The 228653-nt window shown below is 59.1% G+C and carries 206 protein-coding genes, 20 pseudogenes and 2 riboswitches (2 of these 228 only partly in view); of the genes and pseudogenes, 105 read left to right on the top strand and 121 right to left on the bottom strand.

Translation table 11 applies throughout. The annotated features are described in order from the left end of the window. A protein-coding gene (locus tag ACZ1HM_RS06715) for a SulP family inorganic anion transporter (protein WP_472742090.1) crosses the window boundary here: on the bottom strand, positions 1-657 show its beginning. The gene continues 1011 nt to the left of window position 1, outside the view; 657 of the gene's 1668 nt are visible here — the first part of the coding sequence; it begins with the start codon at positions 655-657; its stop codon lies off the left edge, out of view. A 453-nt stretch (positions 658-1110) separates the two neighbouring features. On the opposite strand from ACZ1HM_RS06715, the gene ACZ1HM_RS06710 reads away from it, so the two are divergent. The 3 genes from ACZ1HM_RS06710 to ACZ1HM_RS06700 are packed head-to-tail and all read left to right on the top strand — an operon-like array spanning position 1111 to position 3196. Further along, positions 1111-1989: an S-methyl-5'-thioadenosine phosphorylase gene (locus ACZ1HM_RS06710; RefSeq protein WP_472742089.1), complete on the top strand. Its 879-nt coding sequence runs from the start codon at positions 1111-1113 to the stop codon at positions 1987-1989. A gap of 50 nt (positions 1990-2039) precedes the next feature. Continuing rightward, positions 2040-2669: a LysE family translocator gene (locus ACZ1HM_RS06705; RefSeq protein WP_472742088.1), complete on the top strand. Its 630-nt coding sequence runs from the start codon at positions 2040-2042 to the stop codon at positions 2667-2669. Further along, entirely contained in the window at positions 2666-3196 is a 531-nt protein-coding gene (locus tag ACZ1HM_RS06700) for an adenine phosphoribosyltransferase (RefSeq protein ID WP_472742087.1), read from the top strand. The genes ACZ1HM_RS06705 and ACZ1HM_RS06700 overlap by 4 nt, the downstream gene beginning before the upstream one ends. A gap of 201 nt (positions 3197-3397) precedes the next feature. Here ACZ1HM_RS06700 and ACZ1HM_RS06695 read toward each other — a convergent pair whose 3' ends face one another. Both ACZ1HM_RS06695 and ACZ1HM_RS06690 read right to left on the bottom strand, forming a co-directional pair. Continuing rightward, positions 3398-4819, bottom strand: a complete 1422-nt coding sequence (locus ACZ1HM_RS06695; RefSeq protein WP_472742086.1) for an FAD-binding oxidoreductase — start codon at positions 4817-4819, stop codon at positions 3398-3400. A gap of 39 nt (positions 4820-4858) precedes the next feature. Then, entirely contained in the window at positions 4859-5677 is an 819-nt protein-coding gene (locus ACZ1HM_RS06690; RefSeq protein ID WP_472742085.1) for an MBL fold metallo-hydrolase, read from the bottom strand. A 254-nt stretch (positions 5678-5931) separates the two neighbouring features. Between ACZ1HM_RS06690 and ACZ1HM_RS06685 the strand changes: the two genes are divergently transcribed. After that, entirely contained in the window at positions 5932-6150 is a 219-nt protein-coding gene (locus ACZ1HM_RS06685; RefSeq protein WP_472742084.1) for a hypothetical protein, read from the top strand. A 35-nt stretch (positions 6151-6185) separates the two neighbouring features. Here ACZ1HM_RS06685 and ACZ1HM_RS06680 read toward each other — a convergent pair whose 3' ends face one another. The 9 genes from ACZ1HM_RS06680 to coxB all read right to left on the bottom strand — a co-directional run bounded on the left by ACZ1HM_RS06680 (position 6186) and on the right by coxB (position 13689). Next, positions 6186-6770: a GNAT family N-acetyltransferase gene (locus ACZ1HM_RS06680; protein ID WP_472742083.1), complete on the bottom strand. Its 585-nt coding sequence runs from the start codon at positions 6768-6770 to the stop codon at positions 6186-6188. Continuing rightward, entirely contained in the window at positions 6770-8032 is a 1263-nt protein-coding gene (locus ACZ1HM_RS06675; RefSeq protein ID WP_472742082.1) for a M16 family metallopeptidase, read from the bottom strand. The genes ACZ1HM_RS06680 and ACZ1HM_RS06675 overlap by 1 nt, the downstream gene beginning before the upstream one ends. Beyond that, positions 8029-9417 carry a threonine synthase gene (thrC, locus tag ACZ1HM_RS06670; protein WP_472742081.1) on the bottom strand — a complete coding sequence of 463 codons (1389 nt, stop codon included), beginning with the start codon at positions 9415-9417 and terminating at the stop codon, positions 8029-8031. Before thrC ends, ACZ1HM_RS06675 begins: the two co-directional genes overlap by 4 nt. 5 nt (positions 9418-9422) lie before the next feature. After that, a complete protein-coding gene (locus ACZ1HM_RS06665; RefSeq protein WP_472742080.1) occupies positions 9423-10100 on the bottom strand; it encodes an SURF1 family protein in 678 nt (225 codons plus the stop codon). Positions 10101-10196: 96 nt separating this feature from the next. Next, on the bottom strand, positions 10197-11003 hold the full coding sequence (locus ACZ1HM_RS06660; RefSeq protein WP_472742079.1) for a cytochrome c oxidase subunit 3: 807 nt from the start codon (positions 11001-11003) through the stop codon (positions 10197-10199). A gap of 16 nt (positions 11004-11019) precedes the next feature. Continuing rightward, positions 11020-11595 (bottom strand): cytochrome c oxidase assembly protein, encoded by a 576-nt coding sequence (locus tag ACZ1HM_RS06655; protein WP_472742078.1) that lies wholly within the window; start codon positions 11593-11595, stop codon positions 11020-11022. Continuing rightward, positions 11595-11783, bottom strand: coding sequence for a cytochrome C oxidase assembly protein (locus ACZ1HM_RS06650; RefSeq protein WP_472742077.1), 189 nt, complete (start codon positions 11781-11783; stop codon positions 11595-11597). Before ACZ1HM_RS06650 ends, ACZ1HM_RS06655 begins: the two co-directional genes overlap by 1 nt. Continuing rightward, the gene (cyoE, locus tag ACZ1HM_RS06645; RefSeq protein ID WP_472742076.1) at positions 11783-12718 is read right to left on the bottom strand and encodes a heme o synthase; all 936 of its coding nucleotides are present in this window, start codon (positions 12716-12718) and stop codon (positions 11783-11785) included. Before cyoE ends, ACZ1HM_RS06650 begins: the two co-directional genes overlap by 1 nt. A 47-nt stretch (positions 12719-12765) precedes the next feature. Next, positions 12766-13689 carry a cytochrome c oxidase subunit II gene (gene coxB / locus ACZ1HM_RS06640; RefSeq protein ID WP_472742075.1) on the bottom strand — a complete coding sequence of 308 codons (924 nt, stop codon included), beginning with the start codon at positions 13687-13689 and terminating at the stop codon, positions 12766-12768. A 176-nt stretch (positions 13690-13865) separates the two neighbouring features. Between coxB and tldD the strand changes: the two genes are divergently transcribed. From tldD to ACZ1HM_RS06615, 5 genes and pseudogenes are all read left to right on the top strand, one after another. Beyond that, positions 13866-15287: a metalloprotease TldD gene (gene tldD / locus ACZ1HM_RS06635; protein WP_472742074.1), complete on the top strand. Its 1422-nt coding sequence runs from the start codon at positions 13866-13868 to the stop codon at positions 15285-15287. Between the two features lie 100 nt (positions 15288-15387). After that, on the top strand, positions 15388-16527 hold the full coding sequence (gene dprA / locus ACZ1HM_RS06630; RefSeq protein ID WP_472742073.1) for a DNA-processing protein DprA: 1140 nt from the start codon (positions 15388-15390) through the stop codon (positions 16525-16527). A 318-nt stretch (positions 16528-16845) separates the two neighbouring features. Next, positions 16846-19564 (top strand): annotated as a pseudogene (gene topA / locus ACZ1HM_RS06625) (type I DNA topoisomerase). An 83-nt stretch (positions 19565-19647) separates the two neighbouring features. Next, positions 19648-20353 (top strand): annotated as a pseudogene (locus tag ACZ1HM_RS06620) (CoA transferase subunit A). Further along, entirely contained in the window at positions 20353-20976 is a 624-nt protein-coding gene (locus ACZ1HM_RS06615) for a 3-oxoacid CoA-transferase subunit B (RefSeq protein ID WP_472742072.1), read from the top strand. The pseudogene ACZ1HM_RS06620 and the gene ACZ1HM_RS06615 overlap by 1 nt, the downstream one beginning before the upstream one ends. 248 nt (positions 20977-21224) lie before the next feature. On the opposite strand, the gene ACZ1HM_RS06610 is transcribed toward ACZ1HM_RS06615, so the two are convergent. Beyond that, entirely contained in the window at positions 21225-22025 is an 801-nt protein-coding gene (locus tag ACZ1HM_RS06610) for a lytic transglycosylase domain-containing protein (RefSeq protein ID WP_472744580.1), read from the bottom strand. Between the two features lie 370 nt (positions 22026-22395). On the opposite strand from ACZ1HM_RS06610, the gene ACZ1HM_RS06605 reads away from it, so the two are divergent. The 16 genes and pseudogenes from ACZ1HM_RS06605 (at position 22396) to ACZ1HM_RS06530 (ending at position 38249) form a co-directional block, all read left to right on the top strand. Further along, positions 22396-22578, top strand: coding sequence for a Flp family type IVb pilin (locus ACZ1HM_RS06605; protein WP_472742071.1), 183 nt, complete (start codon positions 22396-22398; stop codon positions 22576-22578). A 115-nt stretch (positions 22579-22693) separates the two neighbouring features. Next, positions 22694-22870 carry a hypothetical protein gene (locus ACZ1HM_RS06600; protein ID WP_472742070.1) on the top strand — a complete coding sequence of 59 codons (177 nt, stop codon included), beginning with the start codon at positions 22694-22696 and terminating at the stop codon, positions 22868-22870. Positions 22871-23033: 163 nt separating this feature from the next. Continuing rightward, the gene (cpaB, locus tag ACZ1HM_RS06595) at positions 23034-23891 is read left to right on the top strand and encodes a Flp pilus assembly protein CpaB (protein WP_472742069.1); all 858 of its coding nucleotides are present in this window, start codon (positions 23034-23036) and stop codon (positions 23889-23891) included. A 205-nt stretch (positions 23892-24096) separates the two neighbouring features. Then, entirely contained in the window at positions 24097-25536 is a 1440-nt protein-coding gene (locus ACZ1HM_RS06590) for a type II and III secretion system protein family protein (RefSeq protein WP_472742068.1), read from the top strand. A gap of 15 nt (positions 25537-25551) precedes the next feature. Beyond that, on the top strand, positions 25552-26211 hold the full coding sequence (locus ACZ1HM_RS06585; protein ID WP_472742067.1) for an OmpA family protein: 660 nt from the start codon (positions 25552-25554) through the stop codon (positions 26209-26211). Positions 26212-26497: 286 nt separating this feature from the next. Next, entirely contained in the window at positions 26498-27733 is a 1236-nt protein-coding gene (locus tag ACZ1HM_RS06580; RefSeq protein WP_472742066.1) for an AAA family ATPase, read from the top strand. 21 nt (positions 27734-27754) lie between these two features. Beyond that, positions 27755-29196: pseudogene (locus tag ACZ1HM_RS06575) on the top strand (CpaF family protein). An 11-nt stretch (positions 29197-29207) separates the two neighbouring features. After that, entirely contained in the window at positions 29208-30170 is a 963-nt protein-coding gene (locus ACZ1HM_RS06570; protein WP_472742065.1) for a type II secretion system F family protein, read from the top strand. Between the two features lie 11 nt (positions 30171-30181). Next, positions 30182-31171, top strand: coding sequence for a type II secretion system F family protein (locus tag ACZ1HM_RS06565; RefSeq protein WP_472742064.1), 990 nt, complete (start codon positions 30182-30184; stop codon positions 31169-31171). Positions 31172-31229: 58 nt separating this feature from the next. After that, on the top strand, positions 31230-31748 hold the full coding sequence (locus ACZ1HM_RS06560; protein ID WP_472742063.1) for a tetratricopeptide repeat protein: 519 nt from the start codon (positions 31230-31232) through the stop codon (positions 31746-31748). Between the two features lie 48 nt (positions 31749-31796). After that, on the top strand, positions 31797-32648 hold the full coding sequence (locus tag ACZ1HM_RS06555) for a tetratricopeptide repeat protein (protein ID WP_472742062.1): 852 nt from the start codon (positions 31797-31799) through the stop codon (positions 32646-32648). Positions 32649-32652: 4 nt separating this feature from the next. Next, on the top strand, positions 32653-33147 hold the full coding sequence (locus tag ACZ1HM_RS06550) for a prepilin peptidase (RefSeq protein WP_472742061.1): 495 nt from the start codon (positions 32653-32655) through the stop codon (positions 33145-33147). A gap of 63 nt (positions 33148-33210) precedes the next feature. After that, entirely contained in the window at positions 33211-34518 is a 1308-nt protein-coding gene (locus ACZ1HM_RS06545) for an ATPase (protein ID WP_472742060.1), read from the top strand. Positions 34519-34558: 40 nt separating this feature from the next. Next, positions 34559-37026, top strand: a pseudogene (locus ACZ1HM_RS06540) (ligase-associated DNA damage response DEXH box helicase). A 132-nt stretch (positions 37027-37158) separates the two neighbouring features. Continuing rightward, positions 37159-37821: a ligase-associated DNA damage response endonuclease PdeM gene (gene pdeM / locus ACZ1HM_RS06535; protein WP_472742059.1), complete on the top strand. Its 663-nt coding sequence runs from the start codon at positions 37159-37161 to the stop codon at positions 37819-37821. An 8-nt stretch (positions 37822-37829) separates the two neighbouring features. Further along, positions 37830-38249, top strand: coding sequence for a PaaI family thioesterase (locus tag ACZ1HM_RS06530; protein WP_472742058.1), 420 nt, complete (start codon positions 37830-37832; stop codon positions 38247-38249). A 78-nt stretch (positions 38250-38327) separates the two neighbouring features. On the opposite strand, the gene folD is transcribed toward ACZ1HM_RS06530, so the two are convergent. The 17 genes and pseudogenes from folD to ruvC form a co-directional block, all read right to left on the bottom strand. Then, complete coding sequence (gene folD, locus ACZ1HM_RS06525) at positions 38328-39230, bottom strand: bifunctional methylenetetrahydrofolate dehydrogenase/methenyltetrahydrofolate cyclohydrolase FolD (protein WP_472742057.1); 903 nt, start codon at positions 39228-39230, stop codon at positions 38328-38330. A gap of 79 nt (positions 39231-39309) precedes the next feature. Then, positions 39310-40987: pseudogene (locus ACZ1HM_RS06520) on the bottom strand (formate--tetrahydrofolate ligase). A 171-nt stretch (positions 40988-41158) separates the two neighbouring features. Continuing rightward, positions 41159-41737, bottom strand: coding sequence for an MOSC domain-containing protein (locus tag ACZ1HM_RS06515; RefSeq protein ID WP_472742056.1), 579 nt, complete (start codon positions 41735-41737; stop codon positions 41159-41161). A 110-nt stretch (positions 41738-41847) separates the two neighbouring features. Then, the gene (gene ftsH / locus ACZ1HM_RS06510; protein ID WP_472742055.1) at positions 41848-43773 is read right to left on the bottom strand and encodes an ATP-dependent zinc metalloprotease FtsH; all 1926 of its coding nucleotides are present in this window, start codon (positions 43771-43773) and stop codon (positions 41848-41850) included. Between the two features lie 100 nt (positions 43774-43873). Further along, positions 43874-44491: a hypothetical protein gene (locus ACZ1HM_RS06505; RefSeq protein WP_472742054.1), complete on the bottom strand. Its 618-nt coding sequence runs from the start codon at positions 44489-44491 to the stop codon at positions 43874-43876. Next, entirely contained in the window at positions 44443-45114 is a 672-nt protein-coding gene (tilS, locus tag ACZ1HM_RS06500; RefSeq protein ID WP_472742053.1) for a tRNA lysidine(34) synthetase TilS, read from the bottom strand. The genes ACZ1HM_RS06505 and tilS overlap by 49 nt, the downstream gene beginning before the upstream one ends. 15 nt (positions 45115-45129) lie before the next feature. Beyond that, entirely contained in the window at positions 45130-45957 is an 828-nt protein-coding gene (ybgF, locus tag ACZ1HM_RS06495; protein WP_472742052.1) for a tol-pal system protein YbgF, read from the bottom strand. A 14-nt stretch (positions 45958-45971) separates the two neighbouring features. Beyond that, positions 45972-46490, bottom strand: coding sequence for a peptidoglycan-associated lipoprotein Pal (pal, locus tag ACZ1HM_RS06490; RefSeq protein WP_472742051.1), 519 nt, complete (start codon positions 46488-46490; stop codon positions 45972-45974). Between the two features lie 91 nt (positions 46491-46581). Further along, positions 46582-47900: pseudogene (tolB, locus tag ACZ1HM_RS06485) on the bottom strand (Tol-Pal system beta propeller repeat protein TolB). A gap of 121 nt (positions 47901-48021) precedes the next feature. Continuing rightward, the gene (locus tag ACZ1HM_RS06480; protein WP_472742050.1) at positions 48022-49131 is read right to left on the bottom strand and encodes an energy transducer TonB; all 1110 of its coding nucleotides are present in this window, start codon (positions 49129-49131) and stop codon (positions 48022-48024) included. Between the two features lie 3 nt (positions 49132-49134). Then, complete coding sequence (tolR, locus tag ACZ1HM_RS06475) at positions 49135-49614, bottom strand: protein TolR (RefSeq protein ID WP_472742049.1); 480 nt, start codon at positions 49612-49614, stop codon at positions 49135-49137. A 3-nt stretch (positions 49615-49617) separates the two neighbouring features. Beyond that, complete coding sequence (tolQ, locus tag ACZ1HM_RS06470) at positions 49618-50313, bottom strand: protein TolQ (protein ID WP_472742048.1); 696 nt, start codon at positions 50311-50313, stop codon at positions 49618-49620. Between the two features lie 116 nt (positions 50314-50429). Next, complete coding sequence (locus ACZ1HM_RS06465) at positions 50430-50828, bottom strand: YbgC/FadM family acyl-CoA thioesterase (RefSeq protein ID WP_472742047.1); 399 nt, start codon at positions 50826-50828, stop codon at positions 50430-50432. Beyond that, positions 50825-51448 carry a hypothetical protein gene (locus ACZ1HM_RS06460; RefSeq protein WP_472742046.1) on the bottom strand — a complete coding sequence of 208 codons (624 nt, stop codon included), beginning with the start codon at positions 51446-51448 and terminating at the stop codon, positions 50825-50827. Before ACZ1HM_RS06460 ends, ACZ1HM_RS06465 begins: the two co-directional genes overlap by 4 nt. Positions 51449-51529: 81 nt before the next feature. After that, positions 51530-52549 carry a Holliday junction branch migration DNA helicase RuvB gene (gene ruvB, locus ACZ1HM_RS06455; RefSeq protein ID WP_472742045.1) on the bottom strand — a complete coding sequence of 340 codons (1020 nt, stop codon included), beginning with the start codon at positions 52547-52549 and terminating at the stop codon, positions 51530-51532. A gap of 30 nt (positions 52550-52579) precedes the next feature. After that, the gene (gene ruvA, locus ACZ1HM_RS06450) at positions 52580-53242 is read right to left on the bottom strand and encodes a Holliday junction branch migration protein RuvA (RefSeq protein WP_472742044.1); all 663 of its coding nucleotides are present in this window, start codon (positions 53240-53242) and stop codon (positions 52580-52582) included. Then, positions 53239-53742 carry a crossover junction endodeoxyribonuclease RuvC gene (ruvC, locus tag ACZ1HM_RS06445; protein WP_472742043.1) on the bottom strand — a complete coding sequence of 168 codons (504 nt, stop codon included), beginning with the start codon at positions 53740-53742 and terminating at the stop codon, positions 53239-53241. Before ruvC ends, ruvA begins: the two co-directional genes overlap by 4 nt. A 333-nt stretch (positions 53743-54075) precedes the next feature. Between ruvC and ACZ1HM_RS06440 the strand changes: the two genes are divergently transcribed. Beyond that, positions 54076-54294 (top strand): DUF1127 domain-containing protein, encoded by a 219-nt coding sequence (locus ACZ1HM_RS06440; RefSeq protein ID WP_472742042.1) that lies wholly within the window; start codon positions 54076-54078, stop codon positions 54292-54294. 314 nt (positions 54295-54608) lie between these two features. Here the strand turns inward: ACZ1HM_RS06440 and ACZ1HM_RS06435 are convergent, their stop codons facing one another. The 5 genes and pseudogenes from ACZ1HM_RS06435 to ACZ1HM_RS06415 form a co-directional block, all read right to left on the bottom strand. Beyond that, positions 54609-54962 (bottom strand): hypothetical protein, encoded by a 354-nt coding sequence (locus ACZ1HM_RS06435; RefSeq protein WP_472742041.1) that lies wholly within the window; start codon positions 54960-54962, stop codon positions 54609-54611. Positions 54963-55074: 112 nt separating this feature from the next. After that, complete coding sequence (locus ACZ1HM_RS06430; protein ID WP_472742040.1) at positions 55075-55947, bottom strand: 50S ribosomal protein L11 methyltransferase; 873 nt, start codon at positions 55945-55947, stop codon at positions 55075-55077. Then, entirely contained in the window at positions 55947-57338 is a 1392-nt protein-coding gene (locus tag ACZ1HM_RS06425; protein ID WP_472742039.1) for an MATE family efflux transporter, read from the bottom strand. Before ACZ1HM_RS06425 ends, ACZ1HM_RS06430 begins: the two co-directional genes overlap by 1 nt. Before the next feature lie 2 nt (positions 57339-57340). Continuing rightward, the gene (locus ACZ1HM_RS06420) at positions 57341-58573 is read right to left on the bottom strand and encodes an MFS transporter (RefSeq protein WP_472742038.1); all 1233 of its coding nucleotides are present in this window, start codon (positions 58571-58573) and stop codon (positions 57341-57343) included. A gap of 81 nt (positions 58574-58654) precedes the next feature. Next, positions 58655-60849 (bottom strand): annotated as a pseudogene (locus tag ACZ1HM_RS06415) (primosomal protein N'). 123 nt (positions 60850-60972) lie between these two features. On the opposite strand from ACZ1HM_RS06415, the gene fsa reads away from it, so the two are divergent. From fsa to ACZ1HM_RS06400, 3 genes are all read left to right on the top strand, one after another. After that, a complete protein-coding gene (fsa, locus tag ACZ1HM_RS06410; protein ID WP_472742037.1) occupies positions 60973-61626 on the top strand; it encodes a fructose-6-phosphate aldolase in 654 nt (217 codons plus the stop codon). A 282-nt stretch (positions 61627-61908) separates the two neighbouring features. Next, positions 61909-62616: a DUF484 family protein gene (locus ACZ1HM_RS06405; RefSeq protein WP_472742036.1), complete on the top strand. Its 708-nt coding sequence runs from the start codon at positions 61909-61911 to the stop codon at positions 62614-62616. 11 nt (positions 62617-62627) lie between these two features. Further along, positions 62628-63563, top strand: a complete 936-nt coding sequence (locus tag ACZ1HM_RS06400) for a tyrosine recombinase XerC (RefSeq protein ID WP_472742035.1) — start codon at positions 62628-62630, stop codon at positions 63561-63563. Positions 63564-63633: 70 nt separating this feature from the next. Here ACZ1HM_RS06400 and meaB read toward each other — a convergent pair whose 3' ends face one another. Then, positions 63634-64605, bottom strand: a complete 972-nt coding sequence (meaB, locus tag ACZ1HM_RS06395; protein ID WP_472742034.1) for a methylmalonyl Co-A mutase-associated GTPase MeaB — start codon at positions 64603-64605, stop codon at positions 63634-63636. 85 nt (positions 64606-64690) lie between these two features. Here meaB and hrpB point away from each other — a divergent pair, with 85 nt between their 5' ends. Next, positions 64691-67105 carry an ATP-dependent helicase HrpB gene (hrpB, locus tag ACZ1HM_RS06390; protein WP_472742033.1) on the top strand — a complete coding sequence of 805 codons (2415 nt, stop codon included), beginning with the start codon at positions 64691-64693 and terminating at the stop codon, positions 67103-67105. Between the two features lie 55 nt (positions 67106-67160). Here the strand turns inward: hrpB and ACZ1HM_RS06385 are convergent, their stop codons facing one another. The 3 genes and pseudogenes from ACZ1HM_RS06385 to ACZ1HM_RS06375 form a co-directional block, all read right to left on the bottom strand. After that, positions 67161-67553 (bottom strand): hypothetical protein, encoded by a 393-nt coding sequence (locus ACZ1HM_RS06385; protein ID WP_472742032.1) that lies wholly within the window; start codon positions 67551-67553, stop codon positions 67161-67163. A gap of 105 nt (positions 67554-67658) precedes the next feature. Continuing rightward, positions 67659-69301: pseudogene (locus ACZ1HM_RS06380) on the bottom strand (hypothetical protein). Next, positions 69298-70278 carry a membrane dipeptidase gene (locus ACZ1HM_RS06375; protein WP_472742031.1) on the bottom strand — a complete coding sequence of 327 codons (981 nt, stop codon included), beginning with the start codon at positions 70276-70278 and terminating at the stop codon, positions 69298-69300. Before ACZ1HM_RS06375 ends, ACZ1HM_RS06380 begins: the two are co-directional and overlap by 4 nt. A 135-nt stretch (positions 70279-70413) precedes the next feature. Here ACZ1HM_RS06375 and ACZ1HM_RS06370 point away from each other — a divergent pair, with 135 nt between their 5' ends. The 3 genes from ACZ1HM_RS06370 (at position 70414) to ACZ1HM_RS06360 (ending at position 72803) form a co-directional block, all read left to right on the top strand. After that, positions 70414-71019 (top strand): DsbA family protein, encoded by a 606-nt coding sequence (locus ACZ1HM_RS06370; RefSeq protein ID WP_472742030.1) that lies wholly within the window; start codon positions 70414-70416, stop codon positions 71017-71019. Between the two features lie 11 nt (positions 71020-71030). Beyond that, on the top strand, positions 71031-72230 hold the full coding sequence (locus tag ACZ1HM_RS06365) for an NAD(P)/FAD-dependent oxidoreductase (protein ID WP_472742029.1): 1200 nt from the start codon (positions 71031-71033) through the stop codon (positions 72228-72230). 183 nt (positions 72231-72413) lie between these two features. Next, positions 72414-72803: a phosphorelay protein gene (locus ACZ1HM_RS06360; protein WP_472742028.1), complete on the top strand. Its 390-nt coding sequence runs from the start codon at positions 72414-72416 to the stop codon at positions 72801-72803. Positions 72804-72836: 33 nt separating this feature from the next. On the opposite strand, the gene ACZ1HM_RS06355 is transcribed toward ACZ1HM_RS06360, so the two are convergent. Next, positions 72837-73208 carry a response regulator gene (locus ACZ1HM_RS06355; RefSeq protein ID WP_472742027.1) on the bottom strand — a complete coding sequence of 124 codons (372 nt, stop codon included), beginning with the start codon at positions 73206-73208 and terminating at the stop codon, positions 72837-72839. 368 nt (positions 73209-73576) lie between these two features. On the opposite strand from ACZ1HM_RS06355, the gene ACZ1HM_RS06350 reads away from it, so the two are divergent. Next, complete coding sequence (locus ACZ1HM_RS06350) at positions 73577-76789, top strand: bifunctional cytochrome P450/NADPH--P450 reductase (protein ID WP_472742026.1); 3213 nt, start codon at positions 73577-73579, stop codon at positions 76787-76789. A 27-nt stretch (positions 76790-76816) separates the two neighbouring features. On the opposite strand, the gene ACZ1HM_RS06345 is transcribed toward ACZ1HM_RS06350, so the two are convergent. From ACZ1HM_RS06345 to ACZ1HM_RS06335, 3 genes are all read right to left on the bottom strand, one after another. Then, positions 76817-77680 carry an alpha/beta hydrolase family protein gene (locus ACZ1HM_RS06345; protein ID WP_472742025.1) on the bottom strand — a complete coding sequence of 288 codons (864 nt, stop codon included), beginning with the start codon at positions 77678-77680 and terminating at the stop codon, positions 76817-76819. Next, complete coding sequence (locus ACZ1HM_RS06340) at positions 77667-78140, bottom strand: MarR family winged helix-turn-helix transcriptional regulator (protein WP_472742024.1); 474 nt, start codon at positions 78138-78140, stop codon at positions 77667-77669. Before ACZ1HM_RS06340 ends, ACZ1HM_RS06345 begins: the two co-directional genes overlap by 14 nt. Before the next feature lie 148 nt (positions 78141-78288). Beyond that, positions 78289-78768: a phasin family protein gene (locus tag ACZ1HM_RS06335; protein WP_472742023.1), complete on the bottom strand. Its 480-nt coding sequence runs from the start codon at positions 78766-78768 to the stop codon at positions 78289-78291. 332 nt (positions 78769-79100) lie between these two features. Between ACZ1HM_RS06335 and ACZ1HM_RS06330 the strand changes: the two genes are divergently transcribed. After that, on the top strand, positions 79101-80366 hold the full coding sequence (locus ACZ1HM_RS06330) for a DUF445 domain-containing protein (RefSeq protein ID WP_472742022.1): 1266 nt from the start codon (positions 79101-79103) through the stop codon (positions 80364-80366). Positions 80367-80417: 51 nt separating this feature from the next. Then, positions 80418-80846, top strand: a complete 429-nt coding sequence (locus ACZ1HM_RS06325) for a phasin family protein (protein ID WP_472742021.1) — start codon at positions 80418-80420, stop codon at positions 80844-80846. Positions 80847-81229: 383 nt separating this feature from the next. Here the strand turns inward: ACZ1HM_RS06325 and ACZ1HM_RS06320 are convergent, their stop codons facing one another. Together ACZ1HM_RS06320 and ACZ1HM_RS06315 are read right to left on the bottom strand one after the other, a co-directional pair. After that, the gene (locus ACZ1HM_RS06320) at positions 81230-82003 is read right to left on the bottom strand and encodes an esterase/lipase family protein (RefSeq protein ID WP_472742020.1); all 774 of its coding nucleotides are present in this window, start codon (positions 82001-82003) and stop codon (positions 81230-81232) included. A gap of 139 nt (positions 82004-82142) precedes the next feature. After that, entirely contained in the window at positions 82143-83552 is a 1410-nt protein-coding gene (locus ACZ1HM_RS06315) for a WS/DGAT/MGAT family O-acyltransferase (RefSeq protein ID WP_472742019.1), read from the bottom strand. A 175-nt stretch (positions 83553-83727) separates the two neighbouring features. Between ACZ1HM_RS06315 and ACZ1HM_RS06310 the strand changes: the two genes are divergently transcribed. The 5 genes and pseudogenes from ACZ1HM_RS06310 (at position 83728) to argE (ending at position 89263) form a co-directional block, all read left to right on the top strand. Next, positions 83728-84198, top strand: a complete 471-nt coding sequence (locus tag ACZ1HM_RS06310) for a MaoC family dehydratase (RefSeq protein ID WP_472742018.1) — start codon at positions 83728-83730, stop codon at positions 84196-84198. Between the two features lie 21 nt (positions 84199-84219). Next, the gene (locus ACZ1HM_RS06305; RefSeq protein WP_472742017.1) at positions 84220-85926 is read left to right on the top strand and encodes an alpha/beta fold hydrolase; all 1707 of its coding nucleotides are present in this window, start codon (positions 84220-84222) and stop codon (positions 85924-85926) included. 62 nt (positions 85927-85988) lie between these two features. Next, complete coding sequence (gene phaZ, locus ACZ1HM_RS06300) at positions 85989-86831, top strand: poly(3-hydroxyalkanoate) depolymerase (protein ID WP_472742016.1); 843 nt, start codon at positions 85989-85991, stop codon at positions 86829-86831. Between the two features lie 78 nt (positions 86832-86909). Further along, positions 86910-88093, top strand: a pseudogene (locus ACZ1HM_RS06295) (M24 family metallopeptidase). A gap of 6 nt (positions 88094-88099) precedes the next feature. Beyond that, entirely contained in the window at positions 88100-89263 is a 1164-nt protein-coding gene (argE, locus tag ACZ1HM_RS06290) for an acetylornithine deacetylase (protein WP_472742015.1), read from the top strand. Positions 89264-89295: 32 nt separating this feature from the next. On the opposite strand, the gene ACZ1HM_RS06285 is transcribed toward argE, so the two are convergent. The 3 genes from ACZ1HM_RS06285 to ACZ1HM_RS06275 are packed head-to-tail and all read right to left on the bottom strand — an operon-like array spanning position 89296 to position 92080. Further along, positions 89296-89973 (bottom strand): GntR family transcriptional regulator, encoded by a 678-nt coding sequence (locus ACZ1HM_RS06285; RefSeq protein WP_472742014.1) that lies wholly within the window; start codon positions 89971-89973, stop codon positions 89296-89298. Then, positions 89970-90992 carry a Gfo/Idh/MocA family protein gene (locus tag ACZ1HM_RS06280; protein WP_472742013.1) on the bottom strand — a complete coding sequence of 341 codons (1023 nt, stop codon included), beginning with the start codon at positions 90990-90992 and terminating at the stop codon, positions 89970-89972. Before ACZ1HM_RS06280 ends, ACZ1HM_RS06285 begins: the two co-directional genes overlap by 4 nt. Beyond that, positions 90992-92080: an isocitrate/isopropylmalate dehydrogenase family protein gene (locus ACZ1HM_RS06275; RefSeq protein WP_472742012.1), complete on the bottom strand. Its 1089-nt coding sequence runs from the start codon at positions 92078-92080 to the stop codon at positions 90992-90994. Before ACZ1HM_RS06275 ends, ACZ1HM_RS06280 begins: the two co-directional genes overlap by 1 nt. Positions 92081-92220: 140 nt before the next feature. Here ACZ1HM_RS06275 and ACZ1HM_RS06270 point away from each other — a divergent pair, with 140 nt between their 5' ends. After that, positions 92221-92502, top strand: a complete 282-nt coding sequence (locus tag ACZ1HM_RS06270) for a putative quinol monooxygenase (protein ID WP_472742011.1) — start codon at positions 92221-92223, stop codon at positions 92500-92502. Next, positions 92499-93296 carry an N-acyl homoserine lactonase family protein gene (locus ACZ1HM_RS06265; RefSeq protein WP_472742010.1) on the top strand — a complete coding sequence of 266 codons (798 nt, stop codon included), beginning with the start codon at positions 92499-92501 and terminating at the stop codon, positions 93294-93296. Before ACZ1HM_RS06270 ends, ACZ1HM_RS06265 begins: the two co-directional genes overlap by 4 nt. Here ACZ1HM_RS06265 and ureG read toward each other — a convergent pair. The 7 genes and pseudogenes from ureG to ACZ1HM_RS06230 all read right to left on the bottom strand — a co-directional run bounded on the left by ureG (position 93293) and on the right by ACZ1HM_RS06230 (position 98215). After that, positions 93293-93916, bottom strand: coding sequence for an urease accessory protein UreG (ureG, locus tag ACZ1HM_RS06260; protein WP_472742009.1), 624 nt, complete (start codon positions 93914-93916; stop codon positions 93293-93295). The two genes, ACZ1HM_RS06265 and ureG, sit on opposite strands and share 4 nt — an antisense overlap. Next, complete coding sequence (locus ACZ1HM_RS06255) at positions 93913-94560, bottom strand: urease accessory protein UreF (RefSeq protein ID WP_472742008.1); 648 nt, start codon at positions 94558-94560, stop codon at positions 93913-93915. The genes ureG and ACZ1HM_RS06255 overlap by 4 nt, the downstream gene beginning before the upstream one ends. Then, entirely contained in the window at positions 94550-95023 is a 474-nt protein-coding gene (locus ACZ1HM_RS06250; RefSeq protein ID WP_472742007.1) for an urease accessory protein UreE, read from the bottom strand. The genes ACZ1HM_RS06255 and ACZ1HM_RS06250 overlap by 11 nt, the downstream gene beginning before the upstream one ends. Before the next feature lie 8 nt (positions 95024-95031). Beyond that, positions 95032-96741, bottom strand: a pseudogene (gene ureC, locus ACZ1HM_RS06245) (urease subunit alpha). Further along, positions 96741-97046, bottom strand: coding sequence for an urease subunit beta (locus ACZ1HM_RS06240; protein WP_472742006.1), 306 nt, complete (start codon positions 97044-97046; stop codon positions 96741-96743). Before ACZ1HM_RS06240 ends, ureC begins: the two are co-directional and overlap by 1 nt. A gap of 9 nt (positions 97047-97055) precedes the next feature. After that, a pseudogene (locus ACZ1HM_RS06235) lies at positions 97056-97357 on the bottom strand (urease subunit gamma). Positions 97358-97360: 3 nt separating this feature from the next. After that, positions 97361-98215, bottom strand: coding sequence for an urease accessory protein UreD (locus tag ACZ1HM_RS06230; RefSeq protein ID WP_472742005.1), 855 nt, complete (start codon positions 98213-98215; stop codon positions 97361-97363). Between the two features lie 558 nt (positions 98216-98773). Here ACZ1HM_RS06230 and ACZ1HM_RS06225 point away from each other — a divergent pair. After that, positions 98774-99571 (top strand): hypothetical protein, encoded by a 798-nt coding sequence (locus tag ACZ1HM_RS06225; RefSeq protein WP_472742004.1) that lies wholly within the window; start codon positions 98774-98776, stop codon positions 99569-99571. Between the two features lie 93 nt (positions 99572-99664). On the opposite strand, the gene ACZ1HM_RS06220 is transcribed toward ACZ1HM_RS06225, so the two are convergent. The 4 genes from ACZ1HM_RS06220 to ACZ1HM_RS06205 form a co-directional block, all read right to left on the bottom strand. After that, the gene (locus ACZ1HM_RS06220; RefSeq protein WP_472742003.1) at positions 99665-100015 is read right to left on the bottom strand and encodes a RidA family protein; all 351 of its coding nucleotides are present in this window, start codon (positions 100013-100015) and stop codon (positions 99665-99667) included. A 48-nt stretch (positions 100016-100063) separates the two neighbouring features. Further along, the gene (locus ACZ1HM_RS06215) at positions 100064-100813 is read right to left on the bottom strand and encodes an SDR family NAD(P)-dependent oxidoreductase (RefSeq protein ID WP_472742002.1); all 750 of its coding nucleotides are present in this window, start codon (positions 100811-100813) and stop codon (positions 100064-100066) included. A 4-nt stretch (positions 100814-100817) separates the two neighbouring features. Further along, positions 100818-101111 (bottom strand): hypothetical protein, encoded by a 294-nt coding sequence (locus ACZ1HM_RS06210; RefSeq protein ID WP_472742001.1) that lies wholly within the window; start codon positions 101109-101111, stop codon positions 100818-100820. Positions 101112-101221: 110 nt separating this feature from the next. Continuing rightward, the gene (locus tag ACZ1HM_RS06205; RefSeq protein WP_472742000.1) at positions 101222-101596 is read right to left on the bottom strand and encodes a hydantoinase B/oxoprolinase family protein; all 375 of its coding nucleotides are present in this window, start codon (positions 101594-101596) and stop codon (positions 101222-101224) included. Positions 101597-101807: 211 nt separating this feature from the next. Here ACZ1HM_RS06205 and ACZ1HM_RS06200 point away from each other — a divergent pair, with 211 nt between their 5' ends. The 3 genes from ACZ1HM_RS06200 (at position 101808) to ACZ1HM_RS06190 (ending at position 104019) form a co-directional block, all read left to right on the top strand. Further along, a complete protein-coding gene (locus tag ACZ1HM_RS06200; RefSeq protein ID WP_472741999.1) occupies positions 101808-102212 on the top strand; it encodes a rhodanese-like domain-containing protein in 405 nt (134 codons plus the stop codon). Between the two features lie 166 nt (positions 102213-102378). Further along, positions 102379-103266, top strand: a complete 888-nt coding sequence (locus tag ACZ1HM_RS06195) for an MBL fold metallo-hydrolase (RefSeq protein WP_472741998.1) — start codon at positions 102379-102381, stop codon at positions 103264-103266. Between the two features lie 96 nt (positions 103267-103362). Next, positions 103363-104019, top strand: coding sequence for a GntR family transcriptional regulator (locus ACZ1HM_RS06190; protein ID WP_472741997.1), 657 nt, complete (start codon positions 103363-103365; stop codon positions 104017-104019). Here ACZ1HM_RS06190 and ACZ1HM_RS06185 read toward each other — a convergent pair. Continuing rightward, positions 104008-104700 (bottom strand): type 1 glutamine amidotransferase, encoded by a 693-nt coding sequence (locus ACZ1HM_RS06185; protein ID WP_472741996.1) that lies wholly within the window; start codon positions 104698-104700, stop codon positions 104008-104010. The genes ACZ1HM_RS06190 and ACZ1HM_RS06185 overlap by 12 nt on opposite strands. 99 nt (positions 104701-104799) lie before the next feature. Between ACZ1HM_RS06185 and ACZ1HM_RS06180 the strand changes: the two genes are divergently transcribed. Both ACZ1HM_RS06180 and ACZ1HM_RS06175 read left to right on the top strand, forming a co-directional pair. Further along, the gene (locus ACZ1HM_RS06180) at positions 104800-106059 is read left to right on the top strand and encodes a cytochrome P450 (RefSeq protein ID WP_472741995.1); all 1260 of its coding nucleotides are present in this window, start codon (positions 104800-104802) and stop codon (positions 106057-106059) included. Between the two features lie 29 nt (positions 106060-106088). Next, a complete protein-coding gene (locus ACZ1HM_RS06175; RefSeq protein ID WP_472741994.1) occupies positions 106089-107378 on the top strand; it encodes a type I glutamate--ammonia ligase in 1290 nt (429 codons plus the stop codon). Positions 107379-107468: 90 nt separating this feature from the next. Here the strand turns inward: ACZ1HM_RS06175 and ACZ1HM_RS06170 are convergent, their stop codons facing one another. Genes ACZ1HM_RS06170 through ACZ1HM_RS06150 form a run of 5 tightly spaced genes read right to left on the bottom strand, consistent with a single transcriptional unit; the run spans position 107469 to position 113420 of the window. Further along, positions 107469-108023 (bottom strand): pyridoxamine 5'-phosphate oxidase, encoded by a 555-nt coding sequence (locus ACZ1HM_RS06170; RefSeq protein ID WP_472741993.1) that lies wholly within the window; start codon positions 108021-108023, stop codon positions 107469-107471. Next, complete coding sequence (locus ACZ1HM_RS06165; RefSeq protein WP_472741992.1) at positions 108016-109056, bottom strand: lipocalin-like domain-containing protein; 1041 nt, start codon at positions 109054-109056, stop codon at positions 108016-108018. The genes ACZ1HM_RS06170 and ACZ1HM_RS06165 overlap by 8 nt, the downstream gene beginning before the upstream one ends. Next, positions 109046-111424 (bottom strand): FtsX-like permease family protein, encoded by a 2379-nt coding sequence (locus ACZ1HM_RS06160; RefSeq protein WP_472741991.1) that lies wholly within the window; start codon positions 111422-111424, stop codon positions 109046-109048. The genes ACZ1HM_RS06165 and ACZ1HM_RS06160 overlap by 11 nt, the downstream gene beginning before the upstream one ends. After that, positions 111421-112092 (bottom strand): ABC transporter ATP-binding protein, encoded by a 672-nt coding sequence (locus tag ACZ1HM_RS06155; RefSeq protein ID WP_472741990.1) that lies wholly within the window; start codon positions 112090-112092, stop codon positions 111421-111423. Before ACZ1HM_RS06155 ends, ACZ1HM_RS06160 begins: the two co-directional genes overlap by 4 nt. Next, a complete protein-coding gene (locus ACZ1HM_RS06150) occupies positions 112089-113420 on the bottom strand; it encodes an ABC1 kinase family protein (RefSeq protein ID WP_472741989.1) in 1332 nt (443 codons plus the stop codon). The genes ACZ1HM_RS06155 and ACZ1HM_RS06150 overlap by 4 nt, the downstream gene beginning before the upstream one ends. A gap of 251 nt (positions 113421-113671) precedes the next feature. Between ACZ1HM_RS06150 and ACZ1HM_RS06145 the strand changes: the two genes are divergently transcribed. The 4 genes from ACZ1HM_RS06145 to ACZ1HM_RS06130 are packed head-to-tail and all read left to right on the top strand — an operon-like array spanning position 113672 to position 117682. Beyond that, positions 113672-115102: a circularly permuted type 2 ATP-grasp protein gene (locus ACZ1HM_RS06145; RefSeq protein ID WP_472741988.1), complete on the top strand. Its 1431-nt coding sequence runs from the start codon at positions 113672-113674 to the stop codon at positions 115100-115102. Next, positions 115102-116037 carry an alpha-E domain-containing protein gene (locus ACZ1HM_RS06140; RefSeq protein WP_472741987.1) on the top strand — a complete coding sequence of 312 codons (936 nt, stop codon included), beginning with the start codon at positions 115102-115104 and terminating at the stop codon, positions 116035-116037. The genes ACZ1HM_RS06145 and ACZ1HM_RS06140 overlap by 1 nt, the downstream gene beginning before the upstream one ends. 5 nt (positions 116038-116042) lie before the next feature. After that, entirely contained in the window at positions 116043-116846 is an 804-nt protein-coding gene (locus tag ACZ1HM_RS06135; RefSeq protein WP_472741986.1) for a transglutaminase family protein, read from the top strand. Between the two features lie 23 nt (positions 116847-116869). Next, complete coding sequence (locus tag ACZ1HM_RS06130) at positions 116870-117682, top strand: proteasome-type protease (protein WP_472741985.1); 813 nt, start codon at positions 116870-116872, stop codon at positions 117680-117682. Here ACZ1HM_RS06130 and ACZ1HM_RS06125 read toward each other — a convergent pair. From ACZ1HM_RS06125 to ACZ1HM_RS06095, 7 genes and pseudogenes are all read right to left on the bottom strand, one after another. Beyond that, positions 117649-118906, bottom strand: a pseudogene (locus ACZ1HM_RS06125) (TRAP transporter large permease). The gene ACZ1HM_RS06130 and the pseudogene ACZ1HM_RS06125 sit on opposite strands and share 34 nt — an antisense overlap. Next, on the bottom strand, positions 118903-119436 hold the full coding sequence (locus tag ACZ1HM_RS06120) for a TRAP transporter small permease (protein ID WP_472741984.1): 534 nt from the start codon (positions 119434-119436) through the stop codon (positions 118903-118905). Before ACZ1HM_RS06120 ends, ACZ1HM_RS06125 begins: the two are co-directional and overlap by 4 nt. A gap of 61 nt (positions 119437-119497) precedes the next feature. Then, positions 119498-120472, bottom strand: coding sequence for a TRAP transporter substrate-binding protein (locus tag ACZ1HM_RS06115; protein WP_472741983.1), 975 nt, complete (start codon positions 120470-120472; stop codon positions 119498-119500). A 29-nt stretch (positions 120473-120501) separates the two neighbouring features. After that, complete coding sequence (locus ACZ1HM_RS06110) at positions 120502-121044, bottom strand: 3-hydroxyanthranilate 3,4-dioxygenase (protein WP_472741982.1); 543 nt, start codon at positions 121042-121044, stop codon at positions 120502-120504. 170 nt (positions 121045-121214) lie between these two features. Continuing rightward, positions 121215-121817: a TetR/AcrR family transcriptional regulator gene (locus ACZ1HM_RS06105; RefSeq protein ID WP_472741981.1), complete on the bottom strand. Its 603-nt coding sequence runs from the start codon at positions 121815-121817 to the stop codon at positions 121215-121217. A gap of 159 nt (positions 121818-121976) precedes the next feature. Next, positions 121977-126623, bottom strand: a complete 4647-nt coding sequence (locus tag ACZ1HM_RS06100) for a Hint domain-containing protein (protein WP_472741980.1) — start codon at positions 126621-126623, stop codon at positions 121977-121979. 379 nt (positions 126624-127002) lie between these two features. Then, a complete protein-coding gene (locus ACZ1HM_RS06095) occupies positions 127003-127878 on the bottom strand; it encodes a LysR family transcriptional regulator (RefSeq protein ID WP_472741979.1) in 876 nt (291 codons plus the stop codon). Between the two features lie 196 nt (positions 127879-128074). Here ACZ1HM_RS06095 and ACZ1HM_RS06090 point away from each other — a divergent pair, with 196 nt between their 5' ends. From ACZ1HM_RS06090 to ACZ1HM_RS06060, 7 genes and pseudogenes are all read left to right on the top strand, one after another. After that, complete coding sequence (locus ACZ1HM_RS06090; protein ID WP_472741978.1) at positions 128075-129025, top strand: ABC transporter substrate-binding protein; 951 nt, start codon at positions 128075-128077, stop codon at positions 129023-129025. Between the two features lie 63 nt (positions 129026-129088). Then, positions 129089-130126, top strand: a complete 1038-nt coding sequence (locus tag ACZ1HM_RS06085) for a quaternary amine ABC transporter ATP-binding protein (RefSeq protein WP_472741977.1) — start codon at positions 129089-129091, stop codon at positions 130124-130126. Then, the gene (locus ACZ1HM_RS06080) at positions 130119-131705 is read left to right on the top strand and encodes an ABC transporter permease (protein ID WP_472741976.1); all 1587 of its coding nucleotides are present in this window, start codon (positions 130119-130121) and stop codon (positions 131703-131705) included. The genes ACZ1HM_RS06085 and ACZ1HM_RS06080 overlap by 8 nt, the downstream gene beginning before the upstream one ends. A gap of 52 nt (positions 131706-131757) precedes the next feature. Then, a complete protein-coding gene (locus ACZ1HM_RS06075; RefSeq protein ID WP_472741975.1) occupies positions 131758-132747 on the top strand; it encodes an arginase family protein in 990 nt (329 codons plus the stop codon). Beyond that, entirely contained in the window at positions 132744-133712 is a 969-nt protein-coding gene (gene speB / locus ACZ1HM_RS06070) for an agmatinase (protein WP_472741974.1), read from the top strand. Before ACZ1HM_RS06075 ends, speB begins: the two co-directional genes overlap by 4 nt. A gap of 110 nt (positions 133713-133822) precedes the next feature. Continuing rightward, positions 133823-135863: pseudogene (locus tag ACZ1HM_RS06065) on the top strand (FAD-dependent oxidoreductase); the annotation flags it as partial. Positions 135864-135956: 93 nt separating this feature from the next. Then, on the top strand, positions 135957-136247 hold the full coding sequence (locus tag ACZ1HM_RS06060; protein WP_472744579.1) for a glycine cleavage T C-terminal barrel domain-containing protein: 291 nt from the start codon (positions 135957-135959) through the stop codon (positions 136245-136247). A 35-nt stretch (positions 136248-136282) separates the two neighbouring features. On the opposite strand, the gene ACZ1HM_RS06055 is transcribed toward ACZ1HM_RS06060, so the two are convergent. Beyond that, on the bottom strand, positions 136283-137263 hold the full coding sequence (locus ACZ1HM_RS06055; protein ID WP_472741973.1) for a glycerophosphodiester phosphodiesterase family protein: 981 nt from the start codon (positions 137261-137263) through the stop codon (positions 136283-136285). Positions 137264-137540: 277 nt separating this feature from the next. Here ACZ1HM_RS06055 and ACZ1HM_RS06050 point away from each other — a divergent pair, with 277 nt between their 5' ends. Next, on the top strand, positions 137541-138386 hold the full coding sequence (locus ACZ1HM_RS06050) for an enoyl-CoA hydratase/isomerase family protein (RefSeq protein WP_472741972.1): 846 nt from the start codon (positions 137541-137543) through the stop codon (positions 138384-138386). Between the two features lie 148 nt (positions 138387-138534). Beyond that, entirely contained in the window at positions 138535-139446 is a 912-nt protein-coding gene (locus ACZ1HM_RS06045) for a 2OG-Fe(II) oxygenase family protein (protein ID WP_472741971.1), read from the top strand. A 55-nt stretch (positions 139447-139501) separates the two neighbouring features. Here the strand turns inward: ACZ1HM_RS06045 and ACZ1HM_RS06040 are convergent, their stop codons facing one another. Continuing rightward, positions 139502-140410, bottom strand: coding sequence for a LysR family transcriptional regulator (locus tag ACZ1HM_RS06040; RefSeq protein ID WP_472741970.1), 909 nt, complete (start codon positions 140408-140410; stop codon positions 139502-139504). A gap of 174 nt (positions 140411-140584) precedes the next feature. Here ACZ1HM_RS06040 and ACZ1HM_RS06035 point away from each other — a divergent pair, with 174 nt between their 5' ends. The 4 genes and pseudogenes from ACZ1HM_RS06035 (at position 140585) to ACZ1HM_RS06020 (ending at position 142065) form a co-directional block, all read left to right on the top strand. Further along, entirely contained in the window at positions 140585-140971 is a 387-nt protein-coding gene (locus tag ACZ1HM_RS06035; RefSeq protein ID WP_472741969.1) for a PEP-utilizing enzyme, read from the top strand. Positions 140972-141023: 52 nt separating this feature from the next. Then, on the top strand, positions 141024-141608 hold the full coding sequence (locus tag ACZ1HM_RS06030; RefSeq protein WP_472741968.1) for an HD domain-containing protein: 585 nt from the start codon (positions 141024-141026) through the stop codon (positions 141606-141608). 5 nt (positions 141609-141613) lie between these two features. Then, a pseudogene (locus ACZ1HM_RS06025) lies at positions 141614-141931 on the top strand (SDR family NAD(P)-dependent oxidoreductase); the annotation flags it as partial. A gap of 11 nt (positions 141932-141942) precedes the next feature. Then, on the top strand, positions 141943-142065 hold the full coding sequence (locus tag ACZ1HM_RS06020) for an SDR family oxidoreductase (protein ID WP_472741967.1): 123 nt from the start codon (positions 141943-141945) through the stop codon (positions 142063-142065). Positions 142066-142168: 103 nt separating this feature from the next. Here the strand turns inward: ACZ1HM_RS06020 and ACZ1HM_RS06015 are convergent, their stop codons facing one another. Then, entirely contained in the window at positions 142169-143266 is a 1098-nt protein-coding gene (locus ACZ1HM_RS06015; protein ID WP_472741966.1) for a tRNA-dihydrouridine synthase, read from the bottom strand. Between the two features lie 292 nt (positions 143267-143558). Here ACZ1HM_RS06015 and ACZ1HM_RS06010 point away from each other — a divergent pair, with 292 nt between their 5' ends. Further along, positions 143559-144926: a dipeptidase gene (locus ACZ1HM_RS06010; RefSeq protein ID WP_472741965.1), complete on the top strand. Its 1368-nt coding sequence runs from the start codon at positions 143559-143561 to the stop codon at positions 144924-144926. A gap of 34 nt (positions 144927-144960) precedes the next feature. On the opposite strand, the gene ACZ1HM_RS06005 is transcribed toward ACZ1HM_RS06010, so the two are convergent. Further along, complete coding sequence (locus ACZ1HM_RS06005; protein WP_472741964.1) at positions 144961-145386, bottom strand: VOC family protein; 426 nt, start codon at positions 145384-145386, stop codon at positions 144961-144963. Between the two features lie 371 nt (positions 145387-145757). On the opposite strand from ACZ1HM_RS06005, the gene ACZ1HM_RS06000 reads away from it, so the two are divergent. Continuing rightward, entirely contained in the window at positions 145758-146291 is a 534-nt protein-coding gene (locus tag ACZ1HM_RS06000) for an acyl-CoA thioesterase (protein ID WP_472741963.1), read from the top strand. Positions 146292-146313: 22 nt separating this feature from the next. On the opposite strand, the gene ACZ1HM_RS05995 is transcribed toward ACZ1HM_RS06000, so the two are convergent. From ACZ1HM_RS05995 to ACZ1HM_RS05970, 6 genes are all read right to left on the bottom strand, one after another. Beyond that, positions 146314-148170, bottom strand: a complete 1857-nt coding sequence (locus tag ACZ1HM_RS05995) for an SLC13 family permease (RefSeq protein WP_472744578.1) — start codon at positions 148168-148170, stop codon at positions 146314-146316. 177 nt (positions 148171-148347) lie between these two features. Beyond that, entirely contained in the window at positions 148348-150201 is a 1854-nt protein-coding gene (locus ACZ1HM_RS05990) for an ATP-binding protein (RefSeq protein ID WP_472741962.1), read from the bottom strand. Between the two features lie 46 nt (positions 150202-150247). Then, positions 150248-151057: an ABC transporter substrate-binding protein gene (locus ACZ1HM_RS05985; RefSeq protein ID WP_472741961.1), complete on the bottom strand. Its 810-nt coding sequence runs from the start codon at positions 151055-151057 to the stop codon at positions 150248-150250. 171 nt (positions 151058-151228) lie between these two features. Continuing rightward, entirely contained in the window at positions 151229-152758 is a 1530-nt protein-coding gene (locus ACZ1HM_RS05980) for an AMP-binding protein (protein ID WP_472741960.1), read from the bottom strand. A gap of 123 nt (positions 152759-152881) precedes the next feature. Then, positions 152882-153403: a LysR substrate-binding domain-containing protein gene (locus tag ACZ1HM_RS05975; protein ID WP_472741959.1), complete on the bottom strand. Its 522-nt coding sequence runs from the start codon at positions 153401-153403 to the stop codon at positions 152882-152884. A 26-nt stretch (positions 153404-153429) separates the two neighbouring features. Continuing rightward, complete coding sequence (locus ACZ1HM_RS05970) at positions 153430-153756, bottom strand: LysR family transcriptional regulator (protein ID WP_472741958.1); 327 nt, start codon at positions 153754-153756, stop codon at positions 153430-153432. A gap of 144 nt (positions 153757-153900) precedes the next feature. On the opposite strand from ACZ1HM_RS05970, the gene ACZ1HM_RS05965 reads away from it, so the two are divergent. Next, the gene (locus tag ACZ1HM_RS05965) at positions 153901-154749 is read left to right on the top strand and encodes a TauD/TfdA dioxygenase family protein (protein ID WP_472741957.1); all 849 of its coding nucleotides are present in this window, start codon (positions 153901-153903) and stop codon (positions 154747-154749) included. A gap of 113 nt (positions 154750-154862) precedes the next feature. On the opposite strand, the gene ACZ1HM_RS05960 is transcribed toward ACZ1HM_RS05965, so the two are convergent. The 4 genes from ACZ1HM_RS05960 to ACZ1HM_RS05945 form a co-directional block, all read right to left on the bottom strand. After that, positions 154863-155198: a hypothetical protein gene (locus ACZ1HM_RS05960; protein ID WP_472741956.1), complete on the bottom strand. Its 336-nt coding sequence runs from the start codon at positions 155196-155198 to the stop codon at positions 154863-154865. 158 nt (positions 155199-155356) lie between these two features. After that, positions 155357-156700, bottom strand: a complete 1344-nt coding sequence (locus tag ACZ1HM_RS05955) for a hybrid sensor histidine kinase/response regulator (RefSeq protein ID WP_472741955.1) — start codon at positions 156698-156700, stop codon at positions 155357-155359. A 175-nt stretch (positions 156701-156875) separates the two neighbouring features. Next, complete coding sequence (locus tag ACZ1HM_RS05950; RefSeq protein WP_472741954.1) at positions 156876-157724, bottom strand: sterol desaturase family protein; 849 nt, start codon at positions 157722-157724, stop codon at positions 156876-156878. After that, positions 157721-158266 carry a TetR/AcrR family transcriptional regulator gene (locus ACZ1HM_RS05945; protein WP_472741953.1) on the bottom strand — a complete coding sequence of 182 codons (546 nt, stop codon included), beginning with the start codon at positions 158264-158266 and terminating at the stop codon, positions 157721-157723. Before ACZ1HM_RS05945 ends, ACZ1HM_RS05950 begins: the two co-directional genes overlap by 4 nt. A 111-nt stretch (positions 158267-158377) precedes the next feature. Then, positions 158378-158581, top strand: a riboswitch (cobalamin riboswitch). Positions 158582-158819: 238 nt separating this feature from the next. Here ACZ1HM_RS05945 and ACZ1HM_RS05940 point away from each other — a divergent pair. From ACZ1HM_RS05940 to ACZ1HM_RS05925, 4 genes are read left to right on the top strand one after another with little or no spacing between them, the layout of a single operon-like run. After that, on the top strand, positions 158820-159038 hold the full coding sequence (locus ACZ1HM_RS05940) for a DUF1636 family protein (protein WP_472741952.1): 219 nt from the start codon (positions 158820-158822) through the stop codon (positions 159036-159038). A 29-nt stretch (positions 159039-159067) separates the two neighbouring features. Continuing rightward, entirely contained in the window at positions 159068-159820 is a 753-nt protein-coding gene (locus ACZ1HM_RS05935; protein WP_472741951.1) for an ABC transporter ATP-binding protein, read from the top strand. Positions 159821-159836: 16 nt separating this feature from the next. Then, positions 159837-160784 carry an ABC transporter substrate-binding protein gene (locus tag ACZ1HM_RS05930; RefSeq protein WP_472741950.1) on the top strand — a complete coding sequence of 316 codons (948 nt, stop codon included), beginning with the start codon at positions 159837-159839 and terminating at the stop codon, positions 160782-160784. A gap of 16 nt (positions 160785-160800) precedes the next feature. Further along, on the top strand, positions 160801-161799 hold the full coding sequence (locus ACZ1HM_RS05925) for a FecCD family ABC transporter permease (RefSeq protein WP_472741949.1): 999 nt from the start codon (positions 160801-160803) through the stop codon (positions 161797-161799). 18 nt (positions 161800-161817) lie between these two features. On the opposite strand, the gene ACZ1HM_RS05920 is transcribed toward ACZ1HM_RS05925, so the two are convergent. The 12 genes and pseudogenes from ACZ1HM_RS05920 to ACZ1HM_RS05865 all read right to left on the bottom strand — a co-directional run bounded on the left by ACZ1HM_RS05920 (position 161818) and on the right by ACZ1HM_RS05865 (position 171591). Then, positions 161818-162690 carry a sulfotransferase domain-containing protein gene (locus ACZ1HM_RS05920; protein ID WP_472741948.1) on the bottom strand — a complete coding sequence of 291 codons (873 nt, stop codon included), beginning with the start codon at positions 162688-162690 and terminating at the stop codon, positions 161818-161820. A 74-nt stretch (positions 162691-162764) separates the two neighbouring features. Next, complete coding sequence (locus tag ACZ1HM_RS05915; protein ID WP_472741947.1) at positions 162765-163871, bottom strand: alpha-hydroxy acid oxidase; 1107 nt, start codon at positions 163869-163871, stop codon at positions 162765-162767. After that, entirely contained in the window at positions 163871-164425 is a 555-nt protein-coding gene (gene comE, locus ACZ1HM_RS05910; RefSeq protein WP_472741946.1) for a sulfopyruvate decarboxylase subunit beta, read from the bottom strand. Before comE ends, ACZ1HM_RS05915 begins: the two co-directional genes overlap by 1 nt. Next, positions 164422-164928 (bottom strand): sulfopyruvate decarboxylase subunit alpha, encoded by a 507-nt coding sequence (locus ACZ1HM_RS05905; RefSeq protein WP_472741945.1) that lies wholly within the window; start codon positions 164926-164928, stop codon positions 164422-164424. The genes comE and ACZ1HM_RS05905 overlap by 4 nt, the downstream gene beginning before the upstream one ends. A gap of 54 nt (positions 164929-164982) precedes the next feature. Continuing rightward, entirely contained in the window at positions 164983-165393 is a 411-nt protein-coding gene (locus ACZ1HM_RS05900; protein ID WP_472741944.1) for a universal stress protein, read from the bottom strand. A 30-nt stretch (positions 165394-165423) separates the two neighbouring features. Beyond that, positions 165424-166403, bottom strand: a pseudogene (locus ACZ1HM_RS05895) (alcohol dehydrogenase catalytic domain-containing protein). Further along, on the bottom strand, positions 166400-167161 hold the full coding sequence (locus ACZ1HM_RS05890) for an SDR family NAD(P)-dependent oxidoreductase (RefSeq protein WP_472741943.1): 762 nt from the start codon (positions 167159-167161) through the stop codon (positions 166400-166402). The pseudogene ACZ1HM_RS05895 and the gene ACZ1HM_RS05890 overlap by 4 nt, the downstream one beginning before the upstream one ends. Before the next feature lie 3 nt (positions 167162-167164). Further along, positions 167165-168472 carry a histidinol dehydrogenase gene (gene hisD, locus ACZ1HM_RS05885; protein ID WP_472741942.1) on the bottom strand — a complete coding sequence of 436 codons (1308 nt, stop codon included), beginning with the start codon at positions 168470-168472 and terminating at the stop codon, positions 167165-167167. A 12-nt stretch (positions 168473-168484) separates the two neighbouring features. After that, a pseudogene (locus ACZ1HM_RS05880) lies at positions 168485-169812 on the bottom strand (TRAP transporter large permease). Between the two features lie 10 nt (positions 169813-169822). After that, positions 169823-170335 carry a TRAP transporter small permease gene (locus tag ACZ1HM_RS05875; protein ID WP_472741941.1) on the bottom strand — a complete coding sequence of 171 codons (513 nt, stop codon included), beginning with the start codon at positions 170333-170335 and terminating at the stop codon, positions 169823-169825. Positions 170336-170442: 107 nt separating this feature from the next. Next, positions 170443-171167, bottom strand: a pseudogene (dctP, locus tag ACZ1HM_RS05870) (TRAP transporter substrate-binding protein DctP). A 10-nt stretch (positions 171168-171177) separates the two neighbouring features. Continuing rightward, positions 171178-171591 (bottom strand): hypothetical protein, encoded by a 414-nt coding sequence (locus tag ACZ1HM_RS05865; RefSeq protein WP_472741940.1) that lies wholly within the window; start codon positions 171589-171591, stop codon positions 171178-171180. 348 nt (positions 171592-171939) lie between these two features. Between ACZ1HM_RS05865 and ACZ1HM_RS05860 the strand changes: the two genes are divergently transcribed. The 11 genes and pseudogenes from ACZ1HM_RS05860 (at position 171940) to ACZ1HM_RS05810 (ending at position 180551) form a co-directional block, all read left to right on the top strand. Next, positions 171940-172962, top strand: a complete 1023-nt coding sequence (locus ACZ1HM_RS05860) for a LacI family DNA-binding transcriptional regulator (RefSeq protein WP_472741939.1) — start codon at positions 171940-171942, stop codon at positions 172960-172962. A gap of 57 nt (positions 172963-173019) precedes the next feature. Beyond that, positions 173020-173120: riboswitch (TPP riboswitch) on the top strand. Positions 173121-173178: 58 nt separating this feature from the next. Further along, positions 173179-173991: a bifunctional hydroxymethylpyrimidine kinase/phosphomethylpyrimidine kinase gene (gene thiD, locus ACZ1HM_RS05855; protein ID WP_472741938.1), complete on the top strand. Its 813-nt coding sequence runs from the start codon at positions 173179-173181 to the stop codon at positions 173989-173991. Beyond that, a complete protein-coding gene (locus ACZ1HM_RS05850) occupies positions 173981-174961 on the top strand; it encodes an FAD-dependent oxidoreductase (protein WP_472741937.1) in 981 nt (326 codons plus the stop codon). The genes thiD and ACZ1HM_RS05850 overlap by 11 nt, the downstream gene beginning before the upstream one ends. Further along, the gene (thiS, locus tag ACZ1HM_RS05845; protein WP_472741936.1) at positions 174945-175142 is read left to right on the top strand and encodes a sulfur carrier protein ThiS; all 198 of its coding nucleotides are present in this window, start codon (positions 174945-174947) and stop codon (positions 175140-175142) included. Before ACZ1HM_RS05850 ends, thiS begins: the two co-directional genes overlap by 17 nt. 1 nt (position 175143) lies before the next feature. Beyond that, positions 175144-175914 (top strand): thiazole synthase, encoded by a 771-nt coding sequence (locus ACZ1HM_RS05840; RefSeq protein ID WP_472741935.1) that lies wholly within the window; start codon positions 175144-175146, stop codon positions 175912-175914. Further along, positions 175911-176507: a thiamine phosphate synthase gene (locus ACZ1HM_RS05835; RefSeq protein WP_472741934.1), complete on the top strand. Its 597-nt coding sequence runs from the start codon at positions 175911-175913 to the stop codon at positions 176505-176507. The genes ACZ1HM_RS05840 and ACZ1HM_RS05835 overlap by 4 nt, the downstream gene beginning before the upstream one ends. Further along, positions 176504-177477, top strand: a pseudogene (locus tag ACZ1HM_RS05830) (HesA/MoeB/ThiF family protein). Before ACZ1HM_RS05835 ends, ACZ1HM_RS05830 begins: the two are co-directional and overlap by 4 nt. Positions 177478-177488: 11 nt before the next feature. Beyond that, a complete protein-coding gene (locus ACZ1HM_RS05825; RefSeq protein ID WP_472741933.1) occupies positions 177489-178424 on the top strand; it encodes an ABC transporter substrate-binding protein in 936 nt (311 codons plus the stop codon). Next, positions 178421-179092, top strand: a complete 672-nt coding sequence (tenA, locus tag ACZ1HM_RS05820; RefSeq protein ID WP_472741932.1) for a thiaminase II — start codon at positions 178421-178423, stop codon at positions 179090-179092. Before ACZ1HM_RS05825 ends, tenA begins: the two co-directional genes overlap by 4 nt. Further along, positions 179089-179814, top strand: coding sequence for an ABC transporter ATP-binding protein (locus tag ACZ1HM_RS05815; RefSeq protein WP_472741931.1), 726 nt, complete (start codon positions 179089-179091; stop codon positions 179812-179814). Before tenA ends, ACZ1HM_RS05815 begins: the two co-directional genes overlap by 4 nt. After that, entirely contained in the window at positions 179811-180551 is a 741-nt protein-coding gene (locus tag ACZ1HM_RS05810; protein ID WP_472741930.1) for an ABC transporter permease, read from the top strand. The genes ACZ1HM_RS05815 and ACZ1HM_RS05810 overlap by 4 nt, the downstream gene beginning before the upstream one ends. Before the next feature lie 47 nt (positions 180552-180598). Here ACZ1HM_RS05810 and ACZ1HM_RS05805 read toward each other — a convergent pair whose 3' ends face one another. Then, the gene (locus ACZ1HM_RS05805) at positions 180599-181489 is read right to left on the bottom strand and encodes a LysR family transcriptional regulator (protein ID WP_472741929.1); all 891 of its coding nucleotides are present in this window, start codon (positions 181487-181489) and stop codon (positions 180599-180601) included. 131 nt (positions 181490-181620) lie between these two features. Here ACZ1HM_RS05805 and ACZ1HM_RS05800 point away from each other — a divergent pair, with 131 nt between their 5' ends. From ACZ1HM_RS05800 to ACZ1HM_RS05775, 6 genes are all read left to right on the top strand, one after another. Then, complete coding sequence (locus ACZ1HM_RS05800; protein WP_472741928.1) at positions 181621-182241, top strand: HD domain-containing protein; 621 nt, start codon at positions 181621-181623, stop codon at positions 182239-182241. A 9-nt stretch (positions 182242-182250) separates the two neighbouring features. Further along, a complete protein-coding gene (locus tag ACZ1HM_RS05795; RefSeq protein ID WP_472741927.1) occupies positions 182251-183249 on the top strand; it encodes a sterol desaturase family protein in 999 nt (332 codons plus the stop codon). A gap of 433 nt (positions 183250-183682) precedes the next feature. Then, on the top strand, positions 183683-183838 hold the full coding sequence (locus ACZ1HM_RS05790) for a light-harvesting protein (protein WP_472741926.1): 156 nt from the start codon (positions 183683-183685) through the stop codon (positions 183836-183838). A gap of 12 nt (positions 183839-183850) precedes the next feature. Continuing rightward, positions 183851-184198, top strand: coding sequence for a light-harvesting protein (locus ACZ1HM_RS05785; protein WP_472741925.1), 348 nt, complete (start codon positions 183851-183853; stop codon positions 184196-184198). 96 nt (positions 184199-184294) lie between these two features. Next, complete coding sequence (locus ACZ1HM_RS05780) at positions 184295-185731, top strand: PucC family protein (protein ID WP_472741924.1); 1437 nt, start codon at positions 184295-184297, stop codon at positions 185729-185731. Further along, a complete protein-coding gene (locus ACZ1HM_RS05775) occupies positions 185728-186777 on the top strand; it encodes a PucR family transcriptional regulator (protein ID WP_472741923.1) in 1050 nt (349 codons plus the stop codon). Before ACZ1HM_RS05780 ends, ACZ1HM_RS05775 begins: the two co-directional genes overlap by 4 nt. 12 nt (positions 186778-186789) lie before the next feature. Here the strand turns inward: ACZ1HM_RS05775 and ACZ1HM_RS05770 are convergent, their stop codons facing one another. The 13 genes and pseudogenes from ACZ1HM_RS05770 to ACZ1HM_RS05710 form a co-directional block, all read right to left on the bottom strand. Beyond that, the gene (locus ACZ1HM_RS05770; protein ID WP_472741922.1) at positions 186790-187758 is read right to left on the bottom strand and encodes a D-2-hydroxyacid dehydrogenase; all 969 of its coding nucleotides are present in this window, start codon (positions 187756-187758) and stop codon (positions 186790-186792) included. Then, the gene (locus tag ACZ1HM_RS05765; RefSeq protein ID WP_472741921.1) at positions 187751-189097 is read right to left on the bottom strand and encodes an MmgE/PrpD family protein; all 1347 of its coding nucleotides are present in this window, start codon (positions 189095-189097) and stop codon (positions 187751-187753) included. Before ACZ1HM_RS05765 ends, ACZ1HM_RS05770 begins: the two co-directional genes overlap by 8 nt. Continuing rightward, complete coding sequence (locus ACZ1HM_RS05760) at positions 189094-189837, bottom strand: maleate cis-trans isomerase family protein (RefSeq protein WP_472741920.1); 744 nt, start codon at positions 189835-189837, stop codon at positions 189094-189096. Before ACZ1HM_RS05760 ends, ACZ1HM_RS05765 begins: the two co-directional genes overlap by 4 nt. Next, positions 189834-190916: a pyridoxal phosphate-dependent aminotransferase gene (locus ACZ1HM_RS05755; protein WP_472741919.1), complete on the bottom strand. Its 1083-nt coding sequence runs from the start codon at positions 190914-190916 to the stop codon at positions 189834-189836. The genes ACZ1HM_RS05760 and ACZ1HM_RS05755 overlap by 4 nt, the downstream gene beginning before the upstream one ends. Further along, positions 190913-192531 (bottom strand): annotated as a pseudogene (locus tag ACZ1HM_RS05750) (hydantoinase B/oxoprolinase family protein). Before ACZ1HM_RS05750 ends, ACZ1HM_RS05755 begins: the two are co-directional and overlap by 4 nt. Before the next feature lie 26 nt (positions 192532-192557). Continuing rightward, positions 192558-194570, bottom strand: coding sequence for a hydantoinase/oxoprolinase family protein (locus ACZ1HM_RS05745; protein WP_472744577.1), 2013 nt, complete (start codon positions 194568-194570; stop codon positions 192558-192560). Positions 194571-194880: 310 nt separating this feature from the next. Continuing rightward, the gene (locus ACZ1HM_RS05740; RefSeq protein ID WP_472741918.1) at positions 194881-197037 is read right to left on the bottom strand and encodes a peroxidase family protein; all 2157 of its coding nucleotides are present in this window, start codon (positions 197035-197037) and stop codon (positions 194881-194883) included. 243 nt (positions 197038-197280) lie between these two features. Next, positions 197281-197826 (bottom strand): CIA30 family protein, encoded by a 546-nt coding sequence (locus ACZ1HM_RS05735; protein ID WP_472741917.1) that lies wholly within the window; start codon positions 197824-197826, stop codon positions 197281-197283. Next, positions 197826-198137, bottom strand: coding sequence for a heme-degrading protein HmuQ (hmuQ, locus tag ACZ1HM_RS05730; RefSeq protein WP_472741916.1), 312 nt, complete (start codon positions 198135-198137; stop codon positions 197826-197828). Before hmuQ ends, ACZ1HM_RS05735 begins: the two co-directional genes overlap by 1 nt. Before the next feature lie 129 nt (positions 198138-198266). Next, positions 198267-199916, bottom strand: coding sequence for an ABC transporter permease (locus ACZ1HM_RS05725; protein ID WP_472741915.1), 1650 nt, complete (start codon positions 199914-199916; stop codon positions 198267-198269). Positions 199917-200016: 100 nt separating this feature from the next. Further along, positions 200017-200496, bottom strand: a complete 480-nt coding sequence (locus ACZ1HM_RS05720; RefSeq protein WP_472741914.1) for a helix-turn-helix transcriptional regulator — start codon at positions 200494-200496, stop codon at positions 200017-200019. Positions 200497-200542: 46 nt separating this feature from the next. Then, positions 200543-200872, bottom strand: a complete 330-nt coding sequence (locus ACZ1HM_RS05715) for a hypothetical protein (protein WP_472741913.1) — start codon at positions 200870-200872, stop codon at positions 200543-200545. Between the two features lie 172 nt (positions 200873-201044). Further along, entirely contained in the window at positions 201045-201569 is a 525-nt protein-coding gene (locus ACZ1HM_RS05710; RefSeq protein ID WP_472741912.1) for a hypothetical protein, read from the bottom strand. A gap of 445 nt (positions 201570-202014) precedes the next feature. Between ACZ1HM_RS05710 and ACZ1HM_RS05705 the strand changes: the two genes are divergently transcribed. The 6 genes and pseudogenes from ACZ1HM_RS05705 (at position 202015) to ACZ1HM_RS05680 (ending at position 209254) form a co-directional block, all read left to right on the top strand. Then, positions 202015-203211: an MFS transporter gene (locus tag ACZ1HM_RS05705; RefSeq protein ID WP_472741911.1), complete on the top strand. Its 1197-nt coding sequence runs from the start codon at positions 202015-202017 to the stop codon at positions 203209-203211. A 266-nt stretch (positions 203212-203477) separates the two neighbouring features. Further along, a complete protein-coding gene (locus ACZ1HM_RS05700) occupies positions 203478-204728 on the top strand; it encodes a sarcosine oxidase subunit beta family protein (RefSeq protein ID WP_472741910.1) in 1251 nt (416 codons plus the stop codon). Between the two features lie 16 nt (positions 204729-204744). After that, positions 204745-205032 carry a sarcosine oxidase subunit delta gene (locus tag ACZ1HM_RS05695; RefSeq protein WP_472741909.1) on the top strand — a complete coding sequence of 96 codons (288 nt, stop codon included), beginning with the start codon at positions 204745-204747 and terminating at the stop codon, positions 205030-205032. After that, positions 205029-207972, top strand: a pseudogene (locus ACZ1HM_RS05690) (sarcosine oxidase subunit alpha family protein). The gene ACZ1HM_RS05695 and the pseudogene ACZ1HM_RS05690 overlap by 4 nt, the downstream one beginning before the upstream one ends. Then, positions 207965-208525 carry a sarcosine oxidase subunit gamma gene (locus ACZ1HM_RS05685; protein ID WP_472741908.1) on the top strand — a complete coding sequence of 187 codons (561 nt, stop codon included), beginning with the start codon at positions 207965-207967 and terminating at the stop codon, positions 208523-208525. Before ACZ1HM_RS05690 ends, ACZ1HM_RS05685 begins: the two are co-directional and overlap by 8 nt. A gap of 57 nt (positions 208526-208582) precedes the next feature. Further along, entirely contained in the window at positions 208583-209254 is a 672-nt protein-coding gene (locus tag ACZ1HM_RS05680; protein ID WP_472741907.1) for a hypothetical protein, read from the top strand. A 277-nt stretch (positions 209255-209531) separates the two neighbouring features. Here the strand turns inward: ACZ1HM_RS05680 and ACZ1HM_RS05675 are convergent, their stop codons facing one another. Together ACZ1HM_RS05675 and ACZ1HM_RS05670 are read right to left on the bottom strand one after the other, a co-directional pair. Beyond that, entirely contained in the window at positions 209532-210773 is a 1242-nt protein-coding gene (locus ACZ1HM_RS05675) for a vWA domain-containing protein (RefSeq protein WP_472741906.1), read from the bottom strand. Next, on the bottom strand, positions 210770-211804 hold the full coding sequence (locus tag ACZ1HM_RS05670) for an AAA family ATPase (protein WP_472741905.1): 1035 nt from the start codon (positions 211802-211804) through the stop codon (positions 210770-210772). Before ACZ1HM_RS05670 ends, ACZ1HM_RS05675 begins: the two co-directional genes overlap by 4 nt. A gap of 204 nt (positions 211805-212008) precedes the next feature. Here ACZ1HM_RS05670 and ACZ1HM_RS05665 point away from each other — a divergent pair, with 204 nt between their 5' ends. After that, positions 212009-213523: a malonate--CoA ligase gene (locus tag ACZ1HM_RS05665; RefSeq protein ID WP_472741904.1), complete on the top strand. Its 1515-nt coding sequence runs from the start codon at positions 212009-212011 to the stop codon at positions 213521-213523. Positions 213524-213620: 97 nt separating this feature from the next. Continuing rightward, positions 213621-215174, top strand: coding sequence for a trimethylamine methyltransferase family protein (locus ACZ1HM_RS05660; RefSeq protein ID WP_472741903.1), 1554 nt, complete (start codon positions 213621-213623; stop codon positions 215172-215174). A 214-nt stretch (positions 215175-215388) separates the two neighbouring features. Here ACZ1HM_RS05660 and ACZ1HM_RS05655 read toward each other — a convergent pair whose 3' ends face one another. The 4 genes from ACZ1HM_RS05655 to ACZ1HM_RS05640 are packed head-to-tail and all read right to left on the bottom strand — an operon-like array spanning position 215389 to position 218690. Further along, positions 215389-215994: a hypothetical protein gene (locus tag ACZ1HM_RS05655; protein WP_472741902.1), complete on the bottom strand. Its 606-nt coding sequence runs from the start codon at positions 215992-215994 to the stop codon at positions 215389-215391. Then, on the bottom strand, positions 215994-216368 hold the full coding sequence (locus tag ACZ1HM_RS05650) for a molybdopterin cofactor-binding domain-containing protein (RefSeq protein WP_472744576.1): 375 nt from the start codon (positions 216366-216368) through the stop codon (positions 215994-215996). The genes ACZ1HM_RS05655 and ACZ1HM_RS05650 overlap by 1 nt, the downstream gene beginning before the upstream one ends. After that, complete coding sequence (locus ACZ1HM_RS05645; protein ID WP_472741901.1) at positions 216283-218229, bottom strand: xanthine dehydrogenase family protein molybdopterin-binding subunit; 1947 nt, start codon at positions 218227-218229, stop codon at positions 216283-216285. Before ACZ1HM_RS05645 ends, ACZ1HM_RS05650 begins: the two co-directional genes overlap by 86 nt. Before the next feature lie 2 nt (positions 218230-218231). Then, complete coding sequence (locus tag ACZ1HM_RS05640) at positions 218232-218690, bottom strand: (2Fe-2S)-binding protein (protein WP_472741900.1); 459 nt, start codon at positions 218688-218690, stop codon at positions 218232-218234. Positions 218691-218797: 107 nt separating this feature from the next. On the opposite strand from ACZ1HM_RS05640, the gene ACZ1HM_RS05635 reads away from it, so the two are divergent. Then, positions 218798-219337 carry a TetR/AcrR family transcriptional regulator gene (locus ACZ1HM_RS05635; protein ID WP_472741899.1) on the top strand — a complete coding sequence of 180 codons (540 nt, stop codon included), beginning with the start codon at positions 218798-218800 and terminating at the stop codon, positions 219335-219337. A 74-nt stretch (positions 219338-219411) separates the two neighbouring features. Here ACZ1HM_RS05635 and ACZ1HM_RS05630 read toward each other — a convergent pair whose 3' ends face one another. The 3 genes from ACZ1HM_RS05630 to ACZ1HM_RS05620 all read right to left on the bottom strand — a co-directional run bounded on the left by ACZ1HM_RS05630 (position 219412) and on the right by ACZ1HM_RS05620 (position 223232). After that, entirely contained in the window at positions 219412-220524 is a 1113-nt protein-coding gene (locus tag ACZ1HM_RS05630; RefSeq protein WP_472744575.1) for an S-(hydroxymethyl)glutathione dehydrogenase/class III alcohol dehydrogenase, read from the bottom strand. Between the two features lie 150 nt (positions 220525-220674). Continuing rightward, on the bottom strand, positions 220675-220830 hold the full coding sequence (locus ACZ1HM_RS05625; protein WP_472741898.1) for a hypothetical protein: 156 nt from the start codon (positions 220828-220830) through the stop codon (positions 220675-220677). Further along, a complete protein-coding gene (locus ACZ1HM_RS05620; RefSeq protein WP_472741897.1) occupies positions 220827-223232 on the bottom strand; it encodes a GcvT family protein in 2406 nt (801 codons plus the stop codon). The genes ACZ1HM_RS05625 and ACZ1HM_RS05620 overlap by 4 nt, the downstream gene beginning before the upstream one ends. 294 nt (positions 223233-223526) lie before the next feature. Between ACZ1HM_RS05620 and ACZ1HM_RS05615 the strand changes: the two genes are divergently transcribed. The 6 genes in view from ACZ1HM_RS05615 to ACZ1HM_RS05590 are tightly spaced (at most 57 nt apart) and all read left to right on the top strand, a layout consistent with a single transcriptional unit that may run on beyond the window. Then, on the top strand, positions 223527-224369 hold the full coding sequence (locus ACZ1HM_RS05615; protein WP_472744574.1) for a metal ABC transporter substrate-binding protein: 843 nt from the start codon (positions 223527-223529) through the stop codon (positions 224367-224369). Between the two features lie 17 nt (positions 224370-224386). Next, positions 224387-225280, top strand: a complete 894-nt coding sequence (locus ACZ1HM_RS05610; RefSeq protein WP_472741896.1) for a manganese/iron ABC transporter ATP-binding protein — start codon at positions 224387-224389, stop codon at positions 225278-225280. Further along, positions 225280-226158 (top strand): metal ABC transporter permease, encoded by an 879-nt coding sequence (locus tag ACZ1HM_RS05605; RefSeq protein WP_472741895.1) that lies wholly within the window; start codon positions 225280-225282, stop codon positions 226156-226158. Before ACZ1HM_RS05610 ends, ACZ1HM_RS05605 begins: the two co-directional genes overlap by 1 nt. After that, positions 226158-227018 carry a metal ABC transporter permease gene (locus ACZ1HM_RS05600; protein WP_472741894.1) on the top strand — a complete coding sequence of 287 codons (861 nt, stop codon included), beginning with the start codon at positions 226158-226160 and terminating at the stop codon, positions 227016-227018. Before ACZ1HM_RS05605 ends, ACZ1HM_RS05600 begins: the two co-directional genes overlap by 1 nt. A gap of 57 nt (positions 227019-227075) precedes the next feature. After that, positions 227076-228440: a glutamine synthetase family protein gene (locus tag ACZ1HM_RS05595; RefSeq protein WP_472741893.1), complete on the top strand. Its 1365-nt coding sequence runs from the start codon at positions 227076-227078 to the stop codon at positions 228438-228440. A gap of 34 nt (positions 228441-228474) precedes the next feature. Beyond that, positions 228475-228653, top strand: the start of a protein-coding gene (locus tag ACZ1HM_RS05590; RefSeq protein ID WP_472741892.1) for an iron-containing alcohol dehydrogenase. Its footprint extends 967 nt past the window's final position; only the first 179 of its 1146 coding nucleotides appear in the window; its start codon is at positions 228475-228477; the stop codon falls past the right edge of the window.

Genomic DNA, 228653 nt, shown 5'->3' with positions numbered 1-228653 from the left:
CACCACGCCTGCGACAATGCCAATCCCTGCCAGCGGCGCGGGGATCACTTTGGTGATGCGCGGCATGACCCAGATGATCGCCATCGTGGCACCCACCAGCGCCAGCATCAGATAGAGCGGCATGCCTGTCAGCCATTCCCCGCCCCCCATGCCGTGGCCGGTGTTTTCCATGGTGCCGGGCACTTTGAACTGGCTCATCTGCGCCAGGAAAATCACGATCGCCAGACCATTCACAAACCCCAGCATCACCGGATGCGGCACCAGTCGGATGAACTTGCCCCACTGCATGACGCCCGCAAAAATCTGCAGCAATCCCATCAGGATTACGGTAGCAAAGAGGTATTCCACGCCGTGTTGCGCCACCAAGGCCACCATGACCACAGCCAGCGCACCGGTCGCGCCCGAAATCATGCCGGGCCGCCCGCCGATCAGCGCGGTAATCAACCCCACCAGGAACGCCGCATAAAGCCCCACCAGCGGGTGCACCCCGGCCACAAAGGCAAAGGCCACCGCCTCTGGCACCAGGGCCAGGGCAACGGTCAGGCCCGACAACAGCTCAATGCGCAGACGGCTTGCGGACAGCCCGTCTTCGGGCATCCAACGCAGATCGGTGACTTCGAGGTTTTTGGTAAAACTACGGAACGTGGGGCGGGCCATATGGCGTCCTTCGTGACTGGGCGAGAGAACCCCGCCGAACTGCAGGCGCAGCTATACCACTCTAAAGGTGAAGCCAAGGTGTGATCCGGCTTTGGCACGCCTCAAACCGCGTGAATGCCACAGGTCAGGGCCTATTCATCTCACACAACTGGTGTGACAGATTATCCTCGTGACAAGGCACATATGCCCAGGAACTCTTGTTGAATTTCAAATAGATGTAGCATTCCCGCTCGCGACATTGCTCTGCAATGCGCTGCCGGGCAGTGGCACACGGGGAGGATCCGTCAAATCTGAAGGACGACAAAGCAACGAAATGAATGGGTCCCGTGCCTAAGCATTAAGCGGCACAGCCTCATCACAGGATTGCGCAGCCTGAGGGCTTGCATGTGCGGCGATGCTCTGACTTGGTGGCGCAGAAACCTGCAGGCAGGTGAACCGACGGGAGAGTTCCACATGACCCAAACGAAAATTGCCGTCATTGGCGGCTCAGGCATTTATGACATTGACGGGTTGACCGGGGCCACCTGGACCACCGTTGAAACCCCTTGGGGCGCGCCTTCGGATGCGATCCTGACAGGGACGCTTGATGGGGTGGATATGGCGTTTCTGCCCCGGCATGGGCGCGGCCATGTGCACAGCCCCACTTCCGTCCCCTACCGCGCCAATATCGACGCACTGAAGCGGCTGGGGTGCACGGATGTGATATCAGTATCGGCGTGCGGATCGTTCCGCGAAGAAATGGCGCCAGGGGATTTTGTCATTGTTGATCAGTTCATTGACCGGACCTTCGCGCGGGAGAAATCCTTTTTCGGGACGGGCTGCGTGGCCCATGTGAGCGTGGCGCATCCCACTTGCCCGCGTTTGGGGGATGCCTGCGAAGTGGCCGCGAAAGATGCAAACATCAACGTGCATCGCGGTGGCACCTATCTGGCGATGGAAGGGCCGCAATTCTCAACACTGGCCGAATCCAAGATGTACCGCGAAAGCTGGGGGGCAGATGTGATTGGCATGACCAACATGCCCGAGGCCAAATTGGCCCGTGAGGCTGAGCTTTGTTACGCTTCCGTTGCGATGATCACAGATTACGACAGCTGGCATCCCGATCATGGAGAGGTGGATGTGACGCAGATCATCGCCACACTGATGGGCAATGCGGATAAGGCGCGCGCCTTGGTGGGCCGGTTGCCAGCCCTGTTGGGCCCGGAACGGGAGCTTTGCCCGCACGGATGTGACCGCGCGCTTGAATTTGCGGTGATCACTCAGCCTGAGGCGCGCGACCCGTCGGTGGTGGCCAAGCTGGATGCGGTCGCCGGTCGTGTCCTGGGGAGATGATGAGATGACCAAGAACACCGCTCTTCTACAGCGCGTTGAAAGGGGTGCCCATGAGCATTGAGATCTGGCTGGCCTTTGTCGCCGCGTCCACCGCCCTCCTGCTGATCCCCGGCCCAACGGTGCTTTTGGTGCTAAGCTATGCGCTGAGCAAAGGACGCTCCGTTGCGGTCGCCTCCGCCTCCGGTGTGGCGTTTGGGGATTTTGTGGCCATGACGGCATCACTGGCAGGGCTGGGCGCGCTTGTTTTGACCTCAGCCACTTTGTTCACGGCGCTGAAATGGATCGGCGCGGCCTATCTGATTTGGCTGGGGGTTAAGCTGATCCGTTCGGCCCCTGCGGATGGGATTGTCCTGCCCCAAGGCGCGGATGTGACCGGGCGCAAGGTCTTTGGCCATACGGCTGCTGTGACAGCGCTGAACCCGAAATCCATCGCGTTTTTCATCGCTTTTGTGCCGCAGTTCATCACGCCGGATCACCCGCTGTTGCCGCAATTTGTGATCCTGACAACAACCTTTGTCACGCTGGCCGCGCTGAATGCCTTCGCTTATGCGCTTTTGGCCGGCCACCTGCGCGACATTCTCAAACGGCCCTCCCTGATCACCTGGATCACCCGCGCGGGTGGTGCCGCACTGATCACCATGGGCATTTTGACCGCTACTCTCAGACGGAGCACCTCATGAAACGCGTCCAAGACTATATCCGTACCATCGTTGATTTCCCCCATGAGGGGATCATGTTCCGCGATGTGACGACACTTTTTGCCGATCCGCGCGGGTTTCGGATGGCGATTGATCAGATGCTGCATCCCTTTGCCGGTGTCGAGATCGACAAGGTGGTCGGCCTTGAGGCGCGCGGTTTTATCCTAGGCGGTGCCATTGCCCACCAGCTTTCGGTGGGGTTTGTGCCCATCCGCAAGAAAGGCAAACTGCCCGGCACCACGATCAGCCAAGACTACACGCTGGAATACGGCGAAGCGATTGTGGAGATCCACGATGACGCCATTCAGGCGGGTGAAAAGATCCTGGTGGTCGATGACCTGTTGGCGACGGGTGGCACAGCTGAGGCGGGGATAAAACTGATCGAACGTCTGGGGGGTGAGATCATTGCCACGTCCTTTATCATCGACCTGCCTGAACTGGGGGGGCGCAAGAAACTGGAGGCCATGGGGATGGAAGTACATGCCCTGTGCGCGTTTGACGGCCTTTGATGCTTGTTGCGGTTTATCGCATAGGCATTTGCATCCCCCATCGCTGGTAAGGCCTATGGTCTTGGCGGTTCGCAGATCGAAGGGGCGCGTGGGATGTGAGGGTGTATTTGAGTTGTAAAGGAAAGATGAAGCGCAGGGTTCTTACCTGCGTCTGCTGTGGTTTTTGTGAGGTTTCGGTGACGTTTTGAGGCGTGCAGAGCGTCAGGTTTGCGGGCGGATCACGGCGCCGGGGTTCATGATGCCTTGGGGATCAAGGGCTGCTTTGATGGCCCGCATGGCCGAGAGTTTGGCCGGATCACCGTAGCGTTCCAAATCGTCGACCTTGAGCCGGCCCACGCCGTGCTCCGCGCTGACGGAACCGCCCAGTTCGTCCACCAGGTCATGCACGATGCGTTTGATTTGGGGGCGCTCGGCCTCATGATCGGCGCGGGTTTTGCCGGGCATCGGAAAGACGTTGTAGTGCAGGTTGCCATCGCCGACATGGCCAAAGCAGTTGATCCGAAACGCCCCAAGCATGGCGATGCGGGCATTGCCGGTGGTGATAAAGTCCGGCAGCGCGCTGAGCGGGATGGAGATATCATGGCTCGACACGGAGCCGATCCTGCGGTTGGCCTCTGGGATCATTTCGCGCACCTGCCAGAACGCATCTGACTGCTGGGCGCTTTGGGCGATGAGCCCGTCGCTGACCAAGCCGCGTGCGAGGGCGTCGGCAAACAACGTCTCAAGTGCTTCTGCCGGCACCAGGCCGCCGTTCAGACCAACGTCAATCAGCACCGACCATTCAGGCAGGTCCGCAAAGGGCAGGCGCACGTCGGGCAATGTTTCGGCCAGAAAGTCAAAGCCCTGCCGGTGCATCAATTCGAAAGCGCTGACCATTTCACCCAGCTGATCGCGCGCCAGCGACAGCAGATCAAGTGCTGCGCGCGGGCTGTCCACCAGCATCAGCGCTGTGCCGCTTTGGGCAGGCTGCGCAAAGAGCTTGAGCGCCGCGGCGGTGATCACCCCCAGCGTGCCTTCGGCACCAATCAGCAGGTGGCGCAGGTCATAGCCGGTGTTGTTCTTACGCAGACGGGTGAGGCCATGCCAGATCTGTCCGTCCGGCAATACCGCTTCCAGCCCCAGACACAGATCCCGCGCATTGCCATAGCGCAGCACGCCAGTGCCCCCCGCGTTTGTCGCCAGATTGCCGCCAATGCGCGCAGAGCCTTCCGCCGCCAGGGACAACGGGAACAGGCGGTCCACTTGGGCGGCGGCGGATTGCACATCGGCCAGGACCACACCGGCCTCGGCCACCAGGACGTTTTCGTCTGGATAGACGGCGCGCACCTTGTTCATGCGTTCCAACGACAGCACCAGCGGTGCCGGTCCTTCGGGCGCAATCTGTCCGCCGACCAATCCTGTGCCGCCGCCGTATGGTATGACACCGACGCGGGCAGCACCTGCGTGCCGGATCAGCGTTGCCACGTCTTCAACCGTGCGGGGCTGCGCCAGCAGGGCCTCTTGCCCCTGATATCGGCCACGCGGCTCTTCAAGATAGCGGGCCTCAACCGGGCGAAAGACATCCTCGGGCAGATGTTCCAAGAGCTGAGATTTAAAGGCGGTATCGGCGGTATTGAGTGTCATGGGCTGTTGATCTGCGCCAATGCGCCAAGATGCAAGGCGCTATCTTGACACATTAAGGTATTCAGGGCGCAGCACCATGATCGTGGGCCGGGAGGGCAACCGATCCAGCGAGACATCCAGCGATGGACCGCCGACCTCAACAATCGAAAACGTCCCGGTCATGCCTTGCAGAAAATCGTCCAATGCGAATTCCGAAAACCAATGCATCGGGATCACGATTGAGGATTTGAGACGTTTGAGCACTGCGATCATCGTCGGTTGATCCAGGGTATAGCCGCCATCCACCGGGGCCATCACCACATCAAGGCGCCCCAGGGCTGCATATTGCGCAGCATCGGGGGCGTGATGCAGATGGCCAAGATGACCGATGCAAAGCCCCGCCATTTCAAAGACGAAGATTGAGTTGCCGTTCTTTTCAATCCCGGAAAAGGCCGAACGGATGTCGGTGGAAACATTGCGCACCAGCACTTCGCCCAGATCGAGATGATGCGTGACCCCTTCGCCAAATTCCCCCCACCCCGGCAAAACATGAGGGATGGCTGGATCAGGGTTTGCCGTCCAATGCGAGCCATGCGCGTGGTTCATTGTCACCACGTCCGGGATCAGCGGCAGCGTGCCGGTAAAGCCAGTGAAATCTGTCACGATGTTCAGCCCACCATGGCTGCGCACCAGAAAGGACGCATGGGCGATATAGTGCAAATGCACCGTTTCTTGGGCTACCTGAGGCAAGCTGGCTTTGGTGATATAGGCGACGCCGGGTGTGGCTTCGGCCAAGGCAATGCAGTGGCTTGGCGTACGCTCTTGCGCCCAGAGCAATCCAGGCAGAGCGGTCAGAAAAAAAGCAAGATATCGCAGCATGGGGCGCACCTCCTGCCAAAAATACTAGTGCAAGGATCGCTGCGGTCACGACAGAATTGTGCAACTCTGCAGAGGCATGCGGACCACCTGCGCGGATATTGGGCTTTGCCAGGCAAACGCGGGCCGCACGCGAATGTGGATAAGTCACTCCTTTTCGTTGACAGGAATCGCTTGGTGCCTAGCCTGACGCATATGCCAGCCGTTTGGTGCAGCCTCTGGCATCAGGGACAAGACAACCACAGACGGAATGCCATATGCCTGAACACCAAGATGTACCTCACGGCTCTGCCAAAGCAATCATCAGCCTTTCGCCTGACCGGGTGCCAGAATTTATCAACCAAAGCAAAGCGGACAGGTCGCTGTCGCGCATGATGGTTGAGCTGAACCGCCAATTCCGCGACGGGGCGCCGCGTGAACGTGAACTGGCGAAAGAAGCGCTGGTGCGGTTGGGGTTTGTGCTGGCTGACGACTAGGGTCAGGATTGCGGGCCGTCTGTGCAGACAGGATCTTAGCCTGCGTCGGTTTTGCCCCGCCGGTCGCTGCGTAGAGCGGCATAAAGCACATGGGTGCGCCAACGCCCGTCGATCTGTAGATAGCTTTGCGCCACGCCTTCGTATTTGAACCCCGTCTTTTCCAGCAGGCCACGCGACGCCGCGTTTTCAGGCAGGCAGGCGGCCTCAACACGGCTGAGATCAATGCGGGTAAAGGCGTGATGCACCACCGCGTGGATCGCTTCGCGCATGTACCCCTGCCGGATAAACGGCTCTCCCGTCCAATAGCCCAAGGTCCCCGCTTGGGCAGGCCCGCGCCGGATATTATCGAGCGTGATCGCCCCCATGAGCATGTCATCTTCACGCCGGATCAGGAAGAGCGGTAGGGCGGAGCCTTGGCGCACAGAACGCTGCGCCCAGTAAACCCGGTTGGTAAACGCCTTGCGGCTGAGGTGGTCCTCTGCCCAGGTCGGCTCCCATTTGGTGAGGAAATCCCGGCTTTTGATGCGCAGGCTGGTCCAGGGGCGGAAATCAGTATGCGTCGGCGGACGCAGGGTCAAACGCTCCGTTTCAATCTTCACTTTGCGTTTGAGCGACAGCATCAGGCGGCGCGACGCTCCTGCAATTGATCCAAGGCCGGAGCGGCCTCAACCGGCCCGTATAGCGCCAGGGCAGCAGGGGCCGCTTCGGCCAAACGCTGCGCCAGATCACGCACATCACCGGTGGTGACCGCGTCGATCTTTTCAATGGTCTCAGTCAGTGGCGGGATGCGGTCCCAGATCTGGATAAGCCGCGCCAGACGCTCGGCCCGGTTTGAAGGGCTTTCCAGCCCCATCAACAAACCGGCCTTCATTTGCGCACGCGCCCGCGCAACCTCTGCCGGGGACATGTCTGAGGCCGCGCGCTTCATCTCATCTATGGTGATGGTGGCCAGCTCAGGCAGTTGATCCGCGGAGGTGCCTGCATAAATCGTGGTCATGCCAGTGTCGGCATAGGCACCGGCCTGGGCAAAGATCGTATAACACAGCCCGCGGTTTTCACGGATTTCCTGGAACAGCCGCGATGACATGCCGCCGCCCAGGGCAGAGGCATAGATTTGCGCCACATAGATGTCATCAGCGCGGTAGCCGGGCGATTCAAATCCCAGCGCAAAATGCGCCTGTTCCAGCGGTTTGACGCGGCGCATCTCACCACCTGCAAAGCGGGCGGTTTCCATCAGGCTGGGCGCTTTGGGTTCCATATCGCCAAAAAGCGTTTCTGCCAGTTTGACGATCTCATCGTGATCGACCGCCCCTGCTGCAGCCAGGGTCATCTGACCGGGCCCGTAATGCTGCCCGATAAAGCCCTGTAGATCAGCGCGGTTAAATGCCGACACTTTTTCAGACGGTCCCAGAATAGTGCGTCCGAGGGGTTGATCGGGATAGGCTTGTTCTTGCAACCAGTCAAAGATCACGTCATCGGGCGTGTCCAGCGCCTGACCGATCTCTTGCAGGATCACGCCGCGCTCCACCTCAATCTCATGCGGGTCCAAGACGGGGTTGCGCAGAATGTCAGCAATCACATCAAGCCCCAGCGCCACGTCGTTTTCCAACACCCGCACGTAATAGGCCGTCACCTCGCGCGAGGTGTAGGCGTTGATATAGCCGCCCACGTCTTCGATGGTTTCAGCGATCTGCAAAGCGGAGCGGCGCGCGGTGCCCTTAAAGGCCATATGTTCCAGAAAATGGGCAATCCCGTTTTGCTGCGGGGTTTCGTGCCGCCCGCCTGCGGACACCCAGATGCCAATCGCCGCCGAGGCAAGGCCCGGCATATGTTCGGTTACGATGCGAAATCCGTTGGACAGGCGGTGGTCTTGCAAGCTCATGCGTTCAACGCTCCGTTAATATGGGCCTTTAACGCCTCAAGATCGTTGGCCACGCGCGTCAGGCGCTCTGGCCGGTCAAAAAGGTCCGCCATGCGCGCAGGCAGCGGGGGGCGCTGGCCCGTTGCCGCCTCAACAGCATCAGGGAATTTGGCCGGATGGGCGGTGGCCAGGGTGATCATCGGCGTGCCCTCATCGCGCTGCTCTTCGGCCACTTTGACCCCGATCGCGGAATGCGGGCACAACAGCTCACCCGTCTGTTGCAGGCCCTGGGTGATCATTGCGGATGTTTCCTCTTCTGAGGCGCGCCCAGACTTATAGGTCTCTTGCAGCACCTGCATCGCGCCCTGGCTGACGTCAAAACCGCCTGCTGCAAGCTCAGCCATCAATTGTGCAACAGCGCTGCCATCCCGGCCATAGGCATCAAAGAGCGCGCGTTCGAAGTTGGAACTGACCTGGATGTCCATCGACGGGCTGATTGAGGGATGCACAGTGCCCTTATGATACCCCTGGCCCTTCAGGCAGCGGTCCAGAATGTCGTTTTGGTTGGTGGCCACGACCAGATCTTTGATCGGCAGCCCCATCCGCTTGGCGATGTAGCCTGCGAAAATATCGCCAAAGTTGCCCGTGGGCACGGTGAAGGACACCTGCCGCGCAGGTGCGCCAAGCGATACGGCGGAAGAGAAGTAATACACCACCTGCGCCAACACCCGGCCCCAATTGATCGAGTTTACCCCGGCCAGTTTCACACCGTCGCGGAACTCGAAGTCGTTGAACATATCTTTCAGACGCGCCTGACAATCATCGAAATCGCCATCCACCGCCAAGGCATGCACATTGCTTTCCACTGGCGTTGTCATCTGGCGGCGCTGCACCTCACTGACGCGGCCATGGGGATAGAGGATGAACACATCCACATTGTCCAACCCTCGGAACGCCTCAATCGCCGCAGAGCCGGTATCGCCTGACGTGGCCCCAACAATTGTGACCCGCTCGCCCTTGCGGCCCAGGGCCTTTTGAAACATCTGGCCGATCAACTGCATGGCAAAGTCTTTGAACGCCAAGGTGGGGCCGTGAAACAGTTCCAACAGGAAATGATTGGGCGCAAGCTGAACCATGGGCGCGCGCGCGGTGTGCCCGAAGGTGCCATAGGCGTTGGCGATCAGGGTGCGAAATTCATCATCGCTGAAGGTATCGCCGATAAAGGGGCGCATGACGGTAAAGGCCACCTCTTCATAGGATTGTCCGGCCATCGCAGCGATTTGATCCATGCTGAGCGTCGGAATGGTTTCAGGCACATACAGCCCGCCATCACGGGCCAGGCCGGTTAACATGGCCTCTTCGAAACTCAGGGCTGGGGCTGTGCCACGGGTAGAGATGTAACGCATTGGGGTCAGCTTTCAGAAGATGCGCCGCGACGGCGACGCAGAAAAAGAGTGGACATCGCCAGCCAGATGGTAGCCAGCGAAAACCATGTAATGGCGTATTGTAGGTGATCGTTTGGAATGCGGCTGGTGTCTACGGGCAGAGGCGTCACGCCAGAGGCATCCTCCGACACGTTCCGCGCCACGATCAGAATTTCCTGGGTGTCCAATGCCGCAGCCAAGGCGGGGACATCACGGGCGAACCAGATGTTCTTTTCCAAATCAGGCTCAGGCGTGAAGCTGTCGATCTCTTGGGGCCACTGCAAGTTGCCCGTTACGGACAAAAGCGCTGTGGGGATTGGCAGCTCGGCCTGTGCGGTGGGCACAAAGCCGCGGTCCAACAGGACAGCACCCCTTGGCGTCTCAAGCGCCGTGATCAACCGGTACCCCGCACCGATATCTTTTTGGGACACCAGAACGCGGATTGTCTCACCCGTCAGCGTCCCTTCAACAGCCACCGGCAAATAGGCATCCGTTTGCGGATCAGGTGCTGTTGGCAGCGCCACAGGGGCATCGTTGATTCGCGCATCAATCTCGGCGATCACGCCTTCTTTCCACGCAAGACGCTGGACCTGCCAGATGCCCAAGGACACCAGAATGCCAGCGCCCCCAAGGCCAATGATGAAGAAGAAGAGCGCGCGGTTCATGCACCAGTCTCAGCGTCAAAGAAAAAGCGCGCGAACAAGGGTGCCGCGCGCCTTGGGTTTTCAGTGATTGGGGCTGCAGATGCAACCCCGTTGGCCTTAGCCTGGCACGCCCCACATGTAGACGGCGAAGAACAGGAAGAGCCATACAACGTCCACAAAGTGCCAGTACCAAGCCGCAGCTTCAAAGCCCACGTGCTTTTCTGGTGTGAAATCGCCGCGCAGCGCCCGCAGCCAGCAGACAAACAAGAAGATTGTCCCGATGATCACATGCGCGCCGTGAAAGCCTGTTGCCATAAAGAAGTTGGAGAAGAACTTGTCGCCGCCAAACTCCCAGCCTTTGTAGAGCAGGTATGAGTATTCGTAGGCCTGAAGCGCCGTAAAGAGGATGCCCAGAACGATGGAGATCCCAAGGCCCCAAACCAGGTCTTTGCGGTTATTTTCATGTACCAATGCGTGGTGCGCCCAGGTCACGGCACAGCCTGAAAGCAGCAAGATCAACGTGTTGATGAGCGGCAGGTGCAGCGCGTCCACCTGGTAAATCTCTGGCGGGATATACTCAGAGCCGACGTATTCGTTCATCGGGTAGATGGCGTGTTTGAAGAACGACCAGAACCAGGCGGCAAAGAACATCACCTCTGACATGATGAACAGGATAAAGCCGTAACGCAGGCCGATCCGCACGACGGGCGTGTGATCCCCTACGCGGCTTTCCAGCACGACATCGCGCCACCAGCCAAACATGACGTAGAGCACGCCAACAAAGCCCATCCAGAACATGAAGGGTGTGATATCGTGCATCCAAAGCACCGCGCCAAATAGCATGACGAAGCCTGCAACCGCGCCCAACAGGGGCCAGGTTGAGGGGTTGAGGATGTGATAATCGTGGTCTTTTGCGTGCGCCATTGTCCCTTACCTTTGCTTAATTCAGGTCGGTTTCTTCGGTCTGCTCCAAGACGGCATATTCCTCGGGCAGATCTATTTCGTAGAACGTATAGGAAAGCGTGATGGTGTGTACATACTTGCCATCACGGTCCTCAACGATTTCAGGATCGACAAAGAAGCTTACGGGCATCTGCACGGTCTCACCGGGCATCAGCACCTGCTCTTGGAAACAAAAGCAGTCCACTTTGTCAAAGAACGCACCCGCCGTGTAGGGCGTCACGTTATAGCTTGCCTGTCCGGCAATCGGACGGCTGGTGGGGTTGTGCGCTTCATAAAAGGCCAATCCCATCTCACCGATGCGGATCTCCATTTCGCGCTCAACCGGCTTGAATTCCCAAGCCATGTTGTTGTTCAAAGTGCTGTCAAAGCGCACCTTGATCGTCTGATCCAGGATTTCCTGGCTGGCGTTGTCCACCTGTTGCGGTGTGCCGCCAAACCCGGTGACCCGGCAGAACCAATCGTAGAATGGCACAGACGCCCAAGCCAGCCCGCCCATCACCACGACAAGCGATACGGTTTGTGCAACAGTTTTTGTTGGACCTGACAGCGCCATCAGTTTGACCCCTCGGATGATCCGGCGGCCGAGTTTGCAGTGCCCGGCGCGCGGGTAAAGTCGGTTTCGGTGATCTTCACGAATGTCAGCAGCATGATCAGCACGACAAAGGCCGCCAGCATCAGGCCAACACCCACATTGCGGCCCCGGCGGCGTCCGTGAAGCTCATGTTCGGTGCGAATAGCCATTACCAGCCTCCCAACCCATAGGGGCGCAGCGTCGCTTCCAGAAGGATCGCGCCGAAATGCAGGAAGAGATAGTAAAGCGACAGGCGGAAGAACTTACGCTCCACCAGGTAATTATCCGCCTCGGCCATCACCTCATCGCGCTGCCAGATGCGGTAGGCCCCGATCAGGAACAGCGCGTTCAGAACAACCGCAAAGCTCAGGTAGATATAGCCGCCAATGGCGGTAAACCCCGTGCCCACGGCCAGGATCGCCAGCAGCACGGTGTAGGCGATGATATGACGACGTGTTGAGGGGCGGCCATGTGTGACGGTCAGCATTGGCACGTTGGCATCGTCATAGTCCGAGCGCATGAAAAGCGCCAAGGCCCAGAAATGCGGCGGGGTCCACATAAAGATCAGCGCGAACATCAGCCAGGCTTCTACTGAGAAGCTGCCGGTCGCAATGATCCAGCCGATCACCGGTGGAAACGCCCCTGCGGCACCCCCAATCACGATGTTCTGCGGCGTGGCCCGCTTGAGCCACATGGAATAGATCACCGCATAAAACAGGATGGTAAACAGCAGCATCCCAGCGGCCAGCAAATTGGCGCTGAGGCCCAGCATCATAACGGAGAGCCCAGACAGTGCCACGCCCAGCGCCAGTGCCTCACCCGGGGTGACTTTGCCTGCGGGTATGGGCCGTTTGGCCGTGCGCTTCATCACCGCGTCGATGTCAGCATCCCACCACATGTTCAGCGCCCCAGAGGCCCCTGCGCCAATGGCAACAAAGAGGATGGAGGCGAAGCCCACGATAGGGTGCACAGACACCGGTGCCGCCAACATGCCCACCAGGGCCGTAAAGACAACAAGTTGCATCACACGCGGTTTTAGAAGGGCAAAATAATCGCCCAGTTGCGCCTCGTGTTCAGCTGCTGGTGTGTTGGTGATGTCGGTCATCCGGCACCTTCATGCTGGGACGGGGGCGCGCGGCCCCCAACCTTGCTTCAGTTAGAGGCGACCTGCACGCTCTGTGGGATCTCAGCGTATTCATCAATGGCTTTGCCAAGCCACGCTTCATACGCTTCTTCTGAGACCACTTTCACAGTGATCGGCATATAGGCATGGGCCTGACCGCAAAGCTCAGAGCACTGACCGAAATAGACGCCCTCTTGCTCAGCTTTGAACCACAGTTCTGCCAAGCGTCCGGGCACGCCATCTTGCTTGACGCCAAAGGACGGGATCGTCCAGGAGTGGATCACGTCAGAGGCCGTCACCTGCACCACGACGGTTTTGTTCACCGGCACAACAACCGCTGTATCTGTTGCCAGCAGCCATGCTTCGCGGCCATATCCGGCCTCTTCCAGCTTGGCCTGCATCACGTCGCTGTACTGATGCGCGATGGCACCTTTTTCTTCGTCCTCAGCTGTCAGTGTCGCGGGCGCACCGATCATGTAGCTGTCAAAGGCAAAGCCGTCATCGACGTATTCATAAGACCAGTACCACTGGTTGCCGATGGCCTTGATCGTCACATCTGCCTGCGGAATTTCCTGCTGGCGGAAGAGAATGGGCAAGGAATATGCACCAATAAGTACCAGGATAAGGATTGGACCGATGGTCCAGGCCACTTCCACCGGGGTGTGGTGGGTAAAGGTGGCAGGCGTCGGGTTGCGCTTGGCATTGTACCGCACGATCACCCAGCCCATGAGGCCCACCACAAACAATGTGATGACGGTGATGATCACGAGAATCAGCCAATCCAGATCGTGGATGTCCTGGGCCAGACGCGTCACCGCAGGCTGGAAACCTATCCCGCGATCTTGAGGCACGCCAATCACCTCAAGTCCGTCAATCCGCAAGCTGTCTTGAGCAAAAGCAGGCACAGCAGAAAGGCTGGCCATCATCGCGCCTAGAGAAAAAAGATGTTTCATGTGTCGTCCTGATCTTGTGACCGCATGTCGCGTTTGGCTACGTGATGGCACCGGGTCAAGGCACCACCGTTGTTATTCTGGTGCTAACAATCATATTCTTATCACAAGATAAAGACTTTCGGTTGCGTCAAACAGACGCTCAGGCCGATTTCTCAGGCAAATTCAGGATAATCCTTATGACAAGCGTGCGCTTTTCCCCTTTCGAAACCGGTTTGGACCGCGACACAGCGCTATCGGTGCTGCGCGATGCGGTCGCGGGTGCTGATGATGGTGAGTTGTTTTTGGAGCGCCGCCGCTCGGAGGCGCTGATGTTTGATGACGGGCGGCTGAAAACAGCGAGCTATGATGCCTCCGAAGGGTTCGGGCTGCGTGCGGTCCGGGGCGAGGTTGCAGGCTATGCCCATTCCACCGAACTATCCGAGCATGCCTTGCGCCGCGCGGCGGAAACTGCCCGCCTTGCAGTGGGAGACGGCGGCGGCACCTGGGCGGATGCGCCCGAAGGGACCAACAAAAAGCTCTACACCGATGCCGATCCGATCGAAGGCGCGACCTTCCCCGTTAAGGTCGAAACCCTGCGTGAGATCGACAGCTATGTCCGGGATCTTGACCCCCGCGTCGTTCAGGTCACCGCCAGCATCGCCGCGAGCCTGCAAGAGGTTGAGATCCTGCGCCCAGAAGGCACATCTGTTACGGATGTGCGCCCGATGACCCGCGTCCACATCGCTGTCATTGTCGAACATGAAGGCCGTCGCGAAAGCGGGTCAGCCGGGGGCGGCGGGCGGATTGGGCTGGACGGGTTGTTGGCCCCCGAAGACTGGCAGTCAAAAGCGCAAGAGGCATTGCGCATAGCATTGGTCAACCTTGAGGCCGTTCCCGCCCCAGCCGGCGTCATGGACGTCGTCCTTGGCCCGGGCTGGCCGGGTATTTTGCTGCATGAAGCGATTGGGCATGGGCTGGAGGGGGACTTTAACCGCAAAGGCAGCTCTGCTTTTGCCGGCCTGATGGGCACCCAGATCGCGGCCAGAGGCGTAACGGTGTTGGACGACGGCACCATCCCTGACCGGCGCGGCTCAATCTCAGTCGATGACGAAGGAACGCCCTCGGCCAAGAATATTCTGATCGAGGACGGCATGCTGACCGGCTATATGCAAGACCGCCAGAACGCGCGCTTGATGGGCGTGCAAAGCACTGGGAACGGGCGGCGGCAATCCTATGCACATATCCCCATGCCGCGGATGACAAACACCTACATGCTGGGCGGGGATACGGCCCCCGGCGACATCGTCGCGGACCTAAAAGACGGGATCTATGCCGTTGGGTTTGGCGGGGGTCAGGTGGATATCACAAACGGCAAGTTCGTGTTTTCCTGCACCGAAGCCTACCGGGTGGAGAACGGCGTTGTTGGCGCACCGGTCAAGGGGGCCACGTTGATTGGGGATGGTGCCACCGCCCTGCAGCAGATCCGGGCCATTGGCAATGACCCAGCGCTTGATCCAGGCATGGGCAATTGCGGCAAGCAAGGTCAATGGGTGCCGGTTGGCGTGGGCCAGCCGACGCTGATGATCGGCGGATTGACGGTGGGGGGATCAGCGGCCTAAGCGCCAGAAGGCTGGAATTACCATAAACCCTCCGGGCTTCATTCATTCCCTATTAACCAACGCTGCCTATACCTGATTCTGCAACGGACGGAGCTTTGGGATGACTGACAAGGAGCACAATCCTTCTTCCATTCACCCCCCACTCCCACCCACCCCGGAAGACGAACAGTTTGCCAAACTTCGTCTGTTGCGTTCGCGCCGGCTCGGCATTTCGACGTACAAACGTTTGCTGGCTGAACATGGCACTGCGCAGAACGCGCTGGCCGCGCTGCCTTTGGTGGCGCGCGCCGCGGGCGTTTCTGACTACCGCATCTGCCCCGAAGGCGTTGTGGCCGCTGAACTGCGCCAAGCGCAGCGTCTGGGGGCGCATCTGCTCTTTGAAAACGGCCCCGGATATCCCACCTCTTTGTCTGAGCTGAAAGATGCCCCTCCCTTTTTGTGGCTGCTGGGCAATCCTGCCCTGCTGACCCGCCCGATGATCGCACTTGTGGGTGCCCGCAACGCGTCGTCGCTTGGCACACGCATGGCCCGCAGCCTGGCGCGTGATCTGGGGGAGGCCGGGTTTATCGTCGTCTCTGGTCTGGCGCGCGGCATTGACACCGCAGCCCATGAGGCAAGCCTGATCAGCGGCACCATCGCGGTCTGTGCGGGCGGCGTGGATGTCATCTATCCGGCTGAGAACACGCAGCTGGCCGAAGATATACGGCGCAAGGGCGCATGCCTGTCTGAACAAGCCATCGGGCTACAGCCCAAAGCGCGCCATTTCCCCAGCCGCAACCGGATCATATCGGGCCTGTGCCAGGCCACCATTGTGGTGGAAGCGGCCGCACGCTCTGGCAGTTTGATCACCGCCCGCGACGCGCTGGATCAGGGGCGCGAAGTTCTGGCCGTGCCGGGCCATCCGTTTGATGCGCGCGCTGCCGGCAGCAACATGCTGCTGCGGGACGGGGCGACATTGATCCGCAATGCCGCTGATGTGTTGGAGGGGCTTGAGGCCCCCCATGTGCAGCATGCGCCACAGCTCCCTTTGTCGCCCGACCCACCCGAGCGCAGCCTGACGCAGACCGCAGCACTGCATTCGCAGATCCTGTCCCGCCCGGGTCCCTCCCCGCTGGCTGAGGATCAGCTGATCCGTGATTTGCGCGCGCCGGCATCAGATGTGGCCCCCGCACTCGTTGATCTGGAGTTAGAAGGGCATATCGCCCGCAAACCCGGCGGGCTGCTGTGCAAGGTCGTGTAAGGCGAAGGGTTACCTGACGGGATAAAACATCCTGAAACCGGGTCCGTTCTGTGATCACTGGCGGGGAGGCAAAGGGCCGTTTTATGCGATCCCGCGCAAGCCGCACCCGGCTCTGCCACCCTTGCTTTCCCGCCATGGTTGAGGGGCAAATTCTGACACCCCGTCTTTACAAACGGGCGCAATCCGACACTCCAAGCAGTGGGGACGTGAAACAAAAACGCGTCAGTTTCACCCGTAACTTCATTGACAATACCCCCATCCATCCCACATGAGACAGCTCATAGAACCAGTAATTTAGCCCGTGAGGTATTCACATTTATGCCCGTTGTCGTTGTCGAGATCCCCGGCGAAAGCCAAAACGATCAACAAGTATTTGGGCGATAATTACACCGTTTTGGCCTCCTACGGTCACGTCCGTGACCTGCCCCCCAAAGACGGCTCAGTCGATACCGATAACGAATTCGACATGAAGTGGGAGGTCGCCTCCGACAGTAAGAAACATGTCAAAGCGATCGCGGATGCGCTGAAAGAAGACAACGCGCTTATTCTGGCGACGGACCCCGACCGCGAAGGCGAAGCGATCAGCTGGCATTTGCAAGAGGCGCTGACCAAACGCAAATCCATCAAAAAAGACACCCCCGTCAGCCGGGTGGTGTTCAATGCGATCACCAAATCGGCCGTCACCGAAGCCATGCAGAACCCGCGTGATGTGGATATGCCGCTGGTTGAGGCCTATCTGGCGCGCCGCGCGTTGGATTATCTAGTAGGCTTTAACCTGTCGCCGGTGCTGTGGCGCAAACTGCCGGGCGCGAAATCTGCGGGCCGCGTGCAATCGGTCACCCTGCGCATCATCGTGGAGCGTGAGATGGAGATCGAAGCCTTCCGTGCGCGCGAATATTGGTCGGTCAAAGCCATTCTGGCCACCCCGCGCGGGCAAGAGTTCGAAGCGCGTCTGACCACGCTGACTGGCAAGAAGCTGGACAAGTTTGATCTGGCCGACGGCACCCAGGCCGAAATGGCCGTGCAGGCCATTACCTCACGCGATCTCAGCGTCACCTCGGTTGAGGCGAAACCCTCTACCCGCAACCCTTCTGCCCCCTTCATGACCTCAACATTGCAACAAGAGGCCAGCCGCAAGTTCGGCATGGGCGCGCGCCAAACCATGAGCACGGCACAGCGGCTTTATGAGGCGGGCCACATTACATACATGCGGACCGACGGGATCGACATGGCGCCCGAAGCCGTCACCATGGCCCGCGACGCGATCAAAGACCGCTATGGCGCGGAATATGTGCCCGCCGATCCACGTCTCTACAAAAACAAAGCCAAAAACGCGCAAGAGGCGCATGAGTGCATTCGCCCGACGGATATGGCGAAAGATGCCAGTGCGCTGCGGCTCGAATCCGATCAGGCGAAACTTTATGATCTGATCTGGAAACGCACACTGGCGTGCCAGATGGCCTCGGCCAAGCTGGAACGAACCACGGTTGAGATCGGCAGCGCGGATGGCCAGGTGGGTCTGCGCGCAAACGGTCAGGTGGTGCTCTTTGACGGGTTTCTGCGGGTCTATGAAGAAGGCCGCGATGACGTCGTTGATGAAGACGACAAGCGTTTGCCGCAAATCTCTCAGGGCGATGCGATGGAAAAGCGCAGCGTCACGCCAGAGCAGCATTTCACCCAGCCGCCACCCCGCTATACCGAAGCCACACTGGTCAAACGCATGGAAGAGCTGGGCATCGGACGCCCCTCAACCTATGCCAGCATTGTGACCACCATTCAGGACCGCGGCTATGTGCGCCGCGAAGGCCAGCGGCTGATCCCCGAAGACAAGGGGCGGCTGGTGACGGCCTTTCTTGAAAACTATTTCCGTCGCTACATCGGCTATGACTTTACCGCCGATCTGGAAAACCAGCTTGATCAGGTGTCTGCTGCGGATGCCAACTACAAAGACGTGTTGGACACCTTCTGGCGCGATTTCTCTGCCGCGATTGCCGAAACATCTGAGCTGCGCATCACTGAGGTCTTGGAAAAGATCAACGAGGTGCTTGAGCCCCATCTCTTCCCGCCCAATGAGGACGGCACTGATCCGCGTCTGTGTCCCAACTGCGGTGCGGGACGTCTTTCGATGCGTACCGCGCGCTCTGGCGGGGCGTTCATTGGCTGCTCTAACTATCCCGAATGCCGCTATACCCGCCCCTTTGGCCCCCCGAACCCTGAGGCCGAAGCCTCTGCCATCCCCCCTGACGGCAAACTGCTGGGTGAGGATCAGGGCGATGAAATCCGTGTATTCAAGGGCCGTTTCGGCCCCTATGTGCAACGCGGGGAGGTGACGGAAGAAAACAAAAAACCGCCGCGCCAATCCATTCCCAAGGATTGGCCGCCTGAAGAGCTTGAGCTTGAGCGCGCACTGATGCTGCTGTCGCTGCCGCGTGAAATTGGCCCGCACCCCGAAGACGGGATCATGGTCTGGTCCAACATCGGCCGTTACGGCCCCTACCTTAAACACGCACCCTCTACCTCTGATCGGGGCGGCACCAATGCCAATCTGGAAAGCATCGATGAGGTTTTTACCGTGGGCATGAACCGCGCCGTGCAGCTCTTGGCCGAGAAAGTCGCCAGCCGCGGCGGACGCGGCCGCGCGGCCCCGCCCTTGCGTGAGTTGGGCGAACACCCCGAGGTCGGCGGCCCGGTTAATGTGATGAAGGGCAAATATGGCCCTTACGTGAAGTGGGAAAAGATCAACGCGACCATCCCCGACACGATCGACCCCGAAGAGCTGACGATGGCCCAGGCTGTGCATCTGATTGATGAACGCGCGGCAAAGTCCGGCAAAAAGGTCGCGGCCAAGAAAAAGCCAGCTACCAAAAGAAAGCGGCCCCCAAGAAGAAAGCCGCCGCGAAAAAGTAAGGCCACGCGTTCCGCCGCCCAGCAACCCCACTCGCCCGGCCCCCGGCGCGAAACCCCAGCACCCGGCCTTTCCCTGCGCGCGCGCTTGCCGCGCAGGCACCGTCATATCCCGCGAACGCACTCGCAATGACACCGGTGATCGGTTTGACAGCGCCGCACTGCGGCGTCACAACGGGTCCGATACAGAACTGACCTGCGAGGGGGACAACGCCCATGAACAAGATCTATGGATCCGCAGCAGAAGCACTCGACGGTGTGCTCGCGGACGGTATGCTGATTGCCTCAGGCGGCTTCGGCCTCTGCGGCATTCCGGAACTGCTTTTGCAAGCCATCAAAGAAAACGGTGCCAAAAACCTCACCTTCGCCTCCAACAACGCGGGCGTGGATGATTTTGGCATCGGCATCCTGCTGCAAACCAAGCAGGTGAAAAAGATGATCTCCTCATACGTAGGGGAGAACGCGGAATTCATGCGCCAGTACCTCTCAGGTGAGTTGGAGCTTGAGTTTAACCCCCAGGGCACGCTGGCCGAACGGATGCGCGCAGGGGGCTGCGGCATCCCGGGCTTTTACACCAAAACCGGCGTGGGCACCGTTGATTGCCGAAGGCAAAGAAACCAAGATGTTCAACGGCCAGGAATATATCATGGAGGAAGGCATCTTTGCCGACCTGTCCATCGTGAAGGCCTGGAAAGCGGATGAAACGGGCAATCTGGTCTTCCGCAAAACCGCGCGCAACTTTAACCCGCCCGCTGCAATGTGCGGTAAGGTCTGCGTGGTCGAGGTGGAAGAGATCGTGCCCACAGGCAGCCTTGATCCCGATCACATCCACCTGCCCGGCATCTATGTGCACCGCCTCATTCAGGGCACGCATGAAAAGCGCATCGAACAGCGCACGATTCGCAAGAAGGAGGACGCATAATGCCCTGGGACCGCAATCAAATGGCCGCCCGCGCGGCGCAAGAGCTTGAAGATGGCATGTATGTGAACCTTGGCATTGGCATCCCGACGCTGGTGGCCAACTACGTGGGTGACAAAGACATCACGCTGCAGTCTGAAAACGGCATGCTGGGCATGGGCCCCTTCCCTTTTGAAGGCGAAGAAGACCCCGATCTGATCAATGCAGGCAAGCAGACGATCACGGAATTGAACCGCACCGCCTATTTTGACAGTGCCACAAGCTTTGGCATGATCCGTGGCGGCAAAATCGCGGCGGCCATCCTGGGGGCGATGGAGGTTGCGGAAAATGGCGATCTGGCCAATTGGATGATACCGGGCAAACTGGTCAAGGGCATGGGCGGGGCGATGGACCTTGTCGCAGGCGTGGGCCGCGTGATTGTGGTGATGGACCACACCAACAAACACGGCGACAGCAAAGTCCTGACCGAATGCACGCTGCCCCTGACCGGCAAAGGCGTGGTGGACCGCATCATCACCAACCTTGGCGTGCTTGACGTGGTCGACGGCGGCCTGCGCATTGTGGAATGCGCCGACGGTGTCAGCGAAGAGGAACTGCGCGCCGCCACCCAAGCCACCATCGTCTAGGCCGCGCAAAAAGCCCCCGGCAGCGGCCCATCCCTTTCCTTTCCGGGCTGGAGCCGCCGTCGCTTGAGACATTCAGGTCAGGGGGCGCGGGTCTTGCCAAGAGAAATCGCCGCGGGCCCCGCTTGCGGGAGACGGCTATTTCTCTTGGCAAGGCGCGGGGCCGCTGGCAGGAAAGGATCAATCGACGGCGGCTCCAGCTTTCCGGGATGGTGAGCCTGAGCCACGCCACCGCTGCCCCGTCCGGCCCCTTAGTTCATGCTGGCAAACACGCAACCATCTGAAATCAGCTCAGGCGGGGTCAAACACAGCCCCCGTGCAACCTGAAACGCCGCCAAGACCTTGGGCACATAATCCCGCGTCTCAGCAAAAGGCGGCACGCCGCTGTGTTTGCGCACCGATCCTTCGCCTGCATTATACCCTGCCAGAACCAGCATCGGGTCACGGTCAAATTCTTCCATCAGCCAGTTGAGGTATTTCACCCCGCCCGCGATGTTTTCTGCGGGCACGAAACTGTCGCTCACGCCAAAGCGGGTGGCGGTATCCGGCATCAGTTGCATGAGGCCCTGCGCGCCTGCACGGCTCTGCGCATCTGGCTTGCCAGCCGATTCCACGGTGATCACCGCCAATACCAATGCAGGTGAGACTGCCGTATCAATCGTGGCGCGCAGAATATCCACACCATTTGCTTTGGCGATGTCCTGCATGTGCTGCAGCCTGGGCGATGGCACGCGCCCTGCCGCGCCCGCCAACGTGTCCATGGCCACCTGCAATCGTCCCGGCCCCGCATTCTCAGCCGCGGGCGACACGGCTTCCCAAAACCAATCAAAGCTGCCCGCAACCACGCCTGCAGGCGATGACGCTTGTGGCTGTGCGGCCGGCGTGGGTGCAACGGTTGCGGGATCAATCTGGATGTTGATCCGGCTGGTGCTGCCTGCCTTGGGCGGTTTGATCCGCTTTGCCTCGAACTTGGGAAAGGGTTTTGGCCCCTCTGCCATTACAGAAGGGGCTAAGATCATCGCCGCCAGGGCGGATAAAGCCAAAACTCGCATCATTTGGGTCGGTCACTGCTCTGCGTCTATGCGCTTTTGCACGATTTATCCCACAACGGGGCCCTTCAAACCAGCCAATCATGGCGCAGAAGGTGGCGATTTCGCCTCAATTGCTGCAATCCAGCCCGCGTCATGGGGTGCAACGCAGAAAATGAAACTTAAAAACCGTTTCCAAACAACGTGATAGCAAATAATTCTCTCAAATTCTTCGGATAAACGAAAAAGTCACAATTGCCGCCAAATTCATGCCCCATTCACCCGGCTATATAGCGTCATACCAAGTCGGACAGGCAGCCAACTGAGAGAAACGGATGCCAGAGCGGACGACGAGGTTGAAACAAAACTGACATGATCCTTGGAGGGACATACCATGATGAACTTTATCAAAAACTTCCGCCGCGACGAAGACGGTGCTGTGACTGTTGACTGGGTTGTGCTGACAGCCGCCGTTGTTGGCCTGGCCGTAGCTGCATACTCTTCCATCCAGGAAGGTGCATCCGACCTGACAGAAAACACTGAAACGTTCCTCGACGGCCGTAACCCTAACCCATAAGTCCGGGTTTACCGTTTGAGTTTGAGCTTTGGGGCCGCGTTCTGCCAGTCGGAGCGCGGCCCCTTCTCTTTCCAAGCAATGCTGCTTTGCCAGTTTGACATAGGAAGAACGGAAGATGTTGAAGAAATTTTTTGCGTCAGAAGACGGTGCCGTCACCGTTGACTGGGTCGTCCTCACCGCCGCTGTTGTCGGCCTTTCTGTAAGTATCGTGCTGATCCTGGCCAATTCAACCAGTGATGTCGGCGACGGTGTTGGCGGATACATGACAAACGCCGAAGCTGGTGATTTCTAAGCTTTAGCCCAAATGAACCGGCTCCAGGGCCGGTTTATTTATCCCAACCTGCCGCCAGATCACAGCCATCCAGTTGGCTCATTCTGGCCACAATCAACAATTAGTATGTCACCACGGCACGCGCGACAGCGCCTGCCCAGAATGACAGCAAGAGGTAAATGATATGCGTATGGTATTTGGACTGGTTCTGTTGGTGGGCATCGCGCTTGCTGGTGGGGCTGTATACCTGGCCAAGGATCGGATCGCGCAATACCAAGATGCGAACGCCCGCGCCCAGGCCGCTTTGTCACAGATCGTGCCCACAAAATCCGTTTTTGTGGCCAAGGATGCCCTGAAATATGGTCAGCGATTGACACAAGAAGATGTGCGGACAGTGAATTGGCCCGAAGATGCCATTCCCGAAGGCGCGTTCTTTGAGCTGACGGACCTCTTCCCCGAAAATACAGATGAATTGCGCGTCGTGCTGCGTGCCGTTGAAAAAGACGAAGCCATTCTGGCCGTAAAAGTGACAGAGCCTGGCGAAGACACTGGTCTGACCTCGCGTTTGGAAAAGGGCCAGCGGGCCTTTACCATCAAGGTTGACGTCTCCAGCGGCGTATCTGGCTTCTTGCGCCCTGATGACCGTGTGGACGTCTATTGGACCGGCCGCACCATGCTGAGCGGCGGCATCGACAATGGCGAAGTGACCAAATTGATCGAAGCGGGTGTAAAGCTGATCGCCGTCGACCAAACCTCTGGCCGGGCACAAAGCGAAGCGACCATCGCCCGCACCGTGACCGTTTCCGTGAACCCTCAGCAGGTGGCCGCCCTGGCGCAGGCCCAGTCAACAGGCCGTTTGTCCCTGTCGCTGGTGGGTGCTGATGACGACACGATCGCCACCGCGATTGAGGTGGACCAGCGTTCCTTGCTGGGCATTGCAGCCGAAGAAAAGCAGGTCGAAGTTCAGCGTGAGCGCGTCTGCACCATCCGGACCCGCCGCGGTGCCGAAGTGGTTGAACTGCCCATCCCCTGCACAAACTGATCCAGAAACTTCGGATTTACCAATTGCTTGCAACAGCGCTGCCCCGGGCGGCGCTGTTTTGCTTTGCGGCGTTGTTGCCATTTATCCACATAAGAAAAACCAGCGAACACCTTGATTCTTGCAAAAAAATTGAAATTGACGCAGAGTACTCCAAACACTGGGCGCAAAGACCCATCCCTGAGGCGTGATCAAAAAGGCAGGTCACATGAAAATCGATAGATTCTTGAAAGCGGCCCTCGTCGGGCTGTCCCTAGCTGCCATGCCCTTGGCTCTTTCCGCGCCCTCCCCGGCGTTTGCGGATACCTTGCGGGTGGTGAAAAAAGGCACCAACTCTACTCTCAGCGTTCCGATGAACCGGGCCGTGGTGGTAGAAAGTGACGTCCCCTTTGCGGAGCTGAGCATCGCAAACCCCGGCATTGCAGACATCTCATCGCTGTCAGACCGCACAATCTATGTGCTGGGCAAAAGCCCCGGCCTGACAACGCTGACGCTTCTGGATGCCAGTGGCCAGCTGATCACAAATGTAAACGTCCGCGTCGCCGCGGATGTCACAGAGTTTAAAGAACGCCTGCGGCAAATCCTGCCCGGCGAGAAGATCGAAGTGCGCACCGCGAACGATGGTATCGTGCTTTCTGGTGTGGTGTCCTCAGCCCAGCGCCTGCAACGTGCGTTGGATCTGGCGGAACGCTACGCGCCTGAGCGTGTGTCTAACCTGATGAGCGTCGGTGGCGTGCAGCAGGTGATGATGAAGGTCCGTTTTGCTGAAATGCAGCGCAACGTGTCGAAATCCCTCAGCTCATCACTGTCTTTCAACGGTGTTCTTGACGGCAGCACGGGCGTGACAGGCGGCACCGGTACGGTGAACAACCAAACTGGCGTGGTCAGCACGTTGGGCGGCAGCATCCCAGAGGTGAACCAGAACCAGGGTGCGGTTGTCTTTGGCTTTAACGTCGGCTCCACCCAAGTCGGCCTGTTGCTGGAAGCCCTTGAAACGAAAGGCGTTGTTCGCTTCCTGGCGGAGCCGAACCTGGTCGCGCTCTCTGGCCAAGAAGCCCGCTTTCTTGCCGGTGGTGAATATCCAGTGCCCGTCGCCCAAGAGGCCGGGACAATCTCAGTTGTGTTCAAACCTTTCGGTGTTGAACTGGCCTTTATCCCCCGCGTGGTGGACAAAGATCTGATCAACCTGGAGCTTAAGGCCGCAGTATCGGCGATTGACCCCACAACAAGCGTGTCTTTGGGCAGCGGTTTTGAAATCTCGGCCTTCACACGCCGCGAAACGTCTTCCACTGTGGAAATGCGCGATGGCGAAAGCTTTGCGATCGCGGGCCTGTTGACGGACGACTTTACCGACAACTCCAGCCAGCTTCCCTGGATTGGTGACGTGCCGGTGCTTGGCGCGCTCTTCCGCTCCGCTGATTATCAGCGCAGCCAAACAGAGCTGGTCATCATCGTGACCGCACATCTGGTGACGCCAACCCGTGGTGAGGCGCTTGCCCTGCCAACGGATCGCATTAAACCCCCGACCGAACAGGAACTTTTCCTCTTTGGCCGCACATCAGCCGGGACACGCACCCCGACGAAAGGTGCCGCAGGAGAGGTTGCCAAACAGGACTTTGGCGGGTCATATGGTTACGTACTGGACTGATAAGTGAACGCCCCCATGCGCAAGAGACTGAAATTTGCAGGTGCCGCCGCCGCCGTGGCTGTTGTCGCGGGCTGCGCGACAAGCTCGGACCCTGTGTATACACAGTTTTACCGCGAAGCGGGGGCGCTGACGGACACCGGTTATTTCGGCAATGCGACGCTGAACAACCGTTTGGTCATGACTGGTGAGCGGCAATACACCTTTGATTTGGCGAATCGTTTCGCTGCTGAGGTTCAATCCACCGTCACCTTTGCGTTCAATTCGGCGCAGCTTGACGGAAATGCACGGGCTATTTTGCAACAGCAGGCCGGCTGGATTCGTCAGTTCCCCGAAATCCGGTTTAAGGTTTACGGCCACACAGATGCCGTAGGTTCAGAGCAGTATAACCGGTCATTGGGCAAACGCCGCGCCAATGCGGTGGTCAGCTACCTTAGCACGCTGGGCATCAGCCGCTCTCGCCTAGAGGCGGTGGTATCGTTTGGCGAAACGCAGCCTTTGATCGTCACCCAGGGACGCGAACGGCGTAACCGCCGCACCGTGACCGAGGTGAGCGGTTTCGTACAGCGCCACCCAACGGTGCTGGATGGCAAATACGCCCAGATCATCTACCGCGATTATGTGGCCAGCGCGATTGCGCCATCGGTCGTGCGCGAAACGGCCCTGGGCAACGATTAAGACTCTGGAAATACGAAGAATTTAGAAACCCGCAGGCCCTCGCCTTGCGGGTTTTTTGTTACTCAAATGCAGCGCAGCAAAGCTCAGCGCGCATTTTATCGTTTCAACATATCCAACAATCGAAACCTTTTGGCCCAAATCTCGCCCCAGTTGGCTGCGATATCTGGCGGCATAGGACAAATGTGTCTGCGCAAAAAGCCAGGCATGGGCTTCGCAAAGAGGTGAAACCGCGCATCAGACGCGGGATCGGCCAGCGCGCGGCCCTTGTAAAAAAGGAATGAAGGCCATGAGTAGTGTTATGCCACAACCCCAAGCAGCCCCCATTGTGGCCTGCACGGTAAGCCGTGACGTACAGAACTTTGATCTGCTGATTGAAGACATGGAGGAAATCCTGGGCGAAAGCTGGGGTGACCTTGGTTTTGCTGAAGCTCTTGCCTTCTTTGGCCAACCAGAGGCCGAGGCGATGGAGTTCATTGCGCTGGCGCTGGATGAAACAGACGAAGACGACATCGTCCTGATGACCGAAATCATCACCCAGGCGAAATCCCGTGGTATAAAGGTGATCTTGATCGCTGAGGATGTAACACCTGCGGCTTTGCATTCCCTGTTGCGACAAGGTGCGGATGAATTTGTCCCCTACCCGCTTCCCGAAGGAGAGCTTGCCCAGGCCATCACCCGGGTGCGCAAAGCCGACGAAGTGGCACAGGAAGATGTCGCAAGCCCCAAGCTGAAGGCTGGCGCGCAGCGTGACGGTGCGCTGATCGTGGTGCACGGGTTGGCCGGTGGCACCGGATCCACCACTCTGGCCGTGAACCTGGCCTGGGAATTGGCGACAATCGATAAGAAAGACGCGCCATCTGTTTGCTTGATGGACCTTGATCTGCAGTACGGATCGGTTGCTACCTTCCTTGATCTGCCGCGCAAAGAAGCGGTTTATGAGATGCTGTCTGACACGGAATCCCTTGATGAAGAGGTGTTTGGCCAGTCGCTTGTCACCTATGAAGAACAATTGCAGGTGCTGACAGCGCCAAGCGAGATGCTGCCGCTGGATCTGATCACATCCGAAGATATCATACGCATTCTGGATTTGGCCCGCGATCAATTCGACTATGTGATTGTCGATATGCCCTCAACCCTCGTGCAGTGGTCTGAGGCGGTGTTGAACATGTCCCACGTCTATTTTGGCACGCTTGAGCTTGATATGCGTTCTGCCCAGAACACCCTGCGTTTCAAACGTGCGCTCCAGTCCGAAGAGTTGCCCATTGAAAAGCTACGGTATGTTTTGAACCGTGCGCCCAAGTTCACCGATCTGAACGCCAAGGCCCGCGTCAAGCGGATGGCGGAATCACTCAGCATTTCGATTGATCTGCAGTTGCCTGATGGTGGCAAGCCCATCACCCAGGCCAACGATCACGGCCTGCCTTTGGCAAATTCCGCCCCCAAAAGCCCCTTGCGCCGCGAGATCATGAAGCTCGCCGCCTCCATCCATGACCTTAAAGGCGACGAAGCCGAAGCGGCTTGAACGCGATAGGAAAGATAGCCCATGTTCTCAAAGTACAAAAAACCAGCGGCCAAAACCGCGCCTGTCGAGATCATTGATAACGTCGCAGCTTTTGAGGAAAAGAAAGCCGAAGCTGCGGCACCGGCTGCACGCCGCAAGGAAGCGCCGAAAAACGCGGCTGCTCCGACGCCAATGGACAAAGAGCTGAAGCGCAAGGCGCGGATGTCTGAGATCAAGCTGGAATTGCACCAGGCCCTTCTCGACAACCTCAACCTGGCTGCGCTTGAGCACGCCACAGAGCAAGATCTGCGCCAAGAAATCAACGACATCTCGTCTGAGATCCTGGCCGAAAAGAGCATTGTTCTGAACCGCGAAGACCGGCTGACGCTGAACTCAGAGCTTTATGACGAAGTGACCGGCCTTGGCCCGTTGGAAACGCTGCTTAAAGACGAAACCGTCAACGATATTCTGGTCAACGGCCCGCAGCAGATCTTTGTGGAACGCGCCGGTAAGCTGGAACTGACCGACGTGACGTTCAAAGACGAACGCCACCTGCTGCGCATCATCGACAAGATCGTGTCGGCGGTGGGACGTCGTGTAGACGAATCTAACCCTTACGTGGACGCCCGTTTGGGCGATGGCTCGCGTTTCAACGCGATGGTGCCGCCGGTTGCGGTAGACGGCAGCCTGGTCTCCATTCGTAAGTTCAAAAAGGACAAGCTGGGGATCGACGATCTGGTCAACTTTGGCGCCTTTACCGAAGAAATGGCGGCCTATTTGCAAGCGGCTGTGGCCACGCGCCTGAATGTGATCGTCTCTGGCGGTACGGGTTCTGGTAAAACAACCACGCTCAACGCTCTGTCGTCCTTCATCGACAACGCCGAACGTATCCTGACCATTGAGGATACGGCGGAACTTCAGCTGCAGCAGACCCATGTGGGCCGGATGGAAAGCCGTCCGCCCAACGTGGAAGGCAAGGGCGAAGTTTCCCCCGCGACTGTCTGAAAAACGCGCTGCGGATGCGTCCTGATCGGATCATCGTGGGTGAAACGCGTGGCGAGGAAGTGATCGACATGTTGCAGGCCATGAACACTGGCCACGACGGATCCATGACCACAATCCACGCCAACTCGGCCCGCGATGGCATCAGCCGTCTGGAAAACATGATCGCAATGGCAGGCATTGAAATGCCCATCAAAGCGGTCCGGTCGCAGATTTCATCTGCTGTGAACCTGATTGTTCAGGCCTCGCGTTTGCAAGACGGCTCGCGCCGCATGACATCCATCACCGAAATTACAGGGATGGAAGGTGACGTGATCTCCATGCAGGAAATCTTCCGTTATCAGCGTGTTGGTCTGACCCCAGACAATAAGATTATCGGCCACTTCACAGCCACCGGCGTGCGCAGCCACTTTGCTGAGCGTTTCCGTCTGTGGGGCTATGATCTGCCCGCGTCCATCTACGAACCCATCGCCGCCGAATAAGGATAAGCAACATGAGTGCAGAACCGATCATTTATGGCCTGATCTTTGTTGGCGTTTTGGTGCTGGTCGAAGGCATCTATCTGGTCGCCTTTGGCAAATCCATCAGCCTGAATTCCCGTGTGAACCGGCGTCTGGAGATGCTGGAAAAGGGCAGCCGGCGCGAAGAAGTGTTGGAAAAGCTGCGCAAGGAAATGCAGCAGCACATGGATGCCAAATCCATTCCGCTCTATTCGCTGTTGTCTGAAAAGGCGCAAAAGGCGGCCATCGCCTTTACGCCCCAACAGCTGTTGATGATTATGGGCTTACTGGCCGCGATTGCCTTTATGGGGCTGACCATCGGCACCCAAACCGACCTCGCAGTGCGCCTGCTTATGTCGATCGCGATTGGCATTGGTGCGGTCTATTTCTGGGTATCGTCCAAAGCCAACAAACGTCTGGCGATGATCGAAGAACAGCTGCCAGATGCGGTTGAACTGATGGTGCGCTCTTTGCGGGTGGGTCATCCGTTTACCAATGCGATTACCATCGTATCAAAGGAAATCCAGGATCCTCTGGCGTCTGAATTCGGTGTCATCTCAGACGAAGCCGCTTATGGCCGCGATGTGGGTGAGGCGCTTAAGGATATGGCCGAACGACTGGGGATGCAGGATTTGCGGTTCCTGGCGGTGGCGGTTTCCATCCAGCAACAATCGGGTGGTAACCTTGCTGAAATTCTGGCCGGTCTGGCCAAGGTGATCCGCGCTCGTTTCCGTCTTTTCCGTCGGGTCAAGGCCATCACCGCTGAGGCCAAGTGGTCAGGCAAGTTCCTGTCCGGCTTCCCGATTGTGGCGCTGATCGTCATCAACGTGAGCGATCCACATTACTATGATGATGTGATGGACCACCCCTACTTTATTCCGGCCTGCTTCCTTGTGGGCATCTTCCTGGCGCTGAACCTCTATGTGATGCGCGTTCTGACAGACATCAAAGTGTAAGGGCCTGAGCCATGGAGCTGTTTAACAATCTCAACAATCAGGTGTCTGACCTTTTGGGCCCGATGGGGTTGATCATCATCATCGGGGTTCTGGGCGTCTGCTTGGTCGCGCTGACCGTCGTCATGATGCTGCGTCAGCCTGAGGATCCGCTTGAGAAACTCAAGCGCGCCTCCACCACGGGTGCCAAAACGGAAACCAAAGCCAGCCTGCGTCAGGCGGGGGGGAACCAGCAGCTCAAAAAGTTTGCCAAGTTCCTTGAACCTGAGGATGTTGCACAGCTTTCCGCCATGCAGCTGACCCTGCGCCAGGCCGGCTATCCCGGTCGCGACGCGGTGCGCCTGTTCTACTTTGCGCAGATGGCTCTGGGCATTCTGGGCCTGCTGGCGGGCGTTATTTATATCAACTTTCTGGGTGGCGGCGAAGGCCTGAGCACACAGAAGACGATGATGTACACCGTAGGCCCCGGTGGGATCGGGTACTACCTGCCCAAATATTGGGTCACCCGCCGGGTTGAGACCCGCAAAGAAGAAATCACCCGCGGCTTTCCAGATGCGCTCGATATGATGCTGGTCTGTGTTGAAGCCGGTCAGTCGCTGGACCAGTGTATCAACCGCGTCGCCGGTGAATTGCGCGCCTCTTACAAATCCCTGGCCGATGAATTTGAAATCGTCGCCTATGAGATGAAAGCGGGTAAGGACAAGATCACGGTTCTGAATGACATGGGCGAACGCTGCGGCGTGCAGGACGTGCAATCCTTTGTGACCGTGCTGATCCAGTCTGCTGCTTTCGGTACATCCATTGCGGATGCGCTGCGGGTCTATGCCTCTGAAATGCGGGACAAACGCGTGATGCGCGCCGAAGAAGCCGCAAACAAGTTGCCAACCAAGATGACACTTGCCACTATGATGCTGACGGTGCCGCCGTTGCTGATCATTCTGGTCGGACCATCGGTGCACGGCATCACGCAACTGGGCAACATGTCAGGAGGCGGGGGCAATTAAACGACCTGCATGCAGGCGCTTTGTTATCGGCGCACTGCTCCTTGCAACACCACTTGGATTGGCCGCCTGTTCCACGGGCGGCTTTTCTGCGTCCAAAGATCAAGTCTATGCCCCCGGCGTCAACCAACGCGCCAAGGCTGAGGACGGCGTTGAAGTCGGGCACCGTTTGATGGCCGCTGGCCAGTTTGAACTCGCGATCCGCTCTTTCAACCGCGCGGCACTTGAACAGGGTCTGAACGGGGAAATCCTTTCTGGCCTGGGCAGCGCAAACCTTGGCCTGGGCCGCTTGGGCCAAGCAGAGACGCTTTTGCGCAGGGCCGTACAGGAAGAGGCCGAACAGCCCGAAGTGTGGAACAACCTTGGTGTTGTCCTCATGGAGCGTGGCAAAACCGTTGAAGCGGAACAGATTTTCAAAAGGGCCTATGCGCTTGATAATGGCGAAAGTGACGCAATTCGCGACAATCTTCGCTTGGCACTCGCAAAATCGGAAAATTCTGGTACTGTAGCGCTTGACGAAGAAAATTATAAACTCGTGCGGCGTGGCGGGGGAAATTACCTCATCCAGTCAGCACTCTAATCGTCAAGGCTTTGAGGGCCGAGGCAGAGCAGTAAAAAGGACGCAAAAATGCGCCACCCTATTATTTTGGCCGCCTGCATTGCAGGCGTCAGCGTTGTAGCAGGCTGCGCTGAAAAAGATGCAAACGCGACTGTTGAACGCGCATTCGAAGATGTGAACGCGCTCGACGGGAACAATATCTCAGATGTGATGCTGACCGTGGCGGATCCGAACGAAGCGGTCGCCTACTTCAAACGTTCCAGCGACGCCAACCCGGACCGTATTGATCTGCAGCGCGGGCTGGCCACCTCATTGATCCGGGCAAAACGCATCACCGAAGGTGTATCGGCCTGGAAAAAGGTCACCGGCATGCCCGAAGTGACGCCAGACGATAAAGTTGAATATGCCGATGCGCTGATCCGGTCCGGCGATTGGGCGACGGCTGAAACCGTGCTCGATTCAGTGCCTCCCACCCATGAGACATTCAAACGCTACCGCCTCGAAGCGCTGGTGGCGGACAGCAATAAAGAGTGGAAGAAAGCCGACAGCTTCTATGAAATCGCCGTTGGTCTAACCACAACACCCGGTTCGGTTATGAACAACTGGGGCTATTCCAAGCTGACCCGTGGTGATTACCCCGCGGCTGAGCGTCTTTTCTCAGACGCTGTGCGCCAGGACCCTGACCTTTTCACAGCCAAGAACAACCTCGTTCTGGCCCGTGCCGCCCAGCGTGATTACACGCTGCCCGTCATCCAGATGGATCAGGCCGAGCGGGCACAGCTTTTGCACACCATGGCGCTTTCCGCGATCAAGCAAGGCGATGTGCAAACTGGCAAATCGCTTCTGCGCGAAGCGATTGATACGCATCCTCAGCACTTTGAAGCGGCGGTTCGGTCTCTCGACGCGCTTGAGAACGGCTAGGGCGATGGCCATCTCGGCCACACATGCGTTGTGGTTTCTGCCCTTCGTACTGCCGCTTTGTCTCTATGTCGCATTTACCGACATGGCGCAGATGCGGATCACCAATCAGGCGGTTGTGCTTTTGACCGTCATTTTCGTGGTGATCGGTGTCTTCCTGCTGCCCTTCCAGGATTATCTATGGCGGCTTGCCGCGCTGGTGATCGTACTGGTCGTCGGTATCATCCTGAACGCTGCAGGTGCGCTTGGCGCGGGCGACGCGAAATTTGCCGCTGCTGCCGCCCCCTATATCGCATTGGGCGATCTGAGGCTGTTGATGGCGCTCTTTATGGCCACCTTACTGGCCGCAGCTGTGTCGCACCGGGCGGCCAAATACACGCCCCTGCGCAAACTTGCCCCCCATTGGACCAGCTGGGAACAAGGTAAAAAATTCCCGATGGGCCTGGCCCTGGGGCCGACGCTGGCCATCTACCTCATTTTGGGCGTGTTCTATGGTGCCTGATAAACGCCATATTCAGCGCCTAGCCTGCACAAACAGCGCACCCGTGATCAAAGGAGCCGTCCGATGAACATGCAAACCACCAACGTCATGGCCCCCCCACCGCCAAAGCGGCTGGAGGAAATGCGGCTGCCGATTGTGATGATGCGCGACATCATCCTCAAGACGATTTTTCGCAAGAACGTGGAGCTGGTCAGCGAACTGGCCACGGCCGTTTGTCTGCCCATTCCCGTGACCCAGGAACTGGTCGACATGAGCCGCGATCAGCGCCTGCTTGAGGCGACGGGCACATTGAACGCCAACAACGGCAACGAAATGGGCTATCAGCTGACCGAAGCGGGTAAATCCCGCACTTTGGACGCGCTGGCCCAGTCTGAGTACTTTGGCCCCATGCCTGTCCCGCTTGAGGTCTACAGCGAACAGGTCAAACGCCAATCGATCCGAAATATCCAGGTCACTCGCGACCAACTGACCGGTGCGATGGGCCATTTGGTGCTGCCCGACAGTCTGCTTGATCATCTGGGGCCCGCTGTGTCTGCGGGGCGTTCGATCTTGATGTATGGGCCTCCCGGCAACGGTAAATCCTCCATCTCCAACGGGATCCGCGATGCGCTTGGCGATAAGGTCTATGTTCCGCGCGCCATCGAATATGCCGGTCAGGTGATTACGGTCTACGATCCGATCGTGCATTCCAAAGCCGAGGAAGAGGTGCAGGACCCCAATTCGCTGCGCCGGGTGACCCGCTTTGACAGCCGCTATGTCTGCTGTGAACGGCCCACGGTGATCACCGGGGGTGAGCTATCGCTTGAGATGCTGGATCTGGTCTACAACCCCACAGCGCGCACCTATCAGGCACCGCTGCAGCTGAAATCCACCGGTGGCATTTTCATCGTGGACGACCTGGGTCGCCAGAAAGAGCCACCGCAGTCCATCGTGAACCGCTGGATTGTGCCGCTTGAGGAAAGCAAAGACATCCTGTCCCTGCAATCAGGTGAGAAGTTTGAGGTGCCTTTTGACACGCTCGTGGTCTTTTCAACCAACTTCCACCCCAATGAGATTTTTGACCAAGCGGCCCTGCGCCGGATCTTCTTCAAGATCAAAATTGACGGGCCGAACCAGGAAAACTTCCTCAAAATTTTTGCCATGGTCGCCCGCAAACGCGGCATGCCCTTGGATGAGGCGACGTTGGTGCATCTGCTCAAGGTGAAATATCCCGAGATCGACAATGTCTATGCCAACTATCAGCCGATCTTTTTGATCGACCAGATGATCGCAATCTGCGAATTCGAAGGCATCCCCTATCAGATGTCGCCGGCGCTGATTGATCGGGCTTGGGCAAACATGTTTGTCAAAGACGAGCATATCGTGAAATAGGCCAAAGCCAAGGCAACCACGGGCTGGCGGCGGCGCGCACATGCTATCTGTCGCCCATGCGGCAGCTTCCCCCATATTCACAGACTGGTTTGCCAGCAAAGGATGGTCGATCCACCCCCACCAGCAACAGATGCTGGACCGGGCTGATGCGCCGTCTCTGTTGCTGATCGCACCCACGGGCGGGGGCAAAACGCTGTCGGGCTTTCTGCCCACACTGATTGATCTGGCCGAAGGCACCCATGACGGGATGCACACGCTCTATATCTCACCGCTCAAGGCGCTGGCGGCGGATATCAAGCGCAATCTGACAACCCCGGTCCAAGAGATGGGCCTGCCCATCACCATCGACGACCGCACCGGCGACACGCCAGCCACCCGGCGCAAGCGTCAGCGTGCCGATCCGCCAAACATTTTTCTGACCACCCCTGAAAGCCTTGCGCTGTTGGTCAGCTATGATGATGCGCCCAAGATGTTCAAAGGCCTCAAACGGGTGGTCATTGACGAAATCCACGCGTTGGCAGAATCCAAACAGGGCGATCAGATGATGCTCGCACTGGCCCGGCTGCAAACCATTTGCCCAGATCTGAAGCGCGTAGGCCTTTCGGCCACGGTCGAAGATCCGCAAGCCATCGCGCATCTGATGGCCAACCATCCTGATCCTTGCGAGATTCTGTCAGCTGATCCCGGCCCCGCGCCAGACATCCAGATGCTGCGCACGGATGAGGCACCGCCCTGGTCAGGTGGCGGCGCCGCCTATGCCATTCCGGCGGTGATCGAAGAGGTGAAGAAACACAACACCACACTTATTTTTCACAATACCCGCGCCCAGGCCGAAATTTTCTTTCACAACCTGTGGCTGGCCAATGACGACAGCCTGCCCATCGGCATCCACCACGGCTCACTCGACCGCGAACAGCGCGCCAAGGTGGAGGCCGCCATGGTGCGCGGCGATCTAAGGGCGATTGTCTGCACCGGGTCGCTCGATCTTGGGATTGATTGGGGCGATGTTGATCTGGTCATCCAGATCGGTGCCCCCAAGAATGTCAAACGGCTGGTCCAGCGGATTGGGCGTGCCAATCACCGCTACAACGCCCCGTCCAAAGCGTTGCTGGTGCCCGCAAACCGGTTTGAGGTGGTCGAATGCGTCGCAGCCCTTGATGCCGTCCTAAGCGGTGATCTGGACGGTGATCCACGGGGGCAAGGCCCGCGCGACGTGCTGTGCCAGCACATCCTGATCGCCGCTTGCGCAGGCCCCTTTGACGCAGACGACCTTTACCGCGAGGTCACCTCGGCAGGGGCGTACAGCGCGCTCAGCCGTGCCGAATTTGACGCCTGTCTCGAATTTTGCGCCACGGGCGGCTATGCGTTGCGGGCCTATGACCGGTGGCAACGTCTGTTGCAAAACCCCGCGGGCCTGTGGCAACTGCGCGATCCGCGTGCAGCACGCAACATCCGCATGAACATCGGGACCATCCAGGACACCGACACGCTCAAAGTGCGGATGCGCCGCAACCGGGGCGGCAAGCCCTTGGGCGAGATTGAGGAAGGCTTTGCCGCCACTCTAACGCCTGGAGACACGTTTCTGATTGGCGGGCAGATCGTGCGCTATGAAGGGCTGCGGGAAATGACTGTTGAGGTCAGCCGCGATGCCGCCAAGAAACCCAAGATTGCCACCTTCATGGGCACCAAGTTCGCCACCTCGACCCAGCTTTCGGCCCGCGTGCAAGAGATGTTTACCCAAGACAGCTGGCCAGAGCTGCCGCCCCACACCGCCGAATGGCTGCACCTGCAACGTGAGGTCAGCCAGTTGCCGCAGCCCGGCCGTCTGTTGATAGAGAGCTTTCCGCATGATGGGCGCGCCCAAACCGTTGTCTACGGCTTTGCAGGGCGCAACGGCATGCAGACGCTGGGGCTGCTGCTGACCAAACGGATGGAGGAGCTGGGCCTAAGCCCCATGGGCTTTGTTGCCACCGACTACGCGCTGTTGATCTGGGGGCTTGATCCGGTCCGTGACCCCGCGCCGCTCTTTGACAAGGGCGCGCTTTATGATGGGTTGGACACCTGGCTGGCGGGCAATGCGGTGATGAAAAAGACCTTTCGCGCCTCTGCCACCATCGCAGGCCTCATCGAACGCAACTCACCCCAGGCGCGCAAATCAGGGCGGCAGGCGACTTTTTCCAGCGACATCCTTTATGACACGCTGATGAAATACGACCCCGAGCATCTGATGCTTCAGATCACCCGCGAAGAGGCCCTGCGCGGTCTGGTCGACTTTGGACGCATCGAAGAAATGATCGCACGCGTGGGCAACCGCATTGATCACCTAAGCTTGCCCCGCGTCACCCCGCTTGCCGCACCCCTTTTTTGGAAATGGGCCGGGTGCCCATCAAGGGCGAGGCGGATGAACGGCTCCTGGCCGAAGAGGCCACCCGCCTGATGGACGCCTCAGGCCTTGCCAACATCACGCCACCGCCCTCAGACAACCCCAAGTGGCGCGTGGGCTGGTAGGCCCTTAGCGTCCCCCAGCAACGGCTATGGGGGTCACCAGAAGGCCCAGTGTACCAAGGTTGCAACCTCGCCCCGCCCGCGCCGAAAACCCGACCCCTTGCCAAGTCCGGTAATTTCACACATGAACAAACTATGAACGCCCATGATTTCACCTTAGCGGGTGCCGCACTGACGGCCCTGCCGACCGGCGCGCTCTGGTGGCCAGAGCAAGACGTGCTTTGCGTGTCGGACCTGCACCTTGGCAAATCTGAACGCATCGCCCGGCGCGGCGGCGCGCCGCTTCCGCCTTATGAAACGCGTGACACGCTCACCCGGCTGGCCGCCGATCTGGCGCGGACCCATGCCAAAACGGTGATTTGCCTGGGCGACAGTTTTGACGATCTGGGTGCGGCAGAAGCATTGCCTGACGAAGAAAAGCTTTGGATCGCGCGGCTGCAGGCCGGGCGGCGTTGGGTCTGGGTTGAAGGCAACCATGATCCCGGTCCGGTCGATCTGGGCGGGGCGCATCTGGCCGAACTGCCGTTGGCCCCGCTGACCTTCCGCCACATCGCCGATCCCGCCGCCAGTGGCGAAGTCTCTGGCCATTATCACCCCAAGGCCAGCCTGTCCCTTCGGGGCCGCTCCATCACGCGGCCAGTGTTTCTGTATGACAGCGACCGCCTGATCATGCCCGCCTACGGCACCTACACCGGTGGGCTGGACACCCGCGCGGCTGTCTTTGCCCCCTTGATGCGCCCCGAGGCCTGTGCTGTCTTGACCGGCAAAAGCGCCGTTGCGGTGCCAATGCCAAGATAGGACAGGCCATGGACCCAGAGGCGATTGCCCGCATTCACGAAAGCTTCGCAGCGCAAAGCATGATGGCCACCCTTGGTGCAGAATTATCCAGCATCAAAGAAGGTGAGGTGCAGATCACCGCACCAATTTTGTCCTCCACCCAACAGCAGCAAGGTTTCGGGCACGCCGGGCTGACGTTTTCCATCGGAGATTCCGCGGCAGGCTATGCCGCCCTCACCCTCCTGCCCCTCGACATGGAAGTTGTGACCGCAGAGATCAAAGTGAACCTTTTAGCCCCCGCGAAGGGCGAGCGCCTGATCGCCACAGGCCGGGTGATCAAACCCGGCAAACGGCTCTGCGTTGTCACCTCCAAGGTCCATGCAGAGGCCAAGGGCAACCGCACCCTCATCGCCATTCTGCAAGGCACGATGGTCCCTGTTCCACGCTGAAGCCCGGCTTGTAGAACCACACCAAAAAAAGGGGCACGCACCGGATGCGCACCCCTTCTCAAGATAAATACCAGTGCTTTAAGCCGTCAGGCCCTCAGGCTCTGCCAGACCATTCGCCCGGCAACAGGCCGTCACCGTATTGGCCAAAAGGCAGGCAATAGTCATCGGCCCAACGCCGCCCGGCACCGGCGTTATGGCACCCGCGCGTTCGGCACAGCTGTCATAATGCACATCGCCCACCAGCCGCGTCTTGCCCTCACCCTTCTCAGGCGCGTCAATCCGGTTGATGCCCACGTCAATCACCGTGGCCCCCTCTTTGATCCAGTCGCCCGGCACCATCTCAGGCCGGCCCACGGCCGCCACCACGATATCCGCCCGGCGCACAACGTCGGCCAAATCCTTGGTCCGGCTGTGGGCAATGGTCACTGTGGCACTGTCATTCAACAGCAGCTGCGCCATGGGTTTGCCCACGATGTTGGAACGTCCCACAACAACCGCATCCATGCCCGAGATTGATCCGTGATGATCCCGCAGCATCATCAAACACCCCAGCGGCGTGCAAGGCACCATGGATTTCTGCCCCGTGCCCAAAAGCCCTACGTTGGAGATGTGAAACCCATCCACGTCCTTTGCAGGCGAGATGGAGTTGATCACCAAATCCTCATCTAGATGACCCGGCAGCGGCAGCTGTACCAGGATGCCATGCACCGCAGGATCGTTGTTCAGCTTGTCAATCAGCGCCAGCAGATCCGCTTCTGACGTATCCACGTCCAACTTATGCTCATAAGAGTTCATGCCCACTTCAACGGTCATCTTCCCCTTGGAGCGTACATAAACCTGAGAGGCAGGGTCTTCGCCCACCAGCACCACGGCAAGGCCCGGCGTAATCCCGTTTTCGTCTTTCAGCCGCGTGACATGTTCTGCCACCTGCGCCCGTACCTTTGCCGCAAAGGCTTTGCCGTCGATTACCTTGGCACCCATGCCGTCTGTCCCTTCATCTTTCCAATATAACTCAAATCAGTTTGGGGCGGGGCTCAATGCCCCGCCCCAAACTTCTGTCTTAGAACAACCCTTCGACGTCACCGTCCGCATTCAGCTTGATCGCCTCGGCGGAGGGTACACGCGGCAGGCCTGGCATGGTCATGATCTCACCGCAGATCGCCACCACGAACCCGGCACCGGCAGACAGGCGCACCTCACGCACGGGGATATCAAAGCCCGTTGGCGCACCGCGCTCATTTGGATCGGTGGTAAAGCTATACTGCGTCTTGGCCATACAGACCGGTAGATTGCCATAGCCCTGATCTTCCCAGTCTTTCAGCTGCGCCAGGATCTTGCCATCCATCTGCGCGCTGTCCGCGCGGTAGATTTTGGTGGCAATCGTGTTGATCTTGTCGGCCAGGGACATCTCGTCAGGATAGATCGGCGCAAAGTCCGCCTCGCCCTTCTCGATCACTTCCACCACTTTGCTTGCCAAATCGGCAGAGCCTTCGGAGCCCAGCTCCCAGTGACGCGACAGCACCGCTTCGGCGCCTTGACCCGCGACATAGTCCTTCACGGCCTGCACTTCGGCGTCGGTGTCAGTGACAAAGTGGTTGATGGCGACAACCACCGGCACACCGAAGGATTTTACATTCTCGATGTGACGGCCCAGGTTCGCGCAGCCGTTTTGCACGGCCTCCACGTTCTCTGCACCCAGATCCGCCTTGGCCACGCCGCCGTTCATCTTCATCGCCCGCACGGTGGCCACAACGACCACAGCAGAGGGGGCCAGGCCCGCTTTGCGGCATTTGATGTTGAGGAACTTCTCCGCACCCAGGTCCGCACCGAAGCCTGCTTCGGTCACAACGTAGTCGGCCAGTTTCAGCGCCGTCGTGGTCGCGATCACTGAGTTACAGCCATGTGCGATGTTGGCGAATGGACCGCCGTGCACAAAGGCAGGGTTGTTTTCCAGCGTCTGCACCAGGTTGGGCTGCATCGCGTCTTTCAACAGCACGGTCATCGCGCCATCGGCTTTGATGTCACGGGCAAAGACAGGGGATTTGTCGCGGCGGTAGGCGACAATCATATCGCCCAAACGCTTTTGCAGATCCGCCAGGTCTTTGGACAAGCACAGGATCGCCATCACTTCGGAGGCCACTGTGATGTCAAAACCCGCCTCGCGGGGGAAGCCATTGGCCACGCCACCCAAGGATGTCGTGATCTGGCGCAGCGCGCGGTCGTTCATGTCCACCACACGGCGCCACACGACGCGGCGGGTGTCGATCTCAAGGCTGTTGCCCCAGTAGATGTGGTTGTCGATCATCGCGCTCAGCAGGGAATGTGCAGAGGTGATCGCGTGGAAGTCCCCGGTGAAGTGGAGGTTCATTTCCTCCATCGGCACAACCTCGGGCATAGCCGCCGCCAGCCGCCCCGCCCTTCATGCCAAAGTTTGGCCCAAGGGAGGCTTCGCGGATACAAACAGCCGCCTTTTTGCCGATCTTGTTCAGGCCGTCGCCCAGACCCACGGTGGTCGTGGTCTTGCCCTCGCCCGCTGGTGTTGGGTTGATCGCTGTTACCAGGATCAGCTTGCCGTCTTCACGGTCTTGAACAGAGTTGATGAACTTCTGGCTGACTTTTGCTTTGTCGTGGCCATAGGGCAGCAGATCGTCGCTGGAAATGCCCAGTTTCTCACCGATCTCTTGGATCGGGCGCTTTTGCGCTTCGCGCGCGATTTCGATGTCGGTCTTATAAGCCATGATGGAATCCTTCTCCCCCGGGGCGTGATGTCTGGCCCGTGATAGCGTGCAAACTGACGCAAGGGAGGGGGCATTTCCGACATTTCCCCCCTCTCATGCGGCTCGCATCGGGGGGATGGTTTCGTTTCGGAAACGGGTGAACGCTATGAGATGTTTATGCGCTGCGCCCGGTCAAGGGGCCCGGGCGCGCTGACCCGGAATATGCAAGCGCAGCCGATCCCCCAGTTTCAGCTGGCCCTCCCGCTCAACCCAGCCGCACACGCCGCGCCGCCCGGTGGCCGCCTGCCGAAACGCTTTGCCGTGGCCGGGATCATCCTTTTCGATCTCACGGGCGGGAAAGTTGCAGGGGCCGTTCAGCATATCGATGACGATGGTCGTCCCGTTTTCCGCCTGCAAGCGTGCGCTTGGGGGAACATGGGTGAAGTCAGGAATGCCCTCGATCACAATGGAGGCCCCAAGATAAAGCGGGTTCAACGCCTCCAGCCCAATATCAGCGGCAATGCCCGCAAGCTCTTCGGCTGATAGGATGGAGAACTGGCGCACGTTGCGGATCTCAGTCCCTTCGGGGTGCTGTGATTTGACGCGCACGCAAGAGGCCCGTGTGAGACCTGCGTGATAGTCCTCAGCAAAGCCTGCGTAGGTGGCCATGCCTTCGGTGATCGCCTCAGAGCGGATGTTGCTGCGGTCCAGGGGCACTTTGCCCATCCAGACGATTTTGCCGATGTGATCTGTGGGGACAAGTTCGGGCATGATAGATCCTCCTGCGTTGGCCGCAGACTGCGCAAGGCGGGCGCAAAAGAAAAGGCCCCGCCGGGGCGAGGCCTTATGACATTTTGTGACGTCAGAGAAACCTGTCTTGATCAGACGGAGGGTTCAGGCTCCATCCCGCCCTCGGGCGGCGTGGATTTCTTGCCTTTGCCTTTGGCCTTTGGGATGGCCGTCAGGCTTGGTTTCTTGTCGTCCTTGTCGTCGTCATCCTCACCGCTTTCGGGCACAGGGGGCAGACCGTCCATGACGCGCTTGATCTCAGCACCGGTCAGCGTCTCATATTCCAAGAGACCCTGGGCCAGACGCTCAAACTCTTCTTCTTTCTCTTTGATGATCTGCATCGCCCAGTCGTATCCATCCTGGATAAAGCGCTGGACCTCTTGCTCGACCAACTCCTTGGTCGCGGCAGAGACAGAGAAGCCCGGCGTGTTGCCAGAGTAGCCCTGCACCGCTTCGGAATAATCGATGTTACCAACCTTGTCGGACATGCCCCATTGCAGCACCATCGCGCGCGCCAGCGCTGAGGCTTGCTGAATGTCGCCCGCAGGCCCGTTGGACACGCTTTCCTCACCATACTTGTGGATCTCAGCAGCCTTGCCCGCCATGGTCATGGCGAGGCGCTGTTTGCACTCATCCTTGAACATGTTCAGGCGGTCCATTTCAGGCAGGCTCATCACCATGCCCAAAGCGCCCCCGCGTGGGATGATCGTGGCCTTATAGACCGGGTCACATTTCGGCAGGGTCATGCCGACCAATGCGTGGCCTGCTTCATGGTAGGCAGTCATCTCTTTCTGCGCGGCTGTCATCACCATCGAGCGGCGTTCAGAGCCCATCATGATCTTGTCTTTGGCGTTTTCAAAATCCAGCATCATGACAAAGCGGCGGCCAAGGCGGGCAGCGCCCAGTGCGGCCTCATTCACCAGGTTGGCAAGGTCGGCACCGGAGAAACCAGGTGTGCCTCGCGCGATGATGCGCAGATCTACATCAGGGCCCAAAGGTGTCTTGCGCGCGTGAACGCCCAGGATTTTCTCACGGCCCTTGATGTCGGGGTTGCCCACGGTGACCTGACGGTCAAAGCGGCCCGGACGCAAAAGCGCGGGATCCAGCACGTCTTTGCGGTTGGTGGCCGCGATGATGATCACGCCTTCATTGGCCTCAAAACCGTCCATCTCAACCAAGAGCTGGTTCAAGGTCTGTTCACGCTCATCATTCCCACCGCCATAGCCTGCGCCACGGTGGCGGCCCACGGCGTCAATCTCATCGATGAAGACGATACAAGGCGCGTTCTTTTTCGCCTGCTCAAACATGTCGCGCACACGAGAGGCACCAACACCCACAAACATCTCAACAAAGTCAGAACCGGAAATGGTGAAGAAGGGCACGCCCGCTTCCCCCGCAATCGCGCGGGCCAGCAACGTTTTACCCGTCCCCGGAGGGCCCTCAAGCAGCGCGCCTTTGGGGATTTTACCGCCCAGACGGCTGAACTTTTGCGGGTTGCGCAAAAACTCGACGATCTCTTCAAGCTCTTCCTTGGCCTCATCAATGCCTGCAACGTCATCGAACGTTACCCGGCCATGTTTTTCCGTCAGCATCTTGGCTTTGGATTTGCCAAAGCCCATGGCCCCGCCTTTGCCGCCGCCCTGCATCCGGTTCATGAAATAGATCCAGACACCGATCAGCAGCACAATCGGCAACAAAGACATCAAGAAGGTCTGGAACCCGGATTGCTGTTGCGGACGCGCCTGCATGGGTACGTTGTTGTCGATCAAAAGCGAGGTGATCTCGGCATCCTGCGGTTTGATGGCGATGTATTCACTGCCATCTGAGCGGCGGAACCGCACCTGTTCCCCGTCCAGGGTCACATTGCGGACATCGCCACTTTCGACGGCTGCGACAAATTCAGTGTAGGTGATTTCGTTGCTTTGCAAATTGTTCCCAGATCCGCTGAACAAATTGAACAGCGCCAGGACCAACAGCATCAATACGACCCAAAAGGCGAGATTGCGAATGTTACCCAAGGAAATTCTCCTAATGCTTCGGGTCTATGTAGAGGAACCAGCCCCCCAGCGCACCCCTTATGTGCGCCTTGAACTATAGATAGAGGTCACGCCCGCAGGTTCAATGCGTGATCAGTGCGGCAAAAAAGGCATCTGGTCCTGCCGCAAGCTCTGCTTTCCAATCGCCAAAGCCCGCAAAGGGGGCGGCGATCAGCACGTTGCCAGACCACACCGAGGGCGTCGATTGCAGCACCACATGGGGATGCCCGCTGTCGCGCCAGTTGGGACATTGCTCAATCCCCGCCTCGCCCAGCGCACGGATTTCCAGATCATACGCGGCCTCCATCGCAGGGGGCGGCACCATAACCCAGTGGCCGTCCCAAATGCCCTGAGGCGGACATTTGACCCTTGAGACGGATTTCAATTCGCGGAAGATCCAGATCTTGTTGGCAATCCGGCGCAGATGGCAGCCGTCAATTGTTGCGGCCTGCCCGTTTTTCAGCGCGGATGTGACATTGGCCATGCCCGAACGGCGCGGCGAATATTCCGATCCACTCAGCCATGAGATCGCCTTGACCAGCAAGCGGCGCTGGATCTCTTCTGGGTGAAGGCGCAGGCTGGTTTCATCAATAATAAAGGCCCCTGCATCCTGTGTGATGATCTGTTTGCCTGCCAAAAACGTCTGCCAGTTCAGCGCTTTGCGCGCTTGGCCCAATTGCTCTGCAACTTCCAGCAGCACTTCTTGGTCGATCCCAAGCTCTGATAGTGTCGCAAGGGCTTTGCGGGCCTTAATCCGGTCAAAGCGGTCATCATCATTGCTGGGGTCCGTGATCCAGCCGACATCATGGGCGCGCAGGTAACTTTGCAGCGCGTCGCGGCGGATTTTAGAAACGGCCTGATCCAGGTCACGCCTTCGCGCACGGTGCGGGGTTGCATGCCCGACAGCCCGTCAATGCCGGACCGCCGCGCCAACCGCATCAACACCGTTTCGGCCTGGTCATCTGCGGTATGCCCGACGGCGACCGTATCAATCCCGTGTTCCGTGGCCCAGGCGGCGATCTTGGAATACCGCGCGTCTCTTGCGGATTTTTGCAAGTTGCCGCGGCCGTCCCAGTCCTCCCACAGCAGAACGTCATGCGACACACCGATCTTGGCGCATTCGGCCGATACGATCTCTGTCTCCATGCGCGCTTCTTCGCGCAGGCCATGGTCAACGGTGACGGCGCGCAACAGGGTGCCGTGTTCCTGGGAAAACTGGTTCAGCAAATACAGCAACGCCAGCGAGTCGCTGCCGCCCGAAACCGCCACGCCAAGTACTTTTGGAGGATGCGGCAGAAGGGCCTCTGATACGATTTGTGGCAACCCTCCCTGCATCGGTCAGGAACACCCTATGTTGCGACGTTGGTCTTCTGCTTGGGCGACCGCTGCACTTGAAGGAAAACGTACACCCACTTCACCCAGCGTCACACATGCCTCTTGGGTTTGGCCCAGATTGCCCAGCGCGCGTCCCAATTCAAAAAGCGCTTGCGGGGCCAAGGGGCCTTCGGGTGCGGCACTGAAACTGGCCAGATAGGACCGGGCCGCTTCGCGGGTATCACCCACTTGGCGCAAGGCATCGCCGCGCCGCAGATCGGCCTCAGCGGCAAGCGGGCCACCGGGGTAGGTTTGGTTGAACGTCGCAAAAAGCTCAGCCGCCGCGGCATAGTCACCTGCGGCAAAGGTTTCTTGGGCGCGTTTGAAATCCGCCGCTTCACCCACGGCCAGCGATGCCTGATCTGTGGGGGTCGCAGGATCTGTCAACGGAGCGGCGGTGGCCGTCTGCCCCTCGCCCCCCAGCGTGGTGGTTTCGCCCAAGGCCGCGACATCGCCGCCTTCCAGCTCAACAAGGCGGAACTCCAGATCGCCGATCCGGTTGGTGCCATCGGCGACAATCCGGTTGACGCGGTTCTCAAGTTCTTCGGTCTTTGAGGTGAGCCTTTGAAGCTCGCTCTCTATTGCGCCCACCCGTTCCAACACAGATGTGCCGGCGGTGTTCACCTCTGCCCCACCCGTAGTGGAAAGCTCGCGGCGGAGTTTCTGGACTTCGACATAAAGGATGGTCAACTCTTGCCGGATGTCTGCAAGCGTTTGATCATCTTGTGCAAAAGCAGCCGATGCGGAAAGCGCCATCCCGCATACAGCCGCTATGATAGAGCGCACAATCATTCAGCAATAAATCCCTAGCTGGAAAGCCCACCTGCCAGAACTGTCACGGCGCGACGGTTCTTGGCGTAGCATGCTTCGTTTGAGCATACTTCAATAGGTCGTTCCTTACCGTAGCTTACTACACGCAGACGGGCTTGCGGTACACCCTTTGATATCAGGTACTCCTGAACCGCATTCGCACGCCGAGCGCCAAGGGCAAGGTTGTATTCCCGCGTGCCCTGTTCATCCGCGTGCCCTTCGATCACCGCTTGATAGTCAGCGTTGGTCAAAAGCCAGGTCGCCTGTCCGTCCAGCGTCAAGCGGCCTTCGGCTGTCAGGCTGGACTGATCCACGGCAAAAAGCACCCTGTCCCCAACGGATTGCTGGAAAAACGCCACCGAGGTGGGATCACTTGGGCTGCCAGGCACAACCGTGCCATTGGTACCCGCAGCGCCACTGCCCGCGCCATCGGCTCCGCCAAAGCGGTCAGGGTTCGTACAGGCGGAGATCGCCAGTACAGCGGTCATAAGACCAGCTAGAAGAAACTTGTTCATATGATCTGCCTCTTATCTTTGTTTGCAATTGTTGCGCGCTGTTAGCATAAATCCACCTTTTAGGGAATTATGCGGCATCGGGACATTGTCCTTATTTCTGCAAGGGCGACCAGGACGGATCAGAGCCGCCCGATGGGGTGCGCACGGGCCGCAGGTTGCGACCGGAAATATCCACCGAATAAAGCGTAGATGAGCCGTTGGCCCCTTGGGTTTCGCGCGCGAACATAATCACGCGACCATTGGGTGCCCAGGTCGGACCCTCGTCCAAAAAGGAGGCGGTGAGCAAGCGTTCCTGCGTGCCATCCAGCCGCATCACGCCAATGTGAAACCGCCCTTTGTTCTGTTTGGTAAAGGCCACCAGATCCCCCGAGGTGACCAAACCGGCGTGCCGTAGCGCCCTTCGCCAAACGAAATGCGCTGCGCCTCACCACCTGTGGCGGGCATGACATAAAGCTGCTGCGTGCCGGACCGGTCGCTTTCAAACACAATCCGAGAGCCGTCTGGTGAAAAGCTCGGCGCGGTCTCAATCGCGGGCGTGTTGGTCAGGCGGGTGGCGCGGCCAGTGTTGATGTCCATCGTGTAGATGTCAGTGTTGCCCCCTTGGGTGAGCGAGTAGACCACCGTTTGACCAGAGGGCGAAAAGCGGGGCGCAAAGCTCATTGTGCCATCGGCACTTTCCAGCACGCGGCGCTGCACAGAACCGATATCCAGTACATAGATCCCGGGGAAGCCCGTCTCATAGCTGGTATACAGTACGCGGTCCCCAGAAGGAGAGAACCGGGGGGCCAGCACGATAGAGCCGGAATCCGTCAGATACTGCACATTCGCCCCATCATAATCCATGATCGCCAGACGTTTTTTGCGATCGTCCTTGGGGCCGGTTTCAGAGACATAGACAACACGGCTGTCAAAATACGGCCCCTCGCCCGTGATGCGGGCGTACACCGCGTCAGCGACCTTATGCGCGATGCGCCGCCAGCCTTCCGTGGTGCCAGAGAACTGCAAACCACTGCCAAGCTCAGCGCCGGAGAAGACGTCATAGAGGCGAAATTTCACCGTGACGGCGTTGCCAGAGACATTGACGGCCCCAGTGACAAGCGCCTGCGCATTGATCGCTTTCCAGTCTGCAAATTGCACCGGTGCGCTAAAATTGGTGACGGTTGAGATATAGGCCGACGACGGAATTTCCCGAAAAAGCCCGGTGCCTGTCAGATCAGCAGCGACAACGCGGGCCAGATCATTGGCCATTTGACTGGCGGCAGCACTTTCTGGCTGAAAGTTTGGAACGGCAAAGGGCAGCGGTTCAATGATGGCTTCATCAATGATGATCCGCAACGGCTCTTGCGCGCTCACAGGTGCAGACCAAAGGGCGGCCAGGCTAAGGCAAAGGCTCAAAATCAGATGTCTCATAGGTCTGCATCCTTTCGCGGTTGCGCGATGATGTTGAGGGGAAAACAGCGCCCTGCTGCCCCGTCACGACAGGGGTGTGGGCTAAGGCAAGGGGCGGTATGGGGGTGTAACTTGGGCATTCTCAGAACCCCATCTTGCTGGGATCAAAGGTCATTTCGATGCTCTGCCATTGGCTGTATTTCTCGGCGGGCAGTGCAAAACCCCGCGCGCCGCAGCGGATGATGGCGCGGCGGGCGGAATCAAACACACGCTGCGCTGACGCCGTTGATCCACCGCTGGAGCTAATCATACGGATACTGTTTGCGACCGGTGTGCCGTTTTGGTTCATCTCAACCCCGATGACCACGATGGTCTCCAACGCCTCGGTTGAGAGCGATCCAATGTTCCAGCATTGCGACACCGCCACCCGCAGCGCATCTTTCTCACCCGCTGAAAGCGGCGGTCCGGTCGGGGCGGGCGTCGGATCTTGGGCGGCTTGCAAGGCGGCCAGCACATCATCGTTGCTGACAGGCTCTGACGGGCTTTCGTCTGCATCTTCGTTGGTTTCTGCCGCAGCGGCGGGGGCGGCTGCCTGTTGCTGAGGGGCGGCGGGGCGGCGTCCGGGCGGACGGGAGGACGCCGCAGGTGCGGCGGTGGCCTCTGTCACAATCTCAGTTGTCGCAGCCTCAGGCGCGGTTTCCTCCTGCGCTTCCTGCTCTGTCGCCTCGCCTGTGGTATCGGGCGCTACGGCCTCCTGTTCCACCGGGTCGACGGCGGCATCCGGGTTGGGTTGCGCCACAGGCTGAGGGGCCACCCGTTCAATGTCTTGGGGTGCCGCCTCCGGCGCGGTCTCAGGGACCAATACCGCAATGTCGCCCACCGGCTCAGACAGCTCCGGCGGCGTGTCCTGCACCTCAGCCTCGGGCAGCGGGGCCAGTTCGGTGACATCGGGCAGCGGATCTGCGTCAGGCGCTTGGGTTGGCAAGGGCGCGGGCTGTTCGATCTGCGCATCAGCGGTGCTTTGCGGTGCCGGGGTATCGGCCGTCACCTGCGGCTGAGCGGGCTGAGCCACCTCCGTGGCGCTCTGCGGCGGCTGGGCTGCCGCCATCATGGCCTCAAAATCCGCGCTTGAGATCACCGACACTTCTGTCAACTCCGCAGGCTCAGGCTCAGCGGCAAAAACGCCGCCAAGAATGACCCACCCAATGAGGCCCAAATGCCCCAGGCCTGAGATGACATGCCCGGTATGCAAGGCTCAATTCCCGCTCGCATCGGTGCCATCCAGGCTGGGCCCGCCGATGTCCGTCACCAGGCCAATATTGGCAAAGCCACCGGCATTCAGCGCGCCCATCACCTCCATCACGGCCTGATAGGGCACCGCGCCATCCGCCCGCAAAAACACCTGATCGCTGCTGCGCTCAGCGGCAATGCCGCGCAGGCGGGTGACAAGCTGGGCGCGGTCTACCGGTGTGGTCTGGATTTGCACATCGCCGGTTGCGGTGATGGTCACGGTCAGCGGCTCTTCCTGCTCTGTGGGCAAAGCGCCTGCCGCGGATTTTGGCAATTCCACCGGCACACCGACCGTCAGCAGCGGTGCAGCGACCATAAAGATGATCAACAGCACCAACATCACATCCACAAAGGGGGTGACGTTGATCTCAGACATCGGCTGCGCGCGGCTGCGCCGACGGCCTCTGCCCCCGCCGCCTTGTTTCTTGATGGCCCCTGCCCCCATTGCTCAGCTGTCCAACTGACGGCTAAGGATGGTGGCAAATTCATCTGCGAAAGCCTCATGCGCGCCAATCAGACGTTCGCTGTCGGCGTTCAGCTTGTTGTAAAAAATCACCGCAGGGATCGCCGCCAGCAGACCCAGCCCCGTGGCCAACAGCGCCTCAGCAATGCCGGGGGCGACAACCGCAAGGTTGGTGTTTTGCTGCTCCGCAATTTCAATAAACGCATTCATGATCCCGATAACGGTGCCGAAAAGACCAATGAAAGGTGCCGCTGACCCCACGGTCGCCAACACGGTGAGGCCCTTTTGCAAACGCTCCGCTTCTTTGGCGATGGCCACATCCATGCTGCGATCAATCCGCGCAGTGGCCCCCGGGATCATCTCCCCATCATCGCGGTGCGATCTGCGCCACTCGCTCATCCCGGCGGCAAACACCTTTTCAGAAGGGCCATCGGGCTCTGCCCCCACCTGATCAAAAAGCCCGTCCAGCGGCTCCCCTGACCAAAACGCCCGGTCAAACCTGTCCGCCTCTGACCGGGCGGCGCGGTAGATCATAATCTTCTGAATGATAATCGACCACGTCCAGAAAGAAGCGACAACCAACATGATCATCACAATCTTCACCGTCAGGGTCGCCCGCATGAACAGCCCCCACATGGAGAAATCAATCTCCTTGGCCAACGCCAGCGTCTCTGCTTCCATAACACCGCTCTTTTTATGCATGGGGGTCCCATGCGCTGCCTGATGGCCCCGTTATCGTCGAGGCTCATTTGATCTGATTCTAGCCAAGCGCAAAGGCGATTGCCAGAAAAATGGCCCTATTCCGCCTGTGCCGCCAGTTGTGAGCGGAGTTTTGCTGGCAAGCGGGTGGGTTTGCCAGCCGTTGTCATGCACACAGCGGTCACTTTTGCGCGAAGAATGCACTTATCCTCGCGAAAGACTTCCTGATCAAACACCCAGCGCAGCGCGCCCTGGGCATGATGTGTGCTGCGCACCTCCAGCCGGTCGCCAAAATGCGCAGTTCCCAGATAATCCGCCTCTACCCGGGTGACGACAAAAACGATGCCCTCAGCGCGCATCGCCCGCTGATCCAGGCCCAGTTGCTCAACAACGTCTGAACGTGCCCGCTCCAGGTACTTGAGGTAATTGGCGTAATACACGATGCCCGCCATGTCGGTATCTTCATAAAAGATGCGGATCGGATAGCTGTGGCTCATTGGGTCACCTGCAAACGCGCAAAAAGCCGCAAGGCATGAGAGGGATCTTGCGCCGCATGGGGCAAGACAGGATCATACGCAGCGCGCAACAGCTGCGCGATGTCAGGGCGCAGGATGGTCGTGTCATTGGCCACCATCAACGGTGAGCGGTCCTGAAACGCCAAGTCTGACCAAAGCACCATGGACTGAACGATCTGGCTCAACGCCAAAGTTTGCGCCGGCACATCACTCAGATGCTGGTCCATCCGCAAAAAGACGAAACAGGCCTTGATGGCGCCTGCCTCATCAAAGCGGAAAAACCTGTACTGATTGGCCTCAGCCACCTCCAGCCGCGCCACCAAGGGGGCAAGATCGGGGGCCAGCCTGTCCATGCCCGGCACCTCCAGCAGCTCTTTCCAGTCCGTGAAAAAGAACATCATCAGGTTTGAGCCAAGCTCGGCGTCCATCTCGCCCATCTCATGGCCGGCCAAATCACAGGTGGCCGTGATGGCCCCCTTGATCACCGCAAGCGTGCCATCATCCACACCAAAAACCACAGGGCATATCGGCCGACCCCAACGAGCAAAGGCAAAACTGCCATCACCGCGGGTAAACAGCGCTTCGATCTGCTCAGCGGTCATCGCCTTCTCCTCATGCGCAGGGGTGACGGGTTTGCACCGTCCCCGCGCTTCATCTTTCCAATAAAACTCAAAAGCATCGGCTCAACCAAATAGATCCGTCTGCGATTTTGGCACCGCCAGCCCCAGATGTGTCCAGGCCTTGGCCGCCAACATCCGCCCGCGCGGGGTACGCTGGATCAAGCCTTGCTGCAACAAAAAGGGCTCAATCACCTCTTCCAAAGCATCCCGGCTTTCAGACAGGGCTGCGGACATGGTTTCAATGCCCACCGGCCCCCCCTGATAGTTCTCCGCAATCAGGCTCAGATATCGCCGGTCGGCGCCATCAAGGCCCAGACTGTCCACGCCCAACCGGGTCAGGGCCATATCTGCCAAGGCTTGGGTCACGCGGCCGTCCCCTTCAACCAGCGCAAAATCGACCACGCGGCGCAAAAGCCGTCCGGCGATGCGCGGCGTGCCGCGGGCGCGTTTGGCAATCTCGCGTGCACCACCCTCATCGGCAGGCGCTCCCAGCTTGCGGGCATTGCGGTCCACTATGATGAACAGTTCATCCTCGGTGTAGAACTGCAACCTTGTGGGAATGCCAAACCGGTCCCGCAACGGTGTGGTCAAAAGCCCCATCCGAGTGGTGGCCCCGACCAGCGTAAAGGGCTGCAACTCAATCCGCACGGTGCGCGCGGCAGGCCCTTCACCGATCACCAGATCCAGCTCAAAATCCTCCAACGCCGGGTAAAGCACTTCTTCGACAGCCGGGTTCAGCCGGTGGATCTCATCAATAAAGAGAACATCGCGCGCTTCCAGATTGGTCAGGATCGCCGCCAGATCACCCGCCTTGGCCAAAACCGGGCCAGAGGTCATCCGAAAACCCACCCCCAATTCGCGCGCCATGATCTGCGCCAGCGTTGTCTTGCCTAGACCGGGCGGGCCGTGAAACAGCGTGTGGTCCATCGCCTCCCCGCGTTGCTTGGCCGATTGGATAAAAACACGCAGGTTGGCGCGGGCCTCAGCCTGGCCCACGAATTCCTCCAGCATCTGCGGGCGCAGGGCGCGGTCCACATCTTCGGGCAACGGCTCTGGCCGGACGGTGGGATCAATATCTGTCATTCACAGGTCCATAGAGGGGATGGGCACAGCCTATCCCTTTGGGGCGAGGAGTTTCAACGCGGCCTTGATCAGATCGGGCGTGGTGGCCTCGGGTGCTGCACCAATGGCCTCAGCCACGGCGGCGGCGGCATCCCCGGGCGCATAGCCAAGATTTGACAAAGCCGACAATGCCTCGGCCTGCGCGGAGGCTGCCGCCGGGGACGCGGCCCTTGGTGCGGGTGCGGCAGGCTCAATCACCTCAGCGGGCACCTCGCCCTGCGCCTCAGCCAGGGTGCCGGACATCGCCATGACCGACGGGGCCTTGTCCTTGAGATCCAAAACCACACGCTGTGCGATCTTGGGGCCAATGCCTTTGGCCGCTTTGACCGCATTCCAATCACCCAGGGCGATGGCTCGGCTGACGCCATCGGGCCCCAGCGTGCCCAGAATGGCCAGTGATGCCTTGGCCCCGACCCCTTGCACCGAGGTCAGCAGGCGGTGCCATTCCTTTTCCACCAGCGTCTGGAAGCCAAATAGCTGCATTAGATCTTCGCGCACCACCAGATCGGTAAAAAGCGCCACCACCTCACCCGCTCCGGGCAGGGCAGCAAGCGTGCGTTCTGAGCAATAGACAAGATAGCCCACCCCGCGGACGTCAATCAGCACATGGTCAGGGGCGCGGTAGTCAATGCGTCCTGTGATCTTACCAATCATGCGCGCACCTTGATGCGGGCATCCGCCAAGCTGGGCGCGCCGCAATGATGGGCATGACAAATCGCGATGGCCAGCGCGTCCGCCGCATCCGGGCCCGCCAGATCAACACCGGGCAACTGCATCTTGACCATATGGGCGACCTGGGTTTTGTCCGCATGACCTACGCCCACAACCGTCTTCTTGATCTTGTTGGGCGCATATTCCCCAACAGGCAGCCCTGCCTGCGCTGGCACCAGCATCGCAATGCCGCGCGCCTGACCCAGCTTTAGCGTCCCGGCACCATCTTTGTTCACGAAAGTCTGCTCAACAGCTGCCGTATCGGGCTGAAATGCCGCGACGACCTCGCTGAGCTGCTGGTAAAGCGACAGCAACCGGGCCGCCAGATCCTGTCCGGTGGAGTGGCACACGCCATTGGCCACGTGAGTCGTTTTACTGCCAACTTGGTCAATCACGCCCCATCCGAGGTTTCGAAGCCCCGGATCAATGCCAATTACCCGCATATCTGCCCTGTCACTTATAGAATTGTTGCTTTTTTGATGCACTAGCACGAAACGCGAACATCCGCCAAGTGTTTCCGCAGATGACACAATTTCGCCCTGCACTGCGTCGCTTATGCATCTCAGTGTCGCTTTCGGGCATTTGAAGCAGAAAAACGACACGTCGAAGGTCGCAATTTTTCCATTATTTACGGGGCGTTAACCGTGAAAATGACCTATGCAGAAATTGCAAATCACCTATGCAATTCGGCCCATTGTGCCGGGCGAATAAGCGTCCTATCTGCCCCTCACTGGCTGGATGATCCAGCACAACACTAGACAAAAAGGACGGCTCCAATGGCAGCTTTTGACACCAACCGCCCCGTTTACGGCTCCTCTATCGCCGTCTCCGGATTCTTCTCTGTTTTCGCCCGCGCCCTCGGCACAGTTGTGGCATGGAACAACGCACGCATCACACGCAATGCGCTGTCCAGCCTGACCGACCGCGAGCTGGAAGACATCGGATTGATCCGTGGCGACATCGATGACGTCGCGATGGCGGAATTCATCCGCTAACGCAAACGACCCCAGAACGGGTAAGCTATTACAGGGCGCGTCAGAAACGACGCGCCCTTTTTATGTGCGCAACTCCTGCGGCGAAGGAAGAGGGCGGTGGCCAGCGGAGCGGTCAAAACGCTTTCAAGTGGTGCCAAGTCCTGCATCCGGCGTGATGTGGCCCGGCCTCAGCGGTGATGTTCCACCTCACCCAACAGGCACAAACACCAAATCTATAACGACACGAAAAAAGCCGCGCTCTGAACAACCAGAGACGCGGCAAACTCGTTACTTTTACAGCTGATCAACCCAAAGGCTGACCAAATAGTTAAGGATCAGCGCAAGAACGGCCGAACTTGATCTGCCAGCACAGCGGTGATGGGATCAACGGCAAGGGCGGTCGCCCCGGCCTGCTCCAGCACGGTCCCTTCGGACAGTGCCGCAAGACGGTCTTCGTAAGTTGCGGGGCCAACGGCAGCCAGCGCAAATACCTTGAATGCAAAGAAGCCCAGGCACGCAAGTACAAGCACCTGCAAAACCGCGCCGCCGCGCAAAACGCGCGACCGCTTGGGCTGTACCACAATCAGCCCGTCACGGGTGATTTTGGTCGTGTACCCGTGGGTCATCTTTTCATGTTTACGCCCCAAAGCAGCAAGGCGCTGTTCAAAGTGGTCGTGTGTTTCAACCATGGCAGTGATCTCTTCCAAACGAACGGCCCCCACCGCTGTTGAGAATTGATTAACTACGCAATGTGGCGAAATCTGGGCAAACACCTCAAATTTAGCCAAAAACCCGGATGAGTTAGGAGGAAATTTGCAGAGTTAGCGTCGTCCATTCACCAATCTGCTCATTATGGGTCACATTGATGCCAGATTGTGCATAAACCGCTGTCACTTCGTCCGCCTGCTCATTCAAAATCCCCGACAGAATCGCGAATCCGCCAGGTTTGAGGGCCTTGGCCATGTCTGGGGCCAGCGCGACAAGCGGTCCTTTCAGGATATTGGCGAAAACAAGGTCAAAGGGCGTAGCCTCGGCGAGTGCCGGGTGATCAAAGCCCGCGGCCTCGACACATTGCACTTTTCCATCAAGCCCATTGGCTGAAACATTGGCCTGGGCGACGTCCACCGCGACCTCATCAATATCGCTGGCCAGCACCGGGTTGGGCCAGATCCGCGCAGCAGCCATGGCCAGGACCGCTGTTCCACAGCCAATGTCGGCGACGTTCTGACCCACAAAGCCATCCGTGGCCAACCGGTCAAGCGCGCGCAGACAGCCAAGGGTGGTGCCGTGATGGCCCGTGCCAAAGGCCATCGCCGCCTCAATCAGCAGGGGTTCGGCCTCTGCTGGTACTTTGTCCGCATCGTGCGAGCCGTAGACAAAAAAGCGCCCCGCCTCGACCGGTGCCAGTTCGCGCCGCACGTGGGCCACCCAATCGGTTTCGGGCACTTCGGAGACGGTAAAGGGTTTGGCCCCCATGGCCACGGCCAGAACGGCCAGGGCCGTTTCATCGGGTGCGGCTTCGAAATAACCACCGACCTCCCACAGGCCCGAGCCGTCTTCCATTTCAAAAACGCCAACGCCCGTGGGTTCAGGTGTCAGCCGTTCCATCGCCTCGCCCAGCGCATAGGCAGCATCGCGGCCTTCCAGGGTCGTCAGCGCGGTATATGTCGTCATTATCTTCTCCGATGTCTGTCGGGGTTCGGGTAGGGGCGCGGATAGTGCGGGTCAAGCGCTTGGGCTTCTTCCGATTTCAATCCGCGTACGTAATACCAGCCCCAGGTCGCGGCAATCAGGCCCATGATCGCCCCCGCCGCCGCCTGGCCATAGATCACGCCGGGTGCGCCAAACAGGGCCGCAAGTGCCGCTGCGGCAGGATAGCTGAGCGCGCCGTCCTTGAGCCAGTTCACCAGCGTTGACCACCCCGGGCGGCCCAGGTTGTTGAACGCTGCGTTCGACACAAAGAGCGCACCAATGAACACAAAGCCCCCTACCCCAATGAGCGTGAAAGACCGCAAGACCTCAGCCCCCAGGCCGGTCAGGCCGAAAGCGGCGATGACATAAGGCGTGGCAATCAGCATCAAAACCCATGCAACAAGCGTATAGACCCCGCAAAAAATCAACGCGTCGCGGTAGGTCTGGCGCACACGGTCAATCTGACCGGCGCCAAAGTTCTGGCCAAAGATCCCACCAATGGCACCCGACAGTGCAAAAACGCCGCCAAAGACAACCACCGTCAAACGTCCGATCACGGCCCAAGCCGCCATCGCTTCGTCGCCGTAGGGCGACATCACCATGGTGATCAGGTAATTGCCAACCGGCGTGGACATCTGCGTGGCCATGGCGGGGCCAGCAACCACCATGAAGGGCCGCCATATGTTGCGCAGCGTGCGCAGGCGGGGCCGGTCAACCAGCCCCATCTGAATGACCGCAAAGTAAACCGCCAACCCCAGCAACGCGAAACGAAAGAGAACAAGACCAATGGCCGCCCCGTCCAGCCCCAGGCCCATCCAGAAGATGAGGATCGGATCGACGATCATCAGCACCACACCGGACAGCAGCGTGATGTACATCGCCTTGGCCCCGTAGCCATCCGCGCGCAGCGTCCCTGACAGGACAAGCGCTGCGGACATCGGGATCAAGGATGGCAGGGTGATGGCAAGATAGCGGGCCGCTAGTGTGGCGGTCTCTCCCTGGGCGCCAGCCATGCTAACCAGCGGCATGCGCATCGCGACAATCCCCAAGGACACGATGCTAAGAACCACCATGGAGATCACGGCACCGGCACCCGCCTGCCTGCGCGCACGGTCGCGGTCGCCCTCTCCGATGCTGCGTGAGATCACGGCGGTGGCCGCAATCATCAGCCCAACAGCCACAGAGACTGAGAAAAACTGGACCGCATAGGCATAGCCAATGGCCGCGACCAGTTTCGGATCGCCCAACTGGCTCACCCAAAACAGGTTGGCCGCATCGACAAGAAAAACAAAGGTGATCCCCATCGCGCCGGTGGCTGTCATGCGCACCACATGCCCCATGGTGCTGCCCGCCAGGAACCGCCCCGGTTCCATGATTACTCTGCCGCCTGGGCGATAGGCCGGGAGAACACCGTTTCATTTCCCGGCTCTGGGTGGCGCGGGATCAGCATGGAAAGCGCAAAGGAGGTCATGGCCATCGCCGCCGCCAGAAAGAACACCGCCGCTGGGGAAGCCAGCCAAAGCAAGCCCAGCGCAACCGGCAGAAAGACGGCCGCGATATGGTTGATGGTAAAGGCGACCGCAGCCGTCGGGGCAATGTCGGCAGGATCAGCGATCTTCTGAAAGTAAGTCTTCATCGCGAGCGCCAGTCCGAAAAAGAGGTGATCCAGCACATAAAGCGTAGCCGCAACCACAACACCCCAGCCCAGGTAATAGACCCCGCCATAGGCAAGAAAGACAATCGTCAGACCGATGTATTCAAATCCTAACGTCCGCCGTTCACCAAAAAACCCGACCGCCCGGCCCATCAAGGGGGCAAAGATGATGTTGGCCACCAGATTGATCAGATAAAGCGTAGTGATTTCATGCACCTGCCAGCCGAATTTTTCGACCATCATGAAGCCTGCGAAAACCACAAAGATCTGCCGCCGTGCGCCCGACATGAATTGCAGTGCATAATAAAGCCAATAGCGGCGGCGCAGGATCATCTTTTTGTTTTGGGGCGTGGGGGCTTCGAACTGCGGGTAGGCAAAAAGCGCAAAAAGCGCGATCAGCACGGTAACGCCGCCCCCCGCCAGATAAACCGCGTTATAAGACAGCCCCAGCGTTTCCCACAACGCAATGATGGCCAAATAGGCCACCAGCGTCGCCGCAGATCCCGCGGCCATGAGCCAGCCCAGAATGCGCGGGGCATCCTTGATCTTGAGCCACTGCAGCTGCAGCGATTGGTTCACCGTTTCATAATAGTGAAAGCCTATTGAGCTGAGCATCGTGATCATCAGAATGCCGCCCATTGACGGGAACCACGCGGTCACGGCGGTGGCAGCCCCCAGCAGAGCCAGGGAAATCAGCCCCAGCACCTGTTCTCGGATGAAAATGATCACGGCGATCACGCCAACGGCCAAAAAGCCCGGTATCTCACGCACGGTGTGCAAAAGCCCGATGTCAGAGCCGTCGAAATCAGCAACCTCCACCACAAAGTTGTTCAAAAGCGCAGACCAGGTGTTGAACGCAATTGGCATCGCCAAAGCCATCAAAAACAGCAATGCGATGGGTCTGCGCCAAAACGGCAAGGCTTGCGCCTGAGCAAGGGTGACGGGTTGGGCCATGGCTCAGCCTTACGCCTCCTGATCCGAAAAGACGAGGCGCAATTGCGCAGAGCCGCTGTGCGGTTGTGTAAAGGCGCGGGCCTAGTAAAAACTCTGCGGGTCGATATCCACAGCCAGACGCAAATCGCCCTTGGTCTGGACCTGTCCCACCCACCGCGCCAAGGCGTCTTGGAGAGGGGCGGTTTTCTTGGCTTTGACCAGCAACCGCACGCGGTGGCGCCCGCGGACGCGGGCGATCGGGGCGGGCGCAGGGCCAAACACCTGCGCGCCGATCTGGCGCATCGGGCCGTCCTGACGGGCCAGCACATTCCCCGCATCAAAGACCTGGGCGACATCTGTACCTGATAGAATAATCCCTGCCATGCGCCCGTAGGGCGGCACACCCGCCTGTTCCCGTTCTGCGGCCTCCGCTTTCCAGAACGCTTCTTCATCGCCTGCGATGATCGCGCGGATGACGGGGTGTTCCGGCTGGTAAGTCTGTAACAGGGCGGTGCCTGGGGCCTCTGCCCGTCCCGCGCGGCCCGCCACTTGGCGCATCAATTGAAAGGTGCGTTCTGCCGCGCGCAGGTCTGATCCTTGCAGGCCAAGGTCCGCGTCAATCACGCCGACCAAAGTGAGGTTGGGGAAATTATGGCCCTTGGCCACCAGCTGTGTGCCGATGACGATGTCGGCCTGCCCCTCTGCGATGCCCGCGATCTCTGCCTTGAGCGCGCGGGCGGATCCGTACATATCGGAGCTGAGCGTTGCGATGCGGGCCTCAGGCCAGATGGCGGCGGCCTCCTCACCCAGCCGTTCCACACCGGGACCAACCGCCGCCAGCTTGCCCTCTACCTCGCATGAGGGGCAGGCATCGGGCATGGGTTTGCTTTCACCGCATTGGTGGCACATCAGACGTTTCAGGAACCGATGCTCAACCATACGCGCGTCACAATGATCACAAGCGATCTGGTGCCCGCAAGCCCGACAAAGCGTGATCGGCGCATAGCCACGGCGGTTGATAAAGAGCATCGCTTGTTCGCCCTTCTCAACCCGTTTGTTCACTTCGGCCTGCAATTTGGGCGACACCCAGCGGTCTGCGGGCAGGCCTTCCGCGCGCATGTCGATGGCCCCCATCGTTGGCATCACCGCCGGTCCGAACCGTGAGGTGAGTTCCAAGCGTTTGTATTTGCCCGCCTCCGCGTTGGCCCAGGTTTCAAGGCTGGGAGTGGCAGAGGCCAAAACAACCTGCGCGCCGCAGATGGAGGCGCGCAGCACCGCCATATCGCGCGCATTATAAAGAACGCCCTCTTCCTGTTTGTAGGATGTGTCGTGTTCTTCATCGACCACAATCAGACCAAGGTTTTGGAACGGCAAAAACAGTGCTGAGCGCGCACCGATCACCAACTGACATTGCCCCTGCCCCACCATCCGCCAGATGCGGCGGCGTTCCGTCATTGTGGCACCCGAATGCCACTCAGCAGGTTTGGCCCCAAAACGTTCCTGCACGCGGGTCAAAAACTGCTCCGTCAGCGCAATCTCAGGCAGAAGCACCAGCGCTTGACGCCCCGCACTTAAAGCCGCAGCCACCGCTTCGAGGTAGACTTCTGTTTTGCCTGAGCCTGTCACCCCCCGCAAAAGCGTTGTGCCATAGCGCTCAGCCCGCACGCCTTCTGCCAGATAGGCGGCAGCACTTGCTTGATCATCGGTCAGCGGCTTGCCCGGCAGGCCCGGATCAAGACGCGCAAAAGGCAGATCGCGGGGGGCATCTTCTTCGCGCAGCGCCTCTTGCTTGGCCAGGCCCTTGACCACCGAGGTGGTCACACCGGCCATATCGGCCAGTTCTTTGAGGGTGAAGGACAAGTCACCGTAATCTTCCAGCACCGCCAACACGCGCCGACGCGCGTCGGTCATCTTTGCGGGCTCAGCTTCCCCCGGCGGTAAATCTTGCGCATTGATGGCGGATCCCCCAACCCCGGCGCGCGGGTCGCCAGCCGCAGCATCGCCGGCATTGGCGTCAGCGTGTAGGCCGCCGCGCGTTCCAGAAAACTGCGCATTTCACTGCGCATCGGGGCGGCATCAAGCGCGCGGATCACATGGCGGATCTTTGAGATATCATAATCGCCCTGCCCCGGCCCCCAGATCACCCCCAACACTTTGCGCGGGCCCAAAGGCACCTCGACAAATGCACCCAGCCAGCAGCCGCCTTCGGGCGCTTTGTAATCCAGCGTCCGGCCCAAAGGCTGGGTCGTCAGCACTGCGACAAGCGCGCCATGTTCGTAAAACTCAGGGACCTGCACCGGGGGGCTCCGCAACACCAAACAGAGATTGAGGGTTTAAGCATCGCAGATCATGCGGTAAAGCCAAGGCAGCCGCCTTTGTGTTAGCGATAACACCGCGATTTGGAGAGGGAGACCCATCGCATGAAGTTTTTTGTTGATACCGCTGAGATCGACGCCATTGCTGAGTTGAATGAACTGGGCATGGTAGATGGGGTGACCACCAATCCCTCACTGATCCTAAAATCAGGCCGTGACATCATGGAGGTCACCAAGGAAATCTGTGATCTGGTCGAAGGCCCCGTTTCTGCCGAAGTGGTCGCCCTTGAAGCCGAGGCGATGATTGCCGAGGGCCGCAAGCTAGCTGAAATCGCGGACAACATTACCGTGAAACTGCCGCTGACCTGGGACGGGCTGAAAGCCTGCAAAGTGCTTTCAAGCGAAGGCAAGATGGTCAACGTCACCTTGTGTTTCTCAGCCAATCAGGCGCTGTTGGCGGCCAAGGCGGGGGCCTCTTTCATCTCGCCCTTTATTGGCCGTTTGGACGACATTCATCTGGATGGCATGGACCTCATCGAAGACATCCGCACCATTTACGACAACTATGGCTTTAGCACCGAAATCCTCGCGGCCTCTATCCGATCGGTGAACCACGTGCAGGAATGTGCGCGCATTGGTGCAGACGTCATGACCGCCCCACCGGATGTGATCAAGAAACTGGCCACACACCCGCTGACTGACAAAGGTCTGGATCAGTTCATGAAAGATTGGGCGAAGACCGGTCAACAGATCTTGTGATCTGAGGCTCTGACAGGCTGTCCAAAAGCTGGCGCAGCTGAGCAGGGCTTAGGGGAAACATATGCGGGTATGGGGACTGTTTGCTGAACATGGTCTCCATATTGGCAGTCACTGCGCGCAATTTTAGGGGAAAGAGTGTGTGACACTCCCCGCCCTGGCGGCTGGGGTTAGGGCCACGTTAACGGGATGACGCCTATCCGCCACAGGTGACGAATTTGCAATCAGGGGGCAGATTTTGCCCCCGCCGCGTGCTATGCAACCCAAAACCGCCAAGAGATAAAAATGAGCAGCAAGCCAAAAATCGATGACGTCCTGCGGGAGGCGATCATTTCGCAACCGGATGTGATTCTGGATGACAACGATGTCATGCAGGCGCTGATTGCGGCCAATGAAAAGGCCATGGGCGGCAATATCGTGGATTTGCGCGGCATTGCGATGGAACGGCTGGAAGCGCGTCTGGACAGGCTGGAAGACACCCACCGTTCCGTGATTGCGGCGGCCTATGAAAACCTGGCGGGCACAAACCAGATCCACCGCGCGATTTTGCGCATGCTGGACCCGGTGGATTTTGAACCCTTCCTGCGTGATCTGGGCGGCGAAGTCGCAGACATCCTGCGCGTTGATGCGGTCAAGTTGGTGCTGGAATCAGTACAGAACGATGATGATCCGGCAGTGCAGCGGTTGGGCGATGTGCTCAGCGTAGCAGAGCCGGGTTTCATTGATGACTACCTCACCCAAGGGCGGGGCGGCACCGCGCGGCAAGTCACGTTGCGCAGTATCCAAAAGGGATCTGAGCAAATCTATGCGGGCAAGGCGGATTGGATGCGCTCTGAGGCCTGTTTGAAGCTGGATTTTGGCGACGGGCGTCTGCCGGGACTTTTGGTACTGGGTGCTGAAGATCCGCATATGTTCACGCCGCAGCAAGGCACAGATTTGCTGACCTTCTTCACCGGTGTCTTTGAGCGCGCGATGCGCCGTTGGTTGTCTTGAGCGAACCGGACATGTCCCATGACATAGGGCTGATCAGCCCGGCGGCGCGGGATGTGCTGCAAGGGTGGTTGAGCCATCAGCGGGCCTTGAAAGGGGCTGCTGAAAACACGATCACAGCCTATCAGGGCGATGTGGCCGATTTCCTGGCCTTCATCACAGAGCACAAAGGCGAACGTCAGGGCCTTGCAGCGCTGGCACAGATCACCATCAGCGACATGCGCTCCTGGATGGCGCGGACGCGCGGGCCAAATCTGGGGCCCCGTTCCATGGCGCGTAAGCTTTCAGCGGTCAAAGCGTTCTATCGCTGGCTGGCCGAACGCGAAGGGTTTGAGCCTACGGCAGTGCTTTCAGCCCGCGCGCCGAAGTTTCAAAAACGCCTACCCCGTCCCCTGGCCGTTGATGCCGCCAAAGCCATGATCGACTGCGTAGAGATCCAATCAGACCGCCCTTGGGTCTCAGCCCGCGATGTGGCGGTGTTGACGCTTCTTTGGGGCTGCGGGCTGCGCATTTCTGAGGCATTGGGCTTGCAGGGCAAGGATGCGCCATTGCCAGACAGCCTGCGCATCCTGGGCAAAGGGGGCAAGGAGCGTGTGGTGCCGGTCCTGCCTGCCGCCAAGCAGGCGGTGGCGGATTATCTGCGGCTTTGCCCCTACCCCCAAGAACGCGACGCGCCGCTTTTCCGTGCGATCCGGGGCGGGCCATTAAACGGACGGGCGATTTCCAAGGTGATGGCAGATGCGCGGATGCAGCTGGGCTTGCCCGCCACCGCGACCCCTCATGCCTTACGGCACAGCTTTGCGACCCATTTGCTGGATGCAGGCGGGGATTTGCGCGCCATTCAGGAGTTGCTGGGGCACGCGTCGCTTTCCACAACCCAGGCCTATACGGCTGTGGATACGGCGCGTTTGATGGAAGTCTACAACCGCGCGCATCCAAAAGCAGGGTAGCGCGCTTTCTTTGAAGAAAGCGGTGCGAAGCCTTTAAAGGCTTCGATAGGGCTCTTTGCAAAAAGCCGGGCTACCGCCCCAAGGTCTCGATGAATTCTTGTGCCGCCGCTGAGGGATCGGTTTGACCTGCGGCCACCTTAGCGCCCAAGGCCTCCAACGCCCCGCGCACCTGTGGCTCTTCCAATTGCGCCAGCAGCCGTTGTTTGACGTCTTCTGAGAACCAATAGCGCGCCTGCGCGGCCCGCGTCCTTTCCCAGAACCCCGCATTGCGACGCCAGTCCATCAAGGTTTGCATCTGCGTCCAAGCATCCTCCAACCCGTTCTCTTCAAGCGCGGATACTGTCATCGCGCAGGGGAACCCGTCGGGGTCTTGGGGCCGTTTGCGCAGCAGCCGCAAGGCCCCTGCATAATCCGCACAAGTACGGGTGGCTGCGGCTTTCAGATCACCGTCTGCCTTGTTGATCAAAATGACATCCGCCATTTCCATGATGCCGCGTTTGACGCCTTGCAACTCATCGCCGCCCGCTGGTGCCAGCAACAACAAGAAAAGGTCCGACATTTCAGCCACGACCGTTTCCGATTGCCCCACGCCAACGGTTTCGATCAACACAACGTCAAAGCCTGACGCCTCACACAGGCGCACCGCTTCGCGGGTGCGGCGGGCCACGCCGCCCAGGTGCGTTTGACTTGGCGAAGGACGGATGAACGCATTGGCCTCCCGGCTGAGAAGATCCATCCGCGTCTTATCCCCCAGGATGGACCCGCCTGAGCGGGAAGACGATGGATCAACGGCCAGAACAGCCACCCGCAGCCCTTTGCGGATCAACATCATCCCAAAGCTCTCGATGAATGTGGATTTCCCCACCCCCGGCGTGCCTGAAAGACCGATGCGCAGGGCTTGGCGGTCTTGGGGCAAGGCCGCCAGCAATGCAGCCGCCTCTGCGCGGTGATCGTGGCGACCTGATTCCACCAACGTGATGGCGCGGGCCAGCGCGCGGCGCTCTCCTGCGGTGATCCTTGCGGCTAAGTCTTGCGTATCCATGGCCCTGTTCTGCTGTCCTGTCTGCCGATTGTCCATCCCCTGCGCACCCCTTGGCCTTGCCCGCAGATTGATTGATAACCGCCCCATGTCTGACGCTTTGCCCATTGATGCCGTCCTGCCCGAAGTGATTGAGGTTTTGCGCCGTGCAGGACGGGTGGTGCTGCAGGCCCCGCCGGGGGCGGGCAAGACGACCCGCGTGCCTTTGGCCATGCTGGAGGCGTCAGTGACTGGGGGTAAGATCCTGATGCTGGAGCCGCGCCGCCTGGCCGCGCGCGCGGCAGCGGAACGGATGGCGCAGACCTTGGGCGAGCCTGCAGGGCAGACCGTCGGCTACCGGATGCGCGGGGCCTCAACCGTCAGCGCTGCGACGCGCATTGAGGTGGTGACCGAAGGCATCCTGACGCGGATGCTGCAAGACGCGCCTGACTTGCCCGGTGTCGGGGCGGTGATCTTTGATGAATTTCACGAACGATCCTTGAACGCTGATTTGGGCCTGGCGCTGTGTCTAGAGGTCGCCGAGGCGCTGCGCGATGACCTGTTGCTGGTCGCCATGTCCGCCACGCTGGAGGCCGCCCCCGTCGCCGCCCTGATGTCGGCCCCTGTTGTAACGTCAGAAGGCCGGACTTTTCCCGTCACACCCAAATGGCTTGAGCGGCCCATAGGCAAACAACGGCTTGAAGAAGCCACAGCCGATTTGGTCTGCAAGGCGCTGGCCGAGGCCCCAGGCTCTGCCCTGGTTTTCCTCCCCGGTGAGGGCGAGATCCGGCGCACCGAAGCCCTATTGTCTGCCCGCTTGGCACCCGATTGCGTAATTGCCCCCCTATTTGGCGCGATGGATCTGAAAGCGCAGCGCCGGGCGATTGAGCCTGTGCGGGACGGGCGAAAAGTTGTACTGGCCACCTCCATTGCGGAGACATCCCTGACCATCGAAGGCATTCGGATTGTCGTGGATGCAGGGCGCGCGCGGCGGGCGCGGTTTGATGCGGCCTCGGGCATGTCGCGGCTGGTGACAGAGAAAGTGACGCGTGCAGAGGCCACCCAGCGCGCAGGCCGCGCGGGACGTATCAGCGCAGGGGTGGCCTACAAGCTTTGGACAAAAGGCGAAGACGGTGCGCTGGCCGCCTATCCCCCTGCCGAGATTGAGGCGGGCGATCTGACGGGATTTGCGCTTGAGCTTGCGGCCTGGGGAACGGATGCGGCGGATTTATCTTTCGTGACGCCCCCACACGACGGGCGTCTGGCTGAGGCCCGCACGGTTTTGCACATGCTGGACGCTCTTGATGCGCAGGGCCGCATCACCACGCATGGCCGGGCGATTGCGCGGATGCCCTTGCATCCGCGGCTGGCCCATATGGTCAGCCGAGGGGGGACTGTTGCGCCTACCTTTGCCGCGCTTCTGGCAGAGCGTGACCCGATGCGCGGCGCGGGCGTGGATCTGGCTCTGCGGATGGCGGCCATCGCGGGCAAAGACACGCCGCTGCCGCCCCATACCCCGACCCTGGCGCGCATCCGGCAAGAGGCTAAACGTTTGACCAAAGGCCACCGCGCAGAGGGGCCGGAGGACATCGGCGCGCTTGCGGCACTGGCCTATCCAGACCGGGTAGGACTGCGCCGCAAAGGGGACGCGCCCCGATTTGTCCTCTCAGGTGGCAAAGGGGCCATCCTGCCCGAAGGCGATGCCCTGGCCGGGGCCAGATTGATCGTCGCCACCGATCTTGACGGCGATCCCCGAGAGGCCAAGGTGCGCCAGGCGGCAGTCATCAGCGATGCACATTTGCGCGCCCTTTTTACCGATCAGATCACCTGGCAGGATCTGTGTCTTTGGTCCAAACGCGAAGGCCGCGTGCTGACCCGGCGGCAAGAGCGGTTTGGTGCTTTGGTGCTGGAGGACAGGCTATGGCCCGATGCCCCGCAAGAGGCCATCGCGGTCGCGATGCTGGAGGGGGTGCGCCAACTGGGGATGCGTCCCGGCAAAGGCGCTGCACGTTTCCTGGCCCGCGCGCGGCTGATGGATGACGCGTTTCCAGACTTTAGCGAGACGCATTTGATGGAGACTTTGGAGGATTGGCTGCTGCCCCATCTGGGCGGCGTGAAAAGTGCCGCTGATTGGAAAGGTTTTGATCTGTTGCCAGCCCTGCGGGCGCGGCTGAGCTGGGAGCAGCAACAGGCGCTTGACCGCGCCGCTCCCGGACATTTTGAAACACCACTGGGCCGTCAGGTCGCGATCGACTATGACGGCGACGCCCCTCAGATCGCGCTGCGGCTGCAAGAGCTTTTTGGCGTGACCCGCCACCCCCAAGTGGCTGGGCAGCCGCTGAAAATCACGCTGCTGTCCCCCGCGCAACGCCCCGTTCAAGTGACCATGGATCTGCCGGGGTTCTGGACCAGCTCATATGCGGATGTGCGCAAAGACATGCGCGGGCGCTATCCCAAACACCCCTGGCCAGAGGACCCCACAGTGGCCGATCCCACGCTGCGCGCCAAGCCAAGGGGGCGCTGACGGCGGCATGTGGATCAACAGGATGCCAAAGAGTTTCGTTTGAAAGCGCGGTCGGTCAGTCGTTGTCCGTCAGCCCAGCGCCCGCACCAGACAAACGAGAGGCCGCAGTTTCGGGCACAAAAGTCTTTGCCGCCAGCCTGTTCAAAAGACTTGCCAGATCGTCAGGCAAATCAACCCGCGTGACCACCGGCGCGGCATTCGGTCGGGTGAGGAAAGCGGTGACCTCTAGGCCCCCTGCGTTTTGGATCACATCGGTCGCAAAGGGTTGCGCGCTGAGATAGCTTTGCATGAGCGACAAAGGGCCTGCGGGTGCCAGATGCCCTTGGGCCTCACCATCTTGCGAGCGCTCCAACAGACGGGACAACAGGAGCGGCATTTCCAAGATCGGACCACCCGGCAGCGCGTTCAGAGCGGCAACCAGATCGGCAGAGATCCTTGCCCAACGCAAGATGGTGCAGCGCCGCCTGCCCAAAGGCGGCGGCTTGCCCGGCGGGGGCCCCTGCCCCGCGCGCGGCTTTGCCCACAAGGGCCATCACCTCATTGGCAGAAACCTTCATGCCGCAAAGACCGGCAACCACCAATCATCCGCCTCGTCCTGCAGCTCATCTGCCAAGGGGGCGCCCTGACAGAGCGTGATCCGGGTCCAGCGGTCTGATTTGGGATCGAACTTAGACGCACCAAAGAACGACAATTTGCAGCGCAGCATGTCGATCGGCAAACAGCTGGTGGCAATCAGGTTGTCCTGGATTTCGGCGTAGGGATAGCGCGTGCCGATCTGGACCCGTGACAGGGCCAAGCCATGGTCGGGATGTGCCGCCAACAGATCCGACACCGCCATATTTTGTGAAGGCAGATCTGCATAAAGCGCCTTGATCCGGCGGCCAATGTCGAGAGGGCTTTCTAATGCGGCACCGTCTTCTTCAAATCGCAACCCCAGACGGGGTTCCTGCTTGGCCTCAGAGACATACCAGAACTGGCCACAGTTCTCGGGCGCGTCATAGTCGGGGATCAGCGCCCAGGGGAAATGGGCCTCAATATGCTGGCGCAGCGTTTGGGTGTCTTTCAGCGGTATGCTCAGGGCCCCAAAGGGATCGCCCATACAGTCCGTCAGCCCATCTACCAGATCGCCAAAAGGCTCCAGCACAAGGGCCACGGCCAGCTCTTGCACGTCACAACTTGCCCCCTCAAGCGATTGCATCAGCGCCTCAAGGGGGAAGGGGACGGAGAAATCAAAGCGGGCGCTGGCCTTGGCCCAATCGGTGCGCAGCGTCTCAATTCGGGCCTGGTGTTCTGGGTCAGGCACTTCCCATTCCGCCAGATGGCGCGCGGCGCGCGCGGCAAGCGTGCTTAACCGGTCCTGTTGTTCAGGCGTCAGCGTTTCAAGCGCGCGCACCCGTGCCAGCGCCGTTTCGCGCGCCAACATCCAGTTGTTCAAAAGCACCGGATGGGTCACCAGAAACGGTGCCATCCCAAGGCCTGTGGAGTTCCCAATCCCCAAATGCCGCTTAAGCGCCCGGTCAAGCGGTGCGCCGCCCACGTGTTCCACGAGATCATGGGTAAAGTGCCGGATCAGCCAAACGGTGAGCATTTCAGCCGCGAACGGCCCTTCAACACCGGGGCGGTCGTGAAAAAGGTTCCGGTCGGCGATGCCAAATTTGCCGTTGCCATAAACGGCTGTCGTGCGCATCAGATAGCCCACATCGCGGATCATCTGGCGGTCAGGCTGGCGCCCGGCGCGCAGGGCCTCAACCACATGGGCAAAAAGGCGCACAGATTTGTTGGCCCGGCTTAGGATCAGATCACGTTCGGTAAAGCGCGCAGCCTCTTGCCGGGGGCAGCAGCGGTGATGCGCGCGATCTCATCCGCATCGGGCACGCCGTCATAAAGGACATAGGCACTGTCCCAAGCGGTGGCGATCACCCGGTCGGTGCGCAGCTCAGGCGGCAGGTCGGTGGAGACGGCGACCAATGAATAGGTGTGCCCGCCCAGGGTGACCGAATAGACCGCATGACCAAAACCGTCTTTGCACATCTCCCACACGGGTCGCGATACGGTCACCTTTTCGGCCGCCATCCGGCGGGTCAGCGCACGCAAAAAGCTGAGCCGCGTGGGGAACATGGATCCCATACGAGCAAGCCGCATCACAGTGGATGGTGGACGCAGCGGACCTTCTGGTGGGAGCTGGATGTCTTTCATTGCGGACCAAAGCTTTCTTCATAAAAGCGGTGCCAATTGCCGCCCATGATGCCGTCTGTCTCAGCCTCAGACAGGCCCACCGCCAAAAGCCCGCGCCGGATGTTGCCAAAATCGCGGTTGTCGTGGAACCATTCTGGCATTGGCGGGAAACCTGCATTGCTGGCTGAGCCTTCGCCGTAGTCGATCACCTTGCTCCAGCGCCCGACCCGCATCCATTCAACCACGCTGTCAGGCTGGTCTTGGCAGAGGTCAGTTCCGATGCCCAAATGCTGCGCGCCATATCGCTCCGCAGCCTCCGCCACCATGGCGCAAAAGCTGTCCAAGGTGCACTCGGTGCCGCCCGCAAGGTGGTGAGGGTAGACCGAAAAGCCCAACATGCCGCCCGCTTGGGTCAGCGCCTTTAGCACGGTGTCTGATTTGTTGCGCAAAGCCGGGTGCCACCAATGCGGGTTGGCATGGGTGATGGCAATGGGGCGCGTGGCGTGCTCAATCGCCTCCAGCGTAGAGCGTTCGGCGGAATGGCTCATGTCCACCACCATGCCGACCCGGTTCATTTCGCGCACCACCTGTTTGCCCATCCGGGTAAGGCCTGTGTCATCCTCTTCATAACAGCCCGTCGCAAGCAAAGACTGATTGTTATAGGTCAGCTGCATGAAGCGGATGCCCAGCTGGTGGCAAATCTCAACCAGGCCAATGTCATCTTCGATGGGGCTTGGGTTTTGAAACCCAAAGAAGATCGCGGTGCGGCCCTCTTGCTGCGCGCGGGTGACATCTGATGCGGTCAGCCCTTTGAAAATCAGGTCTGGATGCTCTTCGAACCAGCGGTTCCATTGCTCCAGGTTCAGCACCATTTCCCGAAAGCTTTCGTGATAGGCGATGGTGACATGGACCGCGTCCACGCCGCCCTCACGCATCTGCTCAAAAATGCGCGGTGAGAAATTGGCGTATTGCAGGTTGTCGATCAGGGGTGTGTTCATGCTCAGGACTTTACGGAAAGCGCGCCGACGCTCAATGCAAAATACGACATGCTATGACGCGTGGGGGACCCTCGCGCCGCAAGCCGCTTGACCTGCGGCCCTTTCCCCGGTTCTGTCACGGGAAAGGAGCCTGCTGTGCCTCAGTCCATTGAATACTTTTATTCGGCCCATTCCGCCTATGCCTATCTGGGCGCATGGGAGCTGGAGCGTATTGCAGCGCAGGCTGGCGCGCAGGTGGTGCACCGGCCCTTTGATTTCCTGCCCGTGGTTGAGGCCGCGCGCAGCCCCGCATTCAAGGACCGCACAGCGGCGCATATTGACTATTTCTTTGGCCGCGAACTGGTGCGCTGGGCGGAGATCCGCGGCCTGCCCATCATGCGCGTTCGTCCTACGCATCACGACAACCCGCTTGGGCTGGCCAATGGTGCCATTATTGCGGCCAAGCGGAACCAGGTGCAACTGAGCCAGGCGCTGTTGCAGGCACATTGGCGCGATGATGCGGATTTGGCCGATACAAACACGATTGCGCGGCTTGCTGATGGCTGCGGCCTGGATGGGGCGGCTCTGGTGACGGCCGCGCAAAGTGACGCGGTTCAGGCGCAACACAAGGCCAACACCGACGAAGCCATTGCGCGCACTGTCTTTGGATCGCCCACCTATTTTGTCGGCGGCGACATGTTCTATGGGCAGGACCGATTGTTCATGGTGGAAAAGGCATTGGAACAGCCGTTTCAGGTTTAGAAAGGAAAGCAATGACAGCCGAACACGCGACCTATGATGTGGTGATCGTTGGCGGTGCCATCTATGGCTCTTCACTGGCCTGGTGGCTGACACAGATGCCCGGCTTTGACGGGCGCGTTCTGGTGGTGGAGCGGGATCCAAGCTATGAATTCGCCTCAACCAGCCACACCAATTCCTGCATCCGCCAGCAATTTTCAAACAAAACCAACATCCAGATTTCCCAGTTTGGCGCAGAGTTCATAAAGAACTTCCGCCACTTCATGGGCGATGCGCCGGATGTGCCCGATCTGGTGCTGCAAAGTTACGGATACCTCTATCTGGCAGACACTGACGGCTTTGCGCAGACCTTGAAAGAGGCCCAAGGCCTGCAAATGGCGCTGGGCGCGCAGACCCGGCACATGAGCCGCGAAGAGATCGCGGCGGAATATCCCTTCTACCAGCTGGATGATATCGTTGCGGGCAATCACAACACGGTGGATGAGGGGTATTTTGACGGCGGCACCATGTTTGACTGGTTCAAACGTATGGCCCGCCGAAATGGGGTGGAATACATCCACGACACTGTGGTGGACATGACGTTGAATGACCCAGGCACTGCAGTGCAAAGCGTCACACTGCAATCTGGTCAAAGCGTTGGGTGCGGCGTCGTCGTCAACGCCTCTGGTCCCAGGGCGGTTGCCACAGCGCGCATGGCCGGGCTGGAACTGCCAGTCCGTCCGCGTAAACGCTATACCTATATCTTTGATGCCGCGCGCCCCTTGGACCGTGATCTGCCACTGACCATCGACCCGTCGGGCGTTCATATGCGGTCTGAGGGGCGGTACTACCTTGCTGGTTGTCCCCCCGATGAAGACCCGGACGTCGCATTCGACGATTTCGCATTTGATCACGCGCTTTGGCAAGACAAGGTCTGGCCGGCCATCGCGACCCGCGTGCCGGCATTCGAAGAGGTCAAGGTCATCAATGAGTGGGTGGGGCATTATGCCTATAACACCTTCGATCAGAATGCGGTGATCGGACCTCACACAAAGGTAGGCAATTTCTTGTTTTTGAACGGATTTTCCGGCCACGGGTTGCAGCAATCCCCCGCCATGGGCCGCGGGCTTGCTGAGTGGATTTCATATGGTTCTTACCGCACGCTTGATCTGACCCCGTTCAACTATGCCCGCATTGAGGAAAAGGTCCCCTTCGTGGAGAAAGCGGTCATCTAAACCTGCTGAAAATGTTCAAGAACAAGGCAATGGGGCGCGAATAACCGCTTGAAGGGTCAAAATTGCGCCACAGTCCTTGGGCACATTGAACCCGTTCCCCTAGCGCCGCTGGCCGCCGTCTTACGCACACCAAACGGACGGCTCCAGCGGCGCATAAATCTGTTACCGAGTAAGATGCACCAGATGAAAGACATAGCAGACCAAATCCCCGGCATTGAGCAGGTGAAGTTCCGTTTTCTGGAAATGCTGCATGAGCGTCAGAAGAACATCGCTGCGCATGCGGTTAGTGCATGGGACGGCAAATCCTCGGAAGAGATCAATGAACACCTTTCAGGGGCGCAGAAGATCTTGCATCAAATCTCAGGCACGGCGGGATCTTTGGGTTTCGCAACGCTTGGCGATGCGGCCAGCTTTTGTGAAAACGAGATTTTGGTGCACCTGGCCAGCCCAGAGGCGCAGGACGCCACCTGCCCCGGCGGCCTGATTGTTCAACTGGACCAGTTTGTCGTGGATTGCTGCGCGCTGCTGGAAGACGCGGGACAATTAGCGGACCAACCTGGCACGCCGCTCTAGCCGCGATGGCCCCGGTGCGATTTCCGACAGACCTTAGACTTTCGCAAGAATGGTTTTGATCTCTTCGGGCAAGCTCATTGGATCGAACGGCTTGCTGATGACATCCACCCGGTGAAGGGCGCGCAGGGCGGCCACGTCTTCGTCCCTTGTGCGTGCCGTCATGAAAATTGCTGGCGTTTCGCTGAGATGCGGCACTTTCCTGATTTCTTCGAGCGTTTCCGGCCCCGTCAGGCCCGGCATCATCATGTCAATCAAGATCACGTCCGGTGTGAAGGTCTCAATCTGCGCCACCGCCGCCTGACCATCTTCGCTTTGAACAATTTCAAATTCGCCGGTCAAAGACAGCGACAAATTCGCAATCTCACGGATGTCGGCATCATCTTCGACATGAAGTAGTTTTATCATCGCGGCCCCCCGACCCTGCGTTGGCCTGCGGTCTGCAGCTTCCAACTTTCTGTGTTGGCAAGGTCACGCACGGCGGTTGACGTGGCGGTATGCCCAACCCCTACGGTGCTAACGCATTGCGCGCTTGGGTTGCAAGAGCCTTGTAAGTATCTGGCGAAAATCACTATTCCCGCCAGGCGGGAATTACCATCCTGCTCGCCGCCCCGAAGCCAGTCAGATGGACGCAGGCCGCAGCATCCGCTACCATCGCGATAAGACGGGAGGAATTGGCAAAGCAGGGGAATGCGGCAGTGCGCTGTCGCATCGACGTGATGCCGTTTTCCCGATCAAGTAACCGCCCTACCGGTTCCCTGGCGAAAGGAAGCAAAGTGTCTGAAACATCTGCGACCAAAGAATCCAAGCTTGAACGCATCCCGATGCCTGACAAGGCCCCGCTGCTGGGCAATGTGCTGTCCGTCAACAAGGACCAGCCGCTGCAAAGCCTGATGGATCTAACGCGTGAGTTGGGGCCGATCATCAGAATGGACATGATGGGCACACCGATGGTGATCGCCTCAGGCCATGATCTGGTGGACGAACTTTGCGATGAAAGCCGTTTTGACAAAGCGGTGCGCGGCTCTTTGCGCAGGGTGCGCGCGATTGGCGGGGACGGGCTTTTTACGGGCGACACGCAAGAGCCCAATTGGCAAAAGGCGCATAACATCCTGTTGCCCACCTTCTCACGGCAAGCGATGTCAAACTACATGCCGATGATGCAGGACGTGGCCAGCCAACTCTGCATGAAATGGGAGCGGATGAACGCCGATGATGAGATCGACGTTGTCCACGACATGACCGCTGTTGCGCTGGATACGATCGGCATCTGTGGCTTTAACTACCGCTTCAACTCTTTCTACCGGGAGGATTATCACCCTTTCATCAACGCGCTGACCCGCACGTTGGAGACCTGCATGATGCAGCGCGGCCTGCCGTTTGAGCAAACGCTGCTGAAACGCCGGTTGGACCAGATGGACAAAGACGTGGCTTACATGAACAAGCTCGTTGATGACATCATCGCTGAGCGGCGCAAGACCGGCGGGTCAGGTGAAAACGATCTGCTGAACTACATGCTGGAAGGCGTGGACAAAGAAACTGGTGAGACGCTGCCAGACGAAAACATCCGCTACCAGATCAACACCTTCCTGATCGCAGGGCATGAAACGACAAGCGGGCTGATGTCCTTTACGCTTTATTACCTGCTGCAACACCCAGATGTGCTGGCCAAAGCCTATGAGGAAGTTGACCGCGTGCTGGGCCGTGACATCAGCCAGGTGCCGACGCTTAAACAGGTGAACCAGCTGCAATACGTCAGCCAGATCCTGTATGAGGCCCTACGCCTTTGGCCAACAGCCCCCGCGTTCTCAGTCTATCCCTATGAGGATGAGGTGATTGGCGGCAAATATAAGCTCAAGAAACGCACCTTTACGACCGTGCTGACCCTGATGTTGCACCGGGATAAGGAAATCTGGGGGGATAACCCGGATGACTTTAACCCAGATCATTTCAGCAAAGAGGCCGTCGCGGCCCGTCCGGTAAATGCCTACAAGCCCTTCGGCAACGGGCAGCGGGCCTGCATCGGACGCCAGTTTGCGATGCAAGAAGCGGTGCTGGTGATGGGGATGATCCTGCAACGGTTCGATTTGATCGATCACACCAATTATGAGCTGAAAATCAAGGAATCGATGTCCATCAAGCCTGATGGCTTCAAGATGAAAGTGCGGATGCGCGGGGACGTGACCCGCTCCACCCTCGTGCCAGGTCAGGTGCCTGATGGTGAAAAATCAGGGGGGCTGACGGACAGTGCGAACCGGCCCAGCCACGGAACACCGGCCTTGGTTCTTTATGGCTCAAACCTGGGCACAACTGAGGAATATGCCCGTGATCTTGCACGCTCTGCCGATCAGAACGGGTTTGACGTCACTTTAGGAGAGCTTGATGCCTACACTGGCAAGCTGCCCCGCGACGGCGTGGTGCTGATTGCCTGTGCCTCCTACAATGGCGTGCCACCGGACAATGCGCAGAAGTTTGTCGAATGGCTGCAATCAGCAGAACCCGGCAGCGCGCAAGGCGTGAACTTTGCCGTCTTCGGGTGCGGGCACAGCGATTGGGCTGCAACGTTCCAGGCCACGCCGCGCGCGATTGATGCGCAGCTTGAGGCCCTGGGGGCAACCCGCGTCATTGACCGCGCCGAAGGCGACGCGCGGGACGACATTGATGAACAATTCGAAGCCTGGGCAGGTCCCATTTGGGGCAACATAGCGCAGCACCTCGGGCTTGAGATTGATCTGGATGGCGGCTCCGCCGCCGCACCGCTTTATGAAGTGGAGGTGCTGTCAGGGGCCGAAGCGAACCCCGTCGCCGCCGCAGCAGGGGCAAAACCGGTTGTGGTTGCAGCAAACAAAGAGCTGCAGAATGTCGCCGCCTCTCACCGCTCCACCCGACACATCGAGATTGAGCTGGCAGCGGGCATGACCTACCAGTCCGGCGATCACCTAAGCGTTGTGCCGCGCAATTCAGACGCCCTTGTGGGCCGCGTGCTGCGCCGCTTTGGGTTTGGTGCTGATACACAGATCCGTCTGAGCACGTCTGCCGAGGAGCATTCGCAACTGCCCACAGGGGCCGCGATGAATGCTGCCAAGCTGCTGACAGAACAGGTGGAATTGCAGGCCGTGGCCTCTCGCAAGGATGTTGCCACGCTGGCGCGCCATACCGATTGTCCAAAATCCAAACCCGCGCTGGAGGCCTTGGCCGGGGAGGACTACAAACCTGCCGTCCAGCAAAAGCGTTTGTCTGTGCTGGATTTGGTTGAGCAGTTCCCCGCTTGTGAAGTGCCCTTTGGTGTATTCCTGGAGCTGATGCCGGTTATGACACCGCGCTACTATTCGATCTCATCCTCGCCCCTGAACGATCCTGCGACATGCGCCATCACCGTTGGGGTGGTGGATGACCCGGCGATCTCGGGGCTGGGACAGTTCAAAGGCGTCTGTTCGAACTTCCTCGCAGACAGCCCAGAGGGCACGACCTTGCACGCAAGCCTGCGCGGCACCAGCGACGGCTTCCGCCTGCCAGACGATCCTGCAGCCCCTGTGATTATGGTCGGGCCAGGAACCGGCATCGCGCCATTTCGCGGCTTCTTACAAGAGCGGGCCGCGCAAAAGGCGGCGGGTAAGTCGCTTGGCCAGGCCATGCTCTTTTTCGGGTGCCGCCACCCGGATCAGGACTTCATCTATCAAACAGAGCTGGAGCAATACGCCGCCGATGGCATTGCCGATTTGCACGTGGCGTTCAGCCGTGCCGAGAAATCAAAGGTCTATGTCCAGGATGTGATCCGCCAGCAGCGGGATGCCATCTGGGCGCTGCTTGAAAAAGGGGCCAAGGTCTTTGTCTGTGGCGATGGCAGCCGGATGGAACCTGATGTGCGCCGCGCCTTGACCCTGATCTATCAGGAGGAAAAAGACGTCAGCGCAGAGGCCGCAGATGCCTGGATGGAGCAGATGATGTCTGAGGACCGTTATGTCCTGGATGTTTGGGCGTCGGTCTAGGGGCGGTCGATCATTGATCTGCAGCCTTTAGCCCAAGGCCCATTCCCAGATTTCATCCCAAAGCGTTTCGCGCCCTTTCCGAAACGCACCCTCATGCCCAATCCGCCGGACACCAAGGTCGGCTGGGCTGCGGGTGACGCGTTTGGTCGGCGCGTTGGGATAGAAACTCAGCAGATCGTCTGCCGCACGTGGGGTGGCGATGGGATCATCGGGAAACACCCAGGCGCGGATAGGCGCGGTCACTTGCGCATAATGCTGCGGCTCTAAGCGATCCCCGAAATCGATGCTGAGATAAGGACGGCGCATGCTCCACCGCCGCCAAGTACGGAACAATCGCGGCGGCAGCGCTTCGCCTTGCCAGCCGATCCCAGGTGTGACGGCACCGTTTCGCCAGATCAACATAGGCCCCAAGATCCACCAAAAGAACATTGCAACGGGGCGGTAGCTTAGGTGATGCCCACCAAAGAAACCCGTACCAACCGAGATAAATGCGTGCTTTGTCAGAACGTCCTGGTTTGGCATCAGCCCCAGAAAATGCCCGCCGACACTGTGTGCGATATGAACCACCGGCAGCCCCTGTGCGTGCTGGTTCAGCGCTGAGACTGCCGCAGGCATGTCGTACCGCCCCCAATCGGTGTATTCGATCTGCGCAAAGCGGCCTGCATCATTGTTAGAGCCCCCCATCCCCCGATAGTCGTAGGTCAACACAACCGCCCCTTTGGCAGCAAGGTGGCGGGCAGCGTGGTGATAGAATGTGCGGGGGAACCCTGTGCCTGCAGAGATCATGAAGGCCACTTTGGGCTCTGCACCGCGATAGAGACTACCCTCAAGCGTCCAGCCATCTTCGGTCTGGAATGTCAGCGGGGTGATCGCAGGCTCAAGGTCTGTCATCTGGTTCTTTCTGATCATCGGGCGGGCCGCAGATAATCTGATTGGCGTTTTGGGATATATGGGTCAGGAACCGATCAATGACCTCCTGCTCTGCCGCATCAAAGGGTGCGAGCAAGGCGGCGTTGAACGCGTTGACCGCTGCGCTGCCGGACTGGAGCAGCGCCTGCCCCTGGGGTTCAAGAAATACATGGGTCACGCGACCATCTTCGGCCGATGCTGCCCGGCGCACCAACGCACGGTCGCACATCCGGTCAATCAGTCCCGTCAGGCTGGATTTGCCCATCGCCAGCGTCTTGGCAATCTCTGAGATCGGGGCGCCGTCTTGCCGCTTGAGGACAAACAAGACCGCCAGCTGGGTCGTGGACAAGCCAACGTCAGACTGGGTGCGTTGGTCAGCTGCCCGAAAGAGCGCGCTGTGGGCGATTTGTATCTGATGAAAGACGCGTAGAGAGTTGGACATAATTTGTTCGCATGTGGACTAAATAGTTCATGCCCGAACCATTGCGACCGCGCAATCATGACGTTGCGGGATCTGCCCCCTCAAAACGCGAGAAAGCCCGCGGGGAGGACGCGGGCTTTCAATTTGTGATCCTGAGATCGGTAAAAGCTTAGGCAGCTTTGTTACCGCCAGCAGGCCACATTTTCGCGTAACCTTCACGCAGGGAGGATGCGTTTTCGGAGGCTACTTCGCGAACATAATCATATGCGGAGCGTGCGTGCTCCATGTTCTGTGCGGTGTGCTCACGCACGAAGTCGGACTGCACTTTCATCGCGTCGGACACGGACTTCGCTTCGGCCATCTTTTCGACGGCGGCCAATGTGTGGTTCACGTTTGCGAAAGCTGCTTCTGCGATGCCACCCAGGATGCTGGTGTAGCCAGATGCGGCGCGCTTGAGTGTATCTTCGAGCTGAGCGTTATATGTCTTGGAGCTTTCGTAGATGCCCTCTACGCGCTCTTGTGCGCTGTCTGTGGTGCGCTTGACGAACTCACGTGCGCCTTCGGTGACTTTGTTTGTCACTTCGGTCACGTTCTCTGTGACGTCTTTGGTTGCTTTTTCAGCGGTCTTTGCTGTTGTCTTCGTTGCCATTGTCTCATCCATTCTTTTCTAAGCCATGTCTGGGGCCCGGTTGCTGTTCAACCCGGGATGACACCTATTTGGGGTTTCCAATGCTGCATTGCAACATTTTTCGAAACTGACGTGGCGTCGGATTACGTCAACTTATTCATAATCATTATTTTTCAGTACATTAGTATAACCTCACAAATGTACCGATTGGTGTGCCTGACCCTTTTTCACCCGAAACACCAACTGGAATCCCCCCAATTATCGGCCCTACGATGCTCTCATTGCCGCATCGCAGCATTGCACTTTTCCCGGTGCGCACCCTATGTAGGCGTGTAACAAGACGCGGCGGGCTTATGAGAAACCTAGAAGGACCCGAGGTAGAGCGCCTGGCCGCTTTGCAACGTATCAAGATGCTGGCAACCCTGGTTTTGCTGGGCTGCTTTTTGCTGCTGATCCTGACCAAAATCATGGAAATTCACTATCCCGCCCTGGGGATCGTGGCCGCCTTTGCTGAGGCCGCAACCATTGGCGGCATTGCGGATTGGTATGCGGTTGTGGCGATTTTCAAACGCCCGCTGAACCTGCCCTTTCCGCATACGGCAATCATTCCGGCCAACCAACACCGCATCGCCGACAATCTGGGCCGCTTTATTGAGAACAACTTTCTGGCACCAGAACCTGTCACCCTCAAACTGCGTGAGATCGACTTTGCAGGTGAGATGTCCGTTTGGCTGTCCTCTCCAAGCCGTGCGGACTCTTTGGCACGGTTTATCGTGCGCTTGCTGCCGCAACTGTTGGACAGTGTCGATCAAAAGGGCATCGTGCGCTTTGCCTCCGACCGCGTGGCAGGCCAGCTGGCCCAAACAGATATCGCGCCCCTGGTTGGTGAGGTGATGACGTCCTTCACCAAAGAAGGGCGTCACCAAAAGCTCTTGGATGAAGTCATCGGCGCGATGCACCGCTTTCTCAACAATGACGACACGTTGGATGTGATCCGCCGCAAAGTGCAGCGCGAATTGCCGTTGCTCTTTAACATCCTGCAAGGGGACCGCCTGGTTTTGAACCGGCTCGTGGTGGCGGCAACGGATCTGTTGGATGAGATCAAAGCAGACAAGGACCATCCGCTGCGCGAAGAGTTTGAGGTTTTCCTAAAAGAATACATCCGCCGCACCAAACGGACCAAAGCATTTGCCAATCGGGTTGAGACGCTGAAACAGCAACTGCTGGCGCGCAAAGAGCTTGCCCAAGCAGCTGAGAGCCTGTGGGACAACTTGCGTATTTACGTGCTGGAGGATGCGGCCAAGGAGGATTCCATCTTGGTGGCCCGGCTGACGGACCTCTTTGTGGACATCGGCACAAAGCTGGACGGTGCCCAAGATATGCGCCGCGACATCAACGCAGGCATGGTCACAGTGCTGAGCAATCTCGTGGCCCAGCAACGCGGCAACATTTCCCTGTATGTCGCCGATCAGGTGAAAGCCTGGGACATCCAGCAGCTTCTGACGCTCATTGAGATCAATGTAGGGCGTGACCTGCAGTATATCCGGTTTAACGGCATGATCATTGGCGGCTGCGTTGGTGTGGTTCTCTACCTGATTGAATCTCTTTTGTTGCCGTAAGGCAGCCCGGTTCCTAAACTAACTCCCATCCTAACAGCCCCGGAGGCAGACATGGCAGACAGCAAAGACAACAACCCCTTCATGGACATGTTCCAGAACTTTGGTTCCAACCTGAATATTCCCAGCCCGGACTTGAGCCAATTGATGGATGGGCACCGAAAGAACCTCGAAGCGCTACAAGCGGCGGCACAAGTGGGATCTCAGGCGTCACAAGACCTGATGGCCAAACAGCGCGCCGCCCTTGAGACGGCTTTGGCGGACATCAGTGACGCTGTGCAAGAAGCGCAAGGCGGCATAAGCGATCCACAGGCGATGATGACCAGCCAGATGGAGATGGCGAAGCGGTCGTTTGATGCCACGGTCAAGAACGCCACCGAGATGTCTCAGGTGGTGCAACAGGGCAGCGCGGACGCCTTTGGCATCCTCAAAGACCGTGTGATGGAAAGCATTGCCGAGGCCACGGATAACAAGAAGTCCTAAGGCGGAAAGTCACGCACCTAAGGTGCACAACCAGGTGAGAGGTCTGACAGCTCGCCGGGTTGTGTAGTGCTTTTTGCGTTAAGGCAAAAAGCAGGTCGCTTTGATGCTGCCGCGCGCGCCCCAGGGTCCGAGGTGCGTTCGGCTAGGGTTGCTGTTGAGTTATAGAGGAAAGATGAAGCGGGACGGTGTCGCTTCATCTTTCCAATGTAACTTTTCCGCAGAGGCCCCAAGCGGCGCCGTGGGCGTTCAATCACATAGCGTTGTGCCATCTGCACAGGATCGCTTTTTTGAACCGGTGCCACATGTGTCATCCGGCCATCTTACACCATCGATGTGGGGGCACCTGAGCAGCACCCATGCTTAGGGCACAGATGCCTATGGCGTTATTCAGCGTAGGACGGTTTTGGAAATACCACAGATTTCGCGCCTGAGCGGTCGAATTTCTTCCACGCCCCATCGGGCTGGGACAGCCGGTCAGCGATGGCATAGACAACCGCCGGATGATGGCCGAGGCCACAGTGGCTTGCTTTGACTTCGATATTCTCTGTGGTGTCGGTATCTTGCTCAATGCAGTTCTGCCAGGCGCAGATCCCGTCGGTCTTGGAATAGATCGCGGTTGTGGGCACTGAAGGTGCTTTGGCAATCGCACCGCCCATGTGTTTTTCGCCGTCATCCACGCTTTGACCGCTCGCCATTTGATAGACGCGCCAGGCATTGGTCGCACGCGGGTCGCCTCTGAAAGGGCTGCCAAGGGTGATCACCTGGCGCACTTTCTTGGGCATGATCTTGGCCATCTGACGGGCATAGATGCCGCCAAGGCTCCAGCCAACCAGGCTGACCTTTTGACCGTATTTATCGTGCAGCTCATCCAGCCGGGAGAGCAGCCCCGTTTCGATCCCGGGGCGTGGCCCAAAGTTCAGACCCAATTCCCAGCCGTAGGCGTTGTAGCCCTTGCTGCGCAGAAACCGGCGCAGGGCCACGGTTGAACTGTCGCTGGTGGTCAGACCCGGCAGCACCAGCACCGGCTGCCCTTCTCCACGCGGCGCGAGCGCTGTCAGCGTCGGCAAGGATGCGGCAAAGCCAAACATTTCGGGGATGGCGCGCCCTTCCAAGAGCAAAAGCAGTCGGTTTGGTGGGCGTAGGGAGGTGGCTGTCATGGTCAAGGCTCCTCAAAAGCGCAATAATCTTGCGCTACTAGGGGATAGGATAGCCTAATATTTCACCTGTCAACCTTTGCGTTGCGTCACCCTGACGCAGTTCAGCGGCAGATCTCTTGACAACGTTGCAGACGCTTGATCACGCCGCCGCCTTTTCAACTGCCTCTTTTAGTTCTTCAAAGCTGTCGATGAAGAGCCCCGCCAATTCATCGACATCCGGCACCGCCTTGTAATCGCAGGTCAGGCCGAAATCGAGGTGATCCATGTAGCTTTGTACCGTCACGTTCAGCCCCACGCCGTGGGTCGCAATGGAGACGGGGTAAAGTGCCGTCACCTTGGCCCCGGCGCAATAAAGTGGAAACGGCGGGCCTGCGTTGTTGGAGATGCACATGTTCACCACTTGCGGGATCACATCGGCAAGTTTTGAATTGCCGTAAAGCTGCATCAATCCGGGTAGCAGGGTTGGCGCGCCGATGATGGTGAAATCCGAAGGGGCCGCATCTTTCACGCCGCCTGCCATTGTCTTGGAGGCACCGGATTCCTGCATGATCTTTTTCAACCGTTTGAGCGGATCGCCATAGTTGGTGGCCAGGGGCACGTTCATGCCGAACACCTGGTTGTTGATGTCCGTATTGCCGACCTCGCGCATGGAGATCGGGACAAAGGCGATCAAAGCAGCATCTGGCAATTGCTGCTTTTTCGTCAGGTACTTTCGAACAGCCCCCGCTGTGATGGCCATCACTACATCATTGAGCTTGGCCCCCGTCGCCTTGCCGATGGCCTTTGCCTCTATCAGCGAAAGCGAGCGTGCCGCGTAGCTGCGTTTGGCCTCAACCGTGACATTGAAAGGGGTGCGGGGGGCAAAAATCTGCGGGATACCGACCTTGCCTGCCAGCACGGGCGCGATCATGTCGGTGACCTGTCCCAACATCTTTGGGATCGTCTCAAGCGCGTTTAATTGCTGCCGGACGAGGTTCTGCGCGATGTCGTTCATCGTCAAAATAGCGCGTTCAGGACGGGTGGGGATGCGCACATCTTCCTTAGGCTCAGGCGGCGGCACCTCACGTGGCGTTTCACCAAGATCATAAAGCGCCTGCGTGATCACCATGCCAGCGCCGCCATCAACCGCGGCGTGATGTACTTTGGAATAAAGCGCGGCCTGGCGGTTCTCTAGCCCTTCGATGATGGTGAACTGCCACAGCGGGCGCGTCCTGTCCAAACGCTCTGCGTGCAGCTCAGCCACCATGTCTTCGAGCTGTTTGCGCGTGCCGGGCTTGGGCAATTTGGCTGCGCGGATGTGATAATCAAAATCCAACGCGCCCGCATCCACCCAACCGGGGTGGTCCAACTGAAAAGCGGCTTTGGCCAGTTTCATCCCGAAGATGGGAATGAGGTGGACGCGTCCTTTGAAGAATTCCGTGAAGTGTTTGTGGAACGACCCGCGAAAGCCTTTCGGCAAATCGTAGATCGTCAGCCCAGCCACATGCATCGGCGTCTGCTCTGTCTCCATGTAAAGGAAGGTCGCGTCAATTCCGCTTAGCTGCTTCATGCATTGGCCTTTCAAAAGGGGGCGTTACGTAACGTGGCACTTGATCAGTTAGGCAAGTCCGGTAGGCTTGGTCAAGCTCAGCTGCCATGGGTCGCGGCGTCAGTTTGCTTAGATCAGGTCTTGTTTGGACCGGTCCAGACGCACAGGTATGGCCAAGCACCAAAGGGGGGATGCTATGACGGAACTGACTTTCGCGGACATGCAAAACAAGATCGACAGCCATCTGGGCACGTCCTCCTGGCATGAGATTACCCAAGACATCGTGAATGAGTTTGCCCATTGCACCGGCGACAATCAGTGGATCCATGTAGATGTTGAGCGTGCCAAAAAAGAAAGCCCCTTTGGCGGGCCGGTTGCCCATGGGTATCTGACGCTGTCGTTGCTCAGCGTAATGGCGATGGAAATTGGCGTGCTGCCCAAAGGCACCGCGGCGGCGTTGAACTATGGCTTGGACAAGGTGCGTTTTCTGGCCCCTGTCCCGGTGGGCGCCAAGGTGCGACTGCACTCCAAACTTGTGGCTTTTGACCGCAAGGACAACGGCCAATATTTGATGAAAACTGAAAACACGATGGAAATTGAGGGCAAGGACCGCCCCGTGCTGTTGGCGGAAAGCCTGGCCATGCTGGTTCCCGGCCCTGACGCGTAACGTGACCCCAGGAGGTGACATATGAGCGATCCCAAAAAGCTGTCAAAGAACGCCAAAGAAATTGGTGAGAATGCCGCTGAGAACACGCTGGCGCTTAACCCACTTGTTGGCCTGCGTGCAGAAGACATGATGAACGCGGGCACCACCATGATGCGCGCCATGGCAGCGCAACCTCAAGCGATGATGGAACAATGGATGTCTTTTGCAAAAGACACCCAAGACATCCTGATGCAAAGCTCTCAGATTGCGCCTGATCCAAAGGACCGCCGCTTTGCCGATACGGGTTGGGCGAACAATCCCTTCTCAAAGGGGATGATGCAGGCCTACCTTTCCTGGGCTGAGAAGATCACGACAACGGTTGAGCAACTTGACCTGCCAGACAAAGACGCCGCGCGCGCAAGGCTGGTGTCCTCCATCATGGTGGATGCAATGGCACCGTCTAACAACTTCTTTATCAACCCCACGGCCATGAAGACGTTCTTTGAAACCGGCGGCAAAAGCGCGGTGAATGGCATCCAGAACCTTGTCAAAGACATGGTAGAGAACGATGGTTTGCCGTCTTCTGTGGACATGTCAAAATTTGAGGTTGGCAAGAACCTCGCTGTGACACCCGGCGATGTGGTTTTTCGCAATGACGTGATTGAGCTGGTGACGTACCGGCCGACAACGGACAAGGTTTACCGCCGCCCCCTGCTGGTGGTGCCCCCTCAGATCAACAAATACTACTCAATTGATATGAGCCCCGGCAAAAGCATGATTGAGTTCCTGCTGGCCAATGGCATCCAGCCCTATTGTGTCAGCTGGCGCAATCCCACGGCAGAGCACCGCGACTGGGGGATGGACACCTACATTGAGGCGCTGGATGAAGCTTGCGATGCCGCTCTTGAAATATCAGGCAGCGACAGTGTGAACATCATGGGATCGTGTTCTGGTGGGATCACGCTGTCTACCTATGCCGGTTGGCTGGCCCACAATGGCAAGTCCGACAAGATCAACCAGGTGATCCTGGCTGTTTGCGTGCTGGATACGATGTCGTCGTCAGATACGGACACCGCCGCGCTTGTTACGCCCCAAACGGTCGCTGCTGCGAAACTGGCCAGCCAATCGCGTGGCGTGCTGGATGGGCAGGACATGGCAAAGATGTTTGCCTGGATGCGGCCCAACGATCTGATCTGGAACTATTGGGTTAACAACTATCTGCTGGGCAATGCGCCGCCAGCCTTTGATGTGCTTTACTGGAACGCAGATACCACGCGTCTTCCCGCAGGCCTGCACGGTGATTTTCTGGATATGATCTTTACCAACCCCTTCCTTGAAGATGGTCCTTCAAAGATTGGCGAGGTTGAGATTGATATGACCAAGGTCAATCATCCCACCTATGTGATCGCAGGAACGACAGATCACATCACACCGTGGAACGCAGTCTATGCCACCGCACAGCTTTACGGCAAGGATGCCACTTTCATTCTGTCGAATTCCGGTCATTTGCAAAGCTTGCTCAACCCGCCCGGCAATCCAAAGTCCTGGTATATGAAGGGCACAGCCAAGGCTAAAAACCCAGAAGCTTGGGCCGATACGGCGACCAAGAAGGAAGGCAGTTGGTGGTTGGACTGGGCGGAATTGCTGAAAGACACCTCTGGCAAGGAAATCAAGGCACCCAAGACACCAGGCACCAAGAAACATCCCTCACTTGGGCCGGCACCCGGCACCTATGTTTTTGACGACTAAGCGCGCACACCCGCTGCGCTTGGCGGCCCAATGACACAAGATCAAAGAACAGGAACCCGGCCATGAGCACCGAAATCAAAGAACGGCCTGAACTCAAGGCCCCCAAAGGCATAAAGGTTGAGATGATCGACGTGCGGGGCCAACAGCTGCGCGTGGCGACCAAACCGGGCAAGCCGGGGCGCATCCCTTTGCTGATGTTCAATGGCATCGGGGCCAATCTGGAACTGGGTTTTCCGTTTCTGGAGGCACTGAAAGACACGCCTACCATCCTGTTTGACGTGCCAGGTGTCGGTGGCTCTCCCATGCCTGCCCTGCCCTACCGGCCAGCGAGCCTGGCGCGGATGACGAAAAACCTGCTTGAGGTTTTGGGCCACGAACAGGTGGATGTCTCAGGCGTGTCTTGGGGCGGCGGCGTGGCGCAGCAATTTGCCTTCCAATACCCCCGTTTGTGCCGAAAGTTGGTTTTGGTCGCCACCTCCTCTGGCTGGACGATGGTGCCGGGCAAACCAAACGTCTTGTCCAAGATGGCCAGCATCAAGCGCTATACGGACAAAGGCTATATGCAGTCGATCGCAGCTGAGATTTACGGGGGCGACTTTCGGTCCGATGAGACGCTGATCGGTGCCCATGCGGCGGGCATGCGTCCATCATCGAATGCAGGCTACATGCTGCAGCTTTTGGCGATGACAGGCTGGACCAGCGTGCCGTTCTTGTGGCGGCTGCGGCAGCCAACGCTGATCTTGTCCGGCACAGATGATCCGCTGATCCCGGTTGCCAATGCACATGTGCTGGACAAACTGATCCCAAATTCCCGGCTGGAGCTGATCGACAACGGGCATTTGTTTGTGGTGACCCAACCCAAAAAAACTGCTCAGATGGTTGAGAGCTTTCTACAGGAAAGCTAGGCGGCCCTTGGCAATCGGTGCTGGCCTCCTTTGAAAAGCTGTCGCATCCTGACGCAAAGCGGATCAGGAAAGACTGCCATGCCAATTGAACACGCGCCCTTTAGCCAAGCCGAATATGACCGCCGCTTGGGCCTAACCCGTACCGCGATGGCGGCGGCGGGCATTGATCTTTTGTTTGTCACGGACCCGTCTAACCAAGCATGGCTGACAGGCTATGACGGGTGGTCCTTTTACGTGCACCAGGGTGTGATCGTCCCTGCAGAGGGCGCGCCAATTTGGTGGGGCCGCTATATGGACAGCATCGGCGCGGGGCGAACCTGCTGGATGGCTCTGGACCACATCCACGGCTATGGCGATCACTTCGTTCAATCAACCACGCATCATCCCATGGACGATCTTGCCCAGCACCTACGCGGGCTGGGGGCGGAAACGGCCCGGATCGGCGTTGAGATGGAGAATTACTATTACTCCGCCAAGGCCCATGCGGTGCTGACAGCCGCCCTGCCCAATGCCACCTTTGTGGACGCGACCGCCTTGGTGAATTGGCAAAGGATCGTGAAATCGGATGAAGAGCTTCGCTTTATCCGCAAAGCGGCACGCATCTCCGACAAGGTGGTTGAAACCGCCATCGCAAATGCTGCACCGGGCAAACGCAAGAACGACCTGGTTGCTGAAATCTATCATGCGGCCATCACGGGGGTTGGGGAGGACTGGGGGATTATCCTGCAATTGTCCCCCTCACCCCCTCAGGCTTGGATGCAACGGCCGCCCATCTGACGTGGAACGGATCCCCAATGCGAGAAGGCGAAGCCACGTTTTTCGAACTCTCTGGCTGCTACCGCCGCTATCATGCACCGCTCTGCCGCACGGTTTATCTTGGCACCCCACCGCCCGAAATGCGTGAGGCGGAACAGGCACAGCTGGAAGGGATTGAAGCAGGTCTTGAGGCGGCCCGCGCTGGCAACCGGACCTGCGACATCGCGAACGCCTTTATGGAGGTGCTCAAGAAACACGGCATCCACCGGGAAGGCCGCTGCGGGTATCCTGTGGGGCTAAGCTATCCGCCGGACTGGGGCGAGCGTACCGCATCGATCCGCAGCGAAGATACCACGGTGCTGAAACCCGGTATGACCTTCCATTTTATGCCTGCCCTTTGGATGGACACCTGGGGGTTGGAGACCACGGAAACCATCCTGATCACACCAGACGGACCGGCAGAGGCCTTGGGCAAAGTTGAGCGCAAGCTTTTCGTGAAGGATTAAGCGGTGATGCACCCTCAGCTTGCCCGGACAGAAGACATCCTTGCAGATCTCGTGGCCTTTCCCACGGTATCGGCCGATAGCAATCTCGCGCTCATTTCCTATGCGGCGGAGCTGCTGCAAGGCTGTGGTGCCGAGGTTCTGGTGCAAGAGGCACCTGATGCAGGCAAGGCCAACCTCTTTGCCACCTTCGGCCCGCAAACGGATGGCGGGATCGTGTTGTCGGGGCATACCGATGTCGTGCCGGTCACGGATCAGGATTGGCACAGCGATCCATTCCAGCTTTCCCAGAAAGATGACAAGCTTTTTGGGCGTGGCAGTTGTGACATGAAAGGCTTTATTGCTGCCACCCTGGCGGCGGCACCAGCACTTGCCGCCCAAGTCAGGGACAGGCCATTGCACGTGGCACTGACCTACGATGAAGAGATTGGCTGTTTCGGCGCGCAGCACTTGGCCAGCCTACTTTCAGATCACCCCGTCACCCCAGCCATCGCCCTGATCGGAGAGCCCACGGAGATGCGCGTGATCGAAGGGCACAAGGGGTGCTATGAGTATTCAACGCATTTTCACGGGCTGGAAGGCCACGGGTCCGCACCCGATCTTGGCGTGAACGCGGTTGAGGCGGCGGTGCGCTATGTTAGCGTTTTGTTGGATCTCAAAGAACGGCTGACGCAATGGGCACCGCAGGACAGCCGGTTTGAGCCGCCCTGGAGCACCATTAACGTCGGGGCCTTGCATGGGGGCAGCGCGCATAACGTCATTGCCGCACGCGCCCAAGTGGATTGGGAAATGCGCCCCGTCAGCAGCACGGATGCGGATTTTGTCAAAACCGCCCTGCGTGATTTTTGCGACACTGAATTGCTGCCGCAGATGCGGGCGGTCTATCCAGATGCCAGGATCGAGTTGGAGATCATCGGCGAAGTGGCGGGCCTCATCCCGACGCAGGAAAATGAGGCCCGGCAGATTGTCTCGGAGCTGACCGGTGCCAACGGGGCTGATGTGGTGGCCTTTGGAACGGAGGCCGGGATTTTTCAGGCCCTGGGCATGGATGTGGTCGTCTGCGGTCCGGGGTCCATCGCGCAGGCCCATAAGGCCAACGAATATGTAAGCCGGGACCAGTTGGCCCAATGTCTGCGGATGTTGGATGGTCTGGGGGCCAAATTGGCGCAATAGCCTTAGGCCGCCACGGGATCGGATATCCCGCCCTAAATCCGGCTGAGTTTATGCTTTTCCAACAGCTCCAGGATCATCTCTTTTGCACGCTGCCGGTGGGCCCTGTGAAGGGCTGAGGCTTGCTCGGCTGATCCTGCGCGGATGGCCTCCATCACGGCGCGGTGGTCGTGGTTCGACCGGTCAGGCCGGGGCCGCATGAACAGAGTGACAGACCGCGCCCGGCGCACCTGATCGTTCATAAGGTGAAAAATCGCCTCCACCCGTGAATTGCCGCCCAGCCGCACCAGCTCTTTATGAAAGCGGTCATCGGCATCGGCCCAATCCTCCAAGGCATCCCGCGCCAGCGCCATTTCCATCTCATCCAGTGAGGCGGCCAGCGGCACCAGCTCTTCATCTGACACACCGCGCGCGGCGGCTTGGGCTGCGGCAAGGCTTTCAAGCTCGGTCAGGACTTCGTAGATTTCGCGCATGTCATCGGGTGAGACGGGCAATATGCGCACCCCCTTGCGGGGACGCAGCGCGATCAACCCCTGCCCTTCCAGCATCAAAGCGGCCTCTCTGACCGGGGTGCGTGACATGCCAAGCTGATCGGCCAGTTCGCTTTCCAAATGATCCGATCCCGCTGGCAGCGCGCCAGAAAAGATCATCTCACGCAGGGCCGCAACGGCCCTCTGCGTGTTGGACAAGGGTTTCGTATCCGTCGGTTTCATAGCCCTTCCAATCGCAATTTCTGACCGGTTTCAGCAGACCGGTACACCGCCTCTTCGATGCGGATCACGCGCAAATAGTCCGCCGCTGCGTTTTCAAGCGGCCCGCCTTGCATCACATGCCGCACTACATGCGATTGCAGCGCATGCACACAATCCCCGCCAAAGCTCTGAACCTCTGGAGCGGGAAACAGGTTTGTCTCCTCCAACGCGCCAAAGGTCCGGTGCCACAGGCTGCCGTCTCCGCGCAGTGTGATTGTCCCATCAGTGCCTTCCACAAGCGCCTCGCCCATGGTGCACCGGTGGTTGGTTGCGGCGTGATCCAGATTGCGGTTCCCATCAAAAAGCGCGCGCACACCGCCTGGATGATCAAACAGAATAATGCCTGCGTCTTCGCCGGCGATCACCGGGTTCACTCGGCGCAGGTCGGCATAGACGGCCTTGGGGGCCCCCAGCAGATAGCGGAAGGTGTCGATCCAATGAACAGCCGTTTCATGCACCAGAAAACGCGGCATTTTCTGGAAATAGGGTTGGCGATCAAGATAGGCCTCTGGCCCTTGACCGTCACCGGGGCGCAGCCGAAAGGTGACCTGCTGCAGCGTGCCCAAGGTGCCATCGGCCAATGCGGTTTTCAGCGCGCGGTACCAAGGCTGAAACCGGAAATTCTCATGCACCACCAAGGTGACATCAGACTGAGCGGCCAGATCCGTCATCGCTTCGGCCTCTGTTCCGGTCGCGCAGAACGGCTTTTGGCAGATGATCGTTTTCACGCCAGCTTCAATGGCCATGCGGATCGCCGCCGCGTGGCCTGGTGGGGGCAGGATGATGTCCAACAGGTCAATGTCTTTGTCCGACAGCATTTGCGCCAGATCATCATAGGCGGGATGGCCTGTGGCCTCAGCCTTGGAGATGTCCTGATCACAGCACCCCACCACTGATACCTCGGGCATCCGGGTCCAACTGCCCAGGTGGAACTGGCTGAAATAACCCGCCCCAAGTGTGGCCACGCGCAGTTGTGTCATCACACTTCCAACGCCGCAGCCACCGCTTTGGCTGCGTCCTGGGTTGAGGCTGTGCCGCCCAAATCCCGCGTCAAGATATCCCCCCGGGCCACCACACTATCCACCGCTTCACGCAGGCGGCGGCCATCATCTGTCATGGCGGGGATATCATGTTTGATGCCAAGCCAATCCAGCATCATAGCCGCAGACAGGATCATCGCCATGGGGTTGGCCACACCCTGTCCCGCAATATCTGGGGCGGAGCCGTGACAGGGTTGGAACACCGCATGATCCAGCCCAATGTCCGCCGAAGGCGCCAGCCCCAGCCCCCCCATCAGCCCTGCACCCAGATCAGAGAGGATGTCGCCAAACATGTTTTCGGTGACCATCACGTCAAAGTCCCAGGGTTTTTGCACCATCCACAACGCAGTGGCATCGACGTAGGCGTGATCAGCGGTCAGCTCGGGGTGTTTTGCCGCCTCCGCGTCAAAGATTTCACGGAAAAAAGCAAAGGCGCGAAACACGTTGGCCTTATCCACGCAGGTCACGCGGCCCTTGCCGCGCCCTGCCGCCTTGCGGGCATGGGCCAGATCAAAGGCAAAGCGGAACAGCTTTTCTGAAATGTCACGTGTGATCAACATCGTTTCGCGGGCTTCATTTGCGCTGACCTCGCCCCGGCCTTGCGTGTGAAAAAGCCCCTCTGTGCTTTCGCGGATCAGCACAAAATCAATCTCGCGTCCGGGCGGCAAAGACAGCGGACTGGCCTGGCCCGGGCGCACCGTGACGGGGCGCACGCCCGCGAAAAGGGTCAGCGCCTTGCGCAGGTCAATCTGGGGCGAAATCTCTGTTCCGTCGGCATAGCGTACATCCGGCAGTCCCATCGCCGAGAGCAGGATCGCATCCGCTTTGCGCGCCAGCTGCATTGAGGCGTCAGGCAGCGCATCGCCGGTTTTGGCGTAATGCGCCGCCCCTGCAGGGGCATCCGCAAAGCTCAGCGTATAGCCATCTGAGGCAGCGCTTAACATCGTGAGAATGCCAATCGTCGGCGCGGTGATTTCAGGCCCGATGCCGTCTCCGGCAAAAACTGCGATTTCAAAGTTCTGTGACATTCCCACTATCTTTCCCGGACCGAGGCGAGGATGATTGTTGCATCAAACCCGCTTACTTGCGTTGACAATGGATTTATTAATGCATACGCAAATAGATGCAACAGCAAAATCGCGATCTTCCTGATCACAAAGGGACAGTTATGTACGCAGTCACCGTCACTTTCCGCATTGAGCCTACGAAGATGGAGGCGTTTTTGCCGCTGATGTTGAACAACGCGCGCATGTCGCGGGACAGCGAAGTGGGATGCCTTCAGTTTGACGTATGTCGAGAGGGCGATGAGATTTTCTTATATGAACTCTACACCGACCGCGCCGCCTTTGATCTGCATCTGGCCAGCGACCATTTCAAAAGCTTTGACGCAGCCGTCGGCGATATGATCGCCAGCAAGGAGGTCCGGCTTTTTGATGAGGTGATGCGATGACCGCTTGGCAAGTTCACGCTGTCAAATACGCGGACCGCAATGCCCGGACCCGTGCGGACAGCTTTATCTTCGACGATAATCACGATGCGCCCCATGCAATGGATTACTTCATGTGGCTGCTGCGCAAGGACGATCGCACGATCCTGGTGGACACCGGCTATGACACGGCTGAGGCTACGGCCCGCGGGCGTCCTATCAGGCTGGACCCTGGCGCGGCATTGGCTCCCTTTGGTCTGACGCCTGAGGACATTACTGAGGTCATTGTGACCCACCTACACTATGATCATGCGGGCGGTCTGGCGCTTTTCCCCAACGCGCATTTGCATTTGCAAGCTGCCGAAATGGCCTTTGCAACAGGCCCTTGCATGTGCCACGACGTCCTGCGCGCGCCCTTTACGGCGGGCCATATCTCAGAGGCCATCACGCGGCTTTATCGCGGCAAGCTTACGTATCATAACGGTGCGGCAGAGATCGCTGAGGGGCTGAGCGTGCATTGCATCGGCGGGCATTCGCGCGGGTTGCAAGCGGTGCGTGTGATGACACAGGCGGGGTGGATGGTGCTGGCCTCAGATGCGGCGCATTTTTATGAGAACTTCATGCAGCGCAAACCCTTTCCCATCGTCGTCGATCTACAAGACATGTTGGACGGCTTTGTCATGTTGGAGCGGCTGGCGTCCAAGCCCGAATTGATCGTACCGGGCCATGATCCTCTGGTCCGCCAATGCTATCCCACGGACCTCGCTGATCACATCACCCGGCTGGATGTCGGGCCACAAAAGGCGATTGTCTTTTAGGCTGGAACGGCCAAGCCACCAATATCGCTTAACAAATTGAGCACTTGATCGACACCTTTGCCTGCTTTCAAGCTGCAGAACACGAAAGGCCGTTCACCCCGCATTTTGGCCGCATCCCGCTGCATCACGTCAAGCGATGCGCCCACATGGGGCGCAAGATCGGTTTTGTTAATCACCAAGATATCGGATTTGGTTATGGCCGGGCCGCCCTTGCGCGGGATCTCTTCGCCGGCGGCCACGTCGATGACGTAGATCGTGACATCAGCCAATTCGGGGCTGAAGGTGGCTGACAGATTGTCGCCACCGCTTTCAATCAGCACAATCTCAACGTCGCTGTGCCGCTCTTGCATCTGTGCGACAGCCGCCAGGTTGATGGAGGCGTCTTCACGGATCGCGGTATGCGGACAGCCGCCGGTTTCAACCCCGATAATCCGGTCCTGAGGCAGGATCTGCATCCGCATCAGCGCTTCGGCGTCTTCCTGAGTATAGATATCATTGGTGATCACCCCGATGGAGCGTTCAGGGTGCAATGCCTTGGCCAAATTCGCCGTCAGCGTCGTTTTTCCGGCCCCCACCGGGCCACCGATGCCAACACGCAAAGGTCCATTGAGTTGGGTCATGAGCGGAAGATCCTTGAGTTCAGCGTTTCATGTTGCATCGCCGCGATGTCAGACAGAAATGCGGCGCTGTGCAGGTCATCGACCGTGCAACCGGCACAGTCTGCGACAACGGATTCAATCAGCGGTGTGAGCGCGGCCAAGACGGCCTGGCCTTCGGTTTGGCCCAAGGGCACTGCCCGCACCGCCGCAGAGACGAGGTTGGACAGAAAGGCCTGCAGATACAGGGAGGCTGCCAGTGACGGTGCAATGTCCAACCGCTGTGCGGCGGCCCCGACGGCTACGGGATAGGTTAGGCCTGTCAGCTCAGCTGCCCAAACGTCAGAGACGGTCTTGCAAAATGCCTCCCCCTGCAGGGTGGTTTCCATCAACCGCTCAGCCGAGGCGCAGAACGCCCGAGCGATGGCATCCACCTCAGCGCGCGCCTGTGGCGTTTGTGCCAGGTAAGCCGCGCCCAGCAAGATGCAATCGCTGCGCCCCGAGCCATGCACCAGCACGTCTTCCAGCCAAGCTTGCAAGTCCTGTGAGGTCTTAAGCTGGCCTTGCTGGATCACCGTCTCAAGCCCGTGGGAATAGGCAAAGGCCCCAACAGGAAAGGCCGGTGACAACCATTGCGCCAGCGTCAGAACCCCAGTGTTAGTGGGCATGCGCCGTCGCCACGTGTTCATGACTGTGCGTGCGCCCATGACCATAGGCACCGCCTTCGGGTGTGAAAGGGGCTGTGACCTGTTCCACGACGGCACCTAGATGCTCAAGCATGTGTTTGATCACGGGATCATTTTGGATCAACAAATGATCGCCTTCGATCTGGCAGGGCGTGTGGCGGTTGCCGATGTGCCAAGCCAGGCGGGTCAGCTCATCGCCGGTGATCCGCAACAGGTCTTCGGGGGCTGCCGTGATTTCAACAAGGCTGCCATCGCTTAGTACAAGTGCGTCGCCATGATCCAGCGACGTTGTCTGCGCCAGGTCCACAAGGAACGCAGTGCCATCGGTTGCGGTCAGCTTTTTGCGGCGCAAGAAACGGTCTGTGTAATCCAGCGCGCAAACCCGCGTGCTGCCTGACCATTCGCCTGAACGGTGCAGGGTTTGGGCTGTGAGTTGTTCAGTCATTGGATCCCTCAGAACATGAAATAACGCTGGGCCATCGGCAGCACCTCAGCGGGCTGGCAGGTCAGCAATTCCCCATCGGCGCGCACCTCATAGGTTTCGGGGTGCACCTCAATTTCGGGTGTGGCGGCGTTCATCACCATATCGGCCTTTGAAATGGCCCGTGTCTTTTTCACCGCGACCGTCTCTTTCATCAGGCCCAGCGTATCGCCCAGCCCTGCGTCTTTGGCTGCGGTTGAGATAAAGGAGACGGATGTCTTTGTCAGCGCAGACCCGTAAGCGCCAAACATAGGCCGGGTATAGACCGGCTGCGGCGTCGGGATTGATGCGTTCGGATCGCCCATCTGTGCCACAACGATGGAGCCGCCCATCAGCACCATTTCCGGCTTTACTCCGAAAAAAGCAGGCGACCACAGGCAAAGATCGGCACGTTTGCCCGGCGTGATGTCACCGATGACATGGCTGACCCCCTGCGCGATGGCAGGGTTGATGGTGTATTTAGCGATGTAGCGGCGCACACGGATGTTGTCGTTATCCCCGGTTTCCTCTGGCAGTGCGCCACGCTGTTTCTTCATCTTGTCGGCCGTCTGCCAGGTGCGGATCACCACCTCACCCACGCGGCCCATTGCCTGACTGTCAGAAGCGATGATCGAAAACGCGCCCATGTCATGCAGGATGTCTTCGGCGGCAATCGTTTCCCGGCGGATGCGGCTTTCGGCAAAGGCCACGTCTTCGGGGATGGATTTATCCAGATGGTGGCAAACCATCAGCATATCCAAATGCTCTTCCAGCGTGTTGACGGTGAAAGGCCGTGTCGGGTTGGTGGAGCTGGGCAGCACATTGGCGTCACCGCAGATCTTAATGATATCCGGCGCGTGCCCACCGCCTGCCCCTTCGGTGTGAAAGGCGTGGATCGTCCGCCCTTTCATGGCCCCCACGGTATGCTCCACAAAGCCGCTTTCGTTCAGCGTGTCGGTGTGGATCATCACCTGGACGTCCATGTCATCGGCCACGCTGAGGCAGCAATCAATTGCGGCTGGTGTGGTGCCCCAATCCTCATGCAGTTTCAACGCGCAAGCACCGCCCTTGACCATCTCAACCAATGCCTCTGGCTGGCTGGCGTTGCCTTTGCCCGACAGGCCGATGTTCATCGGAATGCCGTCAAAGCTTTGTAGCATCCGCCCAATATGCCAAGGCCCCGGCGTGCAGGTTGTGGCCAAGGTGCCATGGGCCGGGCCGGTGCCGCCGCCAAAACAGGTGGTCACGCCGGAATGCAGCGAGATCCTCCATTTGTTGTGGGCAGATAAAGTGGATGTGGCTGTCCATGCCGCCTGCGGTTAGGATCTTACCTTCGCCCGCGATGACTTCGGTGCCGGGGCCGATGATGATATCAACGCCCGGCTGCGTATCAGGATTACCCGCCTTACCGATGGCGTGGATCAGCCCGTCTTTCAAAGCCACATCCGCTTTGAAGATCCCCGAATGATCCACAATCAGCGCATTGGTGATCACCGTATCCACAGCCCCCCCGCACGCGTGACCTGAGACTGCCCCATCCCGTCGCGAATGACCTTGCCACCGCCGAACTTTACCTCTTCACCGTAGGTCGTCAGATCACGTTCTACTTCGATGATCAGATCCGTATCGGCCAACCGGACGCGGTCACCAGTTGTTGGGCCATACATGGCGGCATACTGCGGGCGTGAGATTTCGCGGGCCATCAGAGGTCTCCCATCACTTGCTGGTTGAACCCAAAGATCCGGCGTGCGCCGCTTATCGGGATCAGATCAACCTCGCGTTTTTGTCCAGGTTCAAACCGCACAGCCGTTCCCGCGGCGATATCAAGCCGCATCCCGCGTGCCGCAGCGCGGTCAAACTCAAGCGCTGGGTTGGTTTCGGCAAAATGGTAATGGCTGCCCACTTGCACAGGCCGGTCGCCGGTATTGGCAACCATCAGCGTCGTGGCGGGCATGCCCTCGTTCAGGGTAAGGGTGCCATCAGCGCACATGATTTCTCCGGGGATCATCGCTGTCTCCTATCTGATTGGGTTGTGCACAGTGACAAGCTTGGTGCCGTCGGGAAACGTCGCCTCAACCTGCACCTCATGGATCATCTCAGCGATGCCTTCCATGCATTGATCACGGGTCACCACCGGCCCCCTGCCTCCATCATGTCGGCAACGGAGCGTCCATCACGCGCCCCTTCCACGACGAAATCGGTGATCAACGCGATGGCCTCGGGGTGGTTGAGCTTTACGCCACGGGCCAGCCGCTTGCGCGCGACCTCGGCTGCCATTGCGATCAGCAATTTGTCTTTTTCACGCGGGGTGAGTTGCATGTGTCAAAGCCTCCATGACGTAGGGAGCGTGTTGTTGGTAAGATGATCCAGCACCGGGATAAGATGGCGGCGCAGCTGGAAGCTGTCAGCGGCAAGCTGGCGCATTACCAGCACATCTGGGGCGATCAAACTGGCCCCCGCTGTCTGGGGCAGTTTGGCACGGATGAGGGGCAGCAACGCCTCAGCCTGGGGGTGTACAAACACCAGGCTGGCCATTGCACCAGCGCCGCCGCCAAGTGCGGCGCGTTTCAGTTGCGCATCAATGTCACCGCTCAGCGCCAGACCGTCGCGATAGATCGGCTGGCCTGCGCGGGTGATACTAATGCGGTCCTGAAACGTGGCGGTGTTTACCCGCTCTCCCATGGCAGTTCGGCCAAAGACAACAGGTTCCACCATCAACAAGGTTGCGTCCGGTGCCAGATCAATCGACAGGCTGCGCCGAAGGGCCGCGTGGTCAAAGAGGATCAGCTCTTGGGGCAACCAGTGCAGCCGTCCGCCCGCCTGCACAGCAAGGGTTGTGTCCACCTGCCCCACCTCACCGGGCTGCGCGCGGTAGGCGCGCTCAGCCGCTTGGGTTGTGACAGTCAACTGCGCATCTGCGCCAACTGTGGCCGAAAAACTAAGCCGGTCCCCGCCCGTGATGCCACCAGCCGTATTGACCAGGATCGCTTCGCAATCCTTGCGGTGGACGGTGGGCAGAACCACTTTCATGCATCCCGCTTGGCGGAGTGTCTCAAGCTGAGTGCGCCCTTGCGCCCCCGCTTTGACCGCAATAACCCCCTCGCCCCGCGCGCGCGGCTGACGCTCCCCGGAGGGGGGCAAATCAATGGCCGATAGCTGGTTGATGGCAGTCTCCAACGGCTGAGTCTCAGGTCACGTCATATCAGCCGGAATGTTTGACAATGTCAGGTACGATCTCTGCTCAGATTGAAATAACGTTGCAATTCCGGGCAAAGATGACTTTTTTGCCTGAAATTTCAGCACACTTTTGGACGTGACCAACGGGCTGTTGGCGGCGGGCCAAGACTTCCCCCGCTTGCTGAAGCCCGGCAGCTGTCATGAGCGTTGTCATAAAAAGGGACCTGTGCCATAGTTTTGCTATTGGATGACTGATTATTTCAACGCTGGGTGCGCTTAAGGGCAATTTGATGCCCGGTATGCGGCCCGACCAAAGCGCCGAAAGGCACCAAAGAGCTTATGCCGAAACTGGCTTCGCACAGACATTGCCCCCCGCGTCCGCTGCATTTTTGGCGGCCTGGTTGCGGTGAGGCGTTTCTGATCACCAACCAGAGGACCTAACACCCCGGCTGGTGCCCGCAGGACCGCCTGCATTTTCGCATCAGCCAACATTCAGACGCACCACCGCGTGCACGACATTTAAGCAAGACCACATCGCAAGATGTTTAGGAGGATATCATGGCCAAGAAACCATCTGCTGCTGAGCTTAAAACGCAGGGCGACGAGCTCGCCAAACAATTTGCCGAAGTCCGCAAGGCACAGCATTTCTTTTCCCTTCAGATCGGCAAAGAGGGGCTGATCCTAAAGACGTCAAAGCGCAAGCCTGCAGAAACCCTGTGGCGCATGGGCAAGAAAGAAGGCGGCAGCAACAAAGGGGCCAAGGGGATCGCCACGATGAGTGGCAAGCTGTTGGAGCTGCAGTGTGATGATTTGGGCTCCGTGCCCTCCACCCTGCCAAAGCTGGCCAAAGCCTATTTCGCGGAGCGGAACCAACCGGCACGCATTTCTTTGGTTGAGATGCAGGGCGAGCCTGAAGGCGAGGCGGCTGAGGGTGAAGACGCCGATGAGAATGATGAGGCCGCAACAGCCTCCGGCGGCGGCGGCGAGGAAGGACAAGAGGGCGGTGCAGGCGCTGAGGATCTGCAGACCAGCCTGCAGAACGAATACGATGCGCTCAAGCCCAAGATTGAGGCCTGCGGTGCCTCCGCGAACAAGGGTTTCGCCAAGAAGGTCGCCGGGCTGAACGGTATGTTTGAAAGCCAGATCAGCGACAACCCCAAGAAAGCGCGTGCAGTGCTGGGGCTGCTGCAAAGCACGATCCAGGCCGGGATTGACGCTGGTGATCTGGATGAAAACGCCGGTGAAGGCGGGGCGACTGCCGGGGGTGCTGATCCAGCACAGGCCGCAGCACGTCAGGCCAAACTGGCAGATCTGGAAAAGGGCGTGGATGAGCTGTTGGCCCAGTTCGCAGCCTAAGTTTTTGGGCGGCGCGATGTGCGCCGCCTTTATCGTCTTTTGAGTACCACCCAGCGCTGCCCCTAAATCAAGGGATCAGCGCTATGGGACCCCTTAAGTGCTGGGTTTCTCTGCAGCGGTGATGATGATCTCAACCTTGAGCACATCCCGCGCCAGCTTTGCTTCGCCACAAGCGCGCGCAGGTGCATGGCCTTTGGGCACCCAGGCGTCCCAAACCGCGTTCATCTCAGCAAAATCGGCCATGTCCGCCAGCCAGATGACGGCTTGCAAAATATGCGCCCGGTCTGTTCCCGCCTCGGCCAGTAATGCATCCACGCGGGCCAGGCACTCCTCAGTTTGCGCCGCGACACCGTCGCCGTCACCGACCTGACCACTGAGGTAAATGGTGCCATTGTGTTTAACGATTTTGCTCATCCGGTCGGAAGTCTGCAGGCGTTCGATCATGTGTGCTCCTAGGTAGGGCTTGGGGGTCAGGGTCCGCCAGACGTGTGGTCAGACGGTATAGTTCAGGCCAAGTCGGCCGCCGTCGACATAGATGGTTTCACCAGTGATGTAACTAGCCTTTTTGGAGCACAGAAATGCCACAACATCCCCGATCTCACGCGCATCTCCAGGCCGGCCCAACGGGGTGCGGGACATCGCTGTCTTAAAAGCCTCGGGGTTGGCATTCACGCCCGCCATCATCTCAGTATCGATGGAGCCTGGACCCACCGCGTTGACGCGGATGTTGTTCTTGGCCAAAGCCAAAGACGCCACTTTCGTCAGCTGCATCACCCCACCTTTGGACGCGCAATAGGCCGGGATGGCCGGGATGGCGAGCTGCGCGTTGATGGAGGACATGTTCACGATGGCCCCCGCGATATTGCTTTCAACCATCATACGTCCGGCAAGTTGCGTGGCCACAAAGACCCCGCGCAGGTTGATGTTGATCACCCGCTCAAAATCCTCAACCGTGTAACTCAGAAAATCCCCCGGCATCGCCACGCCTGCGTTGTTGACCAAGGCGCTTAGCGGCCCGTGGTCTGACGCGATTTGCAGGAACATCGCTTCAATCTGGCCGATGTCGCCCATGTCACAGGTGATGGCCGCCAAGGCCCCGATCTTTTCGCCCGCTGCGGCCACGCCTTCTGCGTTGACATCGGCCAGGATCACGTCAAAGCCTTCGGCCATCAGCGCCTCAGCTGAGGCCAATCCGATGCCTTGCGCGCCGCCTGTGATCAGTGCGATGGGTTTGTCTGTCATTTTGCTATCCTTCAAATCCGTAGTCTTCTTTTGCGTGCTGGGCTGTGATCAGCCTCGCACTCAGATCGTTCTCAACCGCATCGCGGTCCCTGTCTTTTGCCGCGCCATACCCGCCGACGCCGGGCAAGCTTAGCTTGAGCTGTTGACCGTTCTTGACCAACTGGCATCCTTTGCAGCGCAGTTTGATGCCATCGGCCCACTCTACCCGGCCCGGAGCACCTGAGGCACCCCCATCGGGGCGGCAGGCAGCATGATCTACCCGGTCAAGCAGGGCATTAAAATAGAAATCATATCCCACATGCGGTTCAATTTCGATGGTTTAGCCTAGCGCCCCCCGCTCCGCCTGAGCCTTCGCGCAGGTCCTTACGCCAGACCGTTATGGCCCGCCATGCTCCGTTGCCTCAACGCTCATGGTGGAAACACCAGACGGGAAGGCGGTGGTCGACAGGCACTCATAGGTAGGCCGCGCGCCGGTGCCGCCTGGATGCAGCTCTCGGGGGCGGTGATCTCAAACGGATCGCGCGATCCGGTGTTGTTTGGCACCTCAGGGGCGATGGCGCATTTGAGACCGTAACAGGCATACGCCCGCGTATAGACCTCAGGAAAGTTCACGCCAAAGCCGCTCATCCCGGATGTGCCGTCAAAATCCGCGCGCAACCAATCCCCGCGGATGTCCAGGCGCACGGCCATATGCACGGGCGCTTCGTGGCCATCCACCTGCGCGATGGCCCCGCTGCCCGCGCCAGTCTTAACCATCTCCACCACAGGTGTTGAAACAGTCATGCCCGAGCCCTTTTTGAACCGGTAGGTTCTGACAACCTCAAAGCTGTTTGCGGTCTTGTGTGCGCTGCCTTCAATCAAACAGATCTTTGACGTGTTGCCGCCACTTGGGGGCAGGGCCAGAAGCGCAGGTGCCACGGCGGAGGTTGCACCGCCCCCTTTTGCACGTCAATGTTTGCCGTGAGACTTCTACCACCAACCAGGAATGAATGAGATGGCCCAGTTGAAAAAGTCCTCTGCCCAGATGGTTGCAGACGCCCGCGCTCGGATCGAAGAAATTGAAACGCCAGATCTGATTGCGATGCTGGATGACCCTGAGCTAGTCGTCGTGGACATCCGCGATATTCGGGAGCGCGAGCGGAGCGGGTTTATCCCGGGCAGCTTTCATGCGCCGCGCGGCATGATTGAATTCTGGGTCGACCCGGACAGCCCCTATTTCAAAGATGTCTTCGGCCAAGAGGGCAAAAAATACGTCTTTCACTGCGCCTCTGGCTGGCGGTCGGCCATCACCACAGCGACGTTGCAGGACATGGGGTTTGCCGCCGCTCATTTGAAAGAAGGGTTTTCAACCTGGGAAAAACAGGGCGGGCCCGTTGAATTTGCCAAGCCAAAATCCTGACCCGGCCCAGGCCGTGCCGCGCGGGGAGCGCAGTGCCGCAAGGCGATGCTGTCGCATGCCACAGTGCTGAAAATTGTGTTAAACTTCGGTGTGCGCGCGCCAGCAGGACCAAAGACAAACGAAGGTAACGCGGCCCGACGCGCAAGACAGCAAAGGGAGAATGACCATGCAGCCAACACCACCCCTTGAGTTGGATAAAAAGCCGGACGTGAAGGCCTTCTTTGATCCGCAGTCCAACACCATCAGCTATGTGGTAAAAGATCCCGACAGCGCGGCCTGTGCGGTGATTGATGCGGTCATGGAATTTGATTTTGCGGCGGGGCGGCTCAGCTACGACAGCGCGGATGCGATCATCGCCTATATCAAAGAGCAAGGTCTGCAGTTGGAGTGGATCATCGAAAGCCACGTGCACGCCGATCACCTGTCAGGCGCGCCCTATATCCAGCAAGAGCTTGGTGGCAAGATCGGGATAGGTGAGCATATCCTGACGGTCCAAGACACTTTCGGTAAGATCTTTAATGAAGGCACTGAGTTTGCGCGCGATGGGTCACAGTTTGACCAGCTCTTTTCTGACAATGACACCTACCGGGTGGGCAGCATGACCTGCACCGCCTTGCATACACCGGGGCATACGCCTGCGTGCATGGTGCACATCATGGGGGACGCAGCCTTTGCCGGGGACACGTTGTTCATGCCCGACGGCGGCTCTGCGCGGGCGGATTTCCCCGGCGGCGATGCAGCTGAGCTTTATGACAGCATCTCGCGTGTGCTTGCCCTGCCACCTGAGTTGCGCCTGTTTGTTTGCCATGACTACGGCCCCGGCGGCCGCGCGATTGCCTGGGAAACAACCGTGGGTGAACAACGCGCGGCAAACATTCACGTGGGCGGCGGCACGTCTAAAGAAGCCTTTGTTAAGATGCGTGAAACACGGGATGCACAGCTTGCCGTGCCCAAGCTGATCATCCCTTCGCTTCAAGTGAACATGCGCGCCGGTGAGGTCCCCACGGATGAGGCCGGGGACATGGCGCTTAAGATCCCGGTGAACAAGCTGTGATTGCCTGACCAGTCGAGGGCTATTGATCGCTTCTCAACTGCGATAAGCTGCGGGCGCACCTGCCTGAGCAGGGCCAACGACGAACGAAAGAATATCATGGCAAAGCCTCGTCAAACCGCTGGCGTGATCCAGGAAATCATGACGCGTATCGAAGACGGCACGTTGATGCCGGGCGATCATCTGGATGAAAAGGACTTGATTGAGGCCTGTTCTGTGTCCCGTACGCCCGTGCGCGAGGCGCTTATTCAGCTAGAGGCCGACGGTCTGGCTGTGCGCCACCCCCGCAAAGGGGTCAGCCTTTTTCGTCCCGACACCGATCAGTTTCTGGCCATTCTCGAAGTGCACGCCAATCTCGAAGCCCATGCCGCAGAACTGGCAGCCGAGCGGATTTCATCTGCGCAAACGGATAACCTGAAGGCCTGCACCAAAGCCTGCACAGACTTTGCCTCGCGGCAGGCGCCTGAGCAGCACCAGGCCTATTACAACCTCAACCGCCTTTATCATGCGGCAATCGCAGAGGCTGCCGCGAACTCCTATCTGACTGAGATGATCAAGCTGAACGCGCGCAAGCTTATGGCGCATTACCGGCTGCGCTACCGTATGCCGGGAGCGATTGAGGGGTCCGCACAAGAGCACAGGAACATCACCACGCGCATTCTGGACCGCGACGGGCCGGGTGCGCGGGCGGCTATGCTGGCGCACTTCAACTATGAACGTGAAACCGTGATGCACATGATTGCATCAGTCCGCTAAAGCCGTCTCAAAAAAGCGCGCAATGGATTCTGAGAACGCAAGCTGATCAGGCACCTTTGTTAAAGACGCCTGCGCACGGGTGGCAACATCCTCGGGCAGTTTGTCCGCATATTCGGCCATAAGGGCCTGCATGAACGCCGGTGTCATCTCGGGGTGGTTCTGCGTGGTATAGACGCTCTGAGCAATCACAAAGCCCGCGTGGTCACAATGCGGAGCGGTAAAGATCTGCCGCGCACCGGGCGGCAGCTGTGTGACATGATCAATATGGGCGGCATATTGGGTCAAGAACGGGCTGCCGACATACCATGGGATGTCACCTGATACAGTCATTTCGACGACACCAAATGCCCAGCCCTTTGGATTTTTCTCAACCCTGCCCCCCAGGGCGGCTGCGATGGCTTGATGGCCGAAACAGGCACCAAAAAGGGGAACGCCAGCCGCATGGGCTGTGCTAATCTGGCTCAATAGCTCGGCTATCCACGGGGCATCGTCCAACATCGACGCCGGGCTGCCGGTGATCATAACACCGTCAAACGCGGTGATATCATCGGGGAACACCCCATCTTTGACGGCATAGCTGGTGGTGCGCCAGTCAGGCCTTACCGCATTGATCATGCGCTGAAATTTCTCACCATCCTTGGGGTGATTTTGCGCAAAATCACTCTCGTCCGTGTTCGTCATTAACGTGGCAAGATGCATGCGCGATCCGGTCTGGCTCAAGAAAGTTGTATACTTATAATTCTCATAAATATACATTGCAAGGAGAGATGGGAGACCACAATGACCGTATGGACACCGCAGGATGATGGCTTTGCTGATCTCAGCAGCCATGACACATTCGTTTCCGGCGCGCCGCACAATACCTTCAAACGGCTCAGAGACACCGACCCGCTGCATTGGACGGATTGGTCGGGCGGCAAAGGGTTTTGGTCTATCACCCGCCATGCCGACATCTTGGAGTTGAACCGCAACACGGCAGTATTTTCCTCTGAGCACGGTATCCGGATGGAGGATCAAAGCCCCGAGGAGGTGATTGCCCGGCGCACGTTTCAGGAGATTGACCCGCCTGAGCATATGAAGACACGCATCAAGCTGGCCAAAGCGTTTTCAAAAAACGTGATCGAAGAGTTCAACCAAGACATTCGTCAACTGTGCGAAGAAATCCTGGAAGAGGTGCTGCAAGAAGGCTCGTTTGATGCCACCCGCCGCATCGCCAGGGTTTTGCCCATGCGTATGCTGGGCCGCATCCTTGGCACGCCAGACGAGGACCTGCCTTGGCTGGTGGAAAAGGGCGATGCGTTGATTGCGAATACGGATCCTGATTTCACAGACCACGTGCTTGATAAAATGGACACTGATGAGTTTCGGATGATGCCGTTCAACTCTCCTGCGGGCGCGGAACTTTACAGCTATGCCAAAGATCTGATGGCGCAAAAGCAGCGCAGCGGCGACACCGGGGGGATCTTGCATATGATCCTGCAACCGGGTCCTGATGGTGAAACGATATCAGAAACGGAGTTTCGAAACTTCTTTTGTTTGCTGGTCGCTGCGGGCAATGACACCACCCGATATTCCATCGCGGGTGGCATTCAGGCGATGTGCCACCAACCCGAATTGCTGGGCCAAATGCAAGAAGGCGGCGACATCTGGGAAACCGCCCCAGATGAGATCATCCGCTGGGCCACCCCTGCGATTTATTTCAGGCGCACGGCGATGTCTGATTTTGAGATGCACGGCAAAACCATAAAAGCGGGTGACAAGGTGCTTTACTGGTTTGCATCCGCCAACCGGGACGAAAGCGTTTTTGCTGATCCCTTCAAGGTGAACCTCTTCCGCACCCCCAACAAACATCTCTCCTTTGGTCATGGCGGTCCGCATCTATGCCTTGGCATGTGGCTGGCCCGGCTTGAGGTGCGGGTGCTGTTTCAGGAGTTGGCCAAGCGGATCAGCCACATCGAAGCCACTGGCCCGCACCAGTTTTTGCGGTCAAATTTCGTGGGCGGCATAAAATCTCTGCCCGTGCGCGTCACACTGCGCTAAGCCTAAAGAGCCATTAAAGGGAGGACACTATGGCCGAACGACTAAGAGCGATGTTTTGCGATCATCTGAGCATCATGCGCGGCAAATATTTGCCCGCCAGCAAAATTGGTGATGCTGAAACGCGGTTCTGCCAGTCCACCTTTGGGGTGCATTATGACAAGGACCTGCTGCCCTCCCCTGGATCTTTGATGCTGGAAGGGCTGCCCGACATGGAACTGCGCTGGAAAGCGGATGACATCCGTCCGGGCTGGGAGCCTAACAGCAAGGTCGTTCTGGGCGATCTTTATGATGCGGCCGGCGATCCCTTAGGCACCTGCCCGCGCGGCGCACTGAAACGGGCGATTGCCGCATGGCAGGCCCGCGGGCTGACGCCGAAGGTCGGGATTGAGCTTGAGGCCTTTGCCCTCGTGCAGAACGACGACGGCCAGCTTGTCCCCTATGAAAGCCCCGGCGCGGTCGTCTATGGCACCGGCCCCTTCACTGACCCCATGGGCTTTAACGATCAGATTTGGGAGATGGCAGAACAGCTTGGGTTCAAGCTGGATATGATCACGGCTGAATATGACGCGCCACAGTTCGAATATACGCTGACCTTTGATGATGCGCTCAAGGCCGTGGACGACATTGTGCTGTTCCGGCTGATGGCCCGCGAAGTGGCTTACCGTGCAGGGGTGATCCTGACCTTTATGCCCAAACCCCTGCCCGAGGCAGGCGGGAATGGCATGCACATCAACTTCTCCTTTGTCGATGAGGCCGGGAAAAACGCCATTGCGGGGGACGGTGGCGGCGGACCTGAGCATTTGAATGCCCTGGCCAAAGGCTGCATCTCAGGATTGCTCGCGCACCACAAAGGGTTGGCCGGGCTGATTGCACCAAGTGGGACATCCTACCAGCGTCTGCAGCCGGCATCACTGTCGGGGTATTGGCAGAACTGGGGCGGGGACCACCGCAATGTCACCACACGCGTCAGCCTCGAAGGCGGTGCAAAGGCCAGATTGGAGCACCGCATGGCGGATGCATCTGCCAACCCCTACACCGCTGTTGCAGCCGTGTTGCAAGCCGCGTTGATGGGTCAGGACCACGACGGAGACTTGCCCGCCATGGAAACCGGCGATGGGTTTGAGGCGCAGGACGCGACCGAAGGCACAGCTGCGGATTTGGCAGGGGCGGTTGCGGACCTTGAGGCGGACGCCGCGCTGTGTGAGGCGGTTGGCGATTTGCTGACGCAAAACCACATCTTCATGAAACAGCAAGAGGTGGAAAAGACCGCGGCGCTCGATGACGCTCAGATGCGCAGTTTCTATGCGTATTTCCTGTAAGCCCAGCGGCAGGTTGATGGCAAAATACTGAGACCTCAGCGCCTCAGTTTCCTGCCATTTGGCTGGCATGCCACTTGTCGGCTTCACTCACTAAGGGGCGAGCCAACTGCCTGTCCAGCCATCGCTGGCGGCATATCCCGCGCGGCGGTGCGGCTCGCCCAGATGCACCAGATCAATGTGAGTGACAGAGCAACGCAAAACCGCAAAGCGCTCTTTGGCGGGCGGCTTTTCATAGGCAAAGGCATCACCAATCGGCACCCCAGGGTCTGGCGATGTGCCGTAGGATACGCGTGAGGCGGGCGGCACCTGATCCCATGCCTCAGCCACATCCTCACCTGACAGGATATCTACTCGGGTGGTCAGGCGTATCTGGATCTTTGGCTTGGGCAACCACACCATCAACGCCGCAGCGGGGGCGGCCCTAAGCGCCACGACCTTTGGTGTGACGATGTCTGTGTGCACTTCCACGACGGCATCTGATTGGCGCGCAAGGCGCAAGGCAACGGTTCGCACCTCGGGCACGCCAGCCGGTGATACGGTTGCAAATGCGGGATAGCGCGCGGGCGAACGACTGTCAGCAGCGCCGCGGCGCAGATGTTGCCAGCCCTCATCCAGAAACGCCTTGAGGTCGTTGGGGTCACTCATATCCCGTCATCTCCAAATATCCGACACCTTGGTGTGATCCGCTGATCTGCACCGGACCTTCCCAATAAGGAATGCTGAGCGGCATCCAAGCGGATGGGTTCAGCGCCTTTATGTTTGCGTCCACGTCCCGATCCGGCAATCGCACCCGCCAGGATGTTGGCACGTCACGCCCCTCCACTGTGCTTTGCGCCAAAGGCTCGGCAGAGAACGCCCCATCGGGGTAAGCGGTCGTCTCCCCATCCGGGGCAATCCAGGTCGCGGCGCTGTAGCTGCTTCCATCTTTTTGGCGAAGCTGAAAACCCATCAGCTTTTCACCTTCCTCAAAGGACAGCGAAAACCAATCCCATCCGGACTGGGTGTCCGACAAGGGTTGTGATGACCATTCGCGGTCGAGCCACCCCTGCCCAGTCACCTCGATAGGCCCCTCCGGCAGGTTCAGTGTGCCAGTCATGCGGTAGAAGGGCTGCGAATAGTAATAGCTCGCCTGCCCCTCAGCGGATTTAACCGAAAACCCCTCAGCCCCGTGAAACACCAGCGGGCCTTGCGCCTGCAAGGCCATGTCATAGGCAAAATCAGGCCCCTGCGCGTGTAACGACAGCGTATCAAAATCCGGTCCTTGCAAGGCCCACTCATCAATCCATGCGCGAAACGGGTCTGCCTTGACCCCTGCCAGCCCCACACTGCCACGGGCAAATCTTTCTGTTGCAAAATGCGCCTTGGGTGTGGTGATGGCCGCATGGGCAAACCAAACCTGAGGTGAGCGCCAGCCTGGCGTCTCCTCCGGGGCCAAAGCGGAGCGGAAGAGCGTCCATTGCAAACCGTAGGGCGTGCCGTCCTCAGACTGCAGGTTGGCCGTCAGATACCACCATTCAATCCGGTAATCCGGATGCGGCCCGTGATCGGCGGGAAAATCAAACTGCGGCGCGGGGTGAGGGACGGAAAACCCCTCGGCATCCGTTCCCAACCCGGCAAAGCCCTGAGCGATTGCGGCAAAGGGCCAACACAGGGCAAAAATCAACGCTCTAACGTTCATTGGCAAACACCTTGAGCAGCGCTGACGGCGGCGTGCGCATCAGCCGGATCGATGGCCAAGCCGCTGCCAGCCCCGCCGCCAGCAGTGCGGCCAAGCCCAGCTGGGCATAGTCCCAGGGAAATAGGAACATCGGCAACTGCCAGCCGAAGGCCTCAACATTGATGATGCCCAGCAGCACCCAGGCCAATACGAGGCCAACCGGCAAGGCGACGATGAAAACAACCGCTGCAAATACCACCGCGCGTAGCAATTCCAACTGGCCAATCCGCCGCCGTGTCAGCCCCAAAGCCCAGACAGGGGCAAGCTGCGGGACGCGCAAATCCGTCAGGGTCAGCAAAGACATCAGCATCGCAAAGCCAGCAACCGCCAGTGTGAGGACATTCAGCGCGGCGGTGACCGTGAAGGTGCGGTCAAAAACCTGCAAAGAGAAGGCTTTGACTGTGGCCTGATTGGTAATTGCGTTTTCCGGCAGTGCCAGTTCCGTCATCAGTCTGGCCCGCAGGATATCAGGCTCAGATGTGCGCAGACCAAAGCGCAGCGGTGTCACATCCGCAAACAGCGTTCGGAACAGCGGCTCTGCAATCACGACCTGCCCTAAGGGGTTGCCATAATCAGCGACCACGCCAACAACCGGCAACACGCGGCCCGGCGCGATTGTTACATCCTCACCCAAAGCCAGGCCCGCGCGTCTGGCCAATTGCTCATTCAGCACGGCACCCTGACCTGCGGCCACATCATCCCAAGCGTTTGGTGTGGCGGCAAGAAGCACCCAGTCTTCTTTGTACGTGGGCCCAACGCGAACGCCGTAGATGCGTGATTGATGCCCGGCGACGTTGGCCTCCACATTCATCAAGGGCAGCACAGGCACCGCAGCTGCTGACATCGCGGCCTCCAAGGCCCGCGCCTGCGCTGGCGTTTCTGTTTCGACGTAAAGCTCCGGTGCCAACCGTTGATCCAGAAAGGACACGAAAGTGAGCCGAAAGCTGGACACCATGGTGGCCACGCCGATGTTGGCAGAGATCGCCAGCAACAGTGCCATCAATGCCAAACTCAGCCCCGGCAATTGCTGGCGCGTATCAGCCCAGAACCACTGTGTGACGGACCGCTGGGACGCACCCTCTGCCATACTCAGAAGTGGCCTTATGACCACCGGCAACAGCAAAGCAGCCCCCAGCAGAAAGCTGCCCAACACCGCAAAACCCGCTGCAAGCCCACTGCCTGTCAGCGCCAGGATACCGGCACAAAGAAGTAAGCCCAGGGCGACACCGCCTTGCACCAGCTGGCCCCTGCCCTGCGCCATGGCCCAAGCGCGTGGTCGCGCGCTGCTCAGCAGGGGCATCCGTGCGATTTGCCAAAGCCGCCCGCTGGCTGCGGCCAGGGCACCGATCACGGCCATGGCCAGCCCCGACAGGCCCCAAGAGGCCCGGAAATCCAGCGCGCCCGATACGTCCGCGCCGTAAAGGCTGCGCAGGGTGATGGCCACATCCGGCAATAGTGCTGAGGCAATAACAAACCCCAGAACCACACCCAGTGCAGACCCAATGGTGGCCAGCACCAACACCTCAAACCCCATCAGCACCACCAGCCGGCGCAACGGCACGCCCAGCGCGCGCAGGGTTCGCACCATGGCGCGGCGTTGTTCAAAGGCCAGGCCAATGGTGCTGTAGACAATGAAAAGACCCACTGCAAAGCTGAGCAACCCAAAGGCGGTCAGGTTCAGGTGAAAGCTGTCGGTCAGCTCACCAAGATCGGCGGTTTGGTTTGCCTGTTGCACCCGCAGGTTGGGGGCCACGCTTTCAACGGAAGGCTGCGACAAGGGCTGTTGCGGCAGGACCATAAGCCGCGACAGATCGCTGCGCTGTAGCAGCCGCTGAACCACGCCGATATCCCCCACCGCAATGCCAGGCGCGACGGCGGGATCGATGCGCACCTCAACCTCAGTACCAAGGCGGGCGGCGGTTTCGGCATTTGCGAAAAGGATGCCGGGATTCAGAAAGGCCCCAATATCGCTGATCTCACCAGCCTGCCCCACGCCAAAGCCTGAGGGGGCGGAAAACGGCTCCATGCCCAAAAGACGAATGTCGTTATAGCGCCCCTCAATCACCGGAGAGACCTGCCATCCGGCCAAACGCAACGCGACAAAATCAGATTGCGCAACCCCGTCGCCTGACCGGCTAACGATCATGTCAAACTGCCCTTCGCCAAGGGTGGCCGCCGCCGCATCGTAACTTGCGCGGGCTTCTGCGTTGATCGCTTGCACGCCTGACCAAAGCGCCGTGGCCAAGGCAAGCCCGGCCAGAAACGCAAAAAGCTGCAGCGGGTTGCGCCGCCAATGCGACAGCAGCGCAGCAAAGCAGGCGCGCGTCATGTCAGATGCCCACCGCTCAGACGCAGCTGTCGGTCCATACGGGCGGCAATCGCGGGTGAGTGGGTGACCAGCAGCAAGCTGGCGTTGGTCTGCGCCACCAGGCCAAGCAGCTGGTCCAGCACCTCTGCCGCGGTAGCCTCATCCAAGTTGCCTGTGGGCTCGTCAGCCAACAGCAGCTTTGGGCGCGCGGCGATTGCGCGGGCGATTGCGACGCGCTGTTGTTGCCCGCCTGACAGGCTTTCAGGGTATTTGTGCAACTGCGCCTCTAACCCCAGTTTAGCCGCAAGCATCGCAATTTGCTTAGGGTCTTGCCGCCCCGCAAGCCGGGCCTGAAAGGCGATGTTGTCTGCAACCTTTAGTGAAGGGATCAGGTTGAATTGTTGAAATATGACAGCCGTTTCGCGACAGCGCAATTCGGCACGCCCCGCCTCTGACAGGGCAGAGACGTCTTGGCCTGCGACCGCAACCCGCCCGCTATCGGCCAGCTCTAACCCGCCAGCGATGTGCAAAAGCGTGCTTTTACCGCTGCCGGATTCTCCGGTCAGCGCGAGTGTCTCCCCTGCGCTAAGACGCAGATCAACGCCGCGCAGAACGGGCACCGGACCATCGGCCCCAGGGAACGACATCGCGACATTGTTCAGGTCCAAGACGGGTTGGGAAGTGTTCATTTTACGCCCACATATGTCGCCACCAGCTGCTGCACTGGTATGCGGGCTTTTAGGCGGGTCGCAAGCAGGAACATGCCCGCTACCTTGCGTTGCACATAAAGCAAATCCATTGGCACAGGTGGCGGCACAAACCCATCTGCGGCCAAGGCCTCTCCGGCGCGTTGCAACCGGGATGACAGGGTGGAGGCAGACAGATCAAGGTCAGGATGCGCCAGGATTTCTTCGAAGACCAATTGCACCATGCTGAGGATGCGTGCGCGGAACCGAGCTTCGACGTCGAAGGGGACCAGCCCCAAGGCATGGAGAAGTTCTGAAACGGCATCCCACTGCCGCGCCATGCCAGCCTGGATCAAGGCACGCAGCCCCTTTGCCAGCGCATCGGGGATCGCGCGCGTGGCCCCGAAATCAAGCAGGACAATCCGGTTGCTCGGAGCGTTATAGCGGTAGTTGGCAAAGTTGGGATCGGTCTGCATGATGCCGAATGAAAAGACCTCTTGCAGCATCAACGCGCAGAGCTTGTGCATCACGCTGTCGCGGCTGTCTTGCGGCGCGCCCGCCAGGCTTTCGATACTGTCTGAGGGCACAAAGCTCATCGCCAACACTTTTTGCGTGCACAACGCCTCATGCACTTCCGGCAGCTCAAAATCCACGTTGCCAGACAAAAGGCCACGGAAGGCTTGCAGATGTGCGGCTTCGGCGTGGTAATCCGCCTCTTCTTTCAGCTGCGCGCGCGCCTCATCCAAATATGGGCCAAGCTCAAACCCATCGGGCAGCAGGCCGGAAAGACGGATCAACCTGCCGATGTTGTTCACATCACTGTCGATGCTGCGGGCGATCCCAGGATATTGGACCTTGATCGCCAAATCAGTGCCATCCGGCAATTGCGCGCGGTGCACCTGACCGATAGAGGCCGCCGCCATCGGGCGGACGTCGAATTTAGCAAACCGTTTGTACCACCCAGGCCCCCAGGCCTGATCCAGCACATCGCGCAACTGCTTGGGCGGCATGAAATCAGCATCCGCACGCAAGCGCGCCAAAATATCGGCAAGCTCGGGCGGCAAGACATCGCCGCCATCCATAGACACAAGCTGGCCGATTTTCATGGCCGCGCCACGCATCCGTGCCAGTTCATCCGCAATGCGACGCATGTTTGCCGGGGTCATCAGCAACGCCCGTGATCCGGGCCGTTTGCCGGTGGCATACTGGCGCAATCCGTCCACCGCCATCCGCCCTGCGACGCCAACCGCCATGCTCCCCATCCGCCCAAACCGGATGGCGGCCCCTTCGGGTACGGCACGGGCGCGCGCGGTGGAGGAATGATCAGTCATGGGCGGGCCCCTTTCTGGTCAGGAACCTAAGGGGCTATGGGGCAAAATCAATTCAAAGACACCCACCTGGCCTGCGGCAAGCCCGCGCGCCCTGAGTGCTGAAGAGACGGCGTAAATGTCTAATGATCAGGCAGATAGATCGCGTAAACCCGGCGTTTCACCGCGAATGCGCCCCAACAGACGCTCAATCATGGCCGTGCTGTTGCCTCTTGCCGGATCTGCTGTTTAGCTTTGGGTCCTGGGGGAACATTATGGACGGCACTGACACTTTCTTTGACGAAATGCACGGAACCGGGGATGCGCCGCGCGCGCCCTATGCCGATTACGGCAAATGGTTTGGTCAGGAAAACCCCAAGCATCTGGTGAAAGAGGCCAAAGAGGCAGAGGCGTTTTTCAGGCGGACCGGCATCACCTTTAACGTCTACGGTCAGGCCGATGCAGAGGAACGGTTGATCCCGTTTGATATCGTGCCGCGCATCATCTCAGCCAAGGAATGGGCGCGATTGTCAAAGGGTGTGGAACAACGGGTCCGGGCCATCAACGCCTTCTTGCATGACATCTATCACCGACAAGAGATTTTGCGCGCGGGCCGCGTGCCCAAAGAACTGATTGCCCGTAATGAGGCCTTTTTGCCGCTGATGATGGGGGTGGAGCCGCCTGGCGGCATCTACACCCATATCGTAGGCATTGATTTGGTGCGGACGGGCGAAGACGAATTCTATGTCCTGGAGGACAATGCGCGCACGCCATCGGGCGTGTCCTATATGCTGGAAAATCGCGAAACCATGTTGCAGATGTTTCCAGAGCTCTTCAGCAAAGTGAAGGTGCGCCCGGTCTCAAACTACCCGACAGATTTGCGCGCGTCGCTGGCTGACTGCATGCCGCCTGATCCAAGCGATGATCCAACCGTGGCAATCTTGACGCCCGGCATTCACAATTCTGCGTATTTTGAACATGCCTTTCTGGCCGACCATATGGGCGTGGAACTGGTAGAAGGGACCGATTTGCGCGTGGTCAATGGCCGCATCGCGATGCGCACAACGCGGGGCTACAAACCCATTGATGTGATCTATCGCCGGGTGGATGACGATTTCCTCGATCCTCTCAACTTTAACCCCGACAGTCTGTTGGGGGTGCCAGGGATCTTTGATGTCTACCGCGCGGGCCGGATTACGATTGCCAATGCGCCGGGCACTGGCATTTCGGACGACAAGGCCATCTACAGCTACATGCCCGACATCGTCGAATTCTACACCGGCGAGAAGGCGATCTTGCAAAACGTCCCAACCTGGCGGTGCTCTGATCCTGAGGCCTTGTCATATGTCTTGGATCACCTGCCTGAGTTGGTGGTGAAAGAGGTTCATGGCTCTGGGGGTTACGGCATGCTGGTTGGGCCTGCTGCGTCCAAAAAGGAGCTGGCTCAGTTCCGCGCCAAGCTGCAGGCAAAGCCCGCCGGTTATATCGCACAGCCAACACTGGCGCTGTCGACTGTTCCGATCCTGACCAAAGCGGGGCTGGCCCCGCGGCATGTGGATTTGCGCCCCTTCGCACTTTTCAGTCCCAAAGGTGTCCATCTGACGCCCGGCGGTCTGACACGGGTTGCGCTGAAAAAGGGCAGTCTGGTTGTGAATTCCAGCCAGGGCGGCGGCACCAAAGACACTTGGGTGCTGGAGGACGATTGATGCTGGGCAAAACCGCAGGTGGCTTGTTTTGGATGTTCCGCTATCTGGAGCGCAGCGAGAATATCGCGCGGCTGATTGAGGCCGGCTTCCGCATCGCCCTCACCCGGCCAGGCAGTGAGGAATGGACCAGCGTTCTGAAAACCGCCGCCGTGGATCAGATCTATGCCGCTGAATACGGTGAGGTGGAGCAATCGCGGGTGGTGGATTTTCTGCTGCGCGATCCCAAAAACCAATCCTCCGTCATGTCGTCCTTTTCGCAAGCGCGCCAGAACGCCCGGCTTGTCCGGACGGCCATCACCCGCGAGGTTTGGGAGGCGGTGAATGACGCCTATATGACCTTGAAAGAACGTCTGGCGCGGCCAGTGTCTGAGCGTGATCTGCCGGATGTTCTGGCACAGATCAAACAGCACTCAGCGCTCGTGCGCGGGGCGCTCCATGGCTCAATGCTGCGCAATGACGTGTTTGATTTCTGTCGCTTGGGCACATTTCTGGAACGCGCGGATAACACCGCGCGCATCCTGGATGTGAAATACTACGTGCTGCTGCCTTCGGTCACACAGGTGGGCTCCTCTCTGGATAACGTGCAGTGGGAAACCATCCTGCGGTCGGTTTCGGGCGTGCGCGCCTATAGCTGGCTGAACCAGGGCAAAGCGACCCCGATGGGCATCGCCGACTTTCTGATCTTTGATCCCCGCATGCCCCGCAGTCTGCGGTATTCTGTGACCAAGATCCGCAGCAACCTCGACATTCTGGAGGCCGAACATGGCGACCGGCATCCCTGTTATGAGACCATTCAAAAACTGGATCGCTGCCTGACAGACCGCACCGTCGATGAGGTATTCGAAGACGGTCTGCATGAGTTTCTGACCGAGTTTCTGGCGGACGTTAACCGGCTGGGTCTGCAGATCCAGACCGATTTCAGGTTCACGGAGTAGACGCCATGCAATTGGACATTGTTCACACCAGCACCTACCGGTTCGATCAGCCCATGCGCTATGGCTTGCAGCAATTGCGCCTGACCCCCAAAAGCCGCGACGGCCAAACCGTGGTCAACTGGTCCATGCAGGTGGACGGCGGTCAGGTGGAGACCGAATTTACCGACCACCACGCAAACACCGTGACCCTGATTTCTTTCGCCCCCGGTGCGACCGAAATCGTTGTGACCTGTCAGGGGCTGGTTGAGACGGAAAACAAGTTTGGCGTGGTCGGCAAACAGCGCGGGTACATGCCCTTGTGGCTGCTGCAACGTTCCACCGAGCTGACCCGCGCCACGGCGAATGTGCGCCGCCTGACAAAGGGCCTGCGCGACGCCCATGACAATGACATCGCCTTGTTGCACGCTCTGTCGGCGCGCATTCTGGGCGCGGTCCACTATGAGATCGGGGAAACCGATGCGGCCACCTCCGCTGATGCCGCCCTCGAAAGAGGCTCTGGCGTGTGTCAGGATCATGCGCATGTGTTTGTGGCCGCCGCGCGGGCCATGGATTTTCCGGCCCGCTACGTGTCGGGTTATCTGATGATGGATGACCGCATTCACCAGGACGCCACCCATGCTTGGGCCGAAGCCCATGTTGAGGGCGTTGGCTGGGTTGGGTTTGATATCTCAAACGGGATCTCGCCGGATGATCGCTATATTCGCGTGGCAACCGGGCTAGATTACCGCGAAGCCGCGCCAATCTCGGGCCTGCGGTTTGGCGCAGGCGATGAGACGTTATCGGTGGACGTAACGGTCGCGCAGCAGTAATTGACCTGCAAAAAGGAGCAGTCATGACCTACTGCGTGGGCCTCAAATTAGACCGTGGTTTGGTGTTTATGTCAGACACCCGCACCAACGCGGGCGTGGACAACATCAGCGTGTTTCGCAAGATGTTCCATTGGGAAGCCGAAGGGGAGAGGTGCATCACCATCATGACCGCAGGCAACCTGGGCACCACGCAATCCGTGATCAGCCTGCTGAAAGAGCGTGCACTGCCGGTTGAGGAACGTGGATCACCCTCCATTCTGGAAGCGCCTTCGATGTATCAAGTGGCCAAGCTGGTCGGTGAGACGCTGCGCGAAGTGATCCGGGATCAGGCCGGTGACGAAGGCCAAACCGCTGAGGCACAGTTTTCGGCAACGCTCATGGTTGGTGGGCAGATCAAAGGCAGTGAGCCGCGTTTGTTTCTGATCTATCCCGAGGGCAATTTCGTTGAGGCCAGCGATGAGACGCCGTTCTTTCAGATCGGGGAGACCAAATACGGCAAGCCCATCATCGTGCGGGCCTTCACGCCTGACATGAGCTTTGAGGACGCGATCAAAGTGACGATGCTGAGCTTTGATTCAACGCTCAAAGCGAACCTGTCTGTGGGCCTGCCCATTGATTTGCATGTCTATCCGGTGGACAGTCTCAAGCTTGGCACCCTGCGCCGGATTGAGCAGGGGGACGCTTATTTTGAAACCCTCTCCAAAGGCTGGGGCGATGCGTTGAAAAACGCGGTGCTGTCCCTGCCCCCTTTGAGCTTTAGCAGCCCTAGCTTTTGCATCAGGCACATGGGCCTAGGCGGCTATCAAAGCAACGCGGTGGATAGGCTGGGGAAATAGCTCAGCAAGATCAGGACAACTGCGACTGAGATCAAGAACGGCCACAGCGATTTGAGGATGGCCCCCGGTGTGGTCCCACTCATGGAGGATGCGATATAAAGCCCCACGCCAACAGGGGGCGTCAGCAGACCCAGCACCAGGTTCAGACAGGCCACAACGCCGAATTGATAGGGGCTGATGTCATATGATCCGGTGGCGATGGGCAAAAGGATTGGCGTGATCAGGATAATCGCTGCAATGCCGTCGATGATCATGCCCACCAACAACAGCACCACGTTGACGATCAGCAAGAACACGAAGGGATTGGATGTGATTGAGGTGATCAGCCCAGCCAGCTTTTGGGGCAGCTCTTCGTAGATGATCACCCAGCCAAAAACGCTGGCGGCTGCAATCATGAACAGGATCATGGATGCGTTGGCGGCGGTGCGCATAAACATCTCACCCAGTTTGCGCGGATCAAGATCCCGGTAAAGCAGCCAGCCCACCAAAAACGCAATCAGCGACGCGACAGCGGCTGATTCAGTGGGGGTTGCGATGCCCAGCAAGATGCCCCCGATGATGGCGACGGGCACCAATAACGCTGGCACCGCTCCTAAAAAGGCGCGCAGGGCTTCGCCCCCGGACATCCAGGCGTTTTTAGGAAACTGCTGTGAAAAACCGATCGCCGTGATCACAAGCGCAAAGGCGGCGGACAACAATAGGCCGGGGATGATGCCCGCGATGAACATGTCCCCAATCGGCACCTGCGCCAGCACGCCAAAGATGACAAACATCATCGACGGCGGGATCACCGGGGCCAACAGCCCGCCTGCCGCGGTGGTGGCCGCGGCAAAGCCTTCGTCATAGCCTTCTTCTTTCATCGCAGGCACCATCGCCCGCGACATCACAGCGATCTGCGCAGTGGCAGAGCCGATGATTGCAGCCATGAACATATTTGCCAGAAGGTTGATATAGGCCAGCCCCCCGAAAGCCGCCCACAAAAATGCGGGCCAAAGACACCAGGCGGCGGGTCATGCCGCCCTCATTCATCAGCTCACCCGTCAGCATGAAAAGCGGGATCGCCAGCAATCCGTAGTTTTCCAACCCCGCGAACATCTTCTGCGCATAGCTGTCAAACAGGACGGTATTGCCGCTTTCCCAGATATACCAAATCGCAGTGGCCCCCAGTACGATTGCAATGGGCACGGACATCAACAGGGTGATGAGAAAGACAATAGGGCTCATGCGGTGCCCTCGGGCTGTGGTTTTGAAAGAAGGTGGGCGATGGAATGCAAGGTGGCGCCCAGCGCAAATAGCCACATCACCAGCCAAAAGAGGTATTTCTGAACCCCCAGCGTCAGCGTGGGTTCGGCATAGATGAAGTTGAACGTAGCACCCTGAAACGCGGCGACATCAAAGCCCGCGCGCGCCAGATCAAGCGGCAGGAACCAGCGCCAGCAAAACCACAGCACAGCGATGGAAAAGGCCAGCACAATCACGTCCACGGCCTTGCGCAGGGCCCACTTGGCACGGGTAGACAGCAGATCGGTAATGAGTGTGATCGATACCGCCGTTCGGTGGTGGAGGGCAGCGGAGGCACCCATAAAGGTCATCCAGACCATGGCATAGATGGCCAATTCATCGACCCAGAACAGCGCCTGTCCGATGTTGCGTGTGACGACATTCAACAAAATCAGCAGGGTCACGCAGGCGGCTAAGCAGGCGGCCAGAAAAAGCTCAACCCGCGCCCAGGCTGCCGATAGACGAAACAGCATTGCCACACTCCATAAAAACGGGCGCGCACGGGGGCGCGCCCTGATCTCATTTCAGATGAGGCTACTCTGTTTCAGCAGCGGTTGCACGCAGCGCATCAAGCGATGATGTCTTCTCAGACCAGATGGCATTCCATTCGTCGATGGCACCGCCAAAGAATGAGGCATCAACACGGGTATAGGTCTTGCCGGTGCCTTCGATCTGGGACAACCAGCCTTCTTCTTTTTCGGTGTAGCTGTCGATGGTGCTGTCCACGTGTTTCGCCATCAGATCGCCGACCATTTTGCGATCCTCTTCGGACAAGCCCGCCCAGACCTTGGCAGAGACCAGCCCAACCATGGGGAACATCATGTGATCGGATTGCACGATGGTGTCCGCATGTTCGTAGTACTTGAGCACCCAAATCAGCTCAGCATCCATGTCGATCGCATCAACCTGCCCGTTTGCCAGCGCGTCATAGACCGACGGCAAAGGCATCGGCGTTGGGGCCGCACCCACGGCGTTGTAGAAATCAAGGATCGGTGTGAATGGGGTGATCCGCAGTTTCAGACCGGACAGATCAGCCGCTGAGTTTACCTCACCCCGGCTGACGATCTGGCGCAGACCCGCCATGCCGTAGCCCACGCCAACAACACCCACTTGTCCAGGCAAAGGCTCTAACAGTGTTTTGGCCGTGTCAGAGCGCAGGATGCGGCCAGCATGGCCGATGTCGTTGGCCAGATAGGGCGCGTAGAATGCGCCAAGTTCGGGCGCACGGTTTGACACCTCGGCCACGGTCATAAACGCCATGTCCAGGGCACCAGTTTGAAGTTGCTGCAACATCTCCGCTTCATTCCCCAGCTGGCGGGCCGGGAAAACAGAAACCGAATGCGCGCCGCCGCTGGCCTCAGCCAGTTCAGCGCCAAAAGCCTCAGCAGCCTTTGTCCAGATATGCGGCGGCGGCGTGATCAGGCCCAGCCGGAACTCTTCGGCTTGTGCTGAAAGGGCAGTCGCCGCGGCAATCGCAGCAGAGGCAATGATTTTGGTGAAGTGTTTCATGGTGCTTCCCTGTTATATTGATTGGTATTTTAAAGTTGGACCCAGCCTTCTGGAGGCTCTTTACCTGGATGGATTTCCCCGCAATTGGGACATGTTCGGTCTTCTTGCGAAGCATAGAACTTCTCATAGACCGGGGGCAAATCTTTGACGATGGACTGCAACTGAAACTCAGCCCGATAGACTTTGTGGTTGCAGGCAAAGCAGTACCATTCGATGGCATCATGCTGACCAGGCTGGCGTTTGGGTTCAATCACAAGCCCAACAGAGCCCTCTTGCGGGCGTTGGGGCGAATGCCGCACATGCGCGGGCAACAGAAAAATCTCACCTTCCCGAATGGGAACGTCATAGAATTCTTCGCCGTCATAAAGTTTGAGCAGCATGTCGCCTTCTAGTTGGTAGAAAAACTCTTCTACCGGGTCGTCATGATAGTCTGTGCGCTTGTTCGGGCCGCCCACGACGGTGACCATCAGATCGGCTTCTTCAAAGACCATCTTATTGCCAACAGGCGGCTTGAGCAGGTGCCGGTGTTCATCAATCCAGCCCTTGAAATTGAAAGCGGCAAGGCGTGTCATCAACTTCTCCCCTTTTTCACAAAGTGTCTGTGACATCCCCCATAGCCGCAAAGAAATTGTCGGGATGTAGATATGCGTTTTTCATATATCAAACATTCCTGCCGCATGCGTCAAATGCTACGTGCGGCACAGCGTTGTGGCCGCCCCGTGGCGCAGCAAACCACAGCCCCTTAAAGCGGGGTCAGAAGGATCTCTTGCATCTCGGCCACGCTCAGGTTTTCGTCAGCAGCGCACCGTTGCAGCAGGTAGCGGAAGATCCCATCGATCTGGGCATAAAGGACCGGAACCGCGCGTTCATCCGTCTGACCTTCGGGCACGAAAGGGCGCACGAGATCCTGCAACAGGTCCTCCAACTCGGCTACGACCGGGGCAAAGCGGTCGTCAAACATGGCCTGACTGCGAATGTCATACCACAGGCGATGCACATCAGCGTCGTCATGGATCGTTTCGGCCAAGGCTTGCGTAAAGGCATGCGCCCTTTCGTCGGGCGGCGTTGCCGCGCCTAAAACCGCGTTCATCTTTGCGACGAACTGTTCTTTATAGAGGCGCACGCAATAAATCAGCAGCTGTTCTTTGTCGTCAAAGTAGTAATGTAGCATGCCAAGGGACAAATCGGATTCAGCCGCAATATCGCGCAATGTCGTCTGCGCGTAGCCATAGGTTTTGAGCGCTGAGATAGCGCTTTCGGCGATCTCCCGCTTTTTGGCGTCGCGCTTTGCGGCTTTTGCTGCCTTGCGGTCGACTTTCGGGTTCAGGTCCTTTTGAACGTTCATGTCTTTTTCGCCGGGTTCTGCGCCTGTGGATTCTTTGACCCCTTTTCTACCCTAAGAGTTCGCAATCGAAAACACGAAGCCACAGATACCAGCATGGCGTGTATTGGTGCCCAAGGGGACATTCAGCTGCCCCCTTAGCGCATCAAAGGCTTTGGCGGATCAGGCTGCCAGAAGCATAAGATCCTTGGCCATCTCGCTGACTTCCTTGCGCTGCAAAAACCGGCGTGCGGTTGCGCCATAGACCTGATCGGCATGCTGATTGGCAAGCTCTGGGAAGACGGCAAAAAGCTCATCCTGGGCCGCACCATGCACCGCGCACAGCGCTTGCGGGCCGGGGAAGAAGCTTTCAGAGGCGGCCTTGTTGGCAAAGACGATCTGGTGCGCATCAAACATGATGTGGAAATAGACCACATCGCGCTGCCCATGGGCGATACGGGCTTTGGCGCCGAACACCTCTGTCATGTGCTTGGCACGCACCAAGACCTCATCCCTACCCTGGCGCATCACCATGCCATGTTGGGGCGAAACCAACAGCGGCGCATCCGCCCCCGTGGCACGAGGATCCAGATAGATCGGGCGCAGTTTGGGGTTACGGTGCAGGGCCTTTTGACCCAACCGGCGCTGGCCAATCCAAACGATGGGCTGAAGCCCGTTGTCGCGGGTTTGAACCAAATCACTAGGGCGCAGATCTTCGATCAATACCTCACCGCGCGCGGTGGCGATGCGGGTGCCTTTGGTGAAACAGACCACATTGGTGCTGTCGGTGGTAAAGTTGGAGGCACTGGTGTTCTGGAACGTGATGTTGTCATCACCCGCCAGGCTTGCCTTTCCGGAATAGTCGTATTCCCCACCATTGTCGGCGCTGTTGGAGTGGTTGAGGATGCTGTCGTCTTCAAAGTCATCCTGCATTTCAAAGACGGTGTTATAGAACGCATTCAGGTCGATGAAATCGTTGTTGGACGTATCGCCGTCACCCAGCGTGCCCGTGCCATCGCTGTTGAAATCGGTGATCGTGTCGGCACCGTCACCTGCGGCATAGACGAAGGTGTCATCGCCTGCACCACCTGTGATAAGGTCATCCCCGGTGCCACCCGCGATGGTGTCATCCTCACCGCCTGCGTCAATGACATCATCATCCGCGCCACCGTCGATGGTGTCTTGGGCCAAACCGCCGGTGATGGTGTCTTCGCCATCGCCGCCCGACAGGCTATCGCCGTTGCCTAAAAGGTAGTCGTATCCGTCTTGAACACTGTTGAAGCCTGAGGAAATGACATCATCGCCCGCGCCGCCATCAAGCGTGTCTCTATCAGCGGTCCCGAACTCCGCTCCGCCTACGAGAGTATCGTTACCTTCGCCACCGAATGCGACCTGTGAAGCGTTGGCACCTTGAATGTAGTCATCACCGCCCTCGCCATGAATTTCGCCATTATTCCAGGCGTTTTGGTTGCCCTCATATGAGATCGTGTCGTTGCCGTCGCCAGCATAAACCGTCTCAATGTGGCCATACTCGATATAGTCATCGCCGTCGGTGCCAAACTCAACCCTCGAGCCATCGTCTTTGGTGACAGTGATCACATCATCGATCGTGGACACGCTATAGCTGGTGTCGTCAAACTGCATCGTCTCAATGCCGTTGAGCGTATCGGCACCGTCCGCACCGGTGACAATCAGGGATCCAGAGCCATCATCGTCAAAAGTATAGTCAGCCGCGTTGCCTGAGAAGATGGCCGTATCGCTGCCTTCCCCGCCGGTGATCACGTCATCGCCCGAACCGCCAATCAGCGTGTCATCGCCGTCCCCGCCATCCAGGGTGTCATTGTCTGCCCCACCGTCCAGCGTGTCACTCAGAGCATTCCCGGTAAGCTGGTCTTCGCCTTCCTCACCTGAGGCATTAAGCGAATGGTAGTGGCCGCCCTCGATCGTGTCGTTGCCCGCCCCCATCTGGATCGTGCCGCCGCCCGAGCCATTATAGCTGTCGTCCTGATCCGTCAGGATAAAATCGCTAATTGCTTCGCCGGATTTATGTGCAATCGTTGCGGTATCCGTGCCATCGGTGGCGGTGAATACTCCGTTGCCTTGGTATTGAAGCGTGACACCTTCTGACAGGGAGGACATATCAACAGTGTCCTCACCGCCGCCCAAAGTGATGTTATCAGCACCAAAACCATCGTTGAGCGTGATGAGGTCATCGCCGTCGCCCGCATCAATCGTATCTGCGCCGCTGCCGCCGACGATGGTGTCTGCACCATCGCCAGATGAGATCACCATGCCCGAGGTGTCGGACGAGATGTCGATGCTGTCAGCATTGTCGGTGGTGGTGACGCCTTCGATCTCGGTAAAGTCGATGGTGTTGCCGTTGCCATCCGCGACAGTGCCCGCCTCTGCACCAGAGGCCGAAACCGTTACCGGGCCGCTGAGATTGCTCAGATCGATGGTATCCTGATCTGTGCCGCCTTCGCCGCCGACGATGGTATCATCGCCAAAGCCATCTTCTGTGACAAAGGTGTCAGCCCCGTCACCGCCTTCCATCGTATCGTCATCAGCACCGCCAGACAGCGTGTCGTTCCCCGAACCGCCGATGATCGTGTCATCGCCGCTTCCGCCTGACATCAGATCGCCTGCGGCTTCCCAACCTGCTACAACTTCAGTCGGGGTCGCACCTGAATAAATGAGGTCGTTGCCGTCACCGCCGTCAAGCGTATCATGATCGAGTGTACCAAGATCATCGCCGCCGGTCAGCGTATCATCGCCTTCACCGCCATAAAGCGCCTGGTTTCCGTTGTTACCGATGAGATTGTCGTTGCCTGCCCCGCCGTGGCCTTCGTTGATCGAAGTTGCGCTCAGGTTGTTATAGCCCATGTAGATGACATCATCGCCGTCGCCGCCGTTGAGCGTATCGGCATAATAGCCGTAAAGCGTGTCTTGCCCTGCCCCGCCATCAACAACATCGGCACCCGCTTGGTCATCGTCACCGGCATAGACGACGTCGTCACCGTCGCCTGCGTTGATCGTATCGTTATCAGAACCGCCGTGGACAATGTCCGCGCCAGCACCGCCGTCAATCAGGTCAGCGCCGTCGCCCGCATCAATCGTATCTGCGCCGCTGCCGCCGACGATGGTGTCTGCACCATCGCCAGATGAGATCACCATGCCAGAGGTGTCGGACGAGATGTCGATGTTGTCAGCACTGTCGGTCGTGATGATGCCTTCGATCTCGGAAAAGTCGATGGTGTTGCCATTGCCATCAGCGACAGTGCCCGCCTCTGCGCCAGAGGCCGAAACCGTTACAGGGCCGCTGAGATTGCCCAGATCAATGGTATCCTGATCCGTCCCGCCTTCGCCGCCGACGATGGTATCATCGCCAAAGCCATCCTGCGCGACAAAGGTATCAGCCCCGTCGCCGCCTTCCATCATATCGTTACCGGCACCAGCTTCTATGGTATCGTCGCCAGCACCGCCATCTATGGTGTCGTTTGAGGTGTCGATCTCAAACAGCTGGATGTTGTCGAGATTAGCATCGCCCCCTTCGCCGTCCATGTGCGTAAAGCGCACGGTGACATCCTCAGAGGGTGCGGTGAACGTAAATTCAAATGAACCATTATTGCTCGGGGAGATCGTGACTGTTTCAGTCAAACCGTTTCCAGCTGCATCGACGACCTCAACTTGTACAACCTGGTCCTCGGTTGCATGGTCGTTACCAACATCAAATGAGACTGTGTATTCTTTGCCTGCCTCAAGGGTCGCGTCTTGGGATATTGAGCTGCCTGTGGTGTTGCTCCATCCGCCCAAGGCAACATACTGGTCACCGTCAGACGCACGCCCGGCATCGCTGTGAAGGCCAGTGTTATCGACTGAATTCAGTGTCCAGCCATCCGGGGCGACTCTGTAACCGCCGGTCCAATCGTTGTCCTCAAAGGACCCGTTTTGGATCAGATTTGCGGATTGCCCATCGGTGATGAGATCATTGCCATCACCACCCGATACGTTGTCGTCGCCAAGGCCTGAGGTGATGGTATCGTTGCCTGCGCCGCCATCGATGGTGTCGTTGCCCTCACCGCCATCAACCACGTCGTCGCCGTCGCCTGCGTCAATCAGATCATCATCGGCACCGCCATCAATGGTGTCTTTGGCTGTGCCGCCGATGACAGTGTCGTTGCCTTCGTCACCATGCAACACGTCTCCGCCGTAGCCGTTAGGTCCTGAAAACCCAGATTTGACATAGTCATCGCCTTCGCCACCATAAAGGTAATCGCGGTCCGAGGTGTTGTAATCCCCGCCACCGTGCAAGCTGTCATTACCCTCTCCGCCATAGAACGTTTGCGACAGGTTATTGCCGCTCATGTAATCGTTGCCGCCTTCGCCGTAAGCGACCGCACCTGATGTTGAACCAGTTGTAGCAATCCAGTCGTCACCGTCACCGGCATAGGCGACTTCGTAGTGGCCAACGTATTCGGAATCTGCACCCGAACTGCCGAAGGTTATATCCGTCCCATCCGGTTCGACGATGCGAATAACGCCATTGTCGGCGGTTGAGACAGAATAATCGCCATTGTCAAAGCTGAGCGTTTCAATACCCGTGAGCGTATTGGTGCCATCCGCGCCGCTGACGAACAATTCGCCCGTGCCGTCGGAGAAAAACAGATAATCCGTCCCGTTGCCGGTAAAAACCGCGGTATCAGAGCCTGCGCCGCCGTCAATCGTGTCGTCACCGGTGCCTGCGGTAATGGTGTCGTTGCCACCCTGCCCGTCGATGGTATCGTTGCCCGCGGTACCCGTCAGTGTGTTGTCGTTGTCGTCGCCTGTCATCGCTTTACTCACTAATTACGCAGCAAACCCACTTGCCCCTTGTTCCAACCTCTGCGGAGGATCGGGGCAGACAGCATTCGCCAGCAGCTCTGCCAAACGCACGTCTTTCTGACGGTTCAGAGCTTTCGTTGAGGGTGAAAATGCAATTCAAATACAGCTAAAAGAAGACATTAGGTTGAAAAAGCAGTGACCCCCGGCGCCCAAAAACCCGGCACTTCCCAGCAGTTTAGCCGACCTGCCCTGAAAAAATTCGCCCGTTTTTTTTGGGGGGGGGTGGGCCACAAGCTGCCCAACCGGGCGGGCGCACAGACGCTTTCAGCTTTTAGGCTCCGCAACCCGAAGGGCGCGCGCCTCGGCCTTGTTGAAATAGGTCTGCAACTCATCCACGAACACCCGGACAAGCCTGCGCGGCGTATCCGGCAAGTGGCCCAAAACGATCTTTAACGAGGTCAATCTGCGGCTCCAGCGGGACAGCTGCCACCTTGTCACCGGCGTAGGTGAATTGGTTCGCCGTAAGCATGTGCAGTAAGGAACACCCGATGCCCCGGCCCACAAGGCTGCGCACCATTTCAAGAGAGTTTGCCGTGGCGACAACATCGGGCTTCACACCGACCTGGTTGAACTGGCTGGCGTAGTATTCGCTGATCACCGGCAGGTCCAACAACACAAGCGGACGATCCGCAAATTCGCGCATCGTGATGCTTGCCCGAGCGGCAAGGGGATCAGAGGCTGGCACCAACGCATAGCCTGGCAATTCCAACAGCGTTTCATAGGCGATGCCGGGTTTCATCGCCTGCGCCACACATATGATGACGTCAAAGGCCCCTGAGACCAGCCCATCCTGCGCGCTTTGGCTGTCGCATTCGAAGAACTTAACCGATACCTCGTTGTTATCCCGCAGAGTTTCTTCGATGATCTTTGGCATGAACGAAGGCGCTGCGGGCGCGTAATACCCAACCCGCAACGTCCCCGTTAAGCGCGTGCGCATGTCATTGCCTTCGCGCAGCAGACTTTCGTATTCATCCAGCAGGTTCTGGATCTTAGGCAGCATCTGATGGCCTGTTGCGGTCAATGAGATGCCTTTGGACCGGCTCCGAATGGTCAGCTGCAATCCAAAGGCCGCTTCAACCTGATTGATGGCGGTATGCACGGCGGACGGGACGACATTCACAACCTTGGCTGCCTCCGTGATGCTGCCCTCACTGATGGCGGTCACGAAATAGCGCAGGGCTTTAAGAGAGATATCGCTGTTCACAGCACATCCTTAGATCTGATTTTCAGAACATGCTATTTCATTAATTCTACTTCATGAAAGTCTGATCCTGTCCAATAGTGTGAATCGTCATCAAAAAGGTGACGACATAATGAATCGACAAAGTGGTGCGCTTGCGCCAACACTAATCGCACAAGAGGCAGGCCAACTGCCTTTAAGCTTAGATAGGGAGTTAAGAATGAACAAAGTTAAAATGAGTGCTGTTGGCTCAGCAATGTTGTTGGCGGCCCCTGCCATGGCGGCTGACATCGTGATCGGCGTGCCAAACTGGGCGTCCGTGAACGCAACCGCACACGTGCTTGAGGTCATCATCGAAGAGAACCTTGGCCTGGATGTGGAGCTGCAGAACGGCACCAACCCAATCGTCTTTGAAGCGATGGACAAAGGCTCCATGCATGTGCACCCAGAGGTGTGGATGCCAAACCAGCAGAACCTGCATGACACCTACGTCAAGGAAAACGGCACGGTTGTGATGAACGGCAATCCGGTACAAGCCGAACAGGGCATGTGCGTGCCAACCGCCATCGCGGAAGAGCACAACATCAAATCCATTGATGACCTGAGCGATCCAGACAAAATGGCGATCTTTGACACCGACGGCAACGGCACGCCAGAGGTCTGGATTGGTGCGCCAGGTTGGGCCTCCACCGTGGTTGAGAAGATCCGCGCAAAGTCCTACGGCTATGACCAGATCTTTGAGCTGACTGAGTACGAAGAAACAATCGCATACGCCAACCTGGCGAATGCCGCCAAGGCCGGTGAGCCTTGGATCGGTTTCTGCTACAGCCCGCACTACATCTTCGTCACCCAGGACCTGACCGTGCTGGAAGAGCCAGCCCATGATCCGTCCACCTGGACCATCGTTCAGCCGACAGACGATCCAGATTGGCTGTCCAAGTCCGAAGCCTCCACTGCTTGGAATGGTGCAACACTGCACCTGCACTATGCCAAGTCTTTGGAAGCAGACTTCCCTGAAGTTGCCGCACTCTTTGCGAACTTCCAAATGGATGGTCAGTCGCTCAGCGCGATGGGCAAAGCCCTGGCCGTTGACGGCCAGGAAGCCGCCGCATTCGCCAAAGAGTGGGTTGCTGCGAACGAAGACAGGGTTGTTGGCTGGTTGACCAACTAAGTCCCGAAACCTGGGGCCGCTGCGACCTGGTCGCGGCGGCCTTTGACTATTGTGGGGTATGGGATGAGCGAAACTGTCGTCAAGGTCACGGATGTCTGGAAAATCTTCGGGTCAAAAGCCGAAGAAGCCATGGCCGCCGTCAAAAGCAGGAACATCGGCAAACCTGAGGTTTTGTCAGAGTTCCAGTGCGTTGTGGGTGTTCAAAACGCCAATTTCGAAGTCGCACGTGGTGAAATTTTTTGCATCATGGGGCTTTCGGGCTCGGGCAAATCAACGTTGGTGCGCCACATCAACCGGCTGATCGAACCCACGGCGGGTAAGATCGAAATCCTCGGGCATGATATTTCCCAGCTCAGCGAAAAAGAGCTGCGCCGCATCCGCGCCCAGCAGATCGGCATGGTGTTTCAGCACATGGCGCTGATGCCCCATAGATCGGTGCGCGACAACGTCGCCTATCCGCTCGAAATCAGAAAAATCTCTAAATCCAAGCGTTGGGCGGTGTCCGACCATGCGCTGGGGCTGGTGGACCTCACCGGCTATGAAGACCGGCTGCCACGTGAACTCTCTGGCGGGATGCAGCAGCGCGTTGGCATCGCCCGCGCTTTGGCATCTGACCCGGAAATCTTGTTGATGGATGAGCCTTTCTCAGCGCTTGATCCATTGATCCGCTTGCAATTGCAGGACCAGTTCAAGGCGCTCGTGGCGCAGCTGAAGAAGACCACACTTTTCATCACCCACGACCTGGATGAGGCCATCCGCATCGGCCACCGCATCGCCATCATGAAGGACGGTGTGATCGTCCAGATCGGCACACCGGAACAGATCGTGATGGAGCCTGCGGATGATTACGTGCGCGAATTTGTGCAAGGCATCTCAAAGCTCAAACTGGTGAAGGCGCATTCGATTATGCAGCCGCTTGAGAGCCATTCTGGATCGCTCGAAGGTGCGCTGCGCGCTGATCATGAGGCTGACCTGGATCAGCTGATTGATCTGGCCGTCAAGACAGAGCAGCCGGTGGTGATCACCGACAATGGCACAGACGTTGGCGTGGTGACCAAGCCGCGTCTGCTGCGCGGTATTCAAGGGGGCAAGGATGACTGACGTGACAGAAATGAAGGTCACCGCCGCCTCGGATATCGAGGTTGACCACGAGGCGTTGGACAATTCCATCAAGGAATTTGCCGAAGCAAACGGCGACTACTACGTCGAGGCCTTCCACAAGATCCACGACAAAACAGGCGTCATGCCGAAAACATTCAACATCTGGGCCGCTGTGCTGGGACCGCTTTGGGCCTCCAGCCGGGCGATCTGGGGCATGTTCTGGGCGTTTCTGATCCTGGAAATCATCGCCTGGGTCCAGATCGGGCGCGGGCTTTGGGGCACGCCAGGCTCAGAGTTCCTAGAGCGCGCCGCCTCCCAGGCCGAGACGATGCAGCGCCGCCTTGATCAGGCCGCTGCGGCGACCGAACAGGCAGACATCGACCGCTTTACCAAGCTGGCCGATAACATGCAGCGCGCCATTGATACCAACATGGAAAAAGTTGCCGCCGCACAGGCGGAGGCGACAGGCATCATGCTGACCGGGCTGGCCATCCTGCTGGTCGTCAAGCTGGTGCAAGGCATCTATGCCAACACGGTCTACGAAAAACAGTATTCGCGCTGGCGTATTGATCCTGAAAGCACGGAAAGCGGCCGGTCTGTCGGCAACGCGGTCTTGGGGGCTATCCTGACCCTCGCCATCGCGCCGCTGGTCATCTACCGCTTTACTGTCAATGCCTCGATGGAGGTGTTGGAGCAATTCCCCGAACAGCAAATCTCCAGCTACATTCTAGGCGAAGGCAACGGCACGCTCTTTGGTGCGGTCGCTTCTTGGATGGAGGCGCGCATTGATGCGGCGGCCGTCGCGGGCGGCGACGTCTTTGATGGCATCGTCTCTGGCGTGCGCACGGTTCTGGACGGTCTGACCGTCGCGCTGAATGGCTCGCCCTGGCCCGTTGTGATGCTGGTCATCGCGGTCACGGCTTGGCGTGCGGCAGGCCCGCGCGTGGCGATCTTTACGGTTGCGGCCATGGGCTATACCGCGCTGCTAGGCTACTGGTCGCTGGCGATGGAGACCGTTGCCCTCGTTGGGGCTGCGGTGCTGCTGTGTGTCATCATCGGCATCCCGCTGGGCATTTGGTTTGGCAAATCCAAACGCGCCTACCGCATGGCAGAGCCGGTCTTGGACCTGATGCAGACGCTGCCTGCGTTCGTTTACCTGATCCCGATCATCGCCTTCTTTGGCACCGGCAACCCGCCCGGCATTCTGGCCACGATCATCTTCGGCATGCCTCCGGTGATCCGCCTGACGGCGCTTGGCATGCGCGGCGTTCCCGAAAGCATCAAAGAGGCCGCAGTGGCCTTTGGTGCTTCACGCTGGCAGCTGCTGAAGGACGTGGAAATCCCACTGGCCCTGCCCTCCATCATGACCGGGGTGAACCAGACGATCCTGATGTGCCTGTCCATGGTTGTGATCATCTCGCTGATTGGCGGAGGTGGCCTGGGTCAGGAAATTCTGGAGGCGTTGCAGTTCGCCGCTAAGGGTCCAGGCCTGTTGGGCGGCTTTGCGATCCTCTTCCTTGCCATGGTCATGGACCGCATTGTCCAAGGCGCGTTCCGCCGCAAAGACCAACAAGACTAAGCAAAGGGTCCGGCCCGCAATGGCCGGACCTTGCGCGCCAAGGAACACCTAAATGACCGATCCATACCAGACCGCCATGATGGAAAACCTCTATTGGTGGGGTATTCCAACGCTCTTTCGCTGCCCCAATGTCGCCGTTGAAGGGCAAGACATCGCCCTTGTCGGTGTGCCGCATTCGGCGGGCAACGGCACCACCGAACGGGATCAACACCTGGGGCCCCGCGCCTTGCGCAACGTCTCTGCGGTGGGTCGGCGCATGCACAGCGGTTTTGAGATTGATCCCTGGAACAGCGCCAAGATTGCCGACATCGGCGATGTCCCCTTTCCGCGCGCGAATGATAATGAGGCCTGCATCGCTGACATCACCGCCTTTTATAAAAAGGTGGATGCCGCTGGCGCGCGCCCATTTTCCATCGGCGGCGATCACTCCATCACCGGCGGCATCCTGCAAGCCTTGGGGCGCGGCAAGATCGCGGGCGGTGAGCCTGTTTGCCTGCTGCATCTGGATGCGCATACGGATGTCTTTACCAAGGTGGATCATTTCCTAGGCGCGCAGAAATCTGCCGCGCATTGGGGGGCCTATCTGGCGGACCAAGGCCAGGTTGATCCGACCCATTCCATGCAGATCGGTCTGCGCGGCCATGCGCGCACATTGGATTGGCTACAGCCGTCCTATGACTATGGCTACAACGTCGTCACGATGAAGGACTTTCGCCGTCGCGGGGTGGCCGATGTCGTGGCCCAAGCACGGGAAGTGATCGGAGACCGCCCGGTCTATATTACCTTTGATCTCGATTGCCTGGATCCGACCATTGCGCCAGGCGTGTCCAATATTGAGCCTGGCGAAAAGGGCTTTGACATTGATGAGGCTGTCGCACTGCTGCATGCGGTGCGGGGGTTGAACATCATTGGCGGCGACATCGTTTGCATGATGCCAACCAAAGACAGCCCCAACCAGATCACCGCGCTCACAGCCATGGCCGTGATGTTTGAGATGATCTCAATGGCGGCGGAAAACATAGCAAAAGGAAATGCATCATGACGGCGGGCGATCCGTTCTTTCAACCGGTCTCTGGGATGGAACTGCCGCGCTTTGCGGGCGTGCCGACCTTTATGCGTCTGCCCGGGCTAACGCCAGATCACGCGCGCTATGCGGATGTGCAGATGGGTCTTGTCGGTGTGCCCTGGGACGGCGGGACCACGAACCGGCCAGGACCACGGCATGGGCCGCGCCAGTTGCGCGATTACTCCACCATGATCCGGGCGATGAACCCGGTCACGGGCATCAACCCCTTTGCCCTGCTGAACTGGGCCGATCTGGGGGACGTGCCGCCCAATCCGGTGGACATCCAAGACAGTCTGGATCGTGTCACCAGCTTTTACAGCGCGCTACATGCCCAAGGCATCACGCCCATGACTGCGGGGGGCGATCATCTGATCTCTCTGCCGATCCTGCGTGCCTTGGCCAGCGATGGTCCGCTGGGCCTGATCCAGTTTGACAGCCACACGGACCTTTTTGACAGCTACTTTGACGGCCAGAAATTCACCCACGGCACGCCCTTCCGCCGCGCAGTTGAGGAAGGCCTGGTGGACCCCAAACGCTTTGTCCAGGTGGGCATTCGCGGCACGGCTTATAACGTGGAGGACATCGAATGGGGCGAAGCGCAGGGCATTCGCATCATCCGGATTGAAGAGTGTTTTGAGCGCGGCTTCCAAGATGTCATGGCTGAGGTGCGCGAGATTGTGGGCACCGCGCCCACCTATTGCACCTACGACATTGATTTCGTGGATCCTGCCTTTGCGCCGGGCACAGGCACGCCTGAAATTGGCGGCCCGAACAGCTTTCAGGCGCAGCAGGTCATTCGTGCGTTGCGTGGTGTAAACCTCATCGGGGCGGATCTGGTCGAAGTCTCCCCCTTTGATCCGGGCGGCAACACCGCCTGGCTGGGCGTGTCGCTGATGTTTGAGCTGATGTGCGTGCTCAGCGAAGCTGTGGCTGGCCGATAGCCTGCCGATCAATTCGGAATTACTGACGTCATTCTTCCATTTATTCTGTTTTTCAAAATATGCGCCGTGTCGGATAGTCGGTTTGAAATCGCAGTCTGGGAGGGTGGCAGATGCAAAGCCATGCACGTGTCGTTGTTGTCGGTGGGGGTGTTGGCGGGTTGTCGGCGCTTTATCACCTTTGCCAGGAAGGCTGGACCGATGCGGTTCTACTGGAACGCAATGAGCTGACCAGCGGCACCACCTGGCATTCGGCTGCGCAATGTCCCAGCGTGGCGTTCAACCAACTGCTGCTGTTGCTGCGCGACTATACGATCAAGCTGTATCAAGAACTGGCCGCTGACCCCGCCTATCCGATCAACTACCACCACGCCACGGGCGGGATGCGGCTGCTTACCAATCCGACACATGTCGATGAGGTGCACCACATCATGTCGGTGGCCAAGGGGCTGGGCATCGACTTTGATCTGCTTGACCCCGCCGAAGCGCAGCGGCGCAATCCATTGTTGAACATTGACGGTGTTCTGGCCGCGATGTGGGACGCACAAGACGGCGACATTGACCCCGCCCAGCTGTGCCAAGCCCTGGCGGCCCGGTCGCGTAAGATGGGCGCCAAGATCCACCGCAACACGCCCGTCACCGGGCTGAAACAACTGCCCAATGATGAGTGGTTGGTGAGCACGGCAAGCGGCACCATCACGGCAGAGCACATTGTCATCGCAGCAGGCTACCGCGCGAATGAGGTCGGCGCGTTGATGGGGATCGAATACCCCGTCATCGCCATGGAACACATGTATTTCGTTACCGAAGACATCCCCGAACTGGCCGCGCGTGACAGCCGCGTGCCTATGGTGCGCTGTCCGCGCGATACCTTCTACATGCGGCAGGAAAAGAAGGGGCTGCTCGTCGGGATATATGAACATGACTGCAAGACCTTTGGGATGGACGGCATTGATCCAGATTTCGTCAACGCCCTGTGCCCAGATGATCTGGACCGCCTGCTGCCCAAGATGGAGCCGATCTTTGACCGCCTGCCCTGCCTTCAGGACGTCGGCATCAAATCCGTGGTGAACGGGCCGATTGCCTATGCCTCTGACGCAGGCCCGCTGGTGGGCAAGCAACCGGGCCTGCGCAATTGCTGGTCGATGAATGGCCTGCGCGTTGGGATTGGCGAGGGGGGCGGTTATGGCAAGATGATCGCGCAGATGATGGTGCATGGCGAGACGGAGTGGGACAGCTGGCAGCTTGACCCGCGCAGGATCACCGCCTTTGCCAATACCGAGTTTACCGCGCTGAAATCCATTGAGGATTACCAGCACGAGTTCCGCTGGCACCTGCCGCATGAGCACCGCCCTGCGGGCCGTCCCGCCAAGGCATCGCCACTCTACCCTATCCTCAAGGCCAAAGGCGCTGAATTTGGCGTCGTTAACGGGTGGGAGCGGACGGAGCTCTACAAGCCCAGCGCGGATTTTGAGACGGGCCACGGCTACACCTTCCAGAACTGGCAGGATGTGGTGGGGGCCGAGGTTGCGGCGCTGCGCACAAACGTTGGGCTGGCGGAGCTTTCAGGCTTTAACCACTTCCGGATCAGCGGGACGGATGCGCTGGCGTGGCTCAGCGGTCTGACATGCTCCAAAGTCTCCTCCAAGATCGGCCGGGCAAGTCTGTGTTACTTCCTGACCCCAAAAGGCAACATCGCGGGTGAGGCGACGGTCGTGCCACTGCCGGGGGGAGGTTTTCTATGGCTCAGCGGCAACGGCAGAATACCATGACATGGACTGGCTCTGCGAAAACCTGCCTGAGGGGTCGGACATTCGCATCGAAAGCCGCACCAACACGCACACAATGATGGTCATCGCGGGGCCCCAAACGCGGGCTCTTCTGGCGGCAGTGTCGCCGCGCACGGCTTGGGCGCAGTCGGACTTTCCCTGGCTCACCGCGCAGCGGGTCTTTATCGGGCATGTGGAGGCGCTGGCCATCGCAATCAGCTATTCTGGCGAACAGGCCTTTGAGCTGCATATCCCCAACACCCAGCTTTATGCCGCCTATGAGGTGCTGACCCAGGCGGGTGCCGCCTTTGGTCTGTCCCATTTTGGGATGTTCGCCATTGATGCGATGCGCCTGGAAAAGGGGTATGGCCACTGGAAGGGTGACTTCATCACTGAGTTCAATCCGATTGAGGCCGGCTTGCAGCGGTTTGTGGATCTGACCAAGGAATTCCCGGGCAAAGCGGGGGTTTTGGCCCAGATGGACGCTGGAAACCGAAAAGAACGGGTGGTGTTGGAGATAGATAGCAACACGGCACCTGCGCAACCAGGCGAAGGCGTCTTTGCCGGAGGTGCCGCAACCGGGTCCATCACCTCTGCCGCTTGGGGGTTCCGAACGTCCAAGAACCTCGCCATGGCCTATGTCGATCCTGCCCATGCGGCCCCCGGCACGCAGCTTGAGGTGCTTTTGCTCGGGCAGACAACCCGTGCCACCGTCTGTCCACTTTGCCTCTTTGATCCTGAGAACGCATTGCCCAGAGGAGTGGCTTGATCGGACGGCACAGATCGCAGGGGTGAGTTGCGGATTTACCGATCCCCGGCGGAAAACAGCGGGCCGATAAGCTCAACCCGGTTGGTCCAGATAAAGCCATCAAATGCCTGCGGGACGTCACCAAAGCTTGCAATGTCATCTATGCCGCTTGAAAAGCCCGACCCATCATAGTCCCCCGCCAAAATAACGGCTGAGCCTACGGCATCCAGGCGGCGCGTAAAGCGATGCGGCCAGCCCCATAAGAACGACGCGTAGTTTTTGGGCACCAATACCACCGTGTTGCGGCAGCTTTCTGGGACGTAGCCGGTCCACCCCAGCGAAAGATATCGGATAAGGCATGCCCTCAGCGAAGATCTGTCAAACCCACGCAAGTTTGGGGTTTCGGCCATCGCGCGGCGCGTGGGCGGTGCCCCGCCGTAAACGCCAAACACCTGATCTCGAAACGCGGGTCGCTTCAGTAAAGCGGCCAGCGCCTCCCCTTCCTCTGGGCGACGGCTTTTGAAGTTGATCAGAAACTGCCCGCCCAGGTTCGCCTCCAGCACCCGGGTCAGGTTGGGCATCTGGCCTATGGCCTGCCCCCTCAGCGGATAGGTGCCTGAGCCATCATCAATCCGGTACGCCACATCAAGGGCTGCAAGTGCGGCAAACTCCTGTTCATGCGTGACCCCGCGCCCGTTTGTGCGGCACTCAAGCGTCCAATCATGAAAGACCGCAAACTGGCCGTCTTTGGTCAGATGCACGTCAATCTCAACGATCTGAGCACCCAGGCGAAAGGCCTCACGCATGGAGGGGATCGTGTTTTCGATGAAGGCATGGGTGATCGGCTGTACCGGCGCAGCATGACAGGCCTCATTTGACCGATCAGCCCCAGCGTAGATTTGATGCACCCCACGGTGCGCGATGAGGCGAGTTTCGTGCTGATCAAGGCCTGAGACAAGAAGCGATGAGTTCCAGCCCCAGACCCCTGCCCCGAAGAGCAATAGAATGACGACCAGCCTTTTGAGCGTTGTTCGCATGTCTTGTTTTTAGACCATTCGGGTGAGCGCGCAATTGGCAGTCGCTGGTTGACCCACCCGTTTCCGTGCCAACACCGCTTAGGCGATGCGTGACCTTCGCCGACCTGGTCCTGACCCAATATTTCGCCTTTCACGAATACTGAATTCTATTCCAGTCCATTTATTCGAATATTGGAGAAAATATATCCGCATCCGGACAGAGGCGCAGCGATGCTCTGTCCTCGTTCAAATCAGCCTGTCCCCCAATGGGACAGGCGCAGATCACAAGAGGACAATGATGAAATACGAGAATTTCCAGACCTTCAACGTTAATGTCAAAGACGCAATCGCAACGGTGACCTTTGATTTTGGCACTGTGAATGTGCAGGGCCAAGAAATGCTGGCCGACCTCAATAGCCTGGCCATGCGTCTTGAGCGGGATCGTTCCGTAAAAGTTGTGGTGTTCCAATCGGCCAACCCCGAGGTTTGGGTCTGCCACTACGACACGGAATTGCTCAAGGATATGTCACAAGAAGCCGTCGCGCGCGACGAAGCGCAGCTTCTTGATCTGCAGGCGGTCTGTGAACGGATCAGCAAGGTGCCACAGGCCACCATTGCCAAGCTCGAAGGATTTGCGCGCGGTGGCGGGCATGAGCTGGCTCTGGCGCTCGACATGCGGTTTGCGGCGCGCGGCAAGTTCAAATTCATGCAGATGGAAGTCGGTATGGGCATTCTGCCCTGCGGCGGTGGCGCATCGCGCATGGCACGCCAGACGGGCCTGGGCAAAGCGCTGGAGATCATCCTAAGCGCGCAGGATTATGATGCGGATGATGCCGAACGTCTGGGCACCATCAACAAGGCATTGGAGCCTGATGAAATCGGCCCTTACGTTGACGCGCTGGCACAGCGTATCGCGCAATTCCCCGCAGAGGCGATCAACGCCTGCAAACAGATGGTCTACGAATCCATCGACAAACCCATTGAGGACGCGTTGAAGGCTGAGGCCTATTGGCTTTACCAGGCCACCAGCAAAACACCGGCGATCAAGCGCTTTACCATCGCCGACGAACAGGGGCTTGAGCACGATATGGAGAACCAGCGCAACTGGGGCGATCTGGTGATGAAAGTCCAAGACATTAACTGACCCCATGCAAAGCAGGGCCGCGCCGGACTGTTTGGCGCGGCATTACCCTGATTTCGCGAAAACTGTTATCCGATTGCGCCTGTTTATGAACAAGAAGCACCGCATTACCTGGAACGCAGACCCAAACCCAATGGATGTGGAAACCAAGATGACACAAAGTTCACTCACCCTCGCGCGCGAAATTGAGCGCCCAACCCGCGATGCGATGCTGCAGCGCGCGGCCTCCGTTCACCACTTTTGGAACAACAACACCGGGTTGTTCGAAGAGGCCTGGAAAGAATGGGAGCAAAACGAAGATCTTACCGGCCTGTCCTTGGATGAGACGATTTTCGCACCAGCGCTGCGGAAGGCCACAGATGCGGCATGGTCAGAGCCCAGCAGCGACAGCGCCGTCAAGGATCTGTGGCAAGAGGTCTTTCCCGGCGTCTATAAAGCGCAGTTCTTTGACCCGGAAAAAATCCACGTCCTACGGGGGTATATGGACAAGGCGGCAAAGGCCGATATCCCGCTGCGCCCGCCTTATGGCATTTCGTTGAACCGCGCAGGGGCGATGTTGGATCCCAGATCCGAAGGCCACCTCGGCGCGCCAGGCTTTCAGGCCTTCTATGACGGCTTGATGAACCGCTACATGCGCCCGATCTCGCGGCTGTTGTTCCCGGATGTCGCGGGCTTTGACAGCCAGACCTTTGGGTTCTCAATCCAATGGAAGGCCGACACAGACACCTCTTTGCGGCCGCATTCTGATGCGTCATCCGTGACGTTGAACATCAACCTGAACCTGCCCGGCGAAGGGTTCGCGGGGTCCGGCGTGACGTTTATCGATCCGGAAAGTCGCAGGGTTGAAAGCCTGAAATTTGAACCCGGCGTGGCCCTGATCCATCACGGCAGCGTGCCGCATGCGTCTGAGCCGATCACCGAAGGGTCACGGTCCAACTTTGTGCTTTGGCTTTACGGCCAGGACGGCCAGGTTGCCCGCGGCGGTGTCGATGTGCCTGCACTCGCACCGCAAGACCGCTGGTCGCGCAGCACGGTGCCCTCAGATGGGTTCGCCCCATTCTGATTGGGCAGGCACGCAAAAGAACCGGGCGGTCTGCGCCCGGTTTGATCCTGATCCGTTAGGCCTGCGAGAATACAGCGCAGCGGCCAACACGGTCCAAAAGGAAGTCCATAAACACCCGCACTTTCGGCGACAGGATATTTGCCTTGGGATAGACCAGCCAAATCGCGGTATCTGCATCGAGCTTATATTCAGGCAGCACTCTGATCAGCTGGCCCTCTGACAGCTCTTGATGCACGTTCCAAAGGGAATTGATCGATATCCCCGCCCCGGCCAGCGTTGCCACCTTTTGCGTCATGCCGTCGTCTATGACGATCTGGCAGGTGGCGCTTTGCGGATCAAACACGCCCTTTTGCCCATCCGCCGAAATAAGCGGGCGGGCGATCTGATCTTTGAAAGCAACCAGCTTGTGAGTGCTCAGATCCGCAGGAGCTGTGGGGTGGCCGTGTTGCGCCAGATAGGTTGGAGAGGCGCAGAGAACGCGGGTGTCCTGCGCCAGCTTGCGCCCCTTCATGCTGGTGTCTTCAAGCGCTGCATTTCGGATGGCCAGATCAAAGCTGCCGTCGATCAGGTCATAGCGGGTGTCAGACAGACGCAGATCTAGCTTGATGTTGGGATGGCGTTCCGTGAACTCAGGCAGGAAGGGGGCAACATAGGTTTGCGCGAAGGTGCTGGGCGCGGTGAAGCGGATGGTCCCGGTGATATCGAGGCTCTTGTGCCCCAAAGCGGCACGCGCGGCGTCCTCTTGGGCGATGATCTCACGCGCGAAGGGTAAAAACTCTGACCCCTCAAGGGACACGGATACCTTGCGGGTAGAGCGGTGCAGCAGGTCCGCACCCATCGACTTTTCCAGCTTGGCCAGCCGCGCGCTGGCAACGGCAGGCACCATGCCCAAAGCGCGCCCTGCTGCACTGATGTTCAGCTTATCGGCTGCCAAGACAAAAAGGCGAAGACTATCGGTGTCCATAACTATATCCAAATAACGAATGCTGAGGCAGGTTTACCCGCCTTTATCCGCCAAACAAAGAGATGAGGGCGAAGAAAAGACACTACGCGCCGCGCCAAGATCTTGAAAGGGCTGCAATCTGAACCGCCCATCCCTGCACTCAACAACCCGCCCGAGGTCATCACAGAACCCTTCATGATCATGCTGTCGGGGATCACATCCGAGGCCGTGGAAAGCTGGGTTTCAGCAGATGACGCAGGCGACGAACTGCTCGGCATGACCGGCTCTCCTGGTGTTGCCGAAGGCATCGGGCGCGTCCTGCGCAGCCCGGATGAGCCTAGCCAGCTGGAAAAAGGCGAAATCCTTGTCACCCCAGTTACAGCACCGTCTTGGGCACCGGTCTTTGGCAAAATCAGCGCCGCTGTGACCGACATCGGCGGCATGATGAGCCATGCGGCCATCAGGTGCCGCGAATACGGACTACCCGCCGTTACCGGCACCGGCAAGGCAAGCGCCAAGATCAAGACCGGCATGCGCGTACGGGTTGATGGCAATAAGGGCAGGATCGAAATTCTCGATTGATCCCCAGAGCGGTGCAGCGGGTTTCTTCTGCACCGCGAAAAAGGACCCTGTCATGAGCGATCTTGCCCGTTATGATCCCGTCCGGTCGCACGCTGAACCCTATATGCGTGCCCGCAAAAACGACGTGCGTATCCCTTTGTCATTTGATTGGTGCCTGCAGCTTTTGACGGAACACCCGCAAGTAGACCGCGACGTTTGCCTGCTGGATGACATCCGCTGGAAACGCATCGATCCCGATTTGCTGTTGCTGGCCATTGGCAAAAACCCAACGCGCAAGGATCTGGTGCGGGATCATGAAGTGCACGGGGTGCAAATGGCAGAGGGCATCCTGCGCGCCCATGGCATGCACCCGGACCAGGCCCGGGCGATCCTGGCGATCATTGATGGGCACGACACCGTGAAAGAGGTGCGTACAGTCAATAACGCCGTAACGAAAGACGCTGACAAAGGGTGGCGCACCAGGCGGCATGGGATGCGCATCATTCAAGGGTGGTATTACTGGCAGCCTCTGGAGGCTGTCGCCTTTTTTGAAGAGGTGTCACTTCCCTACATGCTGACAGAAGCTGGACGCGCCATGGCGCAGACCTTCCTCGAAACGGTGCGGGCTGAGGCTTTGGCGGCTGAGTATTTGGGGTAACAGTAATGGCAGAGATTGACCTAAGCGGGAAACGCGTTGTCGTCACCGGGGCGGCAGGTGGCCTTGGGCGGGGCTTTGCCCAGGCGCTTTGCGATGCGGGTGCTGCGGTGCTGGTGGCCGACATCAATGCAGAAGGTGCCGCCCGGACGGCGGCGGCCCTCACGCAACAAGGAGCCACCGCTCATTCCTGCAAAGTTGACGTATTGGACGCGGCAAGCTGTCATGCGCTTTCGGTGACCAAAGCGCATTTAAGCGGGCTTGATATTCTGATAAACAACGCTGCCATTTATGGCGGCCTGACCCGCGCACCCTTTGCCGACCTGGAGGAGGCCGAATGGGACCGCGTGATGGTACACTGGGCGACATCGCAGGCGGCGTGCTGTATCTGGCGTCAGATTTGGCCCGCTACACGTCCGGCCAGACATTAGCCATTGATGGCGGCAAGAAATTCATTTGAGGGAGGGACGCCCGGGCGAAAACCCATGACGTCATCGGCCAAGCCCCGTGGGGCTTGGGACTGCGCATCGCTCGTCATGCACGCTTGAACGTGCATCACAACCCTAGGCTGAAATAGCAAAGCCGCCGTTGTAGGTATCGCTCTTTCGGCGGACCTGAGAGTGTTCGACGATCCGTTCACGGGCAATCCCGCGAAAATCCTCAATTGAGGAATGGCCTTTGCGCTCCAAAAACTCGCTCAGATCATCCTTGAGTTCCTGGATCAGCTTAACGCCGACACCGCCGCTGCCCTTTTCCTCCATCGCAGCGGTGCATACCTGCAGGTTTCCAGCGCCATGAACGATGAAATTGAACGCTTCACGAAACCCGCGAATGCCCCCGATGCCGGAAATGGATTTGTCGGGAAACGCACGCGAAATATCTGAAACCCGCTGCAGCGCTTGATGCAAAATCGCCAAACCGCCCAGACCACCAGAGGTGACCAGCCCGTCAACTTCTACTTCGAACTTCAGCGTTTCGGGGTCCATCAAGGGAAGCGACGGGAATGTATTGCAAAGTGAGATTGAGGCCGCGCCGGCATCATAGGCGGCCGCAGCCCCCTCCACGAGCGAAGAGCTCGCCGGCGTCAGTTTCACCCAAATCGGAACGTCCACCGCGCTTTTGACGGCGTGCAGCACGGATCTGATGATTTCTTCGTCGTTGGCCACATTGGCCCCCATGTCCTTGCGGTCCATGTGCGGGCAAGACATGTTCAACTCAATCGCGTCACATCCGACATTGACGACGGAACGTGCCAGTTTTTGCCAGTTGTCCATTTCCTCTTGGTTGCCCGCCCCCGCCATAATGGAGGCGATGACCATGCGGTCAGGATAGGTGGTTTTGATCTCTTCCAGATCAGGCAGCCACAAATCCAAGGGCTGGTCTGAGATCAGCTCCCAATTCCAAGAGGAATGCGAAACCGTATCGGGGCGCTTCATCCGTGAGACATAGGGTTTCGTCTCACTCGTACGTTGATAGATGGTCTTGGGCCCGGCCACATTCTCAACCGGGTGCAGGCCAATGGTCTTTGTCACCACCCCGCCCCAGCCTGCCTCAAACGCTTTCATGATCTTGCGCTTGCTCTCCGTTGGGGGGGCGGACGCCAGGATGAAAGGATTGACAAAGTTGAGGCCGGTGAAAGTTGTCGCAAGCGTACTGACCATCGGTTCTCTCCCGTTAAAGCACTTTGATGGCAGGATTTTGACCAATTAGTCAATAAATTTCCAATCACACCTGTTTTCATACTTAGAAATACCTGGCTGCGCCTAAGATTTGCGTGATTTTTGTGCGCTGATTGGGGGCTGTGACGGTTTAGCGGTCGGCCTAACGTCTGAGATTTCTTTCGGAGTGCCTGCTACCGCATATCAGGCGGGCACCTTACGCCCCCCTGCAAGACAACTTGCGCAGCAGCGCGCCTCGCGACAGACTGTTTGCAGGCAACGGAAGGGATATTTCATGACCTGGGACACCTATCTGGACACACATCAACAGCGTTTCGTGGATGAGCTTTGCGATTTTATCCGCATACCTTCCGTCTCGGCCAAACCGGAAAACGCAACCGATGTCCGCACCGCAGGGCAATGGGTTGTGGACCGCCTGACCGCCGCAGGCATCGACAACGCTGAGATGTTGGAAACGGCTGGCCATCCGGTTGTCTGTGCCGATTGGCTTCATGCCGGTGCCGACAAGCCAACAATCCTGATCTACGGCCATTTCGACGTCCAGCCAGCGGAACCCTTTGATCTGTGGTCATCCCCACCCTTTGAACCGGCGATCCGGGGCGACCGGATTTACGGGCGCGGTGCGACAGACGACAAAGGCGCGATGATGGTGCCCATTGTGGCCGCTGAAGCCTTGCTGGCCGAGACAGGCAAGCTGCCCGTAAACGTCAGGTTCTTTTTCGAAGGACAAGAGGAAATCGGCTCACCCGATTTGCCGCCCTTTATTGAGGCTAACCTAGATAAGTTGCAGGCCGACATGATCTTTTCAGCCGATGGCGGGCAGTGGGACACGGAAACCCCGCAGGTCGTGCTTGGCCTTAAGGGGCTCACCTCGCTTGAGATTAAGGTGACGGGGGCGCAGTCTGATCTGCACTCTGGGATGCATGGGGGCGGCGTGGCCAATCCAGGGCTGGCGCTTGCTCATCTGTTGGCCAGCATGAAAACGCCAGACGGGCTGATCACCATCGACGGGTTTTATGATGATGTGGTCGATCTTACCGATGAAGACCGCGCAGCAATTGCCCAAGTGCCGTGGGATGAAGCGGCCTATCTTGCACAAACGGGTGCCCCCAGCACGCATGGAGAGCCGGGGTACAGCACACGCGAAAACCTTTGGGCCCGCCCCACATTTGAGGTGAACGGCCTGACCTCTGGCTGGCAGGGGGCTGGCACCAAAACGGTGCTGCCGTCTGAGGCCTCAGCCAAGATCACCTGCCGGTTGGTTGCCAACCAAAGCCCTGAGGCGATCTTTGATCTGATCGCCGCCCATGTCGCCGCACATTGCCCCCCAGGCGTCACCGCAGAGGTGACCAAGAACCCAGGCCGCGCCGATCCATTTCTGGTGCCCACAGGGCATAACGCCACGGCGATTGCTGGCCAAGTGTTGGAAGAGGTTTATGGCAAGGCACCGCTGAAAACCCGTGTTGGCGGGTCCATCCCGGTGATGTCTACCCTGCTGGATCAGCTTGGCCTGCACGCTGTGATGTTTGCCTTTGGGCATGACGACGAAAACCAGCACGCCCCTGATGAGTTCTTTCGCCTGCCAACGTTCCGCAAAGGGCAGACAGCCTATGCCCGGCTGATGGAGCAGCTTGGCGCCTAAGCGCACACCAGCGGTCGCGCACTTTTCGCGTGGCTCAGGTCATGGTCGCGACCTGTTGGTGCACCTCTATCACGTTGCCTTCGGGGTCTTGGAAAAAGACCTGATGCCATTCTTGGGAAAACGCGGTGCCGTAATCTGAATAAGGGATCCCGCGGGCGTCCAGCACGGCCAGAAACGCCTTAAGATCGTCCGTGCGAAACGCGATATGGCCGCGTTCCACCGGGTTGATCACCTGACCGTTTCTGAACGCCACATCAAACGCGCGCTCGGCCAGATGCATCTCCATTGACCCTTCGGTCGCAAAGCGGATTTTACCGTCAAAGCCGGTATTTTCATCTGCCTTTGTACGCGGAAAATTCTGCGCAGGCACATCGTCCAGTCCAAGCACATTGGTGTAGAAATCATGCATACGGTCCACGTCGTCCGCGACATAATTGATGTGATGAAATTCAAGCTTCATTTTTGATTACCTGTCTTTTGTTACTCGGGCCTGATCCCGGTCACGGTTTGCATTCGGCCCAAGACACGGCGCATCACACCAGCCGTCATGATCTAAGCTTGCCCCGCACGCCCCGCGCATGAACCTTGTGCATTCTGGCCTAGAATTGCGGCGATCTGGGGCGATAGCAACCGCCCTGTGCGCATTTACGTTCTCTGACAGCAACGTCACGCTTTTGCTTGCCCAGACTGCCTGCTAGCCGCGTGAGGGCAAAGAACCACTGCACCTGCGCGGGCAGGCCTAGCAATCAATTCTTGATGCCACCTGAGCTGCGCTACATGCGTCTGAGATGGATGCGGCCGGGCCTGCGCCCAAAGATAATGGAGAGACCGATGTACCCCTTTGGCAGACTGACCTGGCAAATGTTTGTCGCCGCGCGGCAATCCAAGATCGGAAACTGGGACACGCATGTGTCGCATCACTATTGCATGCCTTGGGACGTCGACATGTTTGGTGAGATGAACAACGGCCGCGTGCTGACCTTCACGGACATGGGGCGCTTTCCGCTGGCGCTGCGCGGCGGGCTGATCGCGGTTATCTTGCGCAACAAGTGGCAGCTGACAATGGCGGGGGCCACGGTGAGGTGGCAACGCCGCATCCTGCCGTTTCGCCGGTACACGATGAAATCGGCGGCCATCGGCTGCGATGATCGTTTTGTCTACCTGCATCACACGATTTGGCGCAATGACGTGTGCCACGCCAGCGTTCTTTACCGGGCCTGTGCGCGTAAGGGCAACGCGCGGGTCCCGATGGAGGAGTTTCTGACCGAAATGGGTGCCTCAGACGCGTTTCCACCACTGCCCGAGTGGGTTGAAAACTGGCGCAAAAGCGAAGACAGCCGGGTCTGGCCGCCTGAAGGACCTTAGGCGCGTGCCGGGGCATGAGGCCCTAAAACACTAGGTTCATCATTGTCAGGGACACCACCAGGAAAAGCACGGTCATGATGCCCCCGCTTTTCATGAAATCGGTCACTTTATACCCCGCAGGCCCCATGATCAGCGCGTTCACCTGATGTGTTGGGATCAGGAATGAATTCGAGGTTGAGATCGCCACGGTCAGCGCAAAGACAGCCGGGTCTCCGCCCGCGGCGATGGCAATGGAAACCGCTAAGGGGACCAAGAGCACAGTGGCACCCACATTTGACATCACCAGCGTGAAGGCCGTGGCAAGAACGGCGATGCCCGCTTGCAAGCCCCAAAGCGGCCAGCCGTCCAGCAAGCTTAGGATTTGCTGCGCGATCCAGGCGGCGGTGCCGGTGTTTTGCACGGCTTGGCCCAGAGGGATCAGACTGGCCAGCAAGAACACGGTGGGCCAACTGACCGCTTCATAGGCTTCATCAATGCGCAACACGTTGGTTGCGATCATCCCGCTTGCGCCAACCAAAAGTGCAATGGACAGGCGCAGGTCTGTAAACAAGATCAAACCGACGGTGATGGCAAAGAACAGCAGCGCCCAGGTCACCTTGTTTGGGCGAATTTCTTCCATTGGGAAATCACTGGTCACCACCACAAAGTCACGGTTGCGCGTCAGCCGTGCCAGGCTATCCCAGGCGGTGAAGGCGACCAAGGTATCGCCTGCCCGAAAAGGTTCTGCGCTGATGTCGGTGGCCTCATGCTCTTCCGTTTCCACAAGGCTCAGCGTTTCTCCACCGCGGTGCACCGCCAACAGCCCCAGCCCATAGGTTTTGCGCATCACCACGTCACGGGCGGTTTTGCCAATCAAATCGCTGTCGGGTGGGATCACGACTTCGGCCACACCCGACACGGTTGGCGCATAGGCTTCGGCGAAGATATCCAGCTCTGGCAACACCTCCAGCCCATAGGCAAAGGCAATATCCTCAATCACCTTGCGCCGGCCCAAAATCGCCAGGCGGCAGGGGTCTTCGACCTTGGTGGAGAGAATGGGTGTGAACCACCTTTGGCCGCGATGATAGGAGCCGATGATGTAAAGGTTATGCGCCAGCATGATGTCGGCAAAGGTCTGTCCGCGCAGCAATGACCCCTCCGGCACCACCACTTCAACCAGATCCGATTTTAGCCCGTATATCTTCTTGAGGTACTCCTGCACCGACTGGCTGCTGGTGCCTTCGTCCTTGGTGCCGCGGTTGGGCAGAACCCAGCGGCCCAAAATCATGAAATACAAAATACCCGTCGCAACCAGGCTCAGCCCTACGGGCGTCACGGAGAACAGTGAAAACGTCTGCATCTGCGCCTCCGCAGGCAGCGACTGGTTGGAGGTAAGGATCAGATCGTTCAGCAAGATCAACGGCGAGGACCCAACCAAAGTAACCGTCCCCCCCAGAATGGCGCAAAACCCCATGGGCATCAGCAACCGGCTTAACGGCAAATTAGTCCGTGTGGAGATGCGACTGACCACGGGCAAAAAGAGGGCTGCAGCGCCAACATTTTGCATGAAGCTTGAGATGATGCCGACCGTGCCTGAAATGATCGGGATGATCCGCGCCTCGGTCTTGCCCCCGTATTTCAGGATGGTCGCGGCCACTTGGCTCATCAGCCCGGTGCGGTCCAACCCTGCCCCAAGGATCATGACCGCTATAATCGAAATCACCGCGTTTGATGCAAAACCCTCAAAAAGGCGCGTGGGATCGGCAAGGTTATCGAGCCCCGGCACCTGCGACAGCAGCCCCAGCGTGACCATGACCAAAATAGCTGAGAAATCAATGCGGAAGGCTTCTGTCACAAACAACGCAACGGTGACGCCCAGGATACCGAGCACCACAATCATTTCCGTTGTCAGAACAATCTCCACCCGCACGAACCTCCCTCAGGTGACAATTTTCCAGCATGACACTGGTTTGTCTACCAATTCACACGTGCAAAAGGGTTTCTTTGGGCAGGGGTGACCGAAAATCCATGCGCCTCTGAGCGGCAACTGGCCCGGTCAAGGACCAAGCGCTGACAGCTAGGGCGCGGCAATGCCCGCCAGGGTTGCGTCAAGCTCAGCCAGACTGAAAGGCTTGCTGAGAACCGGCACCTTGCCTTGCAGGTCATCAAGACCTTTCAGCATATGCCCAGACATCAAAATGCACCGCAGCTGGGGCCGCATTTCTACAGCCTCCCGGTAGACATCGAAACCGTTTAGCGGCCCCGGCAAAGCCACGTCGGAAATCAAGATATCGATAGCTGGGGAAGCATGCAGCAATTCAAGGCCAATCTGCCCGTCAGGTGCCAGGACCACCTTGTGGCCATGGCTTTCCAGGTGGCGTCCGATCATCGACCGGAAAGATGGCTCATCCTCTACCACCAGGACCGACAGTTTGTGCGGGGCGGCGGTGTCAGATGCGGGGCGTGCAGGGGCCGGGATCCCTTGCTCATTTGCTTTGGGCAGGTAGAGCGACACTTTGGTGCCCACCCCCAAAGTGGTTTCGATTTTTATCTGTCCCTTTGATTGCCGAATGAAACCAAAAACCATCGACAAACCCAGGCCGCTTCCTTTGCCGACAGACTTGGTGGTGAAGAAAGGCTCATAAATCCGGTCGAGTGCAGCCTCTGGGATGCCGGCACCGCTGTCGATGACATCCACCACAATGTATGCTCCCGGCGCGGCCACAAACCCGGGCACCAAGTCATTGCGGGAAAGATGTTCTTGCCGGATATTCAGGCGCACGGTCCCGCCGTCTTCCATTGCGTCGCGTGCGTTGATCGCCAAGTTGATCAGCGCATTTTCAAACTGTCCCCGGTCCGCATGGGCCCACATCTGCTGAGCTTCTTCGCAATGCCACTCAATCGCGCCGCCAAGCGCGCGTTGCAAAAGCCGCGTGATGTTTTCACCCTCGGCATTCAGATCCAGCAACACCGGTTGCAAGTTCTGCTTCTGCGCATATGCCAAGAGACGCGAGGTCAGCTCATTCCCTCGCAGCGCGGCACCGGCAATGTCGTCAATGATCTCGCGTTTGCTTGGATCATCGACCATCGCTTTCAACAACTCTGAGCTGCTCAGGATGATCTGCAACAGATTGTTAAAATCGTGTGCGACGCCACCGGTTAACTGACCCACCGCCTCAAGCCGGCTAACCTGATCTTTCTTTTCCTGGGCTTCCAGAATGCTGCTGGCCATCTTTTCAAAGCTCTGTGTAAGGGCGCCAATCTCATCCCCCGCAGCCTTTGTGTTCAAAGTGAGCTGACCGGTTGAAGCAAAATGATCAACACTGCTGGTCAGGCGTTTGATGGGCCGCACAACAATGCGCCGGGTGGCCACATAGAGCAGCATCGATAGGCAGATCATCAAAAGAGCGATGATCATCAGATCGTTGAGAAAGATCGCGGATGCGTCGCGGCGCAGCTGCGCCATGGAGAAACGCAGCTCCATAACAGCCACGGGTTGGCGCGCCATATAAAGCGGCTTTGCAATAGCCAATTGCTGCCCGCTTTGGGGGGTATCAAAGATGCGGTGCAGCTCCTGCCCGGTCTCAAAAGCTGTGCGCGGGAGCGCGCCAGTTTCCTGCGGCCCGTTTGCCATATCGTTCGACAGTTCAGGGACCAACCCAGCCTCTCTGGGGACCGAGATCACCACAGACACCAGGTTTTGATCTGACAGCATCGCGCGCTGTATGGCCGCAAAGCCGCTCTCGCCAAGTTCAAGCGATGGGGCACTCGCAAGGGCCGTTTCCAACCCCCGCGCCATTGAAAACGCCTCTCTTACGAAAACGATTTCCAAGCTTTCGTTGATGCGCCGCCAATCCACCAAAGCGATCAGTGAAAAAATGAACACCGAGGCCACAGAGATAAGAGCGATTATCTTTCGGTTGATCGACATGCTGAGACTAAGCTTCGCTCATATCGAACATCGCGACCTGGCGCCCCTACTCCAGATAGCGGCGCACGATGGCCCGGATTTCACCGTCGCGCTGCATTGCACGTAAGCTTTCGTTGATCTGCTGCATCAGCGCCGCCTCGCCCGAGCGGGCGACAACACCGTAGAACGATTGCGTCAGAGGGGGCTCAATCGTGCGGATCCCCGGGACGGCCCCGGTCAGAAAGTGGACAACCGCCGCGTCGATTTTACCCGAGGCCAAATCGGCCAAGCGGGTCTCATTGCTTTTGTAAGACACCAGCAAATCGGAATTGATGAAGTCTGATTTCTGCATCAGCTCTTCCCCCAAAGTCCCCGTCAGCACGCCAACTTTCTTGTCGATCAAGTCTTCCTTGGCAGAGATAGACGTATCATCTGCGGCCACGGCAATGGACATGCCCGCATCCAGATAAGGCACGCTGAACAACATCTTTTCTTGCCGTTCCGGCGTGATTGTGACCGCAGACAAAAGCACATCAACCTTGCCTGCATCCAGCGCTGTAAACAGCTCATCAAAAGGCATCGTTTCAACCGTCAAGGTCACATCAAGATCGTCTGCGATGCGGCGCGCGATATCTATGTCGATGCCCGTGGGGTTCCCATCTGCGTCAAAGAACTCCATCACCCCGTAAGGGATGTCAGAGCCGATGATCAATGCACCGCGCTTTTGGATGGTGGTGAGCGCTGCACCGCCGTCTGAGGACTGCGCCCAAGCCCCGCCAACGAACAAGGTGAGTGAGACGGCGAAAAACGCAACTTGCTGAAAGAGCGTCATCAGATAGCGCTGCACAACAGCGACGGCAGAAGTGGTGATCGGCATGTTATTCCCCAGCTAAAAACAGACCGACTTTATTGTCGCGTATGAAGAAGTCTATCCATCGGCAGACAGATTCACAGTTTGCATGCCTGGGTGTATTGGGTCCGACCAGATTATCTTCTGGGTTGAAGTCAGCGTATCGTGTTTGCGAGGATGCGCAATGACCACCCCACCCTATGCGTCCGATGTACGCTTCAGCATCGCGCGCAGTTCGGTTTTCAGTACCTTACCATAGTTGTTCTTTGGCAGCGCATCGACAAAACGGTAGGCTTTGGGGCGTTTGAACCGCGCAATGCGTTCCAGACAAAGGGCATCCAGCGTCTGAGGGGTGAGCGCATCTGCGGGGCTGGCCACAATGAAGGCGACAACGATCTCACCCCATTCCGGATCAATTTGCCCCACAACAGCGGCTTCGCTGACACTTGGGTGCGCCAAAAGCACTTCTTCAATTTCGCGCGGATAGATGTTGGAGCCGCCAGAGATGATCATGTCTTTGGACCGGTCTTGCATCGTGACAAACCCATCCGCATCCATATGGCCCATGTCCCCTGTCCAAAGCCAGCCGTCCTGAATGGTCTTGGCCGTGGCTTCCGGGTTTTGCCAATATCCTTTCATGACGGTACGCCCGCGCACAACGATTTCACCCACCTCCTCAGCGGCCACAGGTTTTCCATCCTGATCAAAGATCGCAACTTCAACCTCTGACTGGGCGCAACCAACGGAATTGAGCCGTGCGCGCCATCTTGGATGGCTCCGATCCGCCACCTGCGCGCGGGTCAGGGCGGTGATCCCCATTGGGCATTCCCCTTGGCCGTAGACCTGCACAAATCGCGGGCCCATCGTCTGGGTCGCTTCCAGAATATCCGCCTCATACATCGGCCCGCCTGCATAGACGATGGTGCGCAACCCTTGCCCGTCCCGACCGCTTGCCTTGGCCACGTCCACCAACCGGCGCACCATGGTCGGGGCCGCGAACATCGAAACGGATCCAATCTTGGGGGCAAGTTCCAGAATTTCCGCCGCATCAAAACCGCCACTGTCCGGCACAACGTGACGCGCGCCGCGCAGCACATGCATGAAGTTGTAAATACCTGCACCGTGGCTCATAGGGGCGGCGTATAAGATGGCATCCCCGGCTAAGACATCATCGACATCCGCAAAATAGCTGAGCGTCATGGACGATACATTGCCTGCGGTGATCATCACCCCCTTGGGCCGTCCTGTGGTGCCAGAGGTATAGAACAGCCAGACCACATCATCCGCATCGAGCAGCGCCGGGCCAGCGCCACCCGGCGTCGCGCACAACTGCGAAAACGCGGCATCTGCCAGCGAAATGCATGTGACAGTGGGTGCCAACGCTGGCATTAGGTCGGATTGCGTTTTTTCATCGACAAAGACAAACTCTGCACCTGCGTCATCAATGATCCAAGCAGCTTCTTTGCCATGCAGCTTGCCGTTGATGGGAACAGCCACGGCACCGCGCCACCAGATCGCATAAAGCGCAATCAGGTATTCAATCCGGTTGTTGGAAAAAAGAGCGACACGGTCACCAGATGCGATGCCTTTTTGGGCCAAGCCCGCAGCAAGCCCCGCGGCACGGGCGGCAAAGCTGGCATAATCCGCGATACAGTTTTCTGCGCGAAACAAGGCAGGTGCCTCTGGGTGCCGCTTGGCCGTGCGGGAAAGCCACAGTGCTGGGTTCATCCCTTTGTCCTTTTTATCTCTGGTTCACGCGCGGCGCGCTGCATACCGGGCCGGGCGCCGGGTGTCAGAGGCATAGGTTAGGCACAGGTTCCGCGATTGGCCAGACGTTGTGATCGCCCCGCCCTAGGCTGCGCCTATCGCGTCAACAAGCGCCTGCGTGGCAGCCTCCACCATGCCCGCCCGAGGGGAGGAGACCTGCCGCACCACGCCAAGCACACGAGCAAGACCCTCTTGTTCAAGTGGCAGCTTTCTTAGCGGCAAATGCGCGTCTGTCACGACGCAACTCTCCGGTACGATCGACACACCCAATCCGGCGGCCACCATGCTGGAAATGGCCTCCAACCCCTCCAGCTCCATCACGTCATGTACCTCAATCTTCTGACGCTGTAGCCAGGTTTCGATTTGTCTGCCCACCACGGCGTCTCGGGAAAAGCGGATGTAGGGTCTCGTTCGTAGCAGCTCTTTGGGTGGGTGATCTTCGGTCTCCTTCGACACCAGCATCACAAGCTTTTCCGTAACGACAGGCGCAAAGACATGTGATTTTGGCAAAACATCCGGGCGGGTGATGATCCCGGCGTGGATCTGGCCCCGATCCAGCTGCAGCAAAAGCTGATTGGTCAGGCCCGGCACGATGCGGACGCGCAAATTTGGATGTCTGTTTTTGAGTTTGGTCAGCCCCTTGGCACCAAACCCGTCAGGGTCGTTGGCACCGCACCAAGGATCAGCTCACCCGATAGATCCGTATCTGCACTGACCTTAGCTGCCAGCCCATCATAGGCGGCAACGACCTTGGCAGCCTCTGCCACAAGGCTCAGCCCCGTCTGCGTCAGCGCAGGCGACTTGAGCGAGCGATCAAAAAGCGTCAGGTCCCAGGACGCTTCAAGACTGCGCATTTGGTGGCTTACCGCAGAGGGCGTCAGATGCTCTGCCTCAGCAGCGGCGCGAAAGCTGCCGTGCTGCTGGATGGCGATCAAAGTGCGTAGTGCGCGAATGCTCATCTTTATCCTCCGGGGGTTGGTTTGGATACGGGCAGGATGATGCAATTTTTCTCATGCAAACATCAAAAATAATTCGTTTTTATTCAGGCAGATTTGATCATAAGACAACAGCACGCATCACGCATCCCCCCCAAGGAGGTTCTCATGGTCGCCCCGAAAACCAATGATTTCAAAACGCTTGAGGCCAGACCCTTTGCGCCAAATCTGGGCGCTGAGATTTATGGCGTGGACCTCAGCCAACCGGTGCCAGACGATCAATTTGCGGAAATTCAGAGCGCCTTTCACACCTACCAAGTGCTTTTCTTTAAAGAGCAAAACGAAATCCCGCCCGCACAGCACATCGCATTTGGCAAGCGTTTCGGCCCCTTGCACGCCCATCCGGCCGCCCCGACCATGGACGGCTTTCCTGAGATCTTTGAGATCCACGCCACCAAGGCATCTAAAGTCGCGAATGGGGAATTCTGGCATTCAGATGTGTCTTGCGATGAAACGCCCCCCTTGGGCACCATGCTGCAAATCCACATCGCACCACCCTGTGGAGGCGATACCATGTTCAGCGATATGTACGCAGCCTTTGACGATCTGTCAGATCCGCTGAAAGAGATGTTGCAGGGGCTGTCGGCGCTACACAGCTCAGAGCATATCTACAAAGGGCGCTACAGCGACCGGGGCCAAAAAGACAGCGACATTGATTGCCCTCAGGCCGTGCACCCCATCGTGCGGACACATCCCGAAACCGGGCGGAAGTCTTTGTTTGTGAACCGTACCTTCACCACCAAAATCCTGGGGCTGTCAGACAGTGAAAGCACGGCAATCCTGAACATGCTTTTTGAGCACGCCGAACACATCAACTACCAAATTCGGTATCGGTGGTCGTTGAATGATATGGCGTTTTGGGACAACCGGTGTTGTATGCACCGCGCGATCTGGGATTATTGGCCAGCAGAGCGAAAAGGCCGCCGGGTCACCATCAAAGGGGACAGGCCGACCTGAGCGGAAGCCATTACTTTGGGGAATTGAGCGCATCTCTGATCTGCGTCTGAACACAAATCAGAGATGCACAAGGTACTCGTTACACAATGCTTTAGGGCATAAAAACAGTTGCCCTAACCGCGCGCCACCTGCTGAAACCCAGGTCTGGCCCTTTGGAAAACCACGCTGTTTGCTGGACGCTCCAACGCCTCAGACACGCGGTTGCCCCAGGCGCTTCCGAAAATGGAAACGGACCGGATTTCCCTTTGGTTCCACACCACACGGTACACACCTTCGGCGACGATCATGACGGCTGTCTTATCGTCAAGGCAAGCGGATGTTTTCCCAACGTATTGCACTTGGTCGCCATTCACATCGCGGCGCAAGTGCACGTTTTCATAGGTGTCGACGTGATAGGTATTTCCAGCATGGTCTACGCAGACATGCCGTTCTTTGAACCTCTTTCCCATGTTCGACCCTCAATCTTCCTGTGGTTCCACAGTAACAAGGCATCGCTGAGGGGAAATGACGTAAAGGGATAGGGGGACTATACTAAAGTATAGTCGAGGTGTCTGGGGGCATTGTTTGCAGGAAGACTTGGAGGATAATCACGCGCGACTGATGCAGCTCAGCCTTGCGGCAGTCCGGCCAAAACATGCGCCAGTCGGGAAACATCCAACGGCTTGACCAGCACTGCATCCACACCCGCCTCAACAAGACGCGCATGCTCACCCTCCATCGCAGAAGCGGTTAGACCAATGACGGGCTGTGTGCACCCTTCAGCACGCAAGCGGCGCACTACCTCGTCTCCCATCAACTCGGGCAAATGGAGGTCGAGCAAGATCACGTCATGGGTTGATTGCAGGGCATGTTGCAGCCCTTCCGGGCCGGTTGCGGCCTCTGCCATTCCGGCACCAAGTTTTTCCAGCTGCGCTTTGATGATTGTGCGGACGATGTCGTTGTCTTCGATCAGCAACAAACGTTTTCCGGCAAAATCATACGGTGCTGGCTCAACTTGGGCACCACCTTTGTCGTCTGAAGACACCAGCTCAAACACCATCACAAACGTGGCACCACCGTCGACATTCGTCTCCACAGTCAGGGCACCGTTGAAGTAGGTTTGCAAGAAATCGCGACACACATGCAGGCCCAAGCCCAACCCCTCACTTACGCTGGGGCCGCGCTGGAACGGGTCAAAGATGGCGTCATGCGCGCCCTCTGCGATGCCAATGCCATCGTCCTGAAACCGCACCTCAAAACGCATTGGATCAGTGCCAAGGCCTTGCCCTGTGATATTGAGAGCGCTGCCCTGGCTGTGCAGGATGGAATTGCGCACCAGGTTCAGCACAACCTGGCGCAGGATTTGCGTGTTGAACCGCATGACCTGGTCGAAGGCCGCGGGCAGATCCAGCTGGATCTGCATCTGCTTTCTTTCTGCAAGGATGCGCTGGCTCTCAACTGCTTGCTGCAGGACCGACCGGGGCGAGGATTTGGCAGGGGTGCCACGCAACATCAGGTCTGGCTTGGCCAGCGCCCGCATGTCATCAATGACTGATACCAGATGGCGCGCGCTTTGTCGGGCGACGTCAAGGTTTTCGGATCGCCGCATATATCCGGGTTCTTCCAACATCATCGTCAACGAGCTGGCGGGCGTCCTAATCTCGTGCCCAAGCACGGAAAACAGCATTTGCTGGCGGGCCAAGGCGTCTTGCAGCTGTTTGTTCACGGACGCGATTTTATCAGCCGCCTGTTCGGCTTCGGTCTTTAACACGCCGATGCGCACCCACATGCGTCCGGGCACATAGGACGCGACGGGCGCGATGATCAGCGGCACCAGGAATGAGATCACCATGCCTTGTGAATCCAGATCGGGATAGAGGATTATCGCCGTGATCAGCATCGAGGCTGCAACCGAACCGAAGGTAATACAGCCCACCCAAATCCAGAGCTTCTTTTGGTCTTCGGGTGACATGGGGTTGGCGGCTCAGACTTTGGCGTCGGCGCAGAGGCAGATCTGCGCCGCAGTTTTGGGGCATATGGCTAGGGACCAAGTATCTTAGGGGGGCAAAGTGCATTCAAGCGAAAAGCGCCCCGATTTACAAAGCCGACGCTCAAATCAATCTGCCTGCGCCATTCCGTGCCTAGGCCTATTTATCCGGCTCCCATCCTGGCCGCGCGAAAAGGCGCATCATGGCTTCGCGAAATCCTTTCGCGCCTTTCAGGTCGCGCCACAGTTGCGGCAGTTCAGAGAACCAGACGTGGATGGGGTTTTGACTGTCAAAATCACGCTTTAACCCGTAACGCGGCGTTTCTTCTTCGACCTGAAATGACCCGAACATACGGTCCCAGATGATCAGGATACCGGCATAGTTTTTGTCCAGGTATTTATCATCTGCCCCGTGATGCACCCGGTGATGCGAGGGTGTATTCAGCACCGCCTCCAACGGGCCCAGTTTGCCAATCGTTTCGGTGTGCAGCCAGGTTTGATAGGCCAGCACAACAATCTGACCAAAGAACACCATTTCGGGCGCAAACCCCATCAAGACCATGGGAATATGGATGATCATCGCCCAGACCCCTTCAAAGGGGCCAAACCGGACGGCCGTTACGATGTTATAATCCCGCGATGAATGATGGACGGCGTGTTGCGTCCACAAGATGCGGACCTCATGGGCGATGCGGTGTTCCCAGTAATAGACGAAATCCGCGATCAGCAGCGCCAAAACAACGCTCCACCAGGTGATCGGGATCGACCAGGTCACAACGGTTTCGGCCAAGACATAATAGACCGCATAGGCACCCGTCATCACCAGCACCTCAAACGCGATGCTTGGGATCTGGGTTGAGGCGCTGGCCACCATCTCCATCAGCTTGCGGCGCTTTAGGGTGCCTTTGAACCAGGCCTCAAGCAGTTCGATCACCAAGATCGCAGCACCGATGATAAAAAACGCATCGTCGATGCGCGTGGCAAGATCGTTGAGCACATCAACAGTCATGCGGACACTCCTTTGATGAAAGTGCGCCAGGCCATATCAGCGGCCTGACGGGTTGTGGCTTCTTCTGCGCGGACCATGCTCCAGCCGGCGTAGATCAGGTTTTCATAGACTTCCACGATCCACCTGGTTGGCAAATCGGCGGCAAACCCGCCTTCGGCGCGGGCCGCTTCGATGGCCTCGTACAGCTCTTGCTGGTCGGCCTCATATCTGGCTGTCAGATCAGGGGCCGCATCAAAATCCTCATGCGCCAGAAACCACTGGCGGGTGGCCAGTGGGATGACAGCCTGCAACGTCAGGCGCAGCCCTTCGGTGTGGGAAGCCGCCTCAGCGGTGGCGTCTGCGACGGCCCTATCAAGTTCATCCATGGCGGCCTTGGCCAGCGCCAGGATCAGATCCTGCCGGGAGCTGAAGTGGCGATGAAGTGTAGCCCGCCCCACCCCCGCACGCGCGGCAACATCCGCGAGGGATGCGGCAGGGTCTTCGTTAAGCACAAGGAAAGCTGCGTCTATGATCGCAGATCGTGTGGAATTATTTTGTCTCATATGAGACATCTATGTCTCATTGCTCGACACTTCAAGCCTCCAATGACTGCTGCGTCCTCCCCTGAACGGGTGGCTGGTTTCGAATTGTGTATTGACCGGCATCTGAATCTCAGCCATCGCTAGGGTGATGGTTCGCTCAGTTCAGCTGGGTGATGAAAAGGGAATGCGGTGAGGTCGCCATTTGGCACCAAATCCGCAACTGCCCCCGCAACTGTGAGCGGAGAGCAATGCCATAGACCACTGGCCCGAGGGCTGGGAAGGATGGCTGCGCATCGACCCGCAAGTCAGGAGACCTGCCGTCGCAACGTAACCAACCCAGGGCGGGGTGTCCTGGAAGGAGGCTTTGATGGCGCGTTTCAGACGTGTTAACACAACAGGTTCCTTCTATCCGCCCTTGGCAACAAGCGGAGCGGATGATGGAAGGCAAAGCTGATCACTTTCTGCTGATTTGTTCGCGCTGCCAAAACGGCGACGCCACCCGTTCTATGCGTAAAGCCCTCAAGCGGGCTTTGCCCGACGGGTTTGCCATTCGCGCCGTCCCTTGCATGGCCGGATGCGACCGACCCGCAACCGTTGGCTTTCAAGGCAGAGGCAAAGCGCAATACCTTTTGGGGATATCACAACGCAAGGTGATATCGACGCGCTGATCACCTTTGCCCGGCAATACCAAAGCAGCAATGACGGCTGGACAAACGCCACGGATCGCCCCGCCGCCCTGTTTGACAAAACCCTGTCGCGGCTGCCCGCGCTGGACCGGGAGGTGCCCGGATGACAGCCCCTAGTTTTCTGAGTGTGAGGGAAGTGGCATACAGCGCGCAGAACGGTGATGCCTTGCTGCATGATACGTCCTTTGAGCTGGAAGAGGGCGCGATCCTTGCCATCGCTGGTCCAAATGGGGCGGGAAAATCGACGCTGCTGAACCTGTTGTGCGGTGCAACGGCACTGACCTTGGGTGACGTATTTGTCGATGGGCGCAGCTTGCGACAGATGTCTGCGGTCGAACGCGCCCGTATGATTTCGGTTGTGGGCCAACAAGAACAACCAGACGGGCGGCTGACGCTGCGGGACTATGTTTCACTCGGTCAGATCCCCATCTACGCTGATCGCTCAGCTGCGGCGCATGAGGCTGAGCTGGCGCGCATCCTGGACCGGACAAGCCTGACCCACCTGGCCCATCAACGCATGGCGGTGCTGTCTGGCGGTGAACGCCAGCGTGCGCATATCGCGCGGGCCTTGGCGCAAAATCCCAAGCTGTTATTCCTGGACGAGCCAACAAACCATCTGGATCCCGACGCCAAGGGCCGCATGCTGTCGCTTGTCTCTGATCTGGAGATCACGGTTGTCATGATCGTGCATGACCTCGTGCTGATTCCCGAATTTGCGACCCACGTCGCCCTGATCAAGTCAGGGGCGCTGACGGGGTTTGGCAAAGTCGCTGACGTGCTCACCTCTCAGACTGTGCGCGACACATTCGCAGTTGAATACCTCAGCTTCGAGCATCAAGGCCGGATTGTCCCCGCACTCGACATCCGGCGTAACCCTGCCTTCACATGATAAGGAGTGAAATCAAATGAAACCCATCTGGCTGGCGGTCATGGCTGCCGCTGTGGCAAGCAGTGCCGCCGCACACGAAGTCACCGTCGACAATTGCGGAGAGCCTTTGGTCTTTGAAAGCCAGCCTGAACGGCTGGTCGTTCATGATATGAACATGACGGATATGGCTTTTGCCTTGGGACTTCAGGACAAGATCGTGGGCCTGACGGGCATCACCGGTTGGTACAAGACCAGCCCCGAATTTGACACCCTGCGCGGCGACATCCCTGAGCTTGCGCCGAAATACCCCACCGTGGAAAACCTGGTTGCTGCTGACCCGGATCTCTTTTTTGCGGGCTGGTATTACGGCATGAAGCCCGGTGGTGACGTGACACCAGACACGCTGGCCCCCTTTGGCATCAAAACGATGATCTTGACGGAAAGCTGTGTGCACCTCGACAAAGACCGCCCCGAGGCCAGCATGGATCTGCTGTTTAATGACGTGCTGCGTCTGGGTCAGGTGATGCATGTCGAAGACAAGGCGCAAGCGCTGGTCAGCGGTTGGAAAGAGCAGCTGAGCGCGATTGAGGCCCAGACCGCCGAATTGGAAAAGCCACGTGTGTTTTTGCTGGATGGCCCGGCGGATGCCCCGTTCACTGCCGGTAAATTCGCCATTCCAGATGCGATGATTGCCGCGGCGGGCGGCATGAACGTCACCCATGACATGGACACCAGCTGGGGCCGCACATCCTGGGAAACAGTCGCCGCAGCCAACCCGGAATTCCTGGTGCTTCTGGACTATCAAACCGGCAACGGCGCGGCAGATACGTTCAAGTTTCTCCAAGAACATCCGGTCATGTCCCAAACCGACGCGGTCAAAAACGAACGCTGGATCGGGCTGCGCTATGAAGAGCTGACACCTGGGCCTGCCAATATCGAAGCCATCTCAAAGATGGCGGGGGCGATGCACCCCAGCTTGAACTGATATGGGGCGATTGGCCTTGATACAAATCGCAGGGGCGGCGGTCTTGGCCGCCCTTGTGCTTTTGTCGACGGCCTATGGCACAACCTCTATCCCTGCCGGGGATGTGATTGAGGCGGTCTTGATCGGGTCCGGGTTCTCGGACGCTGAGATGTCGCCGCTGCACCGCATTGTCTATGATCTGCGCTTGCCACGCGCGCTTTTTGCAGCACTGATTGGCGCCGGGCTTGGCGTTGTTGGGGTGGTTTTGCAAACCACCACGCGCAACGATTTGGCGGATCCCTTTTTGTTTGGCCTATCCTCAGGCGCCGCAGCGGGGGCGGTGTTTGTCATCACGGTTACGGGTGACATCCTGGGCTTCTGGACCCTGCCTATCGCGGCCTTTAGCGGCGGTTTGATCGCCTCTGGCATTGTGCTTGGCCTGGTGCACAGCCTGCGCACCAGCGCACCAGAAAAACTGATCCTGGCAGGCCTGGCGGTGTCGTTCCTTTTTGCCGCCATCACCAATTATCTGATCTTTGCAGGCGACAGCCGTGCCGCACATTCGGTGATTTTCTGGATGTTGGGCGGGCTGGGCCTGGCCCGGTGGGAAATGATGCCGCTGGTCTCAGCGGGTCTGCTGCTGATCCTGGCTTATGCGCTTTACCGCAGCCGGTGGCTTGACGCGCTTTTAACCGGAGATCTGACCGCCTCAACCCTTGGCGTGCCGGTGCAGCGTCTACGGTTTGCGATGTTCTTTACTGCGGCCCTTGCGACGGCTGTGTTCGTGTCAGTGGCTGGGGTGATTGGGTTTGTCGGCCTGATGGTCCCCCATATCGCACGGGGCATCGCCGGACCGCTTCACCGTCATCTTATCCCGACAGCAGCGCTGGTGGGGGCCGCCCTTTTGACCGGGTCTGATATTGCCAGCAGGCTTTTGCTGGCCCCACAAGAACTGCCGGTCGGCATTGTGACCACCTCTATCGGATCGGTTTTCGTGTTCCTGTTGCTCTATAAAACAGCCAACGCACGCAAATAGACTTGGATCCACCGCAGCCTAGCCCGCGCCATGCTCAAGCCAAGCCCGATCTGCGGGCGCAAGATAGCTGTCCATCGCTGCATAATAGGCCGCAAGCTCATCATCGGTCAGTTGGCCCTGCCATTTCCCGGTGCCCCCGCTTTGAAAGAAACCACTGTCTGATTTGAAAAACCCTTGCCCGCCGCCGGGGGCGTACCTTGATGCATTGCTTTTCATATGCTCGAAACTGGCCACGCTGATCAGTTCCTCCAACACGTCCGCGCGCACGTCAGTGTCCAAAAGCGCATCCAGCTTGCGAAAGGTCCCGGCCAGATCGCGCATCATATCGGCATAGTGAAACAGCGTTACGTTTGGCCGATCTGCCAAAGCCTTGGCGGCGTGAAAGTGCCGGATGATATGCGCCAGCGGCATCAGATCCATATCAAACCCCTCTGCCCCACCATCCAGAAACCGCCGAAACGCGACCCTGGTGTCGTCCTCTTCTGGATACCAATGCGCGAACCAGGGCATGGGGATGTTCTGGGCGTGGTTGCGGAAAGAGAAATGCGCATCCAGCGGATGGCGAAACACGCAGATGTAGTGGGCTTCCTCGTGCAGCGGCAACCCGTCCATCGGAGTATGACTTTTCATTGATCGGCGGTGGGTCATCTGCGCCAAATGCGCGGCCACCCCATCAACCTCACGCAGACGGATGTCGACCCAAGGCATTTTCACCGTCAACTCTGTTTCCACCTCCGGATCACCGGACAGCAGCAGGGCCACGATGGTCTGCATCCACGTCGTGCCGCATTTGGGCGGCGTGACAACCATCACATCATCTGGCCGGATCTTCACCCGGTCCCAGCGGCGGTTATCGGTGAGTGGACCCAGATAGAGCTTGCGATCTTTCATGCATCAAACCTCCTGCAGCGGCGTGATCAGCAAAAGCGGACGCGGCGCAGAAGGCAAGCGTTAAGGAAATCAAGCTAGGGTTGGGCAAACTCAGGTGACGTCATCCCGATCTGTGCTAAGGCCGTATCCATCTCTTCTGAGAGCACATCCCACAGTTGCGCCAGCCCCGCTTCACCGCCCGCAGCAATCGCAAATTGCAAAACGCGCCCAAAGAACGTGAAGTTGGCACCCAGGCTCAGCGCTTTCAAGGCATCCTCGCCTGAGCGCAGGCCGCTATCATAAAAGAGTGGGAACGCAGGCCCGACGCGTTGGCGTATATCTGCCAAGGCCGTGATTGGCGGTGGCGCGCTTTCCAGTTGCCGCGATCCGTGGCTTGAGACCTGAATGGCATCAACGCCAGCATCTTTCAGGCGTTGTGCATCTGTGGCGTCCAAAACGCCCTTGACCACCAACTTGCCCTGCCACGCCTCTCTGAGGCGGGCCAGCGTGTCCCAGGTCACGTTTGCCCGGCTTTCTGTCCGGTCAAAGGCGTAGCCTGGCATCTCAAAATTCGCCATCTGAGGTTTGCCTGCGGCCAGCGACGTGAGCGACCAACGCGGATGTAGGGCGAAATCAATAAACTGACGCGGCCCGATTCTAAACGGCATCTTGAAGCCATGGCGCAGCTCACGTGGTCTGCGGCCCACTTCGGGCACATCAACGGTCAGCACCAGCGTGCGGTAACCCGCATCCCAGGCCCGCTGAACCAATTTGAACGATCCGACCCCGTCGCCTGAAAAATAGATCTGGAACCATGCATGGCCCTGGGCCACCTCCAAAATCTTTTCCATCGGGGTTGAGGCCACTGTGCTGACCCCGTGCGGCACCTGATGTTTGGCCGCCAATCGCGCCAGCATCAGATCCGCGCCGGGGCCCGACAGGTTGCACATTCCCATCGGGGCAATGCCAAAGGGCCGCCCGGCAGGCGCGCCGAAGATCGTGGTGGCCAGTGACCGGTCGGAGACGTCTTTGAGAATGCGCGGGCGGAGCGTAACCGCATCCAGAGCGGCACGGTTGCGCACAGCGCCTGCGCCCTGCCCGGCGGTGCCATCAATGTAGTCGAAGATCATCCAAGGCAAACGCCGCCTTGCCAGCCGCCGCGCGTCCTCAGATGAGAAGATCTGCGCGGCGGCCTGGTTCATTAGCCTGCAACCGCTTTCATGAACCGGTCTTTGATCACAACGGGATCCATCGTGATGACAGGCATCTTGGCGTTGCCACTGTCGCATTTGACGATCATCACTGTGCCTTTGCGGCCATCGATCGCCTCTTGCAGCGCTTTGCCTGTGTCGACGTCCTGAACCTCAACAACGTTGTCGCACCCCGCCGCGCGCGCCATGCCCGCCAGATCGGTCTTGCGACCTGTATAGGTCGGCTGATCACCGGTGGAGCCGTAAGATCCGTTGTCGATGATCATCAGGATATAGTTGTCAGGGCAATTGTTCCCAATGGTGGGCAGCGTGCCCAGGTTGGTCAGCACAGAGCCGTCCCCGTCAATGGAGATCACGGTCTTGTCTTGTGCCAAGGCCAAGCCCAAACCGATGGAGGATGCCAATCCCATGGTGCCAAGCATGTAGAAGTTGCTGGGCTGATCCATGATGGCATGCAGCTCTTGGCTGGGGATGCCGATGTTACAAACGATCAACTGATCTTTGAGGATCGGGGCGATTTCTTTGAGAATTTCAGAACGGATCATTGGTCGCCATAGCCTCCCCAGAAGTTGGCGTCGGTCAGGATCGCCACGGGTTTGTTGCACATGAAGGTGTATTTGAGGATGTTGTCGAACTCCTCCACGTCCTTTTGCCAATGGAAGTGGTAGGTGGGGATGTTCAGCTGGTTCAGCAGCGCCTTGGTATGCACAGCCATCTCAACCTGACAGGCCACGGGTTCGCGCAGCTCACCCCGGTAAGAGATCAGCATCGGCAGTGGCATCCGGTAATATTGGGTGAGCGTGGCCAAGGTGTTGATCGTCACACCAATCGCGGTGTTCTGCATGATGATCATGGGACGTTTGCCGCCCATGTGGGCACCGGCGCACAGGCCCATGCCTTCATCTTCTTTGTTGGAAGGAATGTGAAAGATGCCCTCGCGCTGATCAACTTCATCAATGACACCGGCAAGCTGTTTGCAAGGCACGGTCGTCACAAATGAAACGTCATTAGCGACAAGATCATCCACGATCTTTTTGTCGATATTCATTCTTACTCTGTCTTTCTGATGGGCGCCGAAGCGCCGGATTAACGGTTGGAGGGTTTAGGTTGTGCGGTAAACGTGAACAGCGCAGCCGGCATGGCGTACCACCCGCGCGGCAGTTGAGCCCAAGAGGAAATCACTGAAACCCGGCTTGTGAGATCCCATGACAATGCAATCAACGTCCTCGGCGGAAGCGTAATCCACAATGCTGCGGTAGGTATGTCCGACCACCATTTTGGCCTCTACGCCGTCAAGGTGGCTGGTTTTTGACGTCAGTTCAGCGCGGGCATGAGACATGGCTTCTTGTTTTGCCTCCTCATCCAGAAACGCCTGCACGGACCCTTGCGGGGCCTCATATACATGCAGCGCCGTGATCTTGCCAGTATCCCCCGCGAGCACCTTGGCGATGTTGAGTGTCTTTTCCGAAATGCCGTGATCAAGCGCCATGGGAACAAGGATTTTGTTGTACATTTCAATAAATCTCCATCAGCGGTCTGCGTTTCAGGTCCAAGGGGTCAGGACGATTTTGGGGGCGGCCACGCGACCGGATCGCAGATCAGCAAAGGCCTGCCCCCGTCCGAAAGCGGGCGGATTTCCGTCCAGGTCAACGCGCCCAAGCGCCCGTCAAAGATCGCGGCGGCTGTGTCGCGAAAATCTTGCGCGGTGTAGGTATAGGTCCCGATAAAGGTAATCTCTTGCAATGTGGCGCGCCGAATATCGAGGCCTTCGGCGCTGTCTCCAAGACCCACATGGGCAATCACGCCCCCGGGTTCGGTCTGGGCAGAGGCGGCAGCACGTGTGGCCCCGAACCCGACCGCATCAATGACAACCGGGAACAATCCATCTGCCTGCGTGACAGCTTTCTGCCCACACCGGTCTTCTAGAAACGCACGGCGGGCGTCATTGGGCTCAACGATGGTGACATCGCGCCATCCCATCGCAGCCAACGATAGGGCAGCGGCAAGCCCGATGGCACCGCCGCCGATCACCAAAGCGCGTTTGTCCATGGCTGGATGAACAGCCTCCAGCGCCAAGCGGCAAACGTGCCAGCTGACAGCCAGAGGTTCGGCCAAAGCGGCCTTGGCAAGCGGCACCTCATCCGGGACTTCCACAAGGTTGCGCCAAGGCATTGCGACGTATTGGGCAAAGGCCCCTTCGCGCGGCTGCATTGAAATGATCTGGCGATGCGGACACAGGTTCTCGCGGCCCGATTGGCACGCCGAACAGGTCCCGCAGGTAACAAGGGGGTTGATGGTGACACGGGTGCCATCCTTTGATCCGCCCACGATGACGCCAGCCGCCTCATGGCCCAGGATCAGCGGGGCTGGCCTGCGCGCATCATGGCCCAGATAGGCGTGCATGTCTGAGCCGCAGATGCCCACGGCCTCTACCTTGATCAGGTGCTCACCCTCAGCTGGCACAGCATCGGGCACATCCTTGAACGCCAGGGTTTCGACCCCTTCATACACAAGCGCCTTCATTTCGCCGTGAACCCCCCGTCAACCATCAGAACCTGCCCTGTCACAAAGGCGCAGGCCTCTGAACAAAAGAAAAGGATGGGCCCGTCGATATCGGACAAGGCTCCGTTGCGCCCCAGGCAGGTCTGGGCTGCGTTGCGCGCGGCGCGGTCTTCATCGTCAAAGACCGCTGCGGTCAGCTCTGTTGGGAAAAACCCAGGGCCAATGGCGTTTGCCGTGATGCCAAAGGGCGACCATGCCTCAGCCATTGCGCGGGTTAATTGCGCCACGCCCCCCTTGCTGGCCCCATAGGCGATGCCACCGGGAAAGGCGCGGGTGCTTTGTAGTGAGGCAAAGTTCACTATTCTGCCCCAGCCTTTTTCCTTCATCGCAGGGACCATGGCCTGGCTCAGGAAAAACGGCGCACTTAAATTGAGCGCGAGGGTCTGATCCCATCCTTCTGCGGTCACATCATCCGCCGCCTGTCGCGTATTCACGCCAGCGGCATGGATCAAAATGTCAGGAGGACCAAAGGGGGCCGAGACCGCATCTGCAATCGCCGCCACCGCCTCTCTCTTCGACACGTCGGCCGCAACGGCTGCGGCGTCTGCCCCGATTTCATCACAGAGCGTGTCCAGTGACGATTGTCGCCGCGCCACGCCCACAACCCGCGCCCCTGCCCGCGCAAGCGTCACCGCAGCCTGCCGCCCAAGGCCAGAGCTGGCCCCGGTGATGCAGGCCACACGCCCGGAGAGGTCAAAAAGATCGCGCGGAGCGGTCATAGCTTACTCCACGGCGGTCAGGTCGAAGTTTTCTCCTGGGAAATACTTGGCCAGCCGCACGTCTGCCGCGCGGGCGTGTCCTTCCATCCCTTCCAGACGAGAAATCCGGGCCGTGGCCAAAGCCACATCTTTGGAGGCCTCGCGGGTGGCGCGCTGCCAGGTCACGATTTTCATGTATTTGTGCACGCTCAGACCGCCTGTGTAATTCGCAGCGCCTGAAGTCGGCAGAACATGGTTCGTCCCAGTCGCTTTGTCGCCGTAAGACACTGTCGTTTCCTCGCCCAGGAACAGGGAGCCATAACAGGTCAAGCGTTCCAGCCACCAATCAATATCAGCCGCCTGAACCGTCAAATGTTCTGGGGCGTATTCATCGGAGGTGGCCGCCATCTCTTCACGGTCCGAGCACAGGATAACCTCGGCATAGTCGCGCCATGCAGCGGCGGCATTGTCCCGGTTCACCTCAGGCAGGTCATCGATCAGGCCAGGCACACGCGCCATGACGTCTTCGGCCAGGGCACGATCATCCGTCACCAGCCATACGGGCGAGTTATAGCCGTGCTCTGCCTGGCTGACCAAATCTGTGGCCACAATATGCGCATCCGCGTCCTTATCTGCCAGGATAAGGCTGTCTGTTGGGCCTGCAATCATGTCGATACCAACACGGCCAAAGAGGATCCGCTTGGCCTCGGCTACAAACTGGTTGCCGGGTCCAACAAGGATGTTGGCTTTGGGCAAGCCGAACAATCCGTAGGTCATTGCAGCGACCCCCTGCACACCGCCCATCGCCATGATCTTGTCCGCGCCGCAGATGTGGGCGGCATAGATGATGGCCGGGGCCACGCCAACGCCGGGACGTGGCGGGGAACAGGCCGTGATATGCCGGCACCCGGCCACTTTGGCTGTTGTGACCGTCATGATCGCGGACGCGATGTGGCTATACCGCCCGCCCGGCACATAACAGCCCGCGGCATCCACTGGGATCGCCTTTTGACCGGCTACAAAACCTGGCTGGATTTCCATCTCAACGTTGGCAACGGTGCTTTTTTGCAGCTCAGCAAACCGCTTGACGTTGTCGTGGGCGAACCGGATGTCCGCCTTGAGCTTTTCAGGCACCAAAGCTGTCGCGGCGGCGATCTCTTCGTCTGTCAGCAGGACGTTACCTTCGTACTGATCAAACTTGGCCGCATACTCCAATGCCTTGGCATCCCCACCTGCCTCAATGTCATTCAGAATGCCGACAACTGTGTCATGGACGTCTGACGCCCCTGAGGCAGACGTCAAAGTGGCTTTCTTGAGGTACTCACGTGTCATGTATCGAAGGTCCTATTTGTAGATGTCAGGCAGCAGCGTTGTCGAAACTGCCGGTACGTATGCGATAAAAAGCACCACGACGAACATGCAAAGCACGAAGGGCACAGCGCGCGCCGCGATTTTTAGGATAGATTCTCCCGTAATGCCCGACACGACAAAGAGATTAAGCCCCAAAGGCGGCGTGATAAAGCCCACACCGAGCGCGGTGATCATCATAATGCAGAATTGAATTTCATTCATGCCGATGTTTTCGGCCAATGGCATCAGGATGGGGGCCAGGATTACGATGTTGGGCGTGGTTTCCATCACGCAGCCTGCCGCGATCAAGATGCCAATCATCAGCAGGATCAGAACCCAAGGTTCATCCGTCAGACCGGTGGCCGATGTTACGAAGCCCTGCGGCACCCCCATGATCGCCAACGCCTCAGCCAGGGGGCCGAAAACGCGATGATGGGCAGGATCACACCGTTTACCTTGGCCGAGCTAACCAACATTGATGGAAAATCCGCGAACCTGAGCGTGCCCAGGACGAAGCCCATCAGAATCGTCACAACGACAGCGGTGGCCCCGGCTTCGGTCGGTGTGAGGCGACCAGAAAAGATGCCGTAAAAGATGATGCCCGGCACGATAAACGCATACCAGCCAGATTTAAGCGCACGGCCTAGATTGGCCAGCCATTCGCCCATCGTCATGTTGCCCCCGCCTTCATAGGCATAAAGACGGTTGACCACGAGGTTGGTAATCAGGATCGCAAAGAGGATGCACAACCCCGGGATCAAGGCTGCCAAAAACAGCGTGGAGGCCGATATGCCCAACACGAGGCCGATGATGATATAGGCGATGGAGGGCGGAATAAGGATGCCGGTACAGGCCCCCGCAGCCACCAATGCGCAGGCATAAGGGCGTGGGTATCCCGCCTCAACCAGCCGCGCGATGGTCATGCGCCCCACCGCAGCAGCCCCAGCCGCATCCGAGCCTGAGATCGCAGCGAACATGCCGCAAACAAGCACCGTGGCAGACCCAAATCCGCCCTTGGTAAAACACGTCAGGGCTTCGGCCACGTCCAGGAATTTTCGGCTAAGCCCGGTGCGCACCAACACATCGCCCGTCAGAATAAAAAGCGGAATGGCCGTAAGCGCAAAAGCATCGATGCCGGTAAACAGCCGCTCACCCACAAGGCTCAGCGGCAGATCGCCCGACATCAGCAGCATAAGAATGGCCGATGACCCGATGGCAGCCCAAACAGGCACGGCCAGCGCGATCATGGCGACAAAAAGCATAACCGGTACATAGAAGTCCCAGCCCAGTTCGACGGTTTGGTTGACAGTGGTCCAAAGCATTCAGGTCACCTCAATCAAACAGGGTGTCACCCTCGTAGACAGGCTTGCCTGTCCGGAGGGAAATAAGGTCACGCCGCATCGACTGCAGCAAGCGCCAGATCATCAGGGCAAATCCCGCTGGCACCGCCATCAGGAACCACACCTTTGAGATCCTCAGACCATCGGTGACCGATCCAAACTTGTAAGAGACATGAACCGATTCATATGACCAATAGAGCGCGATCACCGCGACGATCATCATGATGATGTCCCCGAAAATATAGAGCACCGCTTTGGGCCGGGGCGGCAGGTAATGCATGATCACATCTATTCGGATGTGCGCGCGCTCTTTCACCGCAGCGGCGGCACCGATCCAGGCAAGGTAGATGAATGAATAGCGGACAATCTCTTCTCCCCAGATGGAGGAGTAGGCGAAAATCTCGCGCCGGAGCACTTCGACGGCCATCGTGATGACAAGCATGACGTAGAACACCAGCAGCAGCCAGCGTTCCGCGTTTTTGTCAAGTTTCTGAAGGGTTTCCATATCTGGACCTGATCGGTTCGCATCCGCAGAGAGATTGCCCGGGCGGCAAGCCGTCTTCAGATGCAGGAAAAGGGAAAGGGGGTGCCCAGAACGGGCACCCCATTGTTTTATGCGTCGTGGACGTAGAGGCGACCTTTGGTGCTGGCCGCTTCTTCCATCTTGGCGAAGTTGTCCATGGAGCCTGCAAGCTCCACCTTGAACTCATCCCACTCAGAACGCTGATAGCCGCCGGCGTCTTTCCACTCTGCCAGCTGATCATCGCTGAGCGAATGGAACTCAACCCCGGCTTTCACCAGCTCTGCCATGGCATAGGCACGTGCCGACGGCACTTTGGCCAGGTTCTGATGCGCGGTCATCTCAGAGCCCCACATGATGCCTTCTTGGACATCGCTTGGCATGGAATTGAACCACTCAAGGTTACAGGAATAAACTTGGCTGTCCGGCACGGCTTGGGTGAAGGTCACATGGGACAGGATGTCTTTGAAGCCAAAGACGAACAGCGCCCCCACAGACGGATCAAGCGCATCTGCCACACCCTGCTGGATCGCTGAAGGCGTCTCACCCAGGCCACTGGCGTTGGGTTGGCGCCGACCAAACGGTAGTATTGCTGCAACATCGCAGAGCCCGGCACGCGGAACTTGATGCCTTCCATGTCACCGGGTGTGATGACGGCGTTGCCGCCCTTGCGCACCGCGACGACCCGTGGATCAATGTTGATGTAGAAAAGTGGTTTGAACCCGTTCTCTTCGATCTTTGGCGTCACATTGGTGTTCCAGAAATCAGACGTCACCAGGTTGGTGAAACGCTGGTTGGAGCCGCAAAGATAGGGCATGTTGATCAGGTCAACCGTGCTTGCGAAGGGCGCAAAGTTTGACAGCGAATGCTGTGCCGCACTGGATCGTGCCGCCCTGAACCGCCTGCACCAACGCACCGCCTGCGCCCAGCTGACCACCGGGGGCAAGTTTGACATAGACCTTGCCGTTGGTCGCGTTCTGGATGTTCTCTTTCAGGTCCAGCTGCATGATCGGATAGCTGCGTGACGCGCCCAGCACATAGGCTGTGGCAATCGTCATCACATGCTCAGCTGCTGCTTCGCGCTGACGTTCTTCATTTGCGGATTGCGCCGCCGCCTCAGTGGACCAAAGCGTCCCTGCAGCGCCCGCAACCAAGGCGGCGGTGAAGCCTGCAGTCGATGCGATCTTTAGGAAATTCCGGCGTTCTGCAGAGTGCAGCTCCATGCGGTCTTTCTTATCCATTCAGTATTCCTCCCGTCGGGTTTATTCGCTTTCACCGCTCTGCGCGCGTGCAGCTTCTTTTTCAAAATCGCGACCACAAAAAGCACAGACGCGAAAAATAGAACCAACATCTCTCCCACATCCCCAAGGAATGCGCTGTCCGCGAAGGCCCCCAATGCGACATTCGCAAAGAACACGACAAACACGGCAAATGAGCTGAGAAGAAACATGGACACCTCCCAATGACCTGGTTCTGAACCGCACTGTAAGCGCTTACAAAGGATTCGTGCAAGCGCTTACATTTTCTTTAGTGTAAAAAATCATGTGTTCGGGGTAATCTGTGGATGATGAGAGTCCAGTACAGTCGTAATGAATAAACAACCCGCCATCCCCACCTTGGAAGACGTTGCGCGCGCCGCGGGCGTATCAACCGCGACGGTATCCAGGTGTTTGAATGAAAAGGAAAAAGTGTCGCAACGGACCTTGTCGAAAGTCATGCAGGCCGTTGATCTTCTGGGCTATACACCCAACTACAATGCCCGCGCTATGGCGGCCCGGCGCAGCTTTACGATTGGGGCCATTATCCCCACAATGGAAAACGCGATTTTCGCGCGCGGCGTGCAGGCGTTTCAGGAAACGTTGCACGATATGGGCTACACTTTGCTGGTCTCAAGCAGCGCCTACCAACCGGAACTTGAGGCCGAACAGATCCGCGCCTTGGTTGCGCGTGGGGCTGATGGGCTGATGTTAATCGGCTATGCGCGCGATGCCGCGATCTATGAATATCTGGAGCAACGCGGCGTGCCGACCGTGCTGGCGTGGTCCCTGAACACAGATCACGACCAGACCAGCGTCGGTTTTGACAACAGAGCCTCCATGCGCCCGCTGGCGGAAAAAGTCCTCGCACTTGGCCACAAACGTATCGCGGTGATTTCGGGTGTCATCGAAGGCAATGACCGCGCCAAGGGCCGCCTGCAAGGCATTCAGGACAGCCTGGCGCAGCAAGGTCATCCAGTGGACACACTGCCTGTTATCGAAACGCCCTATGATATCGAAAACGGTGCGGCGGCCTTTGCGGAACTGATGCAGATGCCGCAGCCGCCGACCTGTGTCATGTGCGGCAATGACGTTCTTGCCGTGGGCGCGATCTCAAAAGCGAGAGAGCTTGGGATCCGCGTTCCTGATGATGTCTCCATCACCGGGTTTGATGATATTGAGATGTCGCGACACACCGTGCCACCCCTGACCACGGTGCATGTCCCCCACCGCGAAATGGGATGTCAGGCGGCGCAAACACTTGTGGACCTGATCAACCAAAATGGAAAAGCGCAATCCGTGCAATTGCGCACGGAGGTCGTGATGCGAGGCTCTTTGGCGGCCCCCAAAGCCTGATACCCCTGTCACGACAGCTGTGATTGCGCTCCCTGTTCAAACCGGTTATCCCAATGGATGAATCTGTTGGGGTGCTCTGAAAAGGGCTGAGATGCGCAAGCGAACCCACTGAACCTGAACCGGTTAGGACCGGCGGAGGAAACAGAACATGGGTACGTATTTACACACCCTTTCTTTGTCCGCTTTCCTGGCCTCTTGCACAGGAAGGTCAAAGCGTTGGTTGCAAAAGCTCTAACAATTGCGGGATCCGACAGTGGCGGCGGGGCTGGCATTCAGGCGGACCTGAAGGCGTTCTCAGCCATGCATGTTTATGGCGCAAGCGTCATCACCGCCATCACCGCGCAAAACACGCAGGCCGTCACAGCGGTGCACCCTGTGCCCGATGACGTCGTCGCCGCGCAAATTGCGGCCGTTCTGGATGATATTGAAATTGGTGCGATCAAAATCGGCATGCTGGGCGCCCCGTCGTTGATTGAAACCGTCGCCAAAGCGATTGAAGGCTTTTCAGGCCCTGTTGTGCTTGACCCGGTGATGGTCGCCAAATCAGGCGATGCTTTGCTGCACGACAGCGCCATTGATGCGCTTAAATCCGCGCTTCTGCCCCGCGCGGATCTGTTAACGCCAAACTTGCCCGAAGCAGGCAAACTGCTGGGCGAAGCTCCGGCGCACACGCCCGAAGCTGTCACGCAACAAGCCCAAGCACTGTTGGATTTGGGGGCAAAGGGCGTTCTGATGAAAGGCGGGCATGGTGCGGGGAATGTCTGCACGGACGTGCTGGTGGTCCCGGGAAATACCATCGCCTTCGCCTCAGACCGCATTGCCACGCAGAACACCCACGGGACCGGCTGCAGCTATTCGTCAGCCATCGCCGCACGGCTTGCCCTGGGCGAAGATCTGAACACGGCTGTGGGGACGGCACATGCCTGGCTGCATGGCGCAATCACCCACGCCGATCAGCTTAACGTCGGCGGCGGGCACGGCCCGGTTCACCATTTCTATCAGCTGTGGGCGGCACCAGATGGGCGCTGATTTCACCATTTTGGGCGGCGGCGTCGCGGGCCTGAGCATGGCGGCAGAGCTGTCTGGCAGGGGCGCGCGCGTGCAGGTGATTGAGCCTGCAGGCACCCCCGGTGCGCATGCGTGCAGTTGGTGGGCGGGCGGCATGTTGGCCCCTGAGTGTGAAGGCGCATTGGCCGAACCTGCCGTGGTGCATCATGGCCGCAGCGCTGCCGATTGGTGGGCGGGCAAAGGGGCGAATGTCATCCGCAAGGGCACATTGGTTGTCGCCTTGGGGCGAGATCAGTCTGAGATGCGCACCTTCAAGCGGCGCGTTGACATGGCAGAAGAGGTTGACGGAGCGCGGATTTCTGAGCTGGAGCCAGATTTGGCCGGGCGCTTTCGGCAAGGGCTGTTCTTGGACAGCGAAGCGCACCTCGATCCTCGCGCCACTTTGGCGCATGTATATGACGACCTGAACGCGCGGGGCACGCAGGTCCGTGCCGATGCGACCCCGGAGGGGACGTTGATTGATTGTCGGGGGCTCAGCGCGCAGCAAGACCTGTCTGACTTGCGCGGCGTGAAAGGCGAGATGCTTGTGGTCAAAAGCCACGACATCACCCTCAACCGCCCAATCCGCCTGCTACACCCGCGCTTCCCTCTCTATATCGTGCCGCGCGGGGATGGCGTTTTTATGCTGGGGGCCACGCAGATAGAAAGCGGCGAGCGGAGCCGGGCCACCGTTCGATCCGTGATGGAGCTTTTGAACGCCGCATATGCTCTGCACCCTGCATTCGGCGAGGCTGAGATTGTAGAGATTGGCGTCGATGCGCGCCCCGCTTTCCCAGACAATCAGCCACGCATTCGGCAGACGTCTGACCGCATCTATGCCAACGGATTGTTCCGGCATGGCTTTCTTTTGGCCCCTGCCCTGGCCCGTATGACCGCGGACCTGTTGCTGGACGGCAAAACACCGGAGGATTGGTATGAAGATCACCGTTAATGGCGCTTCCGTTGAGACCGAAGCGCAAACCCTTGCCGAGCTTTTGGCCGATCAAGGCAAAGCGGATGCCAAAGTAGCGACCGCCGTCAATGAAGCCTTTGTGCCTGCCACAATGCGGGCGCAACACCTGCTGGCAAGCGGTGACCGGGTGGAAATCGTAGCCCCACGGCAAGGAGGTTAAGATGCGCAGCTTTTATGGCAAAACACTCTCCTCTCCCCTGATGCTTGGCACATCACAATACCCCTCCCCCGCCATTCTGGCCGAAGCCTTTGAACGGTCCAAAGCCGCCGTTGCGACGGTATCTGTGCGCCGCGAAGCCGGAGGAGAGACCGCAGGTCAGGATTTCTGGCGCTTGATTGAAAAACTTGGCGTAGACATCCTGCCCAACACCGCCGGATGCCATTCCGTGAAAGAGGCTGTGACGACCGCACATATGGCGCGGGAACTCTTTGACACAAAGTGGATCAAGCTTGAGGTCATTGGCCATGGCGACACCCTACAACCTGATCCGTTCAACCTGCTGGAGGCCGCTCAGATCCTGTGTGAAGACGGCTTTGAAGTCTTTCCATATTGCACCGAAGATCTTGTGTTGTGCGAAAAGCTGGTTGAGGCAGGATGCGACGTTCTAATGCCCTGGGGCGCCCCCATCGGAACGGGCCTGGGGTTGAACAATATCTACGGCCTGCGGTCGCTGCGCGCGCATTTTCCCGACATTCCGATGGTGATCGACGCAGGCCTTGGCCTGCCCAGCCAGGCGGCACATGCCATCGAATTGGGCTATGACGCCGTGCTTTTGAACACCGCCGTGGCCAAGGCGGGTGATCCCGCGGCCATGGCAGACGCCTTTGGCAAAGCGGTCGCCGCAGGGGCCTTGGCACAGGCCGCCGACCCGATGGAGCCCCGCGATATGGCCGCCCCCTCCACCCCCGTTCTTGGACAGGCAATTTTATGATGCTGCACGGTTTTTATCCCATCTTCGATGACGTCAGCTGGCTGCGGCGAATGCTGCCCCTGGGCGTCAAGCTGGTGCAGTTGCGCCTGAAAGACCGGCCCGAGGAGGAGCTGCGCGCGCAAATCCGCGAAGGTCTGGCCCTAACCAGGCAAGAGGGCGCGGTTCTTGTGGTGAACGATCATTGGCAGCTGGCCATTGAGCTGGGATGCGACTGGGTACATCTGGGGCAAGAAGATCTGGATATCGCCGATGTTGCAGCCATCCGCGCGGCAGGGCTTCACTTGGGGATTTCCACCCATGACGACGCTGAGCTTGAACGCGCCCTGGCGCTGAACCCTGACTACGTCGCACTTGGTCCGGTCTATCCCACCATCCTGAAAAAGATGAAATGGCATCAGCAGGGTGTTGAGAAACTGACGGTTTGGAAAGACCGCATTGGCGATATCCCTCTGGTGGCGATCGGCGGGATGTCAGTGGCCCGTGCCCCTGGCGCATTGGAGGCCGGTGCAGATATCGTTTCAGCCGTCACCGACATCACATTGCACGCCGACCCAGAGGCGCGGGTGCGCGAATGGCTGGCGCTTTTTTCATGACCAGATACGCCCGCCAGATTGCCGTTGAAGGCTTTGGTGCCGCCAGCCAGGACCGTCTGCGCGCGGCCCGCTTGCTTGTCATCGGTGCAGGTGGCCTGGCCGCGCCGGTCTTGCAATACCTCGTGGGCGCGGGCGTCGGCCATATCAGGTTGGTTGATCCTGACACGGTGGATCTGAGCAATTTGCACCGCCAAACCCTGTTTCGGATGGACGATCTGGGGGCAGCCAAGGCCCCCACTGCGGCGCGGCATATGTCCGCGCTGAACCCCGATACAGATATCGAAGCCGTGCACGAGCGGTTTGATCCGGCCAACGCCCCTGCGCTTTGTGCTGACGTTGATGTGGTGCTTGATTGTGCAGATAGCTTTGCCGCCAGCTATATCGCGTCCGATCTTTGCCTTGCCCGCGCGCTGCCGCTGATCAGCGCCAGCGTGGTGGGCCGATCAGGCTATTCCGGCGGGTTTTGCGGCGGTGCCGCCCCAGCCTGCGCGCGGTTTTCCCGGATCTGCCGGACCAGCTTGGCTCTTGTGCGACAGACGGTGTGCTGGGCCCATCAGTGGGGATCGTGGGCGCGCTGCAGGCGGAAATGGCGATCGCCGTTCTGACGCAAACCGCGCCTTCGCCGCTGGGACAGCTTGTCACCTACGATGCGATAGGCACACGCTTTGGCGGGTTTCGCTTTGATGGCGCGCCAGAACCCAAACCTGAACCCGCGTTTCTGTCCGTGGCGGACATCACGCCTGAGGATTTCTTGATCGATCTGCGCCGCGCTGACGAAGCAGGCCCCAGCCTTCCGCACCATGCCGATCGCCGCACCGCAGACACCATCACCACCGCAGGCCCATTGCCTGCACCAAGACAGCGCGCTGTCTTGGCCTGTCGATCTGGATTGCGCGCGTGGCGCGCGGCCGAAGAGCTTTCGAAACATTGGACGGGCGAGATCAAACTTGTCGCCCTCGGAGACACCTAAGGAGACCGATTGTGAAACACCTTATTGCAGCCCTCACACTGCTTATTGCCACGCCTGCGCTGGCCCAAGACAAAATGACCATCCTGCTGGACTGGTTCATCAACCCCGATCACGGGCCCATCATCCTGGCACAAGAGCTGGGCTATTTTGCCGATCAGGATCTGGAGGTTGAGATCGTCCCACCGGCTGATCCCTCAGCCCCGCCCCGGCTGGTTGCCGCGGGCCAGGGGGAACTGGCGGTAAGCTATCAGCCCAGCTTGCACCTTCAGGTGGCCGAAGGCCTGCCGCTTGTCCGGGTTGGCACGCTGGTTGCCACGCCACTCAACTGTTTGCTGGTCTTGGCCGACGGCCCGATCAAGGAAATCGGTGATCTGCGCGGCGGCAAGATCGGGTTCTCTGTCGCGGGCGTGGAAGAAGCGGTGCTGACAGCGATGCTGTCGCGGTATGACGTAGGCCTTGATGAGATTGAGATGATCAATGTGAACTTCTCCCTCTCGCCTTCGCTGATGTCCGGCCAGGTGGACGCGGTGATCGGGGCCTACCGGAACTTTGAGCTGAACCAGATGGACATCGAAGGTGTGCCTGGCAAATGCTTCTACGTCGAAGAAGAGGGCGTGCCGACTTATGATGAGCTGATCTATGTCGCCAATCCCGAACTGATGGACAAAGAAATGCTGCGTCGCTTCATGCGGGCCACAGAACTGGCAACACAGTACATTGTGAACAATCCCGAAGCGAGCTGGGAGATCTTCAAAGGCTACTCTCCTGAGCTGGATGATGAGCTGAACGCCCGCGCCTGGGTGGACACACTGCCCCGGTTTGCGCTGCGCCCTGAGGCGTTTGATGCAGGTCGTTATGCCCGGTTTGAGGCATTCCTGGCAGCCTCTGGCCTGGTTGAAGGCACACGGTCTGTGGATCAGCTGGCTATCGATCTGGGGGCGGAATGAGCTACGGGAAAACCTTTCCAGCATGGCGCGCGGCGGCGGGTGAGACATGGCATGCCTATACCGGGCACGCCTTTGTCCAGAGACTTGGTGATGGCAGCCTGCCGCAGACCGCTTTCCTGCATTATCTTGTGCAGGATTACGTGTTCCTCATCCACTTTAGCCGCGCATGGGCCTTGGCCGTCACCAAGGCCGACACGGTTGAGGAAATGCGGCTTGCCGCGGGCACGGTAAATGGCCTCATCAATGATGAAATCGCGCTACACGTCAAAATCTGTGCGGATGCTGGGATTTCCGAAGCGGCGCTCTTTGCTGCACAAGAGCGGCCCGAAAACCTGGCCTACACCCGCTATGTGCTGGATGCCGGGCATTCGGGTGATTTTCTGGATTTGTTGGCCGCACTGGCGCCTTGCGTCATGGGCTATGGCGAGATTGGTCAGACCCTGTCCAAAACTGCCTCGTCGGACACCTACCGCGATTGGATCAACACCTACGCAGGTCAGGAATACCAAGAGGTGTGCGAAAATGTGGGTCAGCTGATCGATGCGGCCGTGGCCAGACGGTTGGGTGATGCCCCCGAACAAACGCCCCGCTGGGCCAGGTTGCAAGACAGGTTTGACACGGCTACCCGGCTTGAGGTTGGGTTTTGGGATATGGGGCTTACGCCTTGAACGATGCGCCAACCCTGCACCTAGAAGGCCGCGCCAGTGTCGCGGGGCAGACCATTTTCACCGGGCTTGATTTCGAAGCCCGCGCAGCGGAATGGACTGTGCTTCTAGGGGCCAGCGGGGTTGGCAAGTCGACCGTGCTGAAACTTTTTGCCGGGCTTGGCGCTGGCATTGAGCTTTCAGGAACGCAGCACCCCGACACTCAGGCGCTGCATGGTCACATAGCCCTGATGGCGCAAGATGACCTTTTGATGCCCTGGCTGAGCGTGCTGGACAATGTGCTGATCGGGGCCCGTTTGCGCGGGCAAAGCCCTGACAAAGACCGCGCCCGCGCGCGGCTGGCGCAGGTGGGGCTGGCGGAAAAGGAAGCGGCACGCCCCGGCACGCTATCGGGCGGCCAGCGGCAGCGCGTCGCCCTTGCCCGCACGTTGATGGAAGACCGGCCCGTGGTCTTGCTGGACGAACCGTTTTCAGCGCTAGACGCCTTAACGCGGTCCCAGATGCAAGAGCTGAGCGCCGAGCTGCTGACCGGGCGCACCGTTCTTTTGGTCACCCATGACCCGGTAGAGGCCGTGCGCCTGGGCCACCGCATTTTCATCATGACGCCCACAGGCCTGCAGACCGTGTCGCCCCCTGCCGGGGACACGCCGCGTCCACTGGATGCGCCAGATGTGCTGGATGCGCAGGCCAGCTTGCTCAAACAACTCAGATCGCCCGCACCATGACCGGTTGGCGCGCCGCAGTTCTGTCGTTCCTTTGTGCTATTGCTGCATGGCAGCTTCTGGTCACCCTAACCGGCTTGCCCCGATTTATCCTGCCCGGACCGATGTTAGTGGCCGAGACGATCTGGACCAGCCGCCAGATCCTGATCGAAAACGCCTGGATCACTATGCTGGAAGTCATCATCGGCCTGTGTCTGGGCACCGTGCTGGGCGCGCTTTCTGCGATTGGGCTGGCCGCCTCGCCGGTTGCACGCGCGCTCATCCGTCCCTTGCTGGTCTTTAGCCAAGCGGTGCCGGTGTTTGCGCTTGCCCCGATCCTGACGCTTTGGTTGGGCTTTGGCCTGTGGTCCAAAATCACGATGGCGTTGATCATCATCTACTTCCCCGTCACCTCTGCGTTTTTTGACGCGCTGATGCGCACCAACAAAGACTGGTTGGGCCTGGCCAAGGTCATGGGGGCCCACCCCGCAAGGATCATGTGGTATATCCGCATCCCCGCAGCCCTGCCCGGCCTGGCATCTGGCCTGCGTTTGGCCGCTGTCTATGCGCCGATTGGGGCGGTCATTGGGGAATGGGTCGGTGCGTCGCGGGGGTTGGGATATCTGATGCTGCTGGCCAATGGGCGGGCCAAGACGGATCTGATGTTTGCAGCACTCATCGTGCTCGCTGTCTTTACGATCTTACTGCACACCGGCGTGCATCATTTCTGCAGACGGTTCTTGGACCGAACCGATACATAGGCCGAGGCGTGTAGGTTTTGGTCAAAGGTGGCGACCGTTCAAAGTGCTCAGCCGGTCTGTGTGGTTTGCTCTGACAACAGATAGCTGCGCAGACGGCGAAAGGACTTCTTACTTTCCGCTTCGGCCGCATAGACCAAGAAATAACCGCACCCTTGGCGGCCAAAGGTTGGGCCAATGCGCACCAGTTTATCTTGCTGGATCAGTGTTTCCTCTAACCCCCAATAGCCGATCCCAATGCCTTCGCCTGCGCAAATCATGTCGAGCATGGTGGGATAACTGCCGACCTGCTGAAAATCACCCGTCCCCCGCAACTCTTGCCCTGTGCGCTCTGCAAAGCTGCGCCAGTTCATCCAGCCAAGGCGCTGCGGATCGCCGTGATCAAACATGAGCTTAGGGTCGATCGTGTCTGCCAATCGGTAGGGGTCAAACCCTGGGTGCGCCTTTAGAAAAGACGGGCTGGCCACTATCTGGCAGGTCTCTTCAAACAGCAGATCGCTTGCTTTTCCCGCAAAGTCGCCGTTGCCAAAACGGACAGAGGCATCGACCGAAAAATCATCAAAATCATGATAGCTGTCTGAGGTGACGAAGTTGATGGTGGTGCGCGCCGCTGTGCGCATCGCGCTGATGCGCGGCATGAGCCACAGATGCGTGACACCAAAGGAAGCTCCGATGCGCAGCTCAGTCTCATCTGACGCCACGACGCTGCGCAGCCCCAATTCCAACCGGTCCAAGCTGGAGGTCGACAACGCCGCCAGTTCACGGCCCCGTGGGGTCAGCGTCACCTGATTGCCACGGCGGACAAAGACCGGCGCGCCAAGCCATGCTTCCAGATTATTGATGTGCCGCGTCACCGCAGGCTGTGCAACCGATAGCTCTTGGGCGGCGCGGGTAAAGTTGCCATGCCTCGCGGCGGCTTCAAAAGCCAAAAGCGCGTTCATGGGGGGCAGCCTGCGTCTTTGCGTCATCCTTGCTTCATAACAAAAAGGCATCATTCCATTCAACAATTTGCTCTCGCCCAAAGGGGACGTCCTGTGCCAACAAAGACCAACACCGCAGAAAGGGCCGGCTCATGGACCGTGTGAACTTTACGCAGATGAAAGACGGCACCAAAGAGGAGTATGAGTTCCTCACCGCTCACGAGGTTGAATATACCAAAGGGACGGCGGACCGCCTGCTAAATGCGCTGGAGCATCTGGACGAAAGCCTGTCAGGCTACCAAATCACCCGCCTGGGTCATTCAGTGCAATCTGCCACCCGCGCCTGGCGGGATGGGGCCGATACGGACTGGGTGGTATCCGCCCTTTTGCATGACATCGGCGATATCTTTGCGCCCTACAATCACGACGAATATGCCGCCACGATCCTAAAGCCCTTCGTGCGGGAGCAATGCCGCTGGTGCGTGGAAACCCATGGCGATTTTCAGATGCTCTACTACGGCCATCACCTAGAAGGTTTTGATCAGCACAAACGGGACCGCCACAAAGGGCACAAATACTTCAACGATTGCGCAGAATTCTGCGAACGCTGGGATCAGGCCAGTTTCGATCCTGACTATGACACTCTGCCGTTGTCATTTTTTGCCCCCATGGTGCACGCGGTTTTTGCCCGCACGCCCTATGACCCTGCGGTGATGCAGGCCCCGGATCAGCCGCTTGTCGTGCCAGATGTGGCCGCCAGCCGACACGCCTAAAGCCCCGTTATGTCCGATAACCCAACAGGCGGTCGCAGCGCGCGCAAGATCTGGAATTTCACACCAAGCCTGCCGCTTCAGGTTGCCCCCTATTGGGACTGGCCGCTCAAGCCACTGGCGTCTTTGCTCTACCTGCTGCGCAGTTGGAACCCGGTGGGCATGCGGTGCCTGTTTCTGGTGGGGGCCGTGATCACATGGACGTTTTTCACCCCTGATCTCAGCCGGGCAGAGACCATCGCCTTTGATTGGATCGCCGAAGTCTGGCTGCGCAACTTCGTGATCTTGCTCATCGTCGCGGGCGGCCTGCACCTGTTGCTTTGGAAATTCGGCGTTCAGGGCGATGAGATGCGCTATGACATGCGCCCGATGATGACCAACACCAAGGCGTTTTGGTTCAAGAACCAGGTCTACGACAACATGTTCTGGTCGTTTGTGGCGCTGCAGTTCTGGACATTCTGGGAATGCGCCATTTGGTATGCCTACGCCAACGGCTGGGCAACCATGATCACCTTTGCCTCAAACCCTGTGTGGTTCGTGACATTGATCATCCTGATCCCGATCTGGGCGGGGTTCTATTTCTACTGTCATCACCGCCTTCTGCATGTTGGGTTCTTATACAAACACGTGCATTCCTGGCATCACCGGAACATCAACACCGGCCCATGGTCCGGCTTGGCGATGCACCCGGTTGAAAGCTTTATCCTGATGACGGACACGCTCATGTTCCTGATCATCCCCGCGCATCCTGTTCACGTGATCTTTTTGCTTTTCCACCACGGTGTTGGAGCACCGACATCCCACACAGGTTTTGAAAAACTGAAAGTGGGCGGGAAGACAGGGCTGGAGGTTGGCGATTTCTTTCACCAGCTGCATCACCGCTTTTTCGATTGCAACTATGGCACCTACGAAACGCCTTGGGATACGTGGCTTGGAACGTTTCATGACGGTACGGCTGAGGGCAATGAGCTGGTCAAGGAACGCCGCCGCAAGATTTGGTCCACACGTTAAAGCTGTGCGACGCCAACAGCTCAGCGGCATCCAAACTTGAGTAGCACCGGGACGAGGGCCTCAACCTTCGCGACAATCCACCGCACCCAAGGCGGTTGACGGGCAATCAAACATCGAATCACCCCCGCGATCCCTGCGAAATTGTCAGTTTTCCTTGTCGTTCCCGTGCTTGCACCTACCCCGTCGCCGTATGAGCGACGTCCACCCGCATGGCACCATCGCGCCTAAGCTGCTGATTCAACTCACATCCGGCCAACCCAAGCATCAGGCAAATGTGTAAATATAAGTATACAGTTTACACTGTACATCTTTTTTGACACATTTTTGCTATCGGCCCTGCTGCTTGCAGTATTGCCGTGGGTGCGGGTGACTGGCCGCTTTTGAAACCGGTGGTCATAACCGCTCCCCAATTCAACTGTGGAGGAGATCGGATATGTCCGACGATCCAGACAAGGTATGGCCAACAGGCCTCAACCTTAAAGAAGCGGAAGAGGTTCACAGCTACCTCATCGATGGTACCCGTGTATTCGGTGCCATAGCGCTTCTTGCCCACGTACTTGTGGCGCTCACAACGCCCTGGCTCGGCTAGGGAGAAAACGTTATGAACAACGCAAAAATGTGGCTTGTAGTCCCCCCTGCTGTAGGGGTTCCGGTATTTCTTGGTGCGGTTGCGGTAGGATCCTTTTCGGTTCACGTCGCAGTGCTAAGCAATACCTCTTGGGTGTCAGACTTCTTGTCTGGCCAAGCACTCGGAACTGGTGATCAATCGGCAGCGCTGCAAAGCATGCCGAATGCTGACACGGCAAAAGCATCCTATGCCATCGACCGTCCTGACGGTTCGAAGGAAATTACGGTGATTATGCCTGACGGTGAAATCGCAAAGGCAGTGCTGAAACCCGATCAAGTCCTGGCTTCGGCCTCGGCTTCACAACTGACCGCCACCGACTAGGCGATCGAATAGCCCCGGGCGTTCGCGCCCGTGGGCGAACCGTCTGTTCCGCTCTGGTTCAGGCGCCGCTGGTGCGCACCGAACATCGAGACACATATGATCGATTTCCGAAAACACGCCCTGCATCGGATCGCGTCCATCGCGCCCCGTTACTTACCTTTTGCTGATGTCGCCACCCAAGATGTCCCGCTGTCGAAACTGCTGCGATTGTCCCTGTTTCAGGTCACCGTCGGCATGGCGCTTGTGCTGCTTGTCGGCACGCTGAACCGGGTGATGATTGTTGAGCTGTCCGTTCCCGCCACCTTGGTTGCGGGGATGCTTGCACTCCCACTGCTTTTTGCCCCCTTTCGCACGCTCATCGGGTTCAAATCCGATACCCACCGCTCCGCCTTAGGCTGGCGGCGCGTGCCCTACATCTGGAAAGGCACGATGTATCAGTTTGGCGGGTTTGCCGTGATGCCCTTCGCGCTTTTGGTGCTGACAGGCTACGGGGATGCCGTCGATTTGCCCCGCTGGATTGGCCTGTCATCTGCGGCGTTGGCCTTTTTGCTTGTGGGCGCTGGCCTGCATATGGTGCAGACTGTTGGTTTGGCGCTTGCCACGGATCTGGTGCGCCAAGAGGATCACCCCAAGGTCGTGGGGCTGATGTATGTCATGCTGCTGGTTGGGATGGTTGTGAGCGCGCTGGTCTTTGGCGCTCTGCTGACCAACTACACGCCGGGGCGTCTGATCCAAGTCATTCAAGGGGCCGCTGTGATCACTGTCGGCCTCAACCTGCTGGCCCTTTGGAAACAAGAAGGCCGCGACCGCAACCGCGCCCAACAGATGGCCACCGCGCCGACTGTCCGGTTTGCAGATGCCTGGCAACGGCTGATCCAGCGGCCAGGCACGACACGCCTGCTTGTTGTAATCGGGCTGGGCACCTTTGGCTTCGGCATGGCCGATGTCCTTTTGGAACCTTACGGCGGTCAGGCGCTGGCGTTCACGGTGGCACAAACCACCTTGCTGACCGCAATCCTTGCCACCGGCACGTTGATCGGCTTTGCCATCGCCTCTCGCGTCCTCAGCCAGGGGCATTGCCCCATCCGCCTGGCGACCCTTGGGGCGTTGATCGGCATTCCGGGGTTTGTGTCGATTATCCTTTCAGCAAGTATCATCGGCCCCTCCCTGTTTGTGTTGGGCACACTGGCCACCGGCCTTGGTGCTGGCCTTTTTGGCCACGGCACGCTTACGGCAACCATCACGGACGCGCCGCCGGACCAGATTGGTCTGTCGCTGGGCGCTTGGGGGGCCGTGCAGGCGACCTGCGCTGGCATTGGTGTCGCCTTGGCCGGTATCACCCGTGACGTTTTGCTGATGATGCCAATGTTTTCGGGACTTCAGCCGCAAACGCCCTATAATTTTGTTTTCATGATCGAGGTTGTCTTTCTTTTGTTGGCCATCGCGATGGCCGTGCCGCTGCTTTTGCGGAGCTTGAGACCGCAGGCACCCCGATCTTCCGCGCCCCAACCCAATCCAGTGGAGGCCCCATGACCAAGGTAATCACGCGCTATTTCGAAAACCCTAGTGACGCCCGCGCGGCGCGCTTTGAACTCATCCACCGACAGCGGGTGCCCTTGCGGATCGTGCATTTATTCGAAAAGGGCGCCGGGCTGGCAGATGCGCTGACGTCTTTGCATGTGGCGGGCAAAACCGCAGAAACCTACGCCAAGCATATGGCCAAGGGTGGTGCGGTGCTTTTGGTGCAAGCCGGGTTCAAACCGCTGAACGTGGCGCGCACAACCCGCGCTGTCATGGACAGCATGGGGGCCATGGGCCAGGGCAACCTGGTTGAAGAAGTTGACGTCAAAGTGCCGCCCCAACCGGCCAGCAGCATTTTGCGCGATCACCCCCACATCCTAAAGCGGCCACGCGATCCGCTTAGCACGAATTATCATATGGCCGACTGGCCCATCGGTTTGATCAGCCGTCGCAAACCTGCCGATGCCTTTGCCTTCCCGCGCCATGCACGCATGGCGGCGTTCCCCATTGCGCTTACCGACCGGCGTCAGCCTTTCACTGGGTCAATCTTCCCGCGCCACGCACGCATGGCGAATTTCCCGATCCCGCTGATCAGCAAGCGTAAGCCCTTTACCGGGTCGATCTTCCCGCGCCACGCGCGCATGGCGAATTTCCCGATCCCGCTGATTTCGCGCAGAAAGCCACGGAACCGCTCTATTTTCCCGCGCCATCAGCGCATGGCAACGGTGCCTTTCCCGCTGCTGATCAATCAAAAGACGGGGGGCAACGCGCTGATCCCCGGCGCACCGCGCATGGCCAATTTCCCCATCTCTTTGCTGAGTGATCGCAAGCCTTTCACAGGCTCAATCTTTGCACGGCACGCGCGGATGGCAAACTTCCCCTTGCCACTGATCAGCAAGCGCAAGCCTTTCACCGGCTCCATCGTGCCGCGGCATGGTCGGATGGCCGATATGTTCTTGCCGCTGGTGACCAGCCGCAGCAACACCGCAGAGAAAAGCGGAGGCGAGGGTTTTTCCTTTTCCAAAAAGCTTGGCCTGCCCACCATCCTGCGGCGCTGACGCATACGGGGCTTAGTACCCGCGCGTCGGATCAACGATATTGAACAACTCGTTTCCGGCGCGCCACCCTTCCAGGTTTCTAAGAAAGAGCTGAAAAGACGCATCGTCCCAGCCGTCATAAACAGACGAGCAGTGGGGAGAGATGAGCACGTTCTCAAGCGCCCAAAAGGGGCTGTCAGACGGCAAAGGTTCTTGCGCAAAGACATCGAGCGCTGCCGCTGCGACCGGGCCGTCGGTCAAACCACCATACAAGGCATCAGGTGCAATCACACCGCCGCGCGACACGTCGGCCAAGATCACACCAGGCTTCATCACCGCAAATTCATCGGTCCCGATGCATCCTTGGGTCTGGGGCGTCAGCGGCGTGCAAACGGCGATAAAATCAGCCTGTGGGAGCACGCTTTGAAGCGCACCTGCGGCATGTACCTCATCCACATGTGGCATTGGAGCGGGATTGGCCCGCGTGCCAATCACCCGCATCCCGAACGCTTTGGCGCGTTCTGCAATCGCGCGCCCTGTATGACCCAGTCCCACGATCAACAGCGTTTGGCCTTGCACAGGCCGCACCGTGCGGGCGCGCCATGCCCGTTCTTTTTTGTCCGCTTGCAAGCCTTGCACATCGAGCGTGAAATGCAAAAAGCACCCCATCACGTATTCCGCCATCATGTCAGCGGCGACACCAGCAGCATTGGTCACCGTAACCGATTGCGGATCCCATTGTCCCAAATGATCGGTCCCTGCCCCACCGTTCGCAATCCAGCGCGGCCCGCCTTTTTGAAAAAGCGCGTCGCGGGGATAGCCGGGGGTGCCCGCAAACCGCACGGTATAGACCGCATCCGGCTGAAAGCTGCGCAGCATATCCGGCAAAGCGTCGTAGGTGTTGCAGGTCGCAACCTCAATGTCTGGAAACCGGGCGGTCAGGGCCTTGGCCTGTGCTGTGGTTTCTGAGTTGTGCAGCAAGACGCGCATCGGATCAGCCATGCCCGCCCGCCACCGGCGCATGCAGCACCGCCAAAGAATCCGAAAACGCGGCATCAGATTCAAGAAGAACGGTTTGCATCTCCCACAACGCTTGCTGCCGCTCCGGGCCCAAACGCTTGGTCATGCTTTGGAACTTCGCCTCAAACTCAGCATCGGTCATGGGGGCCTCCGGCCCGCCTTTGGCGTGGATATCACCGGATTTCAGCACCTCTCCGGTCTTTAGGGTGATCTCCAGGTCTGACCAACGCCCGGCTGGGAAACGCTCAGAATGTCTGGCTGTTTCATGGATCTGGAAAAGGCCAATGGCCTCAGCGACCTCAGGGTCGCGCAGCCCCTGCCCTTGCACATGCTCTGGTCCGATCCTGCCGTGCACCAGGCGCGTGGCCAAGGCAAAGGCCAGTGAATACTGCGCCTGTGATGTGCTGGCAGGCATCCCGGGGTAAAGCGCTGCGGCCTGGGCAAAGGTGTTCACATCCACATGCGATACGGTCTGAGGGGCCACGTCATGTGTCCGCAAGACCTGATCCAAAGCATCAATGGCGGCATGTGCCCAGCGGCAGATGGGGTAGGGTTTGATATAGTTCTGCTCAACCGTCCAATAGCGCCCAAGGTCGGACCAGAACGGCGCGGCGGCGGCATCCTCAACCGTGATTGCAGGGGCCCCTTCAAACCCAGCCTCCGCCATCAGAACCGCCATCACCCCAACCAAAGCCCCCATGCCCGAGCCATCATGCAGCATCGTCGGATTGGCAATTTCGCGCATCATCTGGCTGCGGGGCCCGTGATATTCTGCGATGCCCAGCGCCTGCCTGAGCACGCCCGCGTCGCTGCCCCGCAAGTGACAGCCCAGTGCGGCCACGCCCAAAGCGTTCCAAGCCCCCGAGGTGTGGTAATCCGCAACCGTGGCATGCAGAGCGATGCCCGCACGCGCCGCCACCTCATATGACATCACCAATGCAGCCATCGCCGCCCGGCCCGACAGTTCGGGCATGTGTTGCGCAAACGCGCAGAGCGCGGGCACAACCGCGCAGCCAATGTGTCCTTTGGTCGGATTATAGCCATCGTGGCCATCCAGATTGTCGATCTGGGTTGCCGCCGCAAAGGCCGCACCGGGCATGGACGCCCGGCGGCCATCAAAGAGGATGGGTGCTGCATCACCGGGCGTTCCGGCTGCATGAAACCGCACCGCGTGATCGGCAGCGATCCGTCCAGCATCCATGCCCGCAGCCCCTGCTGCCACGGCAAGCGTGTCGACAAACAGCCGCGCGCCCATCTGCATGGCGCTTTTCGGGATCTCGGGCGGGTTCAGCGCAAATTCAGCGATGTCATCAAAATTCATGTTCCGACCTCTTCTAGCATTTTGCCAAATCCCACCAATGGTTCTGAGATCTGCATCAGCTCCATTGCTTGCAGTACCATCGCCTGGTTGGAGCTGATCACTGGCTTGCCCAGCGTCTCCTCCAACGCGGCAAGGATTTCTACACTGCGCATGTCCGTACACGACAGCACGATCGCTTGCGCCTCAGGGTGATCAGCGGCACGGCCCAAGTCGAAAACCGCCTCAGGTGTCAACGCGCCCTGGCCATCGTTGCCCAGCGTTTCTGTCACCTCGGATCGGGCCAGCGTTGTCACGTCCATATCCGCCAAAAAACCTATCGCAAGATCATTGATCGCCGGCACGTAAGGAGAGGCGAAGCCGATCTTAGTTGCTCCGATCCTGCGCAAGGCATGCACCAAAGCGCCAGCGGCCGTGACCGTATGCGCGCCAATCTGAGCTTTGATATGCGCCGCTAAGTTGCGGTCAAACGCGGGGCCATGGCTCAGCGTGGCAGAGGTGCACCCGTAAAGGACCACATCAGGGCGCACACCAGCAAGCAGGCGCAACGGCTCATCCAAATCGGCGCTTCCCAGACCCTGCATCTGCGTCTCATCCGGGATCTCATCGGCATCATAACCGCCCATGCGCGCAAAATGCAGCGATACCCCTTCGGGCCGCAGCATGACCATGTCTGGCTCCAGATTGCTGTTGGTAAAAGGCACCAGCACCCCCATCCGGGCGCGTCCTCGTGACGTTGTCATCGCATTTCTCCCTTTGCCCAAGTGGCCAAAACATCTAAGGCCACCTGCATGTCGGCACCTGCACCGATGGTCATCCGCAACATCTGCGCCAAACCCGCACCAGCTTGGCCGCGCAAAAAGACGCCTTCTGCGCGCAGCGCAGCATCCGCGCGGGCCGCCGCATTGGCATCGCCAAACTCTATCATGATGAAGTTGGTGAAACTGTCATGGGTCCGAAGACCGATGGCTTTTAGGGCTTTCAGTGCCCAGTCACGCCCCGCTTCGGTCAAGGCGCATGTCTGCCGCATATAGGTCTGATCCGCGGCTGCGGCCGTTGCGGCGGCCTGAGCTACGGCAGAGATGTTGTTGGGGTTCAGCACCTTGCGAACCTCCGCCCCAATTGCAGGTGGGAACAGCCCCCAGCCAACGCGGAATGCCGCCAACCCATAGGCCTTGGAAAAGGTGCGCAGCACAATCGTTGGCGGCCCGTCGACCATATCAAAGGTCCGCTCGCCTAGGGCATCTGCAAACTCGCCATAGGCCTCGTCAATGACCAGCAAAACATCGTGGCGCAGCTCTGATCGCAGGTGCTGGAGGTCCGACTTGGCGATGCGCGTGCCAGTGGGGTTGCCGGGGTTGGCCACGAAAACAATGCCCGTATCGGGCCGCACCGCCTGTAACAGCGCATCTACATCAACCGTCACCCCATCCTCAGCCGCCAGATCAATCCGCGCGCCCGCCATCTGCGCAGCTGAGCGGAAGAACGGATAGGCGTGGGCGGGCACCAGAACCGCGCGGGCAGGCCCGCTATAGACCCGCGCAATCGCACCGACCAAATCAAGGGAGCCTGCGCCACAGAGCACCTGCTCAGGTGCCACGTCATGCACCGCCGCCAACTGGGCCCGCAGCGCCTGCCAATCAGGATCGGGATAGAGCGCACCGTGGTTCAGCGCCTCTTGTGCGGCGGTCATGGCCAGAGGGCTTGGTGGTCTGAGGCTTTCGTTTTGCGACAATGAGATCAGACGCTTGCCCGAAGGGGCCTGCATATCGGCCAGCGCATATTTTCCCATCTGCGCGATATGGGGGGCGGCAAGGCTCATGTCTTGGCTCCGTAGATGTCTCTGGCGGTCTTGTCGCTGATCAATCCCCACCGCCGGTCGCGCGCCAGTTCTTCGGGTGATCTGGCATGCGGCGGGCCAAACCCGCCCCCGCCGGGGGTCTCGAAAATCAAACGCTCCCCGGCCCGCACACGCAATTCACCCTTGCCCGGCAGCGCAGGCCCGTCTTCACCGATACGGATGGCACCTGCCGCGCCGGGTTGGCCGCCGTGGCGACCCAGAGCAGGGTTTTGCACCCGCTCAACTGAGAGGAATACCAGGAAATCCTGCCCCGTCGCAGAGCTCAGCTCAATCCGTTGACCAAGCCCCCCACGCCGTTGTCCGGCACCACCCGAATCTGTGCGCAATGCGCGTTGATGGAAAAGCACCGGGGCAGTTGCCTCTGTGGTCTCTACCTGGCTGCCCCAGACACCGCTTGGAAAAGCGGTTGCAGACAGCCCGTCCAATCCGGGCCGCGCCCCTGTACCGCCGTTAAAGACAAGCTCCAGCGCGAATTTCTGCTCCCCACGCTCGGCCGCATCCGCGACATGGCGCAAAGGCAGATCATACATGCAAGACGCCCCCTCTGCCGGAACGGCATCCGGCAGCGCCTGAGACAGGCAGCCATAGACCAGATCCGGCGTCATCTGCCCAATGGTGTGCCGCATCGCGACAGGTGCGGGGGCTGAGCGTTCAGGATGCACCCTTCGGGTGCTGTCACCCGAAACGGAGCCAAAGCGCCCGCGTTGTTGGGAATGTCTGATCCAATGATACAGCGCAGGGCAAAGACGGAATAGGCCGCAGCATAGTTCAAAGGCACGTTGATACCCTTGTTCACACAGCCCTGCGTGCCCGCAAAATCAAGTAATATATGATCATCCGCAATCGTGAGGGCGGCATGCAGATCAATCCCCGCGTCATAACCATCCACGGTCAAAACACTGCGCCACGTGCCTTTGGGCAAGGCGGCGATGGCGTCAACCGTGCCGCGCTGTGAAGTCTCAATGATATAGGCGGCAAGAGCCTCCAGATCCTGCAAGCCAAACTCAGCCATCATTTCAACCAGCCGGTCGGCCCCGGCTTCGCAACAGGCGATCAGGGCAAATATATCTCCCTCATTCGCAATCGGCTCGCGTGAGTTGGCTTTCACGATGTCCAAGAGCAATGTGTTCACCGCCCCTTCGCTGACCAGCTTGCAGGGCGGGATCAGCAACCCTTCGTCAAAAATATCGGCCCCTTCGGGACCCATGCCCAATCCGCCCAAATCCACCAGATGCGAGGTGCAAGAGGTAAAGCCCACCACAGCTCCGCGGTAAAAGACCGGCATCAAAAGCAAAAAGTCATTCAGGTGACCTGAGGCAATCCAGGGATCATTGGTCATGTAGATGTCGCCCGGCTGCATCTGCCGCACCGGGAACCGCGCGCGCAGGATCTTAACGGCCTCAGCCATTGTGTTGATGTGCCCCGGTGTACCGGTCACCGCCTGGGCCAGCATCCGGCCCTCAAAATCGAAAATCCCGGCTGAAATATCACCGCATTCGCGCACAATCGGGCTGAACGCGGTGCGGATCAGCACCTGGGCCTGTTCCTCAACCACGGCAAGAAGACGGTTCCACATCACTTGAAGACGGGTATCGGGCGCTGTCATGACTGCACATCCTCTTTGCGGACCAGCCAGATGTTGCCAAGCGCATCAACCGATGCATCGAAATCGGCGCTGACTAATGTGGTGGTCTGGGCCTCTGTGATGATCGCGGGTCCGTGCAGGACATCGCCGGGGCGCAGATCATCGCGCCAGAACAGCCCTGCTTGCAGAGGTGCCCCGTCAATATCGCAGGTGATCTCACAGGTGCTTTTAGGCACCCGTAGCGCTGGTGTGGTGACGGCATCTGTTGCCGCTGGGGCGGCGGCTGTTGTGCTCACGGTCACGCCCCAATTCAAAATCTCGATCTGCATACCTGGAACAGTCCGTTTGAATTGCCGGGCATAGTCTTGTTCAAAAGCGACCTTGAGCTGGTCCAGATCAGATTGGGTCAGGGCTCGGGCGGGCAGCGGCACTTCTATTTCGTGTCCTTGCCCGTGATAGCGCATGAAGGCCACGCGCCGCTGCTGCAACGCCCCTTCGGGTGCACCAGCCCGCACCACCGCTTCTGCTTCGCCCACCATGGCATCAAAAAACGCATTCAAACCGGCCACGTCCAACGCCGCCAAAGTGGTATAGCGTGATCGGATGATTTCAAATGAGACAGGCGCGTAGAGAAACCCGATGGCCGATCCAACGCCGGGCGCTTTGGGGATCAACACCCGCCGCACCTGCGCCTTGCGCGCCACACGGGTTGCATGTAGCGGGCCATTGCCGCCAAAGGCGATCATCACCCGCTTGCTGAGGTCTTTGCCCGATTCCACCGCGTGCATGCGGCCGGCATTGGCCATGTTTTCATCCACAATGGCGCTCACGGCATGGCCTGCCGCTTTGGGCATCACGCCCAATGGCGTTCCAACGTCCCGGCCAAGCGCGGCGATGGCGGCGTCCGCATCAATGCGCAAACGACCTTCGGCAAAACGCTCAGGATCAATATAACCCAAGGCGACATCGGCATCTGTGACCGTGGCCCGCGTGCCGCCCTTGCCAAACGCCGCTGGGCCTGGCTCTGATCCGGCGCTTTGTGGTCCGACCTGGACCCGACCAAGCCGGTCCACACCAGCGACGGAGCCGCCGCCCGCACCGATCTCAATCATCTCAATCACGGGGATGCGGACGGGCATGCCTGAGCCTTTGATAAAGCGTTCGGCCCGTGCGATTTCAAAACGCCGGGCTGTCTGGGGACGCATTTTGTCGATCAAGCAAAGCTTGGCGGTGGTCCCGCCCATGTCGAAAGACAGCACCTCATCCTCCCCGGTTTGCGCAGCAATCCGCGCCGCAAGGATGGCACCCCCAGCCGGACCGGATTCGACCAGACGAATGGGCAGGCGCGCGGCAGTCTGCAGGGTGGTCATTCCCCCACCTGCCGTCATAAGCAGGATGGGACAGCGCAGCCCCTCAGCCGCAAACCGAGATTGAAAATCTGCCAGATACCCCGCCATCAGCGGCTGGATATAGGCGTTCGCGATTGTCGTGCAGAGCCGGTCAAATTCCCGCGCCTCGGGGCTGACCTCATGGCTGAGCGAGATCGACAGCTCTGGCATCGCAGCACTCAGAAGCTCCCTTAGCAACAGCTCATGCGCCGGGTTGGCATAGGCATGCAGCAGGCAAATGGCGACCACCTCAACCCCGGCGCTGCGCAACGCCTGCGCCAGCCCTGTTACAGCCCCCTCATTCAGTGGCTCCAGCTCTTGGCCCGTCGCATCCATACGTCCAGGTATGGTAAACGCCAGATCCCGTGGGACAATGAGATCAGGCTTTTCAAGGTTGATGGCGTATTGCGCATAGCGCCGCTCATAGGCGATTTCGAGGATGTCCCTGAAACCCTCTGTGGTGATTGTCGCCACCTTGGCACCGCGCCGTTCAATCAACGCGTTGGTGGCCAGGGTCGTGCCATGGATTTTCCCCACCACCTGATCCCAACGGGCCTCAGCCTGGGCCAACACCCGGCGCGCGCCTTCGAGCGCGCCAGAGGCAGGTGCATCTACGGTCGTTGGGGTTTTGGTTGTGGCCAGAACCCGCCCCCGTGGTCATTAAAACAGTATCGGTGAATGTCCCCCCAATATCGGAGGACAGTCGCAATTTTTGTTCAGTCATGTTCGAAATTCCAGGATCAATCACAAAGGCAGAGCGCATTGGCATGCGCGGCTTTGATCCTGTCAGGTGACCAAATCACATCCCGTCTGCCGACGCGTCAACGCGCAGCTGGGGGTATACTGTCTATATGGATTCGGTGCGTCTTGCATGCGCAGAGGGTGCAACCGGCAGGGCCACCCCGTCAAGACATCCATTGCGCAGCGCGCGATGCCAAAGCGGTCTGCCGCGTCAGGCCAGCGCCTGATGATGCGCAGACAGCATCGCATAATCCTGGATATCCGTCTCCAGAACATTGCGTTCAATGATGTCGGCCAGGCTGGTGTTGTTCATCCGCGCAACTGTTGCTGGCGGGAACTTGCCCTCATACCAATCAGGATCCCCATTGCGCGAGGCGCGGAATTGCTCCACCAGCACGGCCGCCTGTGTTTCACCGGCCATGCCGCCGCCCACGGGTTTTTCCGCCAACATCCCCACCCAGGCATCGACATCTTCGATGCTGTCATAGACCTGCGCCAGCCGTTCGCCCACACCATCGCGCAGCCGTGGATCATCAAAGCCAGTGAGCGGGGGCTGGCCCAAGCCACGCTTCATGTCATTCAGACTGGGCAGACCGTGGTCGCGGCCACGCTGAATGTTGAGCGCTGCCAAATCCAGCGGATGTGCATCCGGTCCCGGCATAACATTGTTGCGTAGGCTGTCCACGATTTCAGTATCCATCGCCTGCGCGCGCTGACCCGCAGCCCCTCTGAGCACATCATCAATGCCGCCCTGGTCAATCGGCTGGGTGTTGAAAAACGCATCCATCAAGGGAATGTCTGACCGGTTGCCGTGTTCATCAATCAGCTGCAGCTTGTCGCTGACCATGCTGTGGCCAAACCGGAAAGCGGCCGTTGAAAAGGCGTTGGAAATCTGTGGATCAGCACCGGTGTAGCCTGGGTATGCGCCCATGGCATCTTTGCCCAACAGCATCGGCAGAAACTCATTGGCCGTGACCGATTGCATCTGTGCCACGTTAATCTCACGCGCCGCATCAAAGATCTGATCATCGCTCCAGCTGGGATAGCGTTCGGCAAAATCTGCGGCGAGCCGGTTGTGTTCGCGTGCAAAGACGGTGTGCAATGAGGTCAGCAGCGGGTTTTCATTCACCCGCACGTCGCCCGCCCGGAAAAATCCATTGTCATCGCGCGGCAGGTTGCCCCGGGCATCAAGCAGCATCCGGCCCCCTTCGCCTTCACGCAGCGATGTCTCTTCGGCTTGGCTGGAGCCATAGACATTTGAGCCATCAATCAAGGCGGTGATCGAATTGGTTTGCTGGCGCACGCCGTGGCTATCTTGTTCTGAGGCTGAGCGGATAAAGCCCAGATCTTTGCCGCCTTCGGCATTGGGATCAAACCGCGCATCCCCATGTGGCACCGCGATGTTGGCAGCCTCATCCGCGCCGTGGGTCAGGCTCAGGTCATGATCCAGGAACTGACCCCATCCCCAAAAAAGATCCGTGGCCCCGGATGCGTCTTTCCGGTCCCCGGTTGCGCCCACCACCGCGTTGGAAATCTCTCTGGCGTTGGGGCGGTCGCCGCCGCTCATGCCGCCTGTGCCGTCGCTATAGTCAGCCTCAAACAGCCGGCGCAGCGGCGCGTCAGCTTCGCTGCCGCCCTCCTGGCCTTCCATCATCTGGCCCATCACGGGGCATCCGCCGCCGGGCTTGTACCCTGCAATCTGATCCGCCGTTGGCATGTCATGCGGCATCTCGCCCAATGCGTCAGGGCCTTTGGAGTGACCGCCGCCGGCGGTATAGCTCGCGCGGCCTGAGCCATCTGCCCAGGGCATCTCTGTTCCAGTGCCACCGCCGTTAGCAAAGCTGTCCCAATGGCGCAGCCCACCTGTCAATTGCGCCGGATCCTTTGCTGGACCGTAGCCTGTGCCATAATCATGCTGGGTGCCCACACCCTCGCCATATCCGTCCGGGCGCTGCTGATTGCCCCCATGCGGACAGGCCGCCGCAAAAGAGCTTGGGACATCACGGGCCACCACATCGCGCAGCGTCTGCATTTGGGAAAACACCGCTTGGGTGAGTTTTTCGACCATTTGCGGGATGGATTTGATCGTCTGGACCAAGGCCGCAGAGGAGTTCAGCTTTTGACTGACGCTGAAGGAAAAGGACATCACCGCATCTGGCTTGACCTCAGCCTTGCCAAAGCAGCGGGTGTTGTCGGCATGGGTGCTGGGCGCGAACCGCGCGGTGACATGCACCGTCGTGGTCACCTCAGCCGTGCCGTTCCAAGCCCGCTCAAACGCGGCCTGCGCCACCTTTGTCGCTTCTGCATTCGCTCCGCCGGAACGCTGGTGTGCCGGGCAGCCGACATGGTCCTGAACGCCAATTCGCATCAGATTATCCTTTCATCCCCTCCGGCGTAACAGGCGTGAACGGCGGCTGGCAATCACACAAATGTGCAGAAATTGTGTTTTGCCAAAATGGAAACGACGGCAGGATTGATCGTTGAAAGAGCGCGCTATATCTTATTTAAGCATTTGATTAATAACAGTTTCCACAATGCGCCTACAGCGGCATATTTTCCAAAAATTGGCAAAAACGGGGCATCGGGCCTTGCCCGCCGCTGACAGAGCAGCTCACCCAAAGAGGCAGGTCGCCCGCACACTTATGTCAACAGACATCGCGCGGCCCACCGCCAAAATGCCCACTCTGCGCAACTTGCGGGCGTCAAAGGGAACATCAGTGTTGTTGGGTGAAAAGGCGGAAAAGGGGATGTCTATGCGCTGCCATTCGGGGCCCGCAACAAAGCCAGCGCGGTAGGAATGCCAAGGCCGCGCCAGGTCTGTCGTGCGCAGTGCAACCTGATAATCCTCGCCGTTGCCCCGCACCTCAAACCCGATCCCGGAAAAACCGCTGGCATCCAGAACACCGCGCGCCGGGGCAAGATCTGTGGCCATCTGGATGAAACCACCGTTGTTCTCAAGGCTGACGTCCCCGGTCAGCCGCGCCACTAAGGCCCCTGCCTCTTTGGTGGTTTCAACCTGCCCGGTTGAGACGCCCCCCATGACCGTGTCGGCCACAAATTCCCAGTTTGCCGAAAGTTCCATACAGCCCCTTGCGTTCACATGCTTGGACAACAGCGGCAACGCCACCAACCCGCCCAAGACCGCGCGTCGTTTCATCACGCGATGTGCTGAATTGTGGAAAACCCTTCAAAGCTTGGGCTGCCTTCATACAGCGCCTTTGTTTGCCCCGCGTCTTTGTGTGCCGCGCGAAAGGCCTCACTGCGTGTCCAGTTCTGGAACGCCTCTTCGGACGCCCATACCGTGTGGGACGCATAAAGAACCAGTCCATCCGCCTCAGGCCCTTTTAGCATGTGAAACTCCACAAAACCGTCCAACCCTTTGAGGTGACTGTCCCGCTCTAACCAAAGCGTTTCAAAAGCTGCGGCATTCTCTGTTTTCACTGTAAACCTGTTCATCGCGATAAACATGCCATGTCCTTTCGAAACTATTGTGTCAGGCAAGCCACCACCGGCTAACCTTGCAAAGATAGAGGCCAGAGCGGCAAAGGAAACCGTCCAAGCCGCCCCGCCTTACGCCGATGGGCACCGGGCGCATGCTCAGGCGGTGGTCTGCTCTGGTGCGAGATTGCCGCGCCGCCGTTCGCCCAGCTGCAAACACAGCAGGATAACCGGCAAAAGCCCCGCGGCGGCGATCATCAGGCTTGGCACCGCAGCACCCTCCAGCCGCTCATCTGACGCTAGGCGAAACGCCTGAACCGCAAGTGTGTCATAGTTGAAAGGCCGCAGGATCAAGGTTGCGGGCAACTCTTTCACGGTATCCACGAAAACAATCAGCAAAGCCGTCAGGATGCTGCCCCGAAGCACCGGCAGATGGATGCTGCGCACTGTGCCCCAGACCGTGCGCCCCAACACGCGAGAGGCTGCGTCAACATTGGGCGTGACAGAGGACAGGCCACTGTCATAGGCCCCCAAGGCCGCTGCCAGAAACCGGATCATATAGGCTGCAACCAGCAACCAGATGGAGCCGCTGATCAACAAACCTGTTGAAATATCGAACCAGGCCTCCATGCGTGCATCAAGCCAGTTGTCAAAGCGCGCAAAAGGCACCAGCAGCCCCACCGCAATAACCCCGCCGGGCACTGCATAACCAAGTCTGCCCAAAAAGAGCGTCGCCAGCGACACCCGGCTGGCCAAGACCCGATGGAAAGTGCCCAGCATCACCGCCGCCCCGACGGTCACAACAGCAGCAATCCCGCCCAGGAGGAGTGAGTTCTGGATGAACTGCATGTACCGGGGGCTGAAAACAACCTGCTCTGACCGCATTCCCATCAGCACCAGCGTCACCGTCGGGATAACGACCCCAAGCAGGACCGGCAAAACGCAGGCCAGCTGCGCCCACAGCGCCCGCGTACCGGTCAGGCGAAACCGCACAAAATCCTCCTGCCGCCCCTTCACGGCATAGGCGGCGCGGCCCCGATTGATATACTCCAATGCCGCAACAAGAAGCGCAAAGGTCAGCAACCCAACGGCCAACTGCGCCGCTGCCCCACGATCCCCCAACCCGAACCAGCTGGTGTAGATCCCTGTGGCAAAGGTCTGCACGCTGAAATGGGCCACCGTGCCGAAATCTGCGATGGTCTCCATCACCACCAGCAACGCGCCTGCTGCAATGGCCGGGCGCGCCATGGGCAGGGCCACCTGTAAAAACGCCTGCGTCGGCGTCGACCCAAGCGAGCGTGCGGCATAAAAGGGTGTCGCCGCCTGCAACCGGAAAGCCGCCCGCGCCATGAGGTAGACATAAGGATAAAGCACCAGCGTCAGCATCAGAGCCGCTCCGCCCAGCGATCTGATTTCTGGGAACCAATAATCGCGCGGCCCCCAGCCCATCACCTGGCGCAAAGTTGTCTGCACGATGCCCGGGTGATCCAACACATCCGTATAGGCATAGGCCAGCACATAGGCCGGAAACGCCAGCGGCAGGACCAAGGCAATTTCCAGCACACGCCGCCCCGGAAACTCAGCCGCAACAACCAGCCAAGCGGTCAGACTGCCGATCAAAATGCTGCCCACCGCCACCAAGACGACCAACACAAGTGTCGTCGACGTGTAGCGCCACAGCACCGTCTCCATCAGCTGTGTCAGTGTCTCAAAAGACCCAAAGGCAGCCGCTGCAACCACGCCAAGGACGGGCAGCAGGCAAATCGCTGCCACCGCCAAAGCCACCCCGGAGATGAGTTTCTTATCCATGCACGTTGCCAAAATACATTGCGTTGCGCCTCCCTACCTCGGAATGCCGGGCAATTACAGGCCTGATTGATTTAGTCGGGATTGCGCGGTCTGACAGCTGCTAAAGCAGCAGATCCTCCACCAGAACGGAGAACAGCTGGCTCTTGCCGTTGACGCCTGCCTTTTTGTAGATCGCCGTACATTGCGCTTTTACCGTGCCGATCCGGGTCTCGCGCAGGGTTGCGATCTCAGCCATCGACATGCCTTTGAGGACCAACCACGCCACCTCTGTTTCAGCAGAGGTCAATCCCAGACCATCGAAATACCGCGTGACGGTGGCGGTGAATTCACCAGACGTGATTTGGCGCGCGGTTTCGGCGCGGCGTGTCGCCGTCTGCGCCAGCCAGGCCAGACGCACGCCCAACACAGCGCCTAATATCAACCCGATGCTAGCACCTGCCTCGACCAATTCGCGCGCTTGCCAGCGCAGCGGCACCGCAGGCAGCCCCAGAATAGAGGCCAGAATTTCCCAAAGAAAATACGCCCCACAGGCGCATTGCAACGCAACCAAGGTCCAGACGACAAACGGCCGGTTCAGCACTGCGGCCCTCCCCTTTGTGGGCCGCATCGATCACGCAACGACAGTCTCACCCGCCGCGTCCCGCGCCGCCGGGTCCGCCCGGACCACCGGGTCCGCCCGGGTCTCCTGGGCCACCGGGGTCTCCCGGCCCGTCCGTGCCGCCCGGCGCATCAGGTCGGCCTGGCGCACTCGGTCCCTCGGATGCGCCAGGCCTGCCGGATCGGTCCTGGGTTGAGGTTGGCGCAGGATCAGGGGCACCTGCCTGCGCCTGGTCGGAAAAGCGTTGATCGCGCAGGATCTCGCCTGACGTGCGGTTCAACACAACCTCTCTGAGGACATCATCACGTTGTGCGGTTATGATAATGCGCCCCAGCCAAGACCGCCTAACCTCAGTCACGGTATAGCCCTCAGCCTCAATGCGGGTGATGACGCTTTCGGCGACAGGAAATTCCGCAAGCGCGGGGACTGCATCAGCAGAAACGCGGCCAAACTGGCTGTGATCAATGATGCGCGCATGCGGTCTGTCCCTTGAGCCGTTGTCCGTGGCTAAGGTGTTGGCGCGCCCCGTGTCAACCGGGGCGCGCCAACCTCTTAGTCGCGCGAGCCGCCGCGGCCCTCGCCACCACGGCCTTCACCGCCACGCCCCGGCGCACCGCGCCCGGGGCCGCGCGGCCGCCTTCTTCGCCAACCTCTGTCTCGCCATCCTCACCAGCGCCCCGGCCACCCCGTGGGCTTGGTGCTATGCCCAGCTCTGCCAGTTGATCGCCGATGGCCTGGCGGTCTTCCTCTGACAGGCTGTCTTTGTCGATGTCACCCAAAGCAACGGTTTCACCTGTGGTGGGGTCCACCACTTCAACATCAGAAATATCAGGCCGGCCCCGCGGGCTAACCCCCAGAGCGGCAAGCTGATCGCCGATGTTCTGACGGTCTTCATCGGACAGCGCGCTGATGTCGATCTCAGACAGGGCAACCGTTTCATTTGTCGTGGGGTCGATCACCTCAATATCCTCTGCGGCCATCAGTGGCGTCATGGAGGCGGCGGTGATCATGGCTGCAATCATCAGCGGGCGGCGGGTAAGGGAAAGGAAGGTCATGGTATATCTTTCTGTTGTGATGTTCGCGAACAGCTGCGTGCCGTTCTGCGCCAAGCCATGCCGTGTTTGCGCGCCCTAAGATATTGGACGCAGGGCGGGTTTTTCGCCGCATAAACAAAAGTCCAATGCCGGGTTTATGGTCAAACTGCCCGCTGGGATCGTGGCAACGCCTCCCCGCTAACACCCTGTAAAATAACCAATACTCCATGCGACTTTTGCTTATTCCAAACGCATGCCCGTAAATTATCCCCAATGAGGCAGCGCGCATCCCATCTGGCTTCGTTTTCACAACCGTCAAAAACCGCTGGGGCGGTCTCGCCCTCTGCACCTGCGCACCCGAGGATACCCTTCCGCCACCCCAGTCAGATTACGCCACCTGCCCGCTTTCGCCCGCTTGCAAACCGGGCCTTACCTGTTACTCCGATGCTTCAACCTTGGTGCTTTCATGAAACTCAGCGGCCCTTTCCTTTTCATCCTGGCGACCCTGATGATCGACGCCATTGGCATTGGCATCGTCTTTCCGATCATGCCCGACCTGATGGAGCGCGTCGGCGCGGAAGATACCGCCCAAGGCGCGCTTTGGGGGGGCATCATGATGTCAGCCTATGCCGCTACCATGTTCCTTTTTGGTCCGGTCATCGGCAGCCTGTCTGACGCATACGGACGCCGCCCGATCCTGATTGCGGCCCTGCTTACCCTGACGTTGGATTACGTGATCATGGCGATGGCTGACAGCTATTGGCTGCTGCTGGTCGGTCGCATCATCGCGGGCATGGCGGGGGCCACCTATATCACCGCGACGGCCTATATCTCTGACATCGCCAAACCCGAAGAACGCGGCGCCGCCTTTGGCATGATCGGAGCCGCCTTTGGCATCGGCTTTGTCTTTGGCCCGGCCTTGGGCGGGCTGGCCTCTGGCTGGCACATCACCGCGCCGTTTTGGATTGCCGCATTGTTGTCTGCCGTGAACGTGCTCTTTGGGTTCTTTATCCTGCCGGAATCGCTCAAACCCGCAAACCGGCGGCCCTTTGGCAAGCGTGATCTGAACCCCTTTGGCAGCATCATCCGTGCCTTCATCCTGCCGGGTCTGGCCATTCCGTTGATTTGCATTTTCGCCTTTGAGGTCGCGAACCTTGTCTACGCCACGCTCTGGGCGTTCTGGGGCAAAGAGGTTTTTGGCTGGGATGGGTTCACCATCGGTCTGACCCTGTCGGCCTACGGCATCCTGATCGCGGTTGTTCAAGCGGGCGTGCTGCCGCAGTTGACCCGCCGCTTGGGAGATTATCCGACGCTTTTGCTGGCCACGGCGGCCTGCATCATCGGATTGTTTGGGTTTGGCCTGGCAAATGCGGCCTGGGTGGTCGCCGTGATCCTGCCCATCGCCGCCCTGGCGGACATGGCACCGCCGCTGATGACTGCCATCGCCGCCAACCGTGTTGGCGAAGACATGCAAGGTCTGGTTCAGGGGGTCATTGCCTCTCTGGCTTCGGTGGCGGCGGTGGCCGCCCCACTGGTACTGACGGCAGTGTTTGAGGAATTCGTGGGCGGAGAAGGGATTTATCTGCCCGGCGCACCGTTCTTGCTGGCTGGCGTCTTGGTCATTGCGATCATCCCGCTGATCCTGCGGCTCAAGCCAAGCTGACACCATCTGTTGCGCCGGGCGGCTGGCCAATGCGCGGCGTTTCCAAGCCCGGAAATGTCGCCAGAGGCTCTGACACCCCAAACCCCACGTCCTAGGCTCAGATTGATTGTGGCACAGGGCCGCAGCCTGACGCGCAAGGGGCTGTTTTTATGACGCTCTTTTGAGCAAACGGCCAAAGATCGTCCAATTCAAAAAGGCCAATGTCGTTTTCAAACTTTATCTTCTGAGTGAAATTATGCGAATGTCATGAAAAATGGGTGCGACTCATGCGATACTCTGGATTTAAGATCATCAAAGAGGCCCTGACCGGTCACAAAGGTTGGACACCCGCCTGGCGGGACCCCGACCCCAAGCCGCAGTATGACATCATCATCATCGGCGGTGGCGGGCACGGATTGGCGACCGCGCATTACCTGGCTTCTGTCTATGGTGAGCGGAATGTAGCCGTGATCGAAAAGGGCTGGATCGGCGGCGGCAATGTGGGCCGCAACACTACAATCATCCGCTCCAACTATCTGCTTGATGGCAATGAGCCGTTCTATGAATTCTCCCTCAAGCTTTGGGAAGGGCTTGAGCAAGACCTGAACTATAACGCGATGGTCAGCCAACGGGGGATCATCAACCTGATCCACTCAGACGCGCAACGCGACGCTTTTACCCGGCGCGGCAATGCGATGATCTTGAACGGTGCCGATGCAGAGCTGTTGGATGAAAAGCAGGTGCGCGCGGAATACCCATTCCTCAATTTCAACGACGCGCGTTTTCCGATCAAAGGCGGCTTGGCCCAGCGGCGCGGCGGCACAGTGCGCCATGATGCCGTCGCCTGGGGCTATGCCCGCGCCGCGGACAGCCGCGGTGTGGACATCATCCAAAACTGTGAGGTCACAGGCTTTCGCATTGAGAATGGCACCTGCCTGGGGGTGGAGACCTCAAAAGGCTTCATCGGGGCCAAAAAGGTGGGCTGTGCGGTGGCCGGCAACTCTGGCCGCTTGATGGGCATGGCGGGGATGCGCCTGCCGATTGAAAGCCACGTCTTGCAGGCCTTTGTGAGCGAAGGCCTGAAACCGGTGCTGCCAGGGGTGATCACCTTTGGCGCGGGCCATTTCTATGTCAGCCAGTCGGACAAGGGCGGCCTGGTCTTTGGCGGAGACATTGACGGGTACAATTCCTATGCCCAGCGCGGCAATCTGCCTGTTGTCGAAGACGTCTGCGAAGGCGGCATGGCGATCATGCCGATGATTGGGCGCGCGCGACTGCTGCGTATGTGGGGCGGGATCATGGACATGTCGATGGACGGCTCTCCGATTATCGACCGGACGGGCATTGATGGGCTCTATTTCAACGGCGGCTGGTGTTACGGCGGGTTCAAGGCCACGCCTGCCTCAGGCTACACCTTTGCGCATTTGCTGGCCAAGGATGAACCGCATGCGTTCGCCAACGCCTACCGTTTCGACCGCTTCCAGAGCGGCCATATGATTGACGAAAAAGGCATGGGCAATCAGCCCAACCTGCACTGACGGGGAGACGCGAGAGATGATCATCAACCACCCCCTGCTTGGCCCCCGCGACAGTGCGGAGTTTGTCTATCTTGGCGATGCCTCTCTTATTGACCGCCCGGATCCAGAGGCCGAAGACCGCGATCAAGCCTTCTATGAATACGCCTACTTGCGCGACAACCCCGCCGGTCCGCTGCGCGAGTTGTGGTTTCACGAGGGCGGCGACCGGTCCTGGTTGGTCGTGACCCGTGACACCAGCACCCATGAGATCACCCAAGTTGAACTGGCCCGCGATGTGGCCCGAAGCCGGGGGCGCAGCAGATGAGCCAAGTCAACCGATTGAGCGGCGGCCAAATTGATCGCAGCGCCAGCCTGCGGTTCCACTTTGACGGCAAAGCCTACATGGGCCACCCCGGCGATACGCTGGCCTCGGCCCTATTGGCCAATGGTGTGCGGCTGATGGGGCGGTCGTTTAAATATCATCGTCCGCGTGGTCCGTTGACCGCCGGGTCAGAAGAGCCGAACGCCCTGGTGGAACTGCGCGGCGGTGCCCGGCAAGAGCCCAACACCCGCGCCACCACAACAGAGCTGTTTGACGGCTTGATGGCGCGGTCGCAGAACCGTTGGCCCAGCCTGGCCTTTGACGCCATGGCGATCAATGACCGGTTCTCCAACTTCCTGACGGCTGGGTTTTACTACAAAACCTTCATGTGGCCCGCGGCCTTTTGGGAAAAGATCTATGAGCCGATCATCCGCAAGGCCGCTGGCCTAGGTGCGCTCACCATGAAGGAAGACCCTGATGTCTATGACAAGGGCTTTCGTCACTGTGACCTCTTGATCATCGGCGCAGGCCCAGCGGGCCTGATGGCCGCGCTCACCGCCGGGCGGGCGGGTAAAGAGGTGATCCTGGCGGACGAAGACTTTGCCATGGGCGGCAGGCTCTTGGTTGAGACAGCACCACTGAATGACGCGCCCGCGCTGGATTGGGTCACCGCCACGCTGGCGGAACTCTCGTCGCTGCCCAACGTGCGGCTGATGACGCGCACGACTGTGATCGGGGCCTTTGACCACGGCATCTATGGCGCTGTTGAGCGGGTGAGCGACCATATGCACACGCCCGATGACGGCAAACCGCGCCAGATCCTCTGGCGGATCTACACGCAAAAAACGCTGCTGTGCGCCGGGGCCACCGAACGGCCCATCGGGTTTGAAAACAACGACCGTCCCGGTGTGATGCTGGCGGGTGCCTTGCGCGCCTATGCCAACCGCTGGGCTGCCACCCCGGCGCAACGCATCGCGGTCTTTACTAACAACGCCGATGGCCACCGCACAGCAGCAGACCTTGCCGCCAAGGGCGTCAAGATTGCGGCTGTCGTTGACACCCGCCCCGATGCCCCCCTGGCTGAGGGCTATGAGGTGTTGCGCGGCGCGCAGGTTGTGGACACCAAGGGCCGGTTGGGCCTGACCTTTGCTGAGGTCAAGCTGGCCGATGGCACCATGCGCACGCTGGAATGTGGGGCGCTGGGGGTGTCGGGCGGCTGGAACCCCAATGTGCATCTGACCTGCCACCAACGCGGTCGCCCCACCGGGACGACGGCCTGGCGGCCTTTGTCCCCGGCGGCACGCTGCCTCCCGGCATGAGCGTGGCTGGGGCGGCCAATGGTGCCTTCTCAACCCATGCCGCTCTTGAAAGCGGCGCGCGGGCAGCCCGCGCCGCGTTGGGTCTGAAGGGCAAGGCCCCCGCCCTACCACAGGCCGAAGACGCCCCCGTCACGCAGACACCGTTCTGGTACGTCGAAGGCGCATCACGCGCCTGGCTGGACCAGCAAAACGATGTGACCGTCAAGGATGTGAAACTCGCCCATCAAGAGGGCTTTGTCTCGGTCGAGCATCTCAAGCGGTATACGACGCTGGGCATGGCCACCGATCAGGGCAAGACCGCCAACATCGGCGGGCTGGCGATCATGGCAGAGCTGGCAGGCAAAGCCATCCCAGAGGTCGGCACCACCATCTTCCGCCCCCCTATACCCCCGTCGCCATCGGCACCCTGGCAGGCCGGATGCGGGGCATGGAGTTCCACCCCACCCGGCTCACCCCCTCGCATTATTGGGCCAAGGAACAGGGCGCGGTCTTTGTTGAGGTGGGCAATTGGCTGCGCGCGCAATGGTTCCCACAACCGGGCGAGACCCACTGGCGGCAGTCCGTGGACCGCGAGGTGCGCCAAACCCGCGCCTCTGTCGGGGTCTGTGATTGCACCACCCTGGGCAAGATCGACGTGCAGGGCACGGATGCCGCCGATTTCCTGAACAAGGTCTACTGCAACGGGTTTGCCAAATTGGCCGTGGGCAAGACCCGCTATGGCCTGATGTTGCGTGAAGACGGCATCGCGATGGATGACGGCACTGCGGGGCGGCTGGCCGAAGACCACTTTGTTGTCACCACCACCACCGCCAATGCCGCAAAGGTCTATCAACACATGGAGTTTGTGCGCCAATGTCTCTGCCCTGACATGGACGTGCAGCTGATCTCCACAACGGAGGCTTGGGCGCAATATGCGGTCGCGGGCCCCAATTCACGCAAGCTCTTGCAAAAGATCGTGGATGCGGATGTGGACCTCTCCAACGACGCCTTCCCCTTTATGGCCTGCGCCAACATCACCGTCTGTGGAGGTCTGCGCGCGCGGCTCTTCCGCATTTCTTTCTCGGGCGAGCTGGCCTATGAAATCGCCGTGCCCGCCCGCTACGGCGATGCGCTGATGCGCAGGCTGATGGCCGAGGGCGAAGAGTTTGACGTGGTCCCTTACGGCACCGAAGCTCTGGGCGTGATGCGGATTGAAAAGGGCCATGCTGCAGGCAATGAGCTGAACGGCACAACCACTGCACTAAACCTCGGGATGGGCCGTATGGTCAGCAAGAAGAAAGACAGCATCGGATCGGTCCTGTCCGAACGCCCCGGCTTGAACGAGGCCGATGCGCTGAAGCAGGTGGGGATCAAACCGCTGTCCAATGCCGACAAGATCACCGCAGGCGGACATCTGATGGCCGCCACCGGCCCGGTGGATGCCGCACATGACCAAGGCTATGTGACCTCTGCGGCTTTCTCACCCACGCTAGACAGCAGCATTGGCCTGGGCTTTTTGAAAAACGGCAGCGACCGGTTGGGCGAAAAGATGCGCCTGGTTTCCCCCGTAACCAACACAACGGTGGACGTAGAGATCGTCTCTGCCCATTTCGTGGACCCAGAAGGAGAGCGGTTGCGTGCATGATCTGACCCCCATCACCGCCCTGGGCCGCACTGTGCCCCGCGTCGATACCGTCGCTGGGGCCACCCTGACCGAGGTGCCGCAGGTTGCCCTCGCCTCTGTCACAGCACGTCTGGGCAAGGAAAAGCCAACCGCCACAGCGCTGAAAAAACTCATCGGTGCCACAGCCCCCGGCCCCCGCACCTTTGCGGGTGAGGCGATGACCGCCTTTTGGATGGGGCCAGACCAGGTCATGCTCGAGGCCCCCATAGAAACCCATGAAGATCTGGCAGATCACGCCAAGGCCGCGGTGCAAGGTAACGCCTCCGTGACCGAACAGACCGACGGCTGGACCCGGTTTGATCTCACCGGCGCGGGGCTGCTGGCGGTGATGGAGCTTCTCTGTCCGCTCAACGCACCCGCGATGCCTGTGGGCGGCGCAGAGCGGACCTCGATACACCATCTGGGATGTTTCGTGCTGCGCCGGGCTGACGATCACTTCAGCATCTACGGCCCGCGCGCCTCTGCAGGGTCGCTGCATCATGCGCTGCATACGGCGATGATCTCAGCCCTTTGAACCGATTGGCACAGGGTGCGGGGTCGCCATCCTAAAATCCCGCGCTAACTCCGCCGCATGTACGTCCTAACCCACAGCACCCTGCGCAATCCAGCCATCCTTCAGGTGCGCCAATTGCCGCGCAAGTTTTTCGGCCGCGTTGCGGTACGCCCAAAGCAGGGTCAGGGGTTTGGCGGCGGGCTGCGCCGACTGTTCGAATATCAGGCGATCCGCTATTTGCTGGTGCTTTCCCCGCTCATCGCCATCGGGGCGATCTGGAATGTCGCGGCCCTGCCAATCGCGCAGGCACCGATCCTGATGATTGCGATGATCTGGTTTGTCGAAATGCGCATCCTACGCGTCCCACAAAACCGCCGCGCAAAACTTATCGACGCAAGCGAAGCGGCCCGTGGTCTTGACCTGTTGAAAGTCCAGGCGCGCGACGTGCTGACCCGCATCGCCGCCGGACGTGACATGCGCGCAGGCCAACTGCATCTGGTGGTTGAACAATCTGAGCTTTGGGCCGTGACACCGCTCACCTATGTCTCTGTCCAATCTGAGGACGGTCCTGAGGTGATGCAGCTGACGGACAAGGAAGTCGCCATCATCACGGATCACCTCTTTGCAGCCCCGCTGACAGAGGCGCTTTTGCAACGCATCAACCAGTCGCAAAACACCTTCCTGCGCGACATCACCTTTGACACCAAAGGCGTCTCCGCCCACGCACGCCTGGCCGCCGCGCTCAGTTAAACCAGAAGCGCGGGTTAGGCATCACACGCCCGCCGCCCGGTCCCTCCCCGCCCCCCAAACCCACACCACCTGCTGGTTTCGGAGCCGTCCTTGCGTGCACCCGGACAGACAGGGGGGCAGCCTCTTGCCAAGGCAAATCGCCGAGGGCCCCAGCTTGCTGGGAGACGGTTATTTTCCTTGGCAAGAGGGGGCGCGCCTGTCAGGCAAGGGGGGCGCAAGGATGGATCTGAAACATGCTGGTTTTGGAGAGCTCCGCAGCGCGCAACACCGCACCCCCTTACGCATCTAGATCGATCAATCGGCCAAATGGTGCCGCCAATGCACCCGCACCCGGCACCGCCCAAAAGACCGGAAGGGTCTTTGGGGGCGGCCCCGCGTCGCCTTCCAAATCCGTCAGCATCACCAGCGCGGAAGCCCCCATCTCGACGGCCTCCGCGATCACGGGCACAAAGGCAGTCCCGCCACCGCGGGGCAACTCTGGCAGCGCAAACCGGCGCTCTGACGGGTCCAGATCAGCACGGTAGCGGATGGCGTCGTCGAAAACGCGCAGATGCAATGACGCGCGCAGACGTCGTGCGATGCCCGTCACCTCAGACCAAAAGAGGCCAAGACGCGCGTCATCAATACTGCTGGAGGCATCCAACCCCACCACAATGCGCGGCACCTGGGACAGGGGCCGGGTACCCGGCTGATACCCCGGTTGCGGCGATCCCGCGCGCGCAGCCTCGGCTGAGGCTGCCAACCAACGCCGGGACGGGCGATGCAGGTTCGGCTGCGGCATCACCATGACGGCCTGGCTTAGCAATCGGCGCAGGATCACCTCCCACGGGGTCCGCGGCTCTGCCACATCCGCAAGCCGGTGCAGGCTGCGGCCGATCCCGCGCCCTGCCTGTCGGCCTGCGTCCATGGCCCGTGTCATGTGCTGACGCCACCGCGCGGCGGCTTCCGCCTCTCCTGCGGCATCGGGTTCGCCCGCTGCGGGGTCGAGGTCTGGCTCAAAATCCTGCGCCTCCGCATAGGCTTCCGCCTCAGACTGCCCGCGCCCATCCTGCCCCACTGTGGTCAGCGCGAAATACAGCCGTTCAACATCCCATTCCGCCAAAGCCGTTTGCGGGGCAACCTCGCTCCCCAGGGCTTGTTGCAACAGCTCGGTCAACACCACTGCGGGACGCGGCAGCGCGTGATCGGCCAACAACAGCGCCTCATTGACCACCGCATCTGCGGCCAGATTGAACAGATCCGGCCTAAAAGCGTCACCCAACCGCTGATGTAGCTGCCCCATACGGGCCGGATGGCGCAGCGCCACATGCAAGATGTGATGTGCCGCCAGCCCCGATTGTTCGTGCGGCATCAGCGCCTCAAAGTCGGGCCCATAGGTGATCGCCTCAGCCAAGCAGCGGGTGTCCGGGCCATCCCGGTGCACACACCAGAGCGACAGCGCCGCAATCGCTGGATCTGCCTCTGCCAGCGCCTGCAACGCAGGTGCGGCCCGCGCGCTGTGTCGCGCGATGACGCTCATGCCGCCCCGGCGGCCTCACGCTCAGCGGCATAGGCGGCATAGCTTTGGGAGGTTCGGAACACCTCTTGCAACCCTGCGCCCAGCGCCTTGTCGATCAGCAGCTCAAAACCATAGGTCGTCAGCTCCCCCAAAGGCAGACCGGCAAAGGCCGCCTCTTGCCGCCGTGCCCCCAAGTACCGGATGTCGGCCATCACATCAATCACCCGCGCAAGTGTGTCTTCATCGGCCAATGTTACCAGCGCATAGACCAAGGCCGACAGCCCGTGCAGGCTGGCTGGATAAAGGTCCAGGCGTTCTTGCCCCTCGGTCTCAATCATCGCGGTGGCCTGCACGGTCGCTGCGATGTCTTCTGCGATCAGGATGAACTCTGCCGCTGCCGTCTCGCCCAGGGTCCCGGCAATCAATACGTCGCGCAAATCCTTGTCCGCCACCGCCTGCATCAAGATGCTGACCCGTGCCCAAGACCGGGGCGTACAGGCAATCATCTCTCCCCGGCGCAAAGCCTCCTCTGTGGTGTCCAACAAATCTGGCCGCGTGCGGATGAAGGCCGTCACCGACGGGTGCAGCCCTTGGGGCACCGCAAAGCGTTCAATCCAGTCGCGCGCCTCTGCGCGCACGGACAGATGCACCAATCTGTCCGACAGCGCGCTGCCCATCTCATAGGCGATGGCGCCGTCCTCAACCGTATTGCCCGCCGCCACGATAAACGTGCCCGCAGGCAGTTGGTTCTGCCCCACACGGCGTTCTTGCAAGAGCCCGTAAACCGTGGGCTGCAAAGCCGGGGCCGCCGCCGTCAATTCATCCAAGAACAGGATCGCGGGGGCGTCAGGATCATCTGGCAGATCTTGAGGTGGATACCACACCGTGCGCTGCGTGGCGTGATCGTAGAACGGCAGGCCCCGCAAATCCTGCGGCTCAATCGTGGTCAGCCGCAAATCAAAAAGCCGCGCACCCGTTTCTGCCGCCAACTGCTGCACCACTTCAGTTTTGCCGACGCCCGGTCGCCCATGCAGCATCCATGACACCGTCATCGTGCCCGCCATCTGGGCCGCATACCCGGCCCTTAGCGCATCCAGCGCCCGGCCTGCGGGCAGGGGGAGTGTTTATCGACATCGTTGTCCTTTGCGCAGCCGTTTCGTTCGTGGCAGACGGTAGCCTGCCAAAAGCCCGCGACAAGGCTTTACCCGCCCGCGCACTTCCCCCAAAATCACCGCACAGCAAGACCGGAGCACAGCATGGCCAACCCCCTTTATGACAACCTTTTTGGCCAGCACGCAGGAAAAGACACCGCGTTTTTGCATCTGCCGGATGGCGGCACCATCACCCATGCGGCATTCCTGCACCGTGCCGCGCAACTGGCCCACGCGATTGCCGCCTGCGGGCTTGTGCCCGGCGACCGCGTCGCTTTGCAAATCGACAAATCCCCCGATGCCCTGGCGCTTTATGCGGCCTGCGTGCAGGCGGGTTTCGTTTTTCTCCCTCTCAATCCGGCCTATACCCCGGCCGAAGTGGACTACTTTGTGTCCAACTCTGGCGCCCGCCTGCTGATCTGCGACCCGGCCAAGGCTGACGCCCTCAGCGCCATCGCCTCTGCCGCAGGCGCTGCCCTTGAAACCCTGGACACCACCGGCGGCGGCACTTTGCCGGGCAAGGCTGCCAGCCAACCGAATACCTTCCCCACCGTTGCGCGTGACGGTGATGACTTGGCCGCGTTCCTTTATACCTCTGGCACCACAGGCCGCTCCAAGGGGGCGATGATGACCCAGACAAACCTGCTCAGCAACGCGGCCACGCTCAAAGACCTGTGGCGCTTTACGGCGGGCGATGTGCTGCTACATGCGCTGCCGATCTTTCACACCCACGGGCTGTTTGTGGCCACCAATGTGATGCTGCTGGCGGGCGGAGCAATGGTGTTCTTGCCCAAGCTCGACGTGGACCAGCTGATCACCCATATGCCCCGCGCCACCGCGCTGATGGGCGTGCCCACTTTCTACACCCGACTGCTGGATCACCCCGACTTCACCCCAGAGCTGACCGCGCATATGCGGCTTTTCATCTCCGGCTCTGCGCCTTTGCTGGCCGAAACCCACAAGGCGTTTGAGGCCCGCACCGGACACCGCATCCTGGAACGCTACGGGATGACGGAAACGAATATGAACACCTCCAACCCCTACGACGGCACCCGCCGCGCGGGCACCGTGGGCTTTCCCTTGCCAGACGTCGCGCTAAAGGTCACAGATCCCGACACCGGCGCGGAGGTGCCGCAAGGGGAGATTGGCGTGATTGAGGTCCGTGGCCCCAATGTCTTCAAAGGCTATTGGCAGATGCCTGAAAAGACCGCCGCTGAACTGCGCCCAGACGGATGGTTCATCACCGGCGATCTGGGCCTGATTGACGCCCAAGGCTATGTGCAGATCGTGGGCCGGGGCAAAGACCTGATCATCTCTGGCGGCTACAACATCTATCCCAAAGAGCTGGAGGTCCTCCTGGACGACCAGCCCGGCGTCTTGGAATCCGCCGTCATCGCAGCCCCTCATGCCGATCTGGGCGAAGCCCCCGTGGCGGTTCTGGTGCCCAGCAAGGGGGCCACCCCTGATGTGGAGGCCATCCTGGCCACCCTCAACACCCAGCTGGCCCGTTTCAAAGTGCCACGCAAAATCGTGGTGCTGGACGCCCTGCCCCGCAACACGATGGGCAAGGTGCAAAAGAACGTCCTGCGCGACACCTACGCGGATGCCTTCAAAACCTGACCACCGCCGCCACGATTGGCCGTAGGCTGTTCGCTTACGGACAAGTCAGAATGTCGCTGATGTGCAAATCTATCCCATCTGATGACAGGAGGGATAGATGACCGTTCAAGCACCTGTTCGCAGCCGCAGCGGCGGCCGCGCTGCCCGCCGCGCCCTGCGCACGGCCTTGGATTTCACCATGCTGCCGGGCGTGCACAACAATATCCCCACCTGCGAGATCATGAGCGGCGCTGAGGTGGAACGCATTGATGCCGCCTCCATGGATATCCTTGAAAACGTAGGCGTGGTTTTTCGCGATGACATCGCCCTGGCCGATTGGAAAGCCGCCGGGGCAAAGGTGGTGGGCGAGCGCGTCTATCTTGATCGCGGCCTGGTGCGGGATCTGATCGCCACGATCCCGGCCCATTTCACTTACCACGCCCGTGATCCGCAAAAGAACGTGGCCCTGGGTGGGCGTGATGCGATCTTTGTTCCCATGACCGGCGCGCCCTACCTGCGCGATCTGGACGACGTGCGCCGCAACCCCACGCTGGATGATCTGGCGATGTTTCACAAACTCGCCCATATGCTGCCCGCGCTGCATTCCTCTGCCCATCACATCGTGGAACCCTACGACCACCCGATCAGCCAACGCCATCTGCGCATCACCTATTCGTCGATGAAACATTCCGACAAAACCTTCATGGGCATGACCACCAGCCCCAAGAATGCCGAAGACGTCATCGACATGTGCCGCATCCTCTTTGGTACTGACTTCATTGACACCCACCCCGTGGTCACCGGCAATTGCAACGGCAATTCGCCGCTGGTGTGGGATGAAACCATGCTGGGCGCGCTGCGCGCTTTTTCACGCGCCAACCAACCGGTGCTTTGCTCGCCCTTCGTGCTGGGCGGGGCCAATACGCCCGCCTCAGTCGCTGCCTCCGTGGCACAGCTGAATGCCGAGGCGCTCTCAGCCCTGGCCTATACCCAAGTCATCCGTCGCGGTGCGCCTGCGATCTACGGGCACTACCTTTCAACCGTGTCGATGAAATCCGGGGCCCCCATGGCTGGCACGCCGGAAATTTCATTGATGAATTTCATGATCGGCCAAATGGCGCGCCATTATGACATCCCCTGGCGCACCTCTAATACGCTGGGCGGGGCGAAAACCTTTGACGCCCAGGCCGGCTATGAAAGTGCGACAACCCTCTCTGCGGTCATGCATGCAGGGGCCAATTACATCTGGCATTCCGCAGGCTGGAATGAGGCGGGGATGCATTGCTCAGTTGCCAAATTCATCGTGGATGCCGAACAATGCGCCATGGCCCACCGCATGGCCCAAGGCGTGAACTTTGGCGATTTTGAAACCGCACTGGCCGCCGTCCCCGATGTAGGGCCCGGCGGGCACTACCTGGGCCACCCGCACACGCAAGAGAACTTCCAAGACGCCTATTTCATGCCCGAGATGTTCGACAACAACTCTATCGAACAATGGCAGGCCGAAGGCGGGGTAGAGATCACCCAACGCGCCCTTGCCCATGCGCGCAAGCTGCTCGCAGAATACCAAGAACCCAAGCTCGACATAGCCAAAGACGAAGAGCTTCGCGCCTTCATCACCAAACGCGAGGCAGAGATCCCCGCCAGCGATGAACTGAACCAAAGCTATTGACCGCAATCCCCCACCCCCTTTGGGCTGGAGCCGCCGTCGCTTGAGCCCAAAGGGCCAAGGGTCCACCGTTTGCATAGGCAAATCGCCGAGGGCCCCGCTTGCGGGAGACGGCTATTTTCCTATGCAAGCGAGGGGCGCTTTGCGATGCAGGGGTCATGCGAGGGCGGGGCCAGCACTTTGGGATGGTGAGCCGGAAGCCTCACCGCCCCCTCCCCTACTCCGCCGGGCAGGGCATGCCCGCCGCGCCCCAGACCAGGACATCCTGCGTATGCTCGGCCAATGAAAACGGCGCTGGCTCACGCCCGCCACCGGGCTCCAGTGCCCAGTGCAAGATCACATCATGGCCCAGATGATCGGCAATCTCCAGAAAGGTGCGCCCGCCATTGAGATCCTGATCGCGCAACTGCGCACATATCTCAATGCTGGACCGGCCAAACCAATCTGCCTCCACCGGGGCCAATTGCCAGGCCGCCGCCACCTGCGGCGCGCCATGGGGCATGTCGTTGCCGCCCGTTTCATTGGTCACATGGCAAGTCCGGCAAGGGATATATTCAGCCCCGATCCGGCTCTCGCCTGCTCGGATGCCCATCCCATGTACCCGCGTGCGCCCATATGTCGGCCCCGACCACATCGGCTTGTCGCTGGCCCCCACATGACAATTGGAGCACCGCGGATGCGAGGCCACCTGATAAATCCGGTCCCAGGCCGCCAACCCCTCTTCTAAGGTTGCCTCAGGCACGGCAGGTGCCTCTGCCCCTTCCGCCGCCACAATCCCCGGTGCGGCGATGAGCAACGCGAAGAGCGCGATCCGCCCGCGCATCAGACGAAGTCCACGAAATTGTAAAACGGCATCTCTCTCAGCCGCTGGCCAGTGGCCGCAAAGATCGCATTGGCCAAGGCAGGTGCCGCGGGCGGCACCGGCGGCTCCCCAATCCCGCGGATGGTAAAGTTCCGCTCCAAACCACGCACCATGATTTCAGGCGTCTGGTACAGCCGCATCCCTTCTGCCGCATGGTAATTGTCCTGTTCAGCCATCCCATCGGCATAGGTAATCTCAGAGTTCATTGCATGGCCCAAGCCCCAGACAACCGCCCCCTGCACGTGGTTTTCAAAGTTGACCGGATCCACAATCTGGCCCACGTCTGCTGCGACCCAAACCTTGTCGATCCGAATGCCGCCGTCGGTATTGGTCACTTCGACCACTTCGGCCACCGGCACACCAAAGCTCTCTACCATGGCCACGCCGCGCCCTTTGCACTGGGGCCAAAGCTTCGCCCCAGTTCGACATCTCTGCCACCGCCTCTAACGTGCCACGAGCCACATCCCAGTCGCACAGACGCAACCGCTCTTCCATGGGATCGGCCCCCGCCTCTGCGATCAACTCGTCCAGGAACCCTTCGATAAAGAACCCACAGCTAGAGGCACCCACTGCTCGCCAGCTTGAGACGGGTGCCAGTTCCGGCGCCGCATAGGCGCGGACCCGGAAATTTTCAATCGCATAGGGCGCGTTCCAAGCCCCTGCGGGGATCTGGCTGTCGGGGCCTGGGACCGGCACCCCAAGCCGCCCCATCTGTGATCGCAGCGGCGAAGGTGAGGCAATGTCCAATGACAGTGTTTTCACCTGGCCATTCGCAACCGTTCCGGCCCCGCGCATCATGCCAATATGGCGTGGGAAATCCTGCAAAAAGTCCTCTTCCCGGCTAAAGACCAGCTTCACCGGCGTGCCGCGCACCTGATCAGCAACCTCTGCCGCCAGCGTGACATTCTCAAATTCCAATCGGTGGCCAAAACTGCCCCCTGCATATTGGTTGTGCAAAATCACCTGTTCTGGCGCGTGCCCTGTGACCGCCGCCACTTTCTGCTGCAAGAACCGCGGCACCTGATGCGAGGTCCACACTTCCACCGCCGCATCGGTCACTTTCACAATCGCATTGATCGGCTCCAACGGCTGGTGCGCGACATAGGGCGCGCGGTACTCCGCCGCGATCTCACCCGATTGCAGCGCTGTTGCCGCATCCCCGTCTGCCCGCCATTCTTTGTCCAGGAAGTCTTCGGAAAATGCTGCCTCCAGCGCGGCCCAATGCGCGGCTTGTTCTGCTGGATATGGGGCCGCTTCCCATTCGACATCAATCGCATTGGCCGCTTGAATGGCCCGCCAGGTGTTGTCCGCAATCACCGCCAGACCATTTGTCACTGGCAACACCGCTGACACACCGCGCATCTTCTCTGCTTCTGATGCATCAAAGCGTTTCACTGCGCTGCGCCGCGGGCTTAGACGCGCGGTTGCAATGACCATATCCTCGACCACCAAATCAATGCCGTAGGGCAAGGTGCCGGTGGATTTGGCCAAAATATCGCTGCGCTGGGTTTCTTTGCCGATAAAGCGCCAAGCCGACGCGGGCCGCAGGCTGACATCCGTCACCGGATCAATGCCCGCCGCGTCTGCCGCCAAGGCCGTATAGGCAACCGCAGTCCCGTCCGGCAGGATCACGGCACCGCCTTCGGTCTTCAGATCGGCAATGGCCACACCGTGACGCGCTGCGGCCGCGGCCTTCAACGTCTCACGTGCCACGGCCCCCGCCATGCGCAGCTTGTCAAAACTGTCCGGCACAGAACTGGACCCACCAGTACCCTGAAGGCCCATGACCTTGCCCAAGGCTCCCATCATGGAACGCACAGACCGCGCCGCCATGCTTTGATCCGTCGGCACGAAGGGCGCGCCTTCGCCCCCCAGAACCGTGTTGTAATAGGCCGGAGCCGGCGGGCCAAAGTCCGTCACGAACTGCCCCGGCTCCACATCCAGCTCTTCAGCAATCAGCATCGCCTGCATGTGTACAGACCCTTGCCCGATATCCACATGCGGCGTGATCAAGGTGATCTGTTCACCATCAATCTTGACCCAAGGGTTAAACGTGGCCGCATCGGCCCCCAACCCCTCAGCCAGCGGATTGTCATGCGGTTTGCGTACCATATAGGTGCCAAAGGCCACACCACCGGCAATCGCCACCGCGCCGGTCAAAAACGTCCGTCGTGCAATTGTGCGCATCCGTCCCATGTTCACGCCTCCGCCAATTTACTTGCCGCTGAGCGGATGGCCGCCCGGATCCGGGGATAGGTGCCACAGCGGCATAGGTTCCCGCTCATTGCGGCGTCGATCTGATCATTGGTGGGTTCAGGGTTAAGATCCAGAAACGATGCCGCCTGCATGATCTGACCTGCCTGACAATATCCGCATTGCGCCACCTGATGCTGCACCCAGGCCTCTTGGACGGCGTGCAGACTTTCGGGCGTGCCCAGACCCTCAATGGTGGTCACTTCTCCATCGACATCAGCGGCAGCAACTTGGCAAGACCGCACTGAGATCCCATCGATATGCACTGTGCAGGCCCCGCATTGGGCAATACCGCAGCCATATTTTGGCCCTGTGATCCCCAATTCATCCCGCAAAACCCACAACAGGGGCATGTCGTCCTCGACATCTACCTCGTGGTCTGTTCCATTCACCGTCAGTCTCATTCCTGTCTCCCTAGGCAAATTCAACACGTGTTGACTTATGAAATACGCAGCGCTCCACACAAGTCAACACCCGTTGACAAAATTCACCCAATTGATAGGGTTCAGCAATGAATAAAGCTTTGGCGACACGGGAGAAATTGCTTACCGAAGCGCGTCATTTGCTCTGGCAGCGCGGCTATTCAAACGTCTCATTGCGCGAAATTGCCCAGGGTGCCGGCGTAGATGTTGCGCTCATCTCGCGCTATTTTGGCGGCAAACGCGGGCTTTTTGAGGCAACGTTGGAAGGGGCTTTTGAAAGCCCGGATGTCGCCACCGCAGAAGAACTGATGACCATCGTTGGCGCGCTTTACCGCGATGCCCCTCGTGACAGGCACACGCCATCGGTGCTGCAATTGCTGCAAAGCAATGCAAATGATCCTGAGGTGGGCGATCTTGTGCGCCACGCGCAGGCATCCGGCATGCAAGACAAACTGGACGCGCTGCTGGGCAGCCCCGCGCGCGGGGCACTTTTCATGAGCGTGCTCTTGGGCTTCGCCCTGGCTGAAAAATCTCTCAAACTGCCCGGCATCGCCGATCCCGGCACATCAGAGTTTGATGCCCAACTGCGGCACCTGATGGAAAGCGCCCTGACCTACCAAGATCGGTAAGCCAGGGCTTCATCTTTCCAATACAATTCCGGGGAGGTCAGCTTGCTGACCGGGGCAGAGCCCCTTTTTCCTTCTTAGAATTCTACCACCGCGCGGATGGATTTGCCCTCATGCATCAGATCAAATCCATGGTTGATCTCGTCCAGGGTCAGCTTGTGGGTGATCATCGGATCAATCTCAATTGTGCCGTTCATGTACCAATCCACGATCTTGGGCACATCCGTGCGCCCCTTGGCCCCGCCAAAGGCCGTGCCGCGCCAGACCCGGCCCGTGACCAACTGGAATGGCCGTGTTGAAATCTCAGCCCCTGCGGGGGCCACACCGATGATAATGCTCTCGCCCCAGCCTTTGTGGGCACATTCCAGCGCGTCGCGCATCACCTTGGTATTGCCGGTGGCGTCAAAGGAATAATCCGCGCCACCGCCCGTCAGCTCAACCAAATGGCCGACCATATCGTCGCCCACGTTCTTGGGGTTCACAAAATCGGTCATGCCGAAATATTTGCCCATCTCGGCCTTGTCGTCATTCAGGTCAACGCCGACAATCTGATCACAGCCTGCCATGCGCAGACCCTGGATCACATTCAGGCCAATACCGCCCAGACCAAAGACCACGCAGCGGCTGCCGATCTCGACCTTGGCGGTGTTGATCACCGCACCGATGCCGGTGGTCACGCCACACCCGATGTAGCAAATCTTGTCAAAGGGCGCGTCCTTGCGCACCTTGGCCAGGGCAATCTCGGGCACCACGGTGTGGTTGGCAAAGGTCGAACAGCCCATGTAGTGGTAAATCGGCGTGCCATCTTCCATTGAGAAACGCGTGGTCCCATCAGGCAGCAAACCCTGACCTTGCGTGCCCCGGATGGCCTGACACAGGTTGGTCTTGCCGCTGGTGCAATACTCGCAATTGCGACACTCAGGCGTATAAAGCGGGATCACGTGATCGCCGACTTCGAGGGTTGTCACCCCTTCCCCCACTTCCAAAACAACGCCAGCGCCTTCATGGCCCAGGATCGCAGGGAAAATCCCCTCAGGATCATCGCCAGAGCGGGTGAATTCATCTGTATGGCACAGGCCCGTGGCTTTGATCTCAACCAGAACCTCGCCCTTTTTCGGCCCCTCCAGGTTCACCTCCATAATCTCAAGCGGTTTGCCAGCTTCCAATGCGACTGCAGCGCGGGTTTTCATCATGGGGTGTCCTCCTCAAATTTCTTCTGATCAGGTGGCCTTAGCGACCTGAACTTGTCAACATATTCGTCATCTGCGCGATTGCGCGGATTACTATGGCAGCAGGCGGCAGCGGGGTGCGCCACCGATCTGCACGGGTGCACGCCTGCTTTAGCCGCTGGTGCAGCGCGCGGTTGCATGGTCCCATCGCCCGCCGCCATCCAGACAGGCATCAACAGCGGCATGTTCGCGGCTCAAACTCCACCACACGCCGCCCACAAAGGCCAGGCCGATGACGAAAAAGGCGCGCAGCTTCCAGCGGCTCACCCGCGCATGGCCTGACCTTCGGGGTCATAGGGGGAGGCCGGGATCACTTTGGCGGCGCGTTCCTTGCCTACCACATGCACAGTCAGACCCGTGCCCTCGGCGGCGGCATCAGGTGCCACCAATGCCATGGCCAGCGATTTGCCCGTGGTGTGGCCAAAACCGCCTGAGGTGACAAAGCCCACTTTCTCTGACCCATGCCAAACCGGCTCAAAGCCTGAGGCATCCGCACCGTCGGCGTCCACTTCCAGCGTCACCAGCTTTTTGGCAGGTCCGTTGCCATCGCGCTCCGCCTCTGCGGCGGCTTTGCCGACGAAATCCTTGCTCCAGTCAATCCAGCGGTCCATGCCGGTCATGCCGGGTGTGTATCCTTGGGTGAACTCAGCTGACCAGATGCCAAAGCTTTTCTCCAGCCGCAGCGACAACAGCGCGTTAAAGCCGTACTCAATCATCCCGTGTTCTGCACCTGCCACCAGCAGGGTATCGCGCAGCGCTTTCAGATCACCCGCACGGCAATGCATCTCAAAGCCCAGCTCACCCGCGACGGACAAACGCCCCACATGGCACCGCACCATGCCGACATCCATCTGCGCACAGCCCATGAACGACAACGCATCAGCATCCCCATCACTCAATGCGGCGCGCAGAACCTCTCGCGATTTTGGTCCCGACAGGGACAGGCCCGCCATTTCCTCGCCTAGGTCGCGGACGCTGACGCCGTCCATCATATGATCGTTGAACCACCGCATATGCCAGGCCCGCAGATAGTAGCTGCCGGTGATCCAATACCGCCCGTCGCCCCAATTGAAGATCGTCAGATCGCCTTTCATGCGGCCGTCTTCACCCAGCATCGGGGCCAGTTTGGCCCGCCCCGGCTTAGGCAGTTTGGACGCCATGAGGTGATCCAGCCATTGCTCGGCATTCTCACCCGTGACCTCAAACCGCGAGAAGGCGGTGATGTCCAAAAGCCCAACATTCTCCCGCACCGCGCGGCATTCGTCCCCCACGATCTCATGCGCGTTGGACCGTTTGAGCGATGGGGTCTCCTGAAAATCTGGCACAGCAAAATAAAGCGGTACTTCCAGATCCCAGCTTTGGCCCCAAACGGCCCCCTTGGCGTCCAAATCGGCATAGATGCCGTTCATCTTCAGCGGGCGACCAGCTGGCAGTTGCTCATTGGGGTAGGTCATCACGAAACGGCGGGAATAGAACTGGCCGGTGGTTTCTTTGATGTACTGTTTGTTCTCTGCCCAGATGCCATAGCGGGCCACGTCCATGCCGTAGACATCCGCCTCCGGCTCACCGTGGATCATCCATTCAGCAAGGGATTTGCCCACGCCGCCACCTTGCAGGAACCCGGCCATCACCGCACAGGCCGACCAATAGTTGCGTTTGCCTGGCACGGGGCCGACCAGCGGGTTGCCGTCAGGTGAGAAGGTGAAAGCCCCGTTCACCCAGGTTTTTACGCCCACGTCCTGCAGAACCGGATAACGCTCAAACCCCAGGGTCAGCTCCTTTTCAATCCGGTCAGGATCTTCTTGCTGCAGCTCAAAGCCGTATTCCCACGGCGCGCCATCCATCATCCAATGCTGGTGATCAATCTCATAGATGCCCAGCAGGACGCCCTTCTGGTCCTGCCGCAGATAGGTAAACCCTTCGAGGTCCACAGTCATGGGCACTTCGAAATCAAGCTCTTCCAGCGCGGGGATGCTGTCAGAGACAAGGTAATGGTGGTTGAGCGGCGAGACAGGCAATTCGATGCCCGCCATGCGACCCACCTGCTTGGCCCAGAGACCCGCAGCGTTGACCACATGCTCGCAAGTGATGGTGCCCTTTTCGGTGACCACTTCCCAGCCTTCCAGCGTCTGGTTCAACTCCAGCACGCGGTTATGCTCAATCACCTCCGCGCCGCGCTTCTTAGCCGCACCGGCATAGGCGTGTACCGTGCCGGTCGTGTCGATATAGCCTTCGCGGTCCGCCCACATGCCGCCCAAAAGGCCTTCGCCTGACATGATCGGGTTCAGCGCTACAGCTTCTTCCACGCTGACCAGACGGCAGTCTTCAATGCCGATGGACTGGAAGGTGCGGTAGGCCGATTGCAGCCATTCCCAACGGTCAGGCGTGCCCGCCATGGTCAAACCGCCGGTCATATGCAGGCCGATGTTCTGGCCGCTTTCCTCTTCGATTTCCGTGAGCAGGTCGATGGTGTAGGCCTGTAGGGCCGCGATGTTGGGATCGGCGTTCAGCGCGTGAATGCCACCTGCCGCATGCCAAGAAGAGCCTGCGGTCAAGACCGAGCGTTCGACCAGCGCCACATCGGTCCAGCCGAACTTGGCCAGGTGATAGAGAACGGATGCACCCACAACCCCGCCCCCGATAACGACAACTCTGTAATGCGATTTCATAGCCGCTCTCCCCATTTAGCTTGGCACAGGAAACATGCTGTGCCGCAAAACCGTCAAGGTCAGATGCGACAGCTTCTGCCGCAAATGGCAGATGATGCCGTCCCCGAAAGCGGCAGGCGGCACGCTTGACGGGTGCAGAACGCCGCCTAGATGCGAATTATTCGCATTTCACTTGACCCAGTTGCGAATGAGTTGCATCTAGAAGGTGTCACACAGGCCCAAAGGGAGAATCGCATGGTTCGGACATCTGTCAAAGTCGCCCTCACCGCCCTTTTCCTGACCCCGCTCGCCTCCATGAGCTGGGCTGATGACAAAATGAAAGTGGTCACAACCTTCACCGTTCTGGCCGACATGGCCCGCAATGTTGCCGGTGACGCGGCAGAGGTCGTCTCTGTCACCAAACCGGGGGCGGAAATTCATGGCTATGAACCCACGCCGCGTGACATCGTAAAGGCCATCGATGCGGATCTGGTGTTGTGGAACGGCATGAACCTTGAGCTGTGGTTTGAGCAGTTTCTAACCAACCTTGATGACGTGCCCTCGGCCACGTTGACAGACGGCATTGAACCCATCGCGATTGCCTCTGGCAACTATGAAGGCAAACCAAACCCGCATGCCTGGATGGGGCTGGATAACGCGCTGATCTATGTGGACAATATCGCCAAGGCGATGTCTGAGAACGATCCCGCCAACGCCCCCGTTTATGCCGAAAACGCGGCCCGCTACAAAGATGAGATCCGTGCCACCATCGCCCCGTTGCGCGATGCGGTCGCGGCCATCCCCGCCTCTCAGCGCTGGTTGGTGACATGTGAGGGCGCATTCAGCTATCTGGCGCGTGATTTCGGCATGCAGGAACTCTATCTCTGGCCGATGAACGCAGATCAGGTCGGCACACCCCAGCAGGTGCGCAAGGTGATTGACGGCGTGCGCGCCAACGACATCCCCGTGGTGTTCTGCGAAAGCACCGTCAATACCGGTCCGGCCAAACAGGTCGCGCGCGAAACCGGTGTTGCCTACGGCGGTGAGCTTTATGTGGACAGCCTCAGCGAAGCGGACGGCTTGGTGCCCACCTACCTTGATCTGTTGCGCGTAACATCAACCACCGTGGCGGAAGGGCTCAGCGCCGCCACGAACTGAAACGAGGCACCCCGGGGATGCTAAAACGCCCAGATGCACTGACAGAGGCCGACGCCACCCTTGGCGACGGCCTTTCCGCGCGTGATGTCACCGTCACCTACCGCAACGGGCACACCGCCCTGTGGAACGCGAGCTTCGCGATCCCGCGCGGCACGGTAACCGCCCTGGTGGGGGTGAACGGCGCGGGCAAATCCACCCTGTTCAAAGCACTGATGGGATTTGTGCCGGCCTCCAAGGGGGACATCCAGATCCTGGGACGCAGCGTGAAAGACGCGCTGGCCGCAAACCTTGTCGCCTATGTGCCGCAGTCCGAAGAGGTGGATTGGGCTTTCCCAGTTCTCGTCGAAGATGTGGTGATGATGGGCCGCTACGGGCACATGGGCTTTCTACGCCGGGCGGGCAAGGCCGATCATGCCGCCGTTGATGCGGCCCTGGCCCGCGTCAGCATGTCGGAATTCCGGCACCGCCAGATTGGTGAGCTGTCAGGCGGACAACGCAAGCGGGTCTTTCTGGCCCGGGCCTTGGCGCAGGACGGCCAAGTGATCTTGCTGGATGAGCCGTTTACCGGCGTTGATGTGCAAACCGAAGCGCAGATCGTGGCGCTTCTGCAAGAGCTGCGCAATGAGGGACGGGTGATGCTGGTCTCCACCCACAACCTTGGCTCCGTGCCTGAATTCTGTGACCGGACGGTGCTGGTCAAAGGCACCGTGCTGGCCCACGGCCCAACTGAGACGACATTCACCCGTGAAAACCTCGAAGCCGCCTTTGGCGGGGTGCTGCGCCATTTCACTTTGGGGGGTGACGCGCTGCATGATGACGAAGACGCGCGGTCTGTCACGATCTTCACCGATGATGAGCGGCCCTTTGTTCAATACGGGGACAAAACCCAGACATCGGATTCCAAAAACTGATGGACCTGTTACTAGAGCCCTTCACCTATCGCTACATGACCAACGCCATGTGGGTATCGGCACTGGTGGGTGGGGTCTGTGCGTTTCTGTCGGCCTATCTGATGTTGAAAGGATGGTCGCTGATCGGTGACGCGCTGGCCCATTCCGTGGTGCCCGGCGTGGCGGGGGCGTACATGCTGGGCCTGCCCTTTGCCTTGGGGGCGTTCATTGCCGGGGGACTGGCGGCAGGGGCCATGCTGTTTCTATCAGAACGCTCTGGCCTGAAGGTGGATGTGGTGATCGGGCTGATCTTTACCTCCTTTTTCGGACTGGGCCTGTTCATGGTCTCCATCAACCCTGTCTCCATTTCGGTCGACACGATCATCATGGGCAACATTCTGGCCATCACTCCCGAAGATACGCTGCAACTGGCGATTATCGGATGTGTGGCGCTGGTGCTTTTGTGGGCCAAGTGGCGCGATCTAATGGTGACCTTCTTTGACGAAAGCCACGCGCGCAGCATCGGGTTGCGACCTGATCTGCTCAAGGCGATGTTCTTTGTTCTGTTGTCCGCAGCCGTTGTTGCCGCCATGCAGACCGTTGGGGCGTTCTTGGTGATTGCGATGGTCGTGACACCGGGGGCGACGGCCTATCTGCTGTGCGACCGGTTTCCGCGGCTGTTGATGGTCTCAGTGGCCATCGGCAGCGGCACGAGCTTTGTCGGGGCCTATGCCAGCTACTTTCTGGACGGTGCCACCGGTGGGATCATCGTTGTGTTGCAAACGCTGATCTTCTTGGCCGCCTTCGTGTTTGCGCCCAAACATGGGTTGCTGGCGGCCAAACGCAAGGCCCGGATCGCCTTGCGGGACGGGCCACAGACCACCGAAGGCCCTTTGTGATGGATCTGGAAACGCTCACCTTGCCCTTCCGGTTTGGCTTTATGCAGAATGCCTTTCTGATCTGCCTGATCATCTCAGTGCCAACCGCACTTTTGTCGTGCTTTTTGGTGATGAAGGGCTGGGCGCTGATGGGGGACGCGGTCAGCCACGCGGTGCTGCCGGGCATTGTGCTGGCCTATATCCTGGGCCTGCCGCTGATCCTGGGGGCCTTTGCGGCGGGGATGCTTTGCGCCGTGGCCTCAGGGTACCTCGCCACCAACAGCCGGGTAAAGCAGGACACGGTCATGGGCGTGGTCTTTTCCGGGATGTTTGGCCTGGGGCTGGTGCTTTATGTCGGTGTGTCGACCAACGTTCATTTGGATCACATCCTTTTTGGCAACATCCTAGGCGTGGACGCCCAAGAGCTGTGGACTGCTGGCATCATTTCCGCCGTCGTGGGCCTGGGCTTGCTGCTCAAATGGCGCGATCTTTTGTTGCACAGCTTTGACCCAGCGCAAGCCAAGGCCGCAGGCCTGCCTGTGGGGCTTCTGCATTACGGGCTGTTGGCAGCCCTGTCGCTGACGGTGGTGGCCACGCTTTCTGCTGTGGGGTTGATCCTGGCCATTGGATTGATCATCGCGCCGGGTGCAATTGCCTTTCTGCTGGTGCGCCGGTTTCAAGACATGCTGTGGGTGTCAGTGATTATCTGCATGGCCGCCACGCTGCTGGGCAGCTATCTGAGCTTTTTCATTGATAGCGCGCCCGCGCCAACAATTGTCCTGATCCTGACAGTGCTATTTGTGCTGGCCTTTATCCGCCGCCAACGCATCACCCGCAGGATGTCTGCCCGCCGGGTTGCCGAAGACGGGGTACCGCATTGATCTTGGGCTGAACTCCGGTGAAGGTGGCACCACCCCTCATGCCACAGGAGTTGCGCGATGTCTGGTCTGTTACGATTTGAAGAGCTGAAAGCGCGCGTGGCAGACGGCGCGATCGACACGGTGCTGGCCTGTTTTGTGGATATGCAGGGCCGCCTGATGGGCAAACGGTTTCATGCGGTCAACTTTGTTGAGGCGTCGTTCAAGGAAACCCATTGCTGCAATTACCTGTTGGCCACCGATCTGGAAATGGCGACGCCTGATGGCTATGCCGCGACCTCTTGGGAAAAGGGCTATGGCGATTACACCATGGCACCTGACCTTTCGACCATCCGGGTAATGCCATGGCTGGAGGGCACCGCGATGGTGCTGTGTGATGTTCTGGATCACCACAGTCATGCGCCCGTCCCGCACGATCCCCGCGCGATGCTCAAACGTCAAATCGCGCGGCTCAAGGCGCTGGGGTATGACGCCATGATGGCAACGGAGCTGGAGTTCTTTCTGTTCGAAAAGGGCTTTGATGCCATCCGCAAAGAGGGTTTTCGCGATCTGGCCCCGATCAGCGGCATGAATGAAGACTACCATATCCTACAGACCACGAAAGAAGAGCATGTGATGCGGCCCGTCCGCAATCATCTCTTTGCCGCAGGGCTGCCGGTGGAGAACACAAAAGGCGAAGCTGAAACCGGTCAGGAAGAGCTCAACATCCGCTACGCTGATGCCCTGGCCTGTGCGGATCACCACACGATTGCCAAACATGCGATCAAGGAAATCGCCTGGCAACAGGGCCATGCCGCGTCCTTTCTGGCCAAGTGGCACCATGACAAAGTGGGCAGCGCGTCGCATGTGCACCAATCGCTTTGGCGCGATGGTCAGCCCGCTTTTTTTGACAAATCCGCCAAATGGGGCATGAGCAAGGTGATGCAGCATTACCTGGCGGGATTGATCCGCTACGCCCCGGATTACACCGTTTTTCTGGCCCCCTACATCAACAGCTACAAACGCTTCGCCAAAGGCACCTTTGCCCCCACCAAAACCGTTTGGTCCGTGGATAACCGCACCGCTGGGTTTCGGCTCTGCGGCGAAGGGACCAAGGCGGTCCGCGCGGAATGCCGGATCGGCGGTGCCGACCTGAACCCTTACCTCGCCCAGGCTGCGATGTTGGCCGCAGGGATCAAAGGGATTGAGGCACAATTGCCGCTGGCCCCGCCCACAAACGGCGATGTCTACGCAGACGCAAGCGCGCAGGACATTCCGCAAACCTTGCGAGCGGCCACTGAGACGTTGCGCAACTCTGACATGCTGCAAGAAGCCTTTGGCGCGGAGGTTGTCGCCCATTACACCCGCTGCGCGGAATGGGAACAGGAAGAGTTTGACCGCGTGGTCACCGATTGGGAGGTGGCACGCGGCTTTGAACGCGCGTAAGCCAACAGCAAAACAAACAGAAAAGGCACAATTGATGACCCTCACTGGCAATTGGTCATATCCGACGTCGATCCGTTTTGGTGCCGGACGCATTCAAGAAATCGCACAGGCCTGCGCCGCAGCCGGTATCAAAAAGCCGCTGCTGATCACGGATCGGGGCCTGGCGACGATGGACATCACCACCCGCACCCTTGACCTGTTAGAGGCCGCAGG

The organism is Sulfitobacter sp. GN1-4 (assembly GCF_055693825.1).
This window is presented reverse-complemented; position numbering and strand designations above follow the sequence as displayed.

Coding starts and splice junctions, on each gene's coding strand:
- ACZ1HM_RS06710 (WP_472742089.1), top strand. CDS start 1,111: ATGACCCAAACGAAAATTGCCGTCATTGGCGGCTCAGGCATTTATGAC.
- ACZ1HM_RS06705 (WP_472742088.1), top strand. CDS start 2,040: ATGAGCATTGAGATCTGGCTGGCCTTTGTCGCCGCGTCCACCGCCCTC.
- ACZ1HM_RS06700 (WP_472742087.1), top strand. CDS start 2,666: ATGAAACGCGTCCAAGACTATATCCGTACCATCGTTGATTTCCCCCAT.
- ACZ1HM_RS06695 (WP_472742086.1), bottom strand. CDS start 4,819: ATGACACTCAATACCGCCGATACCGCCTTTAAATCTCAGCTCTTGGAA.
- ACZ1HM_RS06690 (WP_472742085.1), bottom strand. CDS start 5,677: ATGCTGCGATATCTTGCTTTTTTTCTGACCGCTCTGCCTGGATTGCTC.
- ACZ1HM_RS06685 (WP_472742084.1), top strand. CDS start 5,932: ATGCCTGAACACCAAGATGTACCTCACGGCTCTGCCAAAGCAATCATC.
- ACZ1HM_RS06680 (WP_472742083.1), bottom strand. CDS start 6,770: ATGCTGTCGCTCAAACGCAAAGTGAAGATTGAAACGGAGCGTTTGACC.
- ACZ1HM_RS06675 (WP_472742082.1), bottom strand. CDS start 8,032: ATGAGCTTGCAAGACCACCGCCTGTCCAACGGATTTCGCATCGTAACC.
- thrC (WP_472742081.1), bottom strand. CDS start 9,417: ATGCGTTACATCTCTACCCGTGGCACAGCCCCAGCCCTGAGTTTCGAA.
- ACZ1HM_RS06665 (WP_472742080.1), bottom strand. CDS start 10,100: ATGAACCGCGCGCTCTTCTTCTTCATCATTGGCCTTGGGGGCGCTGGC.
- ACZ1HM_RS06660 (WP_472742079.1), bottom strand. CDS start 11,003: ATGGCGCACGCAAAAGACCACGATTATCACATCCTCAACCCCTCAACC.
- ACZ1HM_RS06655 (WP_472742078.1), bottom strand. CDS start 11,595: ATGGCGCTGTCAGGTCCAACAAAAACTGTTGCACAAACCGTATCGCTT.
- ACZ1HM_RS06650 (WP_472742077.1), bottom strand. CDS start 11,783: ATGGCTATTCGCACCGAACATGAGCTTCACGGACGCCGCCGGGGCCGC.
- cyoE (WP_472742076.1), bottom strand. CDS start 12,718: ATGACCGACATCACCAACACACCAGCAGCTGAACACGAGGCGCAACTG.
- coxB (WP_472742075.1), bottom strand. CDS start 13,689: ATGAAACATCTTTTTTCTCTAGGCGCGATGATGGCCAGCCTTTCTGCT.
- tldD (WP_472742074.1), top strand. CDS start 13,866: ATGACAAGCGTGCGCTTTTCCCCTTTCGAAACCGGTTTGGACCGCGAC.
- dprA (WP_472742073.1), top strand. CDS start 15,388: ATGACTGACAAGGAGCACAATCCTTCTTCCATTCACCCCCCACTCCCA.
- ACZ1HM_RS06615 (WP_472742072.1), top strand. CDS start 20,353: ATGCCCTGGGACCGCAATCAAATGGCCGCCCGCGCGGCGCAAGAGCTT.
- ACZ1HM_RS06610 (WP_472744580.1), bottom strand. CDS start 22,025: ATGCGAGTTTTGGCTTTATCCGCCCTGGCGGCGATGATCTTAGCCCCT.
- ACZ1HM_RS06605 (WP_472742071.1), top strand. CDS start 22,396: ATGATGAACTTTATCAAAAACTTCCGCCGCGACGAAGACGGTGCTGTG.
- ACZ1HM_RS06600 (WP_472742070.1), top strand. CDS start 22,694: ATGTTGAAGAAATTTTTTGCGTCAGAAGACGGTGCCGTCACCGTTGAC.
- cpaB (WP_472742069.1), top strand. CDS start 23,034: ATGCGTATGGTATTTGGACTGGTTCTGTTGGTGGGCATCGCGCTTGCT.
- ACZ1HM_RS06590 (WP_472742068.1), top strand. CDS start 24,097: ATGAAAATCGATAGATTCTTGAAAGCGGCCCTCGTCGGGCTGTCCCTA.
- ACZ1HM_RS06585 (WP_472742067.1), top strand. CDS start 25,552: ATGCGCAAGAGACTGAAATTTGCAGGTGCCGCCGCCGCCGTGGCTGTT.
- ACZ1HM_RS06580 (WP_472742066.1), top strand. CDS start 26,498: ATGAGTAGTGTTATGCCACAACCCCAAGCAGCCCCCATTGTGGCCTGC.
- ACZ1HM_RS06570 (WP_472742065.1), top strand. CDS start 29,208: ATGAGTGCAGAACCGATCATTTATGGCCTGATCTTTGTTGGCGTTTTG.
- ACZ1HM_RS06565 (WP_472742064.1), top strand. CDS start 30,182: ATGGAGCTGTTTAACAATCTCAACAATCAGGTGTCTGACCTTTTGGGC.
- ACZ1HM_RS06555 (WP_472742062.1), top strand. CDS start 31,797: ATGCGCCACCCTATTATTTTGGCCGCCTGCATTGCAGGCGTCAGCGTT.
- ACZ1HM_RS06550 (WP_472742061.1), top strand. CDS start 32,653: ATGGCCATCTCGGCCACACATGCGTTGTGGTTTCTGCCCTTCGTACTG.
- ACZ1HM_RS06545 (WP_472742060.1), top strand. CDS start 33,211: ATGAACATGCAAACCACCAACGTCATGGCCCCCCCACCGCCAAAGCGG.
- pdeM (WP_472742059.1), top strand. CDS start 37,159: ATGAACGCCCATGATTTCACCTTAGCGGGTGCCGCACTGACGGCCCTG.
- ACZ1HM_RS06530 (WP_472742058.1), top strand. CDS start 37,830: ATGGACCCAGAGGCGATTGCCCGCATTCACGAAAGCTTCGCAGCGCAA.
- folD (WP_472742057.1), bottom strand. CDS start 39,230: ATGGGTGCCAAGGTAATCGACGGCAAAGCCTTTGCGGCAAAGGTACGG.
- ACZ1HM_RS06515 (WP_472742056.1), bottom strand. CDS start 41,737: ATGCCCGAACTTGTCCCCACAGATCACATCGGCAAAATCGTCTGGATG.
- ybgF (WP_472742052.1), bottom strand. CDS start 45,957: ATGATTGTGCGCTCTATCATAGCGGCTGTATGCGGGATGGCGCTTTCC.
- pal (WP_472742051.1), bottom strand. CDS start 46,490: ATGAACAAGTTTCTTCTAGCTGGTCTTATGACCGCTGTACTGGCGATC.
- tolR (WP_472742049.1), bottom strand. CDS start 49,614: ATGGGGGCAGGGGCCATCAAGAAACAAGGCGGCGGGGGCAGAGGCCGT.
- tolQ (WP_472742048.1), bottom strand. CDS start 50,313: ATGGAAGCAGAGACGCTGGCGTTGGCCAAGGAGATTGATTTCTCCATG.
- ACZ1HM_RS06465 (WP_472742047.1), bottom strand. CDS start 50,828: ATGAGCCACAGCTATCCGATCCGCATCTTTTATGAAGATACCGACATG.
- ACZ1HM_RS06460 (WP_472742046.1), bottom strand. CDS start 51,448: ATGACCGCTGAGCAGATCGAAGCGCTGTTTACCCGCGGTGATGGCAGT.
- ruvB (WP_472742045.1), bottom strand. CDS start 52,549: ATGACAGATATTGATCCCACCGTCCGGCCAGAGCCGTTGCCCGAAGAT.
- ruvA (WP_472742044.1), bottom strand. CDS start 53,242: ATGATTGGTAAGATCACAGGACGCATTGACTACCGCGCCCCTGACCAT.
- ruvC (WP_472742043.1), bottom strand. CDS start 53,742: ATGCGGGTAATTGGCATTGATCCGGGGCTTCGAAACCTCGGATGGGGC.
- ACZ1HM_RS06440 (WP_472742042.1), top strand. CDS start 54,076: ATGGCAGCTTTTGACACCAACCGCCCCGTTTACGGCTCCTCTATCGCC.
- ACZ1HM_RS06435 (WP_472742041.1), bottom strand. CDS start 54,962: ATGGTTGAAACACACGACCACTTTGAACAGCGCCTTGCTGCTTTGGGG.
- ACZ1HM_RS06430 (WP_472742040.1), bottom strand. CDS start 55,947: ATGACGACATATACCGCGCTGACGACCCTGGAAGGCCGCGATGCTGCC.
- ACZ1HM_RS06425 (WP_472742039.1), bottom strand. CDS start 57,338: ATGGAACCGGGGCGGTTCCTGGCGGGCAGCACCATGGGGCATGTGGTG.
- ACZ1HM_RS06420 (WP_472742038.1), bottom strand. CDS start 58,573: ATGGCCCAACCCGTCACCCTTGCTCAGGCGCAAGCCTTGCCGTTTTGG.
- fsa (WP_472742037.1), top strand. CDS start 60,973: ATGAAGTTTTTTGTTGATACCGCTGAGATCGACGCCATTGCTGAGTTG.
- ACZ1HM_RS06405 (WP_472742036.1), top strand. CDS start 61,909: ATGAGCAGCAAGCCAAAAATCGATGACGTCCTGCGGGAGGCGATCATT.
- ACZ1HM_RS06400 (WP_472742035.1), top strand. CDS start 62,628: ATGTCCCATGACATAGGGCTGATCAGCCCGGCGGCGCGGGATGTGCTG.
- meaB (WP_472742034.1), bottom strand. CDS start 64,605: ATGGATACGCAAGACTTAGCCGCAAGGATCACCGCAGGAGAGCGCCGC.
- hrpB (WP_472742033.1), top strand. CDS start 64,691: ATGTCTGACGCTTTGCCCATTGATGCCGTCCTGCCCGAAGTGATTGAG.
- ACZ1HM_RS06375 (WP_472742031.1), bottom strand. CDS start 70,278: ATGAACACACCCCTGATCGACAACCTGCAATACGCCAATTTCTCACCG.
- ACZ1HM_RS06365 (WP_472742029.1), top strand. CDS start 71,031: ATGACAGCCGAACACGCGACCTATGATGTGGTGATCGTTGGCGGTGCC.
- ACZ1HM_RS06360 (WP_472742028.1), top strand. CDS start 72,414: ATGAAAGACATAGCAGACCAAATCCCCGGCATTGAGCAGGTGAAGTTC.
- ACZ1HM_RS06355 (WP_472742027.1), bottom strand. CDS start 73,208: ATGATAAAACTACTTCATGTCGAAGATGATGCCGACATCCGTGAGATT.
- ACZ1HM_RS06345 (WP_472742025.1), bottom strand. CDS start 77,680: ATGACAGACCTTGAGCCTGCGATCACCCCGCTGACATTCCAGACCGAA.
- ACZ1HM_RS06340 (WP_472742024.1), bottom strand. CDS start 78,140: ATGTCCAACTCTCTACGCGTCTTTCATCAGATACAAATCGCCCACAGC.
- ACZ1HM_RS06335 (WP_472742023.1), bottom strand. CDS start 78,768: ATGGCAACGAAGACAACAGCAAAGACCGCTGAAAAAGCAACCAAAGAC.
- ACZ1HM_RS06330 (WP_472742022.1), top strand. CDS start 79,101: ATGAGAAACCTAGAAGGACCCGAGGTAGAGCGCCTGGCCGCTTTGCAA.
- ACZ1HM_RS06325 (WP_472742021.1), top strand. CDS start 80,418: ATGGCAGACAGCAAAGACAACAACCCCTTCATGGACATGTTCCAGAAC.
- ACZ1HM_RS06320 (WP_472742020.1), bottom strand. CDS start 82,003: ATGACAGCCACCTCCCTACGCCCACCAAACCGACTGCTTTTGCTCTTG.
- ACZ1HM_RS06315 (WP_472742019.1), bottom strand. CDS start 83,552: ATGAAGCAGCTAAGCGGAATTGACGCGACCTTCCTTTACATGGAGACA.
- ACZ1HM_RS06310 (WP_472742018.1), top strand. CDS start 83,728: ATGACGGAACTGACTTTCGCGGACATGCAAAACAAGATCGACAGCCAT.
- ACZ1HM_RS06305 (WP_472742017.1), top strand. CDS start 84,220: ATGAGCGATCCCAAAAAGCTGTCAAAGAACGCCAAAGAAATTGGTGAG.
- phaZ (WP_472742016.1), top strand. CDS start 85,989: ATGAGCACCGAAATCAAAGAACGGCCTGAACTCAAGGCCCCCAAAGGC.
- argE (WP_472742015.1), top strand. CDS start 88,100: ATGCACCCTCAGCTTGCCCGGACAGAAGACATCCTTGCAGATCTCGTG.
- ACZ1HM_RS06285 (WP_472742014.1), bottom strand. CDS start 89,973: ATGAAACCGACGGATACGAAACCCTTGTCCAACACGCAGAGGGCCGTT.
- ACZ1HM_RS06280 (WP_472742013.1), bottom strand. CDS start 90,992: ATGACACAACTGCGCGTGGCCACACTTGGGGCGGGTTATTTCAGCCAG.
- ACZ1HM_RS06275 (WP_472742012.1), bottom strand. CDS start 92,080: ATGTCACAGAACTTTGAAATCGCAGTTTTTGCCGGAGACGGCATCGGG.
- ACZ1HM_RS06270 (WP_472742011.1), top strand. CDS start 92,221: ATGTACGCAGTCACCGTCACTTTCCGCATTGAGCCTACGAAGATGGAG.
- ACZ1HM_RS06265 (WP_472742010.1), top strand. CDS start 92,499: ATGACCGCTTGGCAAGTTCACGCTGTCAAATACGCGGACCGCAATGCC.
- ureG (WP_472742009.1), bottom strand. CDS start 93,916: ATGACCCAACTCAATGGACCTTTGCGTGTTGGCATCGGTGGCCCGGTG.
- ACZ1HM_RS06255 (WP_472742008.1), bottom strand. CDS start 94,560: ATGCCCACTAACACTGGGGTTCTGACGCTGGCGCAATGGTTGTCACCG.
- ACZ1HM_RS06250 (WP_472742007.1), bottom strand. CDS start 95,023: ATGACTGAACAACTCACAGCCCAAACCCTGCACCGTTCAGGCGAATGG.
- ACZ1HM_RS06240 (WP_472742006.1), bottom strand. CDS start 97,046: ATGATCCCCGGAGAAATCATGTGCGCTGATGGCACCCTTACCCTGAAC.
- ACZ1HM_RS06225 (WP_472742004.1), top strand. CDS start 98,774: ATGGCCAAGAAACCATCTGCTGCTGAGCTTAAAACGCAGGGCGACGAG.
- ACZ1HM_RS06220 (WP_472742003.1), bottom strand. CDS start 100,015: ATGATCGAACGCCTGCAGACTTCCGACCGGATGAGCAAAATCGTTAAA.
- ACZ1HM_RS06215 (WP_472742002.1), bottom strand. CDS start 100,813: ATGACAGACAAACCCATCGCACTGATCACAGGCGGCGCGCAAGGCATC.
- ACZ1HM_RS06205 (WP_472742000.1), bottom strand. CDS start 101,596: ATGACTGTTTCAACACCTGTGGTGGAGATGGTTAAGACTGGCGCGGGC.
- ACZ1HM_RS06200 (WP_472741999.1), top strand. CDS start 101,808: ATGGCCCAGTTGAAAAAGTCCTCTGCCCAGATGGTTGCAGACGCCCGC.
- ACZ1HM_RS06195 (WP_472741998.1), top strand. CDS start 102,379: ATGCAGCCAACACCACCCCTTGAGTTGGATAAAAAGCCGGACGTGAAG.
- ACZ1HM_RS06190 (WP_472741997.1), top strand. CDS start 103,363: ATGGCAAAGCCTCGTCAAACCGCTGGCGTGATCCAGGAAATCATGACG.
- ACZ1HM_RS06185 (WP_472741996.1), bottom strand. CDS start 104,700: ATGACGAACACGGACGAGAGTGATTTTGCGCAAAATCACCCCAAGGAT.
- ACZ1HM_RS06180 (WP_472741995.1), top strand. CDS start 104,800: ATGACCGTATGGACACCGCAGGATGATGGCTTTGCTGATCTCAGCAGC.
- ACZ1HM_RS06175 (WP_472741994.1), top strand. CDS start 106,089: ATGGCCGAACGACTAAGAGCGATGTTTTGCGATCATCTGAGCATCATG.
- ACZ1HM_RS06170 (WP_472741993.1), bottom strand. CDS start 108,023: ATGAGTGACCCCAACGACCTCAAGGCGTTTCTGGATGAGGGCTGGCAA.
- ACZ1HM_RS06165 (WP_472741992.1), bottom strand. CDS start 109,056: ATGAACGTTAGAGCGTTGATTTTTGCCCTGTGTTGGCCCTTTGCCGCA.
- ACZ1HM_RS06160 (WP_472741991.1), bottom strand. CDS start 111,424: ATGACGCGCGCCTGCTTTGCTGCGCTGCTGTCGCATTGGCGGCGCAAC.
- ACZ1HM_RS06155 (WP_472741990.1), bottom strand. CDS start 112,092: ATGAACACTTCCCAACCCGTCTTGGACCTGAACAATGTCGCGATGTCG.
- ACZ1HM_RS06150 (WP_472741989.1), bottom strand. CDS start 113,420: ATGACTGATCATTCCTCCACCGCGCGCGCCCGTGCCGTACCCGAAGGG.
- ACZ1HM_RS06145 (WP_472741988.1), top strand. CDS start 113,672: ATGGACGGCACTGACACTTTCTTTGACGAAATGCACGGAACCGGGGAT.
- ACZ1HM_RS06140 (WP_472741987.1), top strand. CDS start 115,102: ATGCTGGGCAAAACCGCAGGTGGCTTGTTTTGGATGTTCCGCTATCTG.
- ACZ1HM_RS06135 (WP_472741986.1), top strand. CDS start 116,043: ATGCAATTGGACATTGTTCACACCAGCACCTACCGGTTCGATCAGCCC.
- ACZ1HM_RS06130 (WP_472741985.1), top strand. CDS start 116,870: ATGACCTACTGCGTGGGCCTCAAATTAGACCGTGGTTTGGTGTTTATG.
- ACZ1HM_RS06120 (WP_472741984.1), bottom strand. CDS start 119,436: ATGCTGTTTCGTCTATCGGCAGCCTGGGCGCGGGTTGAGCTTTTTCTG.
- ACZ1HM_RS06115 (WP_472741983.1), bottom strand. CDS start 120,472: ATGAAACACTTCACCAAAATCATTGCCTCTGCTGCGATTGCCGCGGCG.
- ACZ1HM_RS06110 (WP_472741982.1), bottom strand. CDS start 121,044: ATGACACGCCTTGCCGCTTTCAATTTCAAGGGCTGGATTGATGAACAC.
- ACZ1HM_RS06105 (WP_472741981.1), bottom strand. CDS start 121,817: ATGAACGTTCAAAAGGACCTGAACCCGAAAGTCGACCGCAAGGCAGCA.
- ACZ1HM_RS06100 (WP_472741980.1), bottom strand. CDS start 126,623: ATGACAGGCGACGACAACGACAACACACTGACGGGTACCGCGGGCAAC.
- ACZ1HM_RS06090 (WP_472741978.1), top strand. CDS start 128,075: ATGAACAAAGTTAAAATGAGTGCTGTTGGCTCAGCAATGTTGTTGGCG.
- ACZ1HM_RS06085 (WP_472741977.1), top strand. CDS start 129,089: ATGAGCGAAACTGTCGTCAAGGTCACGGATGTCTGGAAAATCTTCGGG.
- ACZ1HM_RS06080 (WP_472741976.1), top strand. CDS start 130,119: ATGACTGACGTGACAGAAATGAAGGTCACCGCCGCCTCGGATATCGAG.
- ACZ1HM_RS06075 (WP_472741975.1), top strand. CDS start 131,758: ATGACCGATCCATACCAGACCGCCATGATGGAAAACCTCTATTGGTGG.
- speB (WP_472741974.1), top strand. CDS start 132,744: ATGACGGCGGGCGATCCGTTCTTTCAACCGGTCTCTGGGATGGAACTG.
- ACZ1HM_RS06060 (WP_472744579.1), top strand. CDS start 135,957: ATGGACGCTGGAAACCGAAAAGAACGGGTGGTGTTGGAGATAGATAGC.
- ACZ1HM_RS06055 (WP_472741973.1), bottom strand. CDS start 137,263: ATGCGAACAACGCTCAAAAGGCTGGTCGTCATTCTATTGCTCTTCGGG.
- ACZ1HM_RS06050 (WP_472741972.1), top strand. CDS start 137,541: ATGAAATACGAGAATTTCCAGACCTTCAACGTTAATGTCAAAGACGCA.
- ACZ1HM_RS06045 (WP_472741971.1), top strand. CDS start 138,535: ATGACACAAAGTTCACTCACCCTCGCGCGCGAAATTGAGCGCCCAACC.
- ACZ1HM_RS06040 (WP_472741970.1), bottom strand. CDS start 140,410: ATGGACACCGATAGTCTTCGCCTTTTTGTCTTGGCAGCCGATAAGCTG.
- ACZ1HM_RS06035 (WP_472741969.1), top strand. CDS start 140,585: ATGATCATGCTGTCGGGGATCACATCCGAGGCCGTGGAAAGCTGGGTT.
- ACZ1HM_RS06030 (WP_472741968.1), top strand. CDS start 141,024: ATGAGCGATCTTGCCCGTTATGATCCCGTCCGGTCGCACGCTGAACCC.
- ACZ1HM_RS06020 (WP_472741967.1), top strand. CDS start 141,943: ATGGGACCGCGTGATGGTACACTGGGCGACATCGCAGGCGGCGTGCTG.
- ACZ1HM_RS06015 (WP_472741966.1), bottom strand. CDS start 143,266: ATGGTCAGTACGCTTGCGACAACTTTCACCGGCCTCAACTTTGTCAAT.
- ACZ1HM_RS06010 (WP_472741965.1), top strand. CDS start 143,559: ATGACCTGGGACACCTATCTGGACACACATCAACAGCGTTTCGTGGAT.
- ACZ1HM_RS06005 (WP_472741964.1), bottom strand. CDS start 145,386: ATGAAGCTTGAATTTCATCACATCAATTATGTCGCGGACGACGTGGAC.
- ACZ1HM_RS06000 (WP_472741963.1), top strand. CDS start 145,758: ATGTACCCCTTTGGCAGACTGACCTGGCAAATGTTTGTCGCCGCGCGG.
- ACZ1HM_RS05995 (WP_472744578.1), bottom strand. CDS start 148,170: ATGATTGTGGTGCTCGGTATCCTGGGCGTCACCGTTGCGTTGTTTGTG.
- ACZ1HM_RS05990 (WP_472741962.1), bottom strand. CDS start 150,201: ATGTCGATCAACCGAAAGATAATCGCTCTTATCTCTGTGGCCTCGGTG.
- ACZ1HM_RS05985 (WP_472741961.1), bottom strand. CDS start 151,057: ATGCCGATCACCACTTCTGCCGTCGCTGTTGTGCAGCGCTATCTGATG.
- ACZ1HM_RS05980 (WP_472741960.1), bottom strand. CDS start 152,758: ATGAACCCAGCACTGTGGCTTTCCCGCACGGCCAAGCGGCACCCAGAG.
- ACZ1HM_RS05970 (WP_472741958.1), bottom strand. CDS start 153,756: ATGAGCATTCGCGCACTACGCACTTTGATCGCCATCCAGCAGCACGGC.
- ACZ1HM_RS05965 (WP_472741957.1), top strand. CDS start 153,901: ATGGTCGCCCCGAAAACCAATGATTTCAAAACGCTTGAGGCCAGACCC.
- ACZ1HM_RS05960 (WP_472741956.1), bottom strand. CDS start 155,198: ATGGGAAAGAGGTTCAAAGAACGGCATGTCTGCGTAGACCATGCTGGA.
- ACZ1HM_RS05955 (WP_472741955.1), bottom strand. CDS start 156,700: ATGTCACCCGAAGACCAAAAGAAGCTCTGGATTTGGGTGGGCTGTATT.
- ACZ1HM_RS05950 (WP_472741954.1), bottom strand. CDS start 157,724: ATGACTGTTGATGTGCTCAACGATCTTGCCACGCGCATCGACGATGCG.
- ACZ1HM_RS05945 (WP_472741953.1), bottom strand. CDS start 158,266: ATGAGACAAAATAATTCCACACGATCTGCGATCATAGACGCAGCTTTC.
- ACZ1HM_RS05940 (WP_472741952.1), top strand. CDS start 158,820: ATGCGACCGACCCGCAACCGTTGGCTTTCAAGGCAGAGGCAAAGCGCA.
- ACZ1HM_RS05930 (WP_472741950.1), top strand. CDS start 159,837: ATGAAACCCATCTGGCTGGCGGTCATGGCTGCCGCTGTGGCAAGCAGT.
- ACZ1HM_RS05920 (WP_472741948.1), bottom strand. CDS start 162,690: ATGAAAGATCGCAAGCTCTATCTGGGTCCACTCACCGATAACCGCCGC.
- ACZ1HM_RS05915 (WP_472741947.1), bottom strand. CDS start 163,871: ATGAACCAGGCCGCCGCGCAGATCTTCTCATCTGAGGACGCGCGGCGG.
- comE (WP_472741946.1), bottom strand. CDS start 164,425: ATGATCCGTTCTGAAATTCTCAAAGAAATCGCCCCGATCCTCAAAGAT.
- ACZ1HM_RS05905 (WP_472741945.1), bottom strand. CDS start 164,928: ATGAATATCGACAAAAAGATCGTGGATGATCTTGTCGCTAATGACGTT.
- ACZ1HM_RS05900 (WP_472741944.1), bottom strand. CDS start 165,393: ATGTACAACAAAATCCTTGTTCCCATGGCGCTTGATCACGGCATTTCG.
- ACZ1HM_RS05890 (WP_472741943.1), bottom strand. CDS start 167,161: ATGACCGCTCCGCGCGATCTTTTTGACCTCTCCGGGCGTGTGGCCTGC.
- hisD (WP_472741942.1), bottom strand. CDS start 168,472: ATGACACGTGAGTACCTCAAGAAAGCCACTTTGACGTCTGCCTCAGGG.
- ACZ1HM_RS05875 (WP_472741941.1), bottom strand. CDS start 170,335: ATGGAAACCCTTCAGAAACTTGACAAAAACGCGGAACGCTGGCTGCTG.
- ACZ1HM_RS05865 (WP_472741940.1), bottom strand. CDS start 171,591: ATGGATAAGAAAGACCGCATGGAGCTGCACTCTGCAGAACGCCGGAAT.
- ACZ1HM_RS05860 (WP_472741939.1), top strand. CDS start 171,940: ATGAATAAACAACCCGCCATCCCCACCTTGGAAGACGTTGCGCGCGCC.
- ACZ1HM_RS05850 (WP_472741937.1), top strand. CDS start 173,981: ATGGGCGCTGATTTCACCATTTTGGGCGGCGGCGTCGCGGGCCTGAGC.
- thiS (WP_472741936.1), top strand. CDS start 174,945: ATGAAGATCACCGTTAATGGCGCTTCCGTTGAGACCGAAGCGCAAACC.
- ACZ1HM_RS05840 (WP_472741935.1), top strand. CDS start 175,144: ATGCGCAGCTTTTATGGCAAAACACTCTCCTCTCCCCTGATGCTTGGC.
- ACZ1HM_RS05835 (WP_472741934.1), top strand. CDS start 175,911: ATGATGCTGCACGGTTTTTATCCCATCTTCGATGACGTCAGCTGGCTG.
- tenA (WP_472741932.1), top strand. CDS start 178,421: ATGAGCTACGGGAAAACCTTTCCAGCATGGCGCGCGGCGGCGGGTGAG.
- ACZ1HM_RS05810 (WP_472741930.1), top strand. CDS start 179,811: ATGACCGGTTGGCGCGCCGCAGTTCTGTCGTTCCTTTGTGCTATTGCT.
- ACZ1HM_RS05805 (WP_472741929.1), bottom strand. CDS start 181,489: ATGAACGCGCTTTTGGCTTTTGAAGCCGCCGCGAGGCATGGCAACTTT.
- ACZ1HM_RS05800 (WP_472741928.1), top strand. CDS start 181,621: ATGGACCGTGTGAACTTTACGCAGATGAAAGACGGCACCAAAGAGGAG.
- ACZ1HM_RS05795 (WP_472741927.1), top strand. CDS start 182,251: ATGTCCGATAACCCAACAGGCGGTCGCAGCGCGCGCAAGATCTGGAAT.
- ACZ1HM_RS05790 (WP_472741926.1), top strand. CDS start 183,683: ATGTCCGACGATCCAGACAAGGTATGGCCAACAGGCCTCAACCTTAAA.
- ACZ1HM_RS05785 (WP_472741925.1), top strand. CDS start 183,851: ATGAACAACGCAAAAATGTGGCTTGTAGTCCCCCCTGCTGTAGGGGTT.
- ACZ1HM_RS05780 (WP_472741924.1), top strand. CDS start 184,295: ATGATCGATTTCCGAAAACACGCCCTGCATCGGATCGCGTCCATCGCG.
- ACZ1HM_RS05775 (WP_472741923.1), top strand. CDS start 185,728: ATGACCAAGGTAATCACGCGCTATTTCGAAAACCCTAGTGACGCCCGC.
- ACZ1HM_RS05770 (WP_472741922.1), bottom strand. CDS start 187,758: ATGGCTGATCCGATGCGCGTCTTGCTGCACAACTCAGAAACCACAGCA.
- ACZ1HM_RS05765 (WP_472741921.1), bottom strand. CDS start 189,097: ATGAATTTTGATGACATCGCTGAATTTGCGCTGAACCCGCCCGAGATC.
- ACZ1HM_RS05760 (WP_472741920.1), bottom strand. CDS start 189,837: ATGACAACGTCACGAGGACGCGCCCGGATGGGGGTGCTGGTGCCTTTT.
- ACZ1HM_RS05755 (WP_472741919.1), bottom strand. CDS start 190,916: ATGAGCCTTGCCGCCCCCCATATCGCGCAGATGGGAAAATATGCGCTG.
- ACZ1HM_RS05740 (WP_472741918.1), bottom strand. CDS start 197,037: ATGCGAATTGGCGTTCAGGACCATGTCGGCTGCCCGGCACACCAGCGT.
- ACZ1HM_RS05735 (WP_472741917.1), bottom strand. CDS start 197,826: ATGAAACGACGCGCGGTCTTGGGCGGGTTGGTGGCGTTGCCGCTGTTG.
- hmuQ (WP_472741916.1), bottom strand. CDS start 198,137: ATGTTTATCGCGATGAACAGGTTTACAGTGAAAACAGAGAATGCCGCA.
- ACZ1HM_RS05725 (WP_472741915.1), bottom strand. CDS start 199,916: ATGGATAAGAAACTCATCTCCGGGGTGGCTTTGGCGGTGGCAGCGATT.
- ACZ1HM_RS05710 (WP_472741912.1), bottom strand. CDS start 201,569: ATGACCTTCCTTTCCCTTACCCGCCGCCCGCTGATGATTGCAGCCATG.
- ACZ1HM_RS05705 (WP_472741911.1), top strand. CDS start 202,015: ATGAAACTCAGCGGCCCTTTCCTTTTCATCCTGGCGACCCTGATGATC.
- ACZ1HM_RS05700 (WP_472741910.1), top strand. CDS start 203,478: ATGCGATACTCTGGATTTAAGATCATCAAAGAGGCCCTGACCGGTCAC.
- ACZ1HM_RS05695 (WP_472741909.1), top strand. CDS start 204,745: ATGATCATCAACCACCCCCTGCTTGGCCCCCGCGACAGTGCGGAGTTT.
- ACZ1HM_RS05680 (WP_472741907.1), top strand. CDS start 208,583: ATGTACGTCCTAACCCACAGCACCCTGCGCAATCCAGCCATCCTTCAG.
- ACZ1HM_RS05675 (WP_472741906.1), bottom strand. CDS start 210,773: ATGAGCGTCATCGCGCGACACAGCGCGCGGGCCGCACCTGCGTTGCAG.
- ACZ1HM_RS05670 (WP_472741905.1), bottom strand. CDS start 211,804: ATGACGGTGTCATGGATGCTGCATGGGCGACCGGGCGTCGGCAAAACT.
- ACZ1HM_RS05665 (WP_472741904.1), top strand. CDS start 212,009: ATGGCCAACCCCCTTTATGACAACCTTTTTGGCCAGCACGCAGGAAAA.
- ACZ1HM_RS05660 (WP_472741903.1), top strand. CDS start 213,621: ATGACCGTTCAAGCACCTGTTCGCAGCCGCAGCGGCGGCCGCGCTGCC.
- ACZ1HM_RS05655 (WP_472741902.1), bottom strand. CDS start 215,994: ATGCGCGGGCGGATCGCGCTCTTCGCGTTGCTCATCGCCGCACCGGGG.
- ACZ1HM_RS05645 (WP_472741901.1), bottom strand. CDS start 218,229: ATGGGACGGATGCGCACAATTGCACGACGGACGTTTTTGACCGGCGCG.
- ACZ1HM_RS05640 (WP_472741900.1), bottom strand. CDS start 218,690: ATGAGACTGACGGTGAATGGAACAGACCACGAGGTAGATGTCGAGGAC.
- ACZ1HM_RS05635 (WP_472741899.1), top strand. CDS start 218,798: ATGAATAAAGCTTTGGCGACACGGGAGAAATTGCTTACCGAAGCGCGT.
- ACZ1HM_RS05630 (WP_472744575.1), bottom strand. CDS start 220,524: ATGAAAACCCGCGCTGCAGTCGCATTGGAAGCTGGCAAACCGCTTGAG.
- ACZ1HM_RS05620 (WP_472741897.1), bottom strand. CDS start 223,232: ATGAAATCGCATTACAGAGTTGTCGTTATCGGGGGCGGGGTTGTGGGT.
- ACZ1HM_RS05615 (WP_472744574.1), top strand. CDS start 223,527: ATGAGCTGGGCTGATGACAAAATGAAAGTGGTCACAACCTTCACCGTT.
- ACZ1HM_RS05610 (WP_472741896.1), top strand. CDS start 224,387: ATGCTAAAACGCCCAGATGCACTGACAGAGGCCGACGCCACCCTTGGC.
- ACZ1HM_RS05605 (WP_472741895.1), top strand. CDS start 225,280: ATGGACCTGTTACTAGAGCCCTTCACCTATCGCTACATGACCAACGCC.
- ACZ1HM_RS05600 (WP_472741894.1), top strand. CDS start 226,158: ATGGATCTGGAAACGCTCACCTTGCCCTTCCGGTTTGGCTTTATGCAG.
- ACZ1HM_RS05595 (WP_472741893.1), top strand. CDS start 227,076: ATGTCTGGTCTGTTACGATTTGAAGAGCTGAAAGCGCGCGTGGCAGAC.